At 67.3% G+C, this 227,523-nt stretch carries 208 protein-coding genes, 2 tRNA genes, 4 pseudogenes and 1 riboswitch (2 of these 215 only partly in view); of the genes and pseudogenes, 106 read left to right on the top strand and 108 right to left on the bottom strand.

Going from position 1 to position 227,523, the window contains the following annotated elements; translation table 11 throughout:
- Positions 1–607, bottom strand: the 5' portion of a protein-coding gene (locus K368_RS0108465) for a YoaK family protein (RefSeq protein WP_027172006.1). The gene continues 65 nt to the left of window position 1, outside the view; only the first 607 of its 672 coding nucleotides appear in the window; its start codon is at positions 605–607; its stop codon lies beyond the left edge, outside the window.
- Positions 608–816: 209 nt separating this feature from the next.
- Between K368_RS0108465 and K368_RS0108460 the strand changes: the two genes are divergently transcribed.
- The 3 genes from K368_RS0108460 to K368_RS0108450 all read left to right on the top strand — a co-directional run bounded on the left by K368_RS0108460 (position 817) and on the right by K368_RS0108450 (position 2,899).
- Complete coding sequence (locus K368_RS0108460; protein WP_027172005.1) at positions 817–1,245, top strand: response regulator; 429 nt, start codon at positions 817–819, stop codon at positions 1,243–1,245.
- A 39-nt stretch (positions 1,246–1,284) separates the two neighbouring features.
- A complete protein-coding gene (locus tag K368_RS0108455) occupies positions 1,285–1,668 on the top strand; it encodes a hypothetical protein (protein ID WP_027172004.1) in 384 nt (127 codons plus the stop codon).
- 151 nt (positions 1,669–1,819) lie between these two features.
- The gene (locus tag K368_RS0108450; protein ID WP_027172003.1) at positions 1,820–2,899 is read left to right on the top strand and encodes an ROK family protein; all 1,080 of its coding nucleotides are present in this window, start codon (positions 1,820–1,822) and stop codon (positions 2,897–2,899) included.
- 97 nt (positions 2,900–2,996) lie between these two features.
- Here the strand turns inward: K368_RS0108450 and K368_RS0108445 are convergent, their stop codons facing one another.
- From K368_RS0108445 to K368_RS0108430, 4 genes are all read right to left on the bottom strand, one after another.
- The gene (locus K368_RS0108445) at positions 2,997–3,668 is read right to left on the bottom strand and encodes a DUF2939 domain-containing protein (protein ID WP_027172002.1); all 672 of its coding nucleotides are present in this window, start codon (positions 3,666–3,668) and stop codon (positions 2,997–2,999) included.
- Complete coding sequence (locus K368_RS0108440; RefSeq protein WP_027172001.1) at positions 3,668–4,240, bottom strand: RNA pyrophosphohydrolase; 573 nt, start codon at positions 4,238–4,240, stop codon at positions 3,668–3,670. The genes K368_RS0108445 and K368_RS0108440 overlap by 1 nt, the downstream gene beginning before the upstream one ends.
- Before the next feature lie 105 nt (positions 4,241–4,345).
- Entirely contained in the window at positions 4,346–5,104 is a 759-nt protein-coding gene (locus tag K368_RS0108435; RefSeq protein ID WP_027172000.1) for a phosphatase PAP2 family protein, read from the bottom strand.
- A gap of 35 nt (positions 5,105–5,139) precedes the next feature.
- Entirely contained in the window at positions 5,140–5,676 is a 537-nt protein-coding gene (locus K368_RS0108430) for a 2'-5' RNA ligase family protein (protein WP_036266107.1), read from the bottom strand.
- Positions 5,677–5,781: 105 nt separating this feature from the next.
- Between K368_RS0108430 and K368_RS0108425 the strand changes: the two genes are divergently transcribed.
- The 7 genes from K368_RS0108425 to K368_RS0108395 all read left to right on the top strand — a co-directional run bounded on the left by K368_RS0108425 (position 5,782) and on the right by K368_RS0108395 (position 11,023).
- A complete protein-coding gene (locus tag K368_RS0108425; RefSeq protein WP_027171998.1) occupies positions 5,782–6,759 on the top strand; it encodes a glutathione S-transferase family protein in 978 nt (325 codons plus the stop codon).
- 59 nt (positions 6,760–6,818) lie between these two features.
- Positions 6,819–7,295, top strand: coding sequence for a hypothetical protein (locus K368_RS0108420; protein WP_036266106.1), 477 nt, complete (start codon positions 6,819–6,821; stop codon positions 7,293–7,295).
- Positions 7,296–7,465: 170 nt separating this feature from the next.
- Positions 7,466–8,395 (top strand): co-chaperone YbbN, encoded by a 930-nt coding sequence (locus K368_RS0108415; protein ID WP_027171996.1) that lies wholly within the window; start codon positions 7,466–7,468, stop codon positions 8,393–8,395.
- A 28-nt stretch (positions 8,396–8,423) separates the two neighbouring features.
- The gene (locus K368_RS0108410) at positions 8,424–9,092 is read left to right on the top strand and encodes an LON peptidase substrate-binding domain-containing protein (protein ID WP_027171995.1); all 669 of its coding nucleotides are present in this window, start codon (positions 8,424–8,426) and stop codon (positions 9,090–9,092) included.
- A 25-nt stretch (positions 9,093–9,117) separates the two neighbouring features.
- The gene (locus tag K368_RS0108405) at positions 9,118–9,321 is read left to right on the top strand and encodes a Trm112 family protein (protein WP_027171994.1); all 204 of its coding nucleotides are present in this window, start codon (positions 9,118–9,120) and stop codon (positions 9,319–9,321) included.
- 10 nt (positions 9,322–9,331) lie between these two features.
- Entirely contained in the window at positions 9,332–10,330 is a 999-nt protein-coding gene (locus K368_RS0108400) for an asparaginase (RefSeq protein WP_027171993.1), read from the top strand.
- 300 nt (positions 10,331–10,630) lie between these two features.
- The gene (locus K368_RS0108395; RefSeq protein WP_027171992.1) at positions 10,631–11,023 is read left to right on the top strand and encodes a hypothetical protein; all 393 of its coding nucleotides are present in this window, start codon (positions 10,631–10,633) and stop codon (positions 11,021–11,023) included.
- Positions 11,024–11,026: 3 nt separating this feature from the next.
- Here K368_RS0108395 and K368_RS0108390 read toward each other — a convergent pair whose 3' ends face one another.
- Genes K368_RS0108390 through K368_RS0108380 form a run of 3 tightly spaced genes read right to left on the bottom strand, consistent with a single transcriptional unit; the run spans position 11,027 to position 14,841 of the window.
- Complete coding sequence (locus tag K368_RS0108390; protein WP_027171991.1) at positions 11,027–11,386, bottom strand: STAS/SEC14 domain-containing protein; 360 nt, start codon at positions 11,384–11,386, stop codon at positions 11,027–11,029.
- A 51-nt stretch (positions 11,387–11,437) separates the two neighbouring features.
- On the bottom strand, positions 11,438–13,621 hold the full coding sequence (locus K368_RS0108385) for a primosomal protein N' (RefSeq protein WP_027171990.1): 2,184 nt from the start codon (positions 13,619–13,621) through the stop codon (positions 11,438–11,440).
- Between the two features lie 26 nt (positions 13,622–13,647).
- Positions 13,648–14,841 carry an MFS transporter gene (locus tag K368_RS0108380; RefSeq protein ID WP_027171989.1) on the bottom strand — a complete coding sequence of 398 codons (1,194 nt, stop codon included), beginning with the start codon at positions 14,839–14,841 and terminating at the stop codon, positions 13,648–13,650.
- Between the two features lie 111 nt (positions 14,842–14,952).
- Between K368_RS0108380 and K368_RS24265 the strand changes: the two genes are divergently transcribed.
- Positions 14,953–15,699 carry an alpha/beta fold hydrolase gene (locus K368_RS24265; protein WP_051440024.1) on the top strand — a complete coding sequence of 249 codons (747 nt, stop codon included), beginning with the start codon at positions 14,953–14,955 and terminating at the stop codon, positions 15,697–15,699.
- A gap of 141 nt (positions 15,700–15,840) precedes the next feature.
- Complete coding sequence (locus tag K368_RS0108370; RefSeq protein ID WP_027171988.1) at positions 15,841–16,701, top strand: cell envelope integrity EipB family protein; 861 nt, start codon at positions 15,841–15,843, stop codon at positions 16,699–16,701.
- A 97-nt stretch (positions 16,702–16,798) separates the two neighbouring features.
- On the opposite strand, the gene K368_RS0108365 is transcribed toward K368_RS0108370, so the two are convergent.
- Entirely contained in the window at positions 16,799–17,104 is a 306-nt protein-coding gene (locus tag K368_RS0108365; RefSeq protein ID WP_027171987.1) for a DUF3572 domain-containing protein, read from the bottom strand.
- 76 nt (positions 17,105–17,180) lie between these two features.
- Between K368_RS0108365 and K368_RS0108360 the strand changes: the two genes are divergently transcribed.
- Positions 17,181–17,558, top strand: a complete 378-nt coding sequence (locus K368_RS0108360; protein ID WP_018045229.1) for a response regulator — start codon at positions 17,181–17,183, stop codon at positions 17,556–17,558.
- Positions 17,559–17,615: 57 nt separating this feature from the next.
- Entirely contained in the window at positions 17,616–18,989 is a 1,374-nt protein-coding gene (locus K368_RS0108355; protein WP_027171986.1) for a PleD family two-component system response regulator, read from the top strand.
- Here the strand turns inward: K368_RS0108355 and K368_RS24260 are convergent.
- The 4 genes from K368_RS24260 to K368_RS0108335 all read right to left on the bottom strand — a co-directional run bounded on the left by K368_RS24260 (position 18,938) and on the right by K368_RS0108335 (position 22,295).
- Complete coding sequence (locus K368_RS24260; RefSeq protein WP_051439814.1) at positions 18,938–20,221, bottom strand: O-antigen ligase family protein; 1,284 nt, start codon at positions 20,219–20,221, stop codon at positions 18,938–18,940. The genes K368_RS0108355 and K368_RS24260 overlap by 52 nt on opposite strands.
- Before the next feature lie 22 nt (positions 20,222–20,243).
- Positions 20,244–20,837: a DUF2059 domain-containing protein gene (locus K368_RS0108345; RefSeq protein WP_027171985.1), complete on the bottom strand. Its 594-nt coding sequence runs from the start codon at positions 20,835–20,837 to the stop codon at positions 20,244–20,246.
- Between the two features lie 56 nt (positions 20,838–20,893).
- Entirely contained in the window at positions 20,894–21,604 is a 711-nt protein-coding gene (gene rpiA / locus K368_RS0108340; RefSeq protein ID WP_027171984.1) for a ribose-5-phosphate isomerase RpiA, read from the bottom strand.
- 148 nt (positions 21,605–21,752) lie between these two features.
- Positions 21,753–22,295, bottom strand: a complete 543-nt coding sequence (locus K368_RS0108335) for a hypothetical protein (protein ID WP_155935061.1) — start codon at positions 22,293–22,295, stop codon at positions 21,753–21,755.
- A 290-nt stretch (positions 22,296–22,585) separates the two neighbouring features.
- On the opposite strand from K368_RS0108335, the gene gph reads away from it, so the two are divergent.
- Complete coding sequence (gph, locus tag K368_RS0108330) at positions 22,586–23,275, top strand: phosphoglycolate phosphatase (RefSeq protein WP_027171982.1); 690 nt, start codon at positions 22,586–22,588, stop codon at positions 23,273–23,275.
- 6 nt (positions 23,276–23,281) lie between these two features.
- Here gph and K368_RS0108325 read toward each other — a convergent pair.
- The 4 genes from K368_RS0108325 to K368_RS0108310 form a co-directional block, all read right to left on the bottom strand.
- Positions 23,282–23,356 (bottom strand) — tRNA-Val (locus K368_RS0108325).
- Positions 23,357–23,513: 157 nt separating this feature from the next.
- Positions 23,514–25,235 (bottom strand): iron ABC transporter permease, encoded by a 1,722-nt coding sequence (locus K368_RS0108320; protein WP_245259539.1) that lies wholly within the window; start codon positions 25,233–25,235, stop codon positions 23,514–23,516.
- Between the two features lie 11 nt (positions 25,236–25,246).
- Positions 25,247–26,275 carry an extracellular solute-binding protein gene (locus K368_RS0108315; protein ID WP_027171980.1) on the bottom strand — a complete coding sequence of 343 codons (1,029 nt, stop codon included), beginning with the start codon at positions 26,273–26,275 and terminating at the stop codon, positions 25,247–25,249.
- Between the two features lie 125 nt (positions 26,276–26,400).
- On the bottom strand, positions 26,401–27,480 hold the full coding sequence (locus K368_RS0108310; RefSeq protein ID WP_081739537.1) for an ABC transporter ATP-binding protein: 1,080 nt from the start codon (positions 27,478–27,480) through the stop codon (positions 26,401–26,403).
- 370 nt (positions 27,481–27,850) lie between these two features.
- On the opposite strand from K368_RS0108310, the gene K368_RS0108305 reads away from it, so the two are divergent.
- Positions 27,851–28,396: a GcrA family cell cycle regulator gene (locus tag K368_RS0108305; protein WP_081739682.1), complete on the top strand. Its 546-nt coding sequence runs from the start codon at positions 27,851–27,853 to the stop codon at positions 28,394–28,396.
- A 289-nt stretch (positions 28,397–28,685) separates the two neighbouring features.
- Here K368_RS0108305 and K368_RS0108300 read toward each other — a convergent pair whose 3' ends face one another.
- The 9 genes from K368_RS0108300 to K368_RS27315 all read right to left on the bottom strand — a co-directional run bounded on the left by K368_RS0108300 (position 28,686) and on the right by K368_RS27315 (position 38,923).
- Positions 28,686–29,963, bottom strand: coding sequence for an aminotransferase (locus K368_RS0108300; RefSeq protein ID WP_027171977.1), 1,278 nt, complete (start codon positions 29,961–29,963; stop codon positions 28,686–28,688).
- Positions 29,964–30,032: 69 nt separating this feature from the next.
- Positions 30,033–30,953, bottom strand: coding sequence for an ROK family protein (locus tag K368_RS0108295; RefSeq protein WP_027171976.1), 921 nt, complete (start codon positions 30,951–30,953; stop codon positions 30,033–30,035).
- A gap of 9 nt (positions 30,954–30,962) precedes the next feature.
- On the bottom strand, positions 30,963–32,354 hold the full coding sequence (locus tag K368_RS0108290) for a dicarboxylate/amino acid:cation symporter (protein WP_027171975.1): 1,392 nt from the start codon (positions 32,352–32,354) through the stop codon (positions 30,963–30,965).
- A 267-nt stretch (positions 32,355–32,621) separates the two neighbouring features.
- Positions 32,622–33,515, bottom strand: a complete 894-nt coding sequence (locus tag K368_RS0108285) for a hypothetical protein (protein ID WP_027171974.1) — start codon at positions 33,513–33,515, stop codon at positions 32,622–32,624.
- A 293-nt stretch (positions 33,516–33,808) separates the two neighbouring features.
- Positions 33,809–34,216: a peptide-methionine (R)-S-oxide reductase MsrB gene (msrB, locus tag K368_RS0108280; RefSeq protein ID WP_027171973.1), complete on the bottom strand. Its 408-nt coding sequence runs from the start codon at positions 34,214–34,216 to the stop codon at positions 33,809–33,811.
- Between the two features lie 64 nt (positions 34,217–34,280).
- Entirely contained in the window at positions 34,281–35,435 is a 1,155-nt protein-coding gene (locus K368_RS0108275; protein WP_027171972.1) for a YihY/virulence factor BrkB family protein, read from the bottom strand.
- Between the two features lie 87 nt (positions 35,436–35,522).
- Positions 35,523–37,043, bottom strand: coding sequence for a malonyl-CoA synthase (locus K368_RS0108270; RefSeq protein ID WP_036266842.1), 1,521 nt, complete (start codon positions 37,041–37,043; stop codon positions 35,523–35,525).
- A 54-nt stretch (positions 37,044–37,097) separates the two neighbouring features.
- The gene (locus K368_RS0108265; RefSeq protein WP_027171970.1) at positions 37,098–38,504 is read right to left on the bottom strand and encodes a malonyl-CoA decarboxylase; all 1,407 of its coding nucleotides are present in this window, start codon (positions 38,502–38,504) and stop codon (positions 37,098–37,100) included.
- Positions 38,505–38,728: 224 nt separating this feature from the next.
- A complete protein-coding gene (locus K368_RS27315) occupies positions 38,729–38,923 on the bottom strand; it encodes a hypothetical protein (RefSeq protein ID WP_081739535.1) in 195 nt (64 codons plus the stop codon).
- Positions 38,924–39,298: 375 nt separating this feature from the next.
- On the opposite strand from K368_RS27315, the gene K368_RS0108255 reads away from it, so the two are divergent.
- On the top strand, positions 39,299–40,486 hold the full coding sequence (locus K368_RS0108255; protein ID WP_036266105.1) for an MFS transporter: 1,188 nt from the start codon (positions 39,299–39,301) through the stop codon (positions 40,484–40,486).
- Here K368_RS0108255 and cobD read toward each other — a convergent pair whose 3' ends face one another.
- Positions 40,487–41,506 (bottom strand): threonine-phosphate decarboxylase CobD, encoded by a 1,020-nt coding sequence (gene cobD, locus K368_RS0108250; protein WP_027171968.1) that lies wholly within the window; start codon positions 41,504–41,506, stop codon positions 40,487–40,489.
- A 44-nt stretch (positions 41,507–41,550) separates the two neighbouring features.
- On the opposite strand from cobD, the gene cbiB reads away from it, so the two are divergent.
- Positions 41,551–42,552: an adenosylcobinamide-phosphate synthase CbiB gene (gene cbiB, locus K368_RS0108245; protein ID WP_027171967.1), complete on the top strand. Its 1,002-nt coding sequence runs from the start codon at positions 41,551–41,553 to the stop codon at positions 42,550–42,552.
- 34 nt (positions 42,553–42,586) lie between these two features.
- Positions 42,587–43,657 carry a DUF3616 domain-containing protein gene (locus tag K368_RS0108240; protein ID WP_027171966.1) on the top strand — a complete coding sequence of 357 codons (1,071 nt, stop codon included), beginning with the start codon at positions 42,587–42,589 and terminating at the stop codon, positions 43,655–43,657.
- Positions 43,658–43,661: 4 nt separating this feature from the next.
- Here K368_RS0108240 and K368_RS0108235 read toward each other — a convergent pair whose 3' ends face one another.
- From K368_RS0108235 to cobU, 5 genes are all read right to left on the bottom strand, one after another.
- Entirely contained in the window at positions 43,662–45,005 is a 1,344-nt protein-coding gene (locus tag K368_RS0108235; RefSeq protein WP_027171965.1) for an MFS transporter, read from the bottom strand.
- Between the two features lie 67 nt (positions 45,006–45,072).
- On the bottom strand, positions 45,073–46,533 hold the full coding sequence (locus K368_RS0108230; protein WP_027171964.1) for a cobyric acid synthase: 1,461 nt from the start codon (positions 46,531–46,533) through the stop codon (positions 45,073–45,075).
- A 159-nt stretch (positions 46,534–46,692) separates the two neighbouring features.
- Positions 46,693–47,400 carry a hypothetical protein gene (locus K368_RS0108225; protein ID WP_036266104.1) on the bottom strand — a complete coding sequence of 236 codons (708 nt, stop codon included), beginning with the start codon at positions 47,398–47,400 and terminating at the stop codon, positions 46,693–46,695.
- Positions 47,400–48,005 (bottom strand): cob(I)yrinic acid a,c-diamide adenosyltransferase, encoded by a 606-nt coding sequence (gene cobO / locus K368_RS0108220; protein ID WP_027171962.1) that lies wholly within the window; start codon positions 48,003–48,005, stop codon positions 47,400–47,402. The genes K368_RS0108225 and cobO overlap by 1 nt, the downstream gene beginning before the upstream one ends.
- Positions 48,006–48,016: 11 nt before the next feature.
- Positions 48,017–48,529 (bottom strand): bifunctional adenosylcobinamide kinase/adenosylcobinamide-phosphate guanylyltransferase, encoded by a 513-nt coding sequence (cobU, locus tag K368_RS0108215; RefSeq protein ID WP_027171961.1) that lies wholly within the window; start codon positions 48,527–48,529, stop codon positions 48,017–48,019.
- 106 nt (positions 48,530–48,635) lie between these two features.
- A riboswitch (cobalamin riboswitch) is annotated at positions 48,636–48,830 on the top strand.
- Between the two features lie 53 nt (positions 48,831–48,883).
- Between cobU and K368_RS0108210 the strand changes: the two genes are divergently transcribed.
- The 10 genes from K368_RS0108210 (at position 48,884) to cobJ (ending at position 59,176) form a co-directional block, all read left to right on the top strand.
- A complete protein-coding gene (locus K368_RS0108210; RefSeq protein WP_018045261.1) occupies positions 48,884–49,060 on the top strand; it encodes a CbtB-domain containing protein in 177 nt (58 codons plus the stop codon).
- 31 nt (positions 49,061–49,091) lie between these two features.
- Positions 49,092–49,871 carry a CbtA family protein gene (locus K368_RS0108205; protein ID WP_027171960.1) on the top strand — a complete coding sequence of 260 codons (780 nt, stop codon included), beginning with the start codon at positions 49,092–49,094 and terminating at the stop codon, positions 49,869–49,871.
- Positions 49,864–50,286 (top strand): DUF1636 domain-containing protein, encoded by a 423-nt coding sequence (locus tag K368_RS0108200; protein ID WP_027171959.1) that lies wholly within the window; start codon positions 49,864–49,866, stop codon positions 50,284–50,286. Before K368_RS0108205 ends, K368_RS0108200 begins: the two co-directional genes overlap by 8 nt.
- Entirely contained in the window at positions 50,283–51,317 is a 1,035-nt protein-coding gene (gene cobW, locus K368_RS0108195; protein WP_027171958.1) for a cobalamin biosynthesis protein CobW, read from the top strand. The genes K368_RS0108200 and cobW overlap by 4 nt, the downstream gene beginning before the upstream one ends.
- A 152-nt stretch (positions 51,318–51,469) precedes the next feature.
- Positions 51,470–52,255 carry a DUF4349 domain-containing protein gene (locus tag K368_RS0108190; RefSeq protein WP_245259538.1) on the top strand — a complete coding sequence of 262 codons (786 nt, stop codon included), beginning with the start codon at positions 51,470–51,472 and terminating at the stop codon, positions 52,253–52,255.
- 13 nt (positions 52,256–52,268) lie between these two features.
- Positions 52,269–55,652 (top strand): cobaltochelatase subunit CobN, encoded by a 3,384-nt coding sequence (gene cobN / locus K368_RS0108185; RefSeq protein ID WP_027171956.1) that lies wholly within the window; start codon positions 52,269–52,271, stop codon positions 55,650–55,652.
- Positions 55,649–57,004 (top strand): precorrin-3B synthase, encoded by a 1,356-nt coding sequence (cobG, locus tag K368_RS24255; protein WP_036266100.1) that lies wholly within the window; start codon positions 55,649–55,651, stop codon positions 57,002–57,004. Before cobN ends, cobG begins: the two co-directional genes overlap by 4 nt.
- The gene (locus K368_RS0108175) at positions 57,001–57,633 is read left to right on the top strand and encodes a precorrin-8X methylmutase (RefSeq protein ID WP_027171955.1); all 633 of its coding nucleotides are present in this window, start codon (positions 57,001–57,003) and stop codon (positions 57,631–57,633) included. Before cobG ends, K368_RS0108175 begins: the two co-directional genes overlap by 4 nt.
- Entirely contained in the window at positions 57,633–58,424 is a 792-nt protein-coding gene (locus K368_RS0108170; RefSeq protein WP_027171954.1) for a precorrin-2 C(20)-methyltransferase, read from the top strand. Before K368_RS0108175 ends, K368_RS0108170 begins: the two co-directional genes overlap by 1 nt.
- On the top strand, positions 58,421–59,176 hold the full coding sequence (gene cobJ / locus K368_RS0108165; protein WP_027171953.1) for a precorrin-3B C(17)-methyltransferase: 756 nt from the start codon (positions 58,421–58,423) through the stop codon (positions 59,174–59,176). The genes K368_RS0108170 and cobJ overlap by 4 nt, the downstream gene beginning before the upstream one ends.
- Before the next feature lie 98 nt (positions 59,177–59,274).
- On the opposite strand, the gene K368_RS0108160 is transcribed toward cobJ, so the two are convergent.
- Positions 59,275–60,012 carry a cobalt-precorrin-6A reductase gene (locus K368_RS0108160; RefSeq protein ID WP_036266097.1) on the bottom strand — a complete coding sequence of 246 codons (738 nt, stop codon included), beginning with the start codon at positions 60,010–60,012 and terminating at the stop codon, positions 59,275–59,277.
- 32 nt (positions 60,013–60,044) lie between these two features.
- On the opposite strand from K368_RS0108160, the gene K368_RS0108155 reads away from it, so the two are divergent.
- From K368_RS0108155 to K368_RS0108140, 4 genes are all read left to right on the top strand, one after another.
- Complete coding sequence (locus K368_RS0108155; protein ID WP_027171951.1) at positions 60,045–61,274, top strand: bifunctional cobalt-precorrin-7 (C(5))-methyltransferase/cobalt-precorrin-6B (C(15))-methyltransferase; 1,230 nt, start codon at positions 60,045–60,047, stop codon at positions 61,272–61,274.
- A gap of 74 nt (positions 61,275–61,348) precedes the next feature.
- Positions 61,349–61,789, top strand: a complete 441-nt coding sequence (locus K368_RS0108150; protein ID WP_027171950.1) for a cobalamin biosynthesis protein — start codon at positions 61,349–61,351, stop codon at positions 61,787–61,789.
- A complete protein-coding gene (gene cobM / locus K368_RS0108145) occupies positions 61,786–62,568 on the top strand; it encodes a precorrin-4 C(11)-methyltransferase (RefSeq protein WP_027171949.1) in 783 nt (260 codons plus the stop codon). Before K368_RS0108150 ends, cobM begins: the two co-directional genes overlap by 4 nt.
- Positions 62,565–63,893: a cobyrinate a,c-diamide synthase gene (locus tag K368_RS0108140; RefSeq protein ID WP_027171948.1), complete on the top strand. Its 1,329-nt coding sequence runs from the start codon at positions 62,565–62,567 to the stop codon at positions 63,891–63,893. The genes cobM and K368_RS0108140 overlap by 4 nt, the downstream gene beginning before the upstream one ends.
- A gap of 11 nt (positions 63,894–63,904) precedes the next feature.
- On the opposite strand, the gene K368_RS0108135 is transcribed toward K368_RS0108140, so the two are convergent.
- Entirely contained in the window at positions 63,905–64,303 is a 399-nt protein-coding gene (locus K368_RS0108135; protein WP_027171947.1) for a helix-turn-helix transcriptional regulator, read from the bottom strand.
- Between the two features lie 465 nt (positions 64,304–64,768).
- On the opposite strand from K368_RS0108135, the gene K368_RS0108130 reads away from it, so the two are divergent.
- Together K368_RS0108130 and K368_RS0108125 are read left to right on the top strand one after the other, a co-directional pair.
- Complete coding sequence (locus tag K368_RS0108130; protein WP_027171946.1) at positions 64,769–65,128, top strand: antibiotic biosynthesis monooxygenase; 360 nt, start codon at positions 64,769–64,771, stop codon at positions 65,126–65,128.
- 1,015 nt (positions 65,129–66,143) lie between these two features.
- The gene (locus tag K368_RS0108125; protein WP_027171945.1) at positions 66,144–67,655 is read left to right on the top strand and encodes an exopolysaccharide biosynthesis polyprenyl glycosylphosphotransferase; all 1,512 of its coding nucleotides are present in this window, start codon (positions 66,144–66,146) and stop codon (positions 67,653–67,655) included.
- 19 nt (positions 67,656–67,674) lie between these two features.
- Here the strand turns inward: K368_RS0108125 and K368_RS0108120 are convergent, their stop codons facing one another.
- Positions 67,675–68,169, bottom strand: coding sequence for a Fur family transcriptional regulator (locus K368_RS0108120; protein ID WP_036266093.1), 495 nt, complete (start codon positions 68,167–68,169; stop codon positions 67,675–67,677).
- 133 nt (positions 68,170–68,302) lie between these two features.
- On the opposite strand from K368_RS0108120, the gene K368_RS27575 reads away from it, so the two are divergent.
- Genes K368_RS27575 through K368_RS0108105 form a run of 3 tightly spaced genes read left to right on the top strand, consistent with a single transcriptional unit; the run spans position 68,303 to position 70,184 of the window.
- Positions 68,303–68,434 carry a hypothetical protein gene (locus K368_RS27575; protein WP_280940230.1) on the top strand — a complete coding sequence of 44 codons (132 nt, stop codon included), beginning with the start codon at positions 68,303–68,305 and terminating at the stop codon, positions 68,432–68,434.
- Between the two features lie 2 nt (positions 68,435–68,436).
- Positions 68,437–69,321, top strand: coding sequence for a metal ABC transporter ATP-binding protein (locus tag K368_RS0108110; protein ID WP_036266090.1), 885 nt, complete (start codon positions 68,437–68,439; stop codon positions 69,319–69,321).
- 38 nt (positions 69,322–69,359) lie between these two features.
- Positions 69,360–70,184, top strand: coding sequence for a metal ABC transporter permease (locus K368_RS0108105; protein ID WP_197031065.1), 825 nt, complete (start codon positions 69,360–69,362; stop codon positions 70,182–70,184).
- A gap of 2 nt (positions 70,185–70,186) precedes the next feature.
- Here K368_RS0108105 and K368_RS0108100 read toward each other — a convergent pair whose 3' ends face one another.
- The gene (locus K368_RS0108100) at positions 70,187–70,789 is read right to left on the bottom strand and encodes an exopolysaccharide biosynthesis protein (protein ID WP_280940229.1); all 603 of its coding nucleotides are present in this window, start codon (positions 70,787–70,789) and stop codon (positions 70,187–70,189) included.
- 393 nt (positions 70,790–71,182) lie between these two features.
- Between K368_RS0108100 and bcsS the strand changes: the two genes are divergently transcribed.
- A complete protein-coding gene (bcsS, locus tag K368_RS24250) occupies positions 71,183–71,878 on the top strand; it encodes a cellulose biosynthesis protein BcsS (protein WP_245259537.1) in 696 nt (231 codons plus the stop codon).
- Between the two features lie 9 nt (positions 71,879–71,887).
- Here bcsS and K368_RS0108090 read toward each other — a convergent pair whose 3' ends face one another.
- Positions 71,888–73,438 carry a cryptochrome/photolyase family protein gene (locus K368_RS0108090; RefSeq protein ID WP_027171940.1) on the bottom strand — a complete coding sequence of 517 codons (1,551 nt, stop codon included), beginning with the start codon at positions 73,436–73,438 and terminating at the stop codon, positions 71,888–71,890.
- Positions 73,435–74,169, bottom strand: coding sequence for an SDR family oxidoreductase (locus K368_RS0108085; RefSeq protein WP_027171939.1), 735 nt, complete (start codon positions 74,167–74,169; stop codon positions 73,435–73,437). Before K368_RS0108085 ends, K368_RS0108090 begins: the two co-directional genes overlap by 4 nt.
- A 113-nt stretch (positions 74,170–74,282) precedes the next feature.
- Between K368_RS0108085 and K368_RS0108080 the strand changes: the two genes are divergently transcribed.
- Positions 74,283–75,149: a formyltransferase family protein gene (locus K368_RS0108080; protein WP_027171938.1), complete on the top strand. Its 867-nt coding sequence runs from the start codon at positions 74,283–74,285 to the stop codon at positions 75,147–75,149.
- Positions 75,150–75,161: 12 nt separating this feature from the next.
- Positions 75,162–75,323, top strand: a complete 162-nt coding sequence (locus K368_RS25925; RefSeq protein WP_187273466.1) for a DUF2256 domain-containing protein — start codon at positions 75,162–75,164, stop codon at positions 75,321–75,323.
- On the opposite strand, the gene K368_RS0108070 is transcribed toward K368_RS25925, so the two are convergent.
- The 4 genes from K368_RS0108070 to K368_RS0108055 are packed head-to-tail and all read right to left on the bottom strand — an operon-like array spanning position 75,324 to position 77,996.
- Positions 75,324–75,917, bottom strand: a complete 594-nt coding sequence (locus K368_RS0108070) for a nucleotidyltransferase family protein (protein ID WP_027171937.1) — start codon at positions 75,915–75,917, stop codon at positions 75,324–75,326. It abuts the gene before it with no gap.
- The gene (locus tag K368_RS0108065) at positions 75,910–76,950 is read right to left on the bottom strand and encodes a molybdopterin-binding protein (RefSeq protein ID WP_027171936.1); all 1,041 of its coding nucleotides are present in this window, start codon (positions 76,948–76,950) and stop codon (positions 75,910–75,912) included. Before K368_RS0108065 ends, K368_RS0108070 begins: the two co-directional genes overlap by 8 nt.
- On the bottom strand, positions 76,947–77,663 hold the full coding sequence (locus tag K368_RS0108060; protein ID WP_027171935.1) for an XdhC family protein: 717 nt from the start codon (positions 77,661–77,663) through the stop codon (positions 76,947–76,949). Before K368_RS0108060 ends, K368_RS0108065 begins: the two co-directional genes overlap by 4 nt.
- A gap of 9 nt (positions 77,664–77,672) precedes the next feature.
- A complete protein-coding gene (locus K368_RS0108055) occupies positions 77,673–77,996 on the bottom strand; it encodes an XdhC family protein (protein WP_027171934.1) in 324 nt (107 codons plus the stop codon).
- A 252-nt stretch (positions 77,997–78,248) separates the two neighbouring features.
- Between K368_RS0108055 and K368_RS0108050 the strand changes: the two genes are divergently transcribed.
- Both K368_RS0108050 and infA read left to right on the top strand, forming a co-directional pair.
- Complete coding sequence (locus K368_RS0108050; protein WP_051439813.1) at positions 78,249–79,394, top strand: branched-chain amino acid ABC transporter substrate-binding protein; 1,146 nt, start codon at positions 78,249–78,251, stop codon at positions 79,392–79,394.
- A 434-nt stretch (positions 79,395–79,828) separates the two neighbouring features.
- Complete coding sequence (gene infA / locus K368_RS0108040) at positions 79,829–80,101, top strand: translation initiation factor IF-1 (protein WP_018045296.1); 273 nt, start codon at positions 79,829–79,831, stop codon at positions 80,099–80,101.
- 32 nt (positions 80,102–80,133) lie between these two features.
- Here the strand turns inward: infA and K368_RS0108035 are convergent, their stop codons facing one another.
- The 3 genes from K368_RS0108035 to recO all read right to left on the bottom strand — a co-directional run bounded on the left by K368_RS0108035 (position 80,134) and on the right by recO (position 83,502).
- Positions 80,134–80,370, bottom strand: a complete 237-nt coding sequence (locus K368_RS0108035; RefSeq protein WP_027171932.1) for a hypothetical protein — start codon at positions 80,368–80,370, stop codon at positions 80,134–80,136.
- A gap of 85 nt (positions 80,371–80,455) precedes the next feature.
- Positions 80,456–82,708 (bottom strand): DNA topoisomerase IV subunit A, encoded by a 2,253-nt coding sequence (gene parC, locus K368_RS0108030; protein ID WP_027171931.1) that lies wholly within the window; start codon positions 82,706–82,708, stop codon positions 80,456–80,458.
- 53 nt (positions 82,709–82,761) lie between these two features.
- On the bottom strand, positions 82,762–83,502 hold the full coding sequence (gene recO, locus K368_RS0108025) for a DNA repair protein RecO (protein ID WP_027171930.1): 741 nt from the start codon (positions 83,500–83,502) through the stop codon (positions 82,762–82,764).
- A 143-nt stretch (positions 83,503–83,645) separates the two neighbouring features.
- Between recO and K368_RS0108020 the strand changes: the two genes are divergently transcribed.
- The 3 genes from K368_RS0108020 (at position 83,646) to putA (ending at position 88,763) form a co-directional block, all read left to right on the top strand.
- Positions 83,646–84,083 carry a hypothetical protein gene (locus K368_RS0108020; protein WP_051440020.1) on the top strand — a complete coding sequence of 146 codons (438 nt, stop codon included), beginning with the start codon at positions 83,646–83,648 and terminating at the stop codon, positions 84,081–84,083.
- 58 nt (positions 84,084–84,141) lie between these two features.
- Positions 84,142–84,840, top strand: a complete 699-nt coding sequence (locus tag K368_RS0108015; protein ID WP_027171928.1) for a gamma-glutamylcyclotransferase — start codon at positions 84,142–84,144, stop codon at positions 84,838–84,840.
- 164 nt (positions 84,841–85,004) lie between these two features.
- Positions 85,005–88,763 (top strand): bifunctional proline dehydrogenase/L-glutamate gamma-semialdehyde dehydrogenase PutA, encoded by a 3,759-nt coding sequence (gene putA, locus K368_RS0108010; RefSeq protein WP_245259536.1) that lies wholly within the window; start codon positions 85,005–85,007, stop codon positions 88,761–88,763.
- 163 nt (positions 88,764–88,926) lie between these two features.
- Here putA and K368_RS0108005 read toward each other — a convergent pair whose 3' ends face one another.
- The 3 genes from K368_RS0108005 to K368_RS0107995 all read right to left on the bottom strand — a co-directional run bounded on the left by K368_RS0108005 (position 88,927) and on the right by K368_RS0107995 (position 90,699).
- Positions 88,927–89,361, bottom strand: a complete 435-nt coding sequence (locus tag K368_RS0108005) for an MEKHLA domain-containing protein (RefSeq protein WP_027171926.1) — start codon at positions 89,359–89,361, stop codon at positions 88,927–88,929.
- 14 nt (positions 89,362–89,375) lie between these two features.
- Positions 89,376–89,735, bottom strand: coding sequence for a hypothetical protein (locus K368_RS0108000; protein ID WP_027171925.1), 360 nt, complete (start codon positions 89,733–89,735; stop codon positions 89,376–89,378).
- A gap of 193 nt (positions 89,736–89,928) precedes the next feature.
- Complete coding sequence (locus K368_RS0107995; RefSeq protein WP_027171924.1) at positions 89,929–90,699, bottom strand: SDR family oxidoreductase; 771 nt, start codon at positions 90,697–90,699, stop codon at positions 89,929–89,931.
- A 109-nt stretch (positions 90,700–90,808) separates the two neighbouring features.
- On the opposite strand from K368_RS0107995, the gene K368_RS0107990 reads away from it, so the two are divergent.
- On the top strand, positions 90,809–91,198 hold the full coding sequence (locus K368_RS0107990) for a helix-turn-helix domain-containing protein (RefSeq protein ID WP_051439812.1): 390 nt from the start codon (positions 90,809–90,811) through the stop codon (positions 91,196–91,198).
- Between the two features lie 46 nt (positions 91,199–91,244).
- Here the strand turns inward: K368_RS0107990 and dnaE are convergent, their stop codons facing one another.
- Together dnaE and K368_RS0107980 are read right to left on the bottom strand one after the other, a co-directional pair.
- Positions 91,245–94,754 carry a DNA polymerase III subunit alpha gene (gene dnaE / locus K368_RS0107985; protein ID WP_027171922.1) on the bottom strand — a complete coding sequence of 1,170 codons (3,510 nt, stop codon included), beginning with the start codon at positions 94,752–94,754 and terminating at the stop codon, positions 91,245–91,247.
- Between the two features lie 107 nt (positions 94,755–94,861).
- Positions 94,862–96,709 (bottom strand): ABC transporter transmembrane domain-containing protein, encoded by a 1,848-nt coding sequence (locus tag K368_RS0107980; protein WP_027171921.1) that lies wholly within the window; start codon positions 96,707–96,709, stop codon positions 94,862–94,864.
- A 170-nt stretch (positions 96,710–96,879) separates the two neighbouring features.
- Here K368_RS0107980 and rpmE point away from each other — a divergent pair, with 170 nt between their 5' ends.
- Entirely contained in the window at positions 96,880–97,134 is a 255-nt protein-coding gene (gene rpmE / locus K368_RS0107975) for a 50S ribosomal protein L31 (RefSeq protein WP_018045309.1), read from the top strand.
- A 135-nt stretch (positions 97,135–97,269) separates the two neighbouring features.
- Here the strand turns inward: rpmE and K368_RS0107970 are convergent, their stop codons facing one another.
- Positions 97,270–97,797: a DUF1465 family protein gene (locus tag K368_RS0107970; protein ID WP_027171920.1), complete on the bottom strand. Its 528-nt coding sequence runs from the start codon at positions 97,795–97,797 to the stop codon at positions 97,270–97,272.
- 541 nt (positions 97,798–98,338) lie between these two features.
- Between K368_RS0107970 and rpmH the strand changes: the two genes are divergently transcribed.
- From rpmH to K368_RS0107945, 5 genes are all read left to right on the top strand, one after another.
- A complete protein-coding gene (rpmH, locus tag K368_RS0107965; protein WP_018045311.1) occupies positions 98,339–98,473 on the top strand; it encodes a 50S ribosomal protein L34 in 135 nt (44 codons plus the stop codon).
- 88 nt (positions 98,474–98,561) lie between these two features.
- A complete protein-coding gene (gene rnpA / locus K368_RS25545) occupies positions 98,562–99,170 on the top strand; it encodes a ribonuclease P protein component (protein ID WP_081739532.1) in 609 nt (202 codons plus the stop codon).
- On the top strand, positions 99,163–101,007 hold the full coding sequence (gene yidC, locus K368_RS0107955; RefSeq protein WP_027171918.1) for a membrane protein insertase YidC: 1,845 nt from the start codon (positions 99,163–99,165) through the stop codon (positions 101,005–101,007). Before rnpA ends, yidC begins: the two co-directional genes overlap by 8 nt.
- A gap of 193 nt (positions 101,008–101,200) precedes the next feature.
- A complete protein-coding gene (gene yihA, locus K368_RS0107950) occupies positions 101,201–101,851 on the top strand; it encodes a ribosome biogenesis GTP-binding protein YihA/YsxC (protein WP_027171917.1) in 651 nt (216 codons plus the stop codon).
- Positions 101,848–102,225, top strand: a complete 378-nt coding sequence (locus K368_RS0107945) for a DUF423 domain-containing protein (RefSeq protein WP_027171916.1) — start codon at positions 101,848–101,850, stop codon at positions 102,223–102,225. Before yihA ends, K368_RS0107945 begins: the two co-directional genes overlap by 4 nt.
- A 246-nt stretch (positions 102,226–102,471) precedes the next feature.
- Here K368_RS0107945 and K368_RS24240 read toward each other — a convergent pair whose 3' ends face one another.
- From K368_RS24240 to K368_RS0107930, 3 genes are all read right to left on the bottom strand, one after another.
- Positions 102,472–103,587 carry a calcium-binding protein gene (locus tag K368_RS24240; protein WP_051439810.1) on the bottom strand — a complete coding sequence of 372 codons (1,116 nt, stop codon included), beginning with the start codon at positions 103,585–103,587 and terminating at the stop codon, positions 102,472–102,474.
- 493 nt (positions 103,588–104,080) lie between these two features.
- Positions 104,081–104,704: a hypothetical protein gene (locus K368_RS0107935; protein ID WP_027171915.1), complete on the bottom strand. Its 624-nt coding sequence runs from the start codon at positions 104,702–104,704 to the stop codon at positions 104,081–104,083.
- 50 nt (positions 104,705–104,754) lie between these two features.
- On the bottom strand, positions 104,755–106,266 hold the full coding sequence (locus tag K368_RS0107930; RefSeq protein ID WP_036266084.1) for a TIGR00366 family protein: 1,512 nt from the start codon (positions 106,264–106,266) through the stop codon (positions 104,755–104,757).
- Positions 106,267–106,555: 289 nt separating this feature from the next.
- On the opposite strand from K368_RS0107930, the gene K368_RS0107925 reads away from it, so the two are divergent.
- A complete protein-coding gene (locus K368_RS0107925) occupies positions 106,556–106,912 on the top strand; it encodes a hypothetical protein (protein WP_027171913.1) in 357 nt (118 codons plus the stop codon).
- A 122-nt stretch (positions 106,913–107,034) separates the two neighbouring features.
- Here the strand turns inward: K368_RS0107925 and clpB are convergent, their stop codons facing one another.
- A complete protein-coding gene (gene clpB, locus K368_RS0107920) occupies positions 107,035–109,665 on the bottom strand; it encodes an ATP-dependent chaperone ClpB (protein ID WP_027171912.1) in 2,631 nt (876 codons plus the stop codon).
- A gap of 202 nt (positions 109,666–109,867) precedes the next feature.
- Here clpB and K368_RS0107915 point away from each other — a divergent pair, with 202 nt between their 5' ends.
- Entirely contained in the window at positions 109,868–110,659 is a 792-nt protein-coding gene (locus K368_RS0107915) for an MOSC N-terminal beta barrel domain-containing protein (protein ID WP_027171911.1), read from the top strand.
- A gap of 67 nt (positions 110,660–110,726) precedes the next feature.
- Here the strand turns inward: K368_RS0107915 and K368_RS0107910 are convergent, their stop codons facing one another.
- Together K368_RS0107910 and K368_RS0107905 are read right to left on the bottom strand one after the other, a co-directional pair.
- Entirely contained in the window at positions 110,727–111,002 is a 276-nt protein-coding gene (locus K368_RS0107910) for a hypothetical protein (protein ID WP_027171910.1), read from the bottom strand.
- A 196-nt stretch (positions 111,003–111,198) separates the two neighbouring features.
- On the bottom strand, positions 111,199–111,462 hold the full coding sequence (locus tag K368_RS0107905) for a hypothetical protein (protein WP_036266082.1): 264 nt from the start codon (positions 111,460–111,462) through the stop codon (positions 111,199–111,201).
- Positions 111,463–111,690: 228 nt separating this feature from the next.
- Here K368_RS0107905 and argB point away from each other — a divergent pair, with 228 nt between their 5' ends.
- Positions 111,691–112,602: an acetylglutamate kinase gene (gene argB / locus K368_RS0107900; RefSeq protein WP_018045323.1), complete on the top strand. Its 912-nt coding sequence runs from the start codon at positions 111,691–111,693 to the stop codon at positions 112,600–112,602.
- A 73-nt stretch (positions 112,603–112,675) separates the two neighbouring features.
- Here argB and K368_RS0107895 read toward each other — a convergent pair whose 3' ends face one another.
- Entirely contained in the window at positions 112,676–113,365 is a 690-nt protein-coding gene (locus tag K368_RS0107895) for a hypothetical protein (RefSeq protein ID WP_027171908.1), read from the bottom strand.
- Between the two features lie 634 nt (positions 113,366–113,999).
- On the opposite strand from K368_RS0107895, the pseudogene K368_RS24235 reads away from it, so the two are divergent.
- Positions 114,000–115,374: pseudogene (locus K368_RS24235) on the top strand (IS3 family transposase).
- A gap of 389 nt (positions 115,375–115,763) precedes the next feature.
- Here the strand turns inward: K368_RS24235 and K368_RS0107880 are convergent.
- The 3 genes from K368_RS0107880 to K368_RS0107870 form a co-directional block, all read right to left on the bottom strand.
- Positions 115,764–115,838 (bottom strand) — tRNA-Thr (locus K368_RS0107880).
- Between the two features lie 59 nt (positions 115,839–115,897).
- Positions 115,898–116,386 (bottom strand): NUDIX hydrolase, encoded by a 489-nt coding sequence (locus K368_RS24230; protein WP_036266079.1) that lies wholly within the window; start codon positions 116,384–116,386, stop codon positions 115,898–115,900.
- A gap of 409 nt (positions 116,387–116,795) precedes the next feature.
- Positions 116,796–117,263: a MarR family transcriptional regulator gene (locus K368_RS0107870; protein ID WP_027171906.1), complete on the bottom strand. Its 468-nt coding sequence runs from the start codon at positions 117,261–117,263 to the stop codon at positions 116,796–116,798.
- A gap of 378 nt (positions 117,264–117,641) precedes the next feature.
- Here K368_RS0107870 and K368_RS0107865 point away from each other — a divergent pair, with 378 nt between their 5' ends.
- Positions 117,642–118,787 (top strand): type II asparaginase, encoded by a 1,146-nt coding sequence (locus K368_RS0107865; RefSeq protein ID WP_027171905.1) that lies wholly within the window; start codon positions 117,642–117,644, stop codon positions 118,785–118,787.
- Between the two features lie 22 nt (positions 118,788–118,809).
- On the opposite strand, the gene K368_RS0107860 is transcribed toward K368_RS0107865, so the two are convergent.
- The gene (locus K368_RS0107860) at positions 118,810–119,730 is read right to left on the bottom strand and encodes a bestrophin family protein (RefSeq protein WP_027171904.1); all 921 of its coding nucleotides are present in this window, start codon (positions 119,728–119,730) and stop codon (positions 118,810–118,812) included.
- A gap of 510 nt (positions 119,731–120,240) precedes the next feature.
- Here K368_RS0107860 and K368_RS0107855 point away from each other — a divergent pair.
- Together K368_RS0107855 and K368_RS24225 are read left to right on the top strand one after the other, a co-directional pair.
- Entirely contained in the window at positions 120,241–122,217 is a 1,977-nt protein-coding gene (locus K368_RS0107855) for a CoA-transferase (RefSeq protein WP_027171903.1), read from the top strand.
- A gap of 199 nt (positions 122,218–122,416) precedes the next feature.
- Positions 122,417–123,403 (top strand): M10 family metallopeptidase C-terminal domain-containing protein, encoded by a 987-nt coding sequence (locus tag K368_RS24225; protein WP_245259535.1) that lies wholly within the window; start codon positions 122,417–122,419, stop codon positions 123,401–123,403.
- Between the two features lie 13 nt (positions 123,404–123,416).
- On the opposite strand, the gene K368_RS0107845 is transcribed toward K368_RS24225, so the two are convergent.
- A complete protein-coding gene (locus tag K368_RS0107845) occupies positions 123,417–124,733 on the bottom strand; it encodes a UDP-glucose/GDP-mannose dehydrogenase family protein (protein WP_027171902.1) in 1,317 nt (438 codons plus the stop codon).
- Between the two features lie 360 nt (positions 124,734–125,093).
- On the opposite strand from K368_RS0107845, the gene K368_RS0107840 reads away from it, so the two are divergent.
- From K368_RS0107840 to K368_RS0107825, 4 genes are all read left to right on the top strand, one after another.
- Positions 125,094–126,134 (top strand): iron ABC transporter substrate-binding protein, encoded by a 1,041-nt coding sequence (locus tag K368_RS0107840; RefSeq protein ID WP_027171901.1) that lies wholly within the window; start codon positions 125,094–125,096, stop codon positions 126,132–126,134.
- A gap of 11 nt (positions 126,135–126,145) precedes the next feature.
- The gene (locus K368_RS0107835; protein ID WP_051440019.1) at positions 126,146–127,171 is read left to right on the top strand and encodes an iron ABC transporter permease; all 1,026 of its coding nucleotides are present in this window, start codon (positions 126,146–126,148) and stop codon (positions 127,169–127,171) included.
- On the top strand, positions 127,168–127,941 hold the full coding sequence (locus K368_RS0107830; protein ID WP_027171899.1) for an ABC transporter ATP-binding protein: 774 nt from the start codon (positions 127,168–127,170) through the stop codon (positions 127,939–127,941). Before K368_RS0107835 ends, K368_RS0107830 begins: the two co-directional genes overlap by 4 nt.
- A 67-nt stretch (positions 127,942–128,008) precedes the next feature.
- Positions 128,009–128,329: a hypothetical protein gene (locus K368_RS0107825; protein WP_027171898.1), complete on the top strand. Its 321-nt coding sequence runs from the start codon at positions 128,009–128,011 to the stop codon at positions 128,327–128,329.
- Between the two features lie 83 nt (positions 128,330–128,412).
- Here K368_RS0107825 and K368_RS0107820 read toward each other — a convergent pair whose 3' ends face one another.
- Both K368_RS0107820 and K368_RS0107815 read right to left on the bottom strand, forming a co-directional pair.
- Positions 128,413–130,944 carry a calcium-binding protein gene (locus K368_RS0107820; RefSeq protein WP_027171897.1) on the bottom strand — a complete coding sequence of 844 codons (2,532 nt, stop codon included), beginning with the start codon at positions 130,942–130,944 and terminating at the stop codon, positions 128,413–128,415.
- A gap of 601 nt (positions 130,945–131,545) precedes the next feature.
- Positions 131,546–132,721, bottom strand: a complete 1,176-nt coding sequence (locus tag K368_RS0107815) for an MFS transporter (RefSeq protein ID WP_027171896.1) — start codon at positions 132,719–132,721, stop codon at positions 131,546–131,548.
- Between the two features lie 498 nt (positions 132,722–133,219).
- Here K368_RS0107815 and K368_RS0107810 point away from each other — a divergent pair, with 498 nt between their 5' ends.
- Positions 133,220–134,905, top strand: a complete 1,686-nt coding sequence (locus K368_RS0107810) for a methyl-accepting chemotaxis protein (protein ID WP_027171895.1) — start codon at positions 133,220–133,222, stop codon at positions 134,903–134,905.
- Positions 134,906–135,101: 196 nt separating this feature from the next.
- Here the strand turns inward: K368_RS0107810 and K368_RS0107805 are convergent, their stop codons facing one another.
- The 8 genes from K368_RS0107805 to K368_RS0107770 form a co-directional block, all read right to left on the bottom strand.
- Entirely contained in the window at positions 135,102–136,829 is a 1,728-nt protein-coding gene (locus K368_RS0107805; RefSeq protein ID WP_027171894.1) for an alpha/beta fold hydrolase, read from the bottom strand.
- Positions 136,819–139,290 carry a beta-mannosidase gene (locus K368_RS0107800; protein ID WP_027171893.1) on the bottom strand — a complete coding sequence of 824 codons (2,472 nt, stop codon included), beginning with the start codon at positions 139,288–139,290 and terminating at the stop codon, positions 136,819–136,821. Before K368_RS0107800 ends, K368_RS0107805 begins: the two co-directional genes overlap by 11 nt.
- A gap of 11 nt (positions 139,291–139,301) precedes the next feature.
- On the bottom strand, positions 139,302–140,267 hold the full coding sequence (locus tag K368_RS0107795) for a DUF1839 family protein (protein WP_027171892.1): 966 nt from the start codon (positions 140,265–140,267) through the stop codon (positions 139,302–139,304).
- A 3-nt stretch (positions 140,268–140,270) separates the two neighbouring features.
- Positions 140,271–141,233: an amino acid--[acyl-carrier-protein] ligase gene (locus K368_RS0107790; RefSeq protein WP_245259534.1), complete on the bottom strand. Its 963-nt coding sequence runs from the start codon at positions 141,231–141,233 to the stop codon at positions 140,271–140,273.
- Complete coding sequence (locus K368_RS0107785) at positions 141,233–142,396, bottom strand: acyl-CoA dehydrogenase family protein (RefSeq protein ID WP_027171890.1); 1,164 nt, start codon at positions 142,394–142,396, stop codon at positions 141,233–141,235. Before K368_RS0107785 ends, K368_RS0107790 begins: the two co-directional genes overlap by 1 nt.
- Positions 142,393–142,647 carry an acyl carrier protein gene (locus K368_RS0107780; protein ID WP_027171889.1) on the bottom strand — a complete coding sequence of 85 codons (255 nt, stop codon included), beginning with the start codon at positions 142,645–142,647 and terminating at the stop codon, positions 142,393–142,395. The genes K368_RS0107785 and K368_RS0107780 overlap by 4 nt, the downstream gene beginning before the upstream one ends.
- A 208-nt stretch (positions 142,648–142,855) precedes the next feature.
- Complete coding sequence (locus K368_RS0107775) at positions 142,856–144,823, bottom strand: ABC transporter ATP-binding protein/permease (protein WP_027171888.1); 1,968 nt, start codon at positions 144,821–144,823, stop codon at positions 142,856–142,858.
- A 122-nt stretch (positions 144,824–144,945) separates the two neighbouring features.
- Positions 144,946–146,556, bottom strand: coding sequence for a LysM peptidoglycan-binding domain-containing protein (locus K368_RS0107770; RefSeq protein ID WP_027171887.1), 1,611 nt, complete (start codon positions 146,554–146,556; stop codon positions 144,946–144,948).
- Between the two features lie 215 nt (positions 146,557–146,771).
- Between K368_RS0107770 and K368_RS0107765 the strand changes: the two genes are divergently transcribed.
- Positions 146,772–147,368: a TIGR00730 family Rossman fold protein gene (locus K368_RS0107765; protein WP_027171886.1), complete on the top strand. Its 597-nt coding sequence runs from the start codon at positions 146,772–146,774 to the stop codon at positions 147,366–147,368.
- Positions 147,369–147,460: 92 nt separating this feature from the next.
- Here K368_RS0107765 and K368_RS0107760 read toward each other — a convergent pair whose 3' ends face one another.
- From K368_RS0107760 to dctP, 3 genes are read right to left on the bottom strand one after another with little or no spacing between them, the layout of a single operon-like run.
- Positions 147,461–148,813: a TRAP transporter large permease gene (locus K368_RS0107760; RefSeq protein ID WP_027171885.1), complete on the bottom strand. Its 1,353-nt coding sequence runs from the start codon at positions 148,811–148,813 to the stop codon at positions 147,461–147,463.
- Positions 148,810–149,454 carry a TRAP transporter small permease gene (locus K368_RS0107755; RefSeq protein ID WP_027171884.1) on the bottom strand — a complete coding sequence of 215 codons (645 nt, stop codon included), beginning with the start codon at positions 149,452–149,454 and terminating at the stop codon, positions 148,810–148,812. The genes K368_RS0107760 and K368_RS0107755 overlap by 4 nt, the downstream gene beginning before the upstream one ends.
- Positions 149,451–150,470: a TRAP transporter substrate-binding protein DctP gene (gene dctP / locus K368_RS0107750; RefSeq protein ID WP_027171883.1), complete on the bottom strand. Its 1,020-nt coding sequence runs from the start codon at positions 150,468–150,470 to the stop codon at positions 149,451–149,453. Before dctP ends, K368_RS0107755 begins: the two co-directional genes overlap by 4 nt.
- 164 nt (positions 150,471–150,634) lie before the next feature.
- Here dctP and K368_RS0107745 point away from each other — a divergent pair, with 164 nt between their 5' ends.
- On the top strand, positions 150,635–151,291 hold the full coding sequence (locus K368_RS0107745; protein WP_027171882.1) for a GntR family transcriptional regulator: 657 nt from the start codon (positions 150,635–150,637) through the stop codon (positions 151,289–151,291).
- Between the two features lie 127 nt (positions 151,292–151,418).
- A complete protein-coding gene (locus K368_RS0107740) occupies positions 151,419–153,095 on the top strand; it encodes a methyl-accepting chemotaxis protein (RefSeq protein ID WP_027171881.1) in 1,677 nt (558 codons plus the stop codon).
- A gap of 73 nt (positions 153,096–153,168) precedes the next feature.
- On the opposite strand, the gene K368_RS0107735 is transcribed toward K368_RS0107740, so the two are convergent.
- The 3 genes from K368_RS0107735 to K368_RS0107725 all read right to left on the bottom strand — a co-directional run bounded on the left by K368_RS0107735 (position 153,169) and on the right by K368_RS0107725 (position 156,467).
- Complete coding sequence (locus K368_RS0107735) at positions 153,169–153,843, bottom strand: GntR family transcriptional regulator (RefSeq protein WP_027171880.1); 675 nt, start codon at positions 153,841–153,843, stop codon at positions 153,169–153,171.
- 146 nt (positions 153,844–153,989) lie between these two features.
- The gene (gene zwf / locus K368_RS0107730) at positions 153,990–155,468 is read right to left on the bottom strand and encodes a glucose-6-phosphate dehydrogenase (protein ID WP_027171879.1); all 1,479 of its coding nucleotides are present in this window, start codon (positions 155,466–155,468) and stop codon (positions 153,990–153,992) included.
- A 168-nt stretch (positions 155,469–155,636) separates the two neighbouring features.
- Positions 155,637–156,467, bottom strand: a complete 831-nt coding sequence (locus K368_RS0107725) for an SDR family NAD(P)-dependent oxidoreductase (RefSeq protein WP_027171878.1) — start codon at positions 156,465–156,467, stop codon at positions 155,637–155,639.
- Positions 156,468–156,611: 144 nt separating this feature from the next.
- Here K368_RS0107725 and K368_RS0107720 point away from each other — a divergent pair, with 144 nt between their 5' ends.
- Positions 156,612–158,138 carry a L,D-transpeptidase family protein gene (locus K368_RS0107720; RefSeq protein WP_027171877.1) on the top strand — a complete coding sequence of 509 codons (1,527 nt, stop codon included), beginning with the start codon at positions 156,612–156,614 and terminating at the stop codon, positions 158,136–158,138.
- Between the two features lie 5 nt (positions 158,139–158,143).
- On the opposite strand, the gene K368_RS0107715 is transcribed toward K368_RS0107720, so the two are convergent.
- The 4 genes from K368_RS0107715 to K368_RS26560 form a co-directional block, all read right to left on the bottom strand.
- The gene (locus K368_RS0107715; protein ID WP_027171876.1) at positions 158,144–158,518 is read right to left on the bottom strand and encodes a VOC family protein; all 375 of its coding nucleotides are present in this window, start codon (positions 158,516–158,518) and stop codon (positions 158,144–158,146) included.
- A 223-nt stretch (positions 158,519–158,741) separates the two neighbouring features.
- Positions 158,742–159,104 carry a hypothetical protein gene (locus K368_RS0107710; protein WP_018045358.1) on the bottom strand — a complete coding sequence of 121 codons (363 nt, stop codon included), beginning with the start codon at positions 159,102–159,104 and terminating at the stop codon, positions 158,742–158,744.
- 146 nt (positions 159,105–159,250) lie between these two features.
- Positions 159,251–160,303, bottom strand: coding sequence for an alpha/beta hydrolase (locus K368_RS0107705; protein ID WP_197030995.1), 1,053 nt, complete (start codon positions 160,301–160,303; stop codon positions 159,251–159,253).
- Positions 160,300–160,551: a hypothetical protein gene (locus tag K368_RS26560; RefSeq protein WP_155935059.1), complete on the bottom strand. Its 252-nt coding sequence runs from the start codon at positions 160,549–160,551 to the stop codon at positions 160,300–160,302. The genes K368_RS0107705 and K368_RS26560 overlap by 4 nt, the downstream gene beginning before the upstream one ends.
- Between K368_RS26560 and meaB the strand changes: the two genes are divergently transcribed.
- The 3 genes from meaB (at position 160,538) to K368_RS0107690 (ending at position 162,644) form a co-directional block, all read left to right on the top strand.
- Positions 160,538–161,542, top strand: coding sequence for a methylmalonyl Co-A mutase-associated GTPase MeaB (gene meaB / locus K368_RS0107700; protein ID WP_027171874.1), 1,005 nt, complete (start codon positions 160,538–160,540; stop codon positions 161,540–161,542). The two genes, K368_RS26560 and meaB, sit on opposite strands and share 14 nt — an antisense overlap.
- Positions 161,539–162,171, top strand: a complete 633-nt coding sequence (locus tag K368_RS0107695; RefSeq protein ID WP_027171873.1) for a peptidase C15 — start codon at positions 161,539–161,541, stop codon at positions 162,169–162,171. The genes meaB and K368_RS0107695 overlap by 4 nt, the downstream gene beginning before the upstream one ends.
- A 128-nt stretch (positions 162,172–162,299) precedes the next feature.
- The gene (locus tag K368_RS0107690) at positions 162,300–162,644 is read left to right on the top strand and encodes a CsbD family protein (protein ID WP_027171872.1); all 345 of its coding nucleotides are present in this window, start codon (positions 162,300–162,302) and stop codon (positions 162,642–162,644) included.
- Positions 162,645–162,713: 69 nt separating this feature from the next.
- Here K368_RS0107690 and K368_RS0107685 read toward each other — a convergent pair whose 3' ends face one another.
- The 3 genes from K368_RS0107685 to K368_RS0107675 are packed head-to-tail and all read right to left on the bottom strand — an operon-like array spanning position 162,714 to position 165,423.
- Positions 162,714–163,499, bottom strand: a complete 786-nt coding sequence (locus K368_RS0107685; RefSeq protein ID WP_027171871.1) for a 3-hydroxybutyrate dehydrogenase — start codon at positions 163,497–163,499, stop codon at positions 162,714–162,716.
- A gap of 26 nt (positions 163,500–163,525) precedes the next feature.
- Positions 163,526–164,269 carry an acetoacetate decarboxylase gene (locus tag K368_RS0107680; RefSeq protein ID WP_027171870.1) on the bottom strand — a complete coding sequence of 248 codons (744 nt, stop codon included), beginning with the start codon at positions 164,267–164,269 and terminating at the stop codon, positions 163,526–163,528.
- Between the two features lie 35 nt (positions 164,270–164,304).
- On the bottom strand, positions 164,305–165,423 hold the full coding sequence (locus K368_RS0107675; protein ID WP_027171869.1) for a patatin-like phospholipase family protein: 1,119 nt from the start codon (positions 165,421–165,423) through the stop codon (positions 164,305–164,307).
- Between the two features lie 281 nt (positions 165,424–165,704).
- On the opposite strand from K368_RS0107675, the gene K368_RS0107670 reads away from it, so the two are divergent.
- The gene (locus tag K368_RS0107670) at positions 165,705–166,667 is read left to right on the top strand and encodes an acetyl-CoA carboxylase carboxyltransferase subunit alpha (RefSeq protein ID WP_027171868.1); all 963 of its coding nucleotides are present in this window, start codon (positions 165,705–165,707) and stop codon (positions 166,665–166,667) included.
- Positions 166,668–167,046: 379 nt separating this feature from the next.
- Positions 167,047–168,612 carry a murein L,D-transpeptidase family protein gene (locus K368_RS24220; RefSeq protein WP_245259533.1) on the top strand — a complete coding sequence of 522 codons (1,566 nt, stop codon included), beginning with the start codon at positions 167,047–167,049 and terminating at the stop codon, positions 168,610–168,612.
- Between the two features lie 271 nt (positions 168,613–168,883).
- Here the strand turns inward: K368_RS24220 and K368_RS0107660 are convergent, their stop codons facing one another.
- The 3 genes from K368_RS0107660 to K368_RS0107650 form a co-directional block, all read right to left on the bottom strand.
- Positions 168,884–169,129 (bottom strand): hypothetical protein, encoded by a 246-nt coding sequence (locus K368_RS0107660; RefSeq protein ID WP_027171866.1) that lies wholly within the window; start codon positions 169,127–169,129, stop codon positions 168,884–168,886.
- A 131-nt stretch (positions 169,130–169,260) separates the two neighbouring features.
- Complete coding sequence (locus K368_RS0107655) at positions 169,261–169,977, bottom strand: PhoH family protein (RefSeq protein WP_026176203.1); 717 nt, start codon at positions 169,975–169,977, stop codon at positions 169,261–169,263.
- Between the two features lie 437 nt (positions 169,978–170,414).
- Entirely contained in the window at positions 170,415–172,820 is a 2,406-nt protein-coding gene (locus K368_RS0107650; protein ID WP_027171865.1) for a UvrD-helicase domain-containing protein, read from the bottom strand.
- A gap of 141 nt (positions 172,821–172,961) precedes the next feature.
- On the opposite strand from K368_RS0107650, the gene K368_RS0107645 reads away from it, so the two are divergent.
- Both K368_RS0107645 and K368_RS0107640 read left to right on the top strand, forming a co-directional pair.
- Positions 172,962–173,213 (top strand): hypothetical protein, encoded by a 252-nt coding sequence (locus K368_RS0107645; RefSeq protein ID WP_027171864.1) that lies wholly within the window; start codon positions 172,962–172,964, stop codon positions 173,211–173,213.
- Between the two features lie 187 nt (positions 173,214–173,400).
- Positions 173,401–176,982 (top strand): AsmA family protein, encoded by a 3,582-nt coding sequence (locus tag K368_RS0107640; RefSeq protein ID WP_027171863.1) that lies wholly within the window; start codon positions 173,401–173,403, stop codon positions 176,980–176,982.
- Between the two features lie 13 nt (positions 176,983–176,995).
- Here K368_RS0107640 and K368_RS0107635 read toward each other — a convergent pair whose 3' ends face one another.
- Complete coding sequence (locus K368_RS0107635) at positions 176,996–179,146, bottom strand: S9 family peptidase (RefSeq protein WP_036266071.1); 2,151 nt, start codon at positions 179,144–179,146, stop codon at positions 176,996–176,998.
- 505 nt (positions 179,147–179,651) lie between these two features.
- Between K368_RS0107635 and K368_RS0107630 the strand changes: the two genes are divergently transcribed.
- Positions 179,652–180,086, top strand: coding sequence for a MucR family transcriptional regulator (locus K368_RS0107630; RefSeq protein WP_018045375.1), 435 nt, complete (start codon positions 179,652–179,654; stop codon positions 180,084–180,086).
- A gap of 150 nt (positions 180,087–180,236) precedes the next feature.
- A complete protein-coding gene (locus K368_RS0107625) occupies positions 180,237–181,091 on the top strand; it encodes a DUF6456 domain-containing protein (protein WP_027171861.1) in 855 nt (284 codons plus the stop codon).
- A 15-nt stretch (positions 181,092–181,106) separates the two neighbouring features.
- Here the strand turns inward: K368_RS0107625 and K368_RS0107620 are convergent, their stop codons facing one another.
- From K368_RS0107620 to K368_RS0107610, 3 genes are all read right to left on the bottom strand, one after another.
- Complete coding sequence (locus K368_RS0107620; protein ID WP_027171860.1) at positions 181,107–181,529, bottom strand: SufE family protein; 423 nt, start codon at positions 181,527–181,529, stop codon at positions 181,107–181,109.
- A gap of 102 nt (positions 181,530–181,631) precedes the next feature.
- A complete protein-coding gene (locus K368_RS0107615) occupies positions 181,632–182,672 on the bottom strand; it encodes a PAS domain S-box protein (protein WP_027171859.1) in 1,041 nt (346 codons plus the stop codon).
- A 185-nt stretch (positions 182,673–182,857) separates the two neighbouring features.
- Positions 182,858–183,862 carry a D-glycerate dehydrogenase gene (locus K368_RS0107610; protein ID WP_027171858.1) on the bottom strand — a complete coding sequence of 335 codons (1,005 nt, stop codon included), beginning with the start codon at positions 183,860–183,862 and terminating at the stop codon, positions 182,858–182,860.
- Between the two features lie 265 nt (positions 183,863–184,127).
- Here K368_RS0107610 and K368_RS0107605 point away from each other — a divergent pair, with 265 nt between their 5' ends.
- The gene (locus K368_RS0107605) at positions 184,128–184,703 is read left to right on the top strand and encodes an SH3 domain-containing protein (protein ID WP_051439808.1); all 576 of its coding nucleotides are present in this window, start codon (positions 184,128–184,130) and stop codon (positions 184,701–184,703) included.
- A gap of 202 nt (positions 184,704–184,905) precedes the next feature.
- Here K368_RS0107605 and irr read toward each other — a convergent pair whose 3' ends face one another.
- The gene (gene irr / locus K368_RS0107600; RefSeq protein ID WP_027171856.1) at positions 184,906–185,412 is read right to left on the bottom strand and encodes a Fur family transcriptional regulator Irr; all 507 of its coding nucleotides are present in this window, start codon (positions 185,410–185,412) and stop codon (positions 184,906–184,908) included.
- Positions 185,413–185,741: 329 nt separating this feature from the next.
- On the opposite strand from irr, the gene fabA reads away from it, so the two are divergent.
- From fabA to fabI, 4 genes are all read left to right on the top strand, one after another.
- Positions 185,742–186,299: a 3-hydroxyacyl-[acyl-carrier-protein] dehydratase FabA gene (gene fabA / locus K368_RS0107595; protein WP_027171855.1), complete on the top strand. Its 558-nt coding sequence runs from the start codon at positions 185,742–185,744 to the stop codon at positions 186,297–186,299.
- Between the two features lie 95 nt (positions 186,300–186,394).
- The gene (fabB, locus tag K368_RS0107590) at positions 186,395–187,621 is read left to right on the top strand and encodes a beta-ketoacyl-ACP synthase I (protein WP_027171854.1); all 1,227 of its coding nucleotides are present in this window, start codon (positions 186,395–186,397) and stop codon (positions 187,619–187,621) included.
- A 109-nt stretch (positions 187,622–187,730) separates the two neighbouring features.
- On the top strand, positions 187,731–187,853 hold the full coding sequence (locus K368_RS27570; protein WP_264483752.1) for a hypothetical protein: 123 nt from the start codon (positions 187,731–187,733) through the stop codon (positions 187,851–187,853).
- 154 nt (positions 187,854–188,007) lie between these two features.
- Positions 188,008–188,835 (top strand): enoyl-ACP reductase FabI, encoded by an 828-nt coding sequence (gene fabI / locus K368_RS0107580; RefSeq protein ID WP_027171853.1) that lies wholly within the window; start codon positions 188,008–188,010, stop codon positions 188,833–188,835.
- Between the two features lie 13 nt (positions 188,836–188,848).
- Here fabI and K368_RS0107575 read toward each other — a convergent pair whose 3' ends face one another.
- The 3 genes from K368_RS0107575 to K368_RS0107565 all read right to left on the bottom strand — a co-directional run bounded on the left by K368_RS0107575 (position 188,849) and on the right by K368_RS0107565 (position 191,506).
- Entirely contained in the window at positions 188,849–189,910 is a 1,062-nt protein-coding gene (locus tag K368_RS0107575; protein ID WP_036266066.1) for an HD domain-containing phosphohydrolase, read from the bottom strand.
- Between the two features lie 205 nt (positions 189,911–190,115).
- Entirely contained in the window at positions 190,116–190,622 is a 507-nt protein-coding gene (gene dut, locus K368_RS0107570; protein WP_027171851.1) for a dUTP diphosphatase, read from the bottom strand.
- Entirely contained in the window at positions 190,619–191,506 is an 888-nt protein-coding gene (locus K368_RS0107565) for a CoA ester lyase (protein ID WP_027171850.1), read from the bottom strand. The genes dut and K368_RS0107565 overlap by 4 nt, the downstream gene beginning before the upstream one ends.
- 822 nt (positions 191,507–192,328) lie before the next feature.
- On the opposite strand from K368_RS0107565, the gene K368_RS0107555 reads away from it, so the two are divergent.
- Entirely contained in the window at positions 192,329–194,476 is a 2,148-nt protein-coding gene (locus K368_RS0107555) for an EAL domain-containing protein (RefSeq protein ID WP_245259532.1), read from the top strand.
- A 7-nt stretch (positions 194,477–194,483) separates the two neighbouring features.
- Here the strand turns inward: K368_RS0107555 and K368_RS0107550 are convergent, their stop codons facing one another.
- The 3 genes from K368_RS0107550 to K368_RS0107540 form a co-directional block, all read right to left on the bottom strand.
- Entirely contained in the window at positions 194,484–194,828 is a 345-nt protein-coding gene (locus K368_RS0107550; RefSeq protein ID WP_027171847.1) for a hypothetical protein, read from the bottom strand.
- Between the two features lie 208 nt (positions 194,829–195,036).
- Positions 195,037–195,714, bottom strand: coding sequence for a transglutaminase-like cysteine peptidase (locus K368_RS0107545; RefSeq protein ID WP_027171846.1), 678 nt, complete (start codon positions 195,712–195,714; stop codon positions 195,037–195,039).
- Positions 195,715–196,032: 318 nt separating this feature from the next.
- Positions 196,033–196,431, bottom strand: coding sequence for a DUF3775 domain-containing protein (locus tag K368_RS0107540; RefSeq protein ID WP_027171845.1), 399 nt, complete (start codon positions 196,429–196,431; stop codon positions 196,033–196,035).
- Positions 196,432–196,554: 123 nt separating this feature from the next.
- Between K368_RS0107540 and K368_RS0107535 the strand changes: the two genes are divergently transcribed.
- The 3 genes from K368_RS0107535 to K368_RS0107525 all read left to right on the top strand — a co-directional run bounded on the left by K368_RS0107535 (position 196,555) and on the right by K368_RS0107525 (position 198,693).
- Entirely contained in the window at positions 196,555–197,307 is a 753-nt protein-coding gene (locus K368_RS0107535; protein ID WP_027171844.1) for a DUF429 domain-containing protein, read from the top strand.
- A gap of 9 nt (positions 197,308–197,316) precedes the next feature.
- A complete protein-coding gene (locus K368_RS0107530) occupies positions 197,317–197,877 on the top strand; it encodes an NUDIX domain-containing protein (RefSeq protein WP_245259531.1) in 561 nt (186 codons plus the stop codon).
- A gap of 144 nt (positions 197,878–198,021) precedes the next feature.
- On the top strand, positions 198,022–198,693 hold the full coding sequence (locus K368_RS0107525; protein ID WP_036266063.1) for a carbonic anhydrase: 672 nt from the start codon (positions 198,022–198,024) through the stop codon (positions 198,691–198,693).
- 157 nt (positions 198,694–198,850) lie between these two features.
- Here the strand turns inward: K368_RS0107525 and K368_RS0107520 are convergent, their stop codons facing one another.
- The gene (locus K368_RS0107520) at positions 198,851–199,552 is read right to left on the bottom strand and encodes a DUF4142 domain-containing protein (protein ID WP_027171841.1); all 702 of its coding nucleotides are present in this window, start codon (positions 199,550–199,552) and stop codon (positions 198,851–198,853) included.
- 359 nt (positions 199,553–199,911) lie between these two features.
- Between K368_RS0107520 and K368_RS0107515 the strand changes: the two genes are divergently transcribed.
- The 9 genes from K368_RS0107515 to K368_RS0107475 all read left to right on the top strand — a co-directional run bounded on the left by K368_RS0107515 (position 199,912) and on the right by K368_RS0107475 (position 209,081).
- Positions 199,912–200,772, top strand: coding sequence for a universal stress protein (locus tag K368_RS0107515; protein ID WP_027171840.1), 861 nt, complete (start codon positions 199,912–199,914; stop codon positions 200,770–200,772).
- Positions 200,773–200,915: 143 nt separating this feature from the next.
- Positions 200,916–201,521 (top strand): hypothetical protein, encoded by a 606-nt coding sequence (locus K368_RS0107510; RefSeq protein ID WP_027171839.1) that lies wholly within the window; start codon positions 200,916–200,918, stop codon positions 201,519–201,521.
- A gap of 115 nt (positions 201,522–201,636) precedes the next feature.
- Positions 201,637–202,236: a hypothetical protein gene (locus tag K368_RS0107505; RefSeq protein WP_027171838.1), complete on the top strand. Its 600-nt coding sequence runs from the start codon at positions 201,637–201,639 to the stop codon at positions 202,234–202,236.
- Between the two features lie 89 nt (positions 202,237–202,325).
- Positions 202,326–202,973, top strand: a complete 648-nt coding sequence (locus K368_RS0107500; RefSeq protein WP_051439807.1) for a cytochrome b/b6 domain-containing protein — start codon at positions 202,326–202,328, stop codon at positions 202,971–202,973.
- Positions 202,970–203,749 (top strand): molybdopterin-dependent oxidoreductase, encoded by a 780-nt coding sequence (locus K368_RS0107495; protein ID WP_027171836.1) that lies wholly within the window; start codon positions 202,970–202,972, stop codon positions 203,747–203,749. The genes K368_RS0107500 and K368_RS0107495 overlap by 4 nt, the downstream gene beginning before the upstream one ends.
- A 489-nt stretch (positions 203,750–204,238) precedes the next feature.
- Complete coding sequence (locus K368_RS0107490; RefSeq protein WP_018045405.1) at positions 204,239–204,430, top strand: hypothetical protein; 192 nt, start codon at positions 204,239–204,241, stop codon at positions 204,428–204,430.
- A gap of 67 nt (positions 204,431–204,497) precedes the next feature.
- On the top strand, positions 204,498–205,364 hold the full coding sequence (gene cysE, locus K368_RS0107485; protein WP_051439806.1) for a serine O-acetyltransferase: 867 nt from the start codon (positions 204,498–204,500) through the stop codon (positions 205,362–205,364).
- 350 nt (positions 205,365–205,714) lie between these two features.
- Entirely contained in the window at positions 205,715–207,106 is a 1,392-nt protein-coding gene (locus tag K368_RS0107480; RefSeq protein WP_027171834.1) for a family 2B encapsulin nanocompartment shell protein, read from the top strand.
- The gene (locus tag K368_RS0107475) at positions 207,093–209,081 is read left to right on the top strand and encodes a family 2A encapsulin nanocompartment cargo protein cysteine desulfurase (protein ID WP_027171833.1); all 1,989 of its coding nucleotides are present in this window, start codon (positions 207,093–207,095) and stop codon (positions 209,079–209,081) included. The genes K368_RS0107480 and K368_RS0107475 overlap by 14 nt, the downstream gene beginning before the upstream one ends.
- A gap of 75 nt (positions 209,082–209,156) precedes the next feature.
- Here K368_RS0107475 and K368_RS0107470 read toward each other — a convergent pair whose 3' ends face one another.
- From K368_RS0107470 to K368_RS0107450, 5 genes are all read right to left on the bottom strand, one after another.
- Entirely contained in the window at positions 209,157–209,585 is a 429-nt protein-coding gene (locus K368_RS0107470) for a DUF6691 family protein (RefSeq protein WP_027171832.1), read from the bottom strand.
- The gene (locus K368_RS0107465; protein ID WP_027171831.1) at positions 209,585–210,001 is read right to left on the bottom strand and encodes a YeeE/YedE thiosulfate transporter family protein; all 417 of its coding nucleotides are present in this window, start codon (positions 209,999–210,001) and stop codon (positions 209,585–209,587) included. The genes K368_RS0107470 and K368_RS0107465 overlap by 1 nt, the downstream gene beginning before the upstream one ends.
- Positions 210,002–210,213: 212 nt before the next feature.
- Entirely contained in the window at positions 210,214–210,615 is a 402-nt protein-coding gene (locus K368_RS0107460) for a RidA family protein (RefSeq protein ID WP_027171830.1), read from the bottom strand.
- A 115-nt stretch (positions 210,616–210,730) separates the two neighbouring features.
- Entirely contained in the window at positions 210,731–211,114 is a 384-nt protein-coding gene (locus tag K368_RS0107455) for a nuclear transport factor 2 family protein (RefSeq protein ID WP_027171829.1), read from the bottom strand.
- Positions 211,115–211,218: 104 nt separating this feature from the next.
- The gene (locus K368_RS0107450; protein ID WP_027171828.1) at positions 211,219–214,221 is read right to left on the bottom strand and encodes an FAD-binding and (Fe-S)-binding domain-containing protein; all 3,003 of its coding nucleotides are present in this window, start codon (positions 214,219–214,221) and stop codon (positions 211,219–211,221) included.
- A 126-nt stretch (positions 214,222–214,347) separates the two neighbouring features.
- Here K368_RS0107450 and K368_RS0107445 point away from each other — a divergent pair, with 126 nt between their 5' ends.
- Entirely contained in the window at positions 214,348–215,394 is a 1,047-nt protein-coding gene (locus tag K368_RS0107445) for a threonine aldolase family protein (protein WP_027171827.1), read from the top strand.
- A gap of 7 nt (positions 215,395–215,401) precedes the next feature.
- Here the strand turns inward: K368_RS0107445 and K368_RS0107440 are convergent, their stop codons facing one another.
- On the bottom strand, positions 215,402–216,163 hold the full coding sequence (locus K368_RS0107440) for a GntR family transcriptional regulator (RefSeq protein WP_027171826.1): 762 nt from the start codon (positions 216,161–216,163) through the stop codon (positions 215,402–215,404).
- A 159-nt stretch (positions 216,164–216,322) separates the two neighbouring features.
- Between K368_RS0107440 and K368_RS0107435 the strand changes: the two genes are divergently transcribed.
- The 8 genes and pseudogenes from K368_RS0107435 to K368_RS27305 form a co-directional block, all read left to right on the top strand.
- Positions 216,323–217,498 carry an aminotransferase class V-fold PLP-dependent enzyme gene (locus K368_RS0107435; protein ID WP_027171825.1) on the top strand — a complete coding sequence of 392 codons (1,176 nt, stop codon included), beginning with the start codon at positions 216,323–216,325 and terminating at the stop codon, positions 217,496–217,498.
- A gap of 123 nt (positions 217,499–217,621) precedes the next feature.
- The gene (locus K368_RS0107430; protein ID WP_027171824.1) at positions 217,622–218,914 is read left to right on the top strand and encodes an MFS transporter; all 1,293 of its coding nucleotides are present in this window, start codon (positions 217,622–217,624) and stop codon (positions 218,912–218,914) included.
- Between the two features lie 311 nt (positions 218,915–219,225).
- Positions 219,226–220,449 (top strand): CoA transferase, encoded by a 1,224-nt coding sequence (locus K368_RS0107425; protein ID WP_027171823.1) that lies wholly within the window; start codon positions 219,226–219,228, stop codon positions 220,447–220,449.
- Positions 220,450–220,588: 139 nt separating this feature from the next.
- Positions 220,589–221,341, top strand: a complete 753-nt coding sequence (gene map / locus K368_RS0107420) for a type I methionyl aminopeptidase (RefSeq protein WP_027171822.1) — start codon at positions 220,589–220,591, stop codon at positions 221,339–221,341.
- A gap of 334 nt (positions 221,342–221,675) precedes the next feature.
- Positions 221,676–222,914 (top strand): MFS transporter, encoded by a 1,239-nt coding sequence (locus K368_RS0107415; RefSeq protein ID WP_027171821.1) that lies wholly within the window; start codon positions 221,676–221,678, stop codon positions 222,912–222,914.
- The gene (gene fhuF, locus K368_RS0107410) at positions 222,911–223,627 is read left to right on the top strand and encodes a siderophore-iron reductase FhuF (protein WP_027171820.1); all 717 of its coding nucleotides are present in this window, start codon (positions 222,911–222,913) and stop codon (positions 223,625–223,627) included. The genes K368_RS0107415 and fhuF overlap by 4 nt, the downstream gene beginning before the upstream one ends.
- Positions 223,621–225,402 (top strand): ABC transporter ATP-binding protein, encoded by a 1,782-nt coding sequence (locus tag K368_RS0107405; RefSeq protein ID WP_027171819.1) that lies wholly within the window; start codon positions 223,621–223,623, stop codon positions 225,400–225,402. Before fhuF ends, K368_RS0107405 begins: the two co-directional genes overlap by 7 nt.
- A 298-nt stretch (positions 225,403–225,700) precedes the next feature.
- Positions 225,701–226,033 (top strand): annotated as a pseudogene (locus tag K368_RS27305) (transposase); the annotation flags it as partial.
- Between the two features lie 254 nt (positions 226,034–226,287).
- Here the strand turns inward: K368_RS27305 and K368_RS24210 are convergent.
- Positions 226,288–227,318 (bottom strand): annotated as a pseudogene (locus K368_RS24210) (IS110 family transposase).
- A 78-nt stretch (positions 227,319–227,396) separates the two neighbouring features.
- Between K368_RS24210 and K368_RS24205 the strand changes: the two are divergent.
- Positions 227,397–227,523, top strand: a pseudogene (locus K368_RS24205) (transposase) (its annotated part continues 350 nt past the right edge of the window); the annotation flags it as partial.

The raw sequence follows: 227,523 nt of genomic DNA, 5'->3' as shown, positions 1-227,523 counted from the left end.
GACAACCGGCGATGCCGGCGGGAATGGCGAGGGCATACAACGCGAAGCGGCCATAGGCGACCGCCCCGAGCAGTGAACCGCACAGCAGCGAGAGCCAGACGAGGCCGTCGCCCACCCAGCCAAAGCGGGGTCCTCGCCCCGCGAGCGCGGAAGCGAGCTTCTGGCCGGTGCTGAACAGCGCCCCCGTGACGAAGGTGGTGCCAGCTCGGAACCCCTGGACATGGGCGAGGGCGGCGTTTTGCGCGCCCATGGCGAGGGCGAGAAGCAGCGAGGCGTGGCCGGGGCTCGGGTCCTCCACCGCCGTGAGATAGGCGCCGGATATCAGGACGGTCTCGAAGCCGAGGAGAACCGAGGTGCTCCACCGGGCCGGGGTCAGCGCCGAGAGCCCGCCACCGCACAGGCTGCCGAGGAAGAAAGCGAATATGAGAAGAGCCGGCAGGATCGCCAGGAGGGGCGTGTCGTGCCCCATCGCCACGGCGAACTGGGTGGTGTTGCCACTCATGAACGAGGTGTACAGGCCGCCCAGCCGGATGAACCCGAGGGCGTCCACGTAGCCGGCCAGCGCGGTGAGGACAAGGCCGAAGCCGAGATGCCAGGTCCGGCTCATGACAAGGTCCGGCTCATGGGAGCGTGCGCTGTCCCGCCGCCCCATTCCGTCCCGGGACGACCGAGGCCGGTCCGGTAGGGTTAAGGCATTGCTTACCAAGTCCGCGCAATTCGAGTGAACGGGACCGAACATCGCGGCCGCCACTCCCGTTGGTGTGACGATCCGGCGTCGGGCTTCTCGTCCCGCCCCGGGTGAGTTGGAGTTGCGTCATGATCCCTGTCGCTTACGCTGCCTCTGCGCTGCCAAACTTCGGCTCCGTCCGCGGATCCGAAACCGTTCTGGTGGTGGAGGATGAAGCCATGGTGTGCGAACTAGCCGTCGAAGCTCTCATCGACGAAGGCTATCGCGTCCTCAGCGCCGCCGATGCCGAGGAGGCCGAGGACATCCTGGCTCGGGAACGGGTCGATCTGCTCTTCACCGATATCGATTTGGCCCGCAACACCAATGGCCTCTCCCTTGCCCGCCGGGCGCGGCGCCTGCGTCCGAACCTTCCGGTCATCTACACGTCGGGCGGACGTGGGAGCCTCTCGCAGGCGGATGCGGTGACGGAATCAATCTTCGTGCCGAAGCCCTACCGCCCGAGCCAGCTCATCGCCCTCGCCAATGGCCTCCTGCGCCGTTTCCCCCACTACGCCTGAGCGCAACCGCGCCCCATCACTCCCGGAGCCCCCTCCCCCATGCGTACCCTGCTCGCCACCGCTCTCGTCCTCTTCGCCACGACGCTCAGCGCCTATACGACAGGAAACGCCAAGGCCGCGTGCGACGTGAAGGGGGCGAAGCTCGAAGAGGCTATCGCCGACAAGTCCGAGCTTCGAGAGACTGCCAACAAGCAGGCGGTGCGCGACCTGCGCACCCTGCGCGACGCTGCGATCATCCTCGAGACGTACAAGTACGAGGGCGAGTGCGATCGCCTCGTCGCGATCATCAAGGCGCTTGCCACCAACCCCGAGAAGGCGATCGAGCAGAGTGGCGATACCGACGAAGAGAAGGCGGAGGACCTGATGGAGGCCCGCCAACCGAAGGCGCCCCCCGGCGAGACCGTTCCCGCCAAGTCGAAGTAGCCCCTCTCGCGAGATGTGGAACGCGTCGCCGAGGGAACACCCGCGCGACGAGAACGCTTGCACCGCTGGCCATGCCGAATCTTCTCGGCGGGCCAGTGCGGCCGGACCTTGACGGCCGGCATTACTCTCTTTCTGAAAGGATCGATCGAGCATGGGCACGGATACGGTAACGCGTGGATCGAGCCTTTCCCACGCGCCGAGCGACCTGCCCTCGGTCATCCTCGACGACTACAACATCGAACTGAAGAATGGCGAGGGCTTCGTCGGTGACCGCGTATCGAAGAAGGCTTTCCGCGATCTCGTCGAGGATTGGCGCGAGAAGCTACGCAAGCTCGGCCCCGATCCCCTGGGCGCGAAGGCGAGCCACGATTTCAGTAAGCGGCGCCTCGACGATCTCTTGATCGACGGCCCCCCGCTGGCCGCTGGCGTGGTCTTCGGCGCGATCGAGGAATTCGCCCAGGAACTCGCGACCGTAGTACGGCGCTTCCTGCGTCAGAAGGGGTGGCGCGATACGCAGAGCATCGTCGTCGGCGGCGGTTTCAGCGACAGCCTCGCTGGACGGCTCGCCATCGATAGGGCCAGCGTGGTCCTCCGTGCCGGCGGCCTCGCCCTGAACCTCGAACCCATCCGCCATCATCCGGACGAGGCCGGGCTGATCGGGGCAGTTCACCTCGCGCCGTCCTGGATCTTTTCCGGCTACGACAGCCTGCTCGCCGTCGATATCGGAGGCAGCAACATCCGGGCGGGGGTCGTTACCACGAACCTGAAGAAGGCCTCCGACCTGTCGCGCGCCGAGATCTGGCGCTCGGAGCTCTGGCGCCACCGCGACGAGGACCCGGCCCCGAGCCGCGACGAGGCGGTCGACCGCCTGATCGCGATGCTGAACGACCTGATCTCGCGGGCCGAGCGCTCGCGCCTGAAACTCGCCCCCTTCATCGGAGTCGGGTGCCCGGGCGTCATCGCCGCCGACGGGACCATCGAACGGGGTGGACAGAACTTGCCCGGCGACTGGGAGAGCAGCCGTTTCAACCTCGCCGAACGGCTGGTGGACGCCATCCCCACCATCGGGGATCACGACACCGTGGTGCTGATGCACAACGATGCCGTGGTGCAGGGCCTCTCCGCCATGTCGGACATGAGGGGCGTCGCGCGGTGGGGCGTGCTCACCATCGGTACCGGCCTCGGCAATGCCCGCTTCACGAACCGGCGGCTTCCCGACACGGTGCATTGAGGAGCACACCGCGCGTCTCTCGACGCGCGGTGTGCATGGCTTGGAGGATCGCAGGTCCATCCCGCGCAAGACTGACGACACCCTTCGCGAAATCTGCTCAGCGCAGGGGGGGCGGTGGTGCGGCATCCTGGTCTGTACGGCTGCTCGCGCGGGCGACCTTGCTGGCGATCCGGAAGCGCAAGTCGCTCGGCAGTTCGATCTCCACCAGCCGCCACGACCACCCTCGCAGGCGAAGGCGCAAGCGAAACCGCTGCGACCGGGACGCCTCGGGTGGTACGGCAATGACGAGGGTGCGAAATCCTCGCATCTCCGATGAGAGGTAGTACGGAATCAGCCGGGAGATCGTGTCGATCCTCAATCCGGCGGGGGCGTCGATCTTGCGCTCGGCGTCGGAACCGGCGGCATCGCCGCCGAGGGGGCCAAGATCGAGGGATTGCGGAATGCCGTCATCAAGGAGATCGATGACCGACTGTGCCGTCACCAGGGATTCGGTCAGGGGTTCGGCCAGGGCCGCCGCAGCCTCGATCAACCGCTGCCGATCCCGGGAGAGTTCGACCTCGGAACCGGGCTGACCTCTCGGCTGAGAGGCGGCGGCTGAGATCTGCCGGATCATGGATTGGCGCAATATGCGGAAGTTGACGTGCCGCTCGACGTAGCCGACGTCCCGCGCCTGCACCGCCGAGGCGAGGTCATAGAGCATCCAGAACGGCGTCAACGTGAAGACGAACCACGTCAGAAACAGTGAAATCGGGATCCACCACAATCGCATCATCGCGACAGTGCAGCCCTCTGCGCCCGCTCACTCCACCCGGAGAAGTCCGCGAACTCGGCGACCACGGCCTCGTAGACCGGCCGCTTGAACGGCACGATGAGGTTGGCCAATCCGTCCATGGGCTCCCAACGCCAGGCATCGAACTCGGATTTGTGCAGGCCGCCGCCGGGTGAGAGCACATCGATCTCCGCCTCGTCCCCGACGAGACCGAAGGCGAACCACTTCTGCGTCTGCCCACGATAACGGCCCTTCCAGGCCTGTTTCAGCACGGCGGGCGGCAGGTCGTAGGCGAGCCAGCCGGCCGTCTCCCCGAGGAGCACGACCGAGCCGGCCGAGACGTTGGTCTCCTCGTGCAGTTCGCGCAGGGCCGCTGCGAGAGGAGCCTCCCCCTCATCGATTCCACCCTGCGGCATCTGCCAGGCGAGGTCGCCCTGCACATGCTCCGGCCCGGCCTCGTGACGGCGACGGCCGATGAAGACGGACCCCGGTGGGGCGATGAGCATGATTCCGACGCAGGGCCGATACGGCAGGTCGGGTTCGGGGACGGTGAACTTCATTGGCGGGATCATAGGTCAGCGCGACGATGGCCCGCAATGCGGCGAGAGGCAGTTCACGGGACGATCGCGCGAAAGCGCTCGCTTTGTACCGCCCGTCGGCAAAACCTCGGTACCGAGTCAGCCCGGCGGAGGATCGGGGGACTCGACTTCGCCCCTGCGCTGGAGGATCAGCGCCACGAACCAGCATAGGGAGGCCCAGGCCGCGCCGATGCACCAGCCGGCCAGGACGTCGCTCGGCCAGTGCACTCCGAGATAGATCCGGCTCACACCTACGATGAGCGTCATCCCAACGCCGAGGATAAGGACCAGCACCTTCACTGACCGGTTCGGATCGACGCGGGCAAGCAGCGTCGCCAGGGTGAGGTAGGCGATGGCGGACATCATCGCGTGGCCGCTGGGAAAGCTCGCGGTGAACACGTCCATGCCGTGCGGGACGAGATCCGGCCGCGGCCGATGGTAGAACATCTTCAGCACCGTGGAGACGAGCAATCCCCCGCCGATGGCGCCGAGCACGAAGGCGGCGATGCGATGCCGCCGGGTCAGCGCTAGGTAGGCGACCGCGCTCAGGGTGACGAAGGTTATGGTGAAGACGCTGCCGAGGCCCGTGATGTCGCGCATGGTCTCCTCGAGCCAGCGAGGCCCGATGGGGTCTGACAGGTCGGCGGGGTTGCGCAGGGCGAGCAGAATCTTGCGGTCGAGCGCCTCGGTGGACCCCTCCCCGACCTCGTCGGCGAGGAAGAAGAAGGCGTAGCCGAGGAAGCTCACGCCCAACAACGCCACGAGGGGGCCGACCTCGTTGAGGCGCAGGCGCAGCCATAGGGCCGTGGCGTGGCTGAATAGCGGATGCTGGAGATAGGTCGGGAGGGGCGCCTTCATGCTGGGGCCTTCGTCATCGGTTCGTGGCTCCTCGCTCATCGATGCCGCCCGAAGGCGAAGCGTCCCCGCTGTTGCCACGGCCCACCGAGGTAGCGCCAGAGGATCAGCCCCGGGGAGGTGAATCGGAACGGCTCGAAATCGCGCTCCAGCGTGTGATGCAGGGCGCGGGCGACATCCGGTGCGACCTTGTTCTGGACGGTGATGTGGGGCCGCCAGCCCTGCCGATCCTGCGCGGTCAAAGCCTCCGCGTAGCGCCTGGCGATCTCGTCGCGAAGCCGGAACATGGCGTCGGAGGCGATGGCGAAGGCGACGCCGCGCCCCATGAAGCGAAGGTCGGTGACGGCGACCTCCGCCGGTTCCCGCTCCGCCGTGAGTTCGGATAGGAACGCTGCGATGCCCTCCTCCTCCAGGCCCGGCAGGTGGTGGAACAGGGTGGCGTGGGCCGGAATGACGTTGAGCTTTTGCGGGAAATGCCGCCGTCTCAGCCCGTCGAAATGCGCGAAGGTCTCCGGGTCCATCTCCAGGGTGAGGATCAGCGGATCGGCCGTGGGCGCATCGGGCAAGGTGCTCATCGCCGGCAAACCGTACGGACGCAGACCTGTTCCCGCCATTTTTCTCTTTCCGACAGGCTGCTCATGGCTCATCTCGCTATCGGAGAGTCTGGTGGGAGACGACGGATGGGATTGCTGGTCGACGGCACCTGGCAGGATGCCTGGTACGACACGAAGGAGACCGGCGGCCGGTTCAAGCGAACGGACGCCAAGTTCCGCAACTGGGTCACCGCCGACGGCGAGCCCGGCCCATCCGGCGAGGGCGGCTTTCGGGGTGAGGCCGGCCGCTATCATCTCTACGTCTCGCTCTCCTGCCCCTGGGCGCACCGCACCCTCATCATGCGTGCCCTGAAGGGGCTGGAGGAGGCGATCACAGTCTCGGTGGTCGATCCGCATATGGGATCGGAAGGCTGGCTCTTCGGCGGTTCACCGGGCGCCACCCCCGACACGGTGAACGGCGCGAACCGCCTCTACGAGGTCTATCTGAAGGCGGTGCCGGACTTCACCGGCCGCGTCACCGTCCCCGTCCTGTGGGACAAGCAGCGCCGCACCATCGTCTCGAACGAATCGTCCGAGATCATCCGCATGCTGAACGACGCGTTCGGCGGCGCCGGCCCCGACCTCTATCCGGAAGCCCTGCGCGGCGAGATCGATGCGGTGAACGCCCGCGTGTACGATGCCGTCAACAACGGGGTCTACAAGGCCGGCTTCGCGACGACGCAGGACGCCTACGAAGAAGCCTTCGATGCCCTCTTCGCCGAACTCGATTCCCTCGACGAGCGGCTGGGCAAGGCCCGGTACCTGTGCGGCGCGGCGCTGACCGAGGCCGATATTCGCCTGTTCACAACTCTGGTGCGGTTCGATCCGGTCTATGTCGGGCACTTCAAGTGCAACCTGCGCCGGATCGCTGACTATCCGAACCTCTCACACTACCTGCGCGATCTCTATGCCCTGCCCGGCATCGCCGGCACGGTGAACCTCACCCACATCAAGAAGCACTATTACGGGAGCCATCCGACCCTGAATCCGACGGGAATCGTGCCGAAAGGCCCCGAGCTCGATCTCGACGCTCCCAACGACAGGGCGTTACGCTTCGGCGCATGACGCCGCGACGTTCGCGACATTGCCCTCGACAGATCCGACGACGGACATACATCAGCGCCATGAAGCCACCAACCGCCCTCATCCTGCCCGTCCTCGCCGTCCTTGTCGCCATGGCAAGTCCTGCAAGCGCCCAGACCGCGATCAAGCTCGAAGGTACATGCGAGAAGCTGATCGTGGCGGGATTGGACGTGACCCAGAACTGCAAGGACACGATGATGAACACCGTGTCCCGCAACCGGACGAGTTTCGACTTCTCCGCCTGGGACGGCCGGTCCCTGAGCTTTAGCGGCAGCGGGGCGCAGCAGGAGCGAACAGAGGAAACCGATGCGCTCCAACCGATCAATCTCGTCGTTCCCGGCGAGAAGACCGACGAGGGCGTGGTTCGTGGACCGCTCGCGGCCGTTGGGTCTTGCAGCTTCAGCAATCCGCAGGAGGGCAAGACCGCGATCACCTGCGAGGCGACCTCCGCAAAGGGCCGTTACGAAGCCCGTTTTGTCACGGACGCGAAGACGCCCCCCGGCGCACCGAAACCCTGAGGCCGTGCCTCAATGCGACAGCCGAGAGGCGTGCATGCCGGGATGGTGCGAATAGCCCGAGTACCGCTCTGGTCCCGTCGAGGCGGGGCGCCCATCTAGGGCAAGGACGAATCTGATCGGCCACCGGCGGCTCCCGTGCCGTTGACCCGAGTGCGAGAGTTGAGGACGGCATGCTGAACGACGTTTCCACCGCCGGGGTGAGTCCCGCCGGCGGTCCCGCGAATCTCATCAAGGACGTCACTACCGCGACATTCCGCGACGAGGTCATCACCGCCTCCCTGCAACAGCCGGTGCTGGTGGATTTCTGGGCGACGTGGTGCGGCCCCTGCAAGCAGCTGACTCCCCTGCTGGAGAAGGCCGTGACCGCCGCCAAGGGCGCCGTCATCCTCGCCAAGGTGAACATCGACGAAAATCCGGCAATCTGGTCGCAGATCAGCCAGCAACTCGGATTGCAATCGATTCCCGCCGTCATCGCCATCGACAAGGGCCGTCCCGTGGATGGGTTCGTCGGAGCCCTGCCGGAGAGCGAGATCAAGGAATTCATTGCCCGGCTCTCCGGTCCGGCCGGCCCGACGCCAGTTGAGGCGATGATGACCGAGGCGGAGGTCGCCCTCGGGGAAGGCGATCTCGCCGGAGCCTCCGAACTTTATGCCGCGGTGCTCGGCGAGGAGCCCGGAAACCTCGTCGCACTCGCGGCTCTCGCGAAGATCCAGCTCGATTCCGGCGAGGTCGCCAACGCGCGCCAGATCCTCGACATGGCGCCGCCGGAAAAGACCGGCGATCCGGCCCTGGCGAGCATCCGTGCGGCGGTGGAGCTGGCCGAGCAGGCGGCCTCCCTCGGCGATCTCGGCGTGTTCCAGAAGCGCATCGCCGCCGATCCCGCCGATTACCAAGCTCGGTTCGATTTCGCCCTCGGTCTCAACGGTCTTGGCAAGCGCGACGAGGCGGTGGACGAACTGATCGAGATCGAGCGGCGGGACAAGACCTGGAACGACGGGGCGGCCCGTAAGCAGCTCCTCACGTTCTTCGAAGCCTGGGGCCTCATGGACAAGGCTTCGATCCGCGGCCGGCGACGACTGTCGACGCTGGTCTTCGCATGACGCATCGATGCCGGGGCGGAGAGACGCAATGAGCACCCACGCTGGCTACAAGGGACCGGGCGACTGCCCCGGCGTCATCCCCGTCTTCCCCCTGCCCGGCGCTTTGCTCCTGCCCCGTGGACAGATGCCGCTCAACATCTTCGAGCCGCGCTACCTCGCCATGGTGGACGATGCCCTGAAGACCGATCGCGTCATCGGCATGATACAGCCCGACGTGGAGAGCGGAGCGTCGCCGATGACGCCCAAGCTCTTCCGTGTCGGCTGCATCGGCCGGATCACCCAGTTCGCCGAGACCGGCGATGGACGCTACCTCATCTCGCTCACCGGCATCGCGCGGTTCCGCGTCGAGAGCGAACTCGCCACCACCACCCGTTACCGGCGCTGCCAAGTCTCCTACGACGACTTCCTCAGCGACTTCGAACCGCGAGCGGGCGAGGACGCGGTGGACCGCGAGGGCGTCCTGAAGGCCCTGAAGGACTTCGTCGAGGTGAACGACCTCAAGGTCGACTGGGCCGGCATCGACGAGGCGCCGAACGAAGCTCTTGTCAACGCGCTCTGCATGATGAGCCCGTTCGGCTCCCGCGAAAAACAGGCGATGCTGGAGGCAGCCGACCTCAAGACCCGCGCGGAGGTCTTGATTGCGGTGACCGAGATGGAGTTGGTGCGTGGATCGGGGTCCGAGCCGACCCTACAGTGAAGCTGCGCCTTGAGGACAGAACACGATGACCGATGAAATCCCCACCGCCGTGGAAGCCACACGCGTCGATCCTAAACTCCTCGAACTCTTGGTCTGCCCCCTGACCAAGCAGACGTTGGAATACGATTCCGTCCGCCAGGAACTGGTCAGCCGCTCGGCCAAGCTCGCCTATCCGATCCGCGACGGCATTCCGATCATGCTGCCCGAAGAGGCGCGGCCCCTCGACTGAGTCGGCATCCGTGAACCATTTCGAGACCGTCGCCCTTCCGCGCGTGGCCGTCGTCGCCACGGGCGGTACCATTGCCATGAAGAACGACCCAGAGACCGGCGCCCCCGTCCCGGCCTTGTCGGGTGCCGATCTCGTGGCGGCGGTGCCGGGCCTTGCTGGACTCGCGACCATCGAGGTGGTGGAGTTCGCCAACCTGCCGAGCGCCTATATGGGGCCGGCCCTTTGGCCCGACCTGACCCGCACGGTGGAGAGCCTGCTGACGCGGGACGACATCGCCGGATTGGTGGTCCTCCACGGCACCGACACCCTCGACCAGACCGCCTACTTTCTCGACCTGACCCTGACCGGCGACAAGCCGGTGGTGGTGATCGGCGCACAGCGCAACGCCTCCGATCCGGACGGCGACGGCGGCCGCAACCTCCTCAACGCCGTGCGTCAGATCCTGGCGCCAGGGGCCTGCGACATGGGCGTGACGGTGACGCTCAACCACAACATCAACGCCGCCCGCGAAGTCCGGAAGACCCACACCAACAACGTCGAGACCTTCAATTCCGGCACCATTGGGTTCCTCGGCACCGTGGACGAGGACCGCGTGGTCTTCTCGCGAAAATCCCTGCGGCGCCAGACTCTGCCGCTCCCGGCGGCATTGCCCCGTATCGATGTGGTGCCGATGGTGGCCGGTGCCGACGGTTCCCAGTTGCGCCACGCCGTGGAGAGCGGCGCCGACGCCGTAGTGCTTGCCGCCTACGGCTTCGGCAACGTCAACGATGCCCTCCACGATGCGGTGGTCGAGGCCGCGGCACGAGGCGTGGTGGTGATCGTCGCGAGCCTGCTCGCCAATGGCCGCGCGCTGCCCGTCTACGGCTTCAAGGGCGGCGGCCAGACTCTGCGCGAGGCCGGGGCGGTCTTCGCCGACGACCTGTCGCCCGACAAGGCACGGGTGTTGGCGCTGCTCGCCCTGCCAATCACGCGTGAGCGCGCGGCGTTGCAAGCGTTCTACGACCGCTGAGCAGACGCGCGGAACGATGCGAAGGCAAGACGTTCTAGCCATTACGCCGAAGCGCGAGCGTAGTGCCGCACGAGGACCATCCACTTCCCGGCAACAGCGAAGTTAAACCGCCGGAGCCGCGCCAGTCATCGCAGGTTCAGATCGGTTCGTTCCTTGTGCTGATATTCAGATTGTGGCGCCCGTCACAATCCTGCCGCCTCGTCATGTATCCTGCGATCACTCTTCATTGAACGTCTTTTCGGGATACAGTCTGGCCGTCATGGCCGGATCGAACCGGGCGTTTTTGACGAAGGATGATGCATGTCCAACTCCGCCGCTCTGCTCCTTCTTGGAGCCAGCCTGTCCTCGGCCGTCATGCTGCCGGCCGCCGCGCGCGATGCCGGCACTTTCAACGGCGCGTGGTCGGTGGACCTCGTGACGGAAAGCGGCATGGTCTGCGACAGTCGCTACAGCTACTCGGTCTCGGTGCAGGAGGGGCAGGTGCGCCTCGTCTCCGGGCAGAGCGCGAGCCTCACGGGACGAGTGGGCGCGGACGGCACCCTGGGTCTCAGTGTCTCGAACGGCACCGCCACGGGCGCGGTCTCGGGTCGCCTCCAGTCGAATTCCGGCAGCGGCACCTGGAAGGTTTCCTCCCTGTGCTCGGGCCGCTGGACGGCGCGGCGTCAGGCGACGCGCACCGCCCAGGCGGACTAGTTTTCAGGCAGCGGCGAGCCAGCTCCGGGCCTCGTCGATATGGGCGCGGTCGAAGGTCTTGATCTGGGCCGGCGAGACCTTGCCGAACGTGTCGGCGACCATGCGCAGCCAGGACGCGTCCGTGACCAGGGCGACGTGACTGACGCCCTTCATCATGGCGAGGCCGAAGCGCACGTCCTTGAAGAAGGCCGCCGGTTCCATGCCCTTGAACTCGCGCACGTCCTCCAGCAGCTTGAGCTTGCCGCCCTTGTCGAGATCGGCCTGCATGGCGGTGATGACGGTGTTCATATCCTGATCGGTGATCTGGCCGTCGACGACGATCTCGGCGACGTTCGAGTCCGGTGTCTTGGTGTAGGTCAGCATGCATCACTCCTGGTCGGGTCGAACGCTACCCAAGCGAACGTCGGGCCAGACTTATAGGAAACTCTGAGGGTCCACGTCGATGGCGACCTTCACGTTGCCGCGAACCTTCGGCCCGCGCCCGAGCCAATCGCGCAGGTAGGCTTGGAGATCCACGGCCCGCTCGGTCTTCACCAGCAGCCTGAACCGGTAGCGCCCTCGGATCAGCGCGAGGGGTGCCTCGGCCGGCCCCAGCACCATGACGCCCTGCGGCGGTTCGGCGGCACGCGCCAGGGCCTGCCCATGCGCCTCCGCCACCTCGCGCTCGTTGGCCGAGACGATGAGTGCGGCGAGCCGCCCGAACGGCGGCAGGCCGGCGGCCTCCCGCGAGGCGATCTCTTCCTCGTAGAATCGGGTGGCATCGCCAGAGAGCAATGCTGCGATCACGGGATGATCGGGCTGGTAGGTCTGGACCAGGGCACGGCCCGGCTTGTCGCCGCGCCCGGCACGGCCCGTCACCTGCTGGAGCAGCTGGAAAGTGCGTTCGGCGGCGCGGGGATCGCCGGAGGTCAAGCCGATATCGGCGTCGAGCACGCCAACGAGGGTCAGATGCGGGAAATTATGGCCCTTGGCGACGAGCTGGGTGCCGATGACGATGTCGCATTCTCCGTCGGCCACGCTCTGCAGCTCGGCCCGCAGACGCTCGGCCCCGCCGGGAAAGTCGGAGGAGAGCACGATCACGCGCTTGTCGGGAAACAGCTCCGTCACCTCCTCGGCGATGCGCTCCACCCCCGGCCCGCACGGGGTGAGGTTGTCGAACGTGCCGCATTCGGTGCAGGCGTCGGGCCGCCGCTCGGCATAGCCGCATTGGTGGCAGACCAGCGCTCGGCGGAAGCGATGCTCCACCAGCCAAGTCGAGCAATTGCGGCACTGGTAGCGGTGGCCGCAGGCCCGGCAGAGGGTGAGCGGCGCATAGCCCCGCCGGTTCAGGAACAGCAGCGCCTGATCGCCGGCCTCGATGGTGGCGCGCACGGCGTTGACCAGGGGCGGGGCGATGAACCGGCCCTTCTCCGGTTTGTCGAGGCGCATGTCGATGGCATGGATGTCCGGCAGCCGCCGTCCGCCGAACCGCTCCGGCAGGACGATATGGGCGTAGCGCCCCTTCTCGGCATTGACCTTGGTCTCGATGGAGGGGGTCGCCGAGGCGAGGACCACCGGGCAATTCTCGAGACGGCCGCGCACCACCGCCATGTCGCGGGCGTGGTAATGGACCCCGTCCTCCTGCTTGTAGGCAGCCTCGTGCTCCTCGTCGACGACGACGAGGCCGAGATCGCTAAAGGGCAGGAACAGGGCCGAGCGGGCGCCGACCACCACCGCGACTTCGCCCGCCGCCACGCCGGCGCGCAGGCGCTCGCGGCGCTTCGAGCCGATGCCCGAATGCCAGGTCGCCGGACGAACGCCGAACCGCTCGGCGAACCGGTCGAGGAACTGCGCCGTGAGCGCGATCTCCGGCATCAGGATGAGTGCCTGGTGTCCCCGCCGGACGGCTTCGGCCACGGCCTCGAAATAGACCTCCGTCTTGCCCGAACCGGTGACGCCTTCGAGGAGGATCGTCGGCGCTTTCGCCTCCCCACCCTCCGAGTCTTGGAAGGCACGGGCGATGAGATCCAGTGCCGCCTCTCCCTGCGCCTCCGACAGGGGAACGCGGGGATGGTCCGGATCGGGCGGGAGCGCCACCGGCTCCGGCGCGAGGGCGACGGCTTCGAGGGCGCCATCATCGATGAGGCCGTCGACCACGCTGAGCGAGACGCCCGCCTCCTTGGCGAGCGCGCTCTTGCCGCGCATCGTCCCATCGGCGGTGACCGCCAGCACCTTCATCCGCGCCGCCGTCGGCCGGGCGGGCGGCTTGCCCGAACCGCGCACGCCGATCCGCGAAGTCTCGCCGCGCGCCGCCTCGTCGGGCAGGCGCAGGGCCATGGCCAGAGCCGAGCCCTTCGGCGCCAGGGTGTAGCGGGCGAGCCAATCGACCAGTTCGCGCAAGGAGTCGGACAGGGGCGGCGCCTCGAGCCGCCCCGTCACCTGCCGCAGGTTCGAGCCACCGGGACTCTCCGCCACCTGCCAGACCACCCCCACCGTCTCACGCGGCCCGAGCGGCACCTGCACGACATCGCCCGGCGACAGGACCAGCCCGGCGGGCACGGCGTAGCTATAGGCGTTGTCGAGCGCGAGCGGGATCAGGATATCGGCGACGCTGGGCATGGGCTCTTCTGCATGGGAACCATGTTCTATCTATGTACTCTCTCGCCCGATCGCGACCGGTCGCCGCGCGCCAGAAGGACTGCCACCGGAAGAGCCGCGAGGCTGACCCCGCTCATGGCCCAGAACCCCGACGCCCCGTAAGCGGCGAAGAGCGGACCGGCCGCAAGCGTGAACAAGGCAGAGGACAGGCCGAGCCCGAGGGGACCATAGAGCGTCAGCGCGGTGGCGGTGAGGTCCGGCGGCACGCAGCGGCCGATCTCCTTCAGGCAGGCGAGATGCAGGAGCGCGAAGGTGAGCCCGTGCAAGCACTGGATCGCAACGAGCGCCGGGAGTGCCACGGTCTCGGCACTGATCCCCCACCGCAATGCCCCCGCAACGGCTGCCAGCCCGATCGCCCAGCCCGGATCCAGCCGCCTCAGGATCCACGGCCCGGCGATGAGGAAGACGAGGATCTCCGCCGCCACCGCCTCCGACCAGAGCAGGCCAGCGGTACCGGCCGGGATGGAGTTCCGGCTCCACAGGATCATCGCGAAGGCATCGTGCATGGCATGCGCGCCCATGACGAGGGAGGCCGCCAGGACGACGCGACGGAAGCGCCGGTTCGCCAGCACCTCCAAGAAGCCCCGCGGCGGCATGGATCTGGTCGCTACCTCCGGCGGTCTGGCCCTCACAAGTCCATTCGCAGCGAGACCGGCGGCGAGAAAGAGACCGCCCCCGACCAGGATAGCGGCCTCGATCCCGAGCCCCGGCACCAGCCAGCCGACCAGGCTCGTCGCGAGGATAAAGGCGGCCGAGCCGGCGCCCCTCACCCAGCCGTAGACGAAGCGCCGGCCGTTTCGCGAGGCGGCCAGGGCGAGGGCGTCGCTGAACGGCGCCAGGGGGGCGGTGAGGACGGCATAGGCGAGGCCGACGACCAGCAGGGCCGCGAATCCCGTCACCGCGAGATGCCCGAAGGCGGCAAGCCCCGCGAGCACGGCCGCACCGGCCAGGACCGGGCGGACGATGCCCCACCGGTCGGCGATCCGCCCGGCGAGCGGCCCGGTCACCATCCGCGCCAGGATCGCGAGGGCGAGGAGCCAGGCGATCTCGTGCGCGGGCAGCCCACGCCGTTCGAGGAACAGCGGCAGGAATGGCGAGAGCGCCCCGTAACCGGCATAGAGCGCGACGAAGAGGGCGAGATGGCCGGCCAGCAGCCGACGGTCGTCGGTACGGTCGCTCACGCGAGTGTGGCCGGCATCGTGCGTTTCCTCGCTTGCGTCATGGCGAGCGCCGGCACTACCTCGACCGCCGCCCCGGCGAGTGTCGGGCGCAGTGCTGCGGGGAGCAACCCGATGACGGCTTCGCCAGTCGACCTCAACGGCAGGAGCGCGTACGCGAGGAAGATGGACGGTGCGGAGGGGATCGTGCTGCTTCACGGTATCGCCCGCCGCTCAGCCTCCCTCGGTCGGATGGAACACGCATTTCGCGCCGAGGGGTACCGCACCCTCAACCTCGACTACCCCGGGCGAAAGGCCACATTGCAGACGATCGTCGAGGGCGCCGCGCCAGCGGTGACGGCGTTCGCGTCCGGCCTCCGCCGCCTGCATTTCGTCACCCATTCAATGGGCGGGCTCGTGGCGCGGGGGATCATCACCCGGCATCGCCCGGCCAATCTCGGCCGCGTGGTGATGCTGGGACCGCCGAACGGCGGCAGTGAAGTGGCGGACTTTCTCCATCGGATGAGGCCATACCGGCTGTTCTTCGGGCCGGCGGGCGCACAACTCACCACCCACCGCTCGGAGGCCCTCACCGCGCTCCTCGGCGATATCGATTTTCCCCTGGGGGTCATCGCGGCGGACCGCTCGGTCTGGCTGATCGAATCCTTCCTGATCCTGCCCCGCCCCAATGACGGGCGCGTGAGCGTGGCGCGGACGCGGGTCTCCGGCATGAGCGACCACCTCACCCTCCACACCACCCACGACCTGATGATCCTGAACCGCGCCGCGATCACCGCTTCGCTACGCTTCATCCGGCACGGCCGCTTCCGAGACGCACCTGACGTCGAGGAGGCGGCGCAGGATACCGCAACGGCCCGGTGAGGCGCCACGACCGCTCATGCCGGGACCACGTAGAGCGCAGGAGGCAGGCGACCGCCGTTGCCGCTCGGGCGTCGGGCCCCTATCTGTGACGGCGCGTCGGCACGCTGCTCGCTTCGACCGGCGCGTCCACCGGGAGACCTCATGCGGTTGCCAAGCTCCACCCTCGCCATCGCGTTCGGCGCCCTTGCCGCTTCCGCGGCCTTTGCCGAGGCCGCGCCGATGCGATTGGCCGGCCACCGCGCGGTGTACGACCTCTCGCTGGCCGAGAGTCGGGGCGCGCGGGCGGTGGAGAGCGCGCGGGGACGCATCGTCCTCGATTTCAGCGGAGATGCCTGCAAGGGCTACACGATGCAGACCCGGCAGGTGACGGAGCTCGATAGCGGCGAGACCGGCAAGCGCCTCTCCGATCTGCGCAACACCACCTTCGAGGGCGGTGACGGCCATAGTTTCCGCTTCAAGACCAACACGGTGCTCAACGGCAGCGCATCGACATCGGTGGACGGAACGGCAGAGAACGGCCCCGAGTCGCTGAAGGTCAGGCTGAAGGAGCCCAAGCGCGACCAGTACACCGAGACCGGTCCCGTGCTGTTCCCGACCCTCCACATGCGCCGCATGATCGAGGCGGCCCAGGCCGGCGAGACGACGATGTCGGCCAAGGTGTTCGACGGGTCGGACGACGGCCGCAAGATCTTCGACACGCTCGCCGTGATCGGCAAGGCGATCACGGCCGAAGAACCGGCTAAGGATGGCGGCGCCGACAGGGACAAGCCTCTGCGGGAGGGCGAGATGGCGGCGATGCGGCGCTGGCCGGTGACCTTGAGTTACTTCACCCCCGGACAGGGTGAGCGCACCCCCGTCTACGTCCTCACCTTCCTCCTCTACGAGAATGGCGTCAGCGGGGGGCTCAGTCTGAATTACGGCGACTTCACCATCGCCGGCGACCTCAGCCGCCTCGACCTCCACAAGGTCGAGGCGAAGACGGAGACCGAGTGCAAGCCCTGACACGTCACGTCGTCCGGAGCCCGTGAGGGACGGCCGGTTGGGGTCGCTCGCAGGATGCAGGGCGCACCCTTACGTTGGCCACCCCCGCACTTCCTATTCATCCGAATTCGGCGTCGGGATCGGGCGGACCGAGCCGGCGCCAGGCGGCAACGATCCTTTCGGGCTTCACGTCGAGGGCCGTGGCGCAGGCGATCAGCACCGCCTCGTCGCCCATGAGATGATCGAGGACCGCCGCGAGGAAGGCCGGATCGGTGGCGCTTTCCCGTAACGTGTCGGGCGTCAAACCGGAGGAGGCCATAAAGGGTAGGAGCCTGTCGCCGTCTTCGGCGAGCCATCCGAGCACCGAGATGGCGAGATGCTCGGCGGATTCCTCGGGACGGTCGGATTTGCGTTTCGTCAACATGTATCCCTTAGGTTCTCATCGAGCGGGACGCCGGTCCTTCCAGAATGCGCCGCCAGCCTGCCGGGAACAATGAGCCATGCCGAAGACCGTGCTCATCGTCGAGGACAACGAACTTAATATGAAGCTCTTCAACGATCTGTTGGAAGGGCACGGCTATGCAACACTCAAGACCGCCAATGGAATCGAGGCGATCGAGCTCGCCCGCGCCCACCGGCCCGACTTGATCCTGATGGACATCCAGCTTCCTGAGGTCTCCGGCCTCGAAGTCACCAAATGGCTGAAGGAAGACGACGACCTCAAGCATATCCCCGTCATCGCCATCACGGCCTTCGCCATGAAGGGTGACGAGGAGCGCATCCGCGAAGGCGGCTGCGAAGCCTATCTCTCGAAACCGATCTCCGTGGCGAAGTTTCTCGCCACCGTCCGTCTCTACCTCGGCGACGGAGCCCGTTGATGAGGGCCACCGTCGACAGGGTCGATCCATCGAACCCGTCAGAACCCGCGAGGAACGATGTCGGCCCGCATCCTGATCGTCGATGATCTCTTTCCGAACGTGAAGCTGCTCGAGACGAAGCTGTCCCTCGAGTATTTCGACGTTCTGGCGGCCATGAACGGGCCGGATGCCATCTCGATCTGCGAGAAGGGCCTGTGCGACCTCGTCCTCCTCGACGTAATGATGCCCGGGATGGACGGATTCGAGGTGTGCCGTCGCCTCAAGCGCAATCCCACCACCGCCCATCTCCCTGTCGTGATGGTGACGGCCCTCGATCAGCCATCGGATCGGTTGCGGGGGCTCGACGCGGGGGCCGACGACTTCCTGACGAAACCGATCGACGACACCGCCCTGTTCGCGCGGGTGCGCAACCTTGTCCGGCTGAAGGCGGTCACTGATGAGCTTCGCGACAGGGCGCTGGCCTCGCGGGAGTTCGGTATCGGCGATCCCTTGGCCCTCGCCGCCGCGGGGGACGGTCAGAACGCGTCGATCCTGCTGGTGGAGGACCGGAAGAATTCGGCCGAGCGGCTTTCCGCGGCCCTGAATCAGCACCATCGGGTCACGGTCGTGGCGGACCCGCACGACGCGCTGGTGCTGGCCACCGAGGGGGATTTCGAACTGACCCTCGTCAGCCTCGATCTCCAGGGGTTCGACGGACTGCGTCTCTGCAGCCAGGTCCTGTCCCTCGACCGTACCCGCACCATGCCGGTGATGATGATCGCGGAGGAGAACGACAAGGCACGGGTGATCCGCGGCCTCGAATTCGGCGTGCACGACTATCTCATGCGCCCTGTGGACCGGAACGAACTCGTGGCCCGGGTGCGCACCCAGGTGCGGCGAAGCCGTTTCTCGGACACCCTGCGCGACGCCGTCCAGGCCTCAATGGAGATGGCCGTCACCGACGGGCTCACCGGGCTCCACAATCGGCGCTACCTCGACAGCCATCTCGCCGTCCTGTTCGACGACGCCGCCCTGCGCCATCGAGCCGTCTCGATGCTGATGCTCGATATCGACCGGTTCAAGTCGATCAACGACACCTACGGTCACGAGGCAGGCGACGAGGTGCTCCGTGCCTTCGCCGGCCGCATCCGCCTTCATACACGCGGCGTCGACATCGTCGCCCGCTATGGTGGCGAAGAGGTCGTCATCATCCTGCCCGATGCGGAGCCGGAGGCGGCCCATGTCATCGCGGAGCGTATTCGGGAGCGCATCGAGGCCGTCCCGTTCCTGATCGACCAGGAGACACGGGAGATCCACGTCACCGTGTCCATCGGAGTGGCTTGCCGCCATGCCGAGGACAAGGGACCCGCCGACATGCTCAAGCGTGCCGACCTCGCCCTCTACCGCGCCAAGTCTTCCGGTCGTAACCGGGTCGAAGCCGAAGCGGCCTGACACAGGACTGACGGGGCGCAGCGGCTGGGTTCCATCCCAGCCTCGCGCACCCAGGCGACGGCAGCGCCGAGGACCGCGATCCACCACCCCTGCCAGGCGCCGTGCTCCACGAAGGCCACCGCCGAGCAGGAGCCCACGAGGCTCAAGGCGACCACGCCTTCCCCGCGCGGCATGCGAGCGATGAGCGCCAGCATCATCATCAGGATCGCGCTGGCAAGGCCGGCACCAACGATGCCGAGCTCGGCCCAGATCTGTAGAAAGATGTTGTGCGGGTGGCCCACCGCAAGCATCGGCCGCAGGCCCGGCTCGATCCGTGCAGCGACGGGCGTCTCGATAAACCGCGCCGAGGTCCCGAATCCGGCCCCGCTCCAGGGATCGAGGGCCACGGCCGCGCCGAAACTGCGGGCGATGGCCACCCGTGCCCGCGAACTGCTCTGCACCAGCCGTTCGTGAACAGCGTCGGGCATGACCTTCTGGAGGATATCCCCCTCCACCGGCGCGAGGATGAGAGAGAGGGCCAGCACTGCCCCCACAATGGCGAGCCCGACCCGGCGCGGGGTCAGGGAGGCGACGAGGGACGTGACAGCCCCGGCTGCGAGCCCCATGGCGGCGGCGCCGCTGATCGATCGCAGGATCGCCCCGGTACTGATCACGAGAACGAGAAGCGCCGCGATGCCATGCCCGCGCCGGTAAAGGAGATAGGCCAGAGGGCCCATGATGGGCAGGATCGTCAAGGCGGGACGGTTGAAGACGAACAGCGCCACCCGCGAGCCCATCGCCCGATGCAGGGGAAGATGGGTGGCGAGGGCCACGACGATGTAGAGGCCGGCGAGCGCAATAGACCAGGCGGCGAGCCGGGGCGTGAAGGGAGGCATGTTCCCGGGCGCGAGGCGAGCGAGGAGATAGGCCCCCGCGACGGTCGGCAGGAATTCCTGGATGTTGCGCCAGGACAGATCCTGCGCTGGGCTCCAGGCGATGCTCACCAGCGACCAGACGGCGAAGCCGAGGGCGGCAAGGCCGATCGGCGTGACGAGCGGCCTCAGCACGAACCGCATCGTAGCGCGAGCATCCTCGATCAGCCCCGCGACGAGGAAAAACAACGCGGCAAGGCCGATGACGGTCGGGCTCGACCGATTGGCGAGCGCCATCGCCACCGGAAGGATGGCGAGCGTAACGGCGCCGGCGGTGCGCAGACACGCGACCGTCTCCGATCGAGGAGGAAGACCTGACATTGTAGAGGGTCGGGCCGTGCGGCTACTGGAGCTCGTGGCCGCGCTTGCCCATCTCGGCACGTACGCGGACCATCATGTATTCGGACACCCCTTGGGTCCAGTTCTGCATGGCCTGGACGATCTCGTCGAGCACCTGGGGCTGAGTCTCGACGTAGCGCTTGCCCGCCGCCGAATGGAAGAAAGCGACGATCTCGGTGAGCTCAGCCTCGGACAGGCGGCTCGCGTAAATCTTGGCCGCCGTCTCGATCATCATCTGCTTCTGCAGTTCCATCTCCGGCGCCAGGGAGATGAGAACCTCATCGAGATCCTTTGTCAGGTCCGGGCGGGTAATGGCGGCCTGCTTGATCTGCTGACCGAAGGCCGGAAGAATCGAATCGAACGAGCGGGCGATGCCAGAGCTGAGAGTGACTTCCCGCGCCAGCGCCAGATGGTTAGGGGTGAAGGTCGGCTGCTGGGCGGCGGGCGTCAAGGGAGCCGGCGCGGCGGGTTTGGCACCGGGCTTGGCCGGCGCGGCTGGCTTCTGCACCTGCGCCTGGCCGGCGGTCGGCGCCAAGACCAAGAGGATTCCGGCGAGGACGGAAGCGGTCAGGACGGTAGAGAGGCGGCGGCGGGACATGGCGAACGCTCCGGAAAGGCGTGTCGATCAGGATATCGAAGGAGGGTAGAGGCGCGTCAGACTGCGCCGAGACAGGTGACGTGCGCCTGCCCGTCACGGGCTTCCGCCAGGACCGCGCCGGTGGCGAGGCCGAGGAACAGACCATGCTCGACCACGCCGGGCACCGCCCAGAGTGCGGCGGACAGGCGTTCCGGATCGGCGATCGCCTTCAGGTGCGCGTCGAGGATGAGATGGCCGCCATCGGTCACGAAGGGGGTACCGCCGGGGCCGGCACGCAGGACGAGGTCGCCCGCGCAGCCGGCGCTCTCCATGGCCCGGCTCACGGCGATGCGGGTAGCGCCGAGGCCGAACGGGTTGACCTCCACCGGCAGCGGAAACGCGCCGAGGGTCGTCACGGATTTCGCCGCGTCAGCGATCACCACCATACGACGACTGGCGAAGGCCACGATCTTCTCGCGAAGGAGAGCGCCGCCGCCGCCCTTCACCAGACGCATCCGTGCGTCGATCTCGTCGGCGCCGTCGATGGTCAGGTCGAGTTCGGGAAGATCTTCGAGACTGGCCAGGGGAATGCCGGCGCCCTCGGCGGCGATGCGCGTCGCCTCTGAGGTCGGGACGCCCGTGACCTTGAGTCCGTCGCGCACCCGCGCACCGAGAAGCTCCACGAACACGTTGGCGGTGCTGCCGGTTCCGATACCGAGCCGCATCCCATCCTCGACGAGATCAAGGGCACGGGCGGCGGCGGCGCGACGCAGGTCGGGACCGCTCACGAGGAGGCCCCGTTCATCGGGAGGGAGGGGGCGAGATGCATGGGCGGGCTCTCGGGCTACGGGCTGGGCCGCTGAAAGTCCGGTGGCCCTAGCACGGCTGGCAACGCCGTCCAACGCGACTGTTGCCGAACATCCGCACCGATCGCCCTCAAGGGCGGGTGTTCTGGGGCGGAGTGGCACTCGGCCCCGCACGGCCTGGGGCCTGTCCGGTGGCCACGGCTTCCTCGGGACCGCTGGCGGCAGGGTTCGCCTGGGCGGTGCACACCACCGCTTCCTTCTGGAGCTGGACGTAGCAAATGCTCATCTCGCCGGTGCGGTAGTTCACGCGGAACACCCCGGCCTCGCGGGTGTGGCGCGAGGCGACGAGGCCGTATTCGGACGGGGCCTGGGCGCTGGCGCCCTCGCCGGAGCCGTAGCAGACGGTGAGGCCTACGCTGCCCACCGCGCCTTCGCGCAGGCCGTACTGGCAAGAGGTGACCTCACCCGTGACCTTGTCGACGCGGTAGACCCGGTTGAGGTCGATCTGCGGCGCGGGGACGAACTCGAAGGAGGCGGCGCCGGCGGCCCCGGTCGTGCAGGCGAGGAGCGCCAGCGCGATCCCGGCCCGGCATCCCCTGGCTCTTCCCGAACGGGCGGATGCGGCGGGAACGGTGGATATGAACGCACGGTCGGTCGGCGGTGTCGAACGCATGGTCGCCTTCATGTCCTGATGCAGACAGGGGAAACTCGCAAGGGAACTCTCGTGGCCGCTCCCCTATAGCGGCCTTGAGGCGCAACCGTGACCCGCTCGCGGCGGCCTTGATCGCATCATGGCCGGATTCTACAGCATCATGGCACGGAGAGAAGCCCGATCGGTTGGTTAAGCTCTTGCGTACGCATCAGATTTTTTCCCGGTACGCAGCGTCCACCTCCCAGCCCGCCGTGACACCGTCATCCAGCCCGGGATCACCCGTCGCCATTCAACGAACCTTGCGAGTCCTCATGCCAAGCCTGCCGCCCATCGTCGTGTTCGACCTCGACGGAACCCTCGCCGAGACCGCGGGCGACCTCGTCGGGACTCTCAACGCGATCCTCGCCCGCGAGGGCCTGCCCACTCTCCCCCTCGACCGGGCGCGTGACATGATCGGCGCCGGAGCGAAAGCGTTAATCCAGCGCGGCTTCGAGGCGGCGGGCGAGCCCATCGACGACGCCCGCCTGCAGACGCTCTTCGTCGATTTCCTCGACCATTACGGCCGGCATCTCAGCGAGCATTCCTATCTGTTCCCCGGCGTCGAGGAGGCCCTCGACGCCCTGTGCGCGCGTGGCTTCCTCCTCGCGGTCTGCACCAACAAGGTCGAGGCTCACGCCAAACAACTGCTAGAGGTGCTCGGCGTCGCCGGACGCTTCGCCGCCATCTGCGGTCGCGACACCTTCCCGGTCTACAAGCCGAACCCGGCCCATATCACCCTCACCGTCGAGCAGGCGAAGGGCGATGTTTTGCGTGCCGTGATGGTGGGAGATTCCCGCGCCGATATCGATGCGGCGAAGGCGGCGGGGATTCCGGTCATCGCGGTGCCGTTCGGCTACACCGACCTGCCGGTGGAGCAGCTAGGCCCCACGCGGGTGATCCAGCATTTCGATGAGTTGATGGGGGCGGTCGATGCCCTCGTGCCGGCTTCTGCCGTGGCCTGAGGGGAATGGTGGGCGCGACAGGGATCGAACCTGTGACCCTTCGCGTGTGAAGCGAATGCTCTCCCGCTGAGCTACGCACCCGGACCGAGGGCCTTCTAGGGCGAGGCCCACGCACCCGTCAAGGGCCTCTGTTGCCTCGGCCCTCGGCGACTTGCCGAGTCGGCATCCCGCGAGGTTCGGCCGCTCGGCCACCGGACCCGGTCCTGACGCCGCGCTCGACAGGATGCAGAGCGGGAGGTTATCCGCCCCTCGGGCCGCGCTCCGCCGGGCCGAGGCGCAGGAGCAGCGCCACCGGGATCAGGCCGACGACGACGATGAGCAGGGCGGCCACCGCGCCGTCCTCGTAGGTGCCGCGCACGGCCTCCCCGTAGAGGTGGGTCGCCAGGGTCTCCACGTTGAGCGGGCGCAGGAGCAGAGTCGCCGGCAGTTCCTTGACGCAATCGACGAATACGAGGAGCGCGCCGCTGAGCAGAGCCGGCCATGTCATCGGCAGGTGTACGCGCATCAGCGTGCCGACGGGGCCACGGCCGAGCATGAGCCCGGCTTCTCCGAGGGAGCCCGGCACCTTTGCCAAGCCCGCCTCGCAGGCTCCGACACCGACCGCGAGGAAGCGCACGAGATAGGCGATGACGAGGGCGCCGCCCGCGCCGACTCCGATGATCGCCGGGGCGACGCCGAAGAGTGCCGTCGTGATGCGGGACAGGGAGGCATCGGCGAGGGCCAGCGGGCCGAGGAGCCCGATCGCCAGGATCGCCCCGGGGAGCGCGTAGCCGAGGGCGGCGATGCGGATCAGCCCCTGCCCGAAGCGCCTGGCGACGAGCCGGGGGCCGGCGGCGACGAGGAATCCGCAGGCGGCCGCGAGCAGGGTGGCGAGGCTGGCATAGAGCAGGGTGTTGCCCGCCTCGGCGATGACGCCCCGGGGAAATCCGAGCCGGGTGACGCGGGCAGAGGCGGAATGGGCGAGATAGGCCGCCGGGATCAGGAAGCCGATGGCGATGGGGAGGATGCCGAGACACAAGGCGGCCGAGGCCGGCGCACCGGACAGACGATGGCGAGCCATGTCGCGCTGGCGCTGGCCCGTGCCAGCATAGCCGCGCCCGCGCCGCCCCCAGCGCTCGGCCGCGAGCAGCAGGAGCACCATCGCCAGCATCACCAGGGCGATCTGTGCGGCGCCGGGCAGATCGGACCGGTTGATCCAGGTGGCGTAGACCTGCACCGTGAGTGTCCTCACGCCGAGAAATTCGGCGGCGCCGATGTCGTTGAGCGTCTCCATGAGGGCAAGGCTGGTGCCGAGCGCGATGGCGGGACGCGCCAGCGGCAAGGCGATCCTGAAGAAGACCGCCGTCGGCGACCGTCCCAGGATGCGCGCCGCCTCGATGAACGTGCCCGCCTGCATCAGGAACAGTGCCCGCGTCGGCAGATAGACATACGGGTAGAGCACGAAGCCGAGGAGCAGGATGCAGCCCGGCAGGGAACGTATCTCCGGAAGCAGCAGATCCTTCGGCCGCGCGACGCCGAGAAGCTCGCGCAGAGTACTCTGGACCGGGCCGATGGGGTGAAGCAGGTCGAGATAGGCGAAGGCGACGATATAGGTCGGCACCGCCAGGGGCAGCAGCAGCCCGATTTCCAAGAGGCCGCGCCCCCGGAACTCGTAGGCCGCGACGAGCCACGCCGAGCCGACCCCGAGCATGACGACGAGGAGGCCGACGCCGCCGAGGAGCAGTGCCGTGGTGATCGTCGCCTGAGGCAGGACATGCGCCAGGAGATGCGGCCAGACCTCGCTCGACCCACCCGCCGCCGTCAGCGCCAGGGACACCACCGGGCTGAGGATCAAGGCCGCCAAGGCCAGGGCTCCCGCCGCCCAGGCGATAGGCCCGGCGCGCAAACGCTGCGCCGCCCTCGGAGCGGCATCGGAACCGATCGAGGCCTGCGATCGGGCCAGTTCGACGGCGGCCGACATCGGCCGGGGCTTCAGTTGTCGAAGCCCACCGTATCAACCAGCAGGCTCGCCGCCTTGCGGTTTCGGGCGATCTCGACCAGGGGCACGGTATCGATGGTCAACGGGCCCAGTGCCGTAAGCCGGGGATCGATCGGCGCGCCCGCCTTCACCGGGTACTCGAAATTGGCCTTCGCATAGAGGCCCTGGCCTTCGTCGGAGACGAGGTATTCGAGAAGCTTGACCGCCTCGTCACGGTTCGGCGCGCTTTTGGCGACTACGGCACCGGAGACGTTCACATGGGTGCCGCCGCTGGTGAAGATCGGTAGCACGACCTTGATCCCGTCGCCCCATTTCTGCTGGTCCGGGCCACCCTTGCCCGAGCGCATCAGCCCGACATAGTACGAGTTGCCGAGCCCGACGGTGCAGGTTCCAGCTAAGATATCGCGGGCGACGTCGCGGTCGCCGCCGGCCGGCTTGCGCGCGAGGTTGGCCTTTACGCCCGTCAGCCAGTCCTTCGCCTTCTCCGGCCCGTGCTTGACGATGTAATGGGCGATAAGCGCCGTGTTGTAGGGGTGCTGGCCGGCGCGCAGGCAGAGCTTGCCCTTCCATTTCGGGTCGACGAGGTCCTCGTAGGTCAGGGCCTTCTCCGCGAGGTCCTTATCGGCATACGCGACGCGGGCGCGCATGGAGAGGGCGTACCACAGGCCGCCGGCATCGCGCAGGGGCGACGGGACGGCGGCTTCCAGGGTCTCCGTACGCACCGGCTGCGCGAGGCCGCGATCCACCAGTTCGATGAGGTTGCCGATATCCACGGTCATGAGCACGTCGGCCTTCGACCGCTCGCCCTCGGAGGCCACGCGCTCGGCGAGGCCCTTCTCCACGAAGACGGTATTGACGGTGACGCCGCTCTTGGCGGTGTAGGCATCGAGCAGGGGCTTGATCAGGCCGGGTTCACGAGTGGTGTAGATGTTGACCTCGGCAGCCGTCGCTCCGGCGATCCAGGCGAAGGCCGTCGCACCGCCGACCAGACATTTCGAGACCCAACCAACCATGACGTCCATCCCTCTTCCCTCAATGACCGGTTCTGGGCCGCATCTTCACGGGAAAAGCAAGACTTATGTCCTCAGTTTATTATAGTTCAAAACTATACTTCTGGATATTGCCGAACACGAACAGCCAGGCTCGGTTAATCCAATTCTGCGGAAAAAACCAACCCCGCCCCCTTGGCCAGGATCAGGCCGACACGATCACCCTCCCCCGCCGCTGTCTCGTCGGCGACCGTGAGGCGGAAAGGTTCGGGAAATCCCTCCGCCGCCAGGGTCAGTTCCACGACGGGTCCGAGGAAACGGCGGCGGATGACCCGCGCCGGATGACCGGATTCGGGGCCCAACAGGCCGATCGCCTCGGGCCTGACGCAGGCGGTGACCGGTGCGCCGTTCGCGATCCCGGGTGCCGGAACTGCGCCGAACGGCGTGGCAGCAGCGCCGTTCGTGCAGCGGGAGGGAAAAGTAATGAGATCGCCGAAGAAATTTGCGGCGAAGTGCGAAAGCGGGTGCTGATAGAGTTCCGCGCCGGTGCCGATCTGGACGATGCGCCCGCCCCGCATCAGGACGATGCGGTCACTCACCAGCAACGCCTCCTCCGGGTCGTGGGTCACCAGAAGCGCGGTGGCGCCGGTGGCGCGCAAGACCGAGATCGTGTCGGCCCGTACCCTGTCCCGGTTGCGCCGATCGAGATTCGAGAACGGCTCGTCGAGAAGGAGCACCCGCGGCCCCGGCGCCAGGGCGCGGGCAAGCGCCACACGCTGGCTCTCCCCGCCCGACAGCGAGCCGGGATAGCTCGAAGCCCGGTCGGCGAGGCCGACTTGTTCCAGCCGCGCCTTGGCGACGGCCTCGGCGTCGCCGGCGCGTAGCCGGTGGAGACCGAAGCGGACATTCTGCATGACGGTAAGATGGGGGAACAGAGCGTAATCCTGGAACATCAGGCCGACGCCGCGCTCTTCCGGCGGCGTCTGGGCGCTCATCACCTGACCATCGAGAAGGACAAGCCCGCCGCTCGGCTGTTCGAGGCCTGCCACCGCCCGCAACAGGGTGCTCTTGCCGCAACCAGAATCACCGAGAAGCGCGATGATTTCTCCCGCCCGGACCGCGAGGGAAACATGGTCGAGAGCGTGCTTGCGGCCGAAATCGACGCTGAGCCCGCGTGTCTCAAGGCGCGGCGGCACCTCGCCGGGGCAGCGTCCCTCGATCGGATCGGTCGCGGCCATGACCTGTTCCTCAATGTTCGGATCGTGTTGAAACACGCGCTTCTCGCCCGATACCGCCTCAGGTCAAGGGGAAGCTGGGCCTGCGGGCAGCTCGGTCGGGGGCGAACGAGGGATTGCGCCATCGCCCTCATGGCGGAGCCGCGTCCCGGCCGGCTCTTTCGGAGTGCATGCGGGACGCCCCCCGACGGTTTGCCGGTGGAAAGTTCCCCCCTCCTTCCGGGCGCTCTTGCATCCGTGTCGAGGCGTCCTGTACGGTTCCGATCGTCGTCGTAAGGGTGCCCTGCGCGACCAACATCTGTTTGGCAACGGGCGGAGTGGCCATGCGAGGTGTCGCAGGGATCGTCCCGTGTCGGTCGGGGGAATCGAGCGGATGTCGGAGGGGGCGATGACGGATACCGGTGCTGGCTGGACGGACGAGCGCGTCGAGGTACTGCGACGTCTCTGGGACGAGGGACTGAGCGCGAGCCAGATCGCCACGCAACTCGGCGGCGTCACCCGCAACGCCGTCATCGGAAAGGTCCACCGGCTGGGTCTGTCGGGCCGCGTCAAGGCGGCGGATTCGCCCGGCAATGGTCGCAAGAAGCCTGCAATCCGCGATGCCGAGGCCGAGGCCGACAACGTCGTGGAGCTAGCGGCCGCAGCCGATCCAGTTGCCGCCCCGAGCCCGCTGTTTCCCGAGATCAATGCGGTGGTCGCCGCCCAGGGTATGCCTCTGGCCGTGTCCAAGCGCGTGACCATCATGGATCTGCGCGAATCCATGTGTCGCTGGCCCCTCGGGGATCCGACAACGCCGGAGTTTCACTATTGCGGCGACCGCTCGATCACCGGCCTGCCCTATTGCACGCACCACGCCGAGATCGCGTATCAGCCCGCCGCCGAGCGCAAGCGCGACCGCCGGGTCGGCGGCTTCCGCTGAGTCTATAGCGCACGGCTCATTTGTCGCCGCTTACCTCGGGCGGTGACGGGTCCCGTGCTGTCGGAGGTCGGGAGAGCGCGCGTCCCCACTTGATCCCATGAGCGTGCAATCCGTCCGCCAGTGCGAGGCGGAGGATCGCAAAATCATGGCTCTTTCCGCAATGAGCGGGAGAGAGATCGGGCGGCCCCGAAAGCTTCCCCACCCCTCAGCTGACGCCGCGACGCGTTTTCCAGGCAAAGCCCCCCCGCCCAGATTTGGCGAGGGGGTGCGCCCGGAATGGCGGCTCGCGTCAGGCAACCGTTCGGGTCTCGAGTCCGGCGAGGAGGATGCACAATGCGATTCCCTCCGCCGCTGCCTTCACGTCCGAGAGCGAGGGGAAGGTCGGCGCGAGGCGCAGGGTGCGGTCATGCGGGTCGCGTCCATAGGGGGAGGTCGCGCCGGCGGGCGTCAGGGCGATGCCGGCCTCCTTGGCCAGCGCCACGGTCCGCTGGGCCGCGCCGTCCACCGTATCGACGGTGATGAAGTAGCCGCCTTCGGGCTTCGTCCAGGTCGCCGCGCCGGTTCCACCAAGCCGGGCCTCCAGAGCGTCGAGGACGGCCTGGAATTTCGGCGCGATCAATGCGCGCTGCTTCTCCATATGCGCCTCGATGCCGGCCATGTCCTTCAGGAAGCGGACGTGGCGCAGCTGGTTGAGCTTGTCGGGCCCGATGGTGCGGAAGAAGGAGCGGCCGAGGAACCAGCGCACGTTCTCCGGGGAGGAGGCGAACACGGCGATGCCCGCTCCCGCCAGGGTGACCTTGGAGGTCGAGGCGAAGATGAAGGGCCGGTCGGGATGGCCGGCCTCCTCGCAGAGGGCGAGGATGTCGGCAAGGGGATGGCGCGTGGCGGTGAGGTGGTGGACGGTGTAGGCGTTGTCCCAGAACAGTCGGAAATCGGGGGCGCCGGTTTCCATGGCGGCGAGACGCCGGACGGTCTCGTCGGAATAGGTCTCGCCGCTCGGATTGGCGTATTTCGGCACGCACCACATGCCCTTCACGGCCGGATCGGCCGCCAGTTTCTCGACGACGTCCATGTCCGGCCCCTGGCCGGTCATGGGGACGGGCAGCATGCGGATGCCTAGGGCTTCGCAGATGGCGAAGTGACGGTCGTAGCCGGGAACGGGACAGAGGAAGACCGGATCCTCTTCCTTCGACCAGGGCTTCACCGAGCCGGGCACGCCCTTCAGCAGAGCCCAGGCGATGCAATCGTGCATGAGCGCTAGGCTCGAATTGTCGCCGATGACGATCTGGGCCGCCGGCGCCTGTACCATCGGCGCGAACAGGGCGCGCGCTTCCGGTAGTCCCTGGAGGCCGCCATAGTTGCGCGCATCGTCACCCGCCTCGGCGAAATGATCGCCGTTGCCGGGCAGCGCCATCATCGCGCTCGACAGGTCGAGCTGCTCCGGCGCCGGCTTGCCACGAGTCATGTCGAGCTTGAGGCCGCGGCTCTTGAAGGCCTCGTAGGCCTCGCGGGTCTTCGCATGAAGCGCATCGCGGGCGGCGGGATCGAGGGAAGCCAGACTCGTCATGGAAATACGCTCACGTCGTTGTGTGATTGTCCCCGTCCATACCGGCTACGGGGCGCGATGGGGAGAGGTTCAGGTGGGGATGCGCCATAACCAGGCTGCACCCCGTACGCCGGATGCATCGCCGTGGCGGCTCATCCGGATCGGTGTGTCGCATCCCGGGGAGAAGACGTGCGGAAGGATCTCTCCTGCCAGATCGGCAATCAGCTCCGGCACCGTCGACAATCCGCCGCCGAGGACCACCACGTCGGGGTCCAGGATGTTGATCACGCCCGCCATTGCACGCGCGAGCCGCTCCCGATAGCGGCCGATGCTCTCACATGCGGCGTCATCGCCGGCGCGCGCGGCGGCGATGACGGATTCACCGGTCGGAGCGACCGTGCCGGTCCGACGGCCATGGTCGGCGGCGAGACCGGGGCCGGACAGCCACGTCTCGATACAGCCATGCCGGCCGCAGTAGCAGGATGGACCAGGCCGCTCATCGTCACGAGGGGCGGGAAGCGGGTTGTGCCCCCATTCGCCGGCGATGCGGTTGGCACCCGACAGGGCGACCCCGTCGATGGCGATGCCGGAGCCGACGCCGGTCCCGAGAATGATGGCCCAGACGACCCGCGAGCCGGCGCCCGCACCGTCCACCGCCTCGGAGACGGCGAGGCAATTGGCATCGTTCTCGGCGCGGACCGGTCGGCCAAGCCGTGCCTTGAGATCGATGACGAAGGGCCTGCCGTTCAGCCAGACCGAGTTGGCGTTCTTCACGAGGCCGGTGCCGGGCGCGATCGCACCCGGCATGCCGATGCCGACGCTGCCAATGCCTCCGGCATCGCGCTCCAGGCGCAGGACGAGCGCGGCGATCGCGTCCAGGGTGGCGTCGTAATCGTTCCGCGGGGTCGGGATCCGCGCCTCGGCACGAACGGCACCACCGGCATCGAGGACGATGCCGGCGATCTTGGTGCCGCCGAGGTCGATCCCGATGCGCAGGCGCGTCGGGTCCACGACTCGGCTCTACCGCGCGGCGACGGCCGGACGGGGAGCGGGTTCCTGGTCCATGTTCGGCGCATGGTCCGAGATGTCTGTGCCGATGGAGAAGGGATGCGCCATGACCTGATTCAGCTTCTCCTGGTCGAGTTCGCCCTCCCAGCGGCTGACCACCACCGTGGCGACGCCGTTGCCGATCAGGTTGGTGATGGCCCTGCATTCCGACATGAACTTGTCGACGCCCAGGATCAGGGTCATGGCGGCCACGGGTACCGGGTTGTTGGGGATGGCACTGAGCGTGGCCGCGAGGGTGATGAAGCCGGCACCCGTAACGCCGGAGGCCCCCTTCGAGGTCAGCATCGCCACGAGGATAATGGTGGCGTACTGGGCGAAGGACAGGTCAGCGCCCACGGCCTGGGCCAGGAACAGAGTCGCCAGGGTCATGTAGATGTTGGTGCCGTCGAGATTGAACGAGTAGCCGGTGGGGATCACGAGGCCCACGACGGAATCCGAGGCGCCGAGGCGACGCATCTTCGTCATCATGTGCGGCAGCACCGTCTCGGAAGACGAGGTGCCGAGCACGATGAGGAGTTCGTCCTTGATATAGGCCAGGAACTTGAAGATCGAGAAGCCGGCCACACGGGCAATGCCGCCCAGGACAAGGACCACGAACAGGAAGGCCGTGACGTAGAAGGTGCCTACGAGCCAGGCGAGATCGATCACCTTGCCGATGCCGTACTGGCCGATGGTGAAGGCCATGGCGCCGAAAGCACCGATGGGCGCGAGCTTCACCACGAGACCGATGATGCGGAAGAAGACCTGGCCCGCCGTGTCGATGGCGTGCGTGATGGCCTCGCCGCGCTTGCCCATGCCGGTGACGACGACGCCGGTCAGGATCGAGATTAGCAGGACCTGAAGAAGATCACCCGTGGCGAAGGCATCGAAGAAGCTCTTCGGGATCAGCGCCATGATGTGGCCGGTGACGGAGTCGTCGGCCGCGATCTTGGCGTATTTCTCCACCGATTTACCGTCGAGCTTGCTCACATCGGCATTGAAACCGGCACCCGGCTTCACCACCTCACCGACAAGGATACCAATCAGAAGCGCAATGGTGGAGACCACCTCGAAGTAGACCAGCGCCTTCAGGCCTACGCGGCCGACTTTCTTCAAGTCGCCGATTGAGGCGATGCCGTGGACGATGGTACAGAAGATGATCGGTGCGATCATCATCTTGATCAGCGCGATGAAGGCGTCGCCCAGCCATTTGACGGACTTGCCCCATTCGGGGTGCAGATATCCGAGAAGGATGCCAAGCGCGATGGCGATCAGCACTTGGATGTAGAGGACCTTGTACCAAGGCTCGTGAGGTGTCGGTGCTGCCGGCGCGCTGCCTCCGGCATGGACGGTGGTCTGAGCCATGTTCCCTCACAGGCGCCTCTTTGGGCGCACGCTCGTCTGTCTTGTCGAGACGCTAGCGAGTTTAATCCCTCGCCTCAACGAGGCTATGAGAGATAATCTTTGTTTCCCGCTGAAACCGTGAGGATAGGCCGGTTCTGTAACGCGATGAGGCTCTACCGCGTTATTGCATACGATTGTCGTGCACCGACTTTGCCGGATATGCCCGGTGCCGCCGGGGCACCCCAAGCCGCCCGCAGATGAGCCCAGCTCATCTCCGGTTTAGACGGTTCAGGTCTGTGGAGTACGGCGGGGACGCACGGTCCAGCGCTCGAATTCGGCGGCCGGATCGTCGTCGCGACCTGCGGTACGGGTGGGCTGAGACGCTCCGAGGGCCTGGGACAGGCTCTCGATCACGTCATCGATCCGGGCATCTGTCCGGATCGGGGTCTCGGCGGCGGGGGCTTCCTCGGCGGCCGGCTCTTCGCGCCGTTCCTCACTGCGCTCTTCGGCGACGGGCTGCGGTGCGGGCTCTTCCACCGGCACGGCAGCGGGCGCGGCGGATTTGGCCGCCAGAACCGCGGCTCGGCGATTGGCTCGAAGGGTCGCCTCGTCCTCGGTGGCTTTCGGTGGCGGAGCATTGAAGCGTCCGAAGCCGAAGCGAGGCTCGAGAAGATCGAGGATTGCCTCGAGGGCGGCGTTGCTGAGGGCAACCTCGCCGGTCTGAGGCACGCCCTGGATCGCCACGGCATGCCGGTCATAGGCGGCATTCTCGGAAACGTCCTCGCCGAACCAGGCCGGAGGCACGAAAGCCGCCGCCTGGCCGGGCTCGTCGAACACGACGCTGAGCAGATCGAGGGCGCCCGGCGTCGCGTAGCGGTCGACCAAAGCCTCACGGCCGTTGCCGAGGGCCAGGACCGCACGATCATAGATCGCCTTGCCGGAGCAGACATCGAGGAGCGCGTCACCATGGGCGCGGGGGACGTCGGTCCGCTCCTCGCTCGACGTCCCGTCCGGCGCCGTGGTGACGAGGACAAGGTGGCAGTTCTGGCCATCGACGCGGACATAGGACGTACGACCGGCCTGGGGAGCGAAATAGCCCTCGGTGATCTTCGAACCGCCGCGTTCCTTGCGGATCAGGCGGACGAGGGATGGCGCGACCAGAAACCGACGAACGACACTCATGTACTCTTCTCCCCCCGGATCGGCTCGTCACGGCAAGCGGTCCCTCGGGAGCGCCGTGCAGTGGGCGCACTCTGGCCCCGCTCGTAGCCATATCCTGTTTCGGCGGCGACGGAACACCCGGCCTGTGGAAACCGGGCGGCACGGGCCTTACGGACGCGACGGGCCTCGAACCTGGCGAGCCTGACGGCGCACAACGCAGAAGGCCACGTTCTTTCGACTAAGAAAAAATGGGACTAAATCAAGGCCACACGTGCATGGCCCCTCCCGATTTTTTGGAATTCATCCCAATGGGCTCAGGTATTCGGCTCGAAGCGCAATGAAATGCCGTTCATGCAGTAGCGTAGCCCCGTCGGTGCCGGACCATCGTCGAAGACGTGGCCGAGATGACCTTTGCAGCGGGCGCAATGCACTTCGGTCCGTACCATCCAGTGACTGCGGTCGGACTTCGTCTCCACCGCGCCGTCGAGAGGATCGAAGAAGCTCGGCCAGCCGGTGCCGGACTCGAACTTGGTGGTGTTCTCGAACAGCGGCGCATCGCAGCCCGCGCAGTGGAACGTGCCGGGCCGCTTCTCGGCGTTGAGGCAGCTCGTCCCGGCCCGCTCCGTGCCATGCTCGCGCAGGACCCGGTACTGGTCCGGCGTCAGGATCTCGCGCCACTCGGCCTCGGTGCGCTGGCCAATGTCTGCCTCGGTCTCGCTCATGGTCGCCTCCGGTTCTTCGGGATATTCCGGAGAGATAGGCATTCCAGGGGCATACGGCACCCTGTCACGCCGCCGCGCCGATCGTATCGGCCATCCGCGCCTCGCGCTCGCCCATGGGCTTTTCCGGGCCGGTGGTTGTGTCGCGTGCGGTCTGGTGCTCCATCTCCGCATTGATCTCGGCGCCCAGGAGCACGATCGTGGTGGAGATCCAGATCCACGTCATGAAGCCGATGGCGGCGCCGAGGGAACCGTAGGTCTCGTTGTAATTGCCGAAGCTGGCGACGTACCAGGAGAACAGGATCGAGGCAGCGAGCCAGAGCAGGCCGGCGACGGCGCCGCCCGTACCGACCCAGCGCCAGCGCGGCCGCTCACGGCTCGGGCCATAGCGGTAGAGCAGCGAGAGGCCTCCGAGAAGGACGACGAGAAGGAATGGCCAGCGCAACAGGGCGATCAGCCGGGCGCCCTGCCCGAAACCGAAGAAATTGAACACGACCGGCAGCACGACGATGCTGGTGAGCGCCAGGATGGTGAAGAGGAGCGCCCCGACGGTGAAGGTCAGGGAGCGCAGGTTCAGCATCACGAAGGAGCGCTTCTCCTGTTCCTCGTAGACGACGTTGAGCGCATCGAACATCGCCTTCATGGCGGCGTTGGCACTCCAGAGCGAGAGGACGAGGCTGGAGAAGAAGGTCAGGCCCAGGGTGCCGTTGTCCTTGGCGGCGATCCGCTTCACCTGTTCGCCGATGATGTCGATGGCGCTGGAAGGTAGCACCCCCCGCATGCTGGAGAGGTGCTCGTTGATCGCGCCCACATCGGCCACGAGCCCATAGCAGGAGACCAGGGCGGCGATGGCCGGAAACAGCGACAGCAGGGTGAAGAACGTGACCCCGGCGGCGACAGCGAGCACGCGGTCCTTGTTGAATTCCAGGTAGACGCGGACGGCGATGTCCTTCCAACCGGCGCGGGTGATCTCGGTGGGGCTGCCCGCCGCCCTGCCGCGATGGACCTGTGTGGCTGCCACCCATTCGGCGCTGCGCCCGCTATGCGAGCGGGCGCCCTCGTCGCGGCGCGACGCGGGTTCGCCCGCGTCCTGCGTCCGGCGGCGCGACCGGGGCGCCAGCGACAGGGCGACGAGGGCCGCCCCCATGGCCAGGGTCCAGGCCAGGGACTGGGAAGAGCCCGACTCCCCGGGCTCGGGATGTTGAGGCTGAGACGAAGGCATGACGGCAACCGGGAGGGAGACGGCGCGAGCTTGGCCGTTCGATGACGAGAACCGCCGTCCCGCCAAAGCGTTCCGTCGCCCTGGCCTTCAGGACCGATAGAGCCCGGCATGCTCCTCGCGCAGGAGATTCTTCTGCACCTTGCCCATGGCATTGCGCGGCAGCTCGTCAGCGAAGAGGACGCGCTTGGGGCATTTGAACCGCGCGAGACGCCCCTCGAGGATACTCAGGATCTCCCTCTCCCCCGGCGCATCCGGGCGGGCGACGACGATGGCCGTGACGCCCTCGCCGAAATCGGCATGGGCGAGGCCGATCACGGCGGATTCGACCACACCCGGCAGCGCGTCGATCTCGTTCTCCACTTCCTTCGGGTAGACGTTGTAGCCGCCGGTGATGATGAGATCCTTGCCGCGCCCGACGATATGGACGTAGCCGCGCTCGTCGACCTTGCCGAGATCGCCGGTGATGAAGAACCCATCCGCCTTGAACTCGGCCGCCGTCTTCTCGCGCATGCGCCAATAGCCCTGGAACACGTTCGGCCCCTTCACCTCGATCATCCCCACCGCATCGGCGGGCAGCGCCCGCCCGGTCTCGGGATCGACCACTCTGAGCGCCACGCCCGGAAGCGGCATGCCCACCGTGCCGGCGATGCGCTCGCCGTCATAGGGGTTGGAGGTGTTCATGTTGGTCTCGGTCATGCCGTAGCGTTCGAGGATGGCGTGGCCGGTGCGGGCCTGCCACTCCCGGTGCGTCTCGGCGAGGAGCGGCGCCGAGCCGGAAACGAACAGTCGGATCGTTGCCACCGCCTCCGGGTTCAGGCCGGGCTCCCGGAGAAGACGGGTGTAGAAGGTCGGCACACCCATCATCGCGGTGGCCCGTGCAAGCAGCGGGAGCACCTGCTTCGGGTCGAATCTCGGCAGGAAGATCGCGGTGGCACCGGCGAGCAGCACGATGTTGGTGGCCACGAACAGCCCATGGGTGTGGAACACCGGCAAAGCGTGGATCAGCACGTCGTCGGCAGTGAAGCGCCAGGCCTTCACCAACGTCACGGCGTTGGAAGCGAGATTGTCATGGCTGAGCATGGCGCCCTTGGAACGCCCGGTGGTGCCGGAGGTGTAGAGGATCGCCGCGAGATCGTCGGGGCCGCGCTCTACATCGGTGAATTCGGTGCTGGCCGCGTCCGCCGCCTCCGCCATGCTGCCGCGCCCCGCCCCGTCGAGGGTGCGCAGAGCGGGCACTTTCGCCTCGGCAGCGACCGCCTCAAGCGCGGCGAGCCGGGCGGGATCGCAGACGAACAGGGTCGGCTCGGCATCCGAGAGGAAATACGCGATCTCCGGGGCCGTGTAGGCGGTGTTGAGCGGCAGGAAGACGGCGCCGGCGCGAACGGCGCCGAGATAGAGGAACACCACCTCGGCGCTTTTCTCGACCTGGACGGCCACGCGGTCGCCTGTCTTCACCCCGAGCGCCGTAAGGGCGGAGGCATAAGCGGCCGAGCGGTGGAGCATGTCGGCATAGGTGATCCGCGCGCCGTCGCCGGTCTCGATGAATGTCCGGGCGGCGGGATCGGCGGGCAGGCTCGCCCGAATGAGGTCGAAGAGATGGTTACGCATGACGTCGTCCAACCGTGATCGAACCGACAGCCGTGGCCGGACGACGCCCCGAAATCAAGCCTCTGCAAGGGCGACGGCGCGAATCGGCGGCAGGTTGGACCTCAGTTCGCGGCTCACAGTGCTCGACGCCGCCACGGTGCCGAGATTGGCATAGGTCTCGTGATTCTTTTCGATGGCCGAGAGATCATAGAGATAATTGACCATCAGCCCACGCGACTGGGCGAGCCCCTTGGGCGAGACGTCGCCGAGGAAGTTGAGTCGCTCCAGCCGCGCGCCGTTGCCGAGGTGGAACCGCGCCACCGGGTCGAGGGGCTTGCCGCGCTCGTTCTTCGCCCGCAGGAAATAGGCGGCGGCCGCCGGGATCATGGCCTTCTTCACCGCATCGGACTTCGCCTTGTCGACGTGCCAGCCCGGCTCGTCGATGGCCCGCAGAGCCTCGATATCGTCACGGGTCAGTCCCTGGGGCGCATCGGAGCGGCGCTCACGGTCGAGCCAGGCCGAAAAGCCGGGGACCGGCGAAAGTGTGACGAAGGTCTTGAGGCTCGGGATCTCGCGGGCGAGATCCTCCACCACCTGCTTGATCAGGAAATTGCCGAACGTGACGCCGGCAAGGCCCTTCTGGCAGTTCGAGATCGAATAGAAGATTGCGGTGGTGGCGGCCCGAGTGGGCAGAGGCTCGCGCCCATGCGCCAGGATCGGCGCGATGGCCGGTGCGATGCCGCCCGTGAGCGCCACCTCGACGAAGATCAGCGGCTCGTCCTGCAAGGCGGGATGGAAGAAGGCGAAGCAGCGTCGGTCCGTTGGTTCGATGCGTCGGCGCAACTCGTCCCATCCCGCGATCTCGTGCACCGCCTCGTAGCGGATGATCTTCTCAAGGATATGGGCCGGCGTGGTCCAGTCGATGTGGCGCAGCACCAGGAACCCGCGGTTGAACCATGACGCGAACAGGTGCTCGAAATCGCTGTCGAGGCTGTCGACGGCATCGACAAGGTCGGGGTCCGCCTCGTTCCCGCGCAGGTCCTTGCGCAGGACGAAGAGATCCTCCCGCATCCGCACCAAAGCGAGGGTGCCATTGCGGGCGAGGTTGAGCCGGCGGATGAGTTCCTGGCTGCGCGGCTCGGCCGCCTCGTGTAGCACGCCGAGGGCGGCACGGGTCGGATCCCGGCGGTAGGCGGCGATGGCCTCATCCACCACCTCGTGATCGGCACCGAAGACGGTGGCGATCCCCTGCAGGAAGACGAGCCGTTCGGCCCGCGCGAGGCTAGCGTAGCGCTCCAGGATCAGGCGGGCGAGCGCCACGCCCGACGCCTCGCCGCGCCGGGAGATCAGATCCTCGCAGAGCTTGATGAGCTCATGCGCATTGGCCTTGGAGGCGAGGTCGCCGCGGCCGATTCCGATGAGATCGCGACCACGGTCGCTGATGGTCTGAAGCAGGTCGCCGAAAAACGAGATCGCCGCCATGTCTCGCCGCCTGCTCCTTGACCCTGTCACAGGTTCCGCGTGTTGCCGATCCGGCGGAACGCAACGCGTATGCGCCATAGTCTATGACGCGGGACGTCCGAGAGCCAGGGCCTTGACCGTGGAACCATGCCGCAGACGCGGCGGAATGGATAAAACGGGGCGATGACTAGAAACCGTGTTTCCCGAAGTCCGACACCCACTTACAGGGACGATAACCTGATGTGTCAGCCTTGAGCGGCCTCGATGGCAACACGATCGGCCCGTTCGCGCCAATCCTCGACACCATGCTGGCGCGCGAAACGGAGCTCCGCTGCGCGTTGAGCCCGGCGAGGATCACGCGCCCGTGAAATCTCGACGCATCCGATCGTGAACGGCACGCCGAGAATTTGCTTGGCGAAGCTGACTCGGTAATTCGGCATTCCAAACTCCGTTGTCGATACGCGGTGGCGTCCCCGGGACTTGAAGACCGACTCGTCTCGACAGTCGAGAGTGTGGCAGAACGACTTGGCTCCTGCCAAGCGGGAGTTCGCCACGGAGACGCGCCAAGTCTTTATCCCATAACGATCCGTATATGGGGATCGAGGCATCCGATGGAAGGCAGCGGCCCATCACGGCCCGCTCTCCGACATGGGACCATTTCGCGCGCCCGCGGGTTGCACCCGCGCGCCGCCGCCCCTAACCGGAGGCGCGGCCATCCCGTCGCTCACGGAACCGTCCCATCGGATGACGAACAGTTCATTGTTTTTCCGTTGGCCTGGCGCGACGGGCGGCACCCTTCCGGTGCGAGCGTGACCATGCAACCCGATACCGGTTCCGGCCATGGATTCACCGCCAGGGCGCGCTTCGGCCTGACTCTGATCGCCGGCGGCGCCGTCGCCAACATCTATTATAACCAGCCCCTCCTCGCGGTTCTGGTAAGCGAGTTCGGCGAGCGCGCCGCGCTCCTCGTTCCCACCGCGTGCCTGGTGGGCTACGGCCTCGGCATTCTCGGCCTCGTGCCCCTCGGAGATGCGTGGCCGAGACGGACGCTCATCGTGGCGCAATTGCTCGGCCTGAGCGTGGCGCTCCTCGGCGCCGCCCTGGCGCCGAACATCGCCTTCCTGACTGTCGCCTGCCTCCTCATCGGGTTCCTCTCCTCGGCCGCGCAGCAGGCGGTCCCCTTCGCCGCCGAACTCGCGCCGGACGAGAGCCGGGGCCGGATGGTCGGGCAGGTGATGACGGGTCTCCTCACCGGCATCCTCCTCGCCCGGACGGTGAGCGGCTTCGTGGGCGCACATTTCGGCTGGCGCGCGGTGTTCTTCGCCGCCGCTGTCGTGGCCCTGGTCATCGCCGCCGTGGCGGCCACGACCCTGCCGAAGACCAAGCAGACCAAGCCGTTGCGCTACCGCGCGCTGATGCTGTCGATCCTGCACCTCGTGAAGACGCAGCCGATCCTGCGCAACGCCAGCCTCTCGCAGGGCCTGCTGTTCGCGAGCTTCAATGCATTCTGGGCGACGCTGGCCCTCTTGGTCGAGGCCCCGCCCTTCGATCTCACCGCCGCCGGCGCCGGCCTGTTCGGGGTGATCGGGGTCTGCGGCGCCTTCGTCGCCCCCCTCTCTGGGCGCTACACCGACAGGAAGGGCGCCCGGCCGGTGGTCGTCACCGGTGGCGCCCTCGTCCTGGCCTCGTTCCTCGTGCTGTGGCTCGGGGGCGAGGTCTCGCTGGTGGCCGTGGCCATCGGCGTCCTCCTCATCGATATCGGCCTCAATGGCGCGCTCATCGCCAACCAGACCCGAGCCTACGCCCTCGTTCCCGGTGCCAGGGGCCGGGTCAACACAGTGCTGTTCACGGTGATGTTCGTGTTCGGGGCACTCGGGGCCTTTGCCGGCTCGCAGGCGTTCCTGATGGCGGGGTGGCCCGGCGTTTGCGCAGTCGGCGCCCTGCTCTCGGGCGGGGGCCTCCTCGTGGCGATCTTCGACCAGTCGCGGACGAAGCCCGTCTGATCATGCGGCTTTGAGGACGCGGGACAGGCGGCACCATTCGCCCTTGTCCGCCGGCAGGCCGAAGCGCAGCCAGTGCGGGTTCGCCTCGAACCGCCGGACATAGATTCCGGCCTCGCCGAGGCGCTGGAACAGGTCGGGCGCGGCGTCGAACGCGGCCGTGCGGAACAGGCAGGTGCCGCCGACGATGCGCCCTCCCCGGCAGGCGATCAGCCGATCAAGGCGCAGCGCGTCGGCGTGACGATCGATGGCCGCCTCCCGCAGCCAGGCCCCATCGTACAACGCCGCCCGGCCGATGGCGAGCGCCGGTCCCGGCACCGCCCAGGGTCCGAGCGCCGCGCCGATCCGGAGGGCGAGCGCCGGCTCGGCAAGGGCGAAGCCGAGACGGATGCCGGCGAGGCCATAGGTCTTGCCGAAGGAGCGCAACACCACGAGACCGGGACCTGCTCGCGGTGCGAGGGATTCCACCGCTTCGAGGTCGATGAAGGCCTCGTCCACGACGAGCCAGCCTCCGCGCCGGGCGAGCCGCCCCGCGAGGTCGAGGAGCGTGGAGGCCTCCCAGGTCCGGCCATCAGGATTGTTCGGGTTGACCACGACGACGACGTCCACTTCCCCAGCCTGCGCCGGATCGGTCACCATCGTCACCGCATGGCCGCCCCGAAGCCATGCCGCCTCATGCTCGCCGTAGGTTGGACCGATGACGGCCACGCGCGACGGCGGCCTCAGGCGCGGCAGGGTCTCAATGAGGATCTGCGTGCCGGGTGCCGCCGCGACCTGGGCCGGATCCGTGACGCCATAGGCAAGGGCGGCGGCGGCACACAGGGCCTTCAGGTCGGCGCGGGAGGGAAGTCGCCGGAACGCGCTGGCCTCCAGCGTCGGACAGGGATACGGGACCGGATTGATCCCGGTGGAAAGGTCGATCCAGGGCTGCTCGGCGTGCGGAAACAGCACCTGGGCGGCATCGAGATCGCCCCCATGAGCGATGGGCCGGACCCGCTCGCTCGCCTCCTCCGTCCCGCTCATCGCGCTCCCATCACCCTGCCGCACCGAACCCCAATCCCGAACAGATGATCTGGACCGCCCTCGCCCATCCGCCGGATACGCTCGTAGTGCTGGGTCTCGCCCTCGCTATCGAGGCCGCGGCTGGCTATCCGGACCGGCTCTACAGGGCGCTGGGCCATCCTGTCACCTGGATCGGCCACCTGATCGGCGGGCTCGACCGGACCCTTAACACGGGCAGCGGGGGACGGCGGCGCGCGGCCGGGATCCTCGGCCTCCTCATCCTTCTGGGGACGGTCGGAGCGGTGTCCGTCGCGGGGACGGCGCTCGCCGCCACTGCGGGTCATCTCCCCGCGATGCTGCTCCTCGGCCTCGCCTGCGCGAGCCTGCCGGCGCAGCGCAGTCTCCACGACCATGTAGCCCGCGTCGCCATGGGCCTGCGTGCCGAGGGGTTGGCGGGCGGGCGACGCGAGGTCTCGATGATCGTCGGGCGCAACCCTGACAGCCTCGACGAGGCCGGCATCTGCCGCGCCGCCATCGAAAGCCTGTCGGAGAATTTCTCCGACGGCATCGTCGCCCCGGCATTCTGGATCGGGATCGGCGGCTTGCCGGGAGGAGCGCTCTACAAGGCAGTCAACACCGCCGACAGCATGATCGGCCACCGCACTCCCCGGCACGAAGCCTATGGCTGGGCCGCGGCCCGCCTCGACGATCTCGTCAACCTCCCGGCCTCGCGGCTCTCGGCGGGGTTGATCATGGCGGCCTCCCTCCTCCATCCCGGCACATCAGCGGCAGAGGCGTTCCGCGCCGTCCGGCGCGACGCGAGCCGGCACCGCTCACCCAATGCCGGCTGGCCCGAGGCGGCGATGGCGGGCGCGCTCGGCCTGCGTCTGGCAGGGCCACGCATGTACGGCGCCGAGATCGTGGACGATACCTGGATGGGCGATGGCCGGGCCGAGGCGGGCCTTCAAGATGTGGAGCGGGCGCTGGCCCTTTATCGCATCGCCTGCGCGCTGCTTTTCGGACTTGTTGCCCTCGGCGCATCTATACTCAAGGTTGTTTTTCTCTAATTTCGATCACTGACATTCGAAGGGGCGAGCGGCAATGATTCGGACTGGTCTTCTGACGATCCTGCTTGTTCATGGAGCCGCCACCGCGCAGGCCTTCGCGGCGGGAGGCGCGATGCGCGACCTCGTTCCGGTGGACCCGCCCTACAAGGTGACGTCCGGCCTGAGCGGCAAGGACGGCAAGCCCGCCAAGGACATCAGCGGCATCGCCTGCATGCCACCGAAGGACGCCAAGCGGCGTTGCCTCGTGGTCAACGACGAGAACACCGGCGCGCAGTTCATTACGATCGACGGGCACACGATCACGCCCGGCGCCGATATCGACCTCGTCGGCAGGGGACCGAACCCGAACACCCTGGGCACCCCGCCTTCGAAGAACGGCTGCTCGGGCGGCGAGGGTAAGTTCGACGATCTCGACGGCGAAGGAGTCGCCTATGCGGCTCCTTACTTCTACGTGGTCGGCTCGCATGGCTGCTCGCGCGGCAAGGCGAAGTTCAAGCTCTCCACCTTCGTGCTGGCGCGCATCCGGGTCGACACCGCGGGCGAGCCGGTGGGACCGGGTGCGGTAGAGACCACGTACCGCCTCGGGGACGCCCTCGGACTGGCAGAGGCCGTCAGCGCCTACTACACTCAGGATCTCCAGACCGATGATGGCGACGCGACACCCAACGGCCTCAACATCGAGGGCGTCGCCGTCGATGGAACGCGGTTGTTCGCCGGGCTTCGCGCGCCGTCCCATGACGGCAAGACCTTTGTCGTCGAGGCGGATGTCGGAGCCTTGTTCTCGCAGGGGCACGAGCCGCTGAAGGCGGCCCCGCAGGTGATCCCCCTCTCGGTCGGCCGCGGGGCCGGGATCCGCGATCTCGCCATCCTGCCCGACGGGCGGCTTCTCGTCCTCACCGGGCCGGCGCAAGGGCAGACCGACGTGCCTTACAGCCTGTTCGCCGCCGGTGCCTCCGTCAACGCGAAGCTCGAGCCGATCGGACGTCTCACCGGGGCGGAAAAGGGCGCGAAAGCGGAAGGTGTCGCGGTGCTGGGCGACAAGCGAATCCTCGTCATGTTCGACAGCATCAAGGATGGCGGGCCGCTCGAATACACACTGCCCTGACGGTTCAGGCCGGGCGCGGCGCGGTGGCGGGTGCGGCGACGCTCCGTCGGGCCGCGTCCCGGCGCAGGGCGGACAGCACCACGAACATCAGGCTCGCCCCGCAGGCGAGGCAGGCGGCCAGGAAAAACATGGGGACGAGGTCGCTGCCCGTGCGGTCGCGGATGAAGGGCACGGCGTTCTGCGAGATGAAGCCGCCGAGATTACCCACCGAGTTGATGGCGGCGATGCCGGCGGCGGCGCTCGCCCCCTTGAGAAAGGTGGCGGGCAGGGACCAGAACACGGGCTGGGCCGAGAACACCCCCGCCGCCGCCACGCAGAGGCACGCGAATTTGAGCACCGCCCCCGGCAGCACCACGCTCAGCACCAGGGCTAGGGCCGCGACGAGGCCAGGCACCACGACGTGCCAGACCTGATCGCCCGAGCGAGCCGCCCGGCGCGGCACCCACCACAGGGCGGCGGCCGTGATCAGCCAGGGGATGATGTTGATGAAACCGTTGACGGTGTTCGACACCTGGAAGCTGCGTACCACGGTCGGCAGCCAATAGCTCAGGCCATAGGCCGCAAGCGGGAAGGCGATGTAGACCGAGGCCAGCATCCAGACCCGCCGGTCGAGGAGCGCGGCGAAGGGGTTGCCGTGCTCCACCTGCCCCCCGGTCTCGCGCTCGAAGGCGAGGGTGCGGGCGAGCCAGTCGCGCCCCTCGCGAGACAGCCACGGCGCCTGTTCCGGCCCGTCGGGCAGGATGCGCAGGACCACGACGGCGAGGATCAGGGCCGGAATGCCCGTCGCCACGAAGACCCATTGCCAGCCCTTTAGGCCGAGGAGACCGTCGAGGTCGAGGAGGGCGCCGCCGATGGCCGCGCCGACCGCGTTGGCCAGCGCGCTTGCAATCATGAACCAGCCGATCATGCGGGCCCGGTGCGATTGCGGAAACCACAGGGTGAGCGCGAACAGCACGCCGGGGAAGAACCCCGCCTCCGCCACTCCAAGGAGGAAGCGCAGGATGTAGAACATCGCCGTGTTCTGGGTGAATCCGAGCAGGATCGTGATCACGCCCCAGGTCAGCATGATCCGGGCGAACCAGCGCCTCGCGCCAACCCGCTCCAGGATGACGTTGGCGGGAACCTCGAACAGGAAATAGCCGAGGAAGAACAACGATGCCCCAAGCCCATAGGCGGTCTCGCTCAAGGACAGGTCACCGACCATCTGGAGCTTGGCGTAGGAGATGTTCTGCCGGTCGATATAGGCGATCAGGTACATCAGCCCGAGGAGCGGCATCAGCCGCAGGGTCACGGTCCGGACCGTATCGTGCGCGAGGCGCGCATCGACCTGCGGGAGCGGCAGCGTCATTGGCGGTTTCCTCGGGGCTCGCCCCTCGAACGGGGGCCTGACGGGGCGAACCTACGCCGCGAAACCGCTATCGCGCCAGCGCAAGCAGGCGGTCGCAATCGACATGGGCCTCGATGTGTCGCGCCAAAGCGTCGAGGACGCGCTCGACCCCGCCTTCGTAGGAATGGCCGTCCGAGGCCGCCCCCAGGCGCGCGAGCCAGGCGGCCCGCTGCCGGTCGTCGGCGAAGAGGCCGTGGACATAGGTGCCGCTGACCCGCCCGTCGACCGAGACGGCGCCGTCCGCCCGCCCATCGGTGAAGCGGAGCAGCGGCGTCACCGTATCCGGACCCACCGTATCGCCCACATGCATCTCGTAGCCGCTGAACGGCAGGTCGTCGGCCAGCGTCCGGCCGCTCACCGCTTCGAGTCGCTTCAGCGGCGTCATCACCGTCCCGACATCAAGCAGGCCGAGTCCGGCGACGCTTCGCGGCTCGCCCTCGATCCCGTGCGGATCGCTCAGGGTACGGCCGAGCATCTGGTAGCCGCCGCAAAGGCCGAGCACATGGCCGCCGCGCCGGATATGGGCGCGGATGTCTACGTCCCAGCCCTCACGACGCAGGGCGTCGAGATCGTCGATCGTGGTCTTCGAACCCGGCAACAGGACGAGAGCGACGTCCCCGGGGATCGCCTCGCCGGGCCGGACCAGTACCACCTCGACCTCGGGCTCGGCTCTCAGGGGGTCGAGGTCGTCGAAATTGGCGATGCGTGGCAGGACCAGCACCGCGACGCGGATGCGCGTCCGGCTGGAGGAGGCGGAGCCGGCCAAGCCCAGTACGTCCTCGGAGGGCAGGCGCGCGGCCTCGGGGAAATGGGGCACAAGGCCGAGGGCGGGCCATCCGGTGGCTGTGGCGATGATGTCCATGCCGTCAGCGAACAGACTCGGATCGCCGCGAAAGCGGTTGACAAGGAAGCCCGCGATCATCGCCGCATCCTCCGTGTCGATCACCGCCTTCGTACCGACGAGGCTGGCGATGACGCCGCCCCGGTCGATGTCGCCGAGCAGGATCACCGGCGTATCGGTGGCCCGGGCAAAGCCCATATTGGCGATGTCGCCCCGGCGCAGGTTGACCTCGGAGGCGGAGCCGGCGCCTTCCACGATCACAAGATCGGCCTGAGCCTTCAGGTGCGAAAAACTCTCCAGCACGGAGGCCAGAAGGCGCGGCTTCCAGCCCTGGTAATCCCTGGCCTTCGCCGTGCCGACCATCCGGCCCTGGACCACCACCTGCGAGCCGGTCTCGCTCTGAGGCTTCAGCAGCACCGGGTTCATGTGGATGGAGGGCGCCACCCGGCAGGCCCGCGCCTGTAGCGCCTGGGCCCGGCCAATCTCGCCGCCATCGGCGGTGACGGCCGCGTTGTTCGACATGTTCTGTGGCTTGAATGGCCTGACGGCGAGGCCACGATGGGTGAAGGCCCGGCAGAGTCCGGCGACGATCAAGGACTTGCCGACATCCGAGCCGGTGCCCTGGATCATGATGGCACGGGCGGTCATGCGTTCGGGTCGACTCCGGTGTGCCGAGGGGCTTCGGCGAGCCGTAGCAGGTTTCGCAGAAGTGGCTCCTAGTTCTGCGATCGAAACCTGCGACACATCAGAAAGCTAAGCACGGTGAGCCGTTGGCGTGCCAACGCGAACCTGCTTAGCACGGCCGCGTCAGGGCCGCGACGGCGGGGCCGGGCCGCAGGCGGGATCGGAAGGTCGCTCGGCTCGGTGGAAATCGAGGATGGCGGAGCCGTAGGTCTCCACCACCTCCGAGAACGGCACCCGCTCCGCCGTGAACAGGACGGCGCGATGGCTGAACAGGCGATCGGGAATCGCGAGATCGCCGCATACGGATCCGGGCGGGGGGGCTTGCTCCCATCCAAGCGGCAGGGGCTGCCAGAGGAGTTCGGCGCCGATGGTCTGGCGTGTGGTGCCGAGCGCTTGCACCGCCCTGCCGAACGGCGTGTCCGTGGTCTCGAGCTGGCGGTTCATCTCCGGCGTCAGCCGTTCGGGCACGTACCAATTGTCAGCCTCCGACAGGACGTGGCCGCCGCAGGCGAGCCGCACCCGGCGATACTTCAGGGGCCTATCCGGGCCGGCCTGGAGCCGCCGGCGCGTCTCCTCGGATGCGGGCTTCTCAACCTCCCGCAGAAGCGTCGCCGCGAGACGTGGGGGCTCCGCCATGCCATGATCGCCACACCAGCCCTCCAGCGTCGCCGTGGCGCTGCGGCTAGCCAGGAGCCGCGCATTGAGCCCCTCCATCACCGCCAGTGCCTCGACCCGGCCCAGATAGGTGTCGGGCCAGGACGTGGCGGGCTGGGCGGAGGCTGCCGTCGCTATGATGGCGAGAAGACCAAAGGAGAGGAGGGCCGACCGCATCAGAACTCGATCCCCTCCTGCGCCTTCACCCCGGCGGCGAAGTGGTGCTTCACGCTGCCCATCTCGGTGACGAGGTCGGCGGCCTCGATCAGGGCCGGCTTGGCGTTGCGCCCGGTGACGATGACGTGGAGGTCGGGCCGGCGCGCCCGGAAGGCCGCGACTACGGCGTCGAGGGGCAGGTAATCGTAGCGCAAGGCGATATTGAGTTCGTCGAGGAGGACGAGGCGGATGGTCGGATCGGCCATCAGCTCCTCAGCCTTGGCCCAGGCCTGCTCGGCCGCCGCAATATCGCGGGCCTTGTCCTGTGTCTCCCAGGTGAAGCCCTGGCCGAGCGTATGCCACTCGATCCGGTCGCCGAAGGCCTTCAGCGCGTGCTTCTCGCCCGTGTCCCATGCGCCCTTGATGAACTGGACCACGCCGACCCGCCAGCCATGGCCGAGCGCCCGCAGCACGAGGCCGAGCCCGGCCGTGGTCTTGCCCTTGCCGGGACCGGTATTGACGATGAGAAGCCCCTTCTCGATCGTCTTGCCCGCCACCTCGGCGTCCTGGACGGCCTTGCGCTTCTCCATCTTCTCGCGGTGACGGTCGGCCTCCGGGTCGCTGATGTCTGAATCGCTCATGCGGCTGCTCCGGGTTGGGGTTTCACGATCATCGGCAGTCCCGCCACCATGAACACCACATGGTCGGCCCGCGCGGCGAGGCGCTGGTGCAGGCGGCCCGCCGCGTCGCGGAAGCGGCGGGCGAGCGCGTTGTCTGGCACGATGCCGAGACCGACCTCGTTGCCCACCAACACCACCGGCCCCGGCGCACGGTCGCAGGCCTCGATCAGCGCGACGGTCGCTGCCTCGATACCGGCCTCGGACAGGATCAGGTTGGTGAGCCAGAGGGTCAGGCAATCGACCAGGACAGGCCCGTCCGAGGCGGCTACGACCTCGGGGAGATCGATGGGCACGTCCCGCGTAATCCATCCGGCCGGACGGCGCGACCGGTGAAGGGCAATGCGCTCGCGCATCTCGTCATCCCAGGCCTGCGCTGTGGCGAGGTAGAGCCAGGGCGCCGGACAGGCTTCAATCAGCCGCTCCGCGTGCAGGCTCTTGCCCGAGCGCGCGCCGCCGAGGATCAGGGTCATTCGTGGGGAAGGCTGCCGCATGGCTTCCTTTAGCGCGAAACCGCCCTGCCCCGTCAAAGGCGGTAAAACGCTTTGGCAACGCGTTGTCAGCGCTCCCGCGAGCGCGTAGAAGCGAGGTTCGGACGGTGCCCCGGCAACGGGGTGAAAAGGGAATGCGGTGAGGGCAGGCGCCTGAAACCGCAGCTGCCCCCGCAACTGTGAGCGGAGACGGGCCTGCCATCGGCCACTGGAGCGATCCGGGAAGGCGGCAGGACCGGACGACCCGCGAGCCAGGAGACCTGCCTTCCGAAGGGGACATCGTCCTCCCGCTCGATCCTCGAACGCCGCCGGCGGGGCGGCCGGAGACCTGACACCATGACGACCAACACCCTCGTCCTCACCGGAACCCGCAGCAACGAGCGTCTCGGCGCCGTGCTCATGGCTGCCTTCCTCGGCCTCGGACTCGTGTTCATGGCGGGCTTCGCCCCGGCAATGGCGCTGCACAACGCGGCTCACGACTTCCGGCACGCCCAGAATTTCCCCTGCCACTGACCGCCTCGCGCTCAGGCAGGATCCAAGACTCATGATTATCCGACTCGTGTCGGCGGCCCTGGTCGCCGGCTTCCTGGCGGCTGTCGTCGCCACGGGCTTGCAGCTCGCTCTCACCTCGCCGCTGATCATCGCGGCCGAGCGGTACGAGAGCGGCGAGGCCACGGCGCCTGCGGCGCAATGGATGCCGCGCAGCACCTCTCCCGCCTCCCTCATCGTGCCCGTTCATTCGAGCCACGATCATGGCGGCAAGACGGGCGGTGTCGAGGGCGGCGAAGTCGCTCCGGCCTGGCAGCCTGGCCCCGGCCTGCCGCGCATGGTCTTCACCGCCCTCGCCACCCTGGTCGGCGGCGTGGGTTATGCCCTGCTACTGGGCGCGGCCCTCATCGCCTGCGGCCGGGAGCCGAGCCCGGAAGCGGGCCTGCGCTTCGCCATCGCCGGCTTCCTTGCGGTCGCCCTCGCCCCGGCCCTGGGCCTCCCGCCGGAACTTCCCGGCATGGAGGCGGCACCGCTCGCAGAACGCCAGTTCTGGTGGATCATGACCGCGGCTGCGACTGCCATGGGCCTCTACCTGATTGCGATCCGCCGCTCCTCCATCGCCATAGCGGGGGGGGTCGTGCTCCTCGTCGCGCCTCATCTCGCCGGGGCACCGGAGACGAGCCACACCGCCTCTGCTCTGCCGCCGGGTTATGCGGCGCAGTTCGCAGCGCGATCGCTCGGCATCGCCTTCGTGTTCTGGGCGGTGATCGGCCTTGCCTTCGGCTGGGCCTGGAACAGCTTCGGGCGCAAGAGACCGGCGATGTCCAATGCCTGACGAGGACATCCAGGCCGGTCGCCAGGTCGTGCTCTACGTCTGCGCTACCTGCCGCGCGGCCGGCGACATGTCCGAGCCCCGCGCCGGGGCCCGTCTGGTCTCGGCGCTGCGCGATGCGGTGACTGAAGCCGGCACCGCCGGCGTCGCGGTCGAGAGCGTGGACTGCCTCTCGGTCTGTAAGCGCCCCTGCACCGTCGCGGTGGCGTCGGAGGGTCGCTGGACCTACGTCTACGGCGACCTCGATCCGATCGAATCCGCCAAGACCATCCTCGCGGGCATCGGCCTGTATGCGGAGACCCCGGACGGTATCGTGCCCTGGAAGGCGCGGCCGGAGGCGTTCCGCAAAGGAGTCGTCGCCCGCATCCCCCCGTTTCCTCCGCCCCGCGCGGATAGAATTCCGGACGCCGCCGAATGAGCATCGTCGAGAAGATCCCCTGCACCATCGTCACCGGCTTCCTCGGAGCGGGCAAGACGACCCTCGTCCGCCATCTCGTGGAGAATGCCGGCGGCCGGCGGCTCGCCATCATCGTCAACGAGTTCGGCGATATCGGCTTCGACGGGTCGTTCCTGGCCGCCTGCGGCATCGAGGGCTGCCAGGACGAGGACATCGTGGAGCTTGCCAACGGCTGCATCTGCTGCACCGTGGCCGACGATTTCGTCCCCGCCCTCAACAAGCTCCTCGACCGGGCCGACCCGCCGGAGCACATCCTCATCGAGACATCCGGCCTCGCGTTGCCCAAGCCCCTTGTCCAGGCTTTCCACTGGCCGGCCATCCGCTCGCGGGTAACGGTGGACGGGGTAATCGCGGTCATCGACGGACCGGCCGTGGCCGCCGGCTTCTTCGCCGACGATCCGGCGGCCCTTGCCGCCCAGCGCGCGGACGATGCCAGCGTCGACCACGACAACCCGCTGGAAGAGGTGTTCGAGGACCAGCTCCTCTGCGCCGACCTCGTGGTCATGAACAAGGCCGACCTCCTTGACGAAGCCGGCAAGGCCAAGGTCCGCGCCGAGGTCGAGCGCCAACTGCCCCGCGCGGTGAAGATGGTCGAAGCCGAGCATGGCCGCCTGGACCCGCGCGTGATCCTTGGTCTCGGCGCCGCCGCCGAGGACGATCTCGACGCCCGTCCCTCCCATCACGGCGAGGGCGAGGACCACGATCACGACGATTTCGACTCTGTGGCCATTCTCGTGTCGGCCGCAGCGAGCGCCGAGGATCTCGCCGCCCGCGTCGCCCGCGCCGCCGAGACCAGTGGCGTCCTCCGGATCAAGGGCTTCGCCGAGGTCACCGGCAAGCCGATGCGCCTTGTGGTCCAGGGTGTCGGCGCCCGCATCGCCCATCATTACGACCGCCCCTGGCGGACAAGCGAGAACCGCGACGGCCGGCTCGTGGTGATCGGCCTCAAAGGTTTCGACCAGGGGGCGGTGGCGACCGCCCTGGCGGGGTGAGCCCGTTGGCGGCCCGGATGGTCCGACGGATCCTGGCAAGCAGGTGCCGCGGACTCGTGGCCGCGTCCGGCTTGGCGGCTCTCACGGCAATCGGTGGCTGCTCGGATTCGCGCCCGCCTAGGCAAGAGTTTCAGGCCTCGGACAGGCGGGCGATGGCCCGTCTCAATCCCGAAGCTCGTCCGCTGGTTCAGACGAGCGATGCGAAGCTCGCCTATACCCACGACCTGACCATCGGATTACCGCCCCAGCGGGTCACCGCGCATTTCGAAGCCGCGCGCGACCGCTGTTTGAACGAGGCGACCCTGAAATGCGTCCTCGTCGCCGCGTCGATCGACGATGGCCAGAGGCCGTCGGGCCGTCCGCAGGCGCAGATCCAAGTCCGGCTTCCACATGATTCCGTCGCGCCCTTCGTGGTCTTCGTCACGGCTCCCCTCCCCGGCGAGGCGGCGGGTGACGTCGTGCTCCGGAGCCAATCGACGCACGCCGACGATCTGACAGACGCCATCGAGGATGGTAGCCGTCGATTGGCCCAGCTCACTGCCTATCGCACCAGGCTCGATACGATCGCCGCACGGCCGGACCCTCGGGTGGAGGATCTGATCCGCATCGCGCAGGAACTGGCGAAAGTTCAATCCCAGATCGAGGAGGCCGACGCCAAGCAGCGCGGCCTGAGCCAGCGCGTCGACACGGAGATCGTCTCCGTCGCCTTACGCTCCGATGAGGCGCGCGCCGGGCCCCTCGCCCCCATGAAGGACGCGTGGGACCAAGCGGGCCAGACCTTCGGCACGAGCGCCGGATCGGCCTTGCGTTTCGTCGTCGCCGGACTGCCGTGGCTGCCGCTGGTCCTGATCGGCGTGATTCTCCTTCGCGCGCTGTGGCGCCGGCGCGGCCGCCGAAGCGCCATGACCGAGCGGACGTCCTCCAGGGCACAGCCATGACGGCGCGCTGCCCATGCATCTGATCCGAATCGACACGGTCTCCCTCGACGAAGGCGAAGCCGCCATCGATCTGGGCCAGGCGCCCGGCGACATCGTGTTCCTATCCTTCACGGATTCGGATCTCTCCGGCATGGCCGGCGCGCATGCGGCTGAGCGGGAGGCGGCGGCGCGGGACTCGTCGGGAGTCGACGTCCCGACGCTCCGCCTCGCCAAGCTGGCGCGGCTGCGCCATCCGATGTCCGTCGACCTCTACGTGGACAACGTAATCGCGCGGTCGAAATTCGTGGTGATCCGCTGCCTCGGAGGCCTCGATTACTGGCGCTACGGCGTCGAACGCGCCGCCGCGGCCGCCCGCGCGAACGGCGTGAAGCTCGCCGTCATTCCGGGCTGCGACAAGCCCGATCCCCGCCTCACCGCCTTCTCGACGGTGGCTCCGGAACTAGTGGAGACGCTAGAGGGCTATTGCCGCGCGGGCGGATCCGACAACCTGCGCCGGATGGTCCGGCGTCTCGCCCGGGAGATCGGGCACGCGGTCGAAGCGCTGCCGCCGGTCGCCCTGCCGCGCGGCTTTGCCTGGTGCCCGGGCTGCGGACCGCTTCCGCACAAGACCGCCCTCGCCGCCGCCGGGCCGGATCGCCCCCTCGCCCTCATCCTGGTCTATCGTTCGGCCGTGCTCGGCGGCGACACCCGACCCGTAGCCGACCTCATCGCCGCCCTGGGTGAGCGCGGTATCGGAGCCGTCACCCTCGCGGTCGCGAGTCTCAAGGACCCGTTGGCCCTCGATGCCGTGCGGACGACGCTCACCGCGCGCAGCCCGGACATCGTGATCGCGGCGACGGCCTTCTCGGCGCGGGAGGATGCCGGTTTCGTCCTCGATGCAGCCGACGCGCCCATCCTTCAAGCCTACACGATCGGGGCCTCGCGGGAGGCCTGGCAAGCTTCGGCGCGGGGGATGAACGCTGCCGACCTCGCCATGCAGGTGGCGCTTCCCGAATTCGACGGACGGCTGTCCGGTTTCCCGATCTCGTTCAAGGAGGACGGGCCGGAGATCGACGGGTTCAGCGAACGCCGCGCCATTCCCTTTCCGGCCGGCATCACGGCCCTGGCAGACCGCGCCACGGCCTGGGTGGCACTGAAGCACCGGCCGCGCGCTGCGCGCCGGCTCGCCCTTGTCCTGTCCGATTACCCCGCCCGCGGCGGCCGGGCGGGCTTTGCCGTGGGGCTCGACACGCCGGCGAGTGCGCGAACCATCGCGGAGACGATGCGGCGGGCCGGCTATTCGGTGGGCACGCTGCCGGGGCCGGACGCTCTGATGCACGCGTTGACGAAGGAGGCGCCGACCTTCGCGGTGCCGCTCGCAGTCTATCGCGGCTGGCTGGCCACGTTGTCGCAGGACGAGCGCGACACGCTCGACCAACGCTGGGGCGAGCCGAAGGCCGACCCGGTCTGCATCGACGGGGCGTTCCGCTTCGCGATGGTGCCCGACAATTCTCCGGCCAACCCTCAACTTGATCCTGAGTTCGGTGATGGGACGAGGGGACGCCTCGCCGTCTTCCTGCAGCCCGATCGCGGCCGGGCGGCCGACCGCAAGGCTGGCTATCACGATCCCGACGAGCCGCCGACCCACGCCTATCTCGCCTTCCATCTCGGGTTGCGGGAGGGGTTCGACGCCCTGATCCATCTCGGCACCCACGGCACCACCGAATGGCTGCCGGGTAAGGCCGTGGCCGTGTCGCCGGCCTGCTGGCCGGCGCTGGCCATCGGACATCTGCCCGTGATCTACCCGTTCATCGTCGACGATCCCGGCGAGGCGGCCCCGGTGAAGCGCCGGCTCGGCGGCATCGCGCTGGGTCACCTGACGCCCCAGACAGAATGCGCCGGCTTGACCCCAGAGGCCGCGCGGCTGCGCGAACTCGTGGAAGAGTATTCCTCGGCCAGCGTCCTCGACCCGCGCCGGGCCGAGATCATCGCCCGCGCGATCCTCGACGATGCGGCCGATGCCGGTCTCCTGTCGGGCGCTGGGATCGATGCGGACACCCCCATGGCCGATGCGCTCACCGCCCTCGACGCGCATCTCTGCGACCTCGGCGAGGTGACCACCCGCGACGGCCTCCACGTCTTCGGATCGGCATCGGACGATGCGCCGGCCTCTGTGAAAGCCTGCGCGGCGGCCGAGCGCGAGGGGCTGCTCGCGGCCCTCGACGGACGCTTCGTTCCCCCCGGCCCCGCCGGCTCGCCCTCGCGTGGGCGGACCGACGTGATGCCCACGGGGCGCAACCTCACCACCCTCGATCCGCGTAGCCTGCCAACGCGGGCCGCCACGCTGCTCGGCTCGAAAGCCGCCCATGCGGTGGTGCGGCGCTACCTGCAGGACGAGGGCGAGTACCCGGCCCGCATCGTCATGGACCTCTGGGCCTCGCCGACGCTTCGCACCGGCGGCGAGGACGTGGCGCACGCCCTCGCGCTCATGGGCGTACGCCCGACCTGGGACCATGCCTCCACCCGCGTCACCGGTTTCGAGGTGCTGCCGCTCGCCCTTCTCGACAGGCCGCGCATCGACGTGACCCTGCGCGTGTCGGGCGCGTTCCGCGACACCTTTCCCGAGACCCTCTCCCTCCTTGCCCGCGCAGCGGCCGCCGTTGCCGAACGCGACGAGGAGGACGACGAGAATCCGCTGGCCGCCGCGCGCCGCCGGGGGGAGACTCCCGCCCGTGTCTATGGCGCCGCGCCGGGCCGTTACGGCGCCGGTGCCGGCGAGCTCGCCCTTGACGGACAATGGCGAAGCCGCGACGATCTCGGTCAAGCCTATCTCGACGCCACCTCGCATGCCTATGGCGGCGCTGAGGACAGGGCCGATGCGGGCTTTGCCGCGCGCGTCGCGCAGGCCGACGCCTATGTCCACGCCTTCGACGTCGCCGAGCGCGACCTCCTGGACGGCGACGCCGCGGCCGATGCCATGGGCGGGTTCTCCGCCGCCGCCGCCCTGGGCGGACGCGTACCCGCCCTCTACAGCCTCGACGTCGCCGACCCGGAGAAGCCCAAAGCGCGCACCGCCCGCGAGGATGCGGCGCGCCTCATCCGCGCCAAGCTCGCGAACCCACGCTGGATCGCGGCGCAGCTGCGCCACGGCTATCGCGGCGCCCAGGAACTGGCACAGGGGATCGATGCGGTCTTCGTCCTCGCCGCCGCCACGAACGCCATCTCCGATGCCGATCTCGACCGGCTCTATGGCGCGATGATCGCCGATCCCGATACGTTCGACGCCTTGCGCGCGGCCAATCCCGAGGCCGCCCGCGCCATCCTCGAACGGCTCGACGAAGCGCGCCGGCGCGGCCTCTGGACCACCCGCCGCAACGCCATGGCCGCCGACGAATTGATGCCGGAGGCCGCCGAATGAGCGCGCCGCGCCGCGTTTCGCCGGAGCCCGCGCGCCGGGGCTGGTGCCCGAGCCTCGCCCGGCCGATGCCGACCGGCGATGGATTACTCGCCCGCGTGCACCCGCCGCTGGGCATCCTCACGCCGGCCCAGGCGCGGGCGGTGGCGGAGGGCGCGCGCAGCCACGGCAACGGCCATATCGACGTGACCGCGCGAGCGAACCTGCAGGTCAGGGGCGTCACCGAGGCGACCCGCTGCGGCCTCGCGGAGGCACTCGGCGCGGCCGGGCTCGGCGACGTGCGTGGCGACGGCGGGCCGCAGCGGCTCACCCTGACCGCGCCGCTCGCCGGCCTTGAAGCGACGCCCATCGACATCCCATCCCTGGCCGGGTCGATCGAGGCGATCGGGCTGGCGATCCCAGGCCTGCCGCCCAAGGCGCTGGTCGCCGTCGAGGCGGCGGAGTCCGGCGCCTGCCTCGGCGGAGCCCAGCCGGATTGCCATCTCGTCGCCACGGCGGAGGGTATGGCGTTGCACCTGGCGGGCGACGCGGCTTGGTGGCACGTCCCGGCCGACGACGTGCCGACCGTCCTCGACACCGCCCTGCGTCGGCTCGCGGAGAGTGGGCAGCGCCGGGTGCGGGATCTATCCTCCGCGGACAGGGGCGGACTGGTGCTGGGCCTGCGCCCCGCAACGACCCCGGCCGGCGCATCGCTCCCGCGCCCTGGCCTCCTTCCCCTGAACTCACGTCTTCTCAATGCGCGCGGGCAGCACGGTTCTACTCTCCTCAAAGAAGAGCCCAGCCCCGCTTCACGCCCGAGAGAAAACACGCCTATCGCCATCTTGGTCGACGCGCCCTTCGGCCGATGCACGGCGGACGCCCTGGAATCCCTTGCCGATGCGGCCGAATCCCTCGGCGGGAAGCCCCTGCGGCTCTCGCCCACGCGGGGGTTTCTCCTCGTCACCCCCGACGCGGCAGCGGCAGAGGCGGTGCGAACCATTCTCGCGGCAGCGGGCTTCCTAACGGAGGCCGACGATTCCAGGCGGGCCGTTGCCGCCTGTCCAGGAGCGCCGGCCTGCGCCTCTGGCTCGACGGCGACACTTATAGATGCGGCGCGGCTGGCCGACGCCTTCGAGGCCTTCGCTGCGCGTGGCCTATCGGCCCATGTCTCCGGCTGCGCCAAGGGCTGCGCCCATCCCGCCGCCGCCTCGCTCACCCTCGTCGGACGCGACGGGCTATACGGCATCGTCCTCGATGGCCGGCCCGATGCATTGTCGGCGACCCTCCTCACTTTCGACGCGGCGCTGGAGCGCGTAAGGAGGGCCGATCCGGCCTATCCCGACACCCTCGCCCACGCTTTCAGGACATCCCCATGAGTTCGCGCCTCGACTATCTGCGCGACGGACAGGCGATCTACGCCCGGTCCTTCGCCATGATCCGCGCCGAGGCCGACCTCGCCCGCTTCTCCGGCACCGCCGAACGCGTCGTCGTGCGGATGATTCATGCCTGCGGCATGACTGACCTGCCCAAGGACGTGGAAGCCTCCGAAAATTTCGCCGCCAGCGGCGAGGCCGCGCTCAAGGCCGGAGCACCGATCCTGTGCGATGTGCGCATGGTCGCCGACGGTGTCACCCGCTCGCGCCTTCCCGCCGACAACCGGGTGATCTGCACCCTGACCGACCCACGCGTGCCCGGCCTCGCTGCCGAGATGAACACGACCCGCACTGCCGCCGCCATGGAACTGTGGCGCGAGCATCTTCCCGGCAGCATCGTCGCCGTCGGCAACGCGCCGACCGCCCTGTTCCGGCTGCTCGAACTGCTCGATGAAGGCGTCGCCCCGCCGGCGGCGGTCATCGGCATCCCCGTCGGCTTCGTGGGGGCCGCCGAATCGAAGGAGGCCCTTGCCCGCGACGGTCGGGTGCCCTTCATCGTCGTTCATGGAAGGCGCGGCGGCAGCGCCATGACCGCCTCGGCGATCAATGCCCTCGCCACCGAGATCGAGTGATGGATTCGGGCGAGCGGCTTCCCCCCGCCGAGCCGGCGGATATCACCGAGATCCCGCGACAGGTCACCACCGGCACGCTCTACGGCGTCGGGATGGGGCCGGGCGACCCGGATTATCTCACCGTCCGCGCCATGAAGCTTCTGGCCGAGGCGCCGGTCCTGGTGCATTTCTGCAAGAAGGGCCGGCGCGGCAATTCCCGCACCATCGCCGACGCGGTCATGCGTGACCCGGCCCGCGAGATGGCGCTGGTCTATCCCTACACCACCGAGCTTCCGCCCGAGCACGGCGAGTACGTCTCCGCTCTGGCCTCCTTCTACGACGATGCGGCGACGCGAATCGCCGACCACCTCGGGGCCGGACGCGACGTGGCGATCCTGTCGGAGGGCGATCCGTTCTTCTACGGCTCGTTCATGCATCTGTGGCGCCGTCTGAAGGACCGTTTCCCGGTGGAGGTGGTGCCCGGCGTCACCGGCATGTCCGGTTGCTGGACCAGGGCGGGCACCCCGATCACCTGGGGCGACGATGTGCTGACGATCCTCCCGGCAACGCTGGGCCATGACGCCCTGGTGGAGCGCCTGCGCATCACCGACGCCGCCGTCATCATGAAGCTCGGCCGCCACCTGCCGAAGGTGCGCCGCGCCCTGGCCGAGACCGGCCTCCTCGACCGCGCGGTCTATGTGGAACGTGGCACCATGGCCGGCGAGAAGGTGATCGCGCTGGCCGAGAAGCCGGACGACGACGCCCCCTACTTCTCGATGGTTCTGGTGCCCGGCGAGGGGCGCCGCCCGTGACCGGCTCCGTCACGGTCGTGGGCCTCGGGCCGGGCGATCCGCGTCTCCTCACCCAGGCGGCGAGCGAGGCGCTGGCGCTGGCGCAGGACCTCATCGGCTACATCCCTTACGTCGCTCGCGTGCCCGACCGACCGGGGCTGACGAAACACGCCACCGACAACCGCGTCGAGATCGATCGCGCCGGCCATGCCCTCCGACTTGCTGCCTCCGGCCGACGGGTCGCCGTGGTGTCCGGTGGTGATCCGGGCGTCTTTGCCATGGCGGCGGCGATCTTCGAGGCGGTGGAGACCGGCGATCCGGAATGGCGCCATCTCGCCATCACCGTCGAGCCCGGCATCACGGCGATGCTGGCGGCCGCCGCCCGCCTCGGCGCGCCGCTGGGGGGCGATTTCTGCGCGATGTCCCTGTCCGACAACCTCAAGCCCTGGGAGGTCATAACAGACCGGCTGGAGGCGGTGCTGCGGGCGGATTTCGTGATCTCGCTCTACAACCCGATCTCGTCGGCCCGGCCGTGGCAACTCGGGGCCGCGCTCGGTCTCGCCGCCGAACATCGGCCGCCGGAGACGCCTGTGATCTTCGCCCGCGCGGTGTCGCGGCCGGACGAAGCGATCCGCGTGCTCACCTTGGCGCAGGCGCGTGAGACCAAGGCCGACATGGCGACGATGGTGATCATCGGCGCCTCCGGCACCCGGCTGATCCCGCGCGGGGACGCGACGCCCTTCGTCTACACTCCCCGCAGCGTTCCGGCGTGAGGGTGGGACGAACGGTGGTCCTCCCATCTCCCAGACCCATCCACCTCATCCTGAGGCGCCCGCGCAGGGGGCCTCAGGATGAGGGCGCGGGCGGGACGTCAGCAATCCAGGCGCCTTTCCAGCCATGCCAGCGCTCCTTCGGCATCAGGTACGCTGGCGACGTCGGGCTTCCGCGGCGGGCGTACGATCACCACCGGGATACCGAGGGCGCGGGCGGCGGCGATCTTGCCGTAGGTGGCTGGACCGCCGGAGTTCTTGGTGACCAGAATCTCGATCCGCCGCTCGGCGAGGAACGCCGTCTCGGCGGCCTCGTCGAAGGGGCCGCGCGCGGCGATCTCGGCAAGGCGCGGCACCGGCAGGGCATCGCCAATCGGCTCGATGCTGCGGACTACATAATCGTGCTGTGGGGCGGTCGTGAAGGCGCCGACTTCGAGACGGCCGATCGTCAGGAACACCCTACGGGTCATCTCGCCAAGGGCGAGGGCGGCCTCCGCCATGGTCTCGACCTCCGTCCAAAGATCTCCCGGCCTCCGCTCCCAGGCCGGGCGGCGGATGGCAAGGAGTGCCACGCCGGTCCTTTTGCAGGTGAGCGCCGCGTTGCGGCCGATCTGCGCCGCGAACGGATGCGTGGCATCGATCACCGCCTCGATCCGGTTCTCGGCGATCCAGGCGGTGAGGCCCTCGGGCCCGCCGAAACCGCCGATGCGGGTGCGCACCGGCTCGCGCTTCGGTGCGCTGGTGCGACCCGCGAGCGACAGCGTCGCGTCGATCCTCGGATCGAGGCGCTTCACCAGGGTGCTCGCCTCGCTGGTGCCGCCGAGGATCAGAACTCGCATCGTCGCCGTCTCCTTATCCGGCAGGCTTGTCCATGAGCGCCGCGCCCGTGTCGAGCACCGCCCCCTGGCTCACCATCGTCGGAATCGGCGAGGACGGCCGCTCGGGCCTGAGCCCCGCCGCCGCCGCCGCCCTCGACACGGCGGAGGTCGTGTATGGCGGAGCCCGCCATTTCGCCCTCGGCGCACCGCTGAAGGCCGAGACGCGGGTCTGGCCACGCCCGATCTCCGATGCCTATTCCGGCCTCCTCGCTCGACGCGGCCGGCCGACCTGCATCCTCGCCACCGGCGACCCGTTCCATTACGGAATCGGCGCCGAGATCGCGCGGCTGCTGCCGGCGGCCGAGATGCGCGTCCTACCCCACACCTCCGCCTTCAGCCTCGCGGCGGCACGGCTCGGCTGGCCGCTGGCCGAGAGCACCTGCCTCACCCTGCACGGGCGGGCACTGGAGCGGATCGTACCCCATCTCCAGTCGGGCGCCCGCCTCCTCGTCCTGACCTGGGACGGGACGACGCCGGAGACCGTCGCCGCCCTGCTGACGGAGCGCGGTTTCGGCTCCTCGCGTCTCGTGGTCCTCGAGGCCATGGGCGGCCCGCGCGAGCGCCGGTTGGACGCGCGGGCCGACGCCTTCGCCCTCACCGGCATCGATCCGCTCAACACCCTGGCGGTGGAGGTCGTCGCCGATGCGGACGCGCGCGTCCTCTCCCTGAGCCCCGGCCTCGACGATGCCTGGTTCGAGAATGACGGCCAGCTCACCAAGGCGGATATACGCGCCGTGACTCTGGCCGCCCTGCGGCCGCGCGCCGGCCAGCGCCTCTGGGACATCGGCGCGGGAGCCGGCTCCATCTCCATCGAGTGGATGCTGCGCGGTCCCAGCCTCCATTCGCTCGCCATCGAGGCGAATCCGGCGCGGGCGGCCCGTATCGCCCGCAACGCCGCCCGTCTCGGCGTGCCAGACCTGCGCGTGGTCGAGGGCGAGGCGCCCGCTGCCCTCGACGGATTGGAACCACCCGACGCGGTCTTCATCGGTGGCGGCATCTCGGGCACCGGCGTGCTCGACCGCGCCATCGACGCCCTGAAACCGGGGGGCCGACTGGTCGCCAACGTCGTCACCCTGGAGGGTGAGGCGGTTCTGCTTGGCGCCTTCGCCCGTCTCGGTGGACAGTTGAAGCGGCTGTCAGTCGCCCTTGCCGACCCGGTCGGCCATCTCCACGGCTGGCGCGCCGCAATGCCGGTGACGCAGTGGGTCTGGACGAAGCCGTGACGGGAGCGCTACGGCCTACCCTCTCCTCTTCCCGCCCCTCTTCCCGCCCCTCTTCCCGCGCGCGGGAAGAGGGGATGGAGACGGCGCCTCCGCATCCCGCCGGTTCCGACAGTCGGCCGCCTGTCGCCGGGATCGGGTTCCGGCACAGCGCGACAGCGAAGGAGATCGTCGCCCTGATCCACCGCGCGCTCGTCGAAAGTGGTCATGCGCCGGATCGGCTCCGCGCGATCGCCACCGCCGAAGACCGCGCGGACGAGCCTTCGATCGTAAAAGCCGCCGCCGCGTTCAGCCTCGTCCCCATCGGAATGGCACCCGCCGAGATGATTGCGGTCGATTGCCGCGTGCCGACCCGCTCGGGGCGGATCGAGGCAAGCCGGGGGGTCGGCTCAGTGGCAGAGGCCGCGGCGCTGGCCGCCGCCGGCGAAGGTGCAACCCTGATCCTCCCCCGGATCTCCTCCCACTCCGTCACATGCGCCCTTGCGCTTCCCGCGCATTTCGCCACTCAGGCGGGATGACCGTTCATTTCATCGGCGCCGGCCCCGGAGCCGCCGACCTCATCACCGTGCGCGGGCGCGATCTCATCGCGCGCTGTCCCGTCTGCCTCCATGCCGGCTCGCTGGTGGCACCGGAGATCCTGTCGTGGTGCCCGGCCGATGCCCGCGTCGTCGACACTGCGCCCCTGGACCTCGATGCGATCGTGGCCGAGATCGTCGCCGCGCACGAAGCCGGGCAGGACGTGGCGCGGCTGCATTCGGGCGACCTCTCGATCTGGAGCGCGCTGGCGGAACAAACCCGCCGCCTCGACCGGCTCGGCATTCCCTACACGGTGACGCCGGGCGTACCCTCCTTCGCCGCCGCCGCCGCCCTGCTCCAGCGCGAACTCACGGTACCGGGCCTCGCCCAGTCGGTGGTCCTGACCCGCACCTCCGGCCGAGCCAGCGCCATGCCGGAGCGCGAGACGCTCTCCGCCTTCGCCGCCACCGGCGCGACCTTGGCCCTTCACCTCTCCATCCACGTCATCGAGACCGTGGTGGACGAACTCGTACCCTTCTACGGGGCGGATTGCGCCGCCGCCGTGGTGTTCCGCGCAACCTGGCCGGATGAGCGTGTGATCACCGGTACCCTCGCCACCATCACGGAGGATGTGCGCGCCGCCGGCCTCGAGCGGACGGCACTGATCCTCGTCGGCCCGGCCCTTGCGGCCCGCGAATTCCGCGAAAGTGCGCTCTACTCCGCCGATTACGACCGACGCTTCCGACCCACGGGGCAGCCGACGCCCGGAGGTGGGGCATGACGATGCCGGGACGGTCCCATCCGCCGGGCCTCCTCGTCGCCGCTCCGCGGTCGAGCTCGGGCAAGACCACGGTGACGCTGGCACTGATGCGGGCGCTCGCCCGGCGCGGCCTTGCCGTGCGCGGTGCCAAATGCGGGCCGGACTATATCGACCCGGCTTTTCATCAGGCTGCGACGGGCTATCCCAGTGTCAATCTCGACAGCTTCGCCATGCCGGATGCCATGCTCGATTCGGTTGCGGCGATGGCAGGTCGCAACGCCGACATCGTGATCGCCGAGGGCTCCATGGGCCTGTTCGACGGCATCGTCGCTACCGAGGGCAGGACCGGCGCCAATGCCGACATCGCCGCACGCTACGGCTGGCCCGTGTTGCTCGTCGTGGACGTCTCGGGTGCCGCCCAATCGGCCGCTGCCGTGGCACTCGGCTGCGCGCGCTACGATCCGCGGATCCGCATCGCCGGGGTGGTCCTGAACAAGGTCGCCAGCGCCCGCCATCGGCGCCTAGTCGAGGCCGGTCTCGCGCGAGTCGGCATTCCGGTCCTCGGGGTGCTCATGCGCGATGCGGCCCTCGCTTTGCCCGAGCGTCATCTCGGGTTGGTCCAAGCTCGCGAGACTGGCGATCTCGCCGCAAGGCTCGACCGCCTCGCCGATCTGGCAGAGGCCGGCCTCGACCTCGACGCCATCCTCGCGGCTGCGTCGGGTCGCCTGCCGGACGTGTCGGATGCCGTCCTGCCCCCTCCCCCGGGGCAACGCATCGCCATCGCTTCGGATGAGGCGTTCTCGTTTCTCTATCCTCATATGGAGGCGGGCTGGCGCGCGGCGGGCGCCGAACTTGTCGCCTTCTCTCCCCTTGCCGACGAGGCACCCCCGGAGAGCTGCGATGCCTGCTGGCTGCCGGGCGGGTATCCGGAGCTTCATGCCGGGAAACTGGCGGCGGCCGACAGGTTCCTGAACGGCCTCCGGAGCTTTGCCGGCCACAAGCCCGTCCATGGCGAATGCGGTGGCTACATGACTCTCGGACTGGGGCTGGAAGACGCAGCGGGCGTCACGCATGCGATGGCGGGTCTGCTCCCCGTCGCGACCTCCTACAAGGTGCGCCGCCTGCATCTCGGCTACCGCGTCGCGAGGCTCATCGGCGATGGCCCGCTTGGGCGAAGCGGATCTCGCCTCGTCGGGCACGAGTTCCACTATGCCAGCGAATTGACGCCGCCTCCCACCGAGGATGTCGCCCTCGCGGTGGTCACCGACGCGGAAGGAGTTCCGCTAGGGATGGCCGGTCACCGATGCAGCAGGGTGTCAGGAAGCTTCTTTCACCTTATCGGATAACTGAAAACCGTTCAGACTGCCGCAGCGGCTTCTGAACGTTTTCCCATCTTCGCCGCAGTCCGCACGATTGCCAGAACGTCACGCCGGAGCTGGTCGTCCTCGATCAGAGCGTAAGCCTGGAGAAGCTCGATCGCGCCATGGGCACTCAGGAAGCCGAAGACCTCAGATTGTGTCCCTCCCGCATCGTCTTCCTCAAAAAACGCCGAGACAGGCACTTCGAGAAGACGGGAAATCTCGCGGAGTCGGCCAGCGCCAACCCGATTCTGCCCCTTCTCGTACTTCTGAACCTGCTGGAAGGTCACTCCGACGGCGGTCCCGAGGGCAGTCTGACTGAGGCCACGAGCCTTGCGCAGGGCCGTGATCCGCAACCCAACCAGGCGGTCGACATCGGTAGTTTGCTTGGGCATCATCACTCGTTTCAGTGCTTAATACGGTCTTGGCCGGTTGTGTTTATCTCCGCAACCGACGCGTCATCGTCAATATGCCGCATTCGGTACGTTCGAAAGTTAAAATCAGGTGAACCTGCAAATCTCTACGGCCCTCCCGTTGAGGGGAAGGGATCTCCAGAAGCGGCCAAGGAATCACGAGCGAAACCCTGGATCCAACGTGGGCGGAACCAGCTTGACCACAAATCGGGCAAGGATGGCAAGAGTGACTGCAAACTCGCCGTTGCAAACTAGAGAACAGAACGACCTCGATTTCACACTGACGACAGAGAATCGTTTTTATCTCCACCGCCATGATGAAAGGAATCGTATCATTAAAACACGGACTAATGAAGCTTTTCCCGCCATTCCGAATCACGATGTTGCGGCTTAGAATATTGCGCGGACGGCCGGCCGCCCTAGCTTCCTGCCACACGAAGAAGGTGCTTCATGTTCATCGCCATGAATCGATTCAAGGTTGTTCCGGACGCGACGGCGGAATTCGAGCAGGTCTGGCTCGGGCGGGACAGCCAACTCGGTGAAATGGAGGGCTTCGTCGAGTTCCAGCTGCTTCGCGGCCCGTCCTACGAGGATCATGTGCTGTATGCGTCGCATACCGTCTGGGCTTCCAAATCGGCTTTCGAGGCCTGGACCCGGTCGGAGCAGTTCCGCAAGGCGCATAGCCGCGCGCCGACGACGAAGCCTCTCTATCTCGGCCATCCGCAATTCGAAGGGTTCGAGCCGATCCAGACCCTGAGCAAGACGCAGGACGGCTCTTCGGGGGAGCGGCATTCCGAAACGGCTGCCTGATCGGCCTCATCGCGCGGCGGCATCTTCGACTCCACGCCCTCCGAAAGGGATGCCACCACGCTTCGAGGCCGGCAGGCCGGCTTGCTCTGCATTGCTCGGTCTCGAACGGCCACTGTGGCGTCTCTGCGCCGCGCTGCCAGCGCAGCGGCCACCTGATTTCACATCAAGCAGATAGGGCCTGGGCGCCACGCGCGCAGGCTCGTCCGCGCGAGGCGGGAGGAGAGTGGTAGCCGTGAGTTCGAGAGCATGTCCTGTACGGCGCGCTCCATCCGCGATGGAAGCCCGGCGCGGATATGGCGCGGCGGCGCAGTCGTTGCAGACCTTCGGCACGCCGGAAGAGAGCGTGACGGCATACCGGGCCCTCGGACTGAACCACTACGGCTTGCCTGCGTCCGGCATCGGTTCACAGCGCCACCGAACCTTCGGAAGGATCGAGCCCGGTGCATCCTGTACCGCAGTCCCGACGAGCCGCGTTCGAAGCCCACGAACGCCAATAGGCCTGACGGATCCCGTGACAGGGCACCCTGAATTGTGAGGGCGGTCGGCTCGCCGAGTTTGGGGCAGAACTCACCGGCTCTTGCCAATCGGCCTATGGTTTGGCTGGCCGCCGATTGCAGACCGTCTCCATCCGCGATGATCGCAAAGCTCCATCGGCAGACCACGGAACGGATGCTGGCCTTTCGCCATAGCGATCAGCCACGCTTTCGCACAGCGCAGAGAAAGCTGGACGGCATCCAGGGCGGGGCCGCCGTGATGGCCGACATCCGGGGACACGCAGGAGCTTCCAGGCGATCCCGATAGAGGTTGCGTGTGGCCGCGTAACGCGACCGCCATCGCGGCATGGGCACAGGATCGAAGGTCCACCCGATGCGCGGCTTTCCTACCAGCGAGGTAAAGCTTCGACTGAAGCGGGCGGGTCCGAGGTTTGCGCTCCGGACGGACATAAGGATGACCAGGGGGGACAACGTCCCATTCTGGCACAAGCCACGTCTCACTCCGGTACACAGCGCCCCAGATGTTCCAGCAACGTCTTCCCGAAATCTACCACAGCCTGCCCTCCGCGCGCGACACGCGACGCGACGCCTGGGCGGCCGTCCTTCCGCGGCGGTGGCGCGGTGCGATCCGCTTCGGGCTGTCCACGGCTCTGGCCGTCTCCGACCTCGCTGCAATCATCGTCACCGCCTACCTCGTGGAGGCGATTTATTACGAGTTCGCCTTCGACCAGCAGATCACCACGGGCATGACCGGGAGTTTCCAGCTGGCGGGCCTCGTGGGCGTCTTCGTCCTCCTGACCAACCTCGTCCGGGAGGAGTACAATATCGAGACGCAGCTGACCCGCGGCCTCCACCGCCGCCGCATGGCGAGTCTCTGGCTTGCCGCTTGGGGAATCGTGCTCGTCGTCGGCTTCGCCACCAAGACTACGAATGACTTCTCGCGTGCGGTGGCGATCGGCTTCTTCCTCACGGGCTTGCCGGCCCTGTACCTGTCCCGTCTCGTCATCGTGGGCCTCGTCCGGCAGACGACGAGCACCGGCTCCGGCTCGCCATCGATCAGTCGCATCCACCTCGTCGGCTTCGAAGAGGACATAGCCAGCTTCCACGCCAACAACGATGCGCAGGCCCTGAATCTCCGGGTCATCGGGACCAGCTACCTGCGTCGCGTGGATCCGCGGGAGGATGCGTCGGTGCGGCAGGCGCAGATGTCGGAAGACCTCGACCTCGCGGTGTCGGTCGTGCGGTTCCTGCGGCCGGACGACGTCTTCATCCTGGTCCCCTGGACGGATGCGGCGGATATCGAGCGGTGCGTCGACGCGTTCCTGCGCGTTCCGGCCGCTCTCCACCTCCGTCCCGGCTCGGTCATGGACCGCTTTCCCGATCTCAAGCTCGCGCGGGTGGGGCGGCTGTCGGGCATCAATATCGGCCGCCGGCCGCTCACGTTCGGCGAGATCGCCCTGAAGCGCGGTCTCGACGTCGTCCTGTCCGCCGTCGCGCTGGTGCTGCTCGCGCCGCTCCTGGCGTCCATCGCCCTCTTGATCAAGCTCGATAGCCCCGGGCCGGTCTTCTTCCGCCAGCGCCGCTACGGCTTCAACCAGCAGGCCTTCGGCGTGTTCAAGTTCCGCAGCATGAAGACCGAGCAGAACGCCGTCTTCCGGCAGGCGACCCGCAACGATTCGCGGATCACCCGTATCGGCGCCATCCTGAGGCGGACGAATCTCGACGAGCTGCCCCAGCTCATCAATGTGCTCCTGGGTGAGATGTCGCTGGTGGGTCCGCGCCCCCATGCCCTTGCCCATGACCGCAGCTTCGAACGGCGGATCGCGCTCTATGCCCGCCGCCACAACGTGATGCCTGGCATCACTGGCTGGGCCCAGGTCAACGGCCTGCGCGGCGAGACCCTCACCGATCTCGACATGGAGCGGCGGGTCAACCACGATCTGCACTACATCGACAATTGGTCGGTCTGGCTCGACATCCAGATCATGATCCAGACCATCGCCTCGCGGCAGGCCTATCGCAACGCGCGCTGAGTCTCGCGCAGCGCCTAGTCTACGGGTTCGGGTCGTGGCCGAGGCAGGCGCCGCACTCGCCCTCCACCTCAAGAATCCGGCTCGACGGTTTGAAGCCGGCTTTCGCCAAGGTTTTGTCGAGTTGGTCGTCCACCTCCGGCGAGGTCGTCTCGTCGATGCTGCCGCATGTCCGGCAGATCAGGAAGACGAGCCCGGCTCCGTCGCCATGCTGGTGCCCGCAGGAGACGAAGGCGTTGCGGCTGGCAATGCGGTGGACGAGACCGTTCTCGGTGAGGAAGTCGAGGGCGCGGTAGACCGAGACGGCGGCGACCCGGCGCCCCTGACCGCTGAGCCGCTCCGCGATGTCGTAGGCGCCGAGCGGCTTGGATTCAGTCGCCACCGCTTCGAGGACGTCCCGCCGCAACCGCGTGAACTGCAGGTCACGCTCGGCGCAGAGACGCTCCGCCCGTGCGAGCGCATCCGTGGCGTTGTCACAGCAGGCGCCGTGATCGTGGACGGCACTATGGTCGTGCACGCCATCCTCCCCTGATCGCCGGTCGATGTGGTCCGGCACGTTGAACTGATGCGATGTTACAGTGTATCAGCACCAGAGATAGTTCGCCGTTCCCGTTCGGACAATTCCGCCCCTTCCTGGTACCCGAACCGCTGTGACGCGTCCTCCCCAGATCAAACCCTCCCCCCGTCGCTCCCTGTTCCAGGCCGGCGCAGCCTCGCGACTGGTCATCGCCGCGATCCTGTCCGGGCTGGTCTGGGGGGCGATCCTCTGGGCCATGGGATAACGATGACACATGCCCTCATCGGGGATGTCCCCGTTCAGCCCGGCGCCATCGCCTTGCGTGGATTAACGCTCGGCTACGACCGACATCCCGCCGTGCACCATCTCGACGGGACGATCCCCGCCGGAGCCCTCATGGCCCTCGTCGGCCCAAACGGCGCCGGCAAATCCACCCTTCTCAAGGGAATCATTGGAGAAATCCGCTGCCTCGACGGCCGGATCGACCGGCCGGGGGGCGCCGATGCCATCGCCTACCTGCCCCAGGCCGGCGAGATCGACCGCGGCTTTCCCCTCAGCGTCCTCGACCTGGTGGCGATGGGCCGCTGGCGCCGCCTCGGCTTTTGGCGCAGCGCGCTCCCCGATCGCCGGACGCTGGTCCGTGCTCTCTCCGCCGTAGGTCTCCTCGGTTTCGAGGACCGGATGATCGGCACTCTGTCGGGCGGTCAGTTCCAGCGTGCCCTGTTCGCACGCCTCATCGTACAGGACGCCCGCATCATCCTCCTCGACGAGCCGTTTACCGGGATCGACGGACGCACCACCGCCGACCTGATCGCCCTGATCCGCGGTTGGCACGGGGAGGGCCGCACCATCGTCGCAGCGCTTCATGATCTGCATCAGGTCAAGGCGCATTTTCCGACGACGCTGCTTCTGGCCCGCGAGCCGGTGGCCTGGGGCGACACGGAGACGGTGCTGACCCAGGAGAACCTCGCGCGCGCCCAGGCCCTGTCCGAGGCCTGGGACGAGGACGCCGCCATCTGCGGGCGCGGCGATGGTCATCATCACGCACCGCCCCCTTCCGACGGCGGGGACCGGCACGCCCACGATCATGACCATTCTCATGGTCACGCCCACGATCACGACCATCGTCACGACCACGGACACGTCGCGTGATCGATCTCCTGTTCGGGCCCTTCATCGAGTTCGGCTTCATGCGCCGGGCACTGGCCGGTTGCTTCGCCCTCTCGCTCTCAGCCCCGCCGGTGGGGGTCTTCCTCATGCTGCGGCGCATGAGCCTGATGAGCGACGCCATGAGCCACGCGATCCTGCCCGGCGCCGCAGTCGGTTTCCTGGTCGCTGGCTTGTCGCTGCCGGCAATGACCATCGGCGGGCTCGCCGCCGGCCTGTTCGTGGCGCTTCTTGCCGGCATCGTCACCCGCACGACCGCGATCAAGGAGGATGCGAGCCTTGCCGCTTTCTACCTGATCTCTCTTGCGGCCGGCGTACTGCTCGTCTCCCTGCGCGGCTCCCAGATCGATCTCTTGCACATCCTGTTCGGGACGGTGCTGGCCCTCGACGACCCGGCGCTCATGCTCCTTGGCGGAATTGCCACGGTAACGCTGTTCGCCCTCGCCGCGCTCTACCGCCCCCTCGTGATGGAATGTGTCGACCCGCTGTTCCTGCGCACGGTGAGCCGTGCCGGCGGGCCGGTGCATTACGCCTTCCTCGGGCTCGTGGTAATGAACCTCGTGGGAGGCTTTCAGGCCCTCGGGACGCTGCTCGCGGTAGGGCTGATGCTGCTGCCGGCGATCACCGCCCGGTTCTGGGCCGCCGACCTGTCAGGCCTGATCCCCACGGCGATGGCGGTGGCGATGGTGTCGAGCTTTGCCGGGCTCACCGCCTCGTATCGCGCCGATCTGCCCACGGGGCCTGCGATCGTGCTGGCGGCGGGAAGCCTCTACCTCGTCTCGCTCCTGTTCGGACCGAGGGGCGGCCTCGTCTGGCGCCTGTTCAGGCCGCGCCACCTGGAAGGCTGAGGCTACACGCTGAACAGGCTCATGAGGCCCGAGACGATGGCGTAGATGAAGCCGGCATTCAGAATTACGCCGATGGCACCGACGCCGAGCCCCATGACCACGAGCAGACCATCGCGCTCGACGAGGCCGAGGCCGACGAGGCAGATGGCGAGACCGAGGGGGATCTGTCCCACCAAGGGCGCTGCCACGACCAGGGCCAGGGACAGGGTGAGGAGGATCAGCCCCACTGTCCGCAGGCCGAGCCCCGTCTCGAACAGGCTCATTCGCGGGCGCGACCAGCGCTCCAGCCGCCGAAGCAGCGGCACCGCGCGCTTGGCGGCCCGCTCCACGTCACTTCTGGCGATCGAGCGACGCAGGAGCGCACGGGGCAACCACGGCGACGACATCCCCGCCGTGATCTGAACTGCAACGAGTAACAGCAGCAAGCCGCAGACAAGCGGGATCGGCGGCGGCATCGGCAGGCAATTCGGCAGGCCGAGAATGACGATGAGCAGGGCGAAGGCGCGGTCCTTGAGCACCGCGACGATGTCGCCGATGGTCAAGCGATCCGTCTCCTGTGCCGCGAGCACCGTGAGAACTTCGGACGTTCGAGCAGCTGGTGACAAGAAAACTCGGCCTTTGGCGACGGTCCTGCCGCGGGCTCTATCCTAGTCCCCGCCCGACGCCAACCGAATCAGCTTTGGCCTCCATGCCGCATCGCGGGTCCACTGTTGGGGACGTGGCTCGACCACGCCAGGCGCTGAACCATACCACCCCCTATCTTAGGTTTGATCGGCACATCTTTAAGCATAGATAAATCGACCAGAGACGAGAGTTCGAGCCTCTACGGAGAGGGTTAGACCGTCTTTGCGCACCACCCACAGTCTAATATCGACTCGACAGCACAACTTCCTATATAAGTCCGTACACTCGTTTTTCCGCAAGACGGGGCGTGAATGGACATGGGAGGGCCGGCGAGATCAACGAACCGATCACTGCATTCACGTCGTCCGACACTCATGTGCTGTGCCACACTCTGTTTTGGCGTCGTCTTCGGCCCGGCACGAGCGGAAGAGGGCTCCGTCTCGGCGTTGATCTTCGGCAGCCTCGATGCCGGATCCTCGTCCTTCATTACGGGCGGCGCGAAGATCACGTTCGACGGGCGCGATCGGGACGGTTTCGCCATCCTCGCAAGCGGGGGAGCGGGAGCGAGGGTCGAGCGTGGTCCCTCGATACGGGGCATCTCCACGAGTCAGACCCGCCTGACGGCGCTCGGAGCGGTGCTCGCCGGATACCAATGGTTCCACGATTGGGGTGTCGTCGCCGCTTTCGCAGGGCCTGAGGGAAGCATCGAGGTGGAGCAGAGTGTCCTCGGCACAACGGTGCTGCCCAACCGCTACGGCATCAGGCTGCACGGGGAAGTCTGGGCGCGGCCGACAGAGGAATCCCTCCTTGCTGCCACCGTGATCCTCGGCTCGACGCGCCAGAGCGCCTGGTGCCGCCTTGCCTGGGGTTACGACGTGCTCGGTGCCTATCTCGGCCCGGAGGCTGCCCTCTACGTGGATGGGACCGGCTATTCAAAGCTCGGGATCGGTGTCCACGCCACCGACTTTCGCATAGGCGACGTGAGCTTCCGCGCCTCGCTCGGCTACCAGACCGAAACCGATGGCGGGGGAAGCCCCTACGTTACCCTCGGTGTCTGGCAACCCTGGTGAGAATGAGAATCAGGGCGGGCCCGAGCGCATCTCCGGGCCGGCGAGAAAACGTGCGGCATCGGACGTGATCTCATCCCGCCGCCGCGGCCCCAGCCCATCGAGGGTGCGGTAGGGCATGGCCAGCCGTGGGTTTCCGGCCAAGCGCTCCGCATTCTCGATGAGGAAGTTCCAGTATAGGTAGTTGAAGGGACAGGCGCCCTCGCCGGCCTTGGCCGCCACATCGTAGGCGCAGTCCCGGCAGTAGTCGGACATCCGATTGATGTAGGCGCCGGAGGCCGCATACGGCTTCGAGCCCATGACGCCGCCATCCGCCCACAGGACCATGCCGTGGACGTTGGGCAGCTCCACCCATTCGTAGGCATCGGCATAGACGACGAGATACCATTCCTCCACCTGCGCCGGTTCGAGCCCGGCTAGCAGCGCGAAGTTGCCCGTCACCATCAGTCGCTGGATGTGATGGGCGTAGGCATGGGTGCGGGTATCGGCGACACATTGAGCGAGGCAGTTCATGCGCGTCTCACCCGACCAGTAGAACCACGGCAGGTCGCGCCTGGCGGCGAGGGCGTTGGTCTCGGCATAGGCCGGCATCCGAGCCCAGTAGAGTCCCCGGACGTATTCGCGCCATCCGAGGATCTGGCGGATGAAGCCCTCGACGCAGTTGAGGGGGGCCGCACCTTCGTCATAGGCGCGGGCCGCCGCCCGGCAGACCTCCTCCGCCGTGAGCAAGCCCGCGTTGAGCGCCGGGGAGAGGAGGGCATGGTAGAGGAAGGGCGCGCCCGTCTTCATCGCATCTTGGTAGTCGCCGAAATGTGGCAGGCACTCGTCCAAGAAATGCTTCAAGGCGGTGAGGGCGTCAGTGCGGGTCACCGGCCAGCGGAATGCGTCGAGATCGCCGAAATGGTCGGCGAACCTCTCCGCGACCAGGGTGATGACCTCGGACGTGATCGCATCGGGCGTGAAGCCGGGGCGTTCCGGTGATCGGTGTCCGCGCGGCAGCTTCTTGCGGTTGTCGTGGTCGAAGTTCCACTGGCCGCCCACCGGCTCGCCGTCCTTCATCAGCAGGCCCGTGCGCTTCCTCATGCCGCGATAGAAGGTCTCCATCCGCAAGGCGTGCCGTCCCTCGGCCCAGCGTGCAAAATCCGCGCGCGGACAGAGGAAACGGTTGTCTTCGCGGATCTCGACGGGCATTGGCAGGTCATCACGCCAGCCATGCATCATTTCCCAAACACGCCACTCACCGGGCTCGGTAACGATGATTCCATCGGGTTCGTGCCGTGCGACCGCCCGCCGGAGTTCGCCGGTGAACGAGCCAGTATTGCCCGGCGCGTCGAGGCGCACATAGTCCACGGTGACGCCCTCGGCCTCCAGATCGGCCGCGAAATGGCGCATGGCCGCGAACAGGAAGGCGATCTTCTGCTTGTGGTGGCGGACATAGGTCGCCTCCTCCCGCACCTCCACCATGAACACGATGTCCGACTGCGGCTCGAGATCGGTGAGGGAGGAGACGCGCCGGTGAAGCTGGTCACCGAGGACGAAGCGGAGGGTACGCAGTGACGTCACCCCTTCGTACGCAGCGTCGAGCGGCCGCCATCCGCGCCGATGATCTGCCCGGTGATCCAGCCGGCTTCCGCCGAGACGAGGAAAGCGGCGAGCGTGCCGATATCGTCGGGCGTGCCGAGCCGCTGCAGGGCGTGCATGGACGCGATTCCCGAAGCCAGCGTCTCGTTGCCGGTGATGGCGGCGGCGAGTGGCGTGCGCGTCAGCGAGGGGGCGACCACGTTGATCCGGATATGAGGGCTCAGCTCGGCGGCGAGGGATAAGGCGAGCCCCTCCACAGCGCCCTTGGCCATGGCGACGGAGGCATGGGCCGCGAACCCCTGCGCCACCGCCACGGTGGAGAACAGGACGACGCCTGCCCCCATCTCGCCCGCCCCCGCCTTGAGTGCCGGCGCCGCAGCCTGGAGGGCCAGGAGAGCGCCGAGGGCATTGAGCTTGAAATCCGTCACCGCATCGTCGGCGGTCAGCTTCGCCAGCGGCTTCAAGTTGATGGTGCCGACCGCGTAGACGAGCCCGGCCAAGGTGTCGCCAGCCTCCTGCGTCACCGTCGCGAAATGGGCGGGGTCCGCGACGTCGCCTGCGGTGAAGGTGGTCTCTCCGAGGTCGGCGGCGGCCTCCTCGAGCCGCCCGGCATTGCGCGCCGCCAGATGCAGCGGGATACCGCGCTTGCGCAGGGCCCGCGCCGTGGCCATGCCGATGCCGCCGGTTCCACCGTAGATCACAACCCGATTCATGACCGCTCCCATTCCGTGCCGGATCGGATAGGTAAGGCGGACGACGCGACCGTGGAGCCCGTGAGGCACCATCCGTAGAGTCGCACGCCGCGCATCCGCTCCCGGGGTTCTCCATGAAGTTTGCCTTCGCCGGCATCGATTTCCTCGGCGGCGTATTCGAAGCGCTGGTGGACGCCGGATGGACGCCGATCAAGCTGTTCACCCGGCCCTGCGACGGGCTCTACGACCACAACGAGACGGTCGTAGCCCAGAGCCGCCGGCACCGTATCCCGATGCAGCTCTCGCGGATCAAGCTCGCGGATCTCGACGCCCTGGCTCAGGCCCACGGGACGGACTGGGCCTTGGTGGTAGCTGGCTACCCCTGGCTCATCCGGGGCTGGCGCAACCGGGCCGCCTATGCCCTGAACTTCCACCCCTCGCCGCTGCCGGTCGGGCGCGGCCCCTACCCGCTGTTCAAGGCGATCACCGACGCACGCACCGACTGGGGCGTGACCGCGCACGTGCTAGCCGAGGAGGGATTCGATACGGGCGACGTCCTCGCGCAGGAAACCTTCGCCATGGCGCCGCAGGAGACCCACGAGACCCTTCTCGCCAAATGCCAGATCGCTGCCCGACGGTTGGCCTCGGGACCAATCGCACGCGACCTGCCGGCGTGCTGGCAGGCGGCCAAGGCCCAGGGTCAAGGCTCCTACTGGCCCCGCGTGACGGATGCGGACAGAACCCTCGATTTCCGCTCCGATGTGGAGGCGATCCTGCGGCGGATGCGCGCCTTCGGCACCATCGAGACCATCGCGCGGCTCGGCGACAACCGCGTCTTCGTCGCTGCGGCGGAGGGCTGGCGCGAGCCGCACCGCCACTCGCCGGGAACGATCGTCCACCGCTATCGCCGCCATGTGGTCATCGCCGCCCGCGACGGCTTCATCCAGATCACCCGCTGGAGCCCGGTCGCCGTCGCGGATGCCGGGCAGCTCGGGCGATAGGACGAGGCTCCCATGCCGCGCATGCGCAAGAAGGCGGATCTGCCCACCAAGGTCTGCGCCACCTGCGGCAAGCCCTTCGCTTGGCGCAAGAAATGGGAACGGGTCTGGGACGAGGTCCGCTACTGCTCCGACCGGTGCCGGAACGAGGCGAAGCGGCCGGGCAAAGCCTCTTGATCAGGGGCGGGCGGCATCGATCAGGGCGGCCTGGGTATCGATATCGAGAGTGACGGCCGCATCCATTTCCCGTTCGACGACGTCCGTCCGCGCTGCGAGGATTCGGCCGGCGCCCTGATCTCCGCTGAGCGAGGCCAAGTCGGGCGCGAGGAGCACGCGATTCAGGAGAACCGGGTTTCCGCGTGCGCCGCGATGGACCGGGACGATGGCGGCCGGCGCTGGGTTGGCTGCCACGAAAGAGGCGGCCAGGGCGGCCAAGTGGGCAGGCCGGATACGCGGCATGTCACCGAGCATCACGATGATTGCGGCGGGCTCCGGCAAGGCGTCGAGCCCGCATCGCAGGGAGGTGGACAGGCCCTCCGCATGGGCCGGATTGTCGACGATCCGCAGGTGGAGACCGTCCAGCGCCTGCCGGATCGCAGCGCCATGCGCGCCGAGAATCACCGCCACGGGCCCGAGATTCGCCGCGACCGCGCACTCGGCCGCGTGGCGGACGAGCGGCTTGCCGTCGAGGAGTCCGAGCATCTTCGCGGCCTCGCCGAAACGCGTCCCACGGCCGGCGGCGAGGAGGACGATGCCGATGGGATCAGGCATCGTCCGACACGCCCTCGTCGGAGGCGCTGTCCTGGCCCGATCTCGGCTGGGGCCGGGACACGATCTCCATGAGCAGCCCGCCGACACCGAGTCCGACGATGTCGGCACGGCGGATCACGAGGCCGGCGAGGAGGCGGTGCAGAATCCAGTCGAACCCGTTCTCGGCGGGCGAACGCGCACAGCCCGGAGCACCGATCACCGGAACCTCGCCGCGACGGCCGACGAGCAGAAGGTTGCCGGGATCGACGGGCATGCCGAAATGCTCCACCTCCCCGCCCGCCGCCTCGATGCCGGCGGGGATGACGTCGCGCCGGTCGGCGATGGCCGAGGCGCCGAACACCACGACGAGATCACATCCGTCGCGGTCGATGGCCTCTTGGATGGCGGTCGCCACCGCGTCGGCCTCATGCGAGACTCGAAGGTCGGCGGCGATCCCCGCCCCGGTCGGCCCCAGCCGGCGTTCCAGGTTGCGCAGGGTCTTGGCGACGGTGGTCTCCTTGAGCCCCGGCAGCAGGGTGGAGACGACTCCGACCCGGAAGCGGCGATAGGGCATGACCGTGAGGGACGCCGGCGTCGCGATCCCGTGGGCACGGTCGAGGGCGGCACCGGACACGGCATAGGGAATGATCTTGACCGTCGCTACCATCTCGCCCGGAGTCACCGGCCGGAACGGTGGCAGGGTCGCGAGCGTGATCGCCTCGTCCACCGCGTTCACCGCATCGATGACGGAACGGTCGATCATCAGAATGCCCGCCACCTCCGCCTGAAGGTTGCACCGTCCGGTGAAGGCGGGGCCGGTGGAGAGACCCGCGCCCGCCACCCGACCGGCAAGACGGGCGGCGGCCTCGTCCTCGCCGACATCGCCCGTCTCCAGGGTCACGGCCACCACGCTGTCGAGGCCCGCCTCGGCGAGACGACGCGCGTCCTCGCCCCGGATCGGCCGCCCCTTGCGGACGATCACGTCGTCGGCCCGCAGGGTATGGGCGGCGATGAGCCCCGCGGCCCGCGCGATCGCGACCGAACCGAACTTCACGCGGGAACTCCCCGGTCGACGGCGCGCGGACTGGCCCCGCGCAGGGCGGAGACGATCTGCGCCAGGATGGAGACGGCGATCTCGGCCGGGCTCACGGCGCCGATGTCGAGGCCGATCGGCGCCTCGATCCGTGCGATCTGCTCGGGCGAGAGCCCGGCCTGCGACAGGCGCTCGACCCGGGCGGCATGGGTCTTCCGCGAGCCAAGGGCGCCCACATAGAAGCACTCGGCCTTCAAGGCCGCCATCAGCGCGGGATCGTCGATCTTCGGATCGTGCGTCAGGGCGGCGACGGCGCAATAGCGGTCGAGGGGCGGCACGGGGCCGGCCAGGGCCTCGTCGGGCCAGAGGGCCACGAGGGGAACCTCGGGAAAGCGTTCGGGCGTGGCGAAGGCCGTCCGCGGGTCGATGACGCTCACGGACAGGTCGATCGCCGCCGCCATGGGACACAGCGCCTGGCTGATATGCACCGCCCCGATCAGGACGAGCCGCACGGTCGGCACCTGCACGGTGAGGAAGAACTGCCGCCCCTCCGCCTCGACGAGGCCGCTCTTCCCCGATGCGAGGCGTCGCGCCAGGATGTCGGCGAGGGGATCGGCCGGGATTTCGGCCTCGCGGACCACGCGCTGGCTGCCGTCATCGAGGTCGGTGACGAGCAGCGCGGCGCGGCGCGCGGCACGCTCGACATTGAGGGAGCGGAGGGAGTCGAGCTTCATGGCGCCGCTTCAGTCGATGCGTTCGACGAAGACGCGGATGCGCCCGCCGCAGGAGAGACCCACCCGCCAGGCGGTCTCGTCGGCGACGCCGAACTCGATCACCCGTGGCCGTCCGTCGGCGATGGCGTCCAGCGCCTCGGTGATGACGGCCCCCTCGACGCAGCCCCCCGAGACCGAACCGAGGAAGTTGCCGCCCTCGTCGACGACGAGGTGGCTGCCCACCGGGCGGGGCGCGGAGCCCCAGGTCTCGACCACGGTGGCGAGCGCCACGCCGCGCCCGCTGCGTCGCCACGCCTCGGCCGCGTTGAGGATGTCGGTTTCGGTGGAGAGCATGGGACACTCCGCGCGCTGCGCGTCCAGGGCATGACGGCACTCACGCAACGCCGCCTCCGGGAGATAGGCTCCGGTGCCCACGGCGCAATGCGCAGGCGAGGCCCATGCCATGCCCGGTCCCCGAAGCGTGCCAACCGGCACGCCGGGATCGCCCATGGAAGGACGGCCCACGTCGTTCCGGCCGCGCCAAGTCCGTCAGACCGCGCTATGGAAGCTGGACCGGCCTCTCGCCGACCATCCGGGCCTCGCACCATGAGACGCATCCCACCCACGGCCGCCGTACCGTTCCTCGCCACGCTGGCTGTCGCGGCATCCGGCGCCGTCGCTCAAACTCCGGCCCAGGCACCGGTCCGGATCGGCCTCTCGCTCCCTCTCACCGGGCCGGATGCCGCCTTCGGACAGGGGCTCCGGGCGGGAGCCGAACAGGCGGTGGCGGATCTCAACCGCGCGGCCGGGCCATCGGGCCGCAAGCTCGCCCTCGTGGTGGCCGACGATGCCGGCGACGGCCAGCAAGGGCTCGCGGTCGCGCGGAAGTTCATCGCCGATCGGGTCCCCCTCGTCGTCGGACCGTTCAACGCCACCGTGGCGGCGTCGGCCCTGCCGGTCTACGAGGACGCGGGGATCGTCGCGGTGACGCCCGGCATCGCTTGGCCTGCCTTGACGGCGCGCGGGGCCTGGAACGTCTTCCGTATCGGCGGCAGCGATGCCGAGCAGGGGCCGATCGCAGCGGCCTACCTCCTCGGGCGTTTCCGTGGGCGGCGGATCGGCTTCGTCCACGACAAGAGCACGTTCGGGCGTGGCCTCGTCGACGACGTCGCCCGCATTCTCAAGGCGAACGGGCAGGCCGAGACGGCTTTCGAGAGCCTGGGCCGCGGCGACAAGGACCTGTCGACCCTCGTCGCCCGACTGAAACGCGCGCAGGTCGAGGTCATCTATTTCGGCGGTCTCGCGCCCGAAGCCGGCCAGCTGATCCGTTCCCTGCGCGAGGCGGGTCTCGCCATTCCCCTCGTCGGCAGCGACGGGCTGCTCGACAAGGACTTCGTCACGGGTGCCGGCCCCGGCGCCGAGGGGACGGTGATGACTCTCCTGCCGGAACCGAGAAAGCTAACCGAATTCAAGGGCGTGGCGGCCAGAACGAGAACGCCGGAGGCCGACATGGTCGCGGCTCAGGGCTATGCGGCGGTGGAGATCCTCAGACAGGCGGTGGATCAGGCGAAGTCGAGCGAGGGCCGCAAGGTCGCGGATGTCCTGCACGGCGGTGCACCATTCAAGACCACCATCGGCGAGATCGCGTTCGACGCCAAGGGCCAGCCCAAGGCGCCCGGCTACGTGCTGCAGGTCTGGAGGAAGACACCGGACGGCCGCATCGATTACGCAGGCAACGCCGTGACGCCCTGAGGCGAGGGGCCCGCGTATCGCCGCCGGCTCGGGAAGGCCGTACTCACCACGGATGCAGCTCGATACCGAGCGGCGCCGATCCCGACCTATTGTCGTCCTCAGCGAGTTCGGCGAACACCCGCCACCGCGCAGTCGCGCGGCCGGACGACGATGAGGTCTCCTTATCGTCGTCCGGCATGAGCCCCCGAATCGGGCAGTTGAGGCACCCGCGACACTGTCGAGGTATCAGGACAGCATGTGATTTCCTGTCGACGGGATAGCGTTCCCGGCGGTAAAAGCTTGCTTACGGGACGCGCGAACATTATGTCGTGCCGACGCTCGCCGGTGTTGCGCATCCGATGGGATCGGACCCGCCGCCCGCAGCGTTTTGCCGAACGGCTATGTTTTTGGTGTCCCGGAATGCCCCGTTCTGGCGTTCCGGCTGGAGAGTGTGGATGGCGAAAGAAGAGTTGATGCAGTTCGACGGTCTCGTGATCGAGATCCTGCCGGACGCACGCTATCGCGTGCAGCTCGACCAGGGCCACGAGATCGTGGCCTACACGGCCGGCAAGATGAAGAAGAACCGCATCAAGACTCTGGCCGGCGACCGCGTCACCGTCGAGATGTCCCCCTACGATCTCGAGAAGGGCCGCCTGGTGTTCCGCCACAAGGACGAGCGCTCCTCCGGTCCGCGCCCGCCAATCCGCGGACAGTTCCGCCGCCGCTGAGCGAGAGCGCTGACGGACATCGTGTCTGTCCGCTAGGGACCGAGAATCTTCACGAAGGCAGCGCCAGCGCCGAAGAACGCGGCTCCGGCAGCCATGCCGGACAACGCGATCTGCCAAGGTGCAAGCCTACGGTCGCGATCCAGCTTCAGTGCTTCGGCCGTGAGTTTCTTCTGCCCGGCGACGAATTTCTCGCTCTCTTCGCGCGCTCTCCGAATGCGACCGAGCTGCTCTTCGAGATCGGGCGTCAGCGGGCTTACGGCGTCGGCCATCCGGATACTCCTTCGTCGCGCAACCACCCGATAAACATCGTCGCAGCACCAGCGCGGATCAGGCCGCGTTGGCAGAGTTCAGCATCTACTTTCCGAACCGCTCGAATTTCGGGAAGCTCCGGGTCATCAGCGTGCCGGCCTCGGCCCGGTGGCCCATCCACTTCTCCAGCAGCGCCGCGTTGGCGAGCCGCTCCTGACCGGCGCTGTCGCGCCAGGGCAGGCCCTCGGCGAGGGTGAAGACATGGGCGTCGGTGAGCGTGCTCTGGCGGCAGCGCTGCAGGCGCACGCCCTTGCCGCGCGACAGTTCGGGCAGTTCGGACAACGGGAAGACCAGCAGCAGCCGGTCGGCGCTGGAGACCGCGACGTGGTCACCGGTGCTCGCGTTCACGAGCAAGATGGCCCGGGCCGGCTCGTCGAGCCCCATGATCCCCTTGCCCTTGCGGGTATTGGCCACGAGTGCGTCGGCCGGGGCGAGGAAGCCGCGCCCGTCAGACCCCGCCACGAGGAGCTTGCCGCCCGGCTGATACGGCAGGGCGGCGACGATCTCGGCGCCGTCGTCGAAATCCACCATCAGCCGGATCGGATCGCCGAAGCCGCGCCCGCCCGGAAGCTTCGCCGCTTCGAGGGTGAACACCTTGCCGTTGGAGGCAAGGACGAGGATCTTGGCCGTGGTCTCGCTGAGGAAGGAGATCTTGAGGGCGTCGTCGCCCTTGAAGGCCACGCCCGACAGATCGGCGACATGCCCCTTGAGGGCGCGGATCCAGCCTTTGGCCGAGACGATGACGGTGATCGGCTCGCGCTCCACCATGGCGGAGGTGAAGTCGATCCCGGCGGTATCGGGCGGGTTCTCCAGGGTGGTGCGGCGGGCACCGAGCTTGGTCTCGGGCCCGAAGGCCTTCTTCACCGCCCGGATCTGCTTGGTGATGTCCGACCATTGCATCCTCTCGGAGCCGAGAAGCTCTTCCAGCCCGTCCTTCTCCCTGGTCAGCGTGTCGAGCTCGCGCTTCAGCTCCATCTCCTCCAGCTTCCGCAGGGAGCGCAGGCGGGTGTCGAGAATGGCGTTGGCCTGGAGTTCGGTGAGTTCGAACCGCTTCATCAGGGACGGTTTCGGCTCGTCCTCCTCCCGGATGATGCGGATCACCTCGTCGAGGTCGAGATAGACGATGAGCAGGCCGCCGAGGATTTCGAGGCGGCGCTCGATCTGCGCGAGACGGTGGCGCGAGCGGCGCTGGAGCACGACGCGGCGATGGTCGAGCCATTCGCGCAGGGCCTCGGCGAGGCCGATCACGCGCGGGACGAGACCGCCCACCAGGACGTTCATGTTGAGGGGGATGCGGGCCTCGAGCTCAGTGAGCCGGAACACCGATTCCATGAGGATCACCGGGTCGACGCTGCGCGAGCGCGGCTCGAGTACCACACGGACGTCCTCGGCCGATTCGTCGCGCACGTCGGCCAGCAGCGGCAGCTTCTTCTCCTGCAGGAGTTCCGCGAGCTTCTCGATGAGACGGGCCTTGGGAATGCCGTAGGGAATCTCGGTGACGACGATGGTCCAGGTGCCGCGCCCGGTATCCTCCTTCGCCCAGCGCGCCCTCACGCGAAAACTGCCGCGCCCGGTGCGGTAGGCCTCGGCGATCGACTCGGCGCTGTCGATGAGGATGCCGCCGGTGGGGAAATCCGGCCCCTTCACGAAGGTGAGGAGTTGGGCCGAGGTCGCCTCGCGATGGCCGATGAGATAGAGCGCCGCGTCGCAGAGTTCGGCCGCGTTGTGAGGCGGGATCGAGGTGGCCATGCCCACCGCGATGCCCTGGGAGCCGTTGGCGAGCAGGTTCGGGAAGGCCGCCGGCAGGACGATGGGCTCGTCCTTCTCGCCGTTGTAGGAGGGCCGGAAATCGACCGTGTCCTCGTCGATCCCATCGAGCAGGAGGCGCGCGACCTCCGTCAGCCGAGCCTCGGTGTAACGGTAGGCGGCGGGGCCGTCACCGTCGATATTGCCGAAATTGCCCTGCCCGTCGACCAGCGGATAGCGCTGCGCGAAGTCCTGGCTGAGGCGAACAAGGGCGTCGTAGATCGCCTGGTCGCCATGGGGATGGAAATCACCCATCACGTCGCCGACGATCTTCGCGCATTTCTTGAAGGCGGTGTTCGGGTCGAGCCGAAGCAGCCGCATGCCGTAGAGGATGCGGCGATGGACGGGCTTGAGCCCGTCGCGGGCGTCCGGCAGGGCCCGGTTCATGATGGTGGAGAGCGCATAGGCGAGGTAGCGCTCTTCCAGCGCCGACTTCAGCTCGACGCTCTCGATGCCGTCGGATCCCGATGGCGGATCGAAGGGCTGGCCCATGACGAACTCCCGGGCCGGACATGGCCCAATTCAGAACATAACGCGAACGGGACTTAGGCGCTCTGCGTCCCCAACGCAACGAATCGCGCCCGCTCCGCCGGAGGGGCGATGGCGCGCGGCCCCCAGATGTGCTGGTCGAGGAAATACCCCGTCAAGGTAAACCCATTGGCTACATCCCGCTCGTCGGGCGGCATGAAGCCGGTTCGGCCGCTCTTCCGGTCGAGAAGGAAGCCCGGCAGCGCCAGCAGCCTGTCCCGGAAGGGCTCCCCCGCCGAGGCGCTGACCGCCCGCCCGGTCCTGGGCGAGACGTAGATCAGCGCATCGTTGCCGCCCGTGGCGGCGCAGGCGCTGAGATCGAGCCCGAAGCCGAGCTCGGACAGGATCGCGAGTTCGAACCGCACCATCAGGAGCGGCGCGATCACCCGGTCGTCGAGATGGGCGACGAGGATGCGGGCCGCCTCGTAGACGGCGGGGTGGGGATCGCGCTCGGGCAGGAGGCGCAGGAGCGCGGCCATGTTGGTCACCCCGTAAAGGGCGAGGCCGGAGCCCATGAGCCGCGCGGCCGAGGATTCGAGGGGCTCGACCGCGAAGGCCCCCAGGCTCTCGTCGAGGCGCGCCCGCCATGTCAGCCGGACGTGATTACCGGTCTGCAGCACCGGCTGCATCCGCCGCGAGCGACCCCCATGGACGAGGCCGAGATGGCGGCCATGGTCCAGGGTCATCACTTCGAGGACGACGCCGGTCTCGCCCTGCCTGCGCAGCCCCAGCACCACGCCGTCGTCGGTCCATTGCATGGCCCCTTCCTTAGAGCGCAGCGGGCGCGTTGGAAACGGCCCGATCGCCCCACACGAGCACGCCGATTGCATCTGTGAAACGATTCCCGCAGTACGTGTTCGACGCTATGCTTCGTGTGCCCCTCGTCCGAGATTCGACGATCATGCCCGTCTCCCCGCGCGCTCGCACGTACCGCGCAACGTCCCGCCGCGCAGTCGGCGTGCGGCTGGGCCTCGTCGCCATCGCACTGACCGGATGCGGGCGGCCCGATCCGGCGCCCGCGCCCGGCGCCACCTTCACCATGCGCGAGCGGGTGGCCGCCCTGGCCCTGCGCCAGAGCGGCTTCGGGTCGATCTCGGTGATCCCGGTCCGGTTCGAGCACAGCCGAATCGCCGGACCGTTCGAGGATGACGGTCGCACCCTCTATTGCGTGTCCGCCCGGATGATGGGCCGGCGCTTCCTCAAGGGCGAGAAGGCCAAGGCCGTCATTCGCGAGGAGGCCGGCAAGCTCAGCATCCTCGACGATGTCGAGGAGGTCTGCGAGGGCCATCGGACGGAGCCGTTCAAGGAGCTGGAGGCGTTGGGAAACGCGAAGGGCTGAGGATACCCATCCTTCGGACGGCTTGCCCGGACCGGCCGGTGATGCTCCGATACTGGCCATGCCGCATCGTCCGCTCTCGCTCACCCTCGATCTCATCGCCCGCGCCCATCCGACTCCCGTCGCCGACGATGCGGGCGCCCTGCATCTCTTGTCCGATCTCGATCTCGCACCCGGCCTCGACCGGATGCTTCATGGCAGGCCGAGGCAGGGAGACGGGCTCTGGGTGTTCGGCTACGGCTCGCTGATCTGGCAGCCGGAATTCGCCGTGGCCGAGCGGCGCACCGGCACGGTGCGGGGCTATCATCGGCGCTTCTGCCTGTTGCAGCGGCGTTTTCGCGGGAGCCGCGACCGGCCGGGCCTCGTCCTCGCCCTCGACCGGGGCGGCATCTGCCGGGGAGTCGTGTTCCGCCTAGAGGGCATCGACCCGGCCGCGACCCTGATGCCGGTCTGGCGCCGCGAGATGCGCGGCGGCGGCTATGCGGGGCGCTGGGTCACGGTGGAGACGGGCGCCGGCCCGGTCACCGCACTGACCTTCGTCGTCAACCGCGCCAGCGACCGCTACACCGGCCGCCTCACCGAGGAGGAGATCGCCGACCGGATCGCCACCGGCGCGGGGCATCTCGGCCCGAGCGCGGAATACCTCTACCGCACGGCGCGGGCCTGCGCCGAGGCCGGCATTCTCGACGACCATCTCTGGCGGTTGCAGCGCCTCGTGGCCGAGCGCCTGGAGCCGGAACCCCGCCTCGCGGCGCTCTAGCGGAACCGCCACGTCCAGCATTGTTTTTGCTTGGCAGGCGACAGTCTCGGTTCCACCGGGAGCAACCAGGCCGTCGCGCAGGCGACGTCCGCAGCATCCGTCCCCGCAGGATCGCCGCCCGGAACCGGCGGCCGCGCGGCGTAGCGGCAGGAGGGCCTCGACCCATGAGCATTGGCCCCTCCCTCCCCTCCGCAGCGCCGATCCCGCCCGGATCAACCCTGGATCCAAGGGAGCCTTTCGACGGGTTCGCGGGGCCTTCGGCACCGATGGGCGCGTTCCGGGCCGCCATCCGGTCCGCCCATCGTCTCCCCGAATCCGAATGCCTCGCCCCCCTGATGGCGGCTGCGCAACAGAGCCCGGCCGAGAATGCGGCCGCGACGGAACTGGCGAGGCACCTCGTCACCACCCTTCGCGCCAAGGGCTCGCGCGCCCCCGTCGAGCAGCTGATGCGCGAGTTCAGCCTGTCGAGCGCGGAGGGGGTCGCCCTGATGTGTCTCGCCGAAGCGCTTCTGCGCATTCCGGACGCGGCGAGCCGGGATGCCTTGATCCGTGACAAGATCGGGCATGGCGATTGGCAGTCGCATCTCGGACATACCACCTCCCTCTTCGCCGGCGCGGCCACATGGGGGCTGGTCCTGACGGGGCGAGTCGTGGGTGCGCCGGACGAACCCGGCCTGACGGCGGCACTGACGCGGGTGGTGCGGCGCGCGGGCGAACCCGCCATCCGCAAGGGCGTCGATCTCGCCATGCGCATGCTCGGAGGCCAGTTCGTCACCGGCCGCAGCATCGCCGAGGCGTTGCGCAACGGCCGCCGCAGGGAGGCGATGGGCTTTACGTACTCCTACGACATGCTCGGCGAGGCGGCGATGAATGCCGGAGATGCCGCCCGGTATGCCGAGGATTATGCCGGCGCCATCGCGGCGATCGGCGCGGCATCGGGCAGTCGCGGACCGCTCGCCGGGCCGGGCATTTCGGTCAAGCTCTCGGCCCTGCATCCGCGTTACGCCCGCACCCAACGCAAGCGGGTGATGGACGAGTTGCTGCCGCGACTGATGGACCTCGCCCTCGCGGCGAGCCGTCACGACATCGGCTTCAACATCGACGCCGAGGAGGCCGACCGCCTCGACCTCTCCCTCGACCTCCTCGAAGCCCTGGCGATGGACGAACGCCTGGCCGGCTGGGACGGGCTCGGCTTCGTCGTCCAGGCCTACCAGAAGCGCGCGCTCCCGGTGGTGGATTGGGTCGTCGACCTCGCGCGGCGGAGCGGGCACCGCCTCACGGTGCGCCTGGTGAAGGGGGCGTATTGGGATTCGGAGATCAAGCGCGCCCAGGTCGACGGCCTCGACGGATTTCCAGTCTTCACCCGCAAGGTGCATACCGACGTCTCGTATCTCGCCTGCGCGCGCCGGCTGCTGTTGGCCGGCAAGGCGGTGTTCCCGCAATTCGCCACCCACAACGCCCGCACGCTCGCCGACATCGTCGCCATGGCGGGACCGGACTTCCAGCCCGGCGACTACGAGTTCCAGTGCCTCCACGGCATGGGCGAGACGCTCTACGAGGGGGTGGTCGGCGGGTCGATCCTCCACCGTCCGTGCCGGATCTACGCGCCGGTGGGCACGCACGAGACCCTGCTCGCCTATCTCGTCCGGCGCTTGCTCGAGAACGGCGCGAATTCCTCCTTCGTCAACCGGATCGCCGACCCCGCCATCCCGGTGGACGACCTCGTCGCCGATCCGGTGGAACAGGCGCGCCGGGTCTCGCCGCCTGGATCGGGGCATCCGGGAATCCCCCTGCCGCGCGACCTGTTCGCCGGAAGCCGGCCCAACTCGCGCGGCCTCGACCTCACCGACGAGGACGTGCTCGCTTCCCTCGGCGATGCCCTGCCGCAGAGCGCGGCGACACTCTTCCTGTGCCGACCCGTTCCGTCGGAGGGGACCGAAGGCGCGAAGCGGGCGGTGCTCAACCCGGCGGATCACCGCGATATCGTCGGCCACGTGGTGGAGGCGGATGACGGATGCATCGAGGCCGCCCTCGCACGGGCGGGCTCGGCGGCCTTCGACTGGGCGGCGACGGCGCCGTCGCGGCGGGCCGAGATCCTGGCCGATGCGGCCGGCCTGATCGAGACACGGCGCGACGCGTTCCTCGGGCTGCTGGTGCGCGAGGCGGGCAAGTCCCTCGCCAACGCCGCGGCCGAGATCCGCGAGGCGGTGGATTTTTTGCGCTATTACGGGGCGCAGTCGGGGGGCCTCAACCCCGCGACCCATGTCCCCCTCGGCGTGGTCGCCTGTATCAGCCCGTGGAACTTCCCCCTCGCCATCTTCATCGGACAGGTCGCGGCGGCCCTCGCGGCGGGCAACGCCGTTCTCGCCAAGCCCGCCGGCGAAACGCCCCTGGTTGCGGGGCTCGCGGTGGAGATCCTGATCGAGGCCGGGATTCCGGAGGGCGTGCTCGGCCTCCTGCCCGGAGGGGGGCGGGTCGGCGCACGCCTCGTGGCCGATCCGCGCATCGACGGCGTCCTGTTCACCGGATCGACCAACGTCGCCAAGGGGATCCAGGCCGAGTTGGCAAGGCGCCTCGGCCCCCGGGGGCGACCGATCCCGTTCGTCGCGGAAACCGGCGGCCAGAACGCCCTGGTAGTGGACTCCTCCGCCCTGCCGGAGCAGGTGGTGGCAGACGTGCTGGTGTCGGCCTTCGATTCGGCCGGGCAGCGCTGCTCGGCGCTCCGCGTGCTCTGCCTACAGGAGGAGATCGCCGAGCGCATCCTCGCCATGCTGAAGGGGGCAATGGCCGAGCTCACCATCGGCAATCCCGACCGGCTCGCCACCGATATCGGGCCGGTCATCAGCGAGGCCGCGCGGCAGAGGATCGAGGCGCATGTGGCGCGGATGCGGGAGCGCGGCCATGCCGTAGACCGGCTCCCGCTGCCCGCCTCCTGCGCGGCTGGCCATTTCGTCCCGCCGAGCCTGATCGCCATCGACAGCTTGGACGACCTTTCCGGTGAGGTCTTCGGGCCGATCCTCCACGTCCTGCGCACCAAGCGCGACGGTCTCGATGGGCTCGCCGCCACCATCAACGAGACCGGCTATGGCCTGACCTTCGGCGTCCACAGCCGGATCGACGCCACCGTCGCGCGCCTCGTGGACCGGGTCCGTGCGGGCAACCTCTACGTCAACCGCAACCTCGTCGGGGCCGTGGTCGGCATGCAGCCTTTCGGCGGCGAGGGCCTGTCGGGGACCGGACCGAAAGCCGGCGGCCCGCTCTACCTCCGCCGCCTCCTGGCTTCGGCGTCCGTGGAGACCGGCCTCGCCCGGCGCCTCGCCGCGATGCCCGAGCCGCTGGCGTCGCTGTGCGACGCCCTGAGGGCGGCGGGCAGGGAGAGGGACAAGGTGCGGTGCGAGTCCTATGCCGAGAGGAGCCTCCTCGGGCTCGACATCGCCCTGCCCGGATCGGTGGGCGAGAGCAACCGCTACAGCCTGCATCCGCGCGGCACGGTCCTGTGCCTGCCAGCCACCGAGACCGGGCTGTTCGCACAGATCGCGGCGTGCCTCGCCACCGGCAATACGATCCGACTTCAGCTACCCGCTGCCCTGCGACCTGCGCTCGACATCCTGCCCGGCGCGGTTCGGGGCACGATCGACGTGGCCGATGGGCCGGACGCCTTGGGTTGCGCGGCGATCCTGGTGGAGGGCGAGGCGGATGCGACCCTCGCGGCAACGCTCAGGGCCGCCGCCCTGCCGGGCACCATCATCCCGGTCCTCGCCGTCTCGCCGGACAGGTTGGAGCGGGGAGCCGAGGATTACTCCCTCGAATGGCTGCTCCGGGAGCGCAGCGTCAGCACCAACACCGCGGCTGCCGGCGGAAATGCCGCTCTGATGACGCTCGGCGAGGATGCCGATGCAATCCCACCCGCCACCTCATCCTGAGGCGCCGAAGCGCAGCAGAGGCCTCGAAGGAGCCCTCAAGTTCGCGTAGCGAGTTCTGGAGTCCTCCTTCGAGGCTTGCTGACGCGTTCACCTCAGGATGAGGTCGTGGGGTGGAGAAGAAGGATCGTCACGTTTTCCGCGCGTCGACACCTGTCGAACCCGCTCAGACCGAAAAGGTCGCTGCCTGCCCGTGGAGCAGGCCGGCCTCGTCCACGAGCTGCCAGACGATGGCATCGCGGATCGGGAAGCGGGTTCCGTCCTTGCGGATGCGGATGCCGGCATAGTTGTCGACGAACCCATCGCGGGTGACCGCGTCGAGGAGACGCTGCCGCTCGGCCCGTTCGGGAGCCTCGGCCGAGAAGCGGGAGGGCAGCCCGATGAGCTCGGCCTTCTCGTAGCCGAAGATGCGCAGGGCGGTGAGGTTCGCATAGATGAAGCAGGGATCCTCGCCTCCGTCATGGGCGAGAACCGCGAAGGGCGCCTCGGCATCGAGCCAGGCCTCGTCGCGACCCGGCTCCGGCACCAGCGGCCGGCCGACGGCTCGGCGAAAACTCCCGGTCAGGAGCGCGTAAAAGCTCGGATCTTTGGAGACATCCACGGCAGGCACCCGCGTCAACGCGAGGCCGAGGGCCGCTCGAATCGGGCATAGGCGGCGAGCAACAGAGTGGCGACGAGGCTGCCGCACGCGGCGGCGACCGCCTTGACGAGGAAATCGGACAGCCGGGCATGGCGGGTCGGCGACAGCTCCTGACCGAATTCGAGGATGCCGGCCACTGCCATGCCGGCCATCAGCCCGAGATACCAGCGCTTGGGATAGGCCACGATCAGCAGGAACCCGAACAGGGCGTAGGCGCTCATCCGCTCGACATTCGCAGAGGCGACGACGGGCCGAAGCCCGATCGGCGACAACGTCACGAAGACCAGGATCGCGAGGATGACGAAGACCGAGAGGCGCAAGAGAGTTCTCGTCATGGGAGCGTGCCACCGAACAGCGACGCCGACTTGCGTCATGCCGGGGCTTGCTGAGCAAGCACCGGGTCCGGCCCGATTTCAATCATGCTGAAGGTATTATTAAGACGCCGTTACGCGGTGGATGTTTCCCGCCAGCCCTCCGGGCGCGCCTCTCGCGCGCGGAGGGCCGGTTCGCGTGATCCGCCACGGAGCGTCAGTGCTGGTCCGCGCGGGCCTTCCCGGCGACGTCGTTCAGCGTCGCGAAGGTCTGGTCGAACCGTTTCTCGGCTTCGGCGAAGCGGAGAAATCCTACGCGCTCCACCAGGATTTCCGGCGGCGTCGGCTGTGTCGCGAACAGCGTCATCACCTCGTCCATGAACGCGCCGAGGGGCAGATACCCCTCCCGCGTCGACTGGCCGGGCGTGAGGTCTGTCTGCACGGCGGGCGGCACGAGTTCGATGACCTCGACCTGACCCTTCAGGGCGTCCCGAAGGCTGATCGTGTAGGAATGGATGGCCGCCTTCGTCGCCGAATAGGTCGGGGTCGAGACCAGCGGCACGAAGGCGAGGCCCGACGAGACGTTGATCAATGCCGCGTCCGGCTTGGCCGCGAGATGGTCGATCAGCGCGTTGGTGAGCCGGATCGGTCCCAGCAGGTTGGTGGTGATCATCGCCTCGGCATCCGCCAGATCGCGGGACCGGCCGAGATCCTCGAACAGCATGATCCCGGCATTGTTGATCAGGACGTTCAGATCGGGATGGGCGGCGATCACCGTCGCCGCGAAAGCGTCGATGTCCGCCTTGTCCTCGACATCGAGCACATAGCCGATCATGCCGGGATTGGCGTCCGTCACCGCGTCGAGCCGGTCGCGGCGGCGGCCGGCGATGATCACCGTATTGCCCTGGGCCTGGAGGCGCTGCGCCAGTTCACGGCCGATCCCCGATGCGCCGCCCGTGATGAGAATGGTGTTTCCGCTCGTCTTCATGGGACTTCCCTCTTGGAACCGCGTGGTTGTCCCGGACAGATGCCGCGCCTACTCTCCGGAGGGTAGAAGGCACCAAAAAGATTTGTACTTACCAAAAGGAGAGCGTGACATGGCGGCCCCGCACCCACCTGCCGATGTGGATCCGCGCGTCGAGGCTCTGGTCCACGACCTCATCGGCCGCGTCGCCGACAAATGGACGATGCTGGTCCTCGAAATCCTGGAGGAGAGGGGGGAGCTTCGCTTCACCGAGCTCAGCCGGTCGATCGGCACGATCAGCCAGAAGATGCTGACCCAGACGCTCCGTCACATGGAGCGGGACGGATTGGTGATCCGCACCGTGCATCCCGTGGTGCCGCCCAAGGTCGAGTACCGGCTGACGGCACTCGGGCAGAGCCTCGGCGCCGCCTTCTGCGGCGTGTGGATATGGGCCGAGCAGAACCTCGCGGCGGTGGAGGCGGCGCGAGGGACGTTCGACCGGCCCGCTCCCTCGGGTGGCTGAACCTCTCGGCCGACACGCGTCCCCCGATGCGGAAGGCCCGGCGGCTTCAGCTCATCTCAACCTGCACCACCCCCGGCACGGCGCGCAGGGCCCCGGCGATCTGGGGTGTCGCCTGGTACTTGCCACGCAGCTTGACCTCGACCTCACGGTCGCCGCCGTCGAGGAGGAGGATCAGCGAGACCTCGCTCTCGCCGCTCACCTGGAGGCGCTGCTGAACGCTGCCGATGGGACGTTCGTCCCGCAAGTAGACGCGCATGCCCTTCTGGTAGCGGGCCACCGCCTCGTCGAGGGGCTCGGCGGTGACGATGCGCGCACGCACGTCCTCGCCTTCGAGATTGGCCTGGATCTGGAGCACGAGGGGACGGCCCGGCTCGAGGATCTCGCGGTACTGGCCGAGGCCTTCCTGGAAAATGATCGCCTCGAAATGCCCGGTCTGGTCCGAGAGGGTGACGATGCCGAGCTTGTTGCCGGACTTGGTGCGGCGCTCCGACCGGTCGAGGACGGAGGCGGCGACCTTGCCGACGCTGGATGTGCCGGCGCGGACCGAGCGGCAGAACTCCGCCCAGCTCTGGACGCGGAGCTTCTCCAGCAGGCCGGCATATTCGTCGAGGGGATGGCCGGACAGGAAGAAGCCGATGGCCTCGTATTCCTTCTTCAGCTTCTCGGCCATCGGCCAGGGCTCGTGGGGCGGCACGCGCAGGGTCACGTCGGCCGAGGCGATGCCGCCGAACATGTCGACGATGCCCGTATTGGCCGCTTCCGCTGCCCCCTGCGCCAGTTTCATCATCGGTTCGACGGCAGCACAGGCCCGTGCCCGATCGATCTCGATGCAATCCATGGCGCCGGCCGCGACGAGGTTTTCCAGGGTTCGCTTGTTGACGAGGCGCGGGTTGAGCCGGCGCGCGAGGCAGGCGAGATCCTTGAACGGCGTCTCGCCGCGCGCCTCCACCACGGCCTCCACGGCGGCGCGGCCGACGCCTTTGATCGCGGCGAGCGCATAGCCGATCCGGCCGTCATGGACCTCGAAATTGACGCCTGAGGTGTTGATCGAGGGCGGGTCCACCGGGATGCCGAGGCGCTGGGCGTCCTGGCGGAACTCGGCGAGCTTGTCGGTGACGTCGATGTCGAGCTGCATCGCAGCGGCTAGGAACTCCACGGGATAGTTCGCCTTGAGATAGGCGGTCTGGTAGGTCAGCAGGGCGTAGGCGGCGGCGTGCGACTTGTTGAAGCCGTAATCGGCGAACTTGGCGAGCAGGTCGAAGATCTCGTTGGCCTTCGCCTCGGTGAGGCCACCCGCGACGGAGCCCTTCACGAAACGGTCGCGCTGGGCGTCCATCTCGGCCTTGATCTTCTTGCCCATGGCGCGGCGGAGCATGTCGGCGTCGCCGAGTGAGTAGCCGGCCAGAAGCTTGGCAACCTCCATCACCTGCTCCTGGTAGACGATGATGCCGAAGGTCTCCTTGAGGATCGGCTCCAGCTTCTCGTGCGGGTACCAGCTCGCCTCGTTGCCGGCATCTCGGCCGAGCTTGCGCTCGCAATAGACCGGGATGTTGGCCATGGGGCCGGGCCGATAGAGCGCCACGAGGGCGATGATGTCCTCGAACCGGTCGGCCTGCATCTCGACCAGCGCCTTGCGCATGCCGGCGGATTCCACCTGGAACACGCCCACCGTCTCGCCGCGCTTCATCGGCGCGTAGGTCTTGGGATCGTCCAGCGGCAGCGAGGCGAGATCGACGATGATGCCGCGCTGCGCCAGGAGGTCGGTGCAGCAGCGGAGCATGGTCAGGGTCTTGAGGCCGAGGAAGTCGAACTTCACGAGGCCCGCCGCCTCGACCCATTTCATGTTGAACTGGGTCACCCGCATCCCGGTCTTCGGGTCGCGGTAGAGCGGGACCAGCTGTTCCAGCGGCCGGTCGCCGATGACGACGCCCGCCGCGTGGGTCGAGGCGTGGCGGTGCAGGCCCTCCAGCTTCTTGGCGATCTGCATCAGGCGCGCGACGACGGGCTCCTCCTCCATTGCCGCCTGGAGCTTGGGCTCGCCCTCGATGGCCTGGACCAGGGTGACGGGATTGGCCGGGTTCTGTGGCACCAGCTTCGTCAGCTTGTCGACCTGCCCGTAGGGCATTTCGAGGACGCGGCCGACGTCGCGCAGCACGCCGCGCGCCTGCAGCGTACCGAAGGTGATGATCTGCGCCACCTGCTCGTGGCCGTAGCGCTCCTGGACGTACTGGATGACGCGCTCACGGCCATCGACGCAGAAATCGATGTCGAAATCCGGCATCGAGACGCGCTCGGGGTTGAGGAAGCGCTCGAACAGCAGGCCGAAGCGCAGCGGATCGAGATCGGTGATGAGGAGCGCGTAGGCCACCAGCGAGCCGGCACCCGAACCACGGCCAGGACCCACCGGGATGTCGTGGTCCTTGGCCCATTTGATGAAGTCCGACACGATGAGGAAGTAGCCGGGGAACTTCATCTTCACGATGACGTCGAGCTCGAAGGCCAGACGATCGCGATAGACTTGGCTGGTCATGCCCTCGCAGGGGCCGTGCTGGGCGAGGCGCAGTTCGAGACCGGCCTCGGCCTGACGGCGGAGCTCGGACGGCTCGTCGAGGGCGATCTCCTCGGCGACATCCGGCGAGACCGTCTCCGCGGGGAGCGCATCGAGGGCGGCGACGACGCCGAAATTGGGCAGGATCGGCTTGCGAGTGCGCACGCGATAGGCGCAGCGCATGGCGATCTCGACCGTGGCGGACAGTGCATCCGGCAGGTCGTGGAACAGCTTGGCCATCTCGGCGCGGGTCTTGAAGCCGTGGCGCGGGGTGAGCTTGCGCCTCCGCTCGTCCGAGACGAGGCGTCCCTCGGCGATGGCGAGCAGCGCGTCGTGGGCGTCGTAATCGTCGGGCTTGGCGAAGAACGGCTCGTTGGTGGCCACGATCGAGAGGCCGTTGGAATCGGCAAGACGCAGCAATTCGCGCTCGACCATGCGCTCGTCGTCGAGGCCGTGGCGCAGGATCTCCACATAGAGCCGGTCCTCGCCGAACGCGTCCTTCAGTTGGCCGAGGCGGGCGGCGGCGAGTTCGACACGTCCGCCGCGCAGGGCGGTGTCGAGGGGGCCGGTGGTGCCGCCGGTGAGCGCGATGAGGCCGCCTGCGTTCTCCCTCAAGGCCTCGACGGTGAGCCGGGGCGCATCGCCCAGGGGGCCGTCGAAATAGGCGCGGCTCGCCAGGCGCAGCAGGTTGCCGTAGCCGGCCTCGCTCTGGGCCAGCACCACGACGTTGGAGGTGACGATCTGCGACAGCCGCGCCATCGGGTCCGGCGCCTCGAAGGCCACCGAGAGCTGCATCCCGGCGATGGGCTGGATGCCCGTTCCGGCGGCCTTCTCGGAAAATTCCAGCGCCCCGAACAGGTTGTTGGTGTCGGTGAGCGCCAGGGCCGGCTGCCGGTCGGCGGCCGCCGCCTTGACGATGTCGGCGACCTTCAGCGCTCCTTCGAGGAGCGAGAAGGACGAGTGGACGTGGAGGTGGACGAAACCGGGATCTTTGAGGATGCGCGCCATGACTCAACCCATCCCGAGTCGCGGTTCACGGTCCATTACCATTACCACGTTCGGCGCAATTGCCTGTGGAAGAGGGCCTTCCCGGTCACAGGCCCCCCCGCCTTTGCCTATTCGGCCGGCAGCGCCAGACGCTTCGGCCTCGGCTCCTTGCCGCGGGCGGTCTCGTCCAGCGCGTCGGTGAACTGGAGCGCGGCGAGCTGCGCGTAGAGCGCCCCTTGCGCCAGCAGGCTCTCATGCGTGCCGGTCTCGACGATCCTGCCGCCATCGAGGACGAGGATGCGGTCGGCGGCGCGGATCGTGGCCAGACGGTGGGCGATGACCAAAGTGGTGCGCCCGCGCATAAGGGTATCCAGCGCGGTCTGCACCGCGCGCTCGCTCTCGGCGTCCAGCGCCGAAGTCGCCTCGTCGAGGAGCAGTATCGGCGCGTCCTTGAGGATGGCGCGGGCGATGGCGACGCGCTGGCGCTGACCGCCGGACAGGGTCACCCCGCGCTCGCCCACCTGCGTGGCGTAGCCCTGCGGCAGGGCGCGGATGAACCCGTCCGCATGGGCGAGTTCTGCGGCGCGATGGATCTCGGCCTCGCTGGCGAGAGGCCGGCCGTAGCGGATGTTGTCCATCACCGAGCCGGAGAACACGGTGGGGTCCTGCGGGACCAGGGACATGCGCTCGCGCAGGGAATCCGGATCGACGGCGGTGATGTCGACTCCGTCGACGCGGACCACCCCCGATTGCGGATCGTAGAAGCGCAGCAGAGCCTGCAGCACCGTGGTCTTGCCGGCGCCCGAGGGGCCGACGAGAGCGACGCGCTCGCCATGCGCCACCTGGAAGCTGATTCCGTCCAGCGAGGGGTGCTCGGGCCGGGTCGGATAGGTGAGGCGCACCTGCTCGAACGCCACCTCGCCCCGCGGCGGCACCGGCAGCGGCACCGGATCGGCGGGCGCGCGGATCGCGGGCTCGGCGGCCAGGATCTCGCCGAGGCGCTCGGCAGCGCCGGCGGCCTGGGCCAGCTCTCCATAGACCTCGGAGAGCTGGCCCAGCGCGCTGGCGCCGAACACCGCGTAGAGCACGAATTGCGAGAGCTGGCCCGCGGTCATCGTACCGGCGAGCACCCCTTGCGCGCCGTACCACATCACCCCGACGACGCTGGCCGAGATCAGGAAGATCGCCACCCCGGTGAGGAGGGCGCGGGCCTGCACCGAATTGCGCGCTGCGGAATAGGCATTCTCGGAGGCCTGCCCGAAATGCTCTGCCGTGGCGCGTCCCATGCCGAAGGCCTGCATGGTGCGAATCGCCCCGATGGCTTCGGCCGCATAGGCCGAGGCATCGGCCAGCCGGTCCTGCGCGGCGCGGGAACGCCGCCGCACGCCGCGCCCGGACAGGATCAGCGGGAACACGATGAGGGGAATCGCCACCAGCACGAGAATCGACAGCTTCGGGCTGGTGAAGACCATCATCGCCACCGCGCCGACGAACAGGAAGGCGTTGCGCAGGAGAATGGAGATCGAGACGCCGAAGACCGCCTTCACCTGCGTCGCGTCGGCGGTGAGCCGCGAGACGATCTCGCCCGATTGCGAGCGGTCGAAGAAGGCCGGGTCGAGGATGGTGAGGCGGGCGAAGACCGCGCTACGCAGATCCGCCACCACGCGCTCGCCGAGCGTCACCACGGTGTAGTAGCGGGCGGCACTCGACAGGGCGAGAACCGTCACCACGCCGATGAGCGCCATGAAGTAAGCGTCGATGACGCTATGGCCCTCGGGCGAGAAGCCGTGATCGATCACCCGCCGGAGCGCGATGGGCACCACCAGGGTCGCCCCGGAGGCCGCCAGCAGCGACAGGAACGCCGCGAGGATGCGGCCGCGATAGACCAGGGCGAAGGGAATCAACGGCTTCAGCGACCCGAGCGGTGCCTTGCCGCGGCCATCGCCGCCTGAAATTTTGTTACGCCCGCGAGCCATCGTGCCTCGTCATCGTCTCAAGAAAATACGCGCCCGGGCGATCTCCCGCGCCCGGGCGCTTGTTCGGAGGAAGCACGTGGGGTATAGGCCCGCCTTCATCCGATTGCGCGTGATCTAAGGCCGCGGGCCGCCAGGCGGGCCGGTCGGCGTGGCTATTCAAGGATTTCGTCATGGCAAAGAGTGCGGCCGACAAGGCCAAGGGAACCGAGCATCCCGACTACCACTTCATCAAGGTCGTGATGACCGACGGGTCCGACTACATGACCCGGTCGACCTACGGCAAGGAGGGTGACACCCTCAACCTCGACATCGACCCGAATACTCACCCGGCCTGGACCGGTGGCGAGCAGAAAATGCTCGATCGCGGTGGCCGCGTCTCGCGGTTCAACTCGCGCTTCGGCGCCCTGTCTTTCGGCAAGAAGTGATCTCTCGGGCCTGACCGCTGCGACCGTTGGGTAGCGGCGGAGGGTTCTGGAAACGCGAAAGGGCGGCGCTGACGAGGCGCCGCCCTTTCGCGTTTCGACGCATAGAAGCCCCGCCGGGCTTCAACGCGCCAGACTTCAATGCGCCGTGCCGAAGGCGCTGCGCAGCAGGCCCTGCTGGGCGGCGACGGGGCTTTCGCGGACCGCCGGGGTCGGATGGTCGTCGGAGATGAGCCCGTCGAGATGCAGGATCCGGGCATGCAGTCGGCGCGAACGGACGGTGAGATCCTGGAGACGTGCCGGGAGCGCGCCGAAGGTTTCGGCGCGGAAGGCCTCCGGCGTCGCGAGGCGGACGCGGGTCTTTTCCTGAAGCGCCTGGGCGGGGGTGATCTCGCCCTCCGACACGGCGCGCTGCACGAGCAGCCAGGAAGCGATCTGCATCAGCCGCGTGGTCAGGCGCATGCTCTCGCTGGCATAGGACAGGGTGCTGTCGCGCGACAGGAGGCGGGATTCCTCGCGTCCGTCGCCATCGAGATAGGCCGCCGCCTCCTCGACCATGGTCATGCCCTCGCGGAACAGCACCCGGAAAGCCTCCGAATTCACGTAGGTGTCGCCGAAGCTGACCCAGTCCCGCTCGTGGCGAAAGGTGACGTCGAACTCGTTCATCCTGCCTCCTGTGCCGCCATCGGACCGTTTCGTCCCGAACTGGGACACGGTCGTTGCGTTCGCGACCAGAGGCGCAACACTAGCGCCGAACGCGCCGCCCCGCGCCGTTGACCGGGGGTTAACGTTAACAAGCCGCCATCGTGCCAAGCGAGCAGCGTCGCAGGGCGCCCGACACGCGCATGAGCGAAGACGAAAAAAAAGCCGCCCGGGAGGGGCGGCTTTGGTGAAGTCGACAGAGGCATCAAAACAACGGCAGATCGAAATCTGCCCCACATCCGGAAAACCGAACATGATTCCTTCATAGGCTGAAAAGGTTAATGCACGGCTAACGCTGCCCCCGCGCGGACGGTGGCGGACGCGATGGGAAATGCCCGCGCCAGAATTGACTTCGCCCCCCCTCTCCGTCATAAGCCGCGCCATCGCGTCGCCGCGCCCCGTATGGGCGCTCTTCGCGCTTGCAGACACATTTCAGGGCGAGTGAAGATGTCGGTGGGGCTCCTGCAGCCAGCCGGATCGATCCTCGGCCATCGGAGATCGCGCCATGAAGAGAACTTATCAGCCCAGCAAGCTCGTGCGTAAGCGTCGCCACGGTTTCCGTGCTCGCATGGCAACGGCCGGCGGCCGCAAGGTCATCGCAGCCCGTCGCTCGCACGGCCGCAAGAAGCTCTCGGCCTAAGGCACCCGTGCCCTCGGCGGCACGGAACGCCGAGGACAGCCCCGCTCAGACCATGATTTCGCCCCTAGGCCGCAGGATCGAACCGGCAGTGTCGACGATCGGACGGCTCAAGCGGCGACCGGACTTCCTCGCTGCCGCGGGGGGGCGGCGGTTCCATACTGAGCTCATGAGTGCCCAGGGACGGCTGCGCGATGCGGCGTCCGGAGCACCGCTCGCCGATGTCGCGCCGATCGAAGGACTGCGAATCGGTTTCACGATCACGAAGCGTGTCGGGCATGCCACCGAGCGCAATCGGATTCGCCGTCGGCTCCGCGATGCCGTGGTCCGTGCCGCCGGGGATCTTCCCGGCACTTCGGCGGACATTGTTCTCGTCGCGCGCCGACCGGCCCTGCATGCCCCGTTCGAGACGCTGATCGCCGACCTGCGCCGCTCCGTCGGCGCGGTGGTCAAGCCCGGCGGGACGAAGGGTGGCGAATCAGGTCCTTCCTCGCGGGGACGGCGCAGATCCGGGAAGCCGGATGCGGGCAAGCCCGCTTCGAACTCTGAGACAATCGCCTCCTCCAAAGCCGCATCATTCGCCCTGACTTCGACGTATTCGCCCGCGCGAAACGAAGCGGGGACGATGCACCCCGACTCGGGCGACGTTTCCGTTCCATCCCCTCCTCCGAACACACGCGACGGATCTCTCGATGGGTAATGACAAGACGAACATGATCGTCGCGATCGCCTTGTCGCTGGCGGTCCTGCTCGGTTGGAACTATTTCATCGCCGCCCCGCGCGTGGAAGAGCAGCGTCAGGCCGCACTTCAGAGCAAGGCGGCGCAGCAGGCGGCCAATCCCACGGGCGCGCCCTCGGCGAGCCCGGCGGAGGGCGGCCCATCGGCACCCGTGCCGGGCACCCTGCCGAATGCGCAGAAGCCAGCGGAAAGCCGGGAGGCGGCCCTCGCCCGCTCGCCGCGCGTCACCATCGACACCCCGGCCCTGGCCGGTTCGATCGCCCTCAAGGGTGGCCGCGTCGACGACGTCTCGCTCAAGGGCTACCACGAGACCGTGGACGACAAGAGCCCGCGCATCGTGCTGCTCTCCCCCACCGGCAGCGCCAATCCCTACTACGCTGAGTTCGGCTGGGTCGGTCAGAACACCGGCCCGCTTCCCACCGGCGATACCCTATGGACTGCCGATGGCACCGTCCTCTCCCAGGACAAGCCGCTGACCCTGAGCTACGACAACGGCGCGGGCCTCCTGTTCAAGCGCGTCATCGCCGTCGACGACAAGTTCATGTTCACGGTCCGCGACGAGGTCGAGAACAAGGGTGCTGCCGCCGTCACCCTCTTCCCCTACGGGCTCGTCTCGCGCTGGGGCAAGCCCACGACGCAGGGCTATTACGTGCTGCACGAGGGCATGATCGGCGTGGTCGGCGCCGACGGCCTGCAGGAATACACCTACGATCACGTCGCCAAGGAGCCGGTGCTCGGCAATGCCAGCACGAAGGGCAAGGCTTGGGCGAACGTGACCGGGGGCTTCGTCGGCATCACCGACAAGTACTGGGCGGCGGCCACCATCCCCGACCAGGCCACGCCCTATACCGGCAGCTTCACCGAGCGCACGGACGGCGCCACCAAGGTCTATCAGGCCAGCGTGCGCGGCGACGGCCGCAACGTCGCGCCGGGCACCACCGTGACGGCGACCCAGCAGCTCTTCGCCGGTGCCAAGGAAGTCAACACGATCAACAACTACCAGAAGGATCTCGGCATCAAGCAGTTCGATCTGATGATCGACTGGGGCTGGTTCCACTTCATCACCAAGCCGATGTTCCGGGCGCTGGACTTCTTCTTTCACCTGTTCGGCAATTTCGGCGTGTCGATCCTGGTGGTGACCTTCTGCCTCAAGCTGCTGTTCCTGCCGATCGCCAACAAGTCGTACCAGTCCATGGCCAAGATGAAGGCCGTGCAGCCGGAGATGGCCTCGATCCGCGAGCGCTACGGCGACGACAAGATGAAGCAGCAGCAGGCGATGATGGAGCTGTACAAGAAGGAGAAGATCAACCCGGTCGCCGGCTGCTGGCCGGTGCTGATCCAGATCCCGGTCTTCTTCGCGCTCTACAAGGTCCTGTTCATCACCATCGAAATGCGGCACGCGCCGTTCTTCGGCTGGATCCAGGATCTCGCCGCTCCCGATCCGACCAACATCCTGAACCTGTTCGGGCTCCTCCCCTTCGCCGCCCCGGACTTCATCCATCTCGGCATCTGGCCGATCGTGATGGGCATCACGATGTTCATCCAGATGAAGATGAACCCCGCGCCGCCGGACCCGGTCCAGGCGCAGATCTTCACCTTCATGCCGATCGTGTTCACCTTCATGCTCGGCTCGTTCCCGGCCGGTCTGGTGATCTACTGGGCCTGGAACAACACCCTCTCGGTGATCCAGCAATACGTCATCATGCGCCGCAACGGCGTGAAGGTGGAGTTGTGGGACAACCTCGGCGGGATGTTCAAGAAGAAGCCCGCCGACAAGAACGCGCCGGCCAAGAGCTAGGCCTCGCGTTCTTCCCAGCGACATCCATCCCGGTTCCTCATCCTGAGGCGCCGGAGCGAAGCGGAGGCCTCGAAGGAGGCCTCCAGGACCCGACGCAGTTTCTGGAAGCCTCCTTCGAGGCCGCTTTGCGGCACCTCAGGATGAGGTAGATGGTGGGACACGTCACGTTTCCCTCTCTCAGCCGGAGCCCATGATGACCGAGCCCGAAGCCGACGCGGCCCTCCTCGAATCCGGCCGTCTGCTGTTCGCCGGGGTCGCCGACTTCCTGTCCTCCGCGCCCACCGTCGCCGCCCTGCCGCCGATGAAGGGCGTCGAGATCGCCTTCGCTGGGCGCTCGAATGTCGGCAAGTCGAGCCTCGTCAACGCGCTCACCGGCCGCAACACCCTTGCGCGGACCTCGCACACGCCGGGACGGACGCAGCAGCTCAACTTCTTCGATATCGGCGGGCGCCTGACCCTGGTGGACATGCCCGGATACGGCTACGCAGCGGTGGAGAAGACCAAGGTCGAGGCCTGGACCGACCTGATCCACGATTACCTCAAGGGCCGCGCCAACCTCGCCCGCGTCTTCATGCTGATCGATTCCCGCCACGGCCTGAAGAGCATCGATACCGACGTCCTCGACGGGCTCGACAAGGCCGCCGTCAGCTACCAGATCGTTTTGACCAAGGGCGATGCCCTGAAGAAGGCCGAGATCGAGGCTCGCATCGCCGGCATCCGCTCCGCCATCGCCAAGCGCCCGGCGGCCTATCCCGAAATCCTGCTCACCTCCAGCCGCGACGATCGCGGCGTGCCGGAACTGCGGGCCAGCGTGGCCCGGCTCCTGTCCGAGCGCGGCGCATGAGCCTCGGCCTGCCCGATCGCATTCTCCTGGCGCTCGGTGCGCTTTCCGGCCTCCTCGGCGTCGCAGCGAGTGCCGCGGCCGCCCATATCCAGGGGGCCGACAGCTTGAAGACGGCGGCGCAGTTCCTGCTGTTCCACGCCCCCGCCGTGATCGGCCTCGTGGCTCTGGTCGGCGTGGGCGCCACGCACCGTCTGACGACCCGCGCCTCCGCCTCCGCCCTCGTCCTCGGCCTCGCGCTATTCTCGGGCGATCTGGCCCTGCGCGCTCTACACGGCATCCCACTGTTTCCCATGGCGGCGCCCACGGGGGGATTCCTACTGATGGGCGGATGGCTGCTCGCGGCCGTGGCGGCCTTCGTGCCGATCCGGCGATAATCTCGTCTTCAACGAGCAGATAGACCTCTCGCGACCGTTATGAATACAGCCGCGACTCCGGGCTTCATGGTCGGCATGGCAACCTCGGCGGCCGACGATCCTCTCCCGGATCGGACAACACCGAACGATGCTGCGATCAAGATCAGCCGGATTGAGCGCTGCTGGCTGTCGGTCGGCATCATCCTGCATTCCTTGGATCCTGTCCGTGACCGGGACACGGCCGGTTCCAGCCCTCATTTCCAGGGCTTAAACGACGAAGGTGGCGAGGAATGTAATGTGGTCCAAGGGAAAGGGGCCGTTCGTCGGAACGAAGTTGAAGTCGCCCTCGCTCAGCTTGGACGCATCGACGTTGTGAAGCGTGATGGTGTTCGCGGCATCCATGCCGTTGAACATCATTAGAGTGTCCTTCGTCCCGGCGATCTGATGGTAGACGACGTCATCGAAGCTCTGAACGAGCAAAGCGACGTCGAGGATGTCGCTTCCGATCTTGAACTTGTAGACCTCGTCCGCCCCGAAACTGTCCGCGAACACGAACAGGTTGGCTCCGGCGCCGCCATAGAGCTTGTCGTTTCCGGTACCGCCAACGAGCAGCGACAGGTCGGGTCCAGCCTTGATGATGTCGTCGCCGCCCTCCCCGGCCAGTATGGAGAAGCGGCTGTCTAGGGTTCCCTTGATGAGGTCGTTGCCATCCCCGCCATAGAGAAAGTTGGCGCCCTTGCCGCCGACGATCGTGTCGTCGGCCTGCGATCCGATGAGGCCGGCGCCGCCTTCTTCCCCGGCGCGCGAGATGATGATGGTGCCCTTGGTGACGTCCGAAAAGTTTACGGTCGACGTGTCACCGACATAGACCTTCTCGATGCTGACAAAGGAGTCGTCGCTGAACTCGATATAGTCCGAACCCTGCACGAACAGCGTGTCTTTGCCGTCCCCGCCGTCGAGGCTCGCTCCGGCCCCGGTGATGACCAGCCGGTCGTTGTCGCCGCCGCCGAGCAGAGTGTCCTGACCGCCTGCGCCGCGCAGAGTGTCGTTGCCGGTGCCTCCCGCCAAGACGTTGTCTCCGGCATTTCCAGCGAGCACGTCGGCATGTCCGCTGCCGAGGAGATTGTCGATATCGGTCAGGGTATCGCCCTGGGCATCGCCACCGATGTTGACGCCCGATGCGAGGTTCACCCTCACGCCGCTTCCAGAATGCTCGTAGCTGGCCGTGTTGTCGCCCGCGCCACCGTCGAGGTGGTCCGCACCGGCACCGCCTTCGAGGATGTCGTCACCCGAGCCGCCGTGCAGGACGTCGGCGAAATCGCCGCCTCCCAGTGTCGTCGCGCCTGTTCTGTCGGAGTAATCCAGAAAGAAACCACCCGACATGCGAAGAAGGGTGCCGGAGTTGAACGTGAGTTCCTGGCCGTCCGTATTGGTTTAATTCCCGATCGCCAGAATTCCGGATCGGAAATCAACGTGTATTCCGATCGATGGATCGCTGGAGAAATAATCTCCGCCGATCGTGACACTCGAAGACGACGACGAATAATCGGTACCTAGGGTAATATACGTGCCGGCCATCGTCTTAAATCCCGCCTTCGGCGAATAATCGGGTCTGTCTATTGACTGCCGTCAATTGCCGGCACGTTTGGAGATTGCAAACCCCAGCTGCCTGCTTCCTCAGCCGGCTGCCACGCCCCCCCCCCGCGAGGCGGTGCATCGTAACCGCGGAGTTCGTTCGAAATCGTGAATTGGATGGAGGCCCAGTCGAATGGGCAGGGCGGTGCAGCCCTTCGCTGCAGGTCTCCCGGGTTGCAATGCAACGCTGCAGAATCTCGACCGACGCATCGCGGGGCTGGAAACGACGAGCCGGGATACCCTACCTGATGAGCGGTGGCAGCGGCGCCACGGCCCCTGCCGGCAGCGCGGTCTGGGCCATGTTCATACTCATGGCCAGCAGCGTGTAGTAGCCGTTGATGCCCGCCATCTCGATGGCGCCCTGGTCACCGAACTTCTCGATCACGCGCTTGTAGGTGGTGTCGCTCACCGCCTTGTTGCGGTGCAGTTCCGTGGAGAGGGCGTAGACGAGGGTCTCCTCCTCACCCATCGCATCGGGGCGGCGACCCTCCCGAATGGCCTCGACGATGGCCGGATCGAGCCCGGCCTTCAGCGCGATCGGCTGGTGGATGTGCCATTCGAGCTGCTGGGTCCATTCCCGCGCGGTCAGCAGGATGATGAACTCGCTGAGACGCAGGGGAAGCACACTGCGATAGCGCAGGTGCAAGCCCATATTACTCGCGTTTGACATGAGTTCGGGACTGCGCAGCAGGGGCACGAAGGGACCGAAGACAGGCACCTTGCGGGCGGCCAGGAAATCCTCGGACGCCTTCTTCTGTGCCTCGGTCTGCCGGTCGGCCGGAATCTCTGGCATCCGGTCCTCCGCAAGGGCCGGCGCGATCACCGCGAAGGTCATGGCGGCTCCCAGGACGAGACGTGTCAGCATGGCGAACTTCCCAGTGGCGGACCGATGCCGATCAGCACGCTGATCGCACCCTACGGCATCACCGGTGGGTGATACGTCAGCGTGAAGGCCAGCGCCCAGAGCAGGAACAGTACCACCGGCAGGTGGATGATGAGTTGCAGGAAGCTGAAGCCGACGATGTCGCGGGCCTTGAGGCCGAGAATGCCGAGAAGCGGCAGCATCCAGAACGGGTTGATCAGGTTCGGCAGCGCCTCGGCGGCGTTGTAGATCATCACCGCCCAGCCAAGATGGACCTGCAGCTCGTTGGCCGCCTGCATGACGTAGGGCGCTTCCAGCAGCCACTTGCCGCCGCCGGACGGCACGAAGAATCCGAGCACCGCCGAATAGACGCCCATGGAGATCGGGAAGCTGCCCGTGGTGTTCAACGCCACGAACGCGTGGGTGATCACGTCCGAAACCGAGGTGCCGCCCGCGTTCTTGGCGTTGGTGAGCATGGCGCTGATCGCCGCGTAGAGCGGGAACTGGATCAGGACGCCGGCCGTCGCCGGCACCGCCTTCGCCACGGAGGCGAGGAAGTTCCTCGGCCGCCAATGCAGCAGCAGTCCTAGGGTGAGGAACAGCAGGTTGTAGGTGTTGAGGTTGGAGATCGCGGTGATCCAGGATTGACGCGCGAACTCCTGGTAGAGCCAGCCGCCGGCGATGACGACGAGGAGCAGGGTCAGGATCGGCGAATGTTCGAGCCATTCAGAGGGCTGCTGCGGCCGGGACTGATCCGGCGTGTCGCGCGAAACGTCGAGGCCGAGATCGTCGGCCGTCACGGCGGTGGCGGGCTGGGGCGCCGAGACGTAGGCGATGATGATCGAGATCACGAAGAGGATCAGGGCGATCAGCATCGACTGCCACAGGAAGATCGTCTCGCTGAACGGGATCACGCCGGTAATTGGCAGCAGGCTGGGCGGCAGGCTTTTGGGATTCGCCTGCAACTGCGCGGCGGATGAGCTGAGGCCCATGGCCCAGGTGGCGCCGAGACCGAGATAGGCGGCGGCGCCCGCGGCCCGGTAATCCATCCGCAGTTCGGCGCGGCGCGCCAGCGCACGCGCGAGGAGGCCGCCGAAGATCAGGCTGAGGCCCCAGCTCAGGAACGACGACAGCATCGTTGCCGCCGCCACGAAGCCCACCGCGCCGCGCCCGGTCTTGGGCACAAGGGCGAGCCTGTCGATCAGCCGCTGCACCGGCGGGGCCGTCGCCACCACGTATCCTCCGATGGTGACGAAGGCCATCTGCATGGTGAAGGGGATCAGGCTCCAGAAGCCGTCGCCGAAGCTCTTGGCCACGGTCATCGCGGGCGCGCCGTTGGCCAGCGCCCCGAGGGCCACGATGACCACCGCGATCGCCACGAAGATGAAGGCGTCGGGAAACCAGCGCTCGGCCCAGACGGTGAAGCGGATGCCGAGGCGGGACAAGGCCCCGTCGGTTGCGCCCTCGCTCGCGGGGCGACCGTTCTCCGGCTCGATCGATACCGGCTTGCGGGAATCTGGATTGCGGAAATCTGGATTGCGGAAATCTGGATTGGACGCCGACATCTGTGATCCCACCGCTATCCGGCGTGGTCTACCAAGCCGACGCCAGCATGTTGCTCAAACATGGCGCAGGCTCAAGCCCAGCATTTTGGCTTGTCACCAAGCTAAGCAGGTTTCGCAGAAGTGCCCCCCGGTCTGCGATAAAAACCTGCGACACAGCAAAGAGCTCAGCAGGGTGAAGCGTCGGCTTGCCAACGCGAACCTGCTTAGAGATGGCCGGGATGGGTCGTCTTCAACCTTCCTTCAACACTGCACGGCACACTGGCAGGAGCGATCTTCGAGAGGGTGACCCGTGACGCGGCCGGAGAGGAAATCCACCCTGGAGACTATCCGCGACCGACGCGGCGACACGGACGCGCTATTCCGCGATCTCACCGATGGGACGGAATCCCGACGCAGCGGCGGCGAGGGGAAGGCCTACACGTCGCAATTAGCCTGGCTGTTCGGCATCCTGGCCAGCGTTGCAGCAATCTTCGGTGCCGTCCTCCTGGTCCTGGCAGTGCCTCCCGTCCTCGACTGCCGAAACCGGGCCGAGCAAGGGTTCTTCGTGGGCCAGACCTATGGGGGCTGCGTGGCGGGCGGGTTCTCGGTGCGGTGGAATCTGCTCGAGCAGCGGGTGAAGATGGCGCTGCGCGGCTCTGGCCGCTGACGGGGCCTCGCCCACCCCGTCGGGCGCGCCGTTCTCTCGAAATAGTCTGGACACGGCGGCGACGGCCGCCTGAACGACCCCCGGCGGGACGAACCCGCCGGGGCCGTGAGATGAGCCGCGCCTCAGTTCAGCGTGACGCTGGTCGGGCGCCGCTCGGGCACGCCGGGATCGTCGCCGATGATCAGGCCCGCCGGGCCGAGCCGGACCGGCACCGCCTCGCCGTCATGGATGCGGCCCGCGAGCAACTGCTCGGCCAGCCGGTCCTGCACCGCCTTCTGGATCACGCGCTTGAGCGGGCGCGCGCCGTAGGCCGGGTCGTACCCCTTGTCGGCGAGCCAGTCGCGGGCATCGGGCTCCACGTCGAGGGCAATCTTGCGCTCGTCGAGGAGGGTCTGCAGCCGCTTGAGCTGGATATCGACGATCGCCCCCATCTCCGAGCGCCGGAGACGATGGAACAGAATGATCTCGTCGATCCGGTTGAGGAATTCCGGCCGGAAATGGTGGCGGACCACACCCATCACCTCGTCGCGGACCTCATCCGTATCCTGCCCGTCCGTCTGTGCCACCAGATATTCCGACCCGAGGTTGGAGGTCATGATCAGGAGCGTGTTGCGGAAATCCACCGTCCGCCCCTGCCCATCCGTGAGACGCCCGTCGTCGAGTACCTGCAGCAGGACGTTGAACACGTCCGGATGCGCCTTCTCGATCTCGTCGAACAGTACGACCTGATACGGCCGGCGCCGCACGGCTTCCGTGAGGGCTCCGCCCTCCTCGTAGCCGACATAGCCCGGAGGCGCGCCGATGAGCCGGGCCACCGAGTGCTTCTCCATGTATTCTGACATGTCGATGCGCACGAGGGCGGTGTCGTCGTCGAACAGGAACCCGGCGAGCGCCTTCGTCAGCTCGGTCTTGCCGACGCCCGTCGGCCCGAGGAACATGAACGAGCCGATCGGCCGATTCGGATCCTGCAGGCCGGCGCGTGCGCGCCGCACGGCGGTGGCCACCGCTTCCACGGCTTCCCGCTGGCCGACGACACGCCGCCCCAGTGCCGCTTCCATGGCCAGCAGCTTATCGCGCTCGCCCTCCAGCATCTTGTCCACGGGCACGCCGGTCCACCGCGAGACGACGCCCGCGATATGGGCCGGCGTGACCGCCTCCTCCACCATGCCATCGCGGGCGACGGCGGATTCGGCCGCGGCCTCGTTCTCGGCGAGCTGCTTCTCCAGGCCGGGGATCACGCCGTAGGCAAGCTCGCCGGCGCGCTGGTACTGGCCCTGGCGCTGGGCGTTGGCGAGTTCGGTCCGGGCCTCGTCGAGCTTCTTCTTGAGATCGGCGGCGGCGCCGAGCTTGTCCTTCTCGGCCTTCCAGCGCGACGTGATCGCGGCCGACTGCTCCTCGAGATCGGCCAGTTCCTTCTCCAGCCGCACCAGACGGTCGCGGGAGGCGGAATCGGTCTCCTTCTTCAGGGCCTCGCCCTCGATCTTGAGGCGCACCACCTCGCGGTCGATGTTGTCGAGTTCCTCCGGCTTCGAATCCACCTGCATGCGCAGGCGCGAGCCGGCCTCGTCCATCAGGTCGATGGCCTTGTCGGGCAGGAAGCGGTCGGTGATGTAGCGGTTCGACAGGGTCGCGGCCGCCACCAGCGCCGCGTCCTGGATGCGCACGCCGTGATGCTGCTCGTACTTCTCCTTGATGCCGCGCAGGATCGAGACCGTATCCTCGACGGTGGGTTCGGACACGAAGACGGGCTGGAAGCGGCGGGCGAGGGCCGCGTCCTTCTCCACATGCTTGCGGTACTCGTCGAGGGTGGTCGCACCGACGCAATGAAGCTCGCCGCGTGCCAGAGCGGGCTTGAGTAGGTTGGAGGCGTCCATCGCCCCGTCAGCCTTGCCCGCGCCGACGAGAGTGTGCATCTCGTCGATGAACAGGATGATGCCGCCCGCCGCCGAGGTGACCTCGGACAGGACGCCCTTCAGCCGCTCCTCGAACTCGCCGCGATACTTCGCGCCGGCGATCAGCGCGCCCATGTCGAGGGCGAGCAGGCTCTTGTCCTTCAGGCTTTCAGGCACGTCGCCGTCGACGATGCGCAGGGCCAGCCCTTCGACGATGGCGGTCTTGCCGACGCCGGGCTCGCCGATCAGAACCGGATTGTTCTTGGTCCGACGGGACAGGACCTGGATGGTACGGCGGATCTCCTCGTCGCGGCCGATCACCGGGTCGAGCTTGCCCTCCCGGGCGGCCTCGGTGAGGTCGCGGGCGTATTTCTTGAGCGCGTCGTAGGCGTTCTCGGCCGTGGCATTGTCGGCGGTGCGGCCCTTGCGGAGCGCGTTGATGGCGGCGTTCAGCGACGCGGCGGTAACGCCGGCGGCGGCGAGCGCACGGCCGGATTCGGTGTCCTTCTCTACCGCGAGAGCCAGGAGCAGGCGCTCCACGGTGACGTAGGAATCGCCCGCTTTCTGAGCTGCCTTCTCGGCGGTGTCGAACAGGCGCACGAGTTCGCGCGTCGCCTGGGGCTGAGCCGAGTTGCCGGACACTTTGGGCTGCTTGGCCAACCATTGCTCGACCTGAGCGAGGGCCACGCGAGACTGTCCTCCCGCGCGGTCGATGAGACCGGCGCAGAGGCCCTCGGGATCGTCGAGGAGCACCTTCAGGAGGTGACCCGGCTGCAATTGCGGATGGCCTTCGCGAAGGGCCAGGGATTGCGCGGCCTGGACGAAGCCGCGGGCGCGTTCGGTATAGATCTCGAAATTCATGTCTTTCCTCTCCCCCGTACCGACGATCCACCGCCCGCCAAGCGGCGCGGCCCCGTCGAGACGTCGCTCCCCGACCGGATGGTCCGGGAAGCCTCGGCGCCACGATGGCCGCCGATTGCTCACGATGTAGTGTTGCAAATGAGCACCACAAGACCCGATCACGGACTTGCGCGCGACCATGGCTTCGGGCGAGGCTGCCGGCATGACAGCGACGACGACGAGCCCGCCGGAATTGCGCCTCGAAGCGCTCCACCGCTACCCCGTGAAAGGGCTCTCGCCCGAGGGGCTGGAGGGAGCGACACTGGAAGCGGGAGGCTATTTTCCGGGCGACCGGCTGTTCGCCATCGAGAATGGGCCGTCAGGCTTCGATCCGGCCGCGCCGAAGCATCAGCCCAAGATCAAGTTCCTCATGCTCATGCGCAACGAGGCCCTGGCCCGGCTCGGCGCCCGCTACGATGGGGAAACATCGGTGCTGACGATCCGGCGGGGGGACGGCATCGCCGTCGCGGCCGATATCTCGACCGCGGAGGGGCGCGCAGCGGTGAACGCGTTCTTTCACGCCGAATTCGCCGACGTCCTGCGCGGGCCGCCGAAGCTGCTCACCGCACCGGACGGCTTCCGCTTCACCGATTCAGCGCGCGGCTTCGTCTCGCTCCTCAACCTCGCCAGTGTCGCGGCGACCGAGGACATGGTGGGCGCGCCCGTCGATCCGTTGCGTTTCCGCGCGAACCTTCATCTCTCCGGCCTCGCTCCCTTCGCCGAACTCGACCTCGTCGGGCGCGTCTTCGCCACGGGGGGCGGCGTGCGCCTGCGGGTCTCCAAGCGGACGGAGCGCTGCGCGGCGACGAATGTCGATCCGGCGACCGGCATCCGTGACCTCGCGATCCCCCGGACGCTCTCCATGCGGCTCGGCCATGCCGATTGCGGAGTCTACGCGGAGGTGCTCCACGGGGGTCGACTCGAACGGGGCGAGACGCTCCGGATCGAGGCGTGAGGCACTGTTGAGAGCGACGAGGCCTTGAGGCCGCGATCGACCGTCGCGTTCCCGCGGGTGGGATCGCTCAGATCGCGTGACGCGGGACGAGGACGATGGCGGCGGCGTAGCCGGCCCGGCGCAGGCCACGAAAATCGGCGTGGCGCCGCTCGCAGGTCACCCGGACGTAGCGCTTTTCGCCGTCGGCGCTCCAAGTGGAGGCGGCCATGGTCTGGCCGTGGATCATGCATTCCATCGGTGTGTGTGCGGGCGACACGATGACGTCGAGGGCGGTGGTGCGGGAGCAATCCTGCGCCGCGATCATGCTGGAGCAAACCAGGGCGACAGCTAACAATTCGGACATGACGGACCCCTTTTTCGGTTCGGCGAATAAGGTCCGCGGTGTTGCTCAGGCGTCGAGCGGCCGCGTGATTGTTGCCTGAGCGTTCCTCGTCGTTTCTCATTGGACTTGATCTAGCATGACAGATGCCAAACCTGTCGCAAGGTGGCCTCGGCCCCGGCCGGACATGGCTCGCATGCGCGGCGCGAAGACTTCGGATTCATGCGCGAAGCGTCACCTTGCCGGCCCGCGATCGGCCGGTGACGAGGCGGTCTTCGTTACGGGGCACGAGCCAGGTCGGCTCGGGCTCGACGCGGGGCAGGATGCTGGCGACGGCATCGAGATCGACGACGTAGCTATCGGTCAGTCTGCGCCAGACCTCTCCGGGAGAGGCGGTGTCCTTCCCGATTTGGGCGAGGGCGGCAGTCAGATTCCGAAGGCCGGTGAGGGTCGGACGGGCGACGGTGGGATCCGCGGCAAGCATCGGAGGGAGCGTCCTGTGCAATCTTCCAAAGGATCACAGGACAGGGTTAACGCATGGTTATGCCCTTCCCCCTTGGTGCTGGCCGTTCTCACCATCGATCCGCCATTCACGACGGGACCATTTTTCCGAGCTTTGGCGGTTAGGGCGCTTCGCAGTGCGACATCGCTGCGCTAGAAGCGCGTCGTCGCGCATTCCGATCCGGCGCCGTAGCGAGGACAGTGCCTCACGATGAAAGAATCTCTGGCAAAAGACGCCTTGCCGAACGTGCATGTGCGCGCTGAAGTGTTGGTCCAGGCGCTCCCTCACATGCAGCGCTACGACCAGGAGATCGTCGTCATCAAGTATGGCGGCCACGCCATGGGCGACCGCGCGGCGGCGGAGGATTTCGCCGAAGACATCGTGCTTCTCGAGCAATCCGGCCTGAAGCCCATCGTCGTCCATGGCGGCGGGCCGCAGATCGGGCGCATGCTCGGCCGGCTCGGCATCGAATCCGAGTTCCGTGGCGGCCTGCGCGTCACCGACGAGGCCACCGTGGAGGTGGTCGAGATGGTACTCGCCGGCTCGATCAACAAGCAGATCGTCGGCTGGATCTCGGCCGAGGGTGGCCGCGCCATCGGCCTCTGCGGCAAGGACGGGAATATGGTCCGCGCCCGCAAGGCGACGCGCACCGTCCTCGACCCGGAGAGCCAGACCGAGCAAGAGATCGATCTCGGTCTCGTGGGCGAGCCCGAGCACGTGGAACGCGGCGTCCTCGACGCGGTGCTGAAAGCCGAGCTGATCCCGGTCCTCGCCCCGGTTGCCTTCGGGGCCGACGGGCAGACCTACAACGTCAATGCCGACACCTTCGCCGGGGCGATCGCCGGGGCGCTGCGTGCCAAGCGCCTGCTGCTCCTCACCGACGTGCCGGGCGTACTCGACAAGGACAAGAAGCTGATCACCGACCTGACCCTCGAGGATTGCCGCCGCCTCATCGCCGACGGCACCATCACGGGCGGGATGATCCCGAAGATCGAGACCTGCATCTACGCGCTGGAACAGGGTGTCGAGGCGGTGGTCATCCTCGACGGCAAGGTCAGCCACGCGGTGCTGCTGGAACTCTTCACCGACCACGGCGCGGGCACGCTGATCCGCCGGACGTAACCATGAAGCCCCGGGATGGATCGTTTACATCCCGGGGCACGACATCATCGAGCCCGGTCAGGACCGGAGGACGTCAGGATTGTTCGGCCCGGCCGGGCTCCGGCACACCGGCCTTGGCCCAGAACGCGGCCGACGCCTTGCGATAGGCCTTGAGCAGGGCCGGCCCTTCCGGACCGGCGGGGCCGATTTCGTCCCAGATCTGCTGGCACAGGCCGGCCTGGACCGTGAAACGGCCGGGATCCTCGGTCTTCGCGGCAGCCAACAACGCCCCCACGATCTTGCGCATGCGTTCGGCATTCTGGGCGAATACCTCCTCACGCTCGGCCACGCGCCGGCGAGCCGCCTCGGCCTTCACGGCACGGCGCTCGACGGACACCGCATCCTCGGCCACATCCGCCTCGTCGGGCCGGTACGCCTCCTGAACCGACTTGAGCGCCGCACGGCCGCGCAGCATCATCGGCTTGGCGTCCGTCCGCTCCCGGCACGCGGCACGCAACTCGACGATGAGGCGCTTGGCCATATCCACCATCTTGCGCGAGGGTGGGGACTCAGAGGCTGAGACAGCCGCCCTCTCCAGGGCGGCAATGATGGACTCCGCATCGGCCGACGGTCGCGCGTCGGCCACGTCGGGACCGGGAATCGCCAATGCCTTGTGATCCGGCTCAAAGCTCACAATGAAAACCTCTCGATCGATCTGGGGCGCCGCGCCGCGGATCGCTTCCTCGATCGTTCGCGCTGCCGCTCCCGTGTCTGAAGCCGCCATGCCGAGAAACCGGCGACACCGCCGCGCACATGCGCCCCGCGCTCAAGCCTTGGTTTTACAGGCTGGCAACCGCGACGGGGCGTAGCCCTATCGCCTCGGCCGCGACAACGTCAAGGCGGTGCCCAGAGCGATCGGTCCAGCACGCCCTTGCGAAGACGCTTCCGCAGACAAACGCAACGTGCCCCGGTTTTCGAGTGTTGCGCCGACGAGACACATGCCCGCCCGTCTCTCGACAAGAAACGTGCAATGCAGCCTTTTCGCATTTTCTCAATGCTTTGGGTTGTACACCACAGGGCATGAGACCGACATCACAACGGTCCCGTACGTCCCCTCCAAAGCCAGCCGTCGATAATGCGAAGCAGAACGCGACTGATCGATTTCAAGTGCTTGGCTTTTCTTTATGCGTTTAGCGGGCTCTGCCCGTTGGGAGCCGAAGCCGGAGAGGGGCGATCGGCCAGGCACGAGACCGCAATCGACCAATGCGACGCCGCCGCTGCGGCGCCGTGGGACACGGATTCCTCAAACGTGCCGTCGCGTGTGGAATTCCGCTGTCCGACGTCAGCACCTGTGGGACAGATTGAGGGTCTTCACGAACGGAGGATGGCTGGTTCATCGTAGCCCCTAAGGAGCGAAGATGAAGCAGACATCCGGACCGGCCAAGAAGCCGGCAGAAGCGGTGATCAAGGACATCCGTCGGGCCACACGTGGGCAGTTCTCGTCCGAGGAGAAGATTCGTGTGGTGCTGGAAGGCTTGCGTGGCGAGGACAGCATCGCCGAGTTGTGCCGACGTGAGGGGATCGCCGCCTCGATGTATTACGGCTGGTCCAAGGAGTTCCTGGAGGCTGGTAAGAAGCGCCTGTCGGGAGACACGGCTCGTGCGGCCACCACGGATGAGGTGCGGGATCTCCGTCGCGAAGCGGGGGCGCTGAAGGAGGTCGTAGCCGATCTCGTCCTGGAGAACCGTCTGCTTAAAAAAAAAAGCATGAGCGGGGCTGGGGGCGACGAGGCATGAGGTACCCGGCCCCCGAGAAGCTGGAGATCATCCGGCTGGTCGAGCAATCCCACCTGCCGGTGCGGGCCACCCTGGACAAGCTCGGCATCACGCGCTCGACGTTTTACCGCTGGTACGACGCCTACCAGCGCGGCGGCCCCGAGGCGTTGAATGACCATCCTTCGCAGCCGAGCCGGGTCTGGAACCGTCTACCTGCGGAGATCCGCGAGCAGATCGTTGCCCTGGCTCTGGAGCAGCCTGAACTCAGTCCGCGTGAGCTGGCGGCGCGCTTCACAGACGAGCGCCGCTACTTCGTCTCGGAATCGACCGTCTACCGGTTGCTCAAGTCTCAGGACCTGATCACCAGCCCGGCCTATATCGTCATCAAGGCCGCCGACGAGTTCGGCGATAAGACCACCGCGCCCAACCAGCTTTGGCAGACGGACTTCACCTACCTGAAGGTCGTTGGTTGGGGCTGGTACTACCTGTCGACCGTATTGGACGAACCAAAGGACCGCGTAGCGACTTCTCACGCTACATCGTCGCCTGGAAGCTGTGCCCGACGATGCAGGCCAGCGACGTCACCGCCACGCTTGACTTGGCGCTGGGTGCGGCTGGGCTCGATCAGGCGCGGGTGATGCAGCGGCCACGCCTGCTCTCCGACAACGGGCCGAGCTATGTCGCCAACGACCTGGCTGACTGGCTCGGCATTCGGGGCATGACCCACATCCGCGGTGCGCCATGCCATCCTCAAACGCAGGGCAAGATCGAGCGTTGGCATCAGACGCTGAAGAACCGCATCCTGCTCGAACACGCCTACTTGCTCGGCGAGCTGGAGACGCAGGTTGCCGACTTCGTCGAACACTACAACCATGCCCGAGCCCATGAGAGCCTGAGCAACCTCACGCCCGCCGACGTCTGCTTCGGACGCGGCGAAGGGATCCTGGCCGAGCGGGAACGCATCAAGCGCCAGACCCTCATGGATCGCCGCTTGCGCCACCACGCGCAGGCCGCTTAACCTCTCAACCCAGATGGACCAGAGCCTCCGCTCCTGAACACCGCTGAATGTCCCAAATCGTCTGACGACGGACACTTCTGAAGCGCCTGCATGTCAACGGGGGGCCCGCGGAACACCGGTATCGACGGACATTCGTTTAGGAGGAAGCCAGTTTGCGTCCACGATATGGGATCAGGACGGAAGCAAGTCTTTTGCGACGATACCGAAGACCAATGCCTGGCATCCGGAATCCGGACAGGGCGGACGCTTCAAACCGGCAGGGCGCGTTATGATCGGTCCTGCCGTGATCGTCGCTATCGCTCATGACTGCGTACACCCTCCGCTGCACCCGAAAAAATTCCGGCGCCGAAAGTGTGGCTTCTGGATTGCGCTGAGTGCCTGAAGTGGAATGGTGCTGCTGGACAGGATTGAACTGTCGACCTCCTCATTACCAATGAGGTGCTCTACCACTGAGCTACAGCAGCCGATCGTCGCGACGTGTCGGGACGAGCGGGGAGTTAGCGGATCGAAAGCGGCTTGGCAATCACTTCTCGCCACCTTTGAGCAATCCGTTTGAAACGAGCAGCCCGGTTTCCCTCTTGCAGGCGGCTCGTATGATGCCCGCCAAGCCGGATTCGGCCACGGCTTCCGCCGCATCAGACGGAGAGAACCAGCGATCCTCGCGCTCGTTCCGCTCAGGCCAGTGCTTGAGTTGCTTGCGCACCTCCAGGGGGAACACCTTGACTTGGCAAAGGACGAAATCACGGCTCTTCAGGCGCTTCTCGTAGAGATAGAAGCCGAGCGGCCTCTTGCCGATCTCGCCCAGGAGACCGGCCTCCTCATAGGCTTCCCGGGCAGCGGCCTCGAAGGGCTTGCGCCCCTTCATCGGCCAGCCCTTCGGGATCACCCAACGGCGACTCTCACGCGAGGTGATCAGGAGAATCTTGAACCCGCCATCCGGCAGGCGCCGGAACGGCAAGGCACCGACCTGGCGTCGAGGCTCTGCCTCACTCTCCAACTGGACTGAAGTCATGGCAGGTGAACGCCCCGCCGCCGTCCGGGTTCGACGGGCCGAGGCCGACAGCGAGGTTCGAGACGGGACCTTGTACGCCTCCGCGACGAGGCGGGCGGTTTCATCGCATCGGCGATCGATACGAGGACCATCGAGCTCCGGATCATCGGACGCTCCTTATCTGTCACGCGAGGACGGGTACGCGAGGATGGAAAGGATGGAACAGCCGAGACAGGCTTCGACGCGTCGGACACGGATTGGCTCTAGCGGAAAAAGAAGATCGCCCTCAAGGCAAAATTTACCCGGCAAACTAAAACGGCGTCGCGCCTTGCCAGAGTAGAGCCCCTCGGTCCCTACGACGCGCATGTGACACCACGACCACAACCGGCACCGGCGGGGTCATTCTCCACACGGCGATGCCGGGAGGGGTTCAGCCAGCGGCACTCAGGTTCTCGATCAGGGCATTGAGGTCGGCGCGCATGGCCTGGACCTCCGGCTCCGACATGTTGAGCTGGCACATCACGGATTCCCGCACGAGGCGGGCCTCGGCGCGAAGGTCGCGGCCATGCGGGGTGAGCTGAATCTCGACCTCGCGCTCGTCACTCAGCCGTCGGCTGCGGACCAGGAAACCGGCCGTCTCGAGCCGCTTCAGAACCGGAGTCAGCGTGCCGGAATCAAGTCTCAGGCGGCGGCCAATATCCGACACCGTCACGCCATCGGTCTCCCACAGGACGAGGAGGACCAGATATTGCGGATAGGTCAGTCCCATCCGCTCCAGCATGGGGCGGTACGACCGGGTGATCCGGTGAGCGGCGGCATAGAGCGCGTAGCAGAGCTGATTGTCGAGCAGCAGCGGGTCCGTGGTGGAACTCACCTGCTGCTCCGGAGCGTCGACCATATACACCAAGAGATCGATCCCCAGATCCAGACGGCACGACGCACGAGTGGCGATATCGGTTCCTCGCGCCCGGCTCCGCGCCCGGGGCATCGGACGCGAGCCGAACGAGGGGTGCCCGCTGTCCGAAAGTCTCGTTATTTCGCTCCGATTGCAAGCATTTACCGGACCAGCGACCGGATCCATAGCCGATCCAGGCCAGGGGCGGGATGCCGCACGATTGCGTGATCTTCGCGACGATGCCCGCCCGCGCGCCCTGGCCCTTATTACGAACGGGGCGGATTGATGCGCGATCAGCCTGTGGCCGCCGCCTTTTTGGCCTGTGCCTTGGCGGAGGGAGCGGCCACAATGCGGGGATCAGGACCGCGACAGGATACCACGATGCAGCACGCCCCCTCAGCCTTCCGCTCCCACGCTCTTCCGATGGCCATCGCCCTGGCCTTCGGTCTCGGCCTGCCCCTCGCTCCGGTCTCGGGTTCGGCGCTGGAAGGCCCGGCCCCGGCCAAACCGGGGGAAGCCACCGCGCCGGCGGTGGCGGCCAAGCCCCGCGTCGTCATCGTGGCTACCGGTGGCACCATTGCCGGCGCCGGCGCCGATGCCGCCAACAGCGCCACCTACCAGGCGGCCAAGGTCCCGGTGGACAAGCTCATCGCCGCCGTGCCCGCCATCGCTCAGGTCGCTGACGTGCGAGGAGAGCAGGCCTTCCAGATCGCGTCGGAGAGCTTCACCAACGCCCAATTGATCCAGCTCGCCAAGCAGGTGTCGGCCCTGGTCAAGCGCGACGACGTCGATGGCGTGGTCATCACCCATGGCACCGACACGGTGGAGGAGACCGCCTATTTCCTCGACCTCGTGGTGAAGACCGACAAGCCCATCGTCATGGTCGCTTCCATGCGCCCGTCCACCGCGATCTCGGCCGACGGCGCCCTCAACCTCCTCGACGCTGTGGTGGTGGCCGGCGCGAAGGATTCCCGCGCCAAGGGCGTGCTTCTCACCATGAACGACGAGATCCAGGCCGGGCGCGACTCCACCAAGCGAGTCAACATCAAGCCGTCCGCGTTCTTCAGCCAATGGGGGCCCCTCGGCATGGTGGTGGAGGGCAAGACCTACTGGTTCCGCGCGCCGGTGAAGCGCCACGGCACGACGTCCGAGTTCGACATCGAGACGATCGACTCCCTGCCGGATGTCGCCATCGTCTACGGCTCGGGCAACATGCACCCCGAACCCTACACCTCCGCCGTGGCCGGCGGCGCAAAGGCGATCATCCATGCCGGCACCGGCAACGGCTCGGTGGCGGGCTACCTCGTCGATACCCTCAAGGACATTCGCGGCAAGGGCGTGCAGATCATCCGCTCCTCCCGCGTCGGCGACGGCTTCGTCCTGCGCAATGCCGAGCAGCCAGATGACAAGTACGATTGGGTCGTCGCCCACGACCTCAACCCACAGAAGGCCAAGATCCTCGCAGCCGTCGCCCTGACGAAGACGCAGGACACCAAGGAGCTACAGCGGATCTTCTGGGAATACTGAGCGGATCGCCCCGACCGCCGCCTCAGCGCAGGAGGAAGCCCTCCGGGGCGAGGGGTGGCGGCATGGGCTCACCGAGAGCGTCGAGAACGATCCCCTCCACCACGCGGACGAGGGCATCGAGGGGCAAATCGTTGGGCTCGGTGCCGAACGGATCCTCCAACTCGTCCCCCAGGGCATCGAGGCCGAAGAAGGTATAGGCGACGAGCGCCGTCACGAGCGGCGTCACCCAGCCCAGGGTGCCCGCGAGCCCGAAGGGCAGGAGCAGACAGTAGATCCAGGCCGTGCGGTACAGAAGCAGGGTGTAGGCGAAGGGGAGCGGCGTGCTCTGGATGCGCTCGCACACGATCTGGACCTGACCGAGGGCCGCGATCTTCTGCTCCAGCAGGCCGAACTGGATATCGGTCAGGTCCCCCGCCCGCTGCGTCCGGCCGAGATCGGCCGTGAGGTGCACGAGCACGGAGTCGGCCACGCTCGGGCGGTCGCGAAGGGGCGCGGCCTCCGCCTCGGACAGCCAGGGCGTGGCGGCCGCAACCTCGTCCTCGCGCCGCATCTGCGCATGGAGAGCCTTGGCGAAGGCCATGACGCGTTTCATCGTGCGGCTTCGCAGCGTGTCGTGCCGCTCCTCGGGGAGGAGCGCCGCCAGGAGCCGGGCGAAGGAGCGCGCTTCGAGGATCAGTGTTCCCCAGGCTTTGCGCGCCTCCCACCAGCGGTCGTAGCAGGCTCCGTTGCGGAAGCTCAGGAAGATGGACAGCGCCAACCCGACCAGGGTGAAGGGGCCGATACCGGCACTCATCGGAAAGGGATGGGGCCAAGCCCGTTCCACCGCGACGACCCCGATGGCCGCCGCGGTGATGAAGCTCACCTTCAGCGCCACCCTCGGCAGGATCGAGCCCTGAAGCGTGAACAGCACGGCCATCAGGTTGGGACGCGAACGGACGATCATGGAGGGTTCGAGGTTCCGGTTATGGGATCGACGGCCGCATGACGGCACCGTCCGGATGAGCCTGCGTCACCGGGCGGTTCGATGGCAAGGCAACCTGGCGTGAACACCATCGATCGGCAACGAACCGCATCCGATCTCGCGACATCGACGGAGTACCGGGAATGGAGACCGGCGCACAACAGCCAGCAGCGGTGGAACTCAGAATGTAGAATACTGTCGACTTTCCCGCACCGCAAAAGTCTTCAGGCCGCCGAAGTAAGAGGGGACCATTGCGCGGAATCCTCGCGAACCACCGGAAAGGCTGCATACCGGGGCGCGAGAACCCAGCAATCCGCTGCAGTGCAGCAAGACGTTCGCGTCGCTACTGCCCCTAGACCAGACCCTTGCGGAAACTGGACCGCATCTTTACGGTGTCCGCGCCAAACAAGACTTCCGCACTCGCGAAACTATGCAAGATATCACTTGTGTTAGGGTTGGGACGCGGCAGGCGCTCCGAGGACAGACCGGTCGATGAAGAAAAATAAGGTGATCACGGCCGAGGAGGCGATCGCCCTCATCCGGCATGACGACGTCGTCACCACCACTGGGTTCGTGCAGAGCTGCATCCCTGAGGCGCTTCATGCCGCTCTTGAGAAGCGCTTCGTCGACACGGGCGCCCCACGCGGCCTCACCCTGATCATGACCGCCGGCGCCGGCGACAGCAAAGGCCTCGGCACCGGGCGGCTTCATCACGAGGGCCTGTTGAAGCGCGTCATCGCCGCGAATTTCGGGCGCATGCCGAAGGTGGCCAAGGCCGCCCAGGACAACAAGATCGTCGGCTACAACCTGCCTCAGGGCGTGATCTCGCAGCTCTACCGCGCCTGCGCCGCCGGCCAGCCCGGCCTGTTCTCCAAGGTCGGCCTGCATACTTATGTCGATCCGCGCCACGGCGGCGCCCGCGTCAACGAGGTGACGACGGACGAGATCGTCAAGCTCGTGGAGGTCGATGGCGAGGAGTGGCTGTTCTACACCGCCACCAAGATCGACGTCGCCTTCATCCGCGGCACCTCGGCGGATCCGGCCGGTAACATCTCCTTCGAGAAGGAGGCCCTGACCCTCGATTGCCTCGCTCAGGCCATGGCCGCTCGCAACAACGGCGGCATCGTCATCGCGCAGGTGGAGCGCATCGTCGACGACGGCTTCCTCCTGCCGAAGGACGTGCGCGTTCCGGGCATCTTGGTGGATTGTGTGGTCCTGGCCGAGCCCGAGATGCACCGCATGAATTACGGCGTGCAGCACGATGCCGCGCTCGCCGGCCAGATCCGCGTGCCTGTGAGCGGCATGAAGAAGATGAAGCTCGACGCACGCAAGATCATCGCCCGGCGCGCGGCCTTCGAATTGCCGCCCAACGGCGTGGTCAATCTCGGCGTCGGCGCGCCCGAAGGCATCTCGGCCGTGGCCAACGAGGAGAAGGTGACACCCTACATCACCCTCACCACGGAAGCCGGCGCGGTGGGCGGCGTGCTCGCGTCCGGGTCGAGCTTCGGCGCGGCGACGAATGCCGATTGCGTCATCGACCAGAACCAGATGTTCGATTTCTACGATGGCGGCGGCCTCGACATGACCTGCCTCGGCATGGCCGAGTGCGACCAGCACGGAAACGTCAACACCAGCGCGTTCGGCGGCAAGCTCAACGGTTGCGGCGGATTCATCAACATCAGCCAGAACGCGCGCTCGGTGGTCTTTGCCGGCACCTTCACCGTGGGGGGCCTGGAGACCACGATCGAGGACGGCAAACTCAAGATCGTCACCGAGGGACGCTCTCAGAAGTTCCTGCCGCAGGTGGAGCAGATCACCTTCAGCGGCCCCTATGCACAGAAGCGCTCGCAGCCGGTGATCTACGTCACCGAGCGTTGCGTCTTCCAGCTCACGGACGAGGGGCTCGAACTCATCGAGGTAGCACCCGGCATCGATATCGAGCGCGATATCCTGCCCCATATGGGCTTCACGCCGATCATCAAGCACCCGGCGCAGATGGACCCGCGCCTGTTCCGGGACGAGCCGATGGAGCTCCTCTCGGACCTCCTCAACCTCAACCTGCCAGAACGGGTCAGCTACGACGCCGAGCGCAACATCCTGTTCCTCAACCTCGAAGGCTGGCACGCCCGCATCAAGAGCGACATCGACGACCTGCGCAAGGTCCTGGTCGATGCCTGCAAGAAGGCCGGCCAGCGGGTCAACTCGGTGGTCAACCACGACGGGTTCCGGATCAACGAGAACCTGTACGACGATTACGCGAGCATGATCCAATACCTCTCGGCGAACTATTACCTCACCACCACACGCTACGCGACGAGCGCCTTCCTGCGCCTCAAGATGGAGGAGGCCTTGAACAATCGCGGCCTCGCCCCGCACGTGTTCGAGCGCAAGGAGGACGCCCACGCCTTCCTCGACGGCATGGACCGCAAGGTCCGCCGCGCCTCCACCGCCATCGACGCGGCGGCGTGAGAAACGCCACCTCCGGGTAAAGCTTGGAGAGGGCGGACGCTCGGGCTGAACTGAAGCGTCATGCTGCGGCGACCGACCGCTCCGCCCACAGGGCGGATGCTCGGCCTTAAGCCTTTCTCAGGTTTCGGTTGCAATCACATCATCGACACCGCCCGCTCCTCTCGGGGAGCGGGCGAACACGGTGATGGAGAACGCGTCCGTGGTTACGATCAAATCCTCGCTGCCCTTGGATGCGCATACGATCGACATCTATTCGTATGACGATCACGTCAGCTATTCCCATCAGGTCGAGACGGGTTTCCGTGCCTCGCTGAGCGAGGACATCTTCTTCGACATCGTTGGGTCCGGGTTCTCCTACGAGGCCGCCCCCTACCCCGTCACGGGCGTGACCAATGGCGTCACCCTGTTCTACGGCGCCAGCCCCCTCCTGGAGATCCAGGGTCTCGCGATCACGGCCGAGCAGGCCCTCGATTATCGCGAGCAGGATGCCGGGAGCGTTCGGGCGGCGATTCTGTCGGGCGACGACACCCTCACCGGATCGAAATACGCGGATCTCCTCGACGGCTATGCCGGCGCGGATTCGATGACCGGTGGCGGTGGCGACGACGTCTACATCGTCGACAATGCCAGGGACCGCGTGTTCGAGCGGCCGATGTCGGGCACCGACCGAGTCGAGGCCTCCATCTCGTTCTCCCTCGGCAAGCAGTTCATCGAGAACCTGACCCTGACGGGTAACGCGGCGATCAACGGCACCGGGAACACGCTCGACAACGTGCTTCTCGGCAACGATGCGGCGAACAAGCTCAAGGGTGGCGGTGGCGGCGACATCCTCGTCGGCGGCGCGGGGAAGGACACGCTCACGGGCGGCGTCGGCAACGACACCTTCGCCCTCCAGGCCATCTCGGACAGCCTTGCCGGCAAGACCTACGACACGATCACGGATTTCGCGTTGGGCCAGGACCGGATCGACCTCTCCGCGATCCAGGCGGTGACCGGTGCCGAAGGCGACCAGGGCTTCACCTTCATCGGCAATGCCGCGCTCGCCCAAGCCGGAGACCTGCATATGAGGGTGTCCGGAAGCTCCACGTTCCTCGAAGGCGACGTCGACGGAAACGGCCGGGCCGATTTCCAGATCCTGTTGAAGTCCGTCGTCGGCGACCTTCAGGCGACCGACTTCATCCTCTGATCCCGCGGGCGGTTCACGCCACCGGCGTCGGCACGCCGATGCCGACATAGTGGAAGCCGTGGCGGGCCACGTCCTCGCCCCGGTAGACGTTGCGCAGATCGACCACCACCCGCGCCGCCATGCTCTGGGCGAGGAGCGCCCAGTCGAGGGCGCGGAAGGCGTTCCATTCGGTGACGATGACGAGGGCGTCGGCCCCTTCGGCGCAGGTATAGGGGTCGTCGGCATAGGCGATGTCCGGCATCAGCGCACGGGCACCCTCCATCCCCTCAGGGTCATGGGCACGGATGCGGGCGCCGGCATCCTGCAGGCCCGCCACGATGGACAGGGACGGCGCGTCGCGCATATCGTCGGTGTTCGGCTTAAAGGTGAGGCCGAGGAGCGCGATGGTCTTGCCCCGCACCGAGCCGCCGCAGGCGGTGACGATCTTGCGGGCCATGGCCCGCTTGCGCTGATCGTTGACCGCGACCACCGCCTCCACCAGGCGGATCGGCGTGCCGCAATCCTGCGCTGTCTTCACCAACGCCAGGGTATCCTTGGGGAAGCACGACCCGCCATAGCCCGGCCCGGCATGCAGGAACTTCGAGCCGATGCGGTTGTCGAGGCCGATGCCGCGGGCGACCTCCTGGACGTTGGCGCCGACCTGCTCGCACAGGTCGGCGATCTCGTTGATGAAGGTGATCTTGGTGGCAAGGAACGCGTTGGCGGCGTATTTCGTCAGCTCGGCGGTGCGCCGGCCGGTGACGAGGATCGGCGCCTGGTTGAGATAGAGCGGTCGGTAGACCTCGTTCATCACGCTCGCCGCGCGGGCGTCGTCGGCCCCGATGACGATGCGGTCGGGCCGCTTGAAGTCGCCGATCGCCGCGCCTTCGCGCAGGAATTCGGGGTTCGACACCACGGCGAAATCCGCATCGGGCCGCGCTTCGCGGATGATGCGCTCGACCTCGTCGCCGGTGCCGACGGGAACCGTGGATTTGGTTACCACCACCGTATAGCCAGTGAGCGCGGCGGCGATGTCGCGGGCCGCTGCATAGACATAGGAGAGATCGGCGAAACCGTCGCCCCGCCGGGATGGCGTGCCCACCGCGATGAACACCGTATCGGCGGCGGCCACCGCGCTGGTCAGGTCGGTGGCGAAGGTCAAGCGGTTCTGGCGGACGTTGTCGGCGACCAGGGTATTAAGACCCGGCTCGAAGATCGGGATGCGCCCCTGTTCGAGCGCTTCGATCTTGGCCGGATCGTTGTCCACGCAACAGACCGTGTGGCCGAAATCGGCGAAGCACGCACCGGAGACCAGGCCGACATACCCCGCGCCGATCATCGCGATCTTCATCAGGCTCTCTCCTCGGCCGCCTCGATGGGGCGTCTCGACCAACCGTCTCTCGCCGCCGGCGGTGACAGATCCATGACGGATCGGGCGCTTGCCACCCTCGGCCCCACCGGACCGGGACGATGGCGGACCATCACGTCGGCAGGTCCCGAAGCCTCCACCTCCACCGGGCGGATCGGTGGACCGGGGCTGTATAGCAGCCCCTTGCGGATGACAAACGAGAGGCCGCGGCGGTCTCGATTCCCCGCCGATCCGGGCGCGTCCGTCGCGGAGCGCCGTGCCCGTCACCGTGATACGATCCGGGCCATGATCCTTTGCCTCATCCCGCCGGCCGCCACCCGGAAACACGTTCCGTCCCGTGCCATGCAGGCGCTCGTGGCGGTCGCGATCACTCTCGTGGGCCTCGCCGTCGCCGTGGAGGCAGCTTTTGCCCGACCCTTCGTCGATGCCGCCGGACGAACGGTGGAGGTGCCGGAGCGCGCGAAACGCGTCCTCGCTGCCGGGCCGCCGGCCTCGGTCCTGCTCTACACCCTGGCCCCGGAGACCATGATCGGCTGGGTTCGCGCCCCCTCCCCCGACGAGGCCGCCTTCCTGACGCCGAAGACGCGCGGCCTGCCCGCCTATGGCCGGCTCACCGGAAAGGGCAACACCGCCAATGTGGAGGCCGTGCTCCTCATGAAGCCCGATCTCATCATCGACGTGGGCAGCACGGCGCCGACTTATGTCTCCCTCGCCGACCGGGTTCAGGCCCAGACGGGCATTCCCTATATTCTCCTCGACGGCGCCATCGACAGGACGGGCGAGACCTATGCCAAGCTAGGCGAGCTCATCGGCACGCCTGAGCGGGCCAGGGACCTCGCCACCTATGCGGAGGCGATGATCGCCGAGGTAAAGGGACGGATCGACTCGATCCCCGCCGACCGGCGGCCGCGCGTCTATTACGCCCGCGGGCCGCGCGGATTGGAGACGGGGGTCACCGGCTCGATCAATACCGAGATCCTCGACAGGGGCGGTGCCCGCAACGTCGCCGAGAGCGGGGGCGCCTCTGGCCTCACCACGGTGTCTCCGGAACAGGTTCTGGCGTGGAACCCCGACGCCATCATCACCCTCGACCCCGCCTTCCGGCGGGGCATGTCCACCGATCCGCTCTGGAGCACGCTCGGCGCCGTACGCGCCGGACGGGTCTACCAGACGCCGCGCCTACCCTTCGGCTGGTTCGATTCGCCGCCGGGGATCAACCGCCTGATCGGCCTGCGCTGGCTCGCGGGGCTGCTGCATCCCGACCTGTTCCCGGAGCCGATGGATGCGATCGCGCGCGATTTCTACAAGCGGTTCTACCATGTGGACCTCGACGCGGGCCAACTGGACACCCTGCTGAAGGATGCCGAGGCGGCCCGGCCGTGACACCCTCCTCCATCGCCGCCCGCCCCGTCCTGCGCCTCGCGCTACGGGGCGGGCTCCCGCTTCTGACGTTGCTGCTCCTCGTTCTCGTCTCCCTGGCGACGGGTAAGTACTCCGTACCCGTCGCCGACGTGGCGCGCATCCTCTGGGCGAAGCTGCTCGGGCTCTCTCCCTCCGTCGATCCGACCGCGCAGATCGTGGTGTTGCAGGTGCGCCTGCCGCGCGTAGCGGCGAGTCTCGTCGTCGGCGCGGCCCTCGCCGCGGCGGGCTCGACCTACCAGGGCCTGTTCCGCAATCCCCTGGTCTCGCCCGACATTCTCGGCGTCTCGGCAGGGGCGAGCCTCGGCGCGGTGCTCGGCATCTTTCTCTCGCTCCCCGTGGGTGCGATTCAGCTTCTTGCCTTTGCCGGGGGATTGCTCGCCGTGGGCGCGGTCTACGCGGTAGGCCTCGCGGTGCGGCGGCACGATCCGGTGCTGACCCTCGTGCTCGCCGGCGTCGCCATCGGGGCCGTGCTCGGCTCCGCGATCTCGCTGCTGAAGGTGCTCGCCGACCCCTACAACCAGCTGCCCGCCATCACCTATTGGCTGCTCGGCAGCCTCGCCTCCGTCACCCTCGGCGATGTCTGCGCGGTTCTGCCGGCGATGGTGCTCGGCCTGCTGCCCCTCATCCTGTTCGCATGGCGGATGAACCTGATGAGTCTCGGCGAGGAGGAGGCACGGGCGCTGGGCGTGGAGACGCGCCTGCTGCGCCCGCTCTTCATCGCCGCCGCGACCCTGGTGACCGCCGCCGCCGTCTCCGTCACCGGCGTGATCGGCTGGATCGGCCTCCTAATCCCGCATGTGGCGCGGCTGATGGTCGGGCCGGATTTCCGCCGCCTGCTGCCGGCCTCCCTCCTGATGGGGGCGGGCTATCTCCTGGCGGTGGATCTCGTCGCCCGCACCGTCGCACCGATCGAGGTGCCTCTGGGCATCCTGACCGCACTCATCGGCGCGCCGTTCTTCCTTTGGCTCCTGGCCACGGCGAAGCGGGGCTGGGCGTGAGTCTGGGCATCCACGACCTCGCCTTCGGCTACGGCGCCAAGCCCCTCGGCGCGGGCATAGGCTTCACCTTGAAGGCGGGCGAGGTGCTGGGCCTGCTCGGGCCGAATGGCGGCGGCAAGACCACCCTGTTCAAGACCCTCCTCGGCCTGCTCCCGGCCAAGGCCGGGCGGATCACCCTCGACGGCGAGGATGTGGCGACCTGGTCGCGGGCGCGGTTCGCGCGCAGCGTCGCCTACGTGCCCCAGGCCCACGCCGCCTTCTTTCCCTTCCGCGTGCAGGACGTGGTGCTGATGGGCCGGGCGAGCCGGCTCGGTGCCTTCGCCGCCCCCGGCAAAACGGACGAGACGGTCGCCCTCGAGGCTCTCGCCACCCTCGGTATCCGGCATCTGTCCGAGCGGAGCTATACCGAGATCAGCGGTGGCGAGCGCCAGCTCGTCCTCATTGCCCGAGCGCTGGCGGGGGAGCCGCGCTTCCTCGTCATGGACGAGCCGACGGCGAGCCTCGATTTCGGCAATCAGGCCCGTGTCCTCGACCAGGTGCGGCGCCTGAAGGAACGCGGCATGGGCATCGTTCTCTCGACCCACGATCCCGACCACGCCTTCCTCTGCGACACGGTCGCACTCCTTCACGAAGGCCGGCTCCTGGCACTCGGCAGACCGGTAGAGGCAGTGACGCCGGAAACCCTGCGCCTCCTCTACGGCGTCGACGTCGCCATCGTGCCCCTGCCGGGCAGCGAGCGCTTCGTCTGCACGCCGATCCTGCACCGCTGACGCGGCACGCCGCCCCCCGCCCGCGCGTTGCCGTGCCGACGAGCGTCGATGAGGGAACGGAGACCGGATGCCAGTGCTGGAGACCCCCGACGGCCGCTACATCGTCGTCAAGGGGCGCCTGTGGCGGCGCTCCGATCCGAATCTCGGCGAGGAGAGGCGGGAACGCCTCGTCAAGGCTCTGATGGATGCCCGGCGCGCGGTGAAGGAGGCCAAGCGTGGGGAGGATGAGGCCGCAATGAAGCGGGCCCGTGCGGCGGTCGATGCCGCCAAGCACGGCCTGGGCGAACGCGGCCCCGTCTGGTGGACGGACGGCGCCCCCGACCAGAATCGCCGCATGGTTACGAACACGACCTACGCGGAATGGTATGCCGGGCTCGAGGCAATGTAGCGGAATCATCGCTGCGACCGACGTGGCCCCGAATAATCGTCCCGGACCGGATGTCCGGGACGATGCTCTCGTGGGATGCGCGTTCAGATCACGAAAATGAAATCCGCCGTCAGAGCCGCCTTGTTCTCGAACGTCGCGAACTGAACCGCGGTACCAACCCCGACGCCATCGGCATCATAGCTCAGGCTGCCGGTGCTCCGGTCGTACAGGATGCGGTCGTTGGCATCCAAGGCGACTGCGCCATTCACGAACATATCGGCGCTCAGGCGCGTGGGGGTATCCACGCTTCCGAACGCGCGGAAGATGTCGCTGTCGAGATGGACGGCATCAGATTGTCTCGTCAGGAAGTCGGTGACGCGATCGATGTTTCCGCCACCGAGCGTCGACGCGAAACGAAAGACGTCATTCCCGATTCCGCCGGTCAGCACATCCGTGCCCAATCCGCCATCCAACGTGTCACGCCCGGCACCCGCCGAGAGCGCATCGTTGCCGCCGCCGCCCCGGAGGATGTCGGTTCCAGCCAGCGTCGTGAACATGTCATTGCCGGCGCCACCCGAAAGCTGGATGTTCTCGACATTGATGACCTTCGTGCCGCTGCCGCCGAGCTGCGTCGACGTCTCGACGCTGACCATGACGAAGGTCAGCGCCCCCCCGGTCCCGGCGCGATCAAGCACGAGCGTATCGTTGCCCGTCCCACCATCGATCGCATCGATGCCCTGATTGCTGGTGATGGTGTCGTTTCCATCACCGCCCCGCAATTGTCCCCTCCCCGCAGACCCTGCGGAGTTCCCCCCGACCAGCGTATCGTTGCCGGTTCCGCCGTCGAGGATGTTCGTGCCGTCGCCACCATCCAGTTGATCGTTGCCTGCGCCACCCCGGAGGATATCATTGCCCGCACCGCCGAGGAGAATATCGTTTCCGGCACCACCGTCCAGAACGTCGTCGCCATCCTCCTCTGGGCCGTCGTAGTCATAGGGCGTCGGATCACGGCCGCCGAAGAGAACGTCGTTGCCGTCGCCACCTCTCAGCACGTCGTTGCCAAGTCCGCCGTCCAGGTAATCATTCCCGGCCCCACCCTCGAGCGCGTCGGCGCCATACCGACCATAGAGCTTGTCGTTTCCGGCCAAGGTCGCAAAGTGGTCGTTCCCGTGTCCACCGGTAATCTCGAAGACTTCCGCGTTGATAACGGACGTCCCGTCGCCATGCATCTTGGTTGCATTCGACGTGAAGTTCATCACGAAGGTCAGGTCGGTTTTTGCGAAAAACCGATGAAGTATCGCTGTATCGATACCAGCACCGCCATCGATGACGTCAGAACCGCTTCCACTATAAACGATATCGTTACCGCTACCACCACCGAGTCGATCGTCACTCATGATGACGTGGGGAGGGGTATATCCTACGTCACTGAGGTAGTATTCCTCGCCCGTTCCGCTCGCGAGTCTATACTCATCATTACCGTCATCCAGATTGTCGTTTCCGCTACCGCCGTCGAGGGCATTGTTTCCGTAGTTTCCGACCAGCTCATCGTTACCACCGCCGCCATTCATTGTGGTGCGTCTATCACCACCAAAGAGGTAATCGTTGCCTAGCCCACCACTAAGAATGCTGTCGACGCCATCAGTCGTCAGAGTATCATCGCCTGCGCCGCCATTCACGATATTGGTGCCGCCGCCGGCATGGATGCTGTCGTTGCCGGCGCCCCCCGTCAGTCGATCGTTTCCAGACCCGGTACTGAGCGTGATGGCCTCAATATTGGCGACCGCAGTCCCATCACCGATGAGAGTGGCCGAAGCCGAGAAGGAGAAGGTTAGGTTCACGGTGGATGACGTGCGATTTATGACGGCCTTATCTATGCCTGAACCGCCATCGATCCTGTCCGCACCGCTGTAACTGGTGATGATGTCATCCCCATTACCACCGAACAGCCGATCCGAAGCGAAATCGTAATTCGCATAGTAAGAGTACACATCGCCGACGAGGGTATCGTTTCCATTCCCGCCTTCGAGGGTATCGGCTCCATATCCACCGTAGAGGGAATCGTTGCCGGCGCCACCCCGCAGGATGTCAGAGCCATCGCCACCGTCGAGACTGTCGTTACCGCTGCCTCCATTGAGGACGTCGTTGCCGCCGTTTCCAACGAGCGTGTCGTTTCCCGACGCCGTCGTGAACGAGTCGTCTCCGCGGCCGCCGGTCAGGTTGATGTTCTCCACGCCGATCACGGTAGTCTTGTCGCCCACCAGCACCGTCTTGACGGTGGAACTGCTCATCGTGAAAAACAGGGCATTCTGGGCCGTCGAACGGTTGATTGAGGCCGTGTCGTTTCCATCCCCACCATCAAGAATATCGATCCCGAAATGGCTATAGAGAGAGTCGTTTCCGGCGCCCCCGCGAAGCACATCTCTGCCATTCATTGTATAGACGAAAGAATACCCGTCATAAAGGGTGTCATTCCCGCCGCCACCCATCAGGATGTCGTCACCGAGACCGCCCTGGATCGTATCGTCCCCGTTGGCAGCCCCTTGGTTCGAGCCGAACTGCCCCCCGTAGATTCGGTCGTTCTCGTCTTGCCCGACGAGCCAATCGCCATACGTCGTGCCGTAAATAAAACTCACTGGATTCCCCCACCTATCATTAAACTAGTAGATTTTCTATTCTTGCTTATCCATCAGCCGTCAAATTTGTTAATCTATACAACAATATCATTAATATAAATTCCTATAAGTTCTAAGTTTTATATATGTTAATTATATCAATGCACAACTTTAAATATAACGCCCTCTAGATTAGAATATGTAGATTATTGTGAATTGTTTTCATCGATAGCCCGTCGGTAGAGATATTCTGTCCGTCGCCTGCCGCAGCGATGGAAGCGAAATCGAATCATCACAACACAACCCAGGAACGCCGATACCACTGCTTGAGTTGTGAGGCGAAAGGCAAGAGACCTTCAGACTGGGCCCAGCGTTCCTTCGCTCCCTGATGCGGAATGGCCACTCGAGCCAGGACGACCAAGCCGCTCCGCTGCGGCGTTGGGCAACTGGAGGAATTGCTGGCGTCCCTCCACTGGTTCGCCGGATGAGCGGCTGAAATTGGGGCCTGACTCGCTCTACGCTTTGGTACCCGAAGTGCCTTGGCAAAGCGGACGCTGCGCAGCCACGTCGGCTTATCGACGATGGTCAGTTCCGCGAGCACGGAGCGTCGTAGAGCGAATCTTCAGCGTGAGAGCAGCTTTCCGGTGAGACTGCCGAGGATCAGGATCACCAGACCGCAGAAGGCGAGCGCGGTGAACTGGCCGAGGCCCTGGAGGGCGGCGCCGAGGATCGCGACGCCCAAAGCCTGGCCGCAGAAGAACGAGAAGGCGTGGAGGGAGACGGCCGAGGCGCGGGCCGTGGGCGCAACCTCGGTCACCTGCACCTGAAAGGTGTTGTGGAGCATGTAGAAGCCGAGGCCCAACGCCACCAGGGCTGCGCAATCCACCTGCCAGCTTCCCGCGCTGCCGATGACGAGCAGGGCGCCGGCGCAGATCGCGCCTCCGCCGATCAGCATCCGCTGCATCCCGAGAAAACGCAGGAGGAGTGCGACGAAGGCCGAGTAGAGCAGCCCTCCGGCAGCGAACCCCGCCAGCGCAAGCCCGGCCTCGCGCGGGCCGCCCTCCCCGCGAGCCTCGATGAGCGGCGCTAGATGGGGGAAGATGCCAAAGACCGCGATCGCCTCGATGAACACGGCGGCGAACAGCACTCGCGCACGGGGAATGGCGACGATGGTGCGGTAGCGCGCCACCGCCTCGCCCAGTGCGAAGCGTTTGGGTGCCGCGCCGGCCGCCCATTCGAAACCGAGGATCGCCGCCGCGCAGCCAAAAGCGGCGATGGCCGCCGTGATGGCGAAGACGCCTCTCCAGCCGACATCGGCCTCGATCAACCCGGCGAAGGTCGAGCCGGACAATTGCCCGAGGATCACGGCGACGAGGAAGCGGCCGATGGCGACCTGTCGGCGCTCGAGCGGGATCCTGTCGCCCATGAGGGCGAGCGCCAGGGGAATGACACCGCCCGCCGCCGCGCCCGCCAGCACGCGCAACCCGAACAGCACGGTGAGATCCGCCGAGAGCGCGCATCCGGCGAGCGCCAGGGTGAGGATGCCGAGACAAACAGCGATGACCCGCTCCTTGCCAAGGGAATCCCCCACCGGCCCGAGGATCGGCTGGATCAGGGCGTAGGGCAGCGCGAAGGCCGTCGAGAGAAGGGCGACCGTATGCGGATCGCTGCGCAGATCGCGGGCGAGGACGCCGACGAGGGGCTCGATGGCGCGTCCGGCAAAGGTGCTGGCAAAGCCCGCCACAGCCAGGATCACGATCAGCCGCTTGGTCGAGAAGGCCGTTGGCGCTGCGGTCATTCACACCCTCGAAGCGGGGAGGCCCCTATCGGCCCGACGCCCGTGTCAGTCGTCTGCTGGGGTTCCGGCGGTGTCTTTCATATGCCTCGAGGGCCGGCAAGCACGGCGACGGCTTTAGCGTATCTCGCAGGTTTGATGGCGATTACACGAGCGCTATGGGCTGTTCGCAAAAATTCCCAATCCGGCACAGCATAGCCACCGGACGATATCTCAAATTGCATTCTGGTTGAGATATATCTACGATTTTTCCAATGATCAATTCTTTTATCGCTCCGAATTAATATTTAATATTAAATAATATTATCATAAATTGCATTTATGTAGGTTAGATTACTTATAATATCTTTTATTTTAGATATACAATTGAACTATACTTATATAATATCAATCTATTCACGTGAAACATATATAAGTAGCCGCTTAAATCAAATTTTCATCTTTTATAACTAAAATGTATAAACAATCATAATTCACTATTAAACTACTGAGGTAGATATAATGCTAATCGCCATGTCTTTGCGCAGCAAACTCGTTGCGTGTTTCTCCATCATGCTTGCCCTGATCGGTGCCCTGGCCGGCTTGGCGTACTACCAGATCGAAACGATCAACCGAGCGGCGACAGAGCTTCGTGCGGTTCGTCTCCCTGCCGAACAGGCATTGAGTGGAATACAGGTATCAACGCTTCGCATTCGCGTGAACGGAGCGAGAGTTCTTTCTGCAAAGACACCCCAGCAACGAAACGAGGCCATGGCAGCCATTCAGGCACGCCTCGACGAGCTGCGGGCTTACGAGTCGCGCTACATCAGCCTGGCTCAGTCGCCGGCCAGCCAGGAACTCTACGCGACCTTCAAGCGCCAGTTGACAGCCTATCTCGCACAGCAGGCAGAAGGTATTTCGATGGCCGAACGTGGCGATCTTGCAGCAGCGCAAGAACAGTACAATTCAACGATGTCGGAAGCGATCCGAGGCATCATTGCGAACATGAACAAACTCGTCGACATCCAAGTCGCGGCTGCCACGGCGAGCGGGATAGAGGCCCAGAATGCATATGATACTGCGCGGCAACAGATGTTTGTCTTTCTCGGCATTGCCACGATCCTGGCTGTCGGCGCCGTCGTCATGCTCGTCTTCGCCATCAGTCGTCCGCTCACCCGCATGACGGATGCCATGCGCCAGCTCGCCACCGGTGATACCAAGACTGAAATCCCCGCGATCGGTCGTCGCGACGAGATCGGCGCAATGGCGGCTGCCGTTCAGGTCTTCAGGGACAACATAGTCCGGACCGAGCAATTGGAGAACGAAACGGCTCAGGCCCGTCTCGACTCCGAGCAACAGCGCAAGACGGGCATGCGCCAGATGGCCGACGCTTTCGAACGGGCGGTGGGCGGAATCATCGGGTTGGTCTCATCGTCGGCGACGGAACTGCAGGCGACGGCAGAGACCATGACCTCCACGGCCTCCGAAACCGCCCGTCAGTCCACCACAGTCGCCTCTGCCGCCGACGAGGCCGCCGCCAACGTCCAGACCGTGGCAGCCGCGGCCGAAGAGCTGGGAAGCTCGGTGCAGGAGATCGGTCGCCAAGTGTCCGGCTCTTCCGATCTGGCCCAGATGGCGGTCGGCGAGGCGGATCAGACCATCCATCTGGTGCAGGCACTCAGCCAAGCCTCCTCGCGCATCGGTGACATGGTAGGGCTGATCTCGAACATCGCGAGCCAGACTAATCTCCTGGCGCTGAACGCCACGATCGAGGCGGCCCGTGCCGGCGACGCGGGCAGGGGTTTTGCGGTTGTGGCAACGGAGGTCAAGGAACTGGCGACCCAAACGGCGCGCGCCACCGAAGAGATCGGAAGCCAGATCAGCCAGATCCAGGGGGTCACCGGTCAAGCGGTCTCGGCCATCAGTTCGATCACGTCACGTATCCGCGAGATCAACGGCGTCGCGTCCTCGATCGCAGCCGCCGTCGAGGAACAGGCCGCCGCAACACAGGAGATCGTGCGCAACGTGGCTCAGGCCGCAACGGGCACGAGCGAGGTCACCAGCAACATCGTGGGTGTTGCGCGCGCATCCGAGGAGACGGGGGCGGCGGCCAGCCAGGTCCATTCGGCGGCGTTGGAAGTCTCGCGCCAATCCGAGCATCTCAACGTCGAGGTCGCTCGCTTCCTGAATACCGTGCGTGCTGCCTGAGCCCTGCGTTTCCAACTTGCGGTCAGAGGGTCGCCCTTGCGCGGCCCTCTGACCGCAGTCTCTTCCCGCCGCACGGCCATGGCGATGGCGGTGCGGCGCACATCGATCTCCGGCGGGAGGCGGTCGGACGATCGAGATCGAAGGACGGTCAGCGGCACTGCCCGCACGTGCATGCCCCACCATTCTCGCATCCGCTTCACTTGAAGCGCCCCAGCAAGCCTCTCAGACCCTCGGCCAACCGTGCTTGAGCCGCGACGGTACTGAGATCGTGGTCCGCTGCTTCGATCATCGTCACCGGCCCGCCGAGGCGTCGGGCGAGTCTCGCGGGGGAGCGGCCCACATTCTCGTGGAGCGCGGCGAGGCCGCGGTCGCCGCTGCTGTAGACGAGATGCAGATGAGCGCCGCGCCGCCGCAGAGCCGCCACGCGCTGCGCCACCGTTCCGCCGGCGGGGCGGGGACGGAACACGACGGCAAGCCGATTGATCGCACGCCCGATGGCGGCCTGGGTGATCGCCCGAGCGATGGCGCCGACGCGGATCTCGCCGCGCGCCAGGCGTCGCCATGCGGCTCCCTGCTTCAGCAGGCCCGCATAGGTGGAAGCGTTCCGGAACACGTTGCGGATGACGCTATCGACGTCGTCGGCGGGGTTCCAGTCGAAGCAATAAGGATTGACCAGCACCGCGCCCTTCAGCCTCTCCTCGCGGCAGACGGACTGGAACGCGAGATAGGCCCCGCTGCAGGCGCCCACGATGACGACAGGGTCGGGGCGTACGGTCTCAAGGTGGTCGAGGGCGGCGCGGACGTCGTCGAGGGCATCGAGGCTGTAGAGCGGAGAGGCGCCGCCCGGCCGGTCCGGACTGTCGCCGATGCCGCGCAGGTCCATCCGCAGGGACAGATAACCTTGGGCGGCAAGGCGTCGTGCGAGAGTGGTCGTCTGCCGTCCCCAGCCGGAATGCACGTTGGTGCCGGCATTGACGAAGAGCACCATCGGCCGCGCCGGTTCCACATCGCGCGGATGGCACAGGATGCCGAACAGCGACCGGCCGAACCGCGAGGGCTCCTCGCGCCAGCCGTCCCCCTCGATCGGATCGGCCGGGAGCGGCGGGAGCGCCACGGTTGGGGCAAGACGGGGCTGAGCTCCCTCGGCGACGATGGCGATCAACGCCGAGAAGGCCTCGTCCGGCGTCTCGGCGTAGAGCGGGTTGGCGACGAGGGCGGCGAGGCCGGAAAAGGGCCGCGTGGTCACCCGCGCGCCCAGCGCGGCGTAACGCGGGCCGAGTCCGCCGGCCTCCGCCCCCAAGAGGAGGATGTCGGGAGCCGGTGCCCGCTCCGCCTTGACGAGATCGATGACGGAGAGTTCGGCGGCCAGAGTTGGACCGATGTGGAAGCCGCCGACGGTGAGGCAGCCCACTTCCTGTGGCAGGGGCGATCCGTCCGGCAGGCGCCCGATGGTGCGCGACTGCATCGTCATCTCGCGAAGATAGGCGCGCCCGGTCGCGAAGGGCGCCAGCAGGATGAGCCGGTCGATACGCTCGCCTTCGGCGGCGAGGGCCGCGAGGGTGCCGCCGAGGCGCAGGCCGACGAGGACGATGTCCTCCACTCCCGCCTCCTCGCGGAGGTAGCGGATAGCCCGACGTACCGCCCGGAGCCAAGCCTCGACGCTGTCGGCGCCCGCATCGCCGGAATCACCCACGCCGGGATAATCGAAGCTCAAGGTGGCGCAGCCCGTGGCGGCGATCCCCTCGGCGAGGCCGCGCCAGGGGCGGTGCGCCGAGAGCTGCTCGTAGCCATGGGTGCCGCACAGGACGATTCCGCGGCGCAAGACGCCCGGGCTGAACCAGCCGAACAGTCCGTCGAAGGCGATGGGGCTCAGCGGCAAGATCGAGGCGGCGTCCCCAGTGATGCGGGAGGTCTCAATCGCCATGACCGAACCTCGCGATTGCGATGCCGTTGAGGGCGCCGACATGGCCCGTTGGCGCGTCGCCCGTCGCAGCGGTTCCGAGAAGCGGCACGATCCGCGTCGCTCCGGGTGCGAGCGAGAACCCATTGTCCGATGGCCGGCCGGCGCTGGTCTCGATCCGGACGCTGAGGGCGTGCCGTGCAGTGGCGATCCTTAGCGCCCAGCCGGTTCCGTCGCGCGTCAGCTCGGCCGTGAGCCCGAGCTCCCGCGGCTCCGGATCCGGCCCCTGCGGGTAATGGAACGCCTCGTCGATCACCGCGCCGGTGCCCGCATGGGTGAGGCTCGCATGGCCGAGCACATGGGCCGGCGGCCCGAACCGGTAGGCATGGGTCGCGTCGAAGAAGCGCCCCAGCAGTTCCGCCGACGACCATGACGCGGAGCCGCGCGGACCGACCTCGATCACCCGCTCGGCCCCGATGACCACGCGACCGCCCGCATCGGTGAAAGCGAGTCGAAGCGTGGCGTCGAGCCGCCGCGCCGTCTCGTTCTGGACATGGACATGGAGGCCGTTCAGCCCCTCGTCGGATAGGGTCGCCTGGACCGGCCGGAATGCGCGTTTCAGGGCGTACCAGGCGGATTTCGGACGCCCGAGACAGTCGACGACGCCCCATCCCGCCCCCGGCGCGAGATCGCGAAAAAACCAGACGAGTCCGCCGGCATTGGGCGAGCGCGCACGGCGCCATTCGGCGAACACCGCCTCCATGCAGGCGTCGCTCGCCGCGCGGCCGAGCGCGAGGTAGCGCTCGGGATTCCCCCCGCGAAGGCGCTGCGGATCCACGCCGTAGAGCAGCGCCACGTAATGGTCGCGCACGCCCTCGAAATCCCAATCCGCGCCCCGGTCGCGGGGGATGCCCGTTGCCCATCGTGGCGAGGCCGGATCGGTAAGGCCGCATTCGGCGAGGGTGGCGGCCTCCGGCACGTTCGCGAAGGCGAGGCATTCGGAGGCGAACCCGACCTCGGCCCGGCGCGCATCCTCGAACGGACGGCGATAGGCTCCGACCCCGTAATAATGGGTCACGCCGGCCCTGGTGGAGAAGGGAAGATCGCCCCCGGAGGGCGAGTTCGGCACCACGACGAGATCGGGCCTTGTCCTGGCCACCAGATCGGGAAGCACGTCGGCGACGAAGCTGCCGGCCCAGATTCCGCGCTGGAAACCCAGCATCGCCGCCTGCTGCCAGCCCTCGCTGCCGCCCGACAGCACGCAGAGCGACGGCGAGGTCTGGGTACGGTCGAGGAACTGTGTGATCTCCTCGACGAGCGTCGCGCGGAAGCCGGGATCATCGGTCGGATAATCGAAATTGGCGAGCATGAGATCCTGCCAGACCAGGATGCCGAGTTCGTCGCAGAGATCGTGGAAAGCTGATGTCTCGTAGAGCGTGATGCCCGGCACGCGCAGCACGTTCATGCCGGCGTCCCGCGCCAGTTCGAGAAGGGGCCGATAGCTGTCGCGGTCGCCGGGCAGGCCGACGAGGTCGGGCGGCGTCCAGCAGGCGCCACGGCAGAAGATCGGTACGCCGTTGATCGCGAGACTCAGCCCCTCCTCGAACGGGCGGGTCAGGGTAAGGGTGCGAAAGCCGACCCGGCCGAGATCGAGGTGCCTGTCCGCGACCAAAACTTCAACCGCGTGAAGCCTCGGCTCGCCATGGGTATGGGGCCACCACGGGGGGATGTCCGGCAACAGGAGTTCGCCCTCGAACCCTCCGGGGGCGACCTGACGGAGGGCGACCTCGCGGCCGTCGCAGATCAGGAACGCCGGTCCCTCCGCCACGCCGTCGAGTTCGATCCGCACGGTGAGGCGTCCCGTCCCGCCATCGAGGGCCGTGCGCAGATCGACGGACGCGATATCCACGTCGTCCCCGCGAAGAACTTTGCGCGTCACCGGCCGATAGGGGCCGACGTTGTCGATGGACGGGCACCAGCCCGGCATGAAGCCGAGCAGGCTGGTGCGGACATGGCGCAGTGAGCCCGGCGTCGCCAGGAGCGGTCGCCAGCGGCCACGCTTGTGCGGGCGCGCCAGCTCGGCCGAAAGCGAGCGGAAGCAGAGGGCGATCTCGGTCGCGTGGGAGAGATCCGCCTCGACCTCCCGGGCCAGGAACATCGACCGGCTGGTACCGGCAAGGACCCCGTCGATCCAGATCTCCGCGATGGTCGCCAGCCCCTCGAAGCGCAGGCGCTCGCGGCCGGTGCCGGAGAGGGTCGCCCGATACCAGATGTCGGACTCGTGGAGTGGCGTCGGCGCGGCCTCGGACCATAGCCCGGCCTCGCGCAACGAGGCCGCCGCCGTGCCGGGGACGCGGGCTGGAATCCAGCCCTCGCCCGGCAGGTCGTGGGGTGTCGCACAGGCGCCCGGAGACGACACCGCCAAGTGCCATGGTCCCTCAACGTTGAGTGCCGGCACGCCGTCGACGGCGAGGATACGCGCCACCGCGACGCCCCTCAGGACAGCGCGCGGTAGAGGGCGGCGAAGACCGCGTCGTAGGTGCCCGCCGGCCCATCGAGGCGTTGGCAGAGACCCGTGGCGTTGCGCCGGCCGAAGGCGCGCGCCAGCTGGAACTGGAAGGCCTTGGCTTCCGCTGCAAGCTTTTGCGCCAGTTCCGAGCCCGCCGACATGCCGGCGACGCCATGGCTTTCGAGCCAGGCGAGATGGCTGCCGAGAAGCTCGAAATTGGCTCCGAGCTGGCGGGTGGTGTTGAAGGCGTAGCCGTGGAAGACGCTGAGCGGGTTCTGCACCAGCACCTCCGCCCGCGCCGCCAGGGCATCCCGGAAGGCGAGGACGGGATTGGCGCGTGGAGCGAAGCGGCGGTGATGGCGCAGCAGGTCGAGGGCGGCACGCGGCAGGTCGCCGTCGGCAAGCGGTGGCCCGATCTCCTTCACGAACTCCGCGTAGGGAAACAGGGTCGAGGGTCCGAAAATTCCCGCGTAATCGGCGCCGCCAAGCCGGAAGCGGCCGGCATTGTGGAGATAGTCGAGCTCGCGCTCGCCCGTGTCGAGGCCGAGGATGCCGATGGTGGTCTTGCCGTGCTCACGGCCATAGGTGGTCCCCGCCGTGTCGGGCAGGTGGATCGCGTCCACCTCCACGAGCACCGGGCATCCGCGCGAAACCTGGACGCCGGCATGCGCCTCCAGGCTCTCGAAAATCGCGAGTTCCTGGATCGACAACCCGTAGAGCCGCTCGATGTCGCCAGCGGGCGGCTTGAAGAAGGTGAACTGGTCGCCCTCGAAATCCTGCCGCAGGGTGAAGCCGAGCATCGCTTCCGGCACGAGGCCCCGGCCGTGCAGCAATTCGATCCAGAGATCGACATAGCAGTTCGTCTCCGGCCAGATCCGGTCGGAGCCATGAAGGGGATAGCAGGCGGGCAGCGGAATCCCCAACGCTTCCTCGCGAGCGGCGGCGGCTAGCATCGGCTAGCCCCAGAGCCGGTCGCGCACGGCGTCCGGCCACGCCGTGATGTCGAGGCCGTGATGGCGGAGCAGCGCCAGGGTGATCCGCTCGAGCCCGAACCCGACGCAGGCGGTGTGCGCGACCTCGCCGTCGGCCTGCCGGATATCCCAGATCGTGCCGAAATGGTCCTGGTGGTAGTTGAAGCTGAGGCAGGCGGTGGGCTTGTCCTCGCTGTTGACCGGCACGTTCAGTTCGAATTTCAGCCCCTGCGCCCGCTGGTTGTTGGCCAGCATGCGCCCGGCGCGGCCGAAGAATGGGTCGTTGGCCGGATCCACCGCGATCGGCAGGCCGAGTTCGCGCATCATCGCGGTGCCGCGCTCCAGCCAGAGCTCGCGGAAGGCGAGTACCTGATCGGGGCTGCCCATGCGGACGTATTCGCGCATGCGGAACATCTGCATCCGCGTCGGCTCCAGGGAGGGCTCGTGGCGGAAGCAGTAGGATTGCAGGTCGAACAACAGCCCGCCTTCGGGCAGCGCCCCACGCGCGGCGGCCACCGGATAGAGCGGGTAACAGGCGGCAGGCGTCAGAACGATCTCGCTAGCGGCCTGGCCGCCGGTCCAGTCGGTGCCGGCCTCGATGCAGGCCAGCAGCCGGGCGTGATCGGCGTCGTTTCCGCAGAAGCAGTGGATGGTGCCGGCGAGGTTCGGAAACCCCTTGAGGTAGCCGCTGCGCTCGAAGGCCGGCCGGCTCATGCCGGGCGGGAAGCGCAGGGATTCCGCGCCGTCCCTGGCACCGAGCCGGGTGGCGATCCGGTCCAGGGCCTCGACCACGCTCTCGAAATCACCGCTGCGCCCATAAAGCCCGTCGACGCCAGTGCGAATGAGGAGACCCTGGTCGAAGAGTTGGTCCAGCAGGGAGCGCGGCCCGGACGCAGCCGCCCCGACGCCTGCATCGGGCACGGGATCGAGGGCGAGAAGCTGGTCCATCATGCGCTCAGAAGCTGGCCCCCGCCCTTCTGCACGAGCAGGAGGTTTGCGGTGTTGGCGAGGATGCGGTCGTTGTTGATCATCAGCGGCGCCGACAGCACGTCGCGCAGTTGCCGACCGAGGCTGAATGCGGTGCCGTTCTTGTAGCCGGAGAGCCCGACGATACCCAGCGCACGCTGGACGATATCGACCGATTTCGTCGAGATCGTCGTCTTTACGTTGTTGAGCATGACGGCGAACCCGATGGAGCCGAGCTCGTCCGCGTCGCCCTGCGCCGCCTCGTAGCGCTTGAGGGCGGCGATCACCGTCGCCTTCATGGCCTGGAGCTCGTTGGCGGCCTCGGCCAGACGCAGGGCCCCGGGGGGAGCCTGGCCCGGCCTGCGCCGGGCTTCGCCCTGAACATAGGCCCTGGCCCGGTCGAGGGCATGGCTGGCGATGCCGAACCAGACGCTGCTCCAGAGCAGGTGCGAGGCGGCGAGCATCGATTGCGCCGCGATCTCGGCGAAGGGTTTCGGCAGGATCTGCGCCGCCGGCACGTCGCGGGCTTTGAGCTTGAATCCGTCGCTGCAGGTGCCGCGCATGCCCAGCGTGTCCCAGGTGCTGGTGCGCTCCAGGGACATCTGCCCCTTCATCAGGGCCACGAGGACCTGGTCCGACGAGGCCGCGTCCGGATGACGGCGGCCGGTGGCCAGGATCACGTCGGCATGGGCACCGTAGGAGATGACGGTGGCGTCCTTGGCGAAATGGAATACGTCGCCCACCGTCTCGACCGCGCATAGGCTGTTGCGCAGATCGCCGCCGATGCCGCCCTCGGTGGTGGCCGAGGCGAAGAGGAGCTGATCGCGCGCCACCCCCTCCATCAGGGCGCAGTGCCACTCGCTCTCGAGGCCGTGCGAAACGAGGCTCGCGACCTTGATCTGATGCATGGCAAAGACCATCGCCGCAGCGGAACAGGCCTGGGACAGGGTGAAGCAGACCTCCGCTATCTGCGACAGGCTCGCACTCTCGCCACCGAACTGCATGGGGATCTGCATCCCGAGCAGGCGCTCCCTCTTGAGAGCCGCCACTGCCTCGGCGGGGAAGCGGGCCTCACGGTCGACGTCGTCGGCATGGAGGGCAGCGATGGCCGCGACCCGCTTGGCGCGGATGGCGATGTCGGTCATGCCGCTGCCGAAACGGTCAGCTTGCTCACCGTCTCGACGATGATGCGGATGGTGGAGAAGGAGCGCCGGTTGAGGAGGTTATCGGGGAACTCGATATTGTAGCGTTCTTCGAGCGCGAGCATCAGCTGGACCGAGCCGAATGAATCCAGACCTTTGTCGAACAAGTTGTCGTCTTCGCCGAGACTGTCGATCACTTCGGTCAAGGCCGCGACGCTCTTGAGCGTTTCGCGGATGTCTTCGGGAAGTACCATGTTGCCGCGCCTTTTACATAATATTTCTCCGAAAATATCGCAGTGATCCTGCCGGTCAAGGCCAATCGGCCCAGGTAGTTAATGAGGGGACACAATTCGGCATGAATATTGGTAAATAGACTTGTTTACCAATGCCAATTCTGAACAGTCATCGCATCGCTGATACGATCATCCAAGGCTGCACACGGCATGCCCCCTTGCCGATGCCCTATTCGGCGGGCATCGGCTCCGGAACGACGGGCCTTATCGGCTGAGGAATGGCCTGCCTATCGGAAGATGACACCTCCTCGTCGGCCCGCCGCTCCTCCGCCCGCTTGAGGATCTCGCGGGCCTCGTCGGCCTCGCGCTGGCGGCTCCAGAGGGAGGCGTAGACCCCGCCGAGATCGAGCAGGGTCTGATGGTCGCCGCGCTCGACGATCACGCCCCGGTCGAGGACGATGATCTCGTCCGCATTGACTACTGTCGACAGGCGGTGGGCGATGACGAGGGTGGTGCGGCCACGGCTGACCTTGTCGAGGGCGTCCTGGATCTCACGCTCGGTAAAGGAATCGAGGGCCGACGTCGCCTCGTCGAGGACCAGGATCGGCGGCCCCTTCAGGATCGTGCGAGCGATGGCGACGCGCTGTTTCTCGCCGCCCGACAGCTTCAGCCCGCGCTCGCCCACGGGCGTGTCGTAGCCCTCCGGCAGGGCGGAGACGAAGCGGTCGATCTGGGCGAGGCGGGCGGCCTCACGGACCTCCCCGTCGCCCGCGTCCCACTGACCGTAGCGGATGTTGTAGCCGATCGTGTCGTTAAAAAGCACGGTGTCCTGCGGGACCATGCCGATGGCGGCCCTGAGACTCCCCTGCTCGACCCCGGCGATGTCCTGGCCGTCGATGAGGATGCGCCCCGATTGCGGCTCGTAGAACCGGAACAGCAGCCGCGACAGGGTCGATTTGCCGGCTCCGGAGGGACCGACGATGGCGATGGTCCGCCCGGCCGGGACCTCGAAGCTGACGCCGCGCAGGATGGGCCTCGCCGGATCGTAGGCGAAGCGGACGTCCTCGAACCTGACCACACCGTCCGACACGGCGAGGGGTTTCGCGCCCGGCCTGTCGGCGATCTCGGGGTTGCGGTGCAGGATCTGGAACATGTCGTCGATGTCGATGAGCGCCTGTTTGATCTCGCGGTAAATCATGCCCATGAAGTTGAGCGGCATGGAGAGCTGCACCAGCATCGTGTTGACGAGAACGAACCCGCCGAGCGTCGTGCGGCCGGCCATGATGTCCCGTGCCGCGAGCCACATCACCACGGTCATGCCAATGGTGAAGATCAGGGCCTGGCCGGCATTGAGCACGGCGAGCGAGACGTAGGTCTGGGTCGAGGCCTTCTCGTATTTCGCCATGGAGCCGTCGTAGCGCTCGGCCTCGCGCCGTTCGGCCCCGAAATACTTCACCGTCTCGAAATTCAGCAGCGAATCCACGGCCTTGGTGTTGGCATCCGTATCCGAATTGTTCATCCGCCGGCGGATCTCGATCCGCCATTGCGTCGCCTTCCAGGTGAAGGCGAGATAGGCCGCCACCATCACGAAGACGACGAACGAGTAGAGCCAGTCGAATTCGTAGGCGAGGACGCCGATGACAAGGAGGAATTCGACGATGGTGGGGACCAGCGTCAGCACCATCAGGCGCGAGAGCTCCTCGATGCCGCCGCGCCCGCGCTCCAGCACACGGGTGAGGCCGCCGGTCTTGCGCTCCAGATGGAAGCGCAGGGAGAGCCGGTGCATGTGCTCGAAGGTCTGGAGCGCGAGGCGGCGCACCGCATGCATCGCCACCTTGGCGAAGAGCCCGTCGCGCACCTGGGTGAGCACGGCCATGATCACCCGCGACAGGCCGTAGAGCCCGATCATCAGCATCGGTGCCGCGAACAAGCCCGTGGGGAGCGTGGCCCCGAGGCCGTCCTTGTCCCCCACCGCCGCCACGAGGGCATCCGTCGCCCATTTGAAGGTGAAGGGCGTCAGCATCGTCACGAATTTCGCGACGAGGAGGAGGCCGAAGGCGAGGAAGACGCGCCGCTGCAGGTCCGGCCGGGTATGGGGCCAGAGGTAGGGCCACAGGCGCCGATAGGTGGCGAACAGGCCGGGGCGCTCGGACGGCGTCGTGCCGCCGCCCGCCGCGGAGGTGGGATCGGTGCTCATTCAGGCAGACTCGGGCAGATGAACCGGGAGCGGTCGAATTCAGCTCCCGATATAGTCCATCGAACCGTTCCAGACAGTCGCCCGGCGGCGCAGGGCCGGGATGCAGGACGCGCGGTCGCGGCTTAGCTGCGCCGCTTGTCCTGCGGCAGCGTGGACGCAGTCTCGGACGGGACCACGAAGATCTGGCCGGGATAGATCAGGTCCGGGTTGCGGATCTGCGGCTGGTTGGCGTCGAAGATCACCGTGTAGCGGATGCCCTTGCCGTAGATGCGCCGGCTGATCTGCCACAGGCTGTCGCCGCGGGTGATCCGGGCGGTGTTGATCTCCGGCACGAACACGCTCTGCGGTGCGGCCGAGGGCTGGATCGCCAAGGCCGACACCGCTTTCGCGCCGGCTTCGTCCGTCGTGGGGCTCGGCTGCGACCGGCCCATCGTCATGGCAGAGGCCGGCGTGCTCGGCGAGGCGTCCTGGGGCGCCCCCTGGACCGGGCGGCCGAGGGGAGAAGCAAGGACCGGTGAGGACTTGGCATGCGGCCTCGCCGCCAGCGCCGCGCTCGGCAAAGGCTTGGCCGCGAGGGCCGACGGCGTCGCGTTCGGCGGCGCGTCCTGCCCCGAACCCACCACGGGCTTTGCCGCATGCGGCATGGAGAAGGCGACTTCGGATCGGTTCTTCACCTTGCCCGAGACCGGATCCACCTGATCGATGCGGATCCGGTAATCGCCGGGCGCGACCCCGCGCCCGATCGTGAACGAGACCCGCCCGTCGGCGCCGACGCTGCCGGGGGCGATCTGGGCGTCGTTGATGTAGAGGCGGACGGTGGCACCGGCCGGCGCCTGCCCGGTCACGAAGAGACGCCCGCCTTCCTCCGCATCGACGCTGACGACCTTCACCGGCACGGCATCCGGCTTCTGCGCGCCGGACGAGTCGGGACCGGCCGCTTCGGGTCTGGCGGCAACCGCGCCATTCGCCTTAGCTGAATCGCCCGGGGCCCTCGCCGTGCCGCCGGACCTGTCCGAACCGGCGCCCTTCGGACCGCCGCCGGCCGCTTTGGCCGAAGCCGCATCCACCGGACGATCCGGCTGCGACAGGACGACTGTGGGTTTGTCGGGGGACGTCAGGGCGATGAGGGGCTTGGTGGTACGGTCGGCGGAGACCACCACCATGACGGTCTCCCGCGCCTGCCGCCCCTGGCCGTCGGCCCCGATCGAACTCAGGGTGATCTCGCTGCTACCGGCGGGGAGCGCAGGCGGGACGATGGCAAACTGACCGGACGGGTCGATGAGCGCACGGGCAATCGGGTGGTTGTCGCGCAGCATCTCGACGGTGGTGTTGGGCGTTCCGCGACCGGCGATCACGGTCTCGCCCGTCGGCTCGACGCGGATGATGTCGAAGGTCGGAGCCTGCGCCTGATCCTGCGCGGCGGGCGGGTTGCCCGTCTGCCCGGTGGCGCCCCTTCCCCCCGCCGACGACTTTCCCGGCGTCGTCGAAGCCCCCTCATCGCGGCGCGCCGGAGGCGTCACCGGCGAGCCGGGGGCGGCGGGCGATTCCGCCGCCCGCGATTCGGGCGTGCTGGTCTCCCTCGGCTGAGGCGACGTCGCCGCGGCGACGGGCTGCTTGTCGCCCTGCGCGCGCTTGAACATCTCGCCGGTGCCGGACAGCACGACGACCAGAGCGAATCCGGCGAGCAGGCCACCGCCCGCGAGAATCAGGCCTCGCCGCCACTGCGCCGTCATGGCACCCCCGCTCCTCAAATCCCTCGACTTTGCGGCAGATAACATCGTCGGGTTTCGACTCTGGCTGTCGACAAAACGTCGATTGATGGCGACATACTAGCCGACATGATCTCAACACCAAATCGCGCTTCCCCCCGAAAGGCGGGATCATTCACGAAATCAGCAGTTTGGCCCCTGGATGGCGCCTCCCTGCCCCTGATCGGGGGAGGCTCGGCATGGCCCCGGTGAAGAACGTCTGCGTCTATTGCGGCTCGGGCTTCGGCGGCGATCCGGCCTTCGCCGGGGCCGCGGCGGCGCTTGGCCGCGCTCTGGCGGAAGCCGGGCTCGGCCTCGTCTATGGCGGCGGTAATGTCGGGCTGATGGGCACGGTGGCTCAGGCGGTGCTCGATGCCGGCGGCCATGTCACAGGCATCATTCCGGACTTCCTCAAATCGCGCGAGCGGATGCTGGACGCCATCCAGGAGACCATCGTCGTCGGTGACATGCATACCCGCAAGCGGCTGATGTTCGAGCGGTCCGACGCTTTCGTCGCCCTGCCCGGCGGCATCGGTACCCTGGAAGAACTCGTGGAGCAGCTTACATGGGCGCAGCTCGGCCAGCACAAGAAGCCGATCCTGCTTCTCTCGATCGCCGAGTTCTGGACACCGCTGCTGACGCTCCTCGACCACATGCGCGACCAGGGCTTCATCCGCGAGGGGCTGGAACTCAATTACCTCGTGGCAAAGGACGCCACAGAGGTCATCGGCCTGCTACGGAACGAACCCACGGAGACTTCGCCGGAGGCGGAGGCGTTCGTGGCCGAGCGACTCTGAGCCGCGAGGGCTTCACCGCCTAACCCCTTGGCGTTCCATAAGGCCCCACCTCCCACTGGGCGGGGGTAGGTGGGATTGTGTGGCTTTTACCCTCACCGCGTCGAGGGCAGCAGCCAGTTCGGCAGCCACATGGCGATGCCGGGGACGAGGCAGAGGATCAGGATGGCGACGGCCATCAGGATCACGAAGGGCAGCGTGCCCCAGATGATGTCCTTCAGCGGGATGTCGGGGGCGATGTTCTTGATGACGAAGATGTTGAGGCCCACCGGCGGGTGGATCAGTCCCATCTCCATGGTGATGGTCATCACCACGCCGAACCAGACGAGGTCGAACCCGGCGGCCTTCAACGGCGGCAGGATGATAGGCGCCGTCATCAGGATGATCGAGACCGGCGGCAGGAAGAAGCCGAGCAGGATCACGAGGCCGAGGATCGTCACCAGCAGCACCCACTTCGACAGCTGCATCGCCACGATGGCGGCGGCCGCCGATTGCGAGATGTGCAGGTAGCTCATCACGTAGGCGTAGAGGAGCGACATGCCGATGATCAGCATCAGCATGGTGGATTCCCGCAGGGTCGCCGCGAGGATCGGGTTCACATCCTTCGGGCGCCAGACGCCGTAGATGACCGCGATGAGACCGAGCGCCAGGAGGCCGCCGAGGCCCGCCGTCTCGGAGGGCGTAGCGTAGCCGCCATAGAGCGCTACCATCACGCCGGTGAGCAGGATGACGAAGGGCAGCACGCGGGGCAGCGTCGAGAAGCGCTGGCGCATGCTGTAGGTGTCCTCGGCCAGGATGGCCGAGGCGGTGCCGTGGCGCTCGTAGGCGTCCTTCGCGGCGGCGTATTCCGAGCGGAAGCGGTAGACCGACCAGGCGGCGAACAAACCGACCAGCAGCAGGCCCGGGCCGATGCCGGCGAGGAACAGGCGTCCCAGCGATTGCTCGGCGGCGACCGCGTAGAGGATCATGGTGATCGAGGGCGGCAGCAGGATGCCCAGCGTGCCCCCTGCCGCGATGATGCCGGCGGCGAAGCCCGGCGAGTAGCCGCGCTTGCGCATCTCCGGAATGCCCGCCGAGCCGATGGCTGAGCAGGTGGCGGGCGAGGACCCCGCCATGGCGGCGAACAGCGCGCAGGCGAAGACGTTGGCGATGCCGAGGCCGCCCGGAATCTTGTGCATCCAGGCATGCATCGCCGAGTAGAGGTCCTGGCCTGCTTTGGACCGGCCGATGGCCGCGCCCTTCAGGATGAAGAGCGGGATCGACAGCAGGGTGATGGAAGCCATCTCCTCGTAGACGTTCTGCGCGACTGTATCGAGGGAGGCGCCGGGCATGAAGAAGAACATGAAGGCCAGGGCAACGAAGCCCAGGGCGAAGGCGATGGGGATGCCGGCGAGCATCGCGCTGAGCGTCGCGCCCGCATAGAGAAAGCCGATGGCCGCGACGCTCATGGGTGGTTGCCTGTCTTCAGAGGTGTCTTGTTGAGATCGGCGCCGAGGCCGACCTTCGGATTGGCCCATCCGGCCGCGCGCGGGCCGTAGGTCAGCGCCTCGACGATCTGCAGCAGGAATTGCAGGCCGAGGAAGCTCATCCCGATCGCCATGAGCGCATAGGGAATCCACAGGGGCGGCCCCCAGGAGGATTGCGAGACTTGACCGTCGACCCAGGCTTCATGGAGCAGGGTCCAGCTCTTCCATGCGAAGAAGGTGACGAACACGATGCTGACGATGTCGGCCATCAGCAGGCGGGCCCGGTTCACGCGGGGCGACAGCAGGCCGCTCAGGGCCTCGATCGCCACGTGGCCGCGCCGGGCCTGCACGGCAGCGGCGGAGAAGAAGGTGGCCCCCACGATGAGGAACACCGCCATCTCGTCCTGCCAGTCGGTGGGTTCGTGCAGGGCGTAGCGCACGAGCACGCTGTAGCTGAGCACGAGGCAGGCGCAGACCAGGGCGATGCCGCCCAGCAGCATGATCACCCGGTTGATGGCCTTCATGCCCCGATCGAGATGCCCAAGAATCCCGGGGATCCGGGGCTCGGGCGCCATCGTGGCGGTCTCTGAAGCGGCCGAGGCCGCGTCGAAGGCGTGGCTCACGAGACCTGCTCCGCCAGCTTGAGGAGCTCGGCGCAGCTCGCCGACTTGCCCGCGAAGTCCTTCCAGGCGGTCTCGCGGGCGATGTCGCGCCACTGGCCGAGGGTCTTCTCGTCCAGGTTCTGCACCTTGGCCCCGGCCTTGGTGAAGATCTCCTCGACCTTGGTATCGTCCGCCTTGGCGCCAGCCTGCCCGAAGGGTTCGAGCTCGGCGCCGATCGCCATGATGAGATCCTGCTGGTCCTTGGGCAGGCGCTCGAAGGCGATCTTCGACATCATGATCGGCTCGAGCATGAACCAGTACGAGCGCTCGCGGCCCGACGTCAGGGACTTCGACAATTCCTCCAGGCGGAACGAGATCAGGCTGGTGGATGAGGTAATGACCGCATCGCAGGCGCCGGTCTGCATGGCGGCGTAGGATTCGCTGGAGGGGATCGACAGGGTGGCCGCGCCGGCCTGCTTCATCATCAGGTCCATCTCGCGGGATCCGCCACGGACCTTGAGACCCTTGGCGTCCGCGGGCGCGTAGAGGGGTCGCTCGCGGCTGGCGACGCCGCCCGATTGCCAGACCCAGGAGACGAGGAGGATACCCTTCGAATCGAGGATCTCGGTGATCTTCCGGCCGACCGGCGCCTTCTTCCACGCAACGGCCTGCTCGTAGGAGCTCACGAGTGCCGGCATCAGGCCGATGTTCATCTCCGCCACTTCGCCGCCTGCATAGGGGCTCGGGTAGAGGCTCATATCGAGGGCGCCCTTACGCATGGCGCCGAACTGGGCGTTCGTCTTCATCAGCGACGAGCCCGGATAGACCTGCACCTCCAGTGCCCCCTTCGAGCGCTCGGCCAGGAGAGCGGCGAACTTGCGGCACATGCGGTCGCGAAAATCGCCCTCGTCGATGGTGCCGCCGGGGAACTGGTGCGAGATCTTCAGGGTCGTCGCAGCCCTCGCCCTCCCGCCCAGGGACAGGATTGCAGGGGCGGCGAGGCCGGATGCGACAAAGGTACGGCGTGTCAACGTCATGGCGTTTCTCCCGTGGCGACCTTTACGGTCTTACCGTTTTGCACCGCACCATTTATACTGCAGCGCCAATTATTTATACCAACGAACTATGTCTTGTATATTTTGTCAACGACATTGAATAATGGACCGCAACGAATTTCAAGACACGTAGGGACGGGAACGCCATGACCCGATCGCTCAGCCTCAGGCAGACGATCGAGACGGAGATCGTGGATGGTCGGCTGGCCATCGGCTCCCGCCTTGACGAGACCGAGCTCGCCGAACGCTTCGGCGTCTCGCGCACGCCGATCCGTGAAGCGTTGCTGCAGCTGGCCATGACCGGCCTCGTAGAGATCAAGCCGCGCCGGGGCGCCATCGTCAGCGCCCCCGATCCGGAGCTGCTCGTCGCGATGTTTGAGACGATGGCCGAGATCGAAGCGTCATGCGGCCGGCTCGCCGCCCGCCGGCTGATCGTGGCCGACGAGACGGCCCTGAAACAGGCCCTTGCCGCCTGCGCGGCGGCGGCGGCCGACGAGGACCCAGAGACATACTATCAGGAGAACTACACCTTCCACACGGTGATCTACCGCGCCTGCCGCAACGACTTCCTATGCGAGCAGGCGCGGCTTCTCCACCGGCGCCTGACCCCGTTCCGGCGGATGCAGCTGAGGGCACGTCACCGGCTTGGGCAATCCCTGGCCGAACACGAAGCCATCGTCGCCGCCATCGTCGCCGGCGACGAGATCGCGGCGTCGGACCGGCTGCGCGCCCACGTCATCGTCCAGGGGGACAGGTTCTCCGATCTCGTCGCCAGCCTGCGCTCGATCAGCGACGCGGCGTGAGATCGAGAGGCTGACAAGATGGGGAACTCGTCAGCAGGCCTTCGATCAAGGCCAAACAATCATTAGGGATTGACCATCATGGTTACGGCGACCTTGCACAAATCCGCTCGTTTGCCCGGACCGTTTCATGCGCCTCTCCATCAAGACGACACTCATCGGCCTCTTCACCGCCCTCGCCATCATTACGACGGTGCAGGGCGTGGCTGCATTGCGGAAGCTCGACGCGATCGGTGGCCGCATCGAGTTGCTGGCCTCGAATTCGCTACCCTCGGTCGATGCAGCCCATGCCCTGAATGCGCTGGTGATGCGCACCCGCCTCTGGCAGTTCCGCTACCTGATGGCGGAGGACGAAGCCGAGCGTGCCCTGAGCATCAAGAATGCCGGCGAGTTGATCCAGAACATCGAGAAGGGCTGGAGCGCGTATCGTCCCCTCGTCAGTTCGCCCGAGGAGCAGGCCCTGTTCGATGAGTTCGGTGCGAAGTGGCAGATCATGCTGAACGGCTGGAATGGCCTGAGCAAGACCGATCCCGACCAGCGCACGGCGATCATCGAACGCTTTCGTGGGCCGATGAACGCCGAGTACCTCGCCGCAACCGCCGCCGGGCGCAAGCTCGTCGAGTTCAACGGTCGGGCCGGAGCGGCGGCCAGCGCGGCCGCGCGCGAGGAACAAGCGCAGGCGGTCTTCACCACGCAGGTCATGCTGTGCGCGGCCGTCGTCATGGCGCTCGCCGCCATGGCCTTCGCGTTCTTCGGGGTGTCGCGTCCCATCGAGCGGGTGACGGCCGCCATGCGCCGTCTCGCCGCCGGCGATACAGAGGTCACCATCCCCGGCACCGGACGGAAGGACGAGATCGGCGCCATGGCCGCGACCCTGGACACCTTCCGGGACAATCTGGTCCGTACCCGCACCCTGGAGACCGAGTCCGCCAAGGCCCGTGCCGGGGCGGAAGCCCAGCGCAAGACCGCCGCCCTCGCGCTAGCCGACGGTTTCGAGAACGCAGTCGGCTATATCCTGACCCGGGTCTCGGCGGCGGCGACGCAATTGCGTTCGACCTCCCAAGGCATGTCCGGCACCGCGACAGAGACCGCACAGCAATCCGTCGCCGTGGCGGCGGCGGCCGAACAGGCGGGCACCAACGTCACCATGGTGGCGGCAGCGGCGGAGGAACTCGGTTCGTCCGTCATGGAGATCGGCCGTCAGGTCGATGGCTCCACCAGCCTGGCGCACCAGGCGGTGGAGGATGCGACGCGGACTGGCGCGCAGATGAAGGATCTGAGCGACGCCGCGGCGAAGATCGGAGACGTCGTCGCGATGATCGCCACCATCGCGGGTCAGACCAACCTCCTCGCCCTCAACGCCACCATCGAGGCGGCACGCGCCGGCGAGGCGGGCCGGGGTTTTGCCGTCGTGGCGGCCGAGGTCAAGGAACTCGCCAACCAGACCGCGCGGGCCACGGACGAAATCGGCAGCCAGATCAGCCGGATCCAGGGCTCCACCGGCCAGGCCGTCACGGCAATCGAGACCATTACCGCCCGCATCCGCGAGATCAGCTCCGTCGCCACGTCGATCGCGGCGGCAGTGGAGGAGCAGGGTGCCGCCACGCAGGAGATCGTGCGCAACATCAACCAGGCTGCCGAGGGCACCGGGGAAGTGACGACCAACATCGCGGGCGTGGCGGGGGCCGCCGAGGAAACGGGGGCCGCCGCCTCGCAGGTGCTGGCCTCCGCCTCCGAACTCTCCCGGGAATCTGAGCATCTCAACGCGGAAGTGGGACGGTTCCTGGCCACGATCCGCGCGGCCTGAAGCGGACCGCGCCCGTCGACGTCCCACAGCGAATCCAAGTCCTGAGGCCTGGCCCCGTCATCGGGTCGGCGCTTCAGGTCCCCGCGCCGAAATTCTCGGCGATGACCGGGGTCTTGGAGCGGATATGATCGCGCATGAGCGCAGCCAGCGCCTCGCCGTTCCTGGCGTGGAGGAGCTCGATCATCCGCTCGTGCTCCGAGACGGCGCGGCTCCATTGTTCCGCGGTCTGGTGGACGGCGTAGCGCGAACGCTGGATGCGGCCGGACAGGCTGGCGTAGATGGTGCCCAGCACCGAATTGCGGCTCGCGGCCATGATCGCTTCGTGGATCGTGCGGTTGAGCCGGAAGTACGTAGCCTCCTCGCCCTCCTTCCACGCCTTCACCATGGCGTGGTGATCCCGCTCGATCTCGGCGACCTCCTCGTCGCCGATGGTGCGGCAGGCGAGATCGGCGGCGGTCGCCTCGAGGCCGGCGATGACCTCGATCATTTCCTCAATCTCGACCTGGGACAGGCTAGCCACCCGCGCCCCGCGGTTGGGCAGCAGCTCGAGCAGCCCTTCCGTGGCGAGGATCTTGATCGCCTCGCGCAGGGGCGTGCGCGAGATGCCGAACCGCTCGGTGAGCTCGCTCTCGTTCACCCGCGCCCGCGGCTCGAGTTCCCCCGACTGAATGAGATCCCGCATCCGGTCCACGACTTCGTCGTGGAGGTAGCGGCGATTGATCCCGACCGCCGAGTCCAGCTTTTCCATGAGGGCGTAGGTCTTGTCGTTGGAGGGTGGATACTCTCCAGACGTGTATGCGTCGGGCATCGGCCTGTCGAGGGAGCGCCCGAATAGTTGATCGATACCGCAATCGCACACTTCGTCTTCGCAGATGCGAAGGTGCCGGCTTTCGATCAGTGCATCTCTTCGTGCCAGGTCCGTCCATCCCGCTCGATCAGGGCGATGGCGGCGGTGGGGCCCCAGCTTCCGGCCGGATAGGAGCGCGGCGGCTCGGGCCGGTCCGCCCAGGCCTTGAGCAGCGAATCGGCCCAGGCCCAAGCCACCTCCACCTCGTCGCGGCGCATGAACAGGGTGGCGTTGCCGCGCACCACATCCATCAGCAAGCGCTCGTAGGCATCGGGATAGCGCTGCTTGAACGTCTCTTCGAAGGAGATGTCGAGGTTGGTCGGCCGCAGGCGCATGCCGCCTGGTCCGGGGTCCTTGGTCATCACTTCGAGCTTGATCCCCTCCTCCGGCTGGAGCCGGATGACGAGGCGGTTGGGCTCGCGCCCGAAGGATTCGGCCGGGAAGATCGAGAAGGGAGAGGCGCGGAACTGCACCACGATCTCGGAGAGCTTCTGCGGCAGGCGCTTGCCTGTGCGGATGTAGAACGGCACCCCGGCCCAGCGCCAGGACTGCACTTCGAGCTTGAGGGCGACGAAGGTCTCGGTGCGGCTCGCCGTCTCGCCGCCGAGATCGGCGCGGTAGCCCTCCACCGGCTTGCCGTCCACTGCGCCGGCGGCGTACTGGCCGCGCACGGTGACAGCCTGGACGTCGTTCGGCGTGATCGGCTTCAGGGCGCGCAGCACCTTCAGCTTCTCGTCCCGCACGGAATTGGCGTCGAGGGTGAGCGGGCTCTCCATCGCCATCAGGCAGAGGAGTTGGAGCAGGTGGTTCTGCACCATGTCGCGGAGCGCGCCCGACGTGTCGTAATAGCCGGCCCGGCCCTCGACGCCCACCGTCTCGCCCACCGTGATCTGGACGTGGTCGATCACGTCCGCCGTCCACAGGCGCTCGAAGATGGTGTTGGCAAAGCGCAGGGCGAGCAGGTTCTGCACCGTCTCCTTGCCGAGGTAATGATCGATGCGGAAGATCTGCTCCTCGGGGAAGACCTCGCCGACCGCGTCGTTGATGGCGCGGGCCGATTTCAGGTCCTTGCCGATGGGTTTTTCCAGCACGACGCGCGACTTCTCGCCGATGAGGCCGTGGACCGAAAGGTTGCGGCAGATCGAGCCGTAGAGATCCGGCGAGGTGGCGAGATAATAGGGCCGGACCTGATCCGGCCGCTCGGCGAGCTTGGCGGCGAGATCCTCCCAGCCGTCGTCGCCCGCCCCGTCCACCGCCACGTAATCGAGATGGTCGAGGAAGGCGCCAAGCTTGTCCTCGTCGAGGTCGCGGGCCGGGACGAAGCGCTTGAGCGCGTCCCGCGCCCGCTCACGAAATGCCTCGACGCTCATCTCGGAGCGGGACGCACCGATGATGCGGCTGGTGCCGGGGATCTGTCCGTCCTTGTACCGGTAATACAGGGCCGGCAGCAGCTTGCGCGTCGTCAGGTCACCGGTGGCGCCGAACACGACGCAATCGAAGGAGGCGACTGGGATGATGGTGGCCAAAGGGCGGCTCCCGTTCTGATATCCCCGGGGACGGGGCTGTTGCCGTGGATCACGTTCGTGACGACCGACATGCGTCCTGTACCATGCAAGGCATCCGCCAGACCGGCTCCGAGCACGGGCCAGAGCTTCAGCAAGGCAATCGGCCGATATGAGGGCGGGACGACGGGCTCAGCCCATATGGCGCCGGAACGCGTCCGCATAGTCCGGGTGCCAGCGCGAGAGCGCGGGCCGGTTCTCGATGACGTCGCCCGCCGCCCAGGCGATGCGGCGCTCGTCCTGCCCTCGGGTGGTCTCGTTGTCGGGGCAGAGGATGTAGAAATCGCCCCGCGCCATGGCCTCGATCATGAATTCCACCGTCTCCTCCGGAGTCCAGGCGCCGTCCGGCTTCTCGGCCACGCCGCGCGCCCGGGTGAGACCGGTATAGACGAAACCGGGGATGAGGAGATGGGCGCTGATCGTGGCGCCGTCGCGCCCGCGCAGGTCGTGGGCCAGCGCCTCGGCGAGCACTTTCACCCCCGCTTTCGAGACGTTGTACGGCGTGTTGCCCGGCGGCATGGTGATCCCCTGTTTCGAGCCGGTGACGATGACCGCGCCGGGCTCGCCCGCCTCGATCATCGCCGGAATGAAGGCCTGGATGCCGTTGACGACGCCCCAGAGGTTGGTGTCGAGGATACGCCGCCAGGTCGCCTCGTCGGAGAACAGTCGTCCGCCGGCCTCGATCCCGGCATTGAGCATGACGAGCACGGGGGGATCGCCCGCCGCGTCGCGCAGGGCCTCCATCTCCTCGCGCCGCCCGACATCGGTTGGGCGAGCCAGAACCTCGGCCCCCGTCGCCGCGATCTCCGCGCGCGCCCGCTCCAGCGCCTCGCCGGGCAGGTCGGCGAGGACCACCCTCATGCCGGAGGCGGCGAACCGTCTGGCGGCGGCGAGCCCGATGCCACTCGCGGCTCCCGTCACGACGGCGGTGGCGCCTCTCCGGATCGCGGGATGATGGATCATGGCAGGGCCTCCTCGGCGGTTCGGGTTGGCCGGGAGGTAGGGCGGGGTGTCCCGTTTTGTCAGGGCCGGCCGGCACGGAGGGGGAGGAACTTGGTAACCATCCCGCCCGCATGATCCGACCCTGTCTGCTCACGAGGGCTGCCTGTGTCGTCGCGTTGCGTCGTGTTCCCGTCGATTCTGAGTGCCGGCCTGTCGCCGCTGGCGCTGATGCTGTGTCTGACCGGTGCTGAGGCCGAGCCGGCTCCGGTTCTCCCGGAGGCGACGCCTGCTACCGCCAAGCCCGCTCCCAAGGCAGAGGCCGGTCCGAGACCCGACGCCGCTCCGAAGCCCGAACCGGCGGCGGGGAACGCCGCGCCGCAATCCGCACCTCTTGCACAAGGTGCGGAGCCGGCACCGGCGGCGCCGAAGAAATCCCGAGAGCTGCCTCCCCTCGTGGTGGCGCGGGTCTCGGACGACCCTGTCCCGACGCTTGCCCCCTCGACCTTCCTCGACACGTTCCGCATGGCCGAGCGCTACCAGGCCATCGTCGATGCCGGCGGCTGGGGCACCCTACCCGTGGACCTGACCATCAAGCCGGGTGCCCGCGACCCGAACATTCCTGCGCTTCGCCAGCACCTCGTCCTCACCGGCGACCTGCCGGCCGGCGTGCCGAGTTCCGACGTGCTCGACCCCATCCTCGTCTCGGCGGTGAAGGCGTTCCAGGCGCGCCACGGACTGCCCGAGACCGGCATGGTCGGCCGCCAGACGGTGACCGCCCTCAACGTGCCGGCAGCGACCCGCCAGCGCCAGCTCTCGGCCTCCGCCGCGCGGCAAATCGGCTCGAACTTTCCCTACGGTGACCGGTACGTAGTGGTGAATATTCCCTCCGCAGCGGTCGAGGCGGTGGAGCGGGGCGTCGTGGTCCGACGCTACGTGGCCGTGGTCGGCAAGCCCGACAAGGCGACGCCGCGGATCGAGGCGCGTATTACCGACGTGAACCTCAACCCGACTTGGACCCTGCCGGTCTCCATCATCAAGAAGGAGATCATCCCCAAGATGCGGAAAGACCCGGGCTACCTCGCCCGCGAGCGCATCCGCATCTTCGGCCCCGGCGGCACGGAGGTCGATCCGACCACGATCGACTGGGCCGGCGAGAAGGCCGCGAACTACACGCTGCGCCAGGATTCCGGCCTCGACAACTCGCTGGGGCAGGTCCGCATCGACATGCCGAACAAGCAGGCCGTGTACATGCACGACACGCCGTCGAAATCGCTGTTCGCGCGGGAGGTCCGGTTCCACTCGCATGGCTGCGTGCGGGTGGCCCAGGTGAAGGAACTGGCGGGCTGGCTCCTGGAGGGCACGACCGGACCCAACGGCCCCGGCTCGACCTGGGGGCCTATGGAGATCGAGGCCAACATCGCCACCAACGAGCGGCTTGACATCAAGCTGCCGAAACAGATCCCGGTGACCTTCGTCTATCTCACCGGCTACGCCACCCCGGACGGCCGCGCGCATTTCCGCGATGACATCTATGGCATCGATTCGCCGGCGGTGCCGATGCGGGACGCGGTCATGACGGGCTCCATCACACCGAAGAAGGTAGCGCCCGCCGTTCCGGCGAAGGCGCCGGGCAACGCCCCGGTGCCGCCCGGCCTGATTCCGCAGAAGGCGGCGCGACCGGCCGCGAACTGACCGGATCAGCCGCGCTGCAGCAACTCGATTCGGACCCCGTCCGGTCCGTCGAGGAAGGCGGTGCGAAGCCCGGGACGGACGTCGGTGATATCGATGACGAAGGTGACACCACGCAGCTTAAGATCGGCGACCGTGCCGTCGAGATCGTCGACTGCCAGGCCGATATGCTCGATGCCCCGGTTCGGCGGCCTGGCGGCTGGGCCGGCCTCGGGCGCATGCTCGATGAAGAGGGTGAGCCCCGACAGGTCCAGGACGACGCGCGTCACGGACGGCGCACCCTCGCGGGCGACCTCGCGGGCGCCGAAGGTCTCCACGTAGAAACCGGCGGCCGTCACGGCGTCCCGGCTGCGAAGATGGAGGTGTTCGAAGCGGAAGGTCATACGGTTCTCGCTCTGTGCCGAGACTCGTCGCCGGCATCGAGTCCATGCCGTGATCGAGACCTTGGCCCCGGTCCCGGCGGATGCCCCAAGGGGATCAGGGGCATCTCTCAGGAGCCGACGTCAACGGATGGCAGGGCGGATCGCGATACAAGGCCCCGCCCGTGTCCGGGCGAGGCGGTCGGCGGGAGTCGATCCTACAACGTAGGCCCCCCTGGATCAGGCCTTACGAATCGAGGCCGGCATCCTCGTCGATATCCACGAGGAACACGATGTCGGCGTCGTCCTCGCCGTCTTCATCCTCGTCCTCGTCGGGCTCTTCGGCGCTCTTGGCGTGGCGCATGTCGGGCTCGAACGGGGCGTCCTCCTCCGAATCGTCCTCGGCCAGGGCGTCCTCGAAGATCTCGATCTCGTCCTCGGTGGCGGGGCGGATCTTGAGCTCGGATGTGCCGTTCCACAGCACCTTGCCGTCGCTCTTCATCGCCTGGATGTCTTCCTTGAAGCCGTCGCAGGTGAACAGGTCGCGAGCGGTTTCCTCGGTCCCGTTGATGACCGCGATGGCCACGCCATCGATATCGAGAGTGAACATCGCACAATCCTCATTCTGGGCGCGCCGGGAGGCGGCCGCGTCGGCGTGGGAATCGTCAGCCCGACAGCCGCCCGTGTAGGGGCGAACGGGGCCGAGGCCAAGACCTCAAGACGAGACCACTTGCGTTGCCCGTTGCGGTGCAACGTTCAGGCGCCGCCCGCCGCCCGGCCGATGGCGCGCTTGACCACGCCCTGGACCTCCGGATTCGACAGGAACAGGTCGTGGTTGATCAGGCCGCCGCCGTAATCCGAGGCGTCGGCCACGCGGACCCCGAGGGCCTCCAGGCGCTCGCGGTCGGCCGCGCCCGCACGCACGATGCCGCCGGCGATGGCACCGGAGAGTTCGAGCGCCCGGTCCTTGGTGGAGGAGATCACGGTGATCTTCGACACGTCCGGCCCCATCCGCTCCACCGCCCCGGTGAACAGGTCGATGTCGATATCGGGGGCGGCGAGCACGATGGCGCCTATGCGTGCCATCGCCGCCTCGCCGGCCTCGGCGCGCAGCATGCGGATGGTCTCCAGGGTCAGGAGCGTCCCCATGGAATGCGCGACGATGTTGATGCGCCCACCGGAGGGCGAACTCGCCAGCGATTTCAGGAGATCCTCGAACGCGTCGCGCGACCACAGGGCGCTCTCGCGGTCGTAGCCGTAATCGAAGGTGGCGGCGGCGGACGGCCAGGTGAACAGGGCCGAGGCGCCACGGAAATGGATGCCGTCCGAAAGCCTGGCCGCGCTCACCGCCGCGGAAGCGAAGCTCTCGCGGTAGCCGTGGACGTAGATCAGCACGTCGCGCCCGAAGGCGGCCTGGGTGAAGGCCGCCGCGGCGCCCGCCCCCGTCTCCACCTGCGGCACCGCCGTCACCGCCCAGTCCCCGCTGACCACGGAGGAGACCTGGCCGATGAGCGAGCGGTCGGGGGCCGAGAGGCGCACTTCGGCGAAGCTCAGGCCGCGACCGCGCTCGGAGCTGAAATACGGGCTCTTGGGTGGGTTGCCCACTGGCTTGCGCGTGGTCGCCACCAGCAGGATCGGGCTGACGTCCAGATTCGATTGCCGCTCAGGGCCGGTGCCCCCGGTGACGAGCCCGTCGGTGACGCAGCCGGCGAGGCCCGGCGTGAGGCCCGCGACGCCCAGAAGGGCGGCGCCGCGGATCAGCGAGCGGCGGGTCTGCGATAGCGCTCCCGGCATGCGGTTTCGGATCATGGCGTGTCGACGGCCCCGTGATGGCCCGGCGCTCGGTCCCGGCTCTCTCGTCCTACCCTGTCGGCGACGATCGTGACCATGGCAGGGCGCGGGCGTGGCGGAGGGGGATGTGAATTGCGGGCAGAGGCCGGTCCGTGGCCCGGCAGGTACAGGTACTCCCGCGCCAGGTACTCCCGCGCCAGGTACTCCCGCGCGACGACACGCGCCCCCTCGACGAAACCGGGCCGGCCCGGCATGAAGGGGCTCATGGCTCTTCCTCCTTCCCTCGACCTCGACTCCCTGCGCGAGCGGTTGCTCGCGGGCGACCGTGCGGCTTTGGCGCGGGCGATCACCCTGGCCGAATCGAAACGGGCCGATCACCGGGCGGCGGCACGCGACCTCATCGACGCGGTGCTGCCGCAGACCGGCACCGCGATCCGCGTCGGCATCACCGGGGTGCCGGGGGTCGGTAAATCCACCACCATCGACAATCTCGGCGCCAACCTCACCGCCGCCGGGCACAAGGTCGCGGTGCTGGCGGTGGACCCGTCCTCCAGCCGTACCGGCGGGTCTATCCTCGGCGACAAGACCCGGATGGCGCAGCTGGCACTCGATCCCAACGCCTTCATCCGTCCCTCCCCCTCCTCGGGAACGCTGGGGGGCGTGGCCGCCAAGACCCGCGAGACCATGCTGCTCTGCGAGGCGGCGGGATTCGACGTCATCCTGGTGGAGACGGTGGGCGTCGGCCAGTCCGAGACGGCCGTGGCCGATCTCACCGATTTCTTCCTGGTGCTGATGCTGCCCGGCGCCGGCGACGAGTTGCAGGGCATCAAGAAGGGTATCCTCGAACTCGCCGACATGATCGCGGTGAACAAGGCCGACGACGGCGAGGGCGAGCGCCGGGCCAATGCGGCGGCCGGCGAATACCGGGCCGCGCTCCACATCCTCAGCGCACCGAGTTCGAGCTGGACGCCCCCCGTCGTCACGATCTCCGGGCTCAACAACAAGCGCCTCGACGCGATGTGGGAAAAGGTGGTCGACCACCGCAACAAGCTCACGGCCACCGGAGAGATCGTCAAGAAGCGCCGGGCGCAGGACGTGAAGTGGATGTGGGCCCTCGTCCACGAGCGCCTGCACCAGCGCCTCGTCGGCTCGCCCGAGGTGCGCAAGCAGACGGCGGAGGCGGAAGCCGGCGTGGCACGAGGCGAATCCTCCCCGGCCGCCGGGGCGGAGACCATCGCGACGCTGATCGGGCTGTGACGCGGGGACATCTCCTCGTCACCGGCTTCGGCCCCTTTCCAGGCATGCCGCGCAACCCGAGCGAGACGCTCGCCCGGCAGGTCGGACATCTCGGCCGGCATGGCATTGCGGGGTTTTCGGTGCGCCTGATGATCCTGCGCACTGCCTATGCGGCGATCCCCGAAATGCTGGAGCCGGCCCTCGCGGAGAGGCCGGCGGCCGTGCTGATGATCGGCGTCGCCGGCCGAGCCAAGCGCGTCCGCGTGGAAGCCCGGGCCGTCAACCGGACGAGCCGGCTGTTTCCCGACGTATCGGGGCGAATGCCCGCGACCCTCAGCCTCGACCGGGACGGGCCGGCGCAGCGCAGGGCGCCGATCGCGGACCGCGCCCTCGTGGCCCTGCAGAATCACGGGGTCGCCGCGATCCCGTCCGTGAATGCCGGGCGCTACCTCTGCAATGCCAGCTACTTCCGCGCCCTGGGGGAGACCTGCCCGGTCCTGTTTCTGCACATTCCTCCGGCAAAGCCCGGCTGGCGACGCGGGACCAGGCCGGCCATCGGCCGGCGCGATCCCTCCGCCACGTTGGCGCGGGCGGTGGCCGAAGTGGGGCGCCGGATGCTCGTGGCCGCCCGGCGCCAGACCCCTGCGTAAACCGCTCGCTCAACAAAAACGCACCGCCATGGTGCTCTTCGACCACTTCGCACGTTCTGTGACCATCGGATGCGGGCGCCGCCTTGGAAGCGCCGATCACGCGTCTTCGATTTTCAAGGAGCAGACCAATGGTTGATACGGATCGGGTCGTCGGAGCGGCCAAGGACCTCGGCGGCCGCGCACAGAGCGCCATCGGCGATGCCGTCGGATCGTCGCGGACGTCGGCTGAAGGCCGCTACCGCGAGGCGGAAGGCCGCGCACAGGAGGTCTACGGCCAGGCCAAGGACACCCTGCGCGACGTCGCCGACAACGTTTCGGATTACGCCGGCGAGGCCTACGATCGCGGCGGCTCCTATGTCCGCGACGGCGCCCGCGCCGTGGAGAGCCGCGTCGAGGAGAACCCGCTCATCGCCCTGGTGATCGCCGGAGCCGTCGGCTACGGCCTCGCCCTGCTGCTGCACGGCCGCCGCTGAGCCTTCACGGCCCGTAGCCTGTGGATCGCCCTGCCTCGCCTTCCGGCGAGACAGGGCTTTCTTTGCCGCCTATTGCGCGGTCCAGCCGCCATCCATCGGGATGTTGGCACCGGTGATCTGGCTGGCGTGGTCGGAACACAGGAACACGGCCAGCGCCGCCACCTGCTCCACCGTCACGAATTCCTTGGTGGGTTGGGCCGCCAACAGCACGTCGTTCATGACCTGCTCCTTGGTCAGGCCCCGCGCCTTCATCGTGTCGGGGATCTGCGCCTCGACCAGCGGCGTCCAGACGTAGCCCGGCGAGATGCAGTTCACGGTGATGCCGTGGGTGGCGAGTTCGAGGGCGGCGGTCTTAGTGAGGCCGGCGATGCCGTGCTTGGCCGAGACATAGGCCGACTTGAACGGCGAGGCGACCAGCGAATGCGCCGAAGCGGTGTTGATGATCCGGCCCCATTTGCGCGCCTTCATGCCGGGGATGGCATAGCGCATCGTGTAGAAGGCCGAGGAGAGGTTGAGGGCGATGATCTGCTCCCACTTCTCCGGCGGAAAATCCTCGATCGGCGAGACGAACTGGACGCCGGCATTGTTCACGAGCACGTCGACCGAGCCGAAGGTCTCTTCGCCCAGGCGGATCAGCCCCTCGATCTCGCCGGGCTTGGTCAGGTCGGCCGGGGAATAGGCCGCCTTCACGCCGAATTCCGCCTCGATCCCGGCGCGCTCCTTCTCGATGTCCTCGGGCTTGCCGAAACCGTTGATGACGACGTTGGCGCCCTCCTTGGCGAAGGCGCGGGCATAGGCGAGGCCGATGCCGCTGGTGGACCCCGTGACGATGGCGGTCTTGGATGTCAGGATCATGGAAGCCTCTTGGGTCTACTGAGGGATCAGGCGAGATAGTCGTGCAGCACCTGCCCGTAGGGCAAGGTGAAGTCGACGATCATGTGCCGACCGCCGACGATGCGCTTCACCGGCAGGTCCGCTACCCGGCAGTTCACGTGCGGGATGAGGTCCAGGCGGGCCTCGCCGTCCCAGGCGCCGTGGACGGTGATGTCCTCCAGGCGATAGCCCACGAGCTGGGCCACCTTCGGGGCGCCGGTGACGTCGGGGAGGAGTTTGAGATTGACGTTGAGGCGGCCGAGGCCGGCCTTCACCGTGTCGAGCTCCTTCTCCAGGCTCTTGTGCTTGTAGGTCATGGTGCCCATCGCCACCCGCTCCTCGTCGTAATGGAGGGTGCCGGTGAGGGTGTCCTTCGTGACCTTGAGGCGCGGCACGCCCCATTTCTTCGGGAAGCCCCAGATCTCGCGGCCGGCGGTGATCGGCGGCTCGTCGTCGAGATACATCTGGATCGAGAAGTTGCAGGCCTCGCCTTTATAGGTGGCGATGGCGCCCGAGCCGCTCTCCTCGTAATCGCCGAAGCCGGAGGAATCCGGCATCTTCATCCACTCGTAGTAGACGAGGTTCTCCGGGTGCGGCTCGAGGGGCTCGGGCAGCGCCCGGCGCAGGGCTTCCGCATCCGTCTCGTAGGTGATGATGAGGTATTCGCGCCTGAGAAAGCGATACGGCCCGCGCGGATAGCTCGGGCTGAAGGCGGGCATAGAGGGGACGTGCAGGATCTCGTCGCGGGTCATGCGTGGGGGCTCCCGGGTAGAAGGTCGGTGCGGGGTCAGTCACGGGCGTCCCGCGTCAGGTCGAACACGGCGACACCGGTCTCGTCCTGCACCCGGTTGCGCCAGTCGGGGGAGCGCAGAGAGCGGCGCATGTCACCGGCACCCGCCGCCCAATGTTCGAGCATGGTGGCGCGGGAGAACTCGTAATCCTTCGAGTTCCCCTCATAGGCCTTCCGCCGGTAGATCAGCTGCATCACCGTGGTGAAGTTGGCGTGGGTGACCTGGCGCAGGTAGGTGACGTCCTCGTCGCTCATCAGCTCCGGCGGCAGCTTCTCGGCGAGGCGCCGGAACGCGGCTTTCGCCCTGCGGGCTTCGAGATTCTTGTCGGTGTTGAGCCGGGTGCGGCTCGAGAAGCGGATGTCCTTCTCGCGCTCTGCCGATTCGATGAGAGTGCGGGGCATCGGCCCGCGCGCTGCGAACAGGTCGACCTGATAGACCACGAGGTCGCGGGTGCGCTCCTCGTCGAGGATGTACTGCAACGGTGTGTTCGAGACGATGCCGCCGTCCCAATACTGCTCGCCGTCGATGGTCACCGGTGGAAAGCCCGGCGGTAGCGCGCCCGAAGCCATGATGTGCTCCGCCGTGATCCGGTCGCAGCGGTTGTCGAAATAGACGAAGTTGCCGGTGCGCACGTTGACCGCACCGATGCTGAGCCGGGTCCGGCCCTCGTTGATGAGGTCGAAATCCACGAGTCGTTCCAGCGTCGCCTTCAGCGGAGCGGTGTCGTAATAGCTCAGCGCTTCCGGCGCGCCGGGTGGGTAGAGGGTGGCCGGGGGAAAGCGCGGCTTGAAGAAACCGGGCACGCCCACAGTGGCGATCCAATTGGCGCTGGCCTCGTTGAAGGCCGCCCGCGCCTGCTCACCGGGGAACCAGGGCGAGCCCATCACGCCGGAAGAGACCTGCTCCCAGAACGCCTTCAGCCGCTCCACGCGGCGCTCGGGCGGGTTGCCGGCGATCAGGGCGGCATTGATGGCGCCGATGGAGATGCCCGCCACCCAATCGGGCGCGATGGCCTCCGCCGCCAGTATCTCGTAGATGCCGGCCTGATAGGAGCCGAGAGCCCCGCCGCCCTGGAGCACGAGGACATGGGACTCACCGCTGGAAAACTCTGTCACGGGCGCGGACCTCTCAAGGACGTCCCTCGACGCCGTTCACCGGTTAAGCAGGGTGGACGTCGAACGATCACGGCACCATGACCCAAGGCCGAGCCGATGACCATCGTCCCGCACTGCGAAGGCGGGCTCGGAAAACCGGGATGGTTGACAGGCGGTGTTCCTTCGCCAACACCGCCGGGCCAGCCGCGGCTTTTCCCGCCCGCCCCGGACGCCTCCCGCCGCCGTCATGCCCGGCACGGCCCCACGGCGCGCCGACGGCGACGAACAAGGATCTCTGACCGATGTCGGTGACGCGCTCCTATCTCGATTTCGAGAAGCCGGTGGCCGAGCTCGAATCCAAGCTGGAGGAGCTGAGGACCCTGGCCGCCCGCGACGGGGCGGTCTCCATCAGCGAGGAGGTCGGCCGTCTCGAAGGCAAGGCCGCCGCCGCCCTGTCGGACATCTACGCCACCCTGACGCCCTGGCAGAAGACGCAGGTGGCTCGCCATCCGCAGCGGCCGCACTTCATCGATTACTGCGCCGGCCTGATCACCGAGTTCACGCCCCTGGCCGGGGACCGCCATTACGGTGAGGACCAGGCCATCGTCGCCGGTTTCGGCCGTTTCGAGGGCCGCGCCGTCTGTGTGCTCGGCCAGGAGAAGGGCTCCACCACCGAGAGCCGCCTGCGCCACAATTTCGGAATGGCCAAGCCCGAAGGCTACCGCAAGGCGGTGCGGCTGATGGAGATGGCCGACCGGTTCGGCCTTCCCGTCCTCGCCTTCGTCGATACGGCCGGTGCCTTTCCCGGCATCGAGGCGGAAGAGCGCGGCCAGGCCGAGGCCATCGCCCGCTCCACCGAGACCTGCCTCGGCCTCGGCGTGCCCAACGTCGCCGTGGTGATCGGGGAAGGCGGCTCGGGGGGCGCCATCGCGCTCGCCACCGCCAACCGCGTCCTTATGCTCGAACACGCGATCTACGGCGTCATCTCCCCCGAGGGCGCGGCCTCGATCCTCTGGCGCGACCAGGGCCGGGCGGCGGATGCGGCTACCGCCATGAAGATCACGGCCCAGGATCTCCTACGCCTCGGAATCATCGACGGCATCATCCCGGAAGCCACCGGCGGCGCCCATCGCGGCCGCGACGCAGCGATCGCCAACACGGGCAGGGCCGTGGCCAAGGCGCTGGCCGAATTCGACGGCCTGAGCCCCGACGAGATCCGCGACCGACGGGCGGCGAAGTTCCTCGATATCGGCCGCAAACTATAGGTTCGACCTGTGATGCGTCGTTTTGGCGCATCATGTTCAGGGAACCGATAAGGACACTGTTAAATTCCGCCCTGCCCGCTGGTCCGGAGCTCCCCGCTCTGAGCGCCATGCCTCCACGCGCCCCATGCCGGAAGCGGAAATACCAGTGGAATCAAATCGGTTGCCTTCCGGCCGGCCCCCCTGACCGTCGATGCCGACCGACACTTTGCGGCAATGTGTTGCTCACACTGAGGAAGCCAGCGAAATCCACATCTCGCCGCGCCGGCCATTTGCGTCTTCTTGCGGTAACAACCGGGTAAGTTTAACGACGCTATTGGGTTGGGGAGTGGCGTTCGACGGGCGAGATCCCGCGAGCGCATGAATGAGGACGGGGTTCCCCATGGCTTTGCGCCCGCTGGCTCTACGCTTGGCTACGGCTGCCGGTGTCGTTGCGCTTGCTCTCTCCCTCACTGCTTGCCAGGATGGCTCGATGGGCGGCGGCGTGCCGCTACGCGCCCTCACACCCGTTCCGGCCAAGACCCTGGCACTGATGGCCCAGAAGGGCATGTCCGCCAACGACCCCATCCTGATCCGCGCCTATAAGAAGGAAGCGGAGATGGAGGTTTGGAAGCGCGGCACGAACGGCCAGTACGCGCTCCTCAAGACCTTCCCGATCTGCCGCTGGTCGGGGCAACTCGGCCCCAAGACCAAACAGGGCGACCGGCAGGCTCCCGAGGGGTTCTACACGGTGACGCCGGGGCAGATGAACCCGAACTCGTCCTATTATCTCTCCTTCGATACCGGCTACCCGAACAACTACGACCGGGCCAACGGCCGGACCGGCAACTACATCATGGTGCACGGTACCTGCTCGTCCTCAGGCTGTTTCGCCATGACCGACGAGTCCATGGGTGAGCTCTACGCTCTGGCGCGTGATTCCTTCGCCGGCGGGCAGCGCGCCTTCCAGTTCCAGTCCTATCCGTTCCGGATGACGGCCACGAACTTCGCCAAGTATCGCAACGACCCCAACGCGCCGTTCTGGAAGAACCTGAAGGAAGGCTCGGATTATTTCGAGGCCATGCGCGAAGAGCCGCGCGTCAACGTCTGCGGCACACGCTACGTCTTCGGCGGACAGGACGTGGCCGCCGGCTCATGCTCGCCGAAGGTAGACACGCTCGTCGCCGAGAAGCGCGCCCACGACAACCAGCAGATCGCCGAACTCATCGCCAAGGGCACACCGGCGACCAGGGTCGTCTATGACGATGGCGGCCAGAATCCGGTCTTCCGGCCGCAGGCACCCGCCTCGACCATGGCCTTCGCCAACCTGACGAAGAAGGACGAGCCGGAGGCGCCCTACGACCCCAAGGAATACGCCCGCCACCATCTCGGCGAGGTGAGCCGGCCCGAGAGCCTGGCCGCCGGCGAGAGGGAGGTCGAGGTGGATGCCAAGGGACGGCCGGTGATGCTGGCCTCCGCCGAGGCTCCGATCCCGACCAAGGCCGCAGCGGCAGCCCTCAAGGGGGCGTCCGACAAGACCAAGCCCGGCAGCGTCGTCGCAAAGACGAACGCGGCGCCCGAACCGTTGAAAGCCGCGACGCCGACGCGCATCCTGGTGGCCGATGCCGATGTGGATTCACCCTCGTACACGAAGGTCCTGGGCAGTCTCTTCACCGGCAAAGCCTCACCGACGCCCGCGACTCCGTCAGCCGACGCCGCCACGATCCCGGCAGCCGCCGCGGCCCCTGAGACGATCCAGCCGGCACCTAAATCCGGCAAGGCCATCCATACCGCCCACGCGATCACGGTGCCGACGGTGACCGGCGCCGTGGGACAGAAGGCCAAGATCGCGGCCGAGCCCGCGAAGGCCGGAAAACCTCAGGCGGCCAAGGCCGCCCCCGCCAAGGAGGCCACGGCCAAGGACGGCCTGGTAAAGGATGGCGCGGTGAAGGCGACGCCGAAGCTCTGATACTCGCTTTGGCCGAATAGACACTTCACGACATTGATCCGCTGGACCCCGGATCGGGTTGCGCTCGTGCTCCACCCATCCGGGTACGCAGGTGGCGCTCCTCCGAGCGTACCATTCCGAGAGGTCCACAGTACCTGCGGAGAGTCTTCCGAGACTCAGCGCGTGATGCACCGCAACACGGCGCTCTCTTCGATTCGATGCGCGAAGACATCCGATGGTCCAAAAAAAAGGGCCCGTCAGGGCCCTTTCGTCGTTCAGATCGCTGCTGCGATCACATGCGGTGCATGCGGCGGTGGTGCATCATGCGGTGACGCATGTGGTTGCGGTGCATGCGCATGTGGTGACGACGGTGCATACGGCGATGCATCCGGTGCTCCCCACGGTGCATCCGCACGGGGGTGACGGTCTCGGAGGAGGTGACGCCCATCGGGGCGCCGGGCGCGGCCGAAGCGCTCGTCGCGAGGGCGCCGGCGCCGAGGCTTCCGACCATGGCAAGCGCGAGAATCAGCTTCTTCATCGGGCGTTTCCGTTCTCTTTTGTCCGAGCGCGACGCTTGGAATAACCTCTCTAGCAGGAGCAGGAGAGATGATTACCGCACGTCGGTCCGTGCGGCGGGTCGGGTTCGGCCCGCCGCAGACAACACTCGGATTAGAGTTTCGTTTCCTCGAAAGCCCGCACCCATTCGGCGCAGATGCCCGAACGGACAATGTCGTCGAGAGTAAATTCGACGATGGGGACCTGCATCATACGGCTTTTCACGAGGTGGATCACGGTCCGGAGGCCCGATGTCTCGCGCAGGTCGGTCTGGGATACGTCGCCGTTGATGATGACCTGGCAATCGTCGCCGATGCGGGTCAGGAACATCTTGATCTCGGCGGTGGTGGTGTTCTGCGCTTCGTCGAGGATCACGAGGCAGTTCTTGAAGGTGCGTCCGCGCATCACCTCGAAGGGCACCACCTCGATGTCGCCGGTCTTCATGGCGATCTCGTAGGCGGCGTCACCCATGCGCTCTTTCATGGTCTCGGTCAGCGGCGTGACCCAGGGCGCGATCTTTTCCTCCAAGCTGCCGGGAAAGAAGCCCAGCGAGCGGCCCGACGGCACGTTGGGACGGGTGATGATGACCTTGGCGATGCGGCGCTGGCGGAGCTGATCCGCGGCGCGGGTTCCGGCGATGTAGGTCTTGCCGGTGCCGGCGGGTCCGAGGACGATGACCTGCTTGCTGACGGCGAGGGCATCCAGGTATTCGGCCTGCCGGACGGTGAGAGGCTGAATAGGGCCTAAGTTACGCTCGTCGTCGAACCGGGTGCGGTGCAGTCGCACCGGGCGGTCTTCTACCAGCTCAAGTCGTGTGCGCCGTCTTTTCATCGATCAACACTCCAACTGGACTTGCCAACTAGGGTTTAACTGATCTTCGACCTGCCTACGCGTCCTGCCCTCGATAAGGTTTGCTACACTATCTCCCACAATCATTAACAAGAGAATTCGGCGGCAGGTCTTTCAGTTCCAGATGTCGCCCCACCACCTGTGGACGACTTAGCCTGTAGGTGACGGGCTCCCGGTGCGGCAAGCCACGAATCACCCACGCACACACCATGCCGCGCCTGTGGCGACAGGGGCATGACGGCACGAAATCCTGGACGTGTGCCCGGATTTCGTGCCCGGAACGCGGAGATGACGGAGGTTTCAAGTTTTCGACAGGTGAGATGTCGGAACGACGAAGCATCCATCTCGACCACGGCCCTTCACGAGGGGCGAAACCGGCCGGGACCGCACGACGTGTCGCATGCGGCCGGCGGCGTGCTTCACCCTGGCTGGATGAAGCTGTCGAGAACCATCTTGCGGCCGGCCTTATCGAAGTCAACGGTCAGCTTGTTACCGTCGACGGCCGCTACGCTGCCGGGGCCGAACTTGGTGTGGAAGACTCGCATACCGTCCGAAAACGCGGACGGCGCGCCCGTCGACTTCGCCACGAGCTCGCCTTCGATCTGGCGCGGGCCGCCATTGCTCCGGCCGGGCGAGGACGACCTTCCGAAACCTTGTCCGCCCCCGCCTCCGAACCCCTGGTTTCCCGCGGTGTTGGCCTGCGCCCGCTGCCAGCCCGGCGTCGCGTAGGACGATCCGAACGGCGCCGGGTTCCGGTCGAAGCGCGAGGCGCCAGCGGAGAAATGCGCCGGGGCGTCGACCACATCGACGGCGTCGGCGGGCAATTCGTCGATGAAGCGGCTCGGCACCGTCGAAGACCATAGGCCGTGGATGCGCCGGTTCACGGCAAACGACAGCTTGGCGCGCTTGCGCGCGCGGGTCAGGCCCACATGGGCGAGGCGGCGCTCTTCCTCCAGCCCGGCCCGGCCGCTCTCGTCGAGCGCCCTCTGGTTCGGGAACAGGCCGTCCTCCCAGCCAGGCAGGAACACCGTATCGAATTCGAGCCCCTTGGCGGCATGCAGCGTCATCAGCGAGACCCGGTCCGCCCCCTCCTGCTCGCTCGCCTCCATCACCAGGGAGACGTGTTCGAGGAAGGCCGCCATGTCGGGGAATTCTTCCATGGAGCGCACGAACTCCTTGAGATTTTCGAGACGCCCGGCGGCATCGGCGGATTTGTCCTTCTGCCACATCTCGGTGTACCCGGATTCCTCCAGGACGGTCTGGGCCACCTCGGAATGGGGCTGGGTGCCGACCATCCGCGCCCAGCGCGAAAAGCTCTCCACCAGGGCGCGAACACCGGAACGGGCGCGGGGCTTCAGCTCGTCGGTCTCGATCAGGCTGCGCGCTGCCTGGAGCAGCGGCACGCGCTGCGAGCGGGAATAGCCGTGCAGGATCTGCAGGGTGGCATCGCCCAGGCCCCTCTTCGGGGTGTTGAAGATGCGCTCGAAAGCGAGGTCGTCGGCCGGGTTCATCGTGACGCGTAGATAGGCCAGGGCATCGCGGATCTCGGCGCGCTCATAGAAGCGCGGGCCGCCGATGACCCGATAGGGCAGGCCGAGCTGGACGAACCGGTCCTCGATCTCGCGCATCTGGGCGGAGATGCGCACGAGCACGGCGATCTCGGAGAGCGGATGTTGCTTGGCCTGCAGGCTCTCGATGGATTCGCCGAGCTGGCGCGCCTCTTCTTCCGAATCCCAGGCGCCGGACACCGTCACCTTCTCGCCGGCCACGTCCTCGGTGCGAAGGGTCTTGCCGAGACGGCCCTCGTTCCTGGCGATGAGCCCCGAGGCGGCGGCGAGGATGTGGCCGGTGGAGCGGTAGTTGCGCTCCAGCCTCACCACGATCGCGCCGGGAAAATCGTGCTCGAACCGCAGGATGTTGTCGACCTCCGCTCCGCGCCAGCCGTAGATCGACTGGTCGTCGTCGCCGACGCAGGCGACGTTGCGGTGGCCCTGGGCCAGCAGGCGCAGCCAGAGATACTGGGCGACGTTGGTGTCCTGGTACTCGTCCACCAGGATGTAGCGGAAGCGCTGCTGGTAATTGGCCAGCACGTCCGGGTTCTCGCGCCACAGCTTCAGGCAGAGCAGCAGGAGATCGCCGAAATCGGCGGCGTTCAGGGTCAGGAGCCTGGCCTGATAGGCGGTGTAGAGGGCGCCGCCCTTGCCGAAGGCGAAGGCGCTCGCCTCCCCGGGAGGCACCTGCTCGGGCAGGAGCCCGCGATTCTTCCATCCGTCGATGGCCGAGGACAGGGCGCGGGCGGGCCAGCGCTTCTCGTCGATGTTCTGGTCGACGATGACCTGCTTCATCAGGCGAAGCTGGTCGTCCATCCCCAGGATCGTGAAGTCGGATTTCAGGCCCACCATCTCGGCGTGCCGGCGCAGGATCTTGGTGCCGATGGAATGGAACGTGCCGAGCCAGGGCATCCCCTCGCCGGCCGGGCCGATGAGAGCACCGATGCGGTGCTTCATCTCGCGGGCGGCCTTGTTGGTGAAGGTCACCGACAGGATGTCGAAAGGCCGCGCCTTGCCCGTCGAGACGAGATGGGCGATTCGCGTGGTGAGCACCCGCGTCTTGCCAGTGCCCGCGCCCGCGAGGACGAGGACCGGCCCCTCCGTCGTCTCGACGGCGCGGCGCTGCTCGGGGTTCAGCCCTTCGAGATAGGGTGAGCCCTGCGGCCTGAGGGAGGCCATGGCGCGGGCGGCGATGGAGCTCTGCGCGGCCTCGGCCGCCACGCCGGAGGCCGGCGCCGGCACGGACGCCGCCGCTGCGTCGGGATGCTGTTTCATGCTGCCTCCCTGGACCAAAACGCGAACGGCGTCGAGGGTCGGGACAAAGGGGCCGCCCCGCCCTCGCCCGCAAACGGAACTCCGGTTTCATCTCGGGCGTCGTCTCACCATATCCCGGCCGTCATCACAGAAGGGTCCGCCATGCGCACGAGTTCCTTGTCCGTCCTCTCCCTCGCGGCCCTGGCCGGCGGTCTCGCTTTGTCTCCCGCCATGGCCCAGTCGCCCGGCACGCGGTCGCTGAACGAGACGAATGACCGTCTTGCCAGACAGAGCGAGATTCGCGGCGTCCGGCACCAGCAGCAGTTCGAGAACAACCAGATCCGCATGCAGATGCAGCGCAACGAGATCACCCGTCCGGCGCCGATCGGCCCCGGCATCGGCCCACGCCGCTGATCGGACCGGTCAAGCGTGAACCCCGGCACCTGTTGACCGCGGGGTTCGACCCTGGCGCGCATCCGGGATCGGTGTGCTATGCCGCATGGAGTGGGGGCACGAACCGGGCATGACGTCCGGTTGAGACCAAGTGCCCGCCCCATGGCAGGCCCCGAGGCCGGGCCGGAGCGAGGCGGAAACCAAGACGGTGCGAGACATCCTGACCGCGCTGGCGGGCGCCGTCATCCTGATCCTCGTCGCGGCCCTTGCGGTCCCGCCCCTCGTGGCCTGGGAAAGCTACCGCACGCTGGTGGACCGGGCGATCGGACGGTCCCTCGGCCTCGATGCACGTACCGAAGGACGGATCGGCGTCAGGCTCCTGCCCTCGCCGCGATTGAGCGTCGATCGCCTCCGCATCGGCGGACAGGCTGATAAGCCGGCCCTCGACCTCCAGTCCGTCGCGGCCGAGATCGGCCTCACGCCGCTGCTGACGGGAGACATCCGCTTCACCGAGACGGGGATCGGCCGGGCCGAGATCAAGCTTCCGATCAGCGACGACGACGCGATCCGCCTGCCTGCCGACCTCTACCGGACCCTCGCCGACCAGGATCTCGCCATCGAGGACCTGACGATCGGACAGGTCGTGCTGACGACCCTCGTGCCGCAGAGCGGCCGCACCGATCAGGTCCGCGCCGAAACGGTGCATCTCTCCGCGCCCCGGCTGCTCGGACCCTGGCGGATCGAGGGGATGAGCGGCGCGGTCGCCTTTCGGGTCGCCACCGGCGAGCCCGCGGAGGACGGTAGCGTCGCGGTGAAGATCTCGGGCGGCGGCGACACCCATCCGCGTTTCGAGGCCGATGCCCGCATCCGCCTCGACCCGATGGCGGGCGAGCCGGAGGCGACCGGGGACGCCCCGCGGGCGATGATCCCGAAGGCGGAAGGCACGGCACGGGTCGTGGTCGGGCCGCCGGTCCAGGTGGCGGGCGCCTACCTGCCGTTCTCGCTGGGCGGGACGTTCAAGGCCCGCGGCCCCATCGTGCGCTTCTCCGACGTGAAGGCCGAGATCGATCCCGGCGGTCAGGCTATGCGCCTTGCCGGCACCGGGCGGATCGACCTGCGGGCCTGGAGGGCGGCACTGACCCTGGAGACGCGCCGCCTGGACCTCGACGCCTTCCTGATCTCCACGGGAGGACAGGCCCTCCTGGCGCGCGGGATGCCGCGAGCAAATTCCGAGTTGCCGATGATGGTCGATCTCGATCTCGGCATCGAGAGCGTCGCCCTCGGTCTCGACGATTGGACGAAGCTTCAACTGTCCGGGACGTTCGACCGGACGGGGGGGCTCGCCCTGCGGCGCTTCTCGGTGACGGCACCGGGCGAGGCCGCCCTCACCGCCTCCGGTGAGTTCGATACGCAGCCGGCCCTCCGCTTCACGGGCAATGTCTCTCTCGACGCTGCCGCCTCTGACGGGTTCGGGCGCTACCTGCGCAAGTTCGGCCTCGGCGGCCCGGCCGTCGCGGTGATGGACGGGCGCCCGATCCAGGCATCCGCGGACCTCTCGACGGCGAGCCCGTCGCTGTCGCTGCGCAACCTGCGGCTCTCCCTCGGCGAGGCGCGGATCACCGGCAACGCCCGCTACACCCAGGCGGAAACGGGCGGGCGCGGCCGCTTTGACGCGCAGCTCTCGGCGCAGGGCATCGACATCGCCGCCCTGCCCTCCTTCGGCAGTGCCCTGTCCGGCCTCCACGACCACGATATCGGCCTGACGATCCAGGCGCGGGACGTGCGCTACGGGCCGGCCGGGGCCCGTTCGGGCAACGGGACCATCGCCGCGAGCATTCAATCGGACGGGGCGAGCCTCAACGTCGGCAGCCTCGACGTCACGGATGTGGCCGGCGCCAACGCCAAGCTTTCCGGCCGCATCGCCCCGGATGGGTCCGGCCGCATCGCCGGCCGGATGTGGGCGCCGGTGGCCGCCCCCCTCATCGCCCTCCTCGACAGGACCTGGATCGCCGAGGCCCGGATGATTCCCGGCTTCCTCCGGGCCGGGGCCCTCGATCTTGCCGTGACCCTGGAGCGCGAGGCCGGGGACGCCGACACCCTGCGCACCAGCGCCGACGGGACCGCTGCGGGCGGCAGCCTCGACCTCGACCTGCTGTCGCGGGGCGGCCGCATCGACAGCCTCTCCCTTGGATTGACGACCCCGCTCGCCGGGCGCTGGTTCGAGCGCGAGGACATGGTCGCCCTGCGCAAGCCCGCAGCCCTGCGCATCACCGGGACACGCGGACAGGCAGGAGCCGACGGCGCACTTCCGCCCCTCGGCCTCGCCATCTCCGGCACCATCGCCGACCTCACCCTCTCGACGGTGAAGCCGGTCGTTCCCGGTCCGGGTCAGGCCCCACCGGAGGCCGGCGAGATCAAGGTGAAGACACCCGACCTCGCGCCCTTCCTTCTCCTCGCCGGTAGCACGTCCGCCCTGCCCTCGCCGCTACCGGCGGAATTGCTGGTGGGGTTGTCGCGGGCGGGGCGGGATGCCCATGCGGATGTGGCCGGGCGAGTCGCCGGGGCCACGATCCTCGCCAACGTCAACCGGTCGCCTGCGGGCGACATCTTCGGCAGCGTGGCGCTGGGGCGGCTGTCGCTGCCCTGGCTCGCCGCGGCCCTGGTGATTCCCCCGGACGGGAAGAAGCAAGAGGCCGGGGACGGCGCCCGGTTCGGCCCTCCGCCGGCGGACCGGCCGCCCATCGACCTCGACGTGCGGGTGGACGCGCTCGATCTCGGCCGTCGCTTTACCGCCGAGGGCGCGGCCTTCGGCGCCCGTCTCGACAACGGCGTCCTCTCGATCCGCGACCTCAGCGGCCGCCTCGCCGGGGGCCGTCTCATGGGGACCGTCACCCTGTCCCGGCAGGGCGGAGCGGCGGCGATCACCGGAGAAGGGAGCCTGAGCGACGCCTCCATCGCCGATCTCGTCGGTCCCGGGCCGATCTCCGGCCGCGCCAGCGCCGCTCTGCGCTTCGGCGCATCGGGCCAGAGCGTGACGAACATGGCGAACAATCTCGGCGGCAGCGGCGATATCGCCTTGACCGACCTCGTGCTGCCCGGCGGCGATCCGGGCGGGATCGAGCGCGCCCTGGTGAAAGCGCTCGCGGAGGACGATCCGCTGCGGGACGGACGGCTTCAGGTCCTCGTCGCCGAGGAGCTCGCCGCCGCGCCGATGGCGGTGAAAGGGACCGTCGAGGCGCCGGCGACCCTCACCGGCGGGTCGCTCCGCGCAGCCCCCCTCGCCTTCGATCTCGGCGGGCCGCGCTGGGCCGGCGCACTCGCCATCGACCTGACGACCGGCCGGTTCGACGCGCGCGGAACCTTGACGGGGGGCAGCGCCCCGAAGGGCTGGACGGGAGGGGCTCCCTCGGTGCAGCTCGCCTATTCCGGCCCACTGGGCAAACCCGACCGCGTCGTCGATGCCGGCCCGCTGACCAACGGTCTCGCTGCCGTGGTCCTGCAGCGCGAACTCGACAAGATCGAGCTGTTCGAGGCGGATCAGATCGAGCGCCAGCGGCGCCGTGCCAGGATCGAGATGGACAAGGCCCGCAGCGCCGCGATCAAGGCGGCGGCCGAGAAGGCCGCTGCGGAGAAAGCCGCGGCTGAAGAGGCGGCCCGTCAGGCCAAGCTGAAGGCCGACAGGGCCGCCGAGAAAGCGGCGGCCGAAGAGGCGGAGCGACAGGCTCGCATCCGTGCGGAAGAAGAAACCGCCCGCCAGGGCGCGCAGCCGGAGCCCGTCCCCCGGCCCTGATGCGTACGGAGGGTCAAGCTCCGGCTCGCCCCACCGCCCGCAGGGCGAAGGCATAGATCAGGCCCACTTCTTCCAGTCGATCGAAGCGTCCCGCCGCCCCGCCATGGCCGGCTTCCATGTTGATCCGCATCAGGATCGGGCCGCCGCCCGTCATCGTAGCGCGCAGGCGCGCTACCCATTTCGCCGGCTCCCAATAAGTCACGCGCGGGTCGGTGAGGCCGCCGAGCGCCAGGATCGCCGGGTAGTGCTGCGCCGAGACGTTGTCGTAGGGCGAGTAGGACAGAATGGTTTCGAAATCCTCGACGCTCGCGCCCGGATTGCCCCATTCGGGCCATTCCGGCGGGGTCAGCGGCAGGTCGCCGTCGAGCATGGTGTTGAGCACGTCGACGAAGGGCACGTCGGCGACGATCCCCGCGAAGAGGTCCGGTGCGAGGTTGGCTACCGCCCCCATCAGCATCCCGCCGGCCGAGCCGCCATGGGCGACGATGCGGCCGGGCGTGGTGTATCCGGCTTCCGCCAGGGCGCGGCCGCAGGCGACGAAGTCGGTGAAGGTGTTCGGCTTCTTGCTCCGCTTGCCGTCCATGTACCAGTGCCAGCCCTTCTCGGTGCCGCCGCGCACATGGGCGATGGCATAGACGAAGCCGCGATCCACCAGCGACAGCAGGTTGGTGCGGAACGCCGCCGGCATCAGCGTACCGTAGGACCCGTAGCCATAGAGCAGCAGCGGGGCCGAGCCGTCGAGGACGAGATCACGGCTGTGTAGCAGCGAGATCGGCACGCTCTCCCCGTCCGGCGCCGTGGCGAAGATCCGGCGGGTCACGTAGGCGGCGGCATCGTGTCCGCTTGGGATCGTCTGGCGCTTGCGCAACTGCCGCGCGCGGGTCGTGCAATCGTAATCGTAGGTCTCGGCCGGCGTGGTCATCGACGAATAGGTGAAGCGGATCACCGCCGTCTCGAACTCGTGCCCCGGCTGGAGGCCGAGGGAATAGGCCTCCTCTGCGAAGGCCACGACATGCTCGTTGCCCTGCGTGTCACGCACCACGATGCGGGGCCTCGCATTCTCGATCTCGAGGCGCACGAGGTGCTGGGCGATGACGTGCTGGTGGCGGATCATCACGCCGCGCCGGTGCGGGATGAGGTCGTTCCAATGGGCGCGGCCCGACGCGCCGATGCGGGTAGTGACGATCTTGAAGTCTTCGGCCCCGTCCGCATTGGTCAGGATGAAGAGGTGGTTCCCCCAATTTTCCACGGAGTAGATCAGCAGCGGCTCCCGCGGCTGAACGCATAGCAGGGTTGCGTCCGGCGACTTGCGGTCGAAGAGATGCACTTCGGAGGTTTCGTGGTCGCTCGCCGTGATGGCGAGGTAATCGCGCGATTGCGTCGTCTCGATATGGACGAAGAATCCGGAATCGCGCTCTTCGTAGAGCAACGTATCGGCGGTCTGCTTCGTGCCCACCACATGATGCATGACGCGGGCGGGACGATGGTTCTCGTCCACGGCGACGTAGTGGAACGACAGCCCGTTGGCGGACCAGACCACCTCGCCGGTGGTCGCCTCGATGCGGTCCGGGAGGTCCTGCCCGGTGCCGAGGTCGCGGACACGAATGGTGTGGAGCTCGGAGCCTTTCGAATCCGCGCTCCAGGCGAGGCGGGTGTGATCGTCCGCATGGACCGCCGCGGCGAGTTCGAAGAAGGGTAGCCCCTTGCCCTCCTCGTCACCGTCGAGAAGGATCTCTTCGCCCTCCTCCGGACCGCCCGTTCCAGCCGTCTCCGCACCCTGGCCGGGGATCACCACCACCGTGCGCGGACGGCGGCAGACGAGGGGATGCTGTCCGCCCTCGCGATGGCGGGTGTAATAGGCAAAGGCACCGTCCGGCTCGGGTACGCCGCTATCGTCCTCACGGATGCGCCCGCGCATTTCCGCGACCAAGGTCTTGCGTAAAGAAACGAGATCGCCGAGCGCCGCTTCGGTATAGTCGTTCTCGGCATCGAGATATGCACGGATATCGCGCGGGAGCGCAGCGGGATCCTTGAGCACGTCGCGCCAGTTCTCGGCCTTCAGCCAAGAATAATTGTCGGAAATTGCTCGGCCATGCACGGTGAATGTGTGCGGGCGCACCTCCGCGACGAGCGGCTTGCTTTCCAAGTGGAAAAGATCGTCCATGGATAGACCTGTAAGGTTGCCAACCACCGTCGGCTGAATAGCGTGACAGCGCCCGATCCGCTTACCGGTCGCCTTCAATGCCTGCATGTGTCCCAGCCGGAGGCCATGGGCAAGATCGAGACGGAAGTCTTTTCCGCTCGGCGTCGGATCGCTCGACCGACGAGAGGCGATGGGATCATGGGTGCAACTGGTTCTCGATCCTTGAGAGGCCTCGTTGACAGCGCGTCGACTTACCCTGCATCGATGCGAGTTCACGTTAAATTGAAATATTGTTCAGAACCGTTGATTCGGCGGCCGGGCATGACTGACTCCCGTCTTGCGAGATCAATTTGAATATCATAAATGGGAGATATGGCGATTATCGTCGCCCACCATCGTAGAGCGCTACTGGATGAAGCCACGATGCCGAGGGTCCAGCTGTGGATTGCCAAACTGTCCCTTGGCCCATCGCCTGCATACTCAACAGACCGCGTCCGGCATCGTGCTAAAAGGAACTGTTTAAACAATGAGCGACATTGAGAATTCGGCCGACTTCGTGGAACTGACGGTCGATATCGTCTCGGCCTATGTGAGCAACAACCCGGTGCCGGTCGGCGAGCTCGCGCAGCTCATTACCCGCGTCCATACCTCGCTGACCCAGGTCGCGAGCGGTGAGGCCGAGGCCAAGGTCGCTTCCGCGCCGCAGCAGCCCGCAGTTCCCGTGAAGAAGTCGGTGACAGCCGATCACATCATCTGTCTCGAAGACGGGCGCGTGTTCAAGTCGCTCAAGCGCCACCTGCGCGCGAAGTACGACATGAGCCCGGAACAGTATCGCGCGAAGTGGGGCCTCCCCTCGGATTATCCGATGGTCGCCCCGAACTACGCCAAGGCGCGTTCGGACCTCGCCAAGGCCATCGGTCTAGGCCAGACCCGCAACGGTACCTACGACGAGGCCGCTTAAAGGAAGCGGGGCCGGGCGTTGGCGAAGTCTCGCGGCCCGGCCCTCTCGTGTCTTTGACGATTTTACGATCGAGACTTGCTTTAGGACTAATTTCTTATAATATCCCAGGTGCTGCAGCGGCTTCCGCCCTGATACGCCAGGGAACATATCATGAACAAGATCCGGAATGGGGCGATCCACGGCACGGGCCGGCGACCCATGCCGACGCGAGGCCCGGCAGAACTTGGTCGCGATGCGGCCCGGCTACTGGCGGCCCTCGACCAAGAGGGTGCTTATGCCCTGCCAGACCCGCTGACGGAGGGCGAGATCATCGTTCGGACCGGCGGCGATGGGATCTCGGTAAGTTCCGGACGCTATGACGCACAGACCGGACGGACCCTCCTCTCCTGCGATCTCGCCGAGCAGGCGGCGGGACGGCGCGCCAGGCTCACCATCAGCGCCGCCGGGCGGGCGAGGCTGCGGCGGGACCGGGCCGGGAGGGATACGCCCTACCTCGCCCAGCATCTCGACCTCGAAGGCACAAGCCAGCCGACCCGGCCGGTCCGCGACGTGTCCGAGAGTCCCCTTGCCTGGATGGCGCGCCGCCGCGACCGTGATGGAACACCTTTGATCGACGCCGCCTGTTTCGAGGCGGGCGAGCGACTGCGCCGCGACATGACGATGGGGGCGCTGATGCCGCGCCTGGGGTCGGACTGGAGCGGGATCAAGGTCGATGGCGGCGGGCGCCGCGATCCCTCGGCCGGTTCGGACGCCATGCTGGCAGCCCGACAGCGCGTCCGCGCGGCCCTCTCCGCGGTGGGAAGCGACCTGTCCGGATTGTTGATCGACCTGTGCGGTTTCGTGAAAGGCCTCGAGACGATCGAGGCGGAGCGCCGCTGGCCGTCGCGCTCAGCCAAGGTCGTCGTCCGCATCGCCCTGGCGCGCTTGGCGGAGCATTACGGGTTGGAACGGGAGGCAGTGGGTCCGAGCGGTTCACGCCTGCGCCTGTGGCGCGAGAGGGCCTGAAGCTCAGAGCCTTTTTCAGGCCACGAGCCGGGCCGCGTCCCGATGGATGCGCTCGGCCATAGCCCGGACCCCGTTCGAACGCTTCGACGTCAGGTGAGCGCCGAGGCCGATCTGCTTGAAGACCCGGAAGACGTCGACATCCGCGATTTCGGTCGGCGTCTTACCGTCGTGTAAGGCCATCACCAGGGCGATCAACCCCTTGGTGATGAAGGAATCGCTGGTGCCTCGCAGATGCAGGCGCGGCGGAGTCTGGGAATGATCGACGTTCGAATCGACCCAGACCTGACTTTCGCAGCCATGGACCCGGTTCTGCTCGGTGAGGAGCTCCTCCGGAAAGGGCGGCAGGGCGCGGCCGAGTTCCATGAGGTACTCGAGCTGGTCAGGTCCGTCGTCGAGGATTTCGAAGTTGTCGATGATCGTTGCAATGGGTGGAAGCATGGTGTCAGGCTGAACTCTCGGCGACAATCGAACGAACCGGCGGCTCCGCCTCGCCCCAGCGATATAGGGAGCCGCCCTTCGTCAGGCGAGCGCCAATGCCCGCTACTCCGATGGATGCACCAAGGCTTCGGGCAGTTGCAGGTCCATCGGGTCGGCCTGCGTACCGGTGCCGCGAACCGCGATTTCCGCCTGGGCGGCATAAGCCGCCACCAGCCGGGGGCCGAGATTGGGCACGTCCGTAACCTGGGCTCCCGGCAGATCGCCACCCGAGACGATGGTGAGACGAACCGGGGCGCCGGCCTTGGCGTCGATGGTGATCGCGATCGTGCAGGAGACGGAATCGGCGGTGGCATCCAGGCATTCAGCCACCACTTCGGCCACGATCATGCCGAGGGCATTGGCGGTGCGCGGTTCCACGAGGCTCGTTCCGCTGCCGCCCACCGCGACGCTGATACGGCCCGCCCGCCGCAACTGGCCGAGGCCGGACGCGAGCCGGTGAAGGTAATCGCGCAAGTCGATGGAGGCGATATGTGGCGCCTCATGCAGATGCTGCTGAACGAGGGCGATGGCACGGACACGCTGGCCGAGCGCCTCGAAGCTCCCACGGCACGGCGGCGGCGCGGCGCGGCCGTAGAGTCCGATCAGGCTCACCATTACCTGGAGGTTGTTGCGGACCCGGTGATAGACCTCGGCGAGAAGCGCCTCCTTCTCGACGAGCGCATGTTCGGCATGCTCTTCGGCCCGCTTGCGGTCGGTGATGTCGAAACACGAACCGAGATAGCCCTGAAACGTACCGTTCTCGGTGAGGGGACGGGCGTTGTTCAGGAGCCAGCGGTAGGCGCCGTCATGACGGCGCAGTCGAAACTCGATGGAGTAGGGGCTACGCGAGGCGAAAGCCTCCTCGACCAGGGCGGCATGGCGGTCGAAATCGTCCGGATGCAGGCCCCGCCGCCAGCCATGGCCGAGCTCGTCGTCGCGGTGCCGGCCGGTGAAATCGAGCCAGCACTCGTTGTGATGGACCGCCGCCCCTTCGATATCGGAGCGCCACATCATCAGAGGCACGAAATCCGCAAAACGACGGAACTCGTCGCACGGTACGGCCTCTCCGATGCTCGCCTCGGTCGACTGTGTCTCCGCGGCCATGTTGCTCCCACTCTACCCGCTACGCGACAACCGACGATCCCTGTCGGCGCCGGTCAACGTATCGGACATGACGCCGTTCCTACGGCCCCGGTATGCGAATGCACATAGATCAACGTACCTGCAAGCACCGTGCAAACCGGGCCTGAGCCGGTGCCGGAACGAAGCCCGGGGCCGATGGCCGACGGTCAGAGCATGCTCGGCAGGATCCGGTCCGGCGGACGGTGGCCGTCCATGAAGGTCTTAATGTTGATGATGACCTTCTCGCCCATATCGGTCCGGCTCTCGTGGGTGGCCGACCCCATATGCGGCAAGAGAACGACCTTGCCGGAGCGGGCTAACTTTACTAGGCGCGGACTCACGGCCGGCTCCTGCTCGAACACGTCGAGGCCGGCTGCCGAAATCTCACCCGCCTCAATCAGGCGCGCGAGAGCGTTCTCGTCGATGACCTCACCGCGGGCGGTGTTCACGACGATCGCCTCGGGCTTGAGCAGCTTGAGGCGGCGGGCCGAGAGCAGGTGATAGGTCGCCGGCGTATGCGGGCAGTTCACCGACACGATATCCACCCGCGCCAGCATCTGGTCGAGGGATTCCCAATAGGTCGCGTCGAGTTCGCGCTCGATCTGCACCGGCGCCTTGCGCCGGTTGTGATAGTGAATCTGCAGGCCGAACGCCTTGGCGCGGCGGGCCAGAGCTTGGCCGATCCGGCCCATGCCGACGATGCCCAGGCGCTTGCCCGTGATGCGGCGGCCGAGCATCCAAGTGGGGGACCAGCCCGCGTCCCAATTGTCGTCCGGGATGATCCGCGCCCCTTCCGCCACGCGGCGGGCCACGGCGAGGATAAGGGCCATGGTCATGTCGGCGGTGTCCTCGGTAAGGACGCCGGGGGTGTTGGTGACGGTGATGCCGCGCTCTAGCGCCCCGGCCACATCGATATGATCGACGCCGTTGCCGAAATTCGCGATCAGGCGAAGGTTCGGCCCGGCCTGGGCGAGCAGACCGGAATCGATCCTGTCGGTGACGGTGGGAACGAGCACGTCGGCCTCGCGCAAAGCGGTGGCCAGGGCCTCGCTCCCCATCGGCTTATCGTCGGGGTTGAGGCGGATATCGAACAATTCGCGCATGCGCGCCTCGACCACCTCGGGGAGGCGACGCGTGACCACAACGAGTGGCTTGCGCTTCAACGACGACATGCACCCTCCGCGAACGTTTCTGACAGGCCGGCCGCTGCCGGGAGCCGCGGTTCGTGTCGAGGCTTGACCCGGCATTAACCACGCATCGGCCAGACAGGTCCCATAGCCCCGACGCCTCGGCTGCCGGTTCTGGAGGCTTCTCTACCAGAGAGGCCACGGAACACAACGTGCCCCCGCGCCCGAAACATCGCGCGCGAGGGAAGGCTAGACGAGGATTGACGATGGCGATCGTGGCCATGACGATCGCGAACCTTTGGGAAGACCGATGACGCGCCTGCCTGGACTTCTGTTCTTCACGTGCCTGACGGTGGCCTCCCTGCTCATCGTGCCGCTTTCCTCGGTCCTGGCCGCCCCGGCGGCGGGAAGCGCATCGGACGCTAATCGCGGCCCGGCCACGGGCCTGCCCCTGCCGCGCTATGCGAGCCTCAAGACCGATCGGGTTAACCTGCGCGAGGGGCCCTCGAAAGACCACCGCACGCTGTGGGTGTTTCAGCGGGCGGGCCTGCCCATCGAGATCGTCGCCGAGTTCGAGACCTGGCGGCGCATCCGCGATTCCGAGGGGACCGAAGGCTGGGTGCTGCACTCCCTCCTTTCCGGCCGGCGCACCTCCATCGTCATGGCGGCGAGGGGCGGCGACGCCGCGATCCCGCTCCATGCCCGGGCGGAGGAAGGCTCGGGTGTGGAGGCCAAGCTGCAGCCCGGCGTCATCGGCAACGTGAAGAGCTGCACAGGAAGCTGGTGCCGGGTCATCGTCGCGCTGCCGCAGAAGGGTGGCGACGTGGACGGCTACATCCGCCAGGACCGCCTCTGGGGCGTCTACCCCAACGAGAAGATCGACTGATACCAAGTGGCAACGATCCCGACCGATGGCCGGGGTCCGCGCGTTCGGCGGACGCCTGCCGCCGCGTGGTCTCGCGGGGAGACGACGATGAGGCATCTTCACCGTCGTCCTGCATGAGACCTGCCGCACCGGTCGGCGCCATACGAAAAAGGCCCGGCTGAGCCGGGCCTTTTTCCAATGACGTGGGAAGCGTAAGCCCGCCTCAGGACTGGCGCGAACCGTGCCGACGGCGCAGGCGGACGATGACCTCTACGCCAGCGATCTCCATGCCCTCGGGGGCATCGGGAAGCGAGTCAACGGTAATACCGCAATCAGGCATGTCCAGCACTTGCCCCTCGTCCTCGAGGAAGAAGTGGTGGTGCTCGCTCGGGTTGGTGTCGAAATAGGCCTTCGACCCGTCCAAAGCCAGCTGGCGCAGGAGTCCGGCTTCGGTGAACTGGTGCAGGGTGTTGTAGACCGTGGCGAGGGAGACCGGCACTTTCGCGCGCATGGCTTCGTCGTAGAGCATTTCCGCCGTCAGGTGGCGGTCGCCACGCCCGAACAGCAACCAGCCGAGCGACAGGCGCTGGCGGGTCGGGCGAAGGCCGGAGCGGCGCAGACGGTCGCGCAGGTCGGACAGGGGACATCCCCGGCGCCCCGCGACCGAGGCGATATCGAGGGAAGCGCCACGTGCGTTCAGCATGGCCTGCAGCGGCAGCGAGTTGGACATCGGCGGTACTGACATCTCACGGAACCAACAAAATACAACACAACTCTATACGAACCTCCCCCCTCGTCGCAACCCAAGCCGGTGATGGGTAGCTGCGCATTGTGAACATGCCGCCCGTTTAAAGTCATTCCATTTAAGCCGTCCTGCAACTCGTTACTCGACACGTCCGGAGACGAGGTGTTTTGTGCCGCTCAGGCGGTGTGTTAACGAAGCGCCGCTCGCGAGTTCGGACGATGTCGTGGACCCGCGATGGCCACGACCGTTTCGGCGTTCGTGGGCGATGTCCGGCGTTTCGAACGCGCCCTCCACCAAGGACCGACACACCGATCATGTCTTCCGATTCCGAATCGCCCGCCGCCGCCGGTTCAGACCAGACCGTTCCCCGCGCCTCCCACTACTCCCATGAGGAGTTGTTGGCCTGTGGCCGTGGCGAGCTGTTCGGCGCCGGCAACGCGCAGCTTCCCCAGCCGCCGATGCTGATGTTCGACCGCATCACCTCGATCGGGACCGAGGGCGGCGCCTACGGCAAGGGCCATGTCCTGGCGGAATTCGACGTACGGCCGGACCTCTGGTTCTTCGGATGCCATTTCAAGAACGATCCGGTGATGCCCGGCTGCCTCGGCCTCGACGCCCTCTGGCAGCTCGTGGGTTTCCATCTCGGCTGGCTCGGCGCGCCGGGTCGCGGCCGGGCGCTGGGCGTCGGCGAGGTGAAATTCAGCGACCAAGTGCTGCCGACCGTACGCAAGGTCGTCTACGGCATCGACATCAAGCGCGTGCGCCAGGGCAAGCTCGTCCTCGGCATCGCCGACGGCTGGCTGGAAGCGGACGGTGCGAGGATCTATGACGCCAAGGATCTGAGGGTTGCCCTGTTCCAGGCACAAGGCTAGCCCTCCGGCAAGCCGGTGGTTGAGATTGCCCCGGCATCATCCTACCTGACACGCGTCGGTGCCACGGCGCTTCGGCGAAAGAGAAGAGCGTTTCCATGCGGCGTGTCGTGATCACCGGGATGGGCATCGTCTCGTCCATCGGCAACAACACCCAGGAAGTCCTTGCCTCCCTGCGCGAGGCCAAATCGGGCATCGGCCACTCGGCCTCCTATGCCGAACTCGGCTTCCGCAGCCAGGTCGAGGGACGGCCGAGCGTCGACCCCGAGGGCCTCGTCGACCGGCGCGCCATGCGCTTCCACGGCGGCGGCACCGCCTGGAACCACATCGCCATGGACCAAGCGATTTGCGATGCCGGCCTCGAAGCGGGAGACGTCTCCAACGACCGCACCGGGATCATCATGGGCTCCGGCGGCCCCTCCACGAAGGCGATCGTCGAATCCGCCAACCTCGCTCGCGAGAAGGGCCCCAAGCGCGTCGGCCCCTTCGCCGTCCCCAAGGCGATGTGCTCTACCGCCTCCGCGACTCTGGCGACCTTCTTCAAGATCAAGGGCGTGAACTATTCGATCTCTTCCGCCTGCGCGACGTCCAACCACTGCATCGGCAATGCCGGCGAAGTGATCCAGAGCGGACGCCAGGACATCATATTCGCCGGAGGCTGCGAGGATCTGGACTGGACGCTCTCCGTCCTGTTCGACGCGATGGGGGCGATGTCCTCGCGCTACAACGACACCCCCGCCCGCGCCTCCCGCGCTTATGACGTCAACCGCGACGGGTTCGTCATCGCCGGCGGCGCTGGCGTCCTCGTCCTCGAGGAGTTGGAGCACGCAAAGGCGCGCGGCGCGCGGATCTATGGCGAACTCGCCGGCTACGGTGCCACCTCGGACGGCCACGACATGGTGGCCCCGTCCGGCGAAGGCGCCGTACGCTGCATGAAGCAGGCGATGGAAGGGCTGAGAGGAGCCAGGATCGACTACATCAATCCCCATGCCACCGCGACGCCGGTGGGCGATCTCAAGGAGATCGAGGCGATCCGCGAAGTCTTCGGCCGCGGCGACGATTGCCCACCGATCTCGGGCACCAAGTCGCTCACCGGACATTCCCTCGGCGCCACCGGCGTGCACGAGGCAATCTACTCGCTCCTGATGATGCAGAACGGCTTCATCTGCGAAAGCGCGCATATCGACGAGATCGACCCGGCCTTCGCCGACATGCCGATCCTCCGGCAGCGCCGCGACAACGTCCAGCTCGGCCATGTCGTGTCGAACTCCTTCGGGTTCGGCGGAACCAACTCCACCCTCGTCCTCAAGCATATCGACGCCTGAAAGGCCAAGCTTTCTCGGATCGACTTCGCCTATGCTGGCGTGACGCAGGCCTCTTTCACGGAACCGCAGATTCGACCTCGCGTTTCCTGACCGGAGCCGAAAGTCCGAGATGGTCCTGATCCTGATTTCCTTAAGTACCCTTGCCGGCCTCGGTATCGCGGCCACGGCCTGCATCCGAGCCAAGCAGGGCCTCGTCGATACGGCTCTCGATGAGACGCGCGGTTATTTCTGATCGCCCGTCACGTCTCGAAGCATGGCCGCACCGGGACGGTTGGACGGCTTTCCCGTTCGACCCCGGATTGGACAGTTTATGGATGCACGCGCTAAGCGTCCTCGCGATAGCCGGAATTGTCTGAGATTTCGGCGCGATGGATGCGAGGACACGTATGACAGGTTTGATGGTAGGCAAGCGCGGCCTGATTTTAGGGGTCGCCAACGATCATTCCATCGCCTGGGGTATCGCCAAGTCCCTCCATGACCATGGCGCGGAACTCGCGTTCACCTACCAGGGGGATGCCCTCGGTCGCCGCGTCAAGCCGCTCGCGGCCTCACTTGGGTCCGACATCGTCATTCCCTGCGACGTAGAGGATATCGCGAGCGTGGACGCGCTGTTCGCCGCCCTCGACGAGCGCTTCACCGACGGAATCGATTTCGTCGTTCACGCCATCGGTTTCTCGGACAAGGCACAGCTCAAGGGACGCTATGTCGACGTGACCAGCCGTGAGAATTTCTCGCGGACCATGGTCATCTCATGCTTCTCCTTCACGGAGATCGCGCAGCGGGCGGCCACGCGCATGCGCCGCGGCGGTTCGATGCTGACGCTCACTTATGGCGGATCGACCCGGATCATGCCGAACTACAACGTCATGGGCGTCGCCAAGGCGGCGCTCGAAGCCTCCGTGCGCTATCTCGCCGGCGATCTCGGCCCGGAGGGTATCCGCGTGAACGCCCTATCGGCCGGCCCGATGCGGACCCTGGCCGGCGCCGGCATCGCCGATGCGCGTCTGATGTTCAATCACCAGCGCGCCCACGCCCCCCTGCGGCGCACGGTGACCCTGGAAGAGGTCGGCGGATCGGCGGTCTATCTGCTCTCGGACCTCTCCGGCGGCGTCACCGGCGAAGTCCATTTCGTCGATTCCGGCTACAACATCATCTCGATGCCCCGACCCGACGTGCTGCAGGCACAGGACGAGGCCGGCGTCGCCGACGCCTGATCCTCCGGGCGGCTCAGACGGTGGCGGATTCGGGAGGGTTGCTCTCCACCAGCCCGAGGATGTCGTCCCAACGGGCCACGAAGGCGGCCACGCAATCCGGGTCGAAATGCGTGCCGGCATGCTCTTCGAGATGCCGGCGCGCGGCCTCGGGGGTCCAGGCCTTCTTGTAGACCCGCTCCGAGATCAGGGCATCGAACACGTCGGCGACAGCGACGATGCGGCCCGCGAGCGGAATCTGCGTCGTGCTCAATCCCTGCGGATAGCCGCCGCCATCCCAGCGCTCGTGATGGGTCAGGGCGATGTCGGAGGCGAGCTGCAGCAGGTGAGAGGGGCTGTCGTAAAGCATGCGATAGCCGCGGATCGCGTGGTGCTTCATCTCCTCCCGCTCGCTGTCGCTGAGCGGCCCCGGCTTCATCAGGATACTATCGGGGATACTGATCTTGCCGATGTCGTGCATCGTCGAGGCCAAGGCAATGTCGTTCGCATCCCCCTCCGACAGGCCGAGGCCTTCGGCAATGGCGATGGCGCAGCCGGCGACCCGAGTCAGGTGGTCCCCCGCCTGATCATCGCGGAATTCGGCCGCCAGCATCAGGCGGCGGATGATCTCCCGCTCCCGCGAGGCCGCCTCGGCACCGGCCCGGTCCACGTCGCGGCACATCGCGACCGATTGCCGGTGGAGGACCTGACGCGCCAGGGCGAGCTCGAGGAGGTTGCAGACCCGAATCTGCAGGTCCAGCGGATCGATGGGACCGGTCATCACGTCGGTGGCGCCGGCCTCGACCGCCGTCCGCCGCAGGGCAGCGGAGGCACCGAGGAACAGAATCGCCGTGCGGGCATGTCCCTCGTGATCGCGCAGGTCCCGGATCACGGTCGGACCATCGATCCCGCTATCGGGATCGTGCATCACGATGACGAGATCGGCCGGGTGAAACAGGTCGTCGCTCGCGGCCGCCTTCGCCCCGGTGACCAACCGGATGGCGCAATCGAGGCTTCGCAGGTTCAGAACGAGATGGACGGGCGCAGAGGCGCAGACGATGGCGATGAGGGCCGAAGCCGTCTCTACGGATGCGGGCATGGCAGGCATCAGGACACGGTCTCTCCCGACCATCGAAAGCCGCGGCGGCTGCCGGACGATCCGGAAGACGGGACGCAATGAAGCCAGACCGCGATGGATGCAAGGTCCATCGCCAGCAGGCCGGATACAAGGCTCATAAACGGAAATTGAGGCTGAGGGTCGGGCCTCAGTTCTCTGACTTCGCGGTCAGCCCGTCGTATCGCCCCTAGCGCCGGCCGGTCGATCCGAAGCCGCCCTGCCCGCGCCCGGATTGCGGGGCGGGCTCATCGGAACCGGAGGCATCCACGAGGGTGAAGGCCGGCCGCGTGACGCGGGTGAAGACCAGTTGCGCGATCCTGTCGCCGGGGCGGATGACGATGGTCGCGGCCGGGTCGGCGTTGCGGTTCCAGGCCGAGATCATGAGTGGTCCCTCGTAATCCGCGTCGATGACGCCGGTCCCGTTGCCGAGGACGAGGCCGTCGCGGTGACCGAGGCCGGAGCGTGGGAAGACGAGGCCGCACCAGTCCGCATCCCGGATCAGAACGCTGAACCCCGCCGGGATCAGGACGGCGGGGGCCTGGGGCGCCAAGTCGAGGGGTTCGTCGAGGCAGGCATGGAGGTCGAGCCCTGCCGCCGCTGCCGAGCCCCAGCGCGGGAAGCCCCATTCCCGCAATCGCGGATCTCGGATGCACAGACCGACGGCCGGAGGGACGGAAGGAGACGCGCCGCTCACGCTGCCCGTGCCGCGATGGCGTCGGCGAGGGCGACGATCCGGGACGCCTCCACGGCATGGAGCCGTTCGATCATCCGCCCGCGAAAGGCGATGGCCCCGCGCGTCCGGTTCTCCGGCTCGGTGAAGACGGCGATGATCGCCCGCGCCTCCTCGATCTCCGCGTCCGAGGGGCCGAACAGTTCGTTGGCGGTGACGATCTGGCCGGGATGGATCAGCATCTTGCCGTCGAACCCGCTGTCTCGGCCCTGCTCGCACTCGGCCCTGAATCCGCTCTCGTCGCGAAAAGCATTGTAGATACCGTCGATCACGTCGATCTCGTAGGCCCGCGCCGCCATGACCACGTTCATCAGCCACGGCATCAGGGCCGGACGGCCCGGCACCCCGAGCCGGACCCGGCTGGTCTTGGCGAGATCGTTCGGGCCGACGAGCAGGCACGACAGGCGCGTATCGACGTCGCGGGCGGCGCTGGCGATCTCGGCGATGTGGAGGATCGCGAGCGGCGTCTCGATCATCGCCCAGACGCGGGTATGGTCCGGCGCGCCGAGGCGCCGCAGGCGCGAACCGACCGCGACCAGGGCATCGGGTCCGGAGACCTTCGGGATCACGATCGCGTCCGGCCCAGCGGGGGCGATGCGCGCGAGATCGGCCTCGCCCCATGGCGTGTCGAGGCCGTTAATGCGGACCACGACCTCGCGCCGACCGTAGGGCCGGGAAGCCACCGTGGCGGCGACGGCGTCCCGTCCCTCCGCCTTCACCTCGGGTGCGACGCCATCCTCCAGATCGATCATCACGACGTCGGTGGGGAGGCCGCGCGCCTTCTCCAGGACCCGTGGATTGGAGCCGGGCATGGCGAGGACGCTGCGACGCGGACGGATCTCGGTCATGGCGCGTCGATCTCCTGAAGCCGTGGCTCGTTGCACCGGCCGCCCGGCGATACCGCCGCCCCCCTCCCGTTTCAAGCTCTCGACGCGCAGGAAGACCGATCCGGGGCTAGCCCTCGGGGGCCGCCCAGATCTCGTGCAGACCGGTCCGGTCCCGGAACCAGAACACCCGCCGGAAAGGATCCGCGCCAGATTCCGGATAGGACGACGCTAGTCTCCGGGCGAGTAAGACCGCCTCGCTTCGGGTCTGGATGGCATGGGCCAGGGTCTTCCAAGAATTTTCGCGGCCGTCTCCGATCTTCCTTACGTAGATCGAATGCACCATGATTGCCCTCCGCCGGATCGAAATCTGATGGAACGATAGATATACATCAAGCCACCATCCAAGTTTTGGTTTGCGGTGATTTTCTCGGATGGTTAAGAGATTTTAATAGAATTTGGGGTATTTGATTGATCCCTCGCACAGCATTGCCCGGGATGCCCCCTGGTCTGAAAAACGACGCAGATGGCCAATGTCGCGTCAAGTCGGTCCATGGGCGGAACCGGGGCCGGATCTGATGTTTGATGTATCGCTTACGATCTCCTAGTGAGATTTCACAATATCCGTCAGGGAAGCGGACCCGTCCTCTCGATGACGGCCGATCGTCCTGCTTCGTACCATGGAAGCGATATCCGAAACGCACCGCGAACATCGATACGTCCAAACCCTGCCGGCACGGTCTGTTAGCATTTGACAGAGTATCCTAAGTGAAACCGCTCATGCTCGGTGCCGATTTCATGCTTCCTCCACCATCGGCACCCGCCGGAACCGACGACAGCCCTGCCATGATGGAAGACGCCGAGCGTCTGGCTGCCTTGCGCTCCTGCCGCATGATCGGTGCCGCCCCGGATGCCGGCCTCGAGCGCATCGTCGCGGTGACGGCGGCGAGCCTCGGAATGCCGATGGCCTGGGTCTCCCTCATCGACGATGAGGTCTCCTGGCTGGTGGCCCGGATCGGCGTCGATCTTCACCGCCTGCCACGACATGGCCTGCCCTGCGAACGAGTCCTCGCGCAATCCGGGATCGTGGTCGTCAACACGGACGACGACGGCCTTCTCTACCCCGATCTGCCGGGCGTCCGGTTTCATGCCGGTGCGCCCCTGATCACGGCCGAGGGGCATTGCATCGGATCGCTCTGCCTCCTCGACACGAAGCCGCGCGACGGTTTCGGCGACGCCGAGCGGTCGAAGCTCGCCGCTTTCGCCGACCTCGTCATGGACCGGCTGGAGATGCGCCGGGTGCAATTGGCCAACACAGCGGCGATCGGCTTCGCCCAGGCTGCAGAATATGCCCTGCTCGTGGTGGACGGTACAGGAACCATCACCTTCTGCAATCCCTCGGCCGAGGCCCTGTTCGGCTATGGCGCGGGCGACATGATCGGCCGGCCCATCGAGATCATCATTCCAGAGCCGCTCCGCGCCGCCCACAAGGCGGGGCTGCGCCGGATCGCCTCCGGGGGGGCGTCACACTTGGCCGGCCGCACCATCGAGTTGACGGCCCTGCACCGCGACGGCGGCACGTTCCCGATCGAATTCTCGATGTCGATCTGGCAGGCTTCCGGCGGGATCGGGATGGGCGCCGTCATCCGCGACATCAGCGAGTGGCGTGCCCGCGACGCCAAGCTGGTGCAGCTGGCCCACCACGACAAGCTGACCGGCCTCACCAACCGCGCACTCTTCGACGAGCGCCTGGACGCGAGCCTCGCGACGAACCGGTACGCCACGGTGATGCTGCTCGATCTCGACGGCTTCAAGGAGGTCAACGACAGTCTGGGACACGCCGTCGGAGACGTGCTGCTCCAGGCCGTGGCGGTGCGCCTGTCGTCCTGCGTCACGTCCCAGATCACGGTGGCGCGTTTCGGTGGGGACGAGTTCGCGCTGCTCATGCCGGACCGGGGCAACCCCCTCGATGCGGGTGCCCTGGCCGCGAAGATCCTGGAGGCATTCCAAACTCCGTTCCCGGTGGCAGGGCACGTCTTCCATGTCGGTCTCAGCATAGGCGCGGCGATTGGCGGGCCGGGAACCGTCCGGGACGAGTTGATCGCCGATGCGGATCTGGCCCTCTATCAGGCCAAGCGTGACGGGCGGCGGTGCTTCCGCCTGTTCGAACAATCCATGCGCAATGCGGTCGTCGCCCGGCGGACGCTCCACGACGAGTTGACCCGAGCGGTGGAGCACGGAGAACTGGTACTGCACTACCAGCCGCAGGTCGAACTGGGTTCGGGACAGGTCATCGGTGCCGAAGCCCTGCTGCGGTGGCAGCACCCCACCCGCGGCCTGCTGTTGCCGGCCGCCTTCATCGACGCCCTCGAAGCCCATCCCCTCGCCGCCTCCATCGGCCGATGGATCGTCGACGATGCCTGCCGGCAATCCGCACTCTGGCGCGCCCTCGGACTTCCGCCCCTGCGGGTCGCCGTGAACCTGTTCGGGGCTCATCTCAGGACGGGGCGGCTGGCCCGTGAGGTGATCGACGCCCTGGAACGCCACGCGGTGCCGCCGAGCCTGCTCGAAATCGAGGTGACGGAGCGGATCGCCCTTCAGACCGACGACTCCCTGCTGGAGCCGTTGCGCGAGCTCCACCGGCACGACGTCTCTATCGCCTTCGACGATTTCGGCACCGGCTACGCGTCGCTGAGTTCGCTCAAGCGTTTCCCGCTGACGCGCCTGAAGATCGACCGCGGCTTCGTGCGCGACATCCTCACCGATCGGCACGACGCGGAGATCGTTCGGGCCGTGCTCGGCATGGCCCAGAGCTTCGGCCTCGATGTCATCGCCGAGGGAATCGAGACGGTCGAACAGGACACAATGCTACGCATGATGGGCTGCCGCGAAGGCCAGGGCTACCTCTACGGCCGAGCCATGACCGCCGAGGCGCTGGCCGCCCTGGTTACGGGCGGGCAGCTCGAAGGCAGGCGGGGGCCGAAAGCGGCGTGACGGGCCGTCAGAGCGGGCGCGTGCCGCTCGCCTTGCTCAGAAGCCAACCCTTGGCGCGCTGGATCAGGGCCGGACGAACCCTCGATACGTCCTCGTCGTCCACCAGGGGAGAGGTGGAGAGGGCGGCGAGATAGGCCGCTTCGCTGGAGCGGCAAGATTTCACGGCCGACTCGACGGCCAGTGTCCGGCTCGTCACCAGTGCCTGCAGATCGAAATTCCGATGCAGGCATCCGCGCCACGACGCGTGCAGGGCACCGACGTCGGAATCCCGGGCCGAGGCGGGGGCCATCCAGCACAGGGGTACGATGGCGGCCAGCAGCAAGGTTGCGGGCAAGCGGTTCAGTGTCGTCATGGCGAGGGATTCCCGAACCCGGCAACCGTCGCCCGCACGCGCTTAACAAGTCGCTAATGCATCGCCTTTGATGCGATTTCCCTCCGGGACACCGCATCCCGCTCCGGAGCAGGTTCGCATTGGCGAGCCGAGGCTTCACCTCGCTTGGGCCTTTGACGTGTTGCGAGTTTCAACACGCAAAATCGGTGACTACTTTTAGTGAACCTGCTTAGCGGTTGGCGGTGGTCACCGGCGACGTGGCACGGCCGAGTGATACCCAGGCCATGGCGTTCTGGCTCTCGCGTTTGATGAAGGTGTAGCCGGTCTGGCGCCAGGGCAGCACGCTGTTGGTCTTGTTGTCGAGGATGAGGTCGCCCCGGTCGGTGATCAGGGTGAGGACGGCATGGCCCTCCCCCTTCTCATCGATGACCACGGTCATCCGCATGGCCCGGCGTGGCAGTCCGGCCTCGGCGAGGAGCTTGCGCTTCAGAAGCTGAAAGTCCTCGCAATCGCCGGCACCGGATTCGGCCAGATCCCAGCGGTCGGCCATGCCGAGCTGCTCCATGTCGGTGACCGCCCGGATGGACTTGTTCACGCGGCGGTTCACCGAGACGATGGTGTTCCAGATACCGGGCGTCAGGCTGATCGCGGCGGGCTCTGAGATAGTCACCGCGCATTCGGCGGCATAGGTCTCGCAGAAGGTAACCCAGGCGCTGATCGGGCGGGCGGCGCCCGTGGTGGAGATGGTGCTGGCCACGCTGGGGAGGGAGGCCAGCGTCTGAGCAGAGGCGAGGTTCGGGAGGGTGGCTAAGGACACGACCGCCAACCCGGAAATCAGGCCCACACCACCGATGGTGCGCTTGAGGGCGTGCACCGCTTTGTGGAACTTCGAAATCGCGATCCGCATGGCCGCCGCTCGTCCCGTTAATCTCTTGTTAACGAACGTCTCACGGCCACGCTGGAACGGCAATCGCCAGGTTAATAAAAGGTTAACGCTGTGGATTTCGAGGCATCGTACCGGAATCGGGCCATCGTTGCCCCGGCGCCACGCTGGCTGCGTCGCCCCCTGCCAGTCGGTGACGGGGTGCGGCGTCGGAAGACAGTCTCACGACCAGACGACGATACGCAGAGAGCTCATCGTCATCTGCCCAAGCGACGGCGCGGCGGCGGGCGTCCGCGAAACACGCTGATCCCGACTATCGGTCGCGATCAGCGCTGCTTGGTCTTATGCCTCCGAGACGTCCTGGCTGATTCCGAGGGCGGCGAGCCCTTCGTCGAGGAGATCGCCTGCATCGGGCGAGCCCATGATCTCGTGCAGGGCCCCCTCGCCCACCGCCTCGCGTTCGCGGGCGAAGCGCACGGCCTCGCCCCATTCCTCCGCCTCCATGTCGCCGCGCCCGACATAGAGGAGGGCGAGGAGGTTGGCCCGCTCGTCGTCGTTGAGGCCGGAAATCATCGAGCGGACTTCCGATTCCGTGGCATCGTCGGTGCCGGACGTGAGCACGTCGGTGGAGCCGTCATCGATCGGGTTGGAGCCTGAATCGGGGTCGGTGGCACCTTCCTTCACGTCGAGCGCTCTGACCCGGAGGATGATCTCGGTGACCTTGTCGACGGCGATATCCATGGAACGGTCCTGTGATGCGTACCGCCGGCGGCGGCGTTACCGGGTGCGACGAGACGGCCCTCGAAGCCGGCCGTCCTTGAGCAACATCAACCCGCCAGAGCCGTCGCGGTTCGCGGGGCTGGCATGACGCGCTGGATTGCCGGACTCGACGGCTGCCGCGGCGCCTGGGCCGGAGCCCTCCTCGACCTCGACGATCCTGGGCGATACCGCGCTGCTCGCTTTGCCCGCGTCTCCGATATCCTGGACGGGCCGGAGGCCCCGGTCTGCATTGGGATCGACGTCCCGATCGGCCTGCCCGACCGCGTCGAGGGCGGCGGCCGGGTCGCCGACCGCGCAGCCAGGGCCTATCTCGCGGGCGGGCGATCCAGCGTCTTCCCGGTGCCGCCACGGGCAGCGGTCCATGCCGGCAGCTACGAGGAGGCCAAGGCGCTCTCCCGCGCCGCCAGTGTCCCTCCCTTCGCGCCCTCGATCCAGTGCTGGAACATCACCCGCTACATCCGCGAGGTAGACGACCTGCTCCTGGCGCGGCCGCCACTGCGCGAGCGGGTTCACGAGGTTCACCCGGAAGTGGCGTTCCGCCGCCTCAACGGCGACCGTCCGCTGGCATCGGCCAAGAAGGGGCCGGGGCGTCGGGAAGGGCTGGAGGAGCGTCGCGCGCTCCTGCGAAGGGCCGGTCTACCCGCGATGCTGGTGGACGCGGGCAGACCGGCGGGCGTGGGGGCCGATGATCACCTCGACGCCCTCGCCGCCCTGGTCGTCGCCCGCGACATCGTCCTCGGACGTGCCATCCCGATGCCCGACCCGCCGGGACGCGACCGCCATGGCCTGCCCGTGGTGATTTGGGCGCCTGCTGGCGAGGGTCCGATTCCCTGTTAAACTGTCGGCATGAATCTTACCTCCGCGACCCCGCCCCCCGAACGCGAGTCCTGCCAAGGCTCCGGCGCGCCTCCTTTGCGCCATGTCGCCCGTGCCCTGGTCTTCGACCCGCAGGACCGGCTGCTCCTGATCGCCTACGAGGCGCAACGCCCCATCGATCCGTCGAAGCCGGAGGATCGGACTTTCTGGTTCATGCCGGGTGGAGGGCTGGAGCCCGGCGAAAGCCACGCGCAAGCCTGCCTTCGGGAACTCGGCGAGGAAATCGGGGTTTTCGATGCCGAGATCGGGCCACAAGTCGCTGCCTGCGATGGTCCATTCTTTCTGTTCCCGAAGCCGCGTGATGCCCGCGAACGCTATTTCGTCGTGCGTCTGCCCAGCGACGAGGTCGATACCAGCCGCCTCGCCGAGACCGAAGACAGCACGGTCCTCGGCACACGCTGGTGGACGCTCCACGAGTTGGACGCCAGCGGCGAGCGGATCGAACCCGCGGGTCTCGCTCGCCTGGCCAGACGCATAGCGTCGGGCGAGCGGCCCGAGCCGCCCGTCACCCTGGCCTGGCATCAGGTGTGAACCCGCACTGGGCTACCGGCTCGATACTGGGCCACATAGGGCCTTGGAACCAGATACGGCAGAGGTCTTGCCAGTCGAGGCCGAATGTCGAGAACCGGGTTGCCACGGCAACCCCCAACAACAACGCTCAAGGAAGGCAAACGCATGTTTCCAGAAAAGCTGACCTCAGGATACCGGTCGTTTCTCGATGGACGCTTGTCCGATGAGGCCAAGCGCTACGCCGCCCTGGCAAAGGGGCAGAGCCCGGAAGTCTTGCTGATCGGCTGCTGTGACAGCCGCGTTTCGCCGGAAGTGATCTTCGATACCGGACCAGGCGAACTCTTCATCATCCGCAACGTGGCCAATCTCGTGCCCCCGTTCGAGGAGGGCGGCGAGTACCATGGCACGTCGGCGGCCATCGAGTTCGCCGTCCAGGCCCTCGAGGTGAAGCACATCGTCGTTCTTGGTCACGCCACCTGCGGCGGCATCAAGGCCTACGCCAACCCGCCGGGCCCGCTCTCGACCAGCGACTTCATCGGCAAGTGGGTGTCCCTGGTGAAAGGCGCTGAGGAGAAGCTCAAGGTTCAGAAGGGACCGGACCACCTGACGCGCCTCGAGTATGCCACCGTCGCGCAGAGCCTCGAGAACCTGATGACGTTCCCATTCGTCCGCGAGCGCGTCGCCGATGGCCGCTTGGCGCTCCACGGCGCGCATTTTGGCATCGCCCATGGCGAACTTCTCCTGCGCAATCCCGAGACGGGGGATTTCGAGCCCGCCGTCGATGGCGGCGGAAAGGCGATGACCCCGGCCTCCCTGATGCACAGCAGCGAAGTCTGAACCGACCGCCCAGTCCCCCGCATTCAACCGGATGCGGGGTGCTCGCTGCACGGAACCATGAGAGACGCGAAAAAAAACGCCGGGCCTCACCAGCCCGGCGTTTCTTGTGTTCATGAACTCCGTCGCCGCCCCATGGAGCGCCGGCAGGCTCCGACCCCTAACGGGCGCCGGGAAGGCGCTGTGCCATCTGGTAGTGCTGCTGGAGCACCGGCAGAGCCTGCTCGGCATGGGCGCGCAGGGCCGGGTTCGTGCCGGTCTGGGCATAGGACTGGTACATGCCGATGGCCGCCTCGTGCGACCGCACCTGGATCTGGCCGTAGAGACGGTCGAAGCGCGGGCCGGCCGGGGCGGCGGCGAGCTCGGAGAGCATGGCCTGCTGCTGCGGATCGACCGGGACCATGGTGGTGCCGGCGGTGGTGTCGACATCGCCGTTGAGGGCCTGGCTGCCGGCGGCGGCGCCACGGCTCGCGCCGCTGCCGATCCCCTCGACGGCACCGACCGGGCCGCCGCTCAGCGTACCGGCGACAACACCGGTCGCAGCACCCGTGGCCGCACCCACCGCGCCACCAGCAATCGCCAGGGGGGCGCCGATCAGGCCGCCGGGACCGCCGTTGCCGGCATACGTCCGCTCGCCGCCGGCCAGGGCCACGTTCGCGGCGCGGTGGTCACGCACGGCGTCACGGGCGAAGCTGATCACCTGCGGGTTGCGGCTCTTCGACAGCGCGATCTGGCTCGACTGGACCTCGAACGCATTGGCCTGCATCGCCTGAAGACGGAAATCGCCGGACATGGTCTGCGCGGCGGCGGGGGTCGCCATGACGACGGCAATGGCGGACAGCGCAACGTACTTATTCATGATTCTGACCTCTGGATATGATCTTGAAAACGCAAGGGCGGCGGACCGGACCACATCTCTGTGGATCGGCGTATCCAACAACGCCACGTTTGCCGGACAACGACAGCCCCTCCATTGGGTTCCCGCCAAATGTCGTTGTAACGTGAGACATTCTACTGAGATGGGCACGGGCTTGTAGCCAAGCTTCACCTGTCTTTTTAGCCTCACCAGCCTGCCAATGGCGCAGATCGGCGACGCATGCGCGACGCGGTTGCCGAACGCCGTAGAAAAGCGTGGGTTGACGACGAGCCGGAGTTTTCCGGAACGCGAAACCGCACTAGCCTGCCCATCGGCGGCGATGGCGTGGATGGAGGTTCCCGGCGATGAAGACCCTGCTCGTTCCGGTGGCGCTCCACGACGCGCTGCCCTCCGTCTTCGCGACCACGCTCCTGGTGGGTCGCCGCTTCGGCAGCCTGATCGAGGGCGTCTCCCTGCGCCCGGCCCTCGCCGAATACGTTCCGGTGGACATGGTCGGCGGCATGACATGGCTGCGCGACGAGGAGGCCGACAAGGCCGAGGCCGAGGATGCCGGCCGGCGCTTCGTCGACTTCCTCGTCGGCGCCGGCATTCCCGCCGCCACAGAAGGGCCATGCACCCCCGAATTCGTGGCCGCCGCCGGAACCCGCTACCGCTGGCGGCCGGACGTACCGGCGGGCGACGCCTTCCTCGGACATTACGCCCGCCTGTTCACCGCCACCGTGGTGGGCCGCCCCGGCTCCGGCGACGGCGCCCCGCGCATGACCACGTTCGAGACGGCCCTGTTCGAGAGCGGCCGGCCCATCCTGCTGGCGCCCCCCACGCCTCCGACGAGCCTCGGCGAGGCGATCCTCATCGCCTGGAACGGATCGAGCGAGACCGCGCGGGCGGTGGCCTTCGCCATGCCCTTCCTGCGCAAGGCCTCGCGCATCCGCGTCGTCAGCGCGGAGGGCGGCATGGTGCCGGGGCCGAGCGCGGAGGATCTGGCGAGGGCGCTCGCCTGCGAAGGCATCTTCGCGGACCACAAGGCCTTCACCGAAGGCCGGCGCACGCCCGGCGAGGTCTTCCTGAACGAGGCGCAGGATTTCGGCTGCGACCTGCTAATCAAGGGAGCCTATACACAGAGTCGTTTGCGCCAGATGATCTTCGGCGGCGCCACCAGCCACGTGCTGGCCCATGCCACCATGCCGATGCTGATGGCACACTGATCGTTCCACGATAGCGCACAATTGATTTGTGCGCATACGAACCTGATGCCACATCGCGCGTTGTCCGAGCGCTTCCCGCCGTGCAGGCGGAAGCGTCCGGCGAGGGTCCCGACAGCCGGGATCGCTCTAGCGCAAGGCATTTCATGACACGACGGATCCTCACGGCCGCCACCCTGTGCGTCGGCCTGTTCTCCAGTCTGCCCGTCCTGGCCGATTCCCCACTGGTCCGCGTGCGCGGAACGATCGAATCCGTCGCCGGCGATCACGTCACGATCAAGCCCCGCATCGGTCAGGCCGTCTCGGTCAAGTTCGCCGATGCGATGAGGGTGGCCGCCGCCAGCAAGGCCGAGATCGGCGACATCAAGCCGGACAGCTACGTCGGCACCGCCGCGACGCCCCAGGCCGACGGCACCCTGAAGGCCCTCGAAGTCGCCGTCTTCGCCCCGAGCATGCGCGGCACAGGCGACGGCCATTATCCGTGGGATCTTGAGAAGGAGAACACGATGACGAACGGCGCCGTCGGCGCCCTCACCGGCACCACCGGGCGCACGATCACCGTGACCTACAAGGGTGGCGAGAAGACCATCACGGTCCCCGAAGACGTGCCGATCGTCTCCCTCAACCCCTCCGACCGATCCGCTATCAAGGTCGGCGCCCGCGTGGTGGCGATCACCAAGCCGGATGCCGCCGGCACGATGGTCGCCGACCGGATGATCGTCGGCGAGAACGGCACCGTCCCGCCGATGTAGCCAGAGTCTTTGCGCGAACACGCCATTCCGGGGCGGCGGCGCAGCCCCGGCATTGAGGGCGGATGTCGTGAATCCGCCCCGACCATAACGACGCCGAACCATCGAGGAACCGCCAATGCTGAAGTCCTTCCTGACGACGCTCACCCTTACCCTCGCGATCACGGCCACCGCCGCCCAGGCCGACGACATCACGCGCTATCGCGGCACCATCGAGAAGGTTGACGGCACGGCCGTGACGATCAAGCCGCGCGTGGGCGAGGCGCTGACTGTGAGCCTCGCCTCCGACGTGAAAGTGCTGGCGGCCTCCACCGGCAAGCTCACCGACATCAAGCCCGACAGCTACATCGGCACCGCGGCGATCCCGCAGCCGGACGGATCGCAGAAGGCGCTGCAGGTCACCGTCTTCGCCTCGTCCCTGCGCGGTACGGCCGACGGGCACTACCCGTGGGACCTCGGCTCCAACTCGACGATGACCAACGGCGCCATCGGCACCATTTCCGGCACCGAGGGGCGGACCCTTCTGGTCAAGTATCAGGGCGGCGAGAAGAAGGTGAACGTGCCGGAAGACGTGCCGGTGACCCTGGTCGATCCGGGCGACAAGTCCGTCGTCGTTGACGGCGCGAAGGTCGTCGCTTTCACCAAGAAGGGTGCCGACGGCAAGCCCAGCGCGGTGATCCTCATCGTCGGCCGCAACGGCACCGTCCCGTCGATGTAATTCTCATACCACCCTCCCCCCCTTTTGCGGGGGAGGGGCACGGCGTGGCGGCAACGGCCCGAGATACGTTTCGACAAGGTAGACCCCGGATGACCGTCCCCCAAAGCATCCCCTCCCGCGTCACCGTGATTCACCCGCTCGTCGTGCGCGTGACCCATTGGATCAACGCGGTGGCGGTGTTCTGCATGCTGTTCAGCGGCTGGGCGATCTACAACGCCTCGCCGTTCTTCCCTTTCGTCTTCCCGAAATGGGCGACCCTCGGCGGCTGGCTCGGCGGGGCCCTCGCTTGGCACTTCGCCGCCATGTGGCTGTTCGCGCTGAACGGCCTCGCCTACGTCCTCTACGGCCTGTTCGCCCGCCATTTCGCCAAGTCGTTCCTGCCTCTGAGCCCGAGGGCGTTCTGGCGCGATGCCAGCGATGCCGTAAGGCTACGCCTCACCCATCGGATCGGCGAGTACAACGCCGTACAGCGGGTCGCCTATCTGGTGGCCTTCCTCCTCGGAATCCTGCTGGTCGCCTCCGGCCTCGCCCTGTGGAAACCGGTTCAGCTTCAAGGGCTCGCGGCCCTGTTCGGCGGCTATGAATGGGCGCGCCGCGTGCATTTCCTCGCCATGTCCGGCATCGTCGGCTTCATCCTGCTCCATCTGGCCCTGGTCGTCCTGGTCCCGCGCACCCTCGTGGCGATGGTGACCGGCCGCGCCCGCATTCCCGTCGACCCCGTGGAGACGCGCTCATGAGCCGTGACGTGACCGAGGCGAAACGCCTGCGCGACCTTCGCCGGGAGATCCAGCCGGAATTGGTGAAGCTGGAGCGCCGCATGTTCCTGCGCTCGGGCCTGTCCCTCGGCGCCCTGTCGCTGCTCTCGGGCTGCGACCTCTCCACCGGCACCAACGGCACCCTGATCGACCGGACGCTGTGGGCGATGTCGCGTGCCAACGACCGAGTCCAGGCCTGGCTGTTCGACCCGAACAAGCTGGCGCCGACCTATCCGGCGAGCATGATCGACACGCCGTTCCGGTTCAACGCCTACTACCCGCCGGACAACATCCCCGAGATCGACGAGGCGAACTGGAAGCTCGACGTCTCCGGCCTCGTCGCCGACAAGACGCCCTGGACCCTGCAGAAGCTGCGCGCCCTGCCGCAGGAAAGTCAGATCACCCGCCACATCTGCATCGAGGGTTGGAGCCAGATCGGCCAATGGAGCGGTGTGCCGCTGAAAGCCTTCCTGGAGCGGGTCGGTGCCGACCTCACTGCCAAATATGTCGGGTTCAAATGCGCAGACCGCTATTACGGCAGCCTCGACATGCCGAGTGCCCTCCACCCTCAGACGGTGCTGGCTCTGGATTTCGGCGGCAGCGCCCTGCCCCTCGAATACGGCTACCCCCTCCGGGTGCGCGTGCCGACGAAGCTCGGCTTCAAGAGCCCCAAGCACATCGTCTCGGTCTTCGTGACCAACGATTATCCCGGCGGCTACTGGGAAGACCAGGGCTACAACTGGTTCAGCGGCATCTGACCGACGCCACGCTGCGGAAAGGCCGGTCTTTAAGGCCAGCTGCCGAGAATCGCCTTCGAAGAACAAGCCTGCTCCTCGCGCCGGCCCCAAGGGAAGGATCTTTCGGTAAGCACTTGGTCTTTGAAAATCACTCTCGTTGACCCGAACGAGCCAAGATATGCACAATACAGGGAGACCAACTAACTACCCCCCGCCTGCGCCATGCCTCCCGAGACAGGTTTGTCCGCTGGCAATGCTTGGATTGAAAATCCGTGTCACCACGCCCTGGACCGTTACCCGCCGACGAGATCATTGGCCCGGCGCCTACGGAGTGCACGCCGTGCCTCGCGCGAATGCCGATACTCGACGCACGCTCGTAGCCTGGAACCAAATAACAGCAGCGAACCCGTGAGAAGCACAATTCGAAGCATGTGAAGCCCTGACCGGCAAAGACCGTCAGGCGCTCGGACGATCCCCATCATTGGAAAACGACACCCGGAGGAGGGAACGATGGTTCTCGGAGATCAGGTCGTGTTCGCGAGACTCGATGTCGCCGAGGCGCTCGGCATCTGGCGTCACGCCACGGGACGTATCGTCGACATCGTATCCGGCCCCGATGGGGCCGAGGCGGTGAATGTCCAGTTCGAGGGTCACGGCCTGCTCGTAGGCTACATCGCGACGCTGTTCCAACGCATCGGCTGAGGGTGCGGCCTGCGGGGGGTAAAATGCAGGCTCGCGCGAGCCAGGCGCGAGGAGTGAAAGACAGACCATGACAGCGGGCAGCCTGGCGACGCGCAGCGTTCCGACCAACATCCTCCGCCCGCCCCTGCGCAGCGTCAGCCAGACCACCGTCGAAGCCGACCTGTGGCGCGCCATGCGCGCGGAGGCCGAAGCCGCGCTGATCGAAGAGCCGCTCTATGCCGGCATCATCCAGGCCACGGTCTTGGATCAGCCGAGCCTGGTTCATGCCCTCGCCTACCGCCTCGCCCATCGCCTCGGCGACGGCGACCTCTCGCGCTTGTCCACCCGCGACCTCTGCCTCTCCGCTTTCCAGGCGGATCCGCATGCGGGCGATCATGCGGTGCGCGACATCGTCGCCATCCGCGAGCGCGACCCGACCTGCCGCCGCTATCTCGATCCCTTCCTGTTCTACAAGGGACTGGCCTCCCTGGAGGGCTACCGGGTGGCTCATTGGCTCTGGCACCAAGGCCGCGCCACCCTGGCGCTCCACATCCAGAGCCGGATTTCTGAGGTCTTCGGGGCCGATATCCATCCCGCCGCGCGAATCGGCTCGGGCGTGTTCATCGATCACGCCACCGGCGTCGTCATTGGAGAGACCACGGTGATCGCCGACGATGTCTCCATCCTGCAATCGGTGACCCTTGGGGGCAACGGCAAGGAGAGCGGCGACCGCCATCCGAAGATCGAACGCGGTGTCCTTCTCAGCGTCGGCGCCAAGGTGCTCGGCAACATCCGGGTCGGCGAGGGTGCGAAGGTCGCTGCCGCCGCCGTGGTGCTGCACGACGTGCCTGCCCACACCACCGTCGCAGGCGTGCCGGCCCGCGTCGTGTCGCGCATCAGCCCTACCGAAGACCCCGCCCTCAGCATGGACCAGTTTTTCGGTGACGGCATTTAGGGACGATTTTTTAACTCTTCTTCCCCTGTCCATCCGTACAGGCGAGATAAATCATCTCCTATATAATCGTATTATAGAATTAAATTAGCTTAGGTGGAGTAGAATAGAATATACATTCTATAAAGACCATGACTTATAGAACAGAATTTCATTGACCAACTTTAAGATCGAGCGTTAGAAACAACCCGTCCCCGCAATGATGCTTTGTCTGAGGCAGCGGGGGCCGATCAAGATCAGCCCAAGATTATCCATCGAGCGAGAGCGGACGCGCGACAGGCGCGGCTTCGATGCGGCACGCGCCGCGTCACGGCCGGCCGACGCCTCCTGCCGCAATACGGAGACGAACACCCATGAGTGGACCCGGTCTGAGCGTGAGCGCCTCGGCGGCACGCAATCTCGCAACGGCGACCGTCACGTCGGTCCAGAACGCGGCCAACACCCCGCGCTGGTTCCATCGCCTGCTGCCCTTCGTCGACGTCGCCGGCGGCGTCTACCGGGTCAACCGCCGCGCGGTCGTGCTGGCCAAACCCGGCCGGATCGAGCTCGCCAACGATGGCGGCACCCGCACGGTGCGCCCGGCCTCCCTGCGCAGCGTCCCGCTGTTCAGCCGCCTCGGCGACAACGAGCTGTCGGCCCTCGCATCCAAGTTCACCGTCTCCCAGCACAAGGCGGGCGAGATCATCGCCGAGGAGGGCTCCACCGGCCGCAGCCTCACCGTCGTGGCCGAGGGCACCGTCGAGCTGACCCTGTCCGGTCCGTTCAAAAACCGCCTGCGCCAGGGTCTCGCCACCGGCGGCGACTATTTCGGGGATAGCGACCTCGTGAACGAGAACGCCCCCGCCCCCGCCGTGAAGGCGCTCTCGGCGGTGACGCTGCTCACCCTCGACCGCGCCGCCATCGAGGACGAGGGTATCCGCTCGCGCATCTCCCAGTTCGTAGAAGAGCGTGACCGCCTCAAGGGCCACACCAACAGCGAGGGCGAGCAGGGCATCGAGCTTCTGGCGGTCCATACCGGCGAGCCGCGCCTGCCCACGACCTATGTCGATTACGAGGTCGACCCTCGCGAGTACCACCTCTCCACGATCCAGACGATCCTGCACACCCACACCCGCGTGACCGATCTCTACTCCAACGAGATCGACCAGCTTCGCGAGCAGATCCGCCTCACGGTCGATGCCGTGAAGGAGCGGGAAGAGTGGGAGCTGTTCAACAATTCCGAGTTCGGCCTCCTCCACGAAGTCAGCCAGCGCCAGCGCATCCCCACCCGTGGTGGACCGCCCACCCCGGACGACCTCGACGAGCTCCTGACCCTGGTCTGGAAGAAGCCCGCGTTCTTCGTGGCCCATCCCCGCGCCATCGCGGCCTTCGGCCGTGAAGCCACCCGCCGTGGCGTGCCGCCGGTGGTGATCCACTTGTTCGGCTCGCCCTTCCTCACCTGGCGCGGCGTGCCGATCGTGCCGAGCGACAAGCTGCCCATCGATATCGATCCGGTGACCGGCGCCCAGACCACCTCGATCCTCCTGCTCCGCGTCGGCGAAGGCGAACAGGGCGTGGTCGGCCTGCAGAAGTCCGGCGTCACCGGCGAGATCGAGACCGGCCTGTCGGTGCGCTACATGGGCACCAACGACCATTCCATCGCCTCGCACCTCGTGACCCGCTACTTCTCGGCCGCGGTGCTGGTGGAAGACGCCATCGCACGCCTCGATAACGTGCTGCTGGGCAACTACCATGACTACGCCTAACGCGCCGGGCCTCCCCACGGGGTTGTTCGGCGACACGGCGCATGCGGATCTCGTCGGGCGCTTCGCCCGCGAGATCTACGGCCAGGGTCAGGCAGCAAGCGCGCCCCTGACCCCCAACCTGCCGTCGACGCCGCAAGCGCCGCAGGCCCTGGAGAACATTCCCCAGGGCTTCGGCCACCCCCTCGCCCCCAAGGCGGATTTCGGCACGCCGTCGATCCCCTCGGGCGCCGCGCCGTCGGGTCTTCAGCCCGACGCCTCGGCGCAGGGCGCCCGCTCGTTCGGAGCGCCTCCGGTCGGCCTTCCCGGCCTCACCGGTCCGGGCTTCGCGCAGCCCTCGGCGTTTCCCTCGGTCCATCCCGAGGCGCAGGCTCCCCGTGGGGGCCTGCCCGAGTTCTTCGTGCCGAGCGTCGCCGATGTCGCCGCCTTCCTCCCCGGCGGCCACGATCTCCACGCCACGAGCGCCAAGGACCACCCGCGCGCCAATGCCTTCGCGCATGGGTTCGCGCCGTCGCTGGTTTCGGAAGCGCCCGGCCATAAGGGTAAGGACGCGTCGCAGGAGACCGTCTCCCGCACCGGCCGCACTGCTCCCGACGCAGTCCGCAAGGTGGAGATCGCCGACGAGCCGTTCTCGTCGGGCGAATACTACTTCCTGACCGACCGCAGCCGGACGGGCAACGCCGCGCCCGCCCTGTCGACTCGCCACGAGCCGGGCCCCGGCCACGCGCCCCATGTCTCGTCGCAGGGCTCCAGCCCGGTGGCGGCACCCTTCGACGTGGAGCGCGTGCGCAAGGACTTCCCGGCGCTGCACCAGAGCATCAACGGGCATCCGCTGGTCTGGCTCGACAACGCGGCCACCACCCACAAGCCGCAGAGCGTCATCGATGCGACGAGCGAGTTCTACGCCCGCCACAACTCGAACATCCACCGGGCCGCGCATACCCTGGCGGCGCGTTCGACGGACCTGTTCGAGGGCGGTCGCGAAAAGGTGCGTCGCTTCCTCAACGCCCCGTCGAAGGACGACATCGTCTTCCTGCGCGGCACAACGGAAGCCATCAACCTCGTAGCCAATTCCTATGGCCGCGCGAATGTCGGTCCTGGCGACGAGATCATCGTGAGCCAGATCGAGCACCACGCCAACATCGTGCCCTGGCAGCTCCTGACCCAGGCCACGGGGGCGACCCTGCGGGTGATCCCGGTCAACGACCGGGGCGAGATCATCTTCGAGCAGTTCGCCGCCCTGCTCTCGGGCCGCACCAAGATCGTGTCGGTGACCCATGTCGCCAACGCGCTCGGCACCATCAACCCGGTGACCGAGATCATCGCGCTCAGCCATGCCTATGGCGTGCCGGTGCTGGTAGATGCGGCCCAATCCTCGCCGCACATCCCCCTCGACGTGCAGGCGCTGGATGCCGACTTCCTCGTCTTCTCCGGCCACAAGGTGTTCGGCCCCACCGGGATCGGCGCCCTCTACGGCAAGAAGCACCTGCTGGAGGCGATGCCCCCCTGGCAGGGCGGCGGCCACATGATCGAGGACGTCACCTTCGCAAAGACCGTCTACAAGGGCGCGCCGGAGAAGTTCGAGGCCGGCACGCCCGACATCGCCGGCGCCGTGGGACTGGGGGCGGCCCTCGACTACCTAGAGAGCGTCGGACTGCCCGGCATCGCGGCCTATGAGCACGACCTGCTCGAATACGCGCAAGGAGGGCTCGCCGACGTGAAGGGCCTGCGCCTCATCGGCACGGCGCGGCAGAAGGCCAGCGTCATGTCCTTCGTCATCGACGGACACGACAACGAGGCGGTGGCCAAGCATCTCGACGCCCGCGGCATCGCCGTGCGCTCGGGCCACCATTGCGCCCTGCCGGCCCTGCGCCGCTTCGGCGTCGATCAGTCGGTGCGCGCCTCGCTGGCCTTCTACAACACCCGCGCGGACGTGGACGTCTTCCTCAAGGCGCTGCACGCCCTGCCGCGCCGGTAGCGCAAAGGCCCGAAAACGCGAAGCTCCACCACACGGCCCGGTCGGTTCTCCGACCGGGCCGTGTGCGTTCGCGTCTCACTTGCTGGATGCCGCTGCGGTGACGCGGTGGAGCAGCATGCCGACCACCATCGCCGCCACGAACCCGATCACTTGCGGCAGGCCCAGCGTCAGCCCCGCCAGCGCCGGGCCAGGGCAGAGGCCGACGAGGCCCCAACCGATGCCGAACAGGGCGCCCCCCCCGATCAGGCTCGCCGTGATGGGACGGTTGTGAGGAATCTCGAAGCGCTGCGCGAGCACGGGCTTTCGCATCCGCGAAACGGCAACATAGCCAAGCGCCGAGACGCCCACGGCGCCGCCCAGCACGAAGGCGAGGCTCGGATCCCAGGCCCCGGCCACGTCGAGGAAACCGAGCACACGCGCCGGGTCCATCATGCCCGACAGCGCCAAGCCGAATCCGAACAAGAGGCCGGCGAGCAACCCCACCGAGGAACGCAAGGTTTCCATCACCATCCTCCATGGCGGACGAGGAACACCGTCGCCGCGGCGGTGGCCATGAAGGTCGCTACGGCCGCGATTGAGCGAGGCGACAGCCGGGCGAGACCACAGACGCCGTGGCCGCTGGTGCATCCCCCGCCGAGGCGCGTCCCGTAGCCAACGAGGAGGCCGCCGAGAACGACAAGGATCCACGGCGCGTCGAGTTGCACCACGGGCCATGCGCCGAAGGCGAGGCAATACAGGACCGGGCCGAGGAGCAGGCCGGCGAGGAAGGCCCAGCGCCACGGCGTATCTCGGCTCAGCGGAAGCATCGCCCCGGCGGCGATGCCGCTGATCCCGGCGATGCGGCCGTTGAGGATGAGGAGCAGTGCGGCGGAGGTGCCGATCAGGACGCCCCCGGCAAGGGCCGACAGGTAGACGGTCATTCGGCGACTCCGGCCCCGCCGTATGGGGCCACTTAGAGCTGGTTTTGTCGTGACAGACAGAAGCGACCGGCCGCGACGAAGACGTTGCCACGAACTGGAAAAGGCAACGCGGTAGCAGGCCGCCCTTTCGTCGAGACGTCGAACGCCCGAGCGTCGCTGTCAATGCGAGTTATCCTGTCACCATGTCCCGCCGCAAAGCTTGCCGGGATGGCTCAAGCGATGATGGCGGTGACGCGGATCTCGATGCGCATGTCCGGCAGCCCCAGCGCGGCGACAGCCAGCTGGGTCCAGATGGGAGCGTGGTCGGGCATGTACCGGCGATAAAGCGTGGCCATCGTCGCGTTGACCTCCCGGGGGAAGCCGCCGACATGGTAGGAATTGACGTGAACGACGTCGCTCCAACCGGCACCGGCGGTCTCCAGCGTCCGTTCGACATTATGAAACGCCTGGGTGATCTCGTCCTCGAGCCTCGGTGGAATCCGCAGATCGTCGTCCCACCCACCCTGGCCGGAGGTTTCGATCCGGTCGCCGATCCTAACGGCCTGCGAATAATGCAAGGCCTGCCGCAGTCGCTCGCCGTAGCCGGGAGTGACGAAGAACACAGGCTTTGTCATCGCGAGTCCTTCTTGATCACCCTTCGGGTATCGCATCGTGTCACGCTCGACGTAAGTCCAAAGATGCGGGGCTGCAGTCCATCGGTGGGGCCGGGAACGCGGGCGATCCCCCGCATCAGAACATCCCGTTCGGATTGGCCGACGAGTCGGGCAGGATCTGCAGCACGTCCCAGTGCTCGACGATTCTGCCGCCGTCATCGAGCCGAAAGATATCCATGGCCGCGTAATCATGGTTGCCCGGCCAGTGCTGCCAACAATGCAGCACGACAAGATTACCCTCGGCGACCGCCCGCTTCACCTCCACCCGCTTGCCCGGCCATTCGCGCGCCATGCGCTCGAAATAGGCGATGAAGCCGTCCTTGCCATTTGCCACATGCGGATTGTGCTGGATGTAGTCGTCACCGGCATAACGCTCGATGGCCTCGCGCGGCCGGCACTCGTCGAACATCAACCGATAGAAGGCGATCACAGTCGCTTTGTTCTGCTCGAGGTCGGTCATGTTGTCCCCTGAGCGAGGCGGATTCCACTCGAGAAAGGCGGCCCGCCTTTCTCGATACCATCCATCACGTCCTTACAACCATGACCAGCCGCCCGGCCCGGCCGTCAGTGACGTTCGGCCGGACGCGCCATCGCTGCGTCCAGCACCCGCGCCACGTGGAGCGCTTCGAGCCCGAGGCCGTCATGGATCTGGTGGCGGCAGCTGGTGCCGTCGGCCACGACGAGATCGTCCGGGCCGGCCTTGCGCAGGGCCGGGAACAGCGAGAGCTCAGCCATGGCGAGCGACACGTCGATGGTCTCGGCGCCGTAGCCGAAGACGCCCGCCATGCCGCAGCAGCTCGACTCGATGACCCGCACGTCGAGGCCCGGCACTGCGCGCAGCACCGTCTCTACCGCGCCCATGGCGGCGAAGGCCTTCTGGTGGCAATGGCCGTGTAGGTGGGCGACGCGCCCGCCCTGATCCGCCAGCGGCAGGGCGATCCGCCCGGCATCGAGATCGACGGCGAGCAGTTCCTCGAACAGCAGGCTCGCCTTGCTCAGCTCCCCCGCCTCAGGGCCGGGGAGCAGGGACGCGAACTCGTCGCGGAAGGTGAGGAGGCAGGAGGGTTCGAGCCCGACGATCCGGGCACCGGCCCGAATGAAGGGCAGCAGCGCGGTGAGCGTGCGGCTTGCCTCCTCGCGGGCCCGGTCGGTCTGGCCGGACGCGAGATAGGTGCGGCCGCAGCAGAGGGGGCGCCGTCCGCGAGGGGGCAGGACCCTGTGCAGGCGGTAGCCGGCGGCGATCAGCACGCGCTCGGCCGCCTCCAGGTTCTCCCGCTCGAAGGCGCGGTTGAACGTGTCGCCGAACAAAACGACGTCGCGAAAATCCCCGGTCACGTCGGCGGGATGGGCCGGCTCGCCCTGCTCGGCCCAGGGTCTGCGCCAGCGCGGCAGGGTGCGCCGCGCCGAGAGTCCTGCGACCCGCTCCGACAGCCTCGCCAAGGCGGGCACCCGGTCGCGCAGGTTCAGGAGCGGCGCCAGCCAGGCGGCGGTGCCGGCATAGAGCGGCAGCGCCGCCACCAGCCGCTCCTTCAGGGGCAAGCCGTGGCGGGCGTGATAATGGTGCAGGAACTCGACCTTCATCTTCGCCATGTCGATGCCGGTGGGGCATTCGCGGCGGCAGGCCTTGCACGAGACGCAGAGATCCAGGGTCCGCTTCATCTCGCGGCTGGTGAAGGCGTCGGCGCCGAGCTGGCCGGAGATCGCGAGCCGCAGGGAGTTCGCCCGGCCACGCGTGAGGTGTTGTTCCTCCTTCGTGGCGCGATAGGACGGGCACATCGCGCCGCCCGCGAGCTTCCGGCAGGTTCCATTGTTGTTGCACATCTCGACGGCGCCGCCGAAACCGCCCCATTCGGACCAGTCGAGGGCGGTCTTCTGCGGCTGGCTCACCGCGTAGCCCGGCTGGAACCGCATCAGCGAGCGGTCGTCCATCCGCAGCGGCCGGACGATCTTGCCGGGATTGAGCCGGTTCTGCGGGTCGAACCCGTCCTTCACCATCTCGAAGGCGCGGGTCAGGCGCTCCCCGAACATCGGCGCGATGTATTCCGAGCGCGAGATGCCGTCGCCATGCTCGCCCGAATACGAGCCCTTGAAGCGGCGGACCTGCTCGCTCGCGGCCTCCGCGATGGCCCGCATCTTGGCGACGTCCCCACCCTGCTTCATGTCGAGGATCGGGCGCACATGCAGGCAACCGACGGAGGCATGGGCGTACCAGGTGCCGCGCGTGCCGTGGCGGGTGAACACCTCCGTCACCGCGTCGGTGTAATCGGCGAGATGCTCCAGCGGCACCGCGCAATCCTCGATGAAGGAGACGGGCTTCGCGTCGCCCTTCATCGACATCATGATGTTGAGGCAGGCCTCGCGCACCTCCCATACCGATTTCTGTCGGATCGGCTCCGGCACCTCCACCACGGCGTCCACATGGCCGTTATCGGCCATGCAGGCGTCGAGACGCCTAAGGTCGGCCAGAAGCGCATCGCGGTCGTCGCCGGCGAATTCCACCAGCAGCAGGCAGTTCGGCAGGCCGCGTGTGATGTCGGCCAGCGTCGCCCGGAACAGCGGGATGTCGGCTCCGAGCACGAGCACGTTGTTGTCCACGAGCTCCACCGCCACGGGATCGAGGTCGACGATGGCCTTCGTCGTCTCCATGGCGGACCGGAACGAGGGGAAGTGGCAGACGCCCATGACCCGATGCGCCGGCAGGCGCGACAACTTCAGGGTGACGCTGGTGGTGGCCGCCAGCGTGCCCTCCGAGCCGACGAGGAGATGGGCGAGGTTCGGCCGCGCTTCGATCAGCGCATCGAGATTGTAGCCGCCGACCCGGCGTTGCACCCGAGGGTACATTCGCAGGATCTCGTCGCGCTCGGATTCGGCCAGAGCCCGCATGGCGGCGGCGAGGTCGTCCGCCCGTCGGGAGCCGGTGACGCCCGTCGCCGCGTTCCCTGTGAGGCCGAAGCCGAAGGGCTCGCCGTCGTGGAACAGCGCCTCCATCCCGAGCACGTTGTCGCTCATCTTGCCGAAGCGCAGGGAGCGCGCGCCGCAGGAATTGTTGCCGGCCATGCCGCCGATGGTGCAGCGGGTGGCGGTGGAGGGCTCCACGGGGAAGAACCAGCCATCGGCCTTCACCCGCGTGTTCAACCGCTCCAGCACCATGCCGGGCTCGACGGTGATCGTTCCGGCCTCAGGGTCGTAGGCGACGATCCCGTTGAAATGGCGCGAGCAATCGACCACGAGGCCGCGCCCGATGGGCTGGCCGTTCTGCGAAGTGCCGCCACCGCGCAGGATCACCGGCACGTCGTGCTCGGCGGCGATCTTCAGGGTTGCGGCGATGTCGGCGGCGCTGCGGGGCAGGACCACGCCCGCCGGCATGATCTGGTAGATCGACGCGTCGTTAGCATAGCGACCCCGGGTGAAGGCGTCGAACCTTACCTCGCCGCTCAAGGCCTCGGCGAGGCGGCGCGGCAGGCCGGCCCCCTGGCGGTTGGCGGCGCGCGGACTGATCGGCCCCGGCCCGGCGACGGGCGACGGGGCGGGATTCGGGCCGGTGGCAGGCTCAGCCGTGGCGGTCATGATCCATCGTCCTCGTGGGGGTGCCGTGCGCCGGCTTCAAAGCGATGCGGGTTCCGGTAGGGTGGCGGGATCGCCCCGACCGGCTAGAATGGCCCGAACGGATTGCATGCAAAACAGGGCCGGCAGATGATCGATTTGTATAGCGATACGCAGACGCGGCCCACAGCCGCCATGCGCGAGGCCATGGCCCGTGCGGAGGTCGGCGACGAGCAATCCGATTCCGATCCGACGACCCTGGCTTTGTGCGAGCGTGTCGCCGCCCTCCTCGGCATGGAAGCCAGCGTGTTCATGCCCTCGGGGACGATGTGCAACCTCGTCTCGATCCTGGTCCAGACCCGGCCCGGCGACGAGATCGTGGTCGACGACCAGTCCCATATCTACAATACCGAAGCCGCCGGCTCGGCGGCCATCGGCGGCGTCTCGGTGAAGGCCCTGCCCACCCCGGCCGGCCTCTATACGCCCGAGGCGTTCGAGGCGGCGATCCGCCCGCCCGCCCGCACGGCGCCACGCTCGGCCCTGGTCTCGGTGGAGCAGACCACGAGCTTTTCGGGCGGCTCGGTCTGGCCGCTCACGGACATGCGCCGCATCCGGGATCTCGCCCATGACAAGGGCATGAAAGCGCATATCGACGGGGCGCGCCTCCTCAACGCCGTGGCCGCCACCGACATCTCCGCCAGGGATTATGCCAAGGGCTTCGACAGCGCCTGGATCGACCTGAGCAAGGGACTCGGCTGCCCGGTGGGCGCGGTCCTGTGCGGCTCGAGGCACTTCATCACCGATGCATGGCGGTGGAAATACCGGCTCGGTGGCGCCATGCGCCAGTCGGGAATCCTGGCCGCCGCGGGCCTCTACGCCCTCGATCACCATGTGGACCAGCTGGAACTCGACAACGCCAATGCCGGCGAGCTGAAAGCCCGCATCACCGGTGCGCCCGGCCTCACCATCGCGCCCGATGCCGCCCAGTCCAACATCCTGTGCTTCTCGGTGGAGCCGCTGGGCGTCACCGCGACCACCTTCGCCGAGGCCTGTCTCGCCGAGGGTGTGCGTATCCGCGCTATCGGCGCGCATCAGATCCGCGCGACCACCCATCTCGACGTCGATCGGGCCGGCATCCTGACCGCGGCGGACGTGATCCGGGCACAGGCCGACCAGTTTCACGACGCCCGCCGCTGAGCCGCCGTCACGATGCAACGCCGGCGGCGGCGTCAGGCGGACACGCGGTCTCCCGCCCCGCCGCCGCCCGGCGCTTGTTGCGCAGATGCCCGAACAGGATGTCGCTGAGCTCGGTGCCGGCGCGCCGACGCAACGCATCGAGGATTTCCTCGTGCTCTCGCATCGCCTCGCCCCATCGGTCGCGGTTCTCGTCGAGATTGGCCGAGTAGCGCACACGGCGCAGGCGCCCGGCGAAATTGGCGTAGCTCGTCCGCAACGGCTCGTTGTCCGCCGCCTGGACGATCCGATCGTGGATCGCCTGGTTGCAGGCGAAGTAGCCGTGCAGGTCGCGTCGCATATAGCAGCCGTACATCTCGTGATGCAGCCGCTCGATCTCGTCATAGGCAGCGGCAGTGATCTTCTCGCAGGCGAGGCGTCCGGCCAGGGCCTCGAGCCCACCCATGACGTCGAACAGGTCCACAAGCTCTTCGGCGCCAAGCTGGCGCACCCGCGCGCCCCGGTTCGGCAGGAGCTCGATCAGCCCCTCCGAGGCCAGAACCTTCAGCGCCTCGCGCAGAGGCGTGCGCGAGATGCCGAAGCGCTCGCACAGGATTCGTTCCGGCACCCGCGCGCCGGCGGCCAGATTGCCCTCGACGATGTAGTCCCGCAGGCGGGCGAGCAGCTCGCCATGAAGGGATTTCGCCAGCGACGGGATCGCGGAAAGACGCGCTTCGTCGCCGGTGACGAGGCCGGTATCGGCCTCCGGTTCAGTGACAGGATCGGGCACCATAATGCGGACTTAGCAGCTGGGAGGGTCAAGGTCGAGGATGGATGTTCGCATAATAATGCTTGCTCTCGCAAAAAATGAATGCAATTTTTCGTCCCGTTGCTTCATGGACGGTTGATCCGGGGCGCAGCTTTCCCTCGACCGGCCATCGCGGAGATCTCGATGACGACACGGACCGGACGCCATTTCCTGCATATTCCGGGCCCCAGCCCGGTGCCCGAGCGCGTCCTGCGCGCCATGGACATGCCGGTGATCGACCATCGCGGCCCCGATTTCGCCGGGCTCGGCAAGGCGGTGCTCGAAGGGGCCCAGGCCATCTTCCAGACCCGCTCTCCGGTGATCATCTATCCGGGCTCCGGCACGGGCGCTTGGGAATCGGCCATCGTCAACACGCTCTCGGCCGGTGACCGGGTGCTGATGTTCGAGACCGGCCATTTCGCGACCTTATGGCGCCAGATGGCAGCGCGCTGGGGCATCGAGGTGGAGTTTGTCCCCGGCGACTGGCGCCACGGGGTCGATCCGGCACAGGTCGAGGCAATCCTTGCAGAGGACCGCGCCAAGTCGTTCAAGGCGGTGATGGTGGTCCATAACGAGACCTCCACCGGCGCCACGAGCCGGATCGCGGAGATCCGCAAGGCCATCGACCGGGCGAACCACCCGGCACTTTTCCTCGTCGATACGATTTCGGGGCTCGGTTCGGCCGAATACGCCCATGACGAATGGGGCGTCGACGTCGCGGTGAGTTGCTCGCAGAAGGGCTTGATGCTGCCGCCGGGCCTCGGTCTCGTCGCCCTGTCCGACAAGGCCCTGGCCGCTGCGAAGACAGCGACGCTGCCCCGTTCCTACTGGGATTGGGAAGACATGCTGAAGCCGAATGCCGGCGGCTACTTCCCCTATACTCCCGCCACGAACCTCCTCTACGGCCTGCGCGAAGCCATCACCATGTTGCGGGAGGAAGGCCTGCCCCAGGTCTTCGCGCGCCACCAACGTCTCGCCGCCGCCACCCGCGCCGCCGTCGAGGGATGGGGCCTCGAGGTTCTGTGCCAGGAACCTTCCGAATACTCGCCCGTGCTCACCGCGGTGGTGATGCCGGAGGGCCATGACGCGGATGCCCTGCGCAACCTGATCCTAGAGAAATATGACCTTTCCCTCGGCACCGGACTCGCCAAGCTGGCGGGCAGAGTCTTCCGCATCGGCCATCTCGGCGAATGCAACGACCTGATGCTGATGGCGGCGCTGTCGGGCGTCGAAATGGGTCTCAAGGCCGGCGGCGTCCCTCACATGCGGGGCGGCGTCCTGGCGGCGATGGACGCCCTGCGGGCCGGTATCGACGATTGAATAGCAGGCCCCCTCCCCACAAGGGGAGGAGAGCCGCGCCGATCACACCATCCGCGCGTGACCCCAACAAACAACCGGCGATCAGACCGGGTGGGGTGGCGCACTCAATCCGAGGAAACCCCGATGACGCCCAGCAAAAGACGCGTCTCCGCGTCGAACATGGTGCTGTTCCTGCTCTGCCTGATGTATTTCGTCACCTATCTCGACCGGGTGAACATCGCCACGGCGGGCGGCGAGATCATGAAGGATCTCGGGCTCTCGAACACCCAGTTCGGCCTGATCCTATCTGCCTTCGCCTATCCCTACGCCATCTTCCAAGTCATCGGCGGCTCGGTGGGCGACAAGTTCGGCGCACGGCGGACCCTCCTCGTCTGCGGCCTGATCTGGGCCTCGGCGACCATCCTCACCGGGTTTGTGGGCGGGCTCATCAGCCTGTTCCTCGCCCGGGTGCTCCTTGGTTTCGGCGAGGGTGCCACCTTCCCCACCGCCACCCGCGCCATGCAGAACTGGACCGCACCGGGCAAGCGCGGCTTCGCGCAGGGAATCACCCACGCCTTCGCTCGTCTCGGCAACGCGGTAGCGCCGCCCATCGTGGCCTTCCTGATTTATCAGTTCGGCTGGCGCATCGGGTTCGTCATTCTGGGTGTAGCGAGCTTCGCCTGGGTCGTGGTCTGGTACCTCTACTTCCGCGACGACCCGAAGGATCACCCGGCGATCACCCCGGAGGAACTAGCGGTGCTGCCGCCCCCGAGCAAAGTTGGCGCCAAGCAGAACGTGCCCTGGGGCCGCCTCACCCGGCGCATGCTGCCGGTGACGCTGACCTATTTCTGCTACGGCTGGACCTTGTGGCTGTTCCTCGGCTGGCTACCGAGCTTCTTCAAGCTCAACTATGGGCTGGACCTGAAGAACTCGGCCCTGTTCGCCTCGGGCGTGTTCTTCGCCGGCGTCGTCGGCGACACCCTCGGCGGGGTCTTCAGCGACCGCATCCTGAAGCGCACCGGCGACCTCAAGCTCGCCCGGCTCAGCGTCATCGTGGTCGGCTTCCTCGGCGCCGCGGCGAGCCTCACCGGCGTATTCTTCACCCGGGACCTGACCCTGGTGGCCCTGCTGCTCAGTTCCGGCTTCTTCTTCGCCGAACTGGTGATCGGCCCGATCTGGTCGGTGCCGATGGATATCGCACCGAAATATTCGGGCACGGCAGCGGGCCTGATGAACACCGGCTCGGCGGTGGCGGCGATCATCTCGCCGATCGTGTTCGGGATGATCGTGGACATGACGGGGAGTTGGACCCTGCCCTTCGTCGGCTCCATCGGCCTCTGCCTCCTGGGCGCGGGCCTCGCCTTCACCATGCACCCGGAGCGCCCGTTCGAGGAGGAGCCGGTAGTACCGCTGGGACGCGCGGTTCCAGCCGAATAGCAGAGCGGGGCAGACCTTCGAGATCCCGCACGAATGGGCCCGTGCGTCCTCCTCTCCCCGCTCACGGGGAGAGGGTCACAGGCACCCCGTCGTGCGTGTGACGAGCGGAGCGACGGTGAGGGGGCGGCTCAGGATGAGGCACCTTCGGAATCACCTTCGGCTGCCGCCTCGCCGCGTCGACGACGAGGTCGTCTCGGCCCTCTCCTCCCAAGCGGGGCGAGGAGATGCGCACAGCGATTCGTGTCCTCCTCGCGTAACGCCACCGCCGGCTGTGCGCACCCGCCTCCGGCGCAAAATAGGAACCGAGCACGATGGACCACTCCGTGCACGAAGAACCCCGCCCCCTCCCCCTTTCGGGCATCCGCGTCCTCGACGTGACGCAGGTGATGGCGGGGCCGTTCTGCAGCATGCTGCTTGCCGATCTCGGCGCGGATGTCATTAAGGTCGAGCCGCCGGGCACGGGTGACCAGACGCGCAGCGCCATGGGGTTCAAGATGAAGGGGCCCGACAGCATGGGTTTCCTCAACATGAACCGGAACAAGCGCAGCTTGGCCCTCAACCTCAAATCCGATGCCGGACGCGACCTTCTCCTCGATATGGCAACCACCGCAGACGTGCTGGTGGAGAACTACCGGCCCGGCGTGATGGCTCGCCTCGGCCTCGGCTACGAGGCGATGCGCGTCCGCAATCCGGGACTGATCTATGCCAGCATCTCGGGCTTTGGCCAGTCGGGCCCATGGGCGAAGCGCCCCGGCTACGATCTGATGGCGCAGGCGATGTCCGGGGTGATGAGCGTCACCGGCCATCCGGGCGGTCCGCCGGTCAAGGCCGGCGTGCCCGTCGCCGATATCGGCTGCGCGCTCTTCACCGTCTACGCGATCCTCTCCGCCTATATCGGCCGGCAAGCCAGCGGCGAGGGCCAGTATATCGACGCCTCGCTCTTCGACGCGGCCCTGGCCTTCTCGATCTGGGACGTGTCAGAATACTGGGGCACGGGCCGCATTCCGCAGCCGCTCGGCACTTCCAACCGCATGAGCGCACCCTACCAGGCGGTGCGTGCCTCCGACGGCTACTTCGTCATGGGGGCCACGAACCAGAAGCTCTGGCGCCTGCTCTGCGACGTGCTCGATCGCGCCGAACTGTTCGAGGATGCCCGCTTCGTCGACATCCCCGCGCGGCTCGCCAACCGCGAAGAGCTGATCGAGGAACTGGAGCGGAGCTTTGCCACCAGGACCGCCGAGGAATGGGTGTCTCTGCTCCTCGATGCCGGCATCCCGGCCGGCCGCATGAACACCTACCCGGAGGCGTTCGAGAGCGAGCATGGCCGGCACAGGCAGATGCGCATCGAGGTTCCCCACCCGATCGAGGGCACGGTGCCGAATATCGGTTTCCCCGTGAAGCTCACGGGCACGCCGCAGCGCGCCCGCAGGCACGCGCCGCTTCTCGGCGAGCATACCGAGGACGTGCTCTCGGAATTCGGCCTCTCGGCGGACCAGATCGAGGCCCTGCGCTCGCGCGGCGCCTTCGCCGCCTGAGCGGATCCAGCACTTCCTAAGCCCGCCAGACCCATAGGGAGCGGACGGCGTGTGGGGCGGCCCAGGCTTTGCCGGGCTTGCGGAGGATGGCAGAACCGCGCGAGCGAAGCCGCCTCCGGCTCCAGGAAAGGATGACGACATGACGGTGTCGAACGACGACGAGCTTGCCGGATTGAAGCAGATCGGGCGCATCGTCGCCGACACCCTCGAGGCGATGGGTAAGGCCATCCAGCCCGGCATGACCACCCTCGAACTCGACGGGATCGGGCGGCGGATCATGGAGGCGGCCGGAGCTCGCCCGGCACCGGAGTTGGTCTACGCCTTTCCCGGAGCGACCTGCATCAGCGTCAACGAGGAGATCGCCCACGGCATTCCCAGCGCCCGCAGGATCAATCCGGGCGATCTCGTCAATATCGACGTGTCCGCCGAGAAGGACGGCTACTTCGCCGATACAGGCGCGTCCTTCGCCGTGCCACCGGTGACGCGGGCGGTGGAGCGCCTTTGCAGGGACGGGCGCCGGGCGATGTGGACGGGCCTGCGCCAGGTCGGCACCGGCAAGCCCCTGGCCGATATCGGACGGGCCGTCGGAGCCTTCGCGCGGAAGAACGGCTACACCCTGGTCCGCAACCTCGCGAGCCACGGCGTGGGCCTTTCACTTCACGAGGAGCCGACCGAGATCGCCACCTGGCCCGACGCCTCCGAGCGGCGGATCATGCAGGAGGGGCTGGTCTTCACCGTCGAGCCGTTCCTGTCCCTCGGCGCGGAGTTCGCCGAGGATGGCGACGACCCGTGGACCCTCTACAGCCAGCCGAAGGCGCTGACCGTGCAATACGAGCATACGGTCATCGCCTCGCGCAGCGGGCCGCTGATCATCACCATGCCGGGGCAATAGCGGACAGATACTGAGCAGGACGAGGGAAGGCCGGCGGCACTGCGTCCAAACGGACCTTGCATGACCGGCAGGCACGTCCTAATCCCAAAGAAAGGCCAATGTTTACAGCAGATTAGACTGTTTAAAAACTGTTCTCGCCGCAAGAAGCAGGGAGGCTCCGGATGTCCGAAGGGAGGCCCTGTCACGTCGCGCGCCGGATCGCGGATCGGTCGCCGCGTCATTCAAGGCCGGCAAAGCGCCTTCTCGGAGGGGCGGGCGTGACCGGCGCGGGAGGATGGTTCCCAGGGTCCATGCCTACCCTCAACGAGCAACCGGGTCGGGCGGCGCGGATCGCATGAGCGGGATCTGGTTCGAGGGAGCGTCCAGAGCGTGGCGCCGGGCGCGGCCCCTGCTGCCGTTCTTCTGCCTCTACATCACCTTCGGGACCACGCTCGGCTTCCTGGCCAGCGGCGCCCCCCTGATCCTGCGGGCACGCGGCGTCGAACTCGCCGAGATCGGTCTATTACAGCTCATCAATTTGCCCGTCGGTCTGACGTTTCTCTGGGCCGTCGCCATCGACAGGCTGCACCTGCCCGGCCTGCCGCATCGCATCGGCTGGATCGCGCTGATGCAGGGCGCGACCATCGCCCTGCTCCTGGTGCTGAGCCGGGGCGAGGCGTGGCCGCTCGGCCTGCTCCTCGGACTCGCGGTGGCGACCTGCTTCTGCGTCGCCACCATGGACATCGCGCTCGAAGCCCTGGTGGTCGAGACGGTGCCCGCCGACGGGCGCCCCTTTGTCGCTTCGGCCAAACTCTCCGGCGCGTCGCTAGGCGGCATCGCCGGCGCGGGCCTGCTGATCGGATACTACGACACGATCGGCTGGCAGGCCGCCGTGCTGGGCATAGCCGGCCTCAACCTCCTCTGCCTGCTGCCGATCCTGCGTTACCCAGAAGTACGGCTTCGCCGCGACGCCGCTCCGGCGGAACGCGAGACGGGCTCCCTCGAACGCCTGCGTCTCCTGGCGCCGCGCATCCTGGTCCTGGGTGTTTATTTCGCGGCCATGTTCGCCCTCTCCAGCCTGAACAACCTCGCCCTGCTGGATCTCGGGGTGCCGTTGCGGCAAGTCGGGTTCGTCACCGGTTCTCTCTCGCCGGTCATCAACCTCGTCATGGCCCTGGTCTCGGGCTTCCTCGTGCGACGGGTCGGAACCCTGCGGCTCATCACGATCTCCGCGCTGGGCGTGATCACCAGCGGCGGGCTGATGATCGCCAGCGCCGCCACCGGTTCGGCCCCTCTCGCGATCGCGGCAACGATCCTCGGCATCGTCAGCGGCGGAGGACTCGGAGTGCCGGTGTTCAACATGATCTATCGCTGGGCGCAGGGGCCTCGTCCCGCCACCGATTACGCGCTTCTGTTCGGGGCGGCGTTCTTTGCCGCGATGCCGCTGCGGGTCGCCGCGCCGGCGCTAGCGGCACATGTGGGCTGGCCAACCTATTTCTCTGCCGCGATTCTGTTCTACGCCGTCGCCTTCGCCGCCCTGCGCGTGACGATCCGCCGGACCGTTGATGCCGATCGGGTCGCAGGGCGCGCATGATCAATCAACTCGCCGGGTTGGTTCCGCCCTCGCTGTCGGCCTTCGGGTGCCGGATCGCCACGACTTCGTCACGGTCCGAGGCCCGGCCGCTCTCAATTCTCGCCAGCAAGGCGGCCTTCGACGAGGTGGTGGATCGGTTCGGCGAGGCCTACCGAGAGGAGGCGGGCGAACTCGCCGACCGTCGGGCCCTGGTCTCGCTATGGACCCAGTACTACCTGCCCGCCCTGATCATCCCCTACTTCACCGCGCTCAGCCGCCTCGGCCGTGCCCTGCCGATCGGGTTCGACCGGGTCGGCTTCGAACTCGATGAGGACGGCATCGTCTCCCGCTTTATCATGGCGGAGGACGACGACCGGCACGCCGGCCCAGAGACTGGCCTCGATCCCCTGATCGAGGGCCACCTACGGCCGTTCTTCGACCTGTGCCAGACCCATTACGGTCTTTCCCGCCATGTTCTCTGGTGCAATGCCGGCGTCACCGCCGATTTCGCTTTGCGCGAGTTGAGCCGCGACGCGGTGCCTGCCTACTCGCGGGCCGAAGCGTGCCTCGGCCGATGCGGAGGCGAAGCGTTCGGTCGCTGCCCGCTGGCGCAGGCCTTCCGAGGCGGCGGGGAGCGGCGGCGACGGGTTTGCTGTATGCGCTACCGCATACCGGGCGTCCCCTCCTGCGGCGCCCTCTGCCCCGTCGATCACCTGACGAAAGCATCATGCTGAAGGACTTCCTCGCCTATTATCGCCCGCACCGGACCCTGTTCCTCGTCGATTTCGGCTGCGCCGTCCTGTCGGGCCTGCTCGAACTCGGCTTCCCCATGGCCGTGAAAGCCTTCGTCGATGTGCTGCTTCCGCGCCAGGACTGGCAGTTGATCGTGCTCGCCGCCCTCGGCCTCGGCGTGATCTACGTAGCCAATGCCGGGCTCATGGTGGTGGTGACCTATTGGGGCCACGTTCTTGGCATCAACATCGAGACCGAGATGCGCCGTCGCGCCTTCGACCATCTACAGAAGCTCTCGTTCCGCTACTTCGACAACCAGAAGACCGGCCACCTCGTCGCCCGCGTGACCAAGGACCTGGAGGAGATCGGCGAAGTCGCCCATCACGGCCCGGAGGACCTCTTCATCGCGGTGATGACGCTCATCGGCGCCTTCGCGCTGATGGTCTACGTGCACCCACCTCTGGCCTTCCTGACCGCCGCCATTCTGCCGGTGATCGCCTTCGTCACCCTCCGCTACGGCGGCCGCATGACGCGGAACTGGCAGACCCAATACGGCCGGGTCGCTGCCTTCAACGCCCGCATCGAGGAGAATGTCGGCGGCATCCGCGTGGTGCAGGCTTTCGCCAACGAGCCGCACGAGCGGCGTCTGTTCGCCTCCGACAACCGGAAGTACCGCGAGACCAAGCTCGAAGCCTACCGGATCATGGCCGCCAGCCTGTCGATCAACTATCTCGGCATGCGGCTCGTGCAGATCGTCGTGCTGCTGGGCGGGGCAGCCTTCGTCGTGCGCGGCGACCTCTCGCCCGGCGGGTTCATCGGGTTCCTGCTGCTGGTGGGGGTCTTCTACAGGCCGCTCGAGAAGATCGGCGCCGTCGTCGAGACTTACCCGAAGGGAGTCGCAGGCTTCCGGCGCTACGCCGAGCTGCTCGCCAGCGAACCCGACATCGTCGACCGCCCCGACGCCGTCTCCGTGCCGGCGCTGAAGGGGGACATCCGCTTCGAGGAGGTGAGTTTCGGCTACACCTCCGGCCAGCCCGTCCTGTCGGGGCTCGATCTCGACATCGCGGCCGGGGAGACCGTCGCCTTCGTCGGCCCGTCCGGGGCCGGCAAAACGACGTTGTGCTCGCTCATTCCGCGCTTCTACGAGGTGGAGAGCGGGCGCATTACCATCGACGGCATCGACATTCGGGACGTCACCCTCGCCTCACTCCGCCGGCAGATCGGCATCGTGCAGCAGGACGTCTTCCTGTTCGCGGGCACGATCCGCGAGAATATCGCCTATGGCCGGCTCAACGCCACCGAGGCGGAGATCGCGCAGGCCGCGGAGCGGGCCAAGCTCTCCGCGCTGATCGAGGGCCTGCCGAACGGCCTCGACACCGTCGTCGGCGAACGGGGTGTCAAACTCTCGGGTGGCCAGAAGCAGCGACTCGCCATCGCCCGCGTATTTCTCAAGAACCCGCCGATCCTGATCCTCGACGAGGCCACTTCGGCCCTCGACAGCGAGACCGAACAGGCGATCCAGGGCTCCCTCGTGGAGCTTTCCGAGGGCCGCACTACCCTGGTCATCGCCCATCGCCTCGCCACTATCCGCCAAGCGGACCGGATCGTCGTTGTCGGCTCCGAGGGCATCGTCGAGCAGGGACGGCACGAGGTGCTTCTCTCGGCGGACGGTGCATACCGGCGCCTCTACACCGCGCAATTCGCCCAGGCCGACAATGCGGCGGATCGGGTGCGGATGGCCGCCCGGAATGGCGTTTTGGAGGGCGCTACGCCGTGATCCGACTGGCCGGCGCGCCCGACCCGCATCGTTTCCCTCGGCGAAGATCGGATGAGAAGGGAGGAAGCCATACCCGGCAATGGCGGCGCAGGCTCGTTGACCTGCAGGGGCGGCAACGATCGCGTCGCCATAGGCGGCCCGCCCACGATGCTGGATAGCGAGGAGGCAATGGACGCCCTGAGTGTCTGTTCGGCAACATATTGAGTGATATGAGCATGTTGTGATTCAAGCTGGGGCGGGATGGAGCCTTTGCTGATGTGGACGGCCGAGAAACCGGGCTCGCTATGACCGAAGCGGTCTGCGCAACGCGAGCGACCTGACGGACGCGGAATGGGGGCTGATCGCACCTTTGATCCCGCCGGCCAAGCAAGGCCGCAACAAGCGCACGGTCGAGATCAGAGCGGTCGTCGATGCCCTGACGTACGTGCTCGGCACAGGGTGCCAGTGGCGGGCTCTGCCCAAGGATCTGCCGGCACGCCGCACAGTGTACGACCACTTCGACCTGTGAGACTACGACGGCACGTTGATGCGCATCCATCACTCGCTGTTCGTGCAGTGCCGGGAGCAGGCGGGACGCGAGGCGAGCCCGACTGCGGCGATCATCGACAGTCAGAGCGTCAAGGGCGCGGAAAACGTATGGCCCGCCTCGTCCGCAAGTGGCTGATGATCCGCTGGTCCGAGCAGTCTGCATAAACGTATCCGGCCTTCCGGCGCTGCCGTTGGCCAAGATGGAGATCCGCGCGTTCTGGTCCTCATAAAGGGGTAGGCGTCGAGCGCCATTTTTCGCCGGAGGCTTCCAGAACACCGATCGACTGTCAGGCCATCTTTCTCTCACCGCTCGCAGACATCGGAAGGCCGACGAAAGCTTCGCCGACCAAGCTCGGTTCAGGCAGCCACCGCCGCCGGCTCATAGACGCGTTCGTGGCGCAGCAGCGCCCAGACGGTCCGGGCCATTTTAGCCGCCAGCGCCACGACGGCGGTGTTGGAGTGCGCCCGCGCCAGTAGGCCTCGTAGCCACTGGCCGATCCGCATCTCGCTCTTGCGGAGGGTCGGCATCGCGGCCCGTGCGCCCTGGATCAGCATCTTGCGCAGGTACTTGCTGCCCGCGTTTCGTGATCCCGAGGAGGCGTGGTCGTCCGCCGGTGGTGACCTGACGCGGAACGAGGCCGAGCCGGGCCGCCAGATCACGTCCGCGGGCGAAAGTGCCGACATCGCCGATCGCCGCGACCAGCGCTGTGGCATTGAGGGCGCCGATGCCCGGGATGGTGGTGAGCCGGCGAGCGCTCTCGTCGGTCCGAGCCTGTTCGGCGAACTCTGCGTCGAGTGCTGCGATGCGCCCATCGAGGGACTGCCAGCGTTCACGGACATCCGCCACCAGGCTACGCATCCGTGATGTGAGGTCTGAGACCGCCTCGGTATCGCGCAAACCTTCCAACCTGGCAGCGAGCTTGGCGCGTCCCTGTGGGACGATGTGACCGCGCTCCAGCAGGACGGCTCCGGATCTGGTTCATCAGGGCGGTGTGGTCGCCGACGAGCTGGTTCCGCACCCGGTGCAGAGTCTGCATGTCGAGCTGCGCTTCCGACTTCAATGTGACGAACCGCATGGTCGGACGAGTCGCAGCCTCCGCGATCGCTTCGGCGTCGCGGTCGTCGTTCTTCTATGCCTTGACGTAGGGCCGCACATATTCCGGCGACATCAACCGGATGGTGTGACCCTGAGCGGCGAGCGCCCGGCCCATGTGATGCACGCCACAGCACGCCTCCATGGCGATGATGCAGGCTGGAAGCGTCGCACCGAAGGTCATCACCGTCTCGCGCCGCATCCGCCGTCGCAGGACGACCCGACCGGTCGCATCCTGCCCGACAAGGCTGCAGCTGTTCTTGCCCAGATCGATCCCGAGTATCGCAATGGCCATCGGTCCGCTCCATCACTGGTGTGAGCCACACTGCAAACCTAGCAGTGAAGCCCGGTGAGGGGCGGGCCATCCATAAAGGGGGCGTCGATCGATCCGCCCGGCTTCGACGCGGGCAAGAAGATCAAAGGGAAGAAGCGCCACATCCTCGTCGACACCCAGGGTCTGCTGATGCACGCCCTGGTGGATTCGGCCGGCATACAGGATC

Source organism: Methylobacterium sp. 10, assembly GCF_000519085.1.
Classification (GTDB): Bacteria; Pseudomonadota; Alphaproteobacteria; order Rhizobiales; family Beijerinckiaceae; genus Methylobacterium.
This window is presented reverse-complemented; position numbering and strand designations above follow the sequence as displayed.

Bases quoted from the DNA above. Each gene is read 5' to 3' on its own strand.
- K368_RS0108460 (WP_027172005.1), top strand. From the start codon at position 817: ATGATCCCTGTCGCTTACGCTGCCTCTGCGCTGCCAAACTTCGGCTCC.
- K368_RS0108455 (WP_027172004.1), top strand. From the start codon at position 1,285: ATGCGTACCCTGCTCGCCACCGCTCTCGTCCTCTTCGCCACGACGCTC.
- K368_RS0108450 (WP_027172003.1), top strand. From the start codon at position 1,820: ATGGGCACGGATACGGTAACGCGTGGATCGAGCCTTTCCCACGCGCCG.
- K368_RS0108445 (WP_027172002.1), bottom strand. From the start codon at position 3,668: ATGCGATTGTGGTGGATCCCGATTTCACTGTTTCTGACGTGGTTCGTC.
- K368_RS0108440 (WP_027172001.1), bottom strand. From the start codon at position 4,240: ATGATCCCGCCAATGAAGTTCACCGTCCCCGAACCCGACCTGCCGTAT.
- K368_RS0108435 (WP_027172000.1), bottom strand. From the start codon at position 5,104: ATGAAGGCGCCCCTCCCGACCTATCTCCAGCATCCGCTATTCAGCCAC.
- K368_RS0108430 (WP_036266107.1), bottom strand. From the start codon at position 5,676: ATGAGCACCTTGCCCGATGCGCCCACGGCCGATCCGCTGATCCTCACC.
- K368_RS0108425 (WP_027171998.1), top strand. From the start codon at position 5,782: ATGGGATTGCTGGTCGACGGCACCTGGCAGGATGCCTGGTACGACACG.
- K368_RS0108420 (WP_036266106.1), top strand. From the start codon at position 6,819: ATGAAGCCACCAACCGCCCTCATCCTGCCCGTCCTCGCCGTCCTTGTC.
- K368_RS0108415 (WP_027171996.1), top strand. From the start codon at position 7,466: ATGCTGAACGACGTTTCCACCGCCGGGGTGAGTCCCGCCGGCGGTCCC.
- K368_RS0108410 (WP_027171995.1), top strand. From the start codon at position 8,424: ATGAGCACCCACGCTGGCTACAAGGGACCGGGCGACTGCCCCGGCGTC.
- K368_RS0108405 (WP_027171994.1), top strand. From the start codon at position 9,118: ATGACCGATGAAATCCCCACCGCCGTGGAAGCCACACGCGTCGATCCT.
- K368_RS0108395 (WP_027171992.1), top strand. From the start codon at position 10,631: ATGTCCAACTCCGCCGCTCTGCTCCTTCTTGGAGCCAGCCTGTCCTCG.
- K368_RS0108390 (WP_027171991.1), bottom strand. From the start codon at position 11,386: ATGCTGACCTACACCAAGACACCGGACTCGAACGTCGCCGAGATCGTC.
- K368_RS0108385 (WP_027171990.1), bottom strand. From the start codon at position 13,621: ATGCCCAGCGTCGCCGATATCCTGATCCCGCTCGCGCTCGACAACGCC.
- K368_RS24265 (WP_051440024.1), top strand. From the start codon at position 14,953: ATGACGGCTTCGCCAGTCGACCTCAACGGCAGGAGCGCGTACGCGAGG.
- K368_RS0108370 (WP_027171988.1), top strand. From the start codon at position 15,841: ATGCGGTTGCCAAGCTCCACCCTCGCCATCGCGTTCGGCGCCCTTGCC.
- K368_RS0108365 (WP_027171987.1), bottom strand. From the start codon at position 17,104: ATGTTGACGAAACGCAAATCCGACCGTCCCGAGGAATCCGCCGAGCAT.
- K368_RS0108360 (WP_018045229.1), top strand. From the start codon at position 17,181: ATGCCGAAGACCGTGCTCATCGTCGAGGACAACGAACTTAATATGAAG.
- K368_RS0108355 (WP_027171986.1), top strand. From the start codon at position 17,616: ATGTCGGCCCGCATCCTGATCGTCGATGATCTCTTTCCGAACGTGAAG.
- K368_RS24260 (WP_051439814.1), bottom strand. From the start codon at position 20,221: ATGTCAGGTCTTCCTCCTCGATCGGAGACGGTCGCGTGTCTGCGCACC.
- K368_RS0108345 (WP_027171985.1), bottom strand. From the start codon at position 20,837: ATGTCCCGCCGCCGCCTCTCTACCGTCCTGACCGCTTCCGTCCTCGCC.
- K368_RS0108335 (WP_155935061.1), bottom strand. From the start codon at position 22,295: ATGCGTTCGACACCGCCGACCGACCGTGCGTTCATATCCACCGTTCCC.
- gph (WP_027171982.1), top strand. From the start codon at position 22,586: ATGCCAAGCCTGCCGCCCATCGTCGTGTTCGACCTCGACGGAACCCTC.
- K368_RS0108320 (WP_245259539.1), bottom strand. From the start codon at position 25,235: ATGTCGGCCGCCGTCGAACTGGCCCGATCGCAGGCCTCGATCGGTTCC.
- K368_RS0108315 (WP_027171980.1), bottom strand. From the start codon at position 26,275: ATGGACGTCATGGTTGGTTGGGTCTCGAAATGTCTGGTCGGCGGTGCG.
- K368_RS0108310 (WP_081739537.1), bottom strand. From the start codon at position 27,480: ATGGCCGCGACCGATCCGATCGAGGGACGCTGCCCCGGCGAGGTGCCG.
- K368_RS0108305 (WP_081739682.1), top strand. From the start codon at position 27,851: ATGTCGGAGGGGGCGATGACGGATACCGGTGCTGGCTGGACGGACGAG.
- K368_RS0108300 (WP_027171977.1), bottom strand. From the start codon at position 29,963: ATGACGAGTCTGGCTTCCCTCGATCCCGCCGCCCGCGATGCGCTTCAT.
- K368_RS0108290 (WP_027171975.1), bottom strand. From the start codon at position 32,354: ATGGCTCAGACCACCGTCCATGCCGGAGGCAGCGCGCCGGCAGCACCG.
- K368_RS0108285 (WP_027171974.1), bottom strand. From the start codon at position 33,515: ATGAGTGTCGTTCGTCGGTTTCTGGTCGCGCCATCCCTCGTCCGCCTG.
- msrB (WP_027171973.1), bottom strand. From the start codon at position 34,216: ATGAGCGAGACCGAGGCAGACATTGGCCAGCGCACCGAGGCCGAGTGG.
- K368_RS0108275 (WP_027171972.1), bottom strand. From the start codon at position 35,435: ATGCCTTCGTCTCAGCCTCAACATCCCGAGCCCGGGGAGTCGGGCTCT.
- K368_RS0108270 (WP_036266842.1), bottom strand. From the start codon at position 37,043: ATGCGTAACCATCTCTTCGACCTCATTCGGGCGAGCCTGCCCGCCGAT.
- K368_RS0108265 (WP_027171970.1), bottom strand. From the start codon at position 38,504: ATGGCGGCGATCTCGTTTTTCGGCGACCTGCTTCAGACCATCAGCGAC.
- K368_RS27315 (WP_081739535.1), bottom strand. From the start codon at position 38,923: ATGCCGAATTACCGAGTCAGCTTCGCCAAGCAAATTCTCGGCGTGCCG.
- K368_RS0108255 (WP_036266105.1), top strand. From the start codon at position 39,299: ATGCAACCCGATACCGGTTCCGGCCATGGATTCACCGCCAGGGCGCGC.
- cobD (WP_027171968.1), bottom strand. From the start codon at position 41,506: ATGAGCGGGACGGAGGAGGCGAGCGAGCGGGTCCGGCCCATCGCTCAT.
- cbiB (WP_027171967.1), top strand. From the start codon at position 41,551: ATGATCTGGACCGCCCTCGCCCATCCGCCGGATACGCTCGTAGTGCTG.
- K368_RS0108240 (WP_027171966.1), top strand. From the start codon at position 42,587: ATGATTCGGACTGGTCTTCTGACGATCCTGCTTGTTCATGGAGCCGCC.
- K368_RS0108235 (WP_027171965.1), bottom strand. From the start codon at position 45,005: ATGACGCTGCCGCTCCCGCAGGTCGATGCGCGCCTCGCGCACGATACG.
- K368_RS0108230 (WP_027171964.1), bottom strand. From the start codon at position 46,533: ATGACCGCCCGTGCCATCATGATCCAGGGCACCGGCTCGGATGTCGGC.
- K368_RS0108225 (WP_036266104.1), bottom strand. From the start codon at position 47,400: ATGCGGTCGGCCCTCCTCTCCTTTGGTCTTCTCGCCATCATAGCGACG.
- cobU (WP_027171961.1), bottom strand. From the start codon at position 48,529: ATGACCCTGATCCTCGGCGGCGCGCGCTCGGGCAAGAGCCTGCACGCG.
- K368_RS0108210 (WP_018045261.1), top strand. From the start codon at position 48,884: ATGACGACCAACACCCTCGTCCTCACCGGAACCCGCAGCAACGAGCGT.
- K368_RS0108205 (WP_027171960.1), top strand. From the start codon at position 49,092: ATGATTATCCGACTCGTGTCGGCGGCCCTGGTCGCCGGCTTCCTGGCG.
- K368_RS0108200 (WP_027171959.1), top strand. From the start codon at position 49,864: ATGCCTGACGAGGACATCCAGGCCGGTCGCCAGGTCGTGCTCTACGTC.
- cobW (WP_027171958.1), top strand. From the start codon at position 50,283: ATGAGCATCGTCGAGAAGATCCCCTGCACCATCGTCACCGGCTTCCTC.
- K368_RS0108190 (WP_245259538.1), top strand. From the start codon at position 51,470: ATGGCCCGTCTCAATCCCGAAGCTCGTCCGCTGGTTCAGACGAGCGAT.
- cobN (WP_027171956.1), top strand. From the start codon at position 52,269: ATGCATCTGATCCGAATCGACACGGTCTCCCTCGACGAAGGCGAAGCC.
- cobG (WP_036266100.1), top strand. From the start codon at position 55,649: ATGAGCGCGCCGCGCCGCGTTTCGCCGGAGCCCGCGCGCCGGGGCTGG.
- K368_RS0108175 (WP_027171955.1), top strand. From the start codon at position 57,001: ATGAGTTCGCGCCTCGACTATCTGCGCGACGGACAGGCGATCTACGCC.
- K368_RS0108170 (WP_027171954.1), top strand. From the start codon at position 57,633: ATGGATTCGGGCGAGCGGCTTCCCCCCGCCGAGCCGGCGGATATCACC.
- K368_RS0108160 (WP_036266097.1), bottom strand. From the start codon at position 60,012: ATGCGAGTTCTGATCCTCGGCGGCACCAGCGAGGCGAGCACCCTGGTG.
- K368_RS0108155 (WP_027171951.1), top strand. From the start codon at position 60,045: ATGAGCGCCGCGCCCGTGTCGAGCACCGCCCCCTGGCTCACCATCGTC.
- K368_RS0108150 (WP_027171950.1), top strand. From the start codon at position 61,349: ATGGAGACGGCGCCTCCGCATCCCGCCGGTTCCGACAGTCGGCCGCCT.
- cobM (WP_027171949.1), top strand. From the start codon at position 61,786: ATGACCGTTCATTTCATCGGCGCCGGCCCCGGAGCCGCCGACCTCATC.
- K368_RS0108140 (WP_027171948.1), top strand. From the start codon at position 62,565: ATGACGATGCCGGGACGGTCCCATCCGCCGGGCCTCCTCGTCGCCGCT.
- K368_RS0108135 (WP_027171947.1), bottom strand. From the start codon at position 64,303: ATGATGCCCAAGCAAACTACCGATGTCGACCGCCTGGTTGGGTTGCGG.
- K368_RS0108130 (WP_027171946.1), top strand. From the start codon at position 64,769: ATGTTCATCGCCATGAATCGATTCAAGGTTGTTCCGGACGCGACGGCG.
- K368_RS0108125 (WP_027171945.1), top strand. From the start codon at position 66,144: ATGTTCCAGCAACGTCTTCCCGAAATCTACCACAGCCTGCCCTCCGCG.
- K368_RS0108110 (WP_036266090.1), top strand. From the start codon at position 68,437: ATGACACATGCCCTCATCGGGGATGTCCCCGTTCAGCCCGGCGCCATC.
- K368_RS0108105 (WP_197031065.1), top strand. From the start codon at position 69,360: ATGCGCCGGGCACTGGCCGGTTGCTTCGCCCTCTCGCTCTCAGCCCCG.
- bcsS (WP_245259537.1), top strand. From the start codon at position 71,183: ATGTGCTGTGCCACACTCTGTTTTGGCGTCGTCTTCGGCCCGGCACGA.
- K368_RS0108085 (WP_027171939.1), bottom strand. From the start codon at position 74,169: ATGAATCGGGTTGTGATCTACGGTGGAACCGGCGGCATCGGCATGGCC.
- K368_RS0108080 (WP_027171938.1), top strand. From the start codon at position 74,283: ATGAAGTTTGCCTTCGCCGGCATCGATTTCCTCGGCGGCGTATTCGAA.
- K368_RS25925 (WP_187273466.1), top strand. From the start codon at position 75,162: ATGCCGCGCATGCGCAAGAAGGCGGATCTGCCCACCAAGGTCTGCGCC.
- K368_RS0108070 (WP_027171937.1), bottom strand. From the start codon at position 75,917: ATGCCTGATCCCATCGGCATCGTCCTCCTCGCCGCCGGCCGTGGGACG.
- K368_RS0108060 (WP_027171935.1), bottom strand. From the start codon at position 77,663: ATGAAGCTCGACTCCCTCCGCTCCCTCAATGTCGAGCGTGCCGCGCGC.
- K368_RS0108055 (WP_027171934.1), bottom strand. From the start codon at position 77,996: ATGCTCTCCACCGAAACCGACATCCTCAACGCGGCCGAGGCGTGGCGA.
- K368_RS0108050 (WP_051439813.1), top strand. From the start codon at position 78,249: ATGAGACGCATCCCACCCACGGCCGCCGTACCGTTCCTCGCCACGCTG.
- infA (WP_018045296.1), top strand. From the start codon at position 79,829: ATGGCGAAAGAAGAGTTGATGCAGTTCGACGGTCTCGTGATCGAGATC.
- K368_RS0108035 (WP_027171932.1), bottom strand. From the start codon at position 80,370: ATGGCCGACGCCGTAAGCCCGCTGACGCCCGATCTCGAAGAGCAGCTC.
- parC (WP_027171931.1), bottom strand. From the start codon at position 82,708: ATGGGCCAGCCCTTCGATCCGCCATCGGGATCCGACGGCATCGAGAGC.
- recO (WP_027171930.1), bottom strand. From the start codon at position 83,502: ATGCAATGGACCGACGACGGCGTGGTGCTGGGGCTGCGCAGGCAGGGC.
- K368_RS0108020 (WP_051440020.1), top strand. From the start codon at position 83,646: ATGCCCGTCTCCCCGCGCGCTCGCACGTACCGCGCAACGTCCCGCCGC.
- K368_RS0108015 (WP_027171928.1), top strand. From the start codon at position 84,142: ATGCCGCATCGTCCGCTCTCGCTCACCCTCGATCTCATCGCCCGCGCC.
- putA (WP_245259536.1), top strand. From the start codon at position 85,005: ATGAGCATTGGCCCCTCCCTCCCCTCCGCAGCGCCGATCCCGCCCGGA.
- K368_RS0108000 (WP_027171925.1), bottom strand. From the start codon at position 89,735: ATGACGAGAACTCTCTTGCGCCTCTCGGTCTTCGTCATCCTCGCGATC.
- K368_RS0107995 (WP_027171924.1), bottom strand. From the start codon at position 90,699: ATGAAGACGAGCGGAAACACCATTCTCATCACGGGCGGCGCATCGGGG.
- K368_RS0107990 (WP_051439812.1), top strand. From the start codon at position 90,809: ATGGCGGCCCCGCACCCACCTGCCGATGTGGATCCGCGCGTCGAGGCT.
- dnaE (WP_027171922.1), bottom strand. From the start codon at position 94,754: ATGGCGCGCATCCTCAAAGATCCCGGTTTCGTCCACCTCCACGTCCAC.
- K368_RS0107980 (WP_027171921.1), bottom strand. From the start codon at position 96,709: ATGGCTCGCGGGCGTAACAAAATTTCAGGCGGCGATGGCCGCGGCAAG.
- rpmE (WP_018045309.1), top strand. From the start codon at position 96,880: ATGGCAAAGAGTGCGGCCGACAAGGCCAAGGGAACCGAGCATCCCGAC.
- K368_RS0107970 (WP_027171920.1), bottom strand. From the start codon at position 97,797: ATGAACGAGTTCGACGTCACCTTTCGCCACGAGCGGGACTGGGTCAGC.
- rpmH (WP_018045311.1), top strand. From the start codon at position 98,339: ATGAAGAGAACTTATCAGCCCAGCAAGCTCGTGCGTAAGCGTCGCCAC.
- yidC (WP_027171918.1), top strand. From the start codon at position 99,163: ATGGGTAATGACAAGACGAACATGATCGTCGCGATCGCCTTGTCGCTG.
- yihA (WP_027171917.1), top strand. From the start codon at position 101,201: ATGACCGAGCCCGAAGCCGACGCGGCCCTCCTCGAATCCGGCCGTCTG.
- K368_RS0107945 (WP_027171916.1), top strand. From the start codon at position 101,848: ATGAGCCTCGGCCTGCCCGATCGCATTCTCCTGGCGCTCGGTGCGCTT.
- K368_RS24240 (WP_051439810.1), bottom strand. From the start codon at position 103,587: ATGTCGGGTGGTTTCTTTCTGGATTACTCCGACAGAACAGGCGCGACG.
- K368_RS0107935 (WP_027171915.1), bottom strand. From the start codon at position 104,704: ATGCTGACACGTCTCGTCCTGGGAGCCGCCATGACCTTCGCGGTGATC.
- K368_RS0107930 (WP_036266084.1), bottom strand. From the start codon at position 106,266: ATGTCGGCGTCCAATCCAGATTTCCGCAATCCAGATTTCCGCAATCCA.
- clpB (WP_027171912.1), bottom strand. From the start codon at position 109,665: ATGAATTTCGAGATCTATACCGAACGCGCCCGCGGCTTCGTCCAGGCC.
- K368_RS0107915 (WP_027171911.1), top strand. From the start codon at position 109,868: ATGACAGCGACGACGACGAGCCCGCCGGAATTGCGCCTCGAAGCGCTC.
- K368_RS0107910 (WP_027171910.1), bottom strand. From the start codon at position 111,002: ATGTCCGAATTGTTAGCTGTCGCCCTGGTTTGCTCCAGCATGATCGCG.
- K368_RS0107905 (WP_036266082.1), bottom strand. From the start codon at position 111,462: ATGCTTGCCGCGGATCCCACCGTCGCCCGTCCGACCCTCACCGGCCTT.
- argB (WP_018045323.1), top strand. From the start codon at position 111,691: ATGAAAGAATCTCTGGCAAAAGACGCCTTGCCGAACGTGCATGTGCGC.
- K368_RS0107895 (WP_027171908.1), bottom strand. From the start codon at position 113,365: ATGGCGGCTTCAGACACGGGAGCGGCAGCGCGAACGATCGAGGAAGCG.
- K368_RS24230 (WP_036266079.1), bottom strand. From the start codon at position 116,386: ATGACTTCAGTCCAGTTGGAGAGTGAGGCAGAGCCTCGACGCCAGGTC.
- K368_RS0107870 (WP_027171906.1), bottom strand. From the start codon at position 117,263: ATGGTCGACGCTCCGGAGCAGCAGGTGAGTTCCACCACGGACCCGCTG.
- K368_RS0107865 (WP_027171905.1), top strand. From the start codon at position 117,642: ATGCAGCACGCCCCCTCAGCCTTCCGCTCCCACGCTCTTCCGATGGCC.
- K368_RS0107860 (WP_027171904.1), bottom strand. From the start codon at position 119,730: ATGATCGTCCGTTCGCGTCCCAACCTGATGGCCGTGCTGTTCACGCTT.
- K368_RS0107855 (WP_027171903.1), top strand. From the start codon at position 120,241: ATGAAGAAAAATAAGGTGATCACGGCCGAGGAGGCGATCGCCCTCATC.
- K368_RS0107845 (WP_027171902.1), bottom strand. From the start codon at position 124,733: ATGAAGATCGCGATGATCGGCGCGGGGTATGTCGGCCTGGTCTCCGGT.
- K368_RS0107840 (WP_027171901.1), top strand. From the start codon at position 125,094: ATGCAGGCGCTCGTGGCGGTCGCGATCACTCTCGTGGGCCTCGCCGTC.
- K368_RS0107825 (WP_027171898.1), top strand. From the start codon at position 128,009: ATGCCAGTGCTGGAGACCCCCGACGGCCGCTACATCGTCGTCAAGGGG.
- K368_RS0107815 (WP_027171896.1), bottom strand. From the start codon at position 132,721: ATGACCGCAGCGCCAACGGCCTTCTCGACCAAGCGGCTGATCGTGATC.
- K368_RS0107810 (WP_027171895.1), top strand. From the start codon at position 133,220: ATGCTAATCGCCATGTCTTTGCGCAGCAAACTCGTTGCGTGTTTCTCC.
- K368_RS0107805 (WP_027171894.1), bottom strand. From the start codon at position 136,829: ATGGCGATTGAGACCTCCCGCATCACTGGGGACGCCGCCTCGATCTTG.
- K368_RS0107795 (WP_027171892.1), bottom strand. From the start codon at position 140,267: ATGCTAGCCGCCGCCGCTCGCGAGGAAGCGTTGGGGATTCCGCTGCCC.
- K368_RS0107790 (WP_245259534.1), bottom strand. From the start codon at position 141,233: ATGGACCAGCTTCTCGCCCTCGATCCCGTGCCCGATGCAGGCGTCGGG.
- K368_RS0107785 (WP_027171890.1), bottom strand. From the start codon at position 142,396: ATGACCGACATCGCCATCCGCGCCAAGCGGGTCGCGGCCATCGCTGCC.
- K368_RS0107780 (WP_027171889.1), bottom strand. From the start codon at position 142,647: ATGGTACTTCCCGAAGACATCCGCGAAACGCTCAAGAGCGTCGCGGCC.
- K368_RS0107775 (WP_027171888.1), bottom strand. From the start codon at position 144,823: ATGAGCACCGATCCCACCTCCGCGGCGGGCGGCGGCACGACGCCGTCC.
- K368_RS0107770 (WP_027171887.1), bottom strand. From the start codon at position 146,556: ATGACGGCGCAGTGGCGGCGAGGCCTGATTCTCGCGGGCGGTGGCCTG.
- K368_RS0107765 (WP_027171886.1), top strand. From the start codon at position 146,772: ATGGCCCCGGTGAAGAACGTCTGCGTCTATTGCGGCTCGGGCTTCGGC.
- K368_RS0107760 (WP_027171885.1), bottom strand. From the start codon at position 148,813: ATGAGCGTCGCGGCCATCGGCTTTCTCTATGCGGGCGCGACGCTCAGC.
- dctP (WP_027171883.1), bottom strand. From the start codon at position 150,470: ATGACGTTGACACGCCGTACCTTTGTCGCATCCGGCCTCGCCGCCCCT.
- K368_RS0107745 (WP_027171882.1), top strand. From the start codon at position 150,635: ATGACCCGATCGCTCAGCCTCAGGCAGACGATCGAGACGGAGATCGTG.
- K368_RS0107740 (WP_027171881.1), top strand. From the start codon at position 151,419: ATGCGCCTCTCCATCAAGACGACACTCATCGGCCTCTTCACCGCCCTC.
- K368_RS0107735 (WP_027171880.1), bottom strand. From the start codon at position 153,843: ATGGAAAAGCTGGACTCGGCGGTCGGGATCAATCGCCGCTACCTCCAC.
- K368_RS0107725 (WP_027171878.1), bottom strand. From the start codon at position 156,467: ATGATCCATCATCCCGCGATCCGGAGAGGCGCCACCGCCGTCGTGACG.
- K368_RS0107715 (WP_027171876.1), bottom strand. From the start codon at position 158,518: ATGACCTTCCGCTTCGAACACCTCCATCTTCGCAGCCGGGACGCCGTG.
- K368_RS0107710 (WP_018045358.1), bottom strand. From the start codon at position 159,104: ATGTTCACTCTCGATATCGATGGCGTGGCCATCGCGGTCATCAACGGG.
- K368_RS0107705 (WP_197030995.1), bottom strand. From the start codon at position 160,303: ATGATCCGAAACCGCATGCCGGGAGCGCTATCGCAGACCCGCCGCTCG.
- meaB (WP_027171874.1), top strand. From the start codon at position 160,538: ATGAAGGGGCTCATGGCTCTTCCTCCTTCCCTCGACCTCGACTCCCTG.
- K368_RS26560 (WP_155935059.1), bottom strand. From the start codon at position 160,551: ATGAGCCCCTTCATGCCGGGCCGGCCCGGTTTCGTCGAGGGGGCGCGT.
- K368_RS0107690 (WP_027171872.1), top strand. From the start codon at position 162,300: ATGGTTGATACGGATCGGGTCGTCGGAGCGGCCAAGGACCTCGGCGGC.
- K368_RS0107685 (WP_027171871.1), bottom strand. From the start codon at position 163,499: ATGATCCTGACATCCAAGACCGCCATCGTCACGGGGTCCACCAGCGGC.
- K368_RS0107680 (WP_027171870.1), bottom strand. From the start codon at position 164,269: ATGACCCGCGACGAGATCCTGCACGTCCCCTCTATGCCCGCCTTCAGC.
- K368_RS0107670 (WP_027171868.1), top strand. From the start codon at position 165,705: ATGTCGGTGACGCGCTCCTATCTCGATTTCGAGAAGCCGGTGGCCGAG.
- K368_RS24220 (WP_245259533.1), top strand. From the start codon at position 167,047: ATGGCTTTGCGCCCGCTGGCTCTACGCTTGGCTACGGCTGCCGGTGTC.
- K368_RS0107660 (WP_027171866.1), bottom strand. From the start codon at position 169,129: ATGAAGAAGCTGATTCTCGCGCTTGCCATGGTCGGAAGCCTCGGCGCC.
- K368_RS0107655 (WP_026176203.1), bottom strand. From the start codon at position 169,977: ATGAAAAGACGGCGCACACGACTTGAGCTGGTAGAAGACCGCCCGGTG.
- K368_RS0107650 (WP_027171865.1), bottom strand. From the start codon at position 172,820: ATGAAACAGCATCCCGACGCAGCGGCGGCGTCCGTGCCGGCGCCGGCC.
- K368_RS0107645 (WP_027171864.1), top strand. From the start codon at position 172,962: ATGCGCACGAGTTCCTTGTCCGTCCTCTCCCTCGCGGCCCTGGCCGGC.
- K368_RS0107635 (WP_036266071.1), bottom strand. From the start codon at position 179,146: ATGGACGATCTTTTCCACTTGGAAAGCAAGCCGCTCGTCGCGGAGGTG.
- K368_RS0107630 (WP_018045375.1), top strand. From the start codon at position 179,652: ATGAGCGACATTGAGAATTCGGCCGACTTCGTGGAACTGACGGTCGAT.
- K368_RS0107625 (WP_027171861.1), top strand. From the start codon at position 180,237: ATGAACAAGATCCGGAATGGGGCGATCCACGGCACGGGCCGGCGACCC.
- K368_RS0107620 (WP_027171860.1), bottom strand. From the start codon at position 181,529: ATGCTTCCACCCATTGCAACGATCATCGACAACTTCGAAATCCTCGAC.
- K368_RS0107615 (WP_027171859.1), bottom strand. From the start codon at position 182,672: ATGGCCGCGGAGACACAGTCGACCGAGGCGAGCATCGGAGAGGCCGTA.
- K368_RS0107610 (WP_027171858.1), bottom strand. From the start codon at position 183,862: ATGTCGTCGTTGAAGCGCAAGCCACTCGTTGTGGTCACGCGTCGCCTC.
- K368_RS0107605 (WP_051439808.1), top strand. From the start codon at position 184,128: ATGACGCGCCTGCCTGGACTTCTGTTCTTCACGTGCCTGACGGTGGCC.
- irr (WP_027171856.1), bottom strand. From the start codon at position 185,412: ATGTCCAACTCGCTGCCGCTGCAGGCCATGCTGAACGCACGTGGCGCT.
- fabA (WP_027171855.1), top strand. From the start codon at position 185,742: ATGTCTTCCGATTCCGAATCGCCCGCCGCCGCCGGTTCAGACCAGACC.
- fabB (WP_027171854.1), top strand. From the start codon at position 186,395: ATGCGGCGTGTCGTGATCACCGGGATGGGCATCGTCTCGTCCATCGGC.
- K368_RS27570 (WP_264483752.1), top strand. From the start codon at position 187,731: ATGGTCCTGATCCTGATTTCCTTAAGTACCCTTGCCGGCCTCGGTATC.
- fabI (WP_027171853.1), top strand. From the start codon at position 188,008: ATGACAGGTTTGATGGTAGGCAAGCGCGGCCTGATTTTAGGGGTCGCC.
- K368_RS0107575 (WP_036266066.1), bottom strand. From the start codon at position 189,910: ATGCCCGCATCCGTAGAGACGGCTTCGGCCCTCATCGCCATCGTCTGC.
- K368_RS0107565 (WP_027171850.1), bottom strand. From the start codon at position 191,506: ATGACCGAGATCCGTCCGCGTCGCAGCGTCCTCGCCATGCCCGGCTCC.
- K368_RS0107555 (WP_245259532.1), top strand. From the start codon at position 192,329: ATGATGGAAGACGCCGAGCGTCTGGCTGCCTTGCGCTCCTGCCGCATG.
- K368_RS0107550 (WP_027171847.1), bottom strand. From the start codon at position 194,828: ATGACGACACTGAACCGCTTGCCCGCAACCTTGCTGCTGGCCGCCATC.
- K368_RS0107545 (WP_027171846.1), bottom strand. From the start codon at position 195,714: ATGCGGATCGCGATTTCGAAGTTCCACAAAGCGGTGCACGCCCTCAAG.
- K368_RS0107540 (WP_027171845.1), bottom strand. From the start codon at position 196,431: ATGGATATCGCCGTCGACAAGGTCACCGAGATCATCCTCCGGGTCAGA.
- K368_RS0107535 (WP_027171844.1), top strand. From the start codon at position 196,555: ATGACGCGCTGGATTGCCGGACTCGACGGCTGCCGCGGCGCCTGGGCC.
- K368_RS0107530 (WP_245259531.1), top strand. From the start codon at position 197,317: ATGAATCTTACCTCCGCGACCCCGCCCCCCGAACGCGAGTCCTGCCAA.
- K368_RS0107525 (WP_036266063.1), top strand. From the start codon at position 198,022: ATGTTTCCAGAAAAGCTGACCTCAGGATACCGGTCGTTTCTCGATGGA.
- K368_RS0107515 (WP_027171840.1), top strand. From the start codon at position 199,912: ATGAAGACCCTGCTCGTTCCGGTGGCGCTCCACGACGCGCTGCCCTCC.
- K368_RS0107510 (WP_027171839.1), top strand. From the start codon at position 200,916: ATGACACGACGGATCCTCACGGCCGCCACCCTGTGCGTCGGCCTGTTC.
- K368_RS0107505 (WP_027171838.1), top strand. From the start codon at position 201,637: ATGCTGAAGTCCTTCCTGACGACGCTCACCCTTACCCTCGCGATCACG.
- K368_RS0107500 (WP_051439807.1), top strand. From the start codon at position 202,326: ATGACCGTCCCCCAAAGCATCCCCTCCCGCGTCACCGTGATTCACCCG.
- K368_RS0107495 (WP_027171836.1), top strand. From the start codon at position 202,970: ATGAGCCGTGACGTGACCGAGGCGAAACGCCTGCGCGACCTTCGCCGG.
- K368_RS0107490 (WP_018045405.1), top strand. From the start codon at position 204,239: ATGGTTCTCGGAGATCAGGTCGTGTTCGCGAGACTCGATGTCGCCGAG.
- cysE (WP_051439806.1), top strand. From the start codon at position 204,498: ATGACAGCGGGCAGCCTGGCGACGCGCAGCGTTCCGACCAACATCCTC.
- K368_RS0107480 (WP_027171834.1), top strand. From the start codon at position 205,715: ATGAGTGGACCCGGTCTGAGCGTGAGCGCCTCGGCGGCACGCAATCTC.
- K368_RS0107475 (WP_027171833.1), top strand. From the start codon at position 207,093: ATGACTACGCCTAACGCGCCGGGCCTCCCCACGGGGTTGTTCGGCGAC.
- K368_RS0107470 (WP_027171832.1), bottom strand. From the start codon at position 209,585: ATGGAAACCTTGCGTTCCTCGGTGGGGTTGCTCGCCGGCCTCTTGTTC.
- K368_RS0107465 (WP_027171831.1), bottom strand. From the start codon at position 210,001: ATGACCGTCTACCTGTCGGCCCTTGCCGGGGGCGTCCTGATCGGCACC.
- K368_RS0107460 (WP_027171830.1), bottom strand. From the start codon at position 210,615: ATGACAAAGCCTGTGTTCTTCGTCACTCCCGGCTACGGCGAGCGACTG.
- K368_RS0107455 (WP_027171829.1), bottom strand. From the start codon at position 211,114: ATGACCGACCTCGAGCAGAACAAAGCGACTGTGATCGCCTTCTATCGG.
- K368_RS0107450 (WP_027171828.1), bottom strand. From the start codon at position 214,221: ATGACCGCCACGGCTGAGCCTGCCACCGGCCCGAATCCCGCCCCGTCG.
- K368_RS0107445 (WP_027171827.1), top strand. From the start codon at position 214,348: ATGATCGATTTGTATAGCGATACGCAGACGCGGCCCACAGCCGCCATG.
- K368_RS0107440 (WP_027171826.1), bottom strand. From the start codon at position 216,163: ATGGTGCCCGATCCTGTCACTGAACCGGAGGCCGATACCGGCCTCGTC.
- K368_RS0107435 (WP_027171825.1), top strand. From the start codon at position 216,323: ATGACGACACGGACCGGACGCCATTTCCTGCATATTCCGGGCCCCAGC.
- K368_RS0107430 (WP_027171824.1), top strand. From the start codon at position 217,622: ATGACGCCCAGCAAAAGACGCGTCTCCGCGTCGAACATGGTGCTGTTC.
- K368_RS0107425 (WP_027171823.1), top strand. From the start codon at position 219,226: ATGGACCACTCCGTGCACGAAGAACCCCGCCCCCTCCCCCTTTCGGGC.
- map (WP_027171822.1), top strand. From the start codon at position 220,589: ATGACGGTGTCGAACGACGACGAGCTTGCCGGATTGAAGCAGATCGGG.
- K368_RS0107415 (WP_027171821.1), top strand. From the start codon at position 221,676: ATGAGCGGGATCTGGTTCGAGGGAGCGTCCAGAGCGTGGCGCCGGGCG.
- fhuF (WP_027171820.1), top strand. From the start codon at position 222,911: ATGATCAATCAACTCGCCGGGTTGGTTCCGCCCTCGCTGTCGGCCTTC.
- K368_RS0107405 (WP_027171819.1), top strand. From the start codon at position 223,621: ATGCTGAAGGACTTCCTCGCCTATTATCGCCCGCACCGGACCCTGTTC.